The 228,566-nt window shown below is 56.5% G+C and carries 217 protein-coding genes and 1 pseudogene (2 of these 218 only partly in view); 111 read left to right on the top strand and 107 right to left on the bottom strand.

Going from position 1 to position 228,566, the window contains the following annotated elements; translation table 11 throughout:
• The 4 genes from KFJ24_RS11990 to gpmM form a co-directional block, all read right to left on the bottom strand.
• A protein-coding gene (locus KFJ24_RS11990; protein WP_250831327.1) for a divergent polysaccharide deacetylase family protein crosses the window boundary here: on the bottom strand, positions 1-331 show its beginning. 497 nt of this gene lie to the left of the window's left edge; the window shows 331 of its 828 coding nt (coding positions 1-331); the start codon lies at positions 329-331; its stop codon lies off the left edge, out of view.
• Positions 328-1,749 carry a S41 family peptidase gene (locus tag KFJ24_RS11985; protein ID WP_250831326.1) on the bottom strand — a complete coding sequence of 474 codons (1,422 nt, stop codon included), beginning with the start codon at positions 1,747-1,749 and terminating at the stop codon, positions 328-330. The genes KFJ24_RS11990 and KFJ24_RS11985 overlap by 4 nt, the downstream gene beginning before the upstream one ends.
• Before the next feature lie 96 nt (positions 1,750-1,845).
• Complete coding sequence (locus KFJ24_RS11980; RefSeq protein WP_250831325.1) at positions 1,846-2,982, bottom strand: murein hydrolase activator EnvC family protein; 1,137 nt, start codon at positions 2,980-2,982, stop codon at positions 1,846-1,848.
• 17 nt (positions 2,983-2,999) lie between these two features.
• Positions 3,000-4,547, bottom strand: coding sequence for a 2,3-bisphosphoglycerate-independent phosphoglycerate mutase (gene gpmM, locus KFJ24_RS11975; RefSeq protein WP_250831324.1), 1,548 nt, complete (start codon positions 4,545-4,547; stop codon positions 3,000-3,002).
• A gap of 142 nt (positions 4,548-4,689) precedes the next feature.
• Here gpmM and KFJ24_RS11970 point away from each other — a divergent pair, with 142 nt between their 5' ends.
• On the top strand, positions 4,690-5,106 hold the full coding sequence (locus tag KFJ24_RS11970; protein WP_250831323.1) for a rhodanese-like domain-containing protein: 417 nt from the start codon (positions 4,690-4,692) through the stop codon (positions 5,104-5,106).
• A gap of 140 nt (positions 5,107-5,246) precedes the next feature.
• The gene (gene secB, locus KFJ24_RS11965) at positions 5,247-5,750 is read left to right on the top strand and encodes a protein-export chaperone SecB (RefSeq protein ID WP_250831322.1); all 504 of its coding nucleotides are present in this window, start codon (positions 5,247-5,249) and stop codon (positions 5,748-5,750) included.
• A gap of 68 nt (positions 5,751-5,818) precedes the next feature.
• On the opposite strand, the gene trmL is transcribed toward secB, so the two are convergent.
• From trmL to traF, 5 genes are all read right to left on the bottom strand, one after another.
• Positions 5,819-6,283, bottom strand: a complete 465-nt coding sequence (gene trmL / locus KFJ24_RS11960; protein ID WP_250831321.1) for a tRNA (uridine(34)/cytosine(34)/5-carboxymethylaminomethyluridine(34)-2'-O)-methyltransferase TrmL — start codon at positions 6,281-6,283, stop codon at positions 5,819-5,821.
• 5 nt (positions 6,284-6,288) lie between these two features.
• Positions 6,289-7,467: an acetyl-CoA C-acetyltransferase gene (locus tag KFJ24_RS11955; protein ID WP_250831320.1), complete on the bottom strand. Its 1,179-nt coding sequence runs from the start codon at positions 7,465-7,467 to the stop codon at positions 6,289-6,291.
• Between the two features lie 128 nt (positions 7,468-7,595).
• Positions 7,596-8,342, bottom strand: coding sequence for a pteridine reductase (locus tag KFJ24_RS11950; RefSeq protein WP_250831319.1), 747 nt, complete (start codon positions 8,340-8,342; stop codon positions 7,596-7,598).
• Between the two features lie 9 nt (positions 8,343-8,351).
• The gene (locus tag KFJ24_RS11945) at positions 8,352-9,473 is read right to left on the bottom strand and encodes a multifunctional CCA tRNA nucleotidyl transferase/2'3'-cyclic phosphodiesterase/2'nucleotidase/phosphatase (protein ID WP_250831318.1); all 1,122 of its coding nucleotides are present in this window, start codon (positions 9,471-9,473) and stop codon (positions 8,352-8,354) included.
• A gap of 139 nt (positions 9,474-9,612) precedes the next feature.
• Positions 9,613-10,938, bottom strand: a complete 1,326-nt coding sequence (gene traF, locus KFJ24_RS11940; RefSeq protein ID WP_250831317.1) for a conjugal transfer protein TraF — start codon at positions 10,936-10,938, stop codon at positions 9,613-9,615.
• 255 nt (positions 10,939-11,193) lie between these two features.
• Here traF and KFJ24_RS11935 point away from each other — a divergent pair, with 255 nt between their 5' ends.
• Both KFJ24_RS11935 and KFJ24_RS11930 read left to right on the top strand, forming a co-directional pair.
• A complete protein-coding gene (locus tag KFJ24_RS11935) occupies positions 11,194-11,742 on the top strand; it encodes an LPP20 family lipoprotein (protein ID WP_250831316.1) in 549 nt (182 codons plus the stop codon).
• 40 nt (positions 11,743-11,782) lie between these two features.
• On the top strand, positions 11,783-12,994 hold the full coding sequence (locus tag KFJ24_RS11930; RefSeq protein ID WP_250831314.1) for a flagellar assembly protein T N-terminal domain-containing protein: 1,212 nt from the start codon (positions 11,783-11,785) through the stop codon (positions 12,992-12,994).
• Positions 12,995-13,027: 33 nt separating this feature from the next.
• Here KFJ24_RS11930 and KFJ24_RS11925 read toward each other — a convergent pair whose 3' ends face one another.
• The 8 genes from KFJ24_RS11925 to yegQ all read right to left on the bottom strand — a co-directional run bounded on the left by KFJ24_RS11925 (position 13,028) and on the right by yegQ (position 21,149).
• Positions 13,028-13,486, bottom strand: coding sequence for a SufE family protein (locus KFJ24_RS11925; RefSeq protein WP_250831313.1), 459 nt, complete (start codon positions 13,484-13,486; stop codon positions 13,028-13,030).
• Entirely contained in the window at positions 13,486-14,028 is a 543-nt protein-coding gene (gene sufT, locus KFJ24_RS11920) for a putative Fe-S cluster assembly protein SufT (RefSeq protein ID WP_250831312.1), read from the bottom strand. The genes KFJ24_RS11925 and sufT overlap by 1 nt, the downstream gene beginning before the upstream one ends.
• A 58-nt stretch (positions 14,029-14,086) precedes the next feature.
• Complete coding sequence (locus KFJ24_RS11915; protein WP_250831311.1) at positions 14,087-14,440, bottom strand: HesB/IscA family protein; 354 nt, start codon at positions 14,438-14,440, stop codon at positions 14,087-14,089.
• A gap of 13 nt (positions 14,441-14,453) precedes the next feature.
• A complete protein-coding gene (locus KFJ24_RS11910) occupies positions 14,454-15,707 on the bottom strand; it encodes an aminotransferase class V-fold PLP-dependent enzyme (RefSeq protein WP_250831310.1) in 1,254 nt (417 codons plus the stop codon).
• A gap of 6 nt (positions 15,708-15,713) precedes the next feature.
• Positions 15,714-17,000: a Fe-S cluster assembly protein SufD gene (gene sufD, locus KFJ24_RS11905; protein ID WP_250831309.1), complete on the bottom strand. Its 1,287-nt coding sequence runs from the start codon at positions 16,998-17,000 to the stop codon at positions 15,714-15,716.
• A gap of 12 nt (positions 17,001-17,012) precedes the next feature.
• Complete coding sequence (gene sufC, locus KFJ24_RS11900) at positions 17,013-17,786, bottom strand: Fe-S cluster assembly ATPase SufC (RefSeq protein WP_250831308.1); 774 nt, start codon at positions 17,784-17,786, stop codon at positions 17,013-17,015.
• Between the two features lie 65 nt (positions 17,787-17,851).
• Positions 17,852-19,300 (bottom strand): Fe-S cluster assembly protein SufB, encoded by a 1,449-nt coding sequence (sufB, locus tag KFJ24_RS11895; protein WP_250831307.1) that lies wholly within the window; start codon positions 19,298-19,300, stop codon positions 17,852-17,854.
• Positions 19,301-19,829: 529 nt separating this feature from the next.
• Positions 19,830-21,149, bottom strand: a complete 1,320-nt coding sequence (gene yegQ / locus KFJ24_RS11890) for a tRNA 5-hydroxyuridine modification protein YegQ (protein ID WP_250831306.1) — start codon at positions 21,147-21,149, stop codon at positions 19,830-19,832.
• 193 nt (positions 21,150-21,342) lie between these two features.
• Between yegQ and KFJ24_RS11885 the strand changes: the two genes are divergently transcribed.
• A complete protein-coding gene (locus KFJ24_RS11885) occupies positions 21,343-21,699 on the top strand; it encodes a helix-turn-helix transcriptional regulator (RefSeq protein ID WP_250831305.1) in 357 nt (118 codons plus the stop codon).
• On the opposite strand, the gene fabB is transcribed toward KFJ24_RS11885, so the two are convergent.
• The 3 genes from fabB to KFJ24_RS11870 all read right to left on the bottom strand — a co-directional run bounded on the left by fabB (position 21,686) and on the right by KFJ24_RS11870 (position 24,713).
• On the bottom strand, positions 21,686-22,897 hold the full coding sequence (gene fabB / locus KFJ24_RS11880; protein ID WP_250831304.1) for a beta-ketoacyl-ACP synthase I: 1,212 nt from the start codon (positions 22,895-22,897) through the stop codon (positions 21,686-21,688). The genes KFJ24_RS11885 and fabB overlap by 14 nt on opposite strands.
• A gap of 11 nt (positions 22,898-22,908) precedes the next feature.
• Positions 22,909-23,418 carry a bifunctional 3-hydroxydecanoyl-ACP dehydratase/trans-2-decenoyl-ACP isomerase gene (gene fabA / locus KFJ24_RS11875; protein ID WP_250831303.1) on the bottom strand — a complete coding sequence of 170 codons (510 nt, stop codon included), beginning with the start codon at positions 23,416-23,418 and terminating at the stop codon, positions 22,909-22,911.
• Positions 23,419-23,528: 110 nt separating this feature from the next.
• On the bottom strand, positions 23,529-24,713 hold the full coding sequence (locus KFJ24_RS11870; protein WP_250831302.1) for an NnrS family protein: 1,185 nt from the start codon (positions 24,711-24,713) through the stop codon (positions 23,529-23,531).
• 128 nt (positions 24,714-24,841) lie between these two features.
• Here KFJ24_RS11870 and KFJ24_RS11865 point away from each other — a divergent pair, with 128 nt between their 5' ends.
• Positions 24,842-25,219: a SirB2 family protein gene (locus KFJ24_RS11865; protein ID WP_250831301.1), complete on the top strand. Its 378-nt coding sequence runs from the start codon at positions 24,842-24,844 to the stop codon at positions 25,217-25,219.
• 3 nt (positions 25,220-25,222) lie between these two features.
• Here the strand turns inward: KFJ24_RS11865 and KFJ24_RS11860 are convergent, their stop codons facing one another.
• Positions 25,223-26,041: an ion transporter gene (locus KFJ24_RS11860; RefSeq protein WP_250831300.1), complete on the bottom strand. Its 819-nt coding sequence runs from the start codon at positions 26,039-26,041 to the stop codon at positions 25,223-25,225.
• Between the two features lie 220 nt (positions 26,042-26,261).
• Here KFJ24_RS11860 and KFJ24_RS11855 point away from each other — a divergent pair, with 220 nt between their 5' ends.
• Complete coding sequence (locus tag KFJ24_RS11855) at positions 26,262-27,647, top strand: hypothetical protein (protein WP_250831299.1); 1,386 nt, start codon at positions 26,262-26,264, stop codon at positions 27,645-27,647.
• Here the strand turns inward: KFJ24_RS11855 and KFJ24_RS11850 are convergent.
• Together KFJ24_RS11850 and KFJ24_RS11845 are read right to left on the bottom strand one after the other, a co-directional pair.
• Complete coding sequence (locus KFJ24_RS11850; protein WP_250831298.1) at positions 27,644-28,102, bottom strand: EVE domain-containing protein; 459 nt, start codon at positions 28,100-28,102, stop codon at positions 27,644-27,646. The two genes, KFJ24_RS11855 and KFJ24_RS11850, sit on opposite strands and share 4 nt — an antisense overlap.
• Before the next feature lie 97 nt (positions 28,103-28,199).
• On the bottom strand, positions 28,200-29,561 hold the full coding sequence (locus KFJ24_RS11845) for an MFS transporter (protein ID WP_250831297.1): 1,362 nt from the start codon (positions 29,559-29,561) through the stop codon (positions 28,200-28,202).
• 270 nt (positions 29,562-29,831) lie between these two features.
• Here KFJ24_RS11845 and KFJ24_RS11840 point away from each other — a divergent pair, with 270 nt between their 5' ends.
• The gene (locus tag KFJ24_RS11840; RefSeq protein WP_250831296.1) at positions 29,832-30,293 is read left to right on the top strand and encodes a universal stress protein; all 462 of its coding nucleotides are present in this window, start codon (positions 29,832-29,834) and stop codon (positions 30,291-30,293) included.
• A 44-nt stretch (positions 30,294-30,337) separates the two neighbouring features.
• Positions 30,338-31,843: an MFS transporter gene (locus tag KFJ24_RS11835; RefSeq protein WP_250831295.1), complete on the top strand. Its 1,506-nt coding sequence runs from the start codon at positions 30,338-30,340 to the stop codon at positions 31,841-31,843.
• A 111-nt stretch (positions 31,844-31,954) separates the two neighbouring features.
• Here the strand turns inward: KFJ24_RS11835 and KFJ24_RS11830 are convergent, their stop codons facing one another.
• The 3 genes from KFJ24_RS11830 to KFJ24_RS11820 form a co-directional block, all read right to left on the bottom strand.
• Positions 31,955-32,371: a globin gene (locus KFJ24_RS11830; RefSeq protein WP_250831294.1), complete on the bottom strand. Its 417-nt coding sequence runs from the start codon at positions 32,369-32,371 to the stop codon at positions 31,955-31,957.
• Between the two features lie 163 nt (positions 32,372-32,534).
• Complete coding sequence (locus KFJ24_RS11825) at positions 32,535-34,127, bottom strand: antiporter (RefSeq protein WP_250831293.1); 1,593 nt, start codon at positions 34,125-34,127, stop codon at positions 32,535-32,537.
• Between the two features lie 257 nt (positions 34,128-34,384).
• Positions 34,385-35,542 (bottom strand): NnrS family protein, encoded by a 1,158-nt coding sequence (locus KFJ24_RS11820; protein ID WP_250831292.1) that lies wholly within the window; start codon positions 35,540-35,542, stop codon positions 34,385-34,387.
• 71 nt (positions 35,543-35,613) lie between these two features.
• On the opposite strand from KFJ24_RS11820, the gene KFJ24_RS11815 reads away from it, so the two are divergent.
• Positions 35,614-36,177 (top strand): Yip1 family protein, encoded by a 564-nt coding sequence (locus tag KFJ24_RS11815; protein WP_250831291.1) that lies wholly within the window; start codon positions 35,614-35,616, stop codon positions 36,175-36,177.
• Here the strand turns inward: KFJ24_RS11815 and trhA are convergent, their stop codons facing one another.
• Positions 36,178-36,843, bottom strand: coding sequence for a PAQR family membrane homeostasis protein TrhA (gene trhA, locus KFJ24_RS11810; protein WP_250831290.1), 666 nt, complete (start codon positions 36,841-36,843; stop codon positions 36,178-36,180).
• Between the two features lie 194 nt (positions 36,844-37,037).
• Between trhA and wrbA the strand changes: the two genes are divergently transcribed.
• On the top strand, positions 37,038-37,637 hold the full coding sequence (gene wrbA / locus KFJ24_RS11805) for an NAD(P)H:quinone oxidoreductase (protein ID WP_250831289.1): 600 nt from the start codon (positions 37,038-37,040) through the stop codon (positions 37,635-37,637).
• A gap of 94 nt (positions 37,638-37,731) precedes the next feature.
• Here the strand turns inward: wrbA and KFJ24_RS11800 are convergent, their stop codons facing one another.
• The 3 genes from KFJ24_RS11800 to cadR all read right to left on the bottom strand — a co-directional run bounded on the left by KFJ24_RS11800 (position 37,732) and on the right by cadR (position 39,828).
• Positions 37,732-38,439: a Crp/Fnr family transcriptional regulator gene (locus KFJ24_RS11800; protein ID WP_250831288.1), complete on the bottom strand. Its 708-nt coding sequence runs from the start codon at positions 38,437-38,439 to the stop codon at positions 37,732-37,734.
• Between the two features lie 182 nt (positions 38,440-38,621).
• A complete protein-coding gene (locus KFJ24_RS11795) occupies positions 38,622-39,281 on the bottom strand; it encodes a cation transporter (RefSeq protein WP_250831287.1) in 660 nt (219 codons plus the stop codon).
• Positions 39,282-39,369: 88 nt separating this feature from the next.
• Positions 39,370-39,828 carry a Cd(II)/Pb(II)-responsive transcriptional regulator gene (gene cadR, locus KFJ24_RS11790; RefSeq protein ID WP_250831285.1) on the bottom strand — a complete coding sequence of 153 codons (459 nt, stop codon included), beginning with the start codon at positions 39,826-39,828 and terminating at the stop codon, positions 39,370-39,372.
• Between the two features lie 184 nt (positions 39,829-40,012).
• Here cadR and KFJ24_RS11785 point away from each other — a divergent pair, with 184 nt between their 5' ends.
• Positions 40,013-41,611 (top strand): BCCT family transporter, encoded by a 1,599-nt coding sequence (locus KFJ24_RS11785; RefSeq protein ID WP_250832632.1) that lies wholly within the window; start codon positions 40,013-40,015, stop codon positions 41,609-41,611.
• A complete protein-coding gene (locus KFJ24_RS11780) occupies positions 41,604-42,062 on the top strand; it encodes a universal stress protein (protein WP_250831283.1) in 459 nt (152 codons plus the stop codon). Before KFJ24_RS11785 ends, KFJ24_RS11780 begins: the two co-directional genes overlap by 8 nt.
• A gap of 40 nt (positions 42,063-42,102) precedes the next feature.
• Here the strand turns inward: KFJ24_RS11780 and KFJ24_RS11775 are convergent, their stop codons facing one another.
• Entirely contained in the window at positions 42,103-44,631 is a 2,529-nt protein-coding gene (locus KFJ24_RS11775) for a chemotaxis protein CheB (protein ID WP_250831282.1), read from the bottom strand.
• Entirely contained in the window at positions 44,631-45,257 is a 627-nt protein-coding gene (locus KFJ24_RS11770) for a PAS domain-containing protein (RefSeq protein WP_250831281.1), read from the bottom strand. The genes KFJ24_RS11775 and KFJ24_RS11770 overlap by 1 nt, the downstream gene beginning before the upstream one ends.
• Before the next feature lie 269 nt (positions 45,258-45,526).
• Between KFJ24_RS11770 and KFJ24_RS11765 the strand changes: the two genes are divergently transcribed.
• Positions 45,527-46,903, top strand: coding sequence for a diguanylate cyclase domain-containing protein (locus tag KFJ24_RS11765; RefSeq protein WP_250831280.1), 1,377 nt, complete (start codon positions 45,527-45,529; stop codon positions 46,901-46,903).
• Here the strand turns inward: KFJ24_RS11765 and KFJ24_RS11760 are convergent.
• From KFJ24_RS11760 to KFJ24_RS11745, 4 genes are all read right to left on the bottom strand, one after another.
• Positions 46,900-47,619 (bottom strand): Crp/Fnr family transcriptional regulator, encoded by a 720-nt coding sequence (locus tag KFJ24_RS11760; RefSeq protein ID WP_250831279.1) that lies wholly within the window; start codon positions 47,617-47,619, stop codon positions 46,900-46,902. The two genes, KFJ24_RS11765 and KFJ24_RS11760, sit on opposite strands and share 4 nt — an antisense overlap.
• A gap of 152 nt (positions 47,620-47,771) precedes the next feature.
• A complete protein-coding gene (locus KFJ24_RS11755; protein ID WP_250831278.1) occupies positions 47,772-48,689 on the bottom strand; it encodes a cation diffusion facilitator family transporter in 918 nt (305 codons plus the stop codon).
• Positions 48,690-48,769: 80 nt separating this feature from the next.
• Positions 48,770-49,378: an SCO family protein gene (locus KFJ24_RS11750; RefSeq protein WP_250831277.1), complete on the bottom strand. Its 609-nt coding sequence runs from the start codon at positions 49,376-49,378 to the stop codon at positions 48,770-48,772.
• A complete protein-coding gene (locus tag KFJ24_RS11745; protein WP_250831276.1) occupies positions 49,375-50,217 on the bottom strand; it encodes a cytochrome c oxidase assembly protein in 843 nt (280 codons plus the stop codon). The genes KFJ24_RS11750 and KFJ24_RS11745 overlap by 4 nt, the downstream gene beginning before the upstream one ends.
• 129 nt (positions 50,218-50,346) lie before the next feature.
• Here KFJ24_RS11745 and KFJ24_RS11740 point away from each other — a divergent pair, with 129 nt between their 5' ends.
• A complete protein-coding gene (locus KFJ24_RS11740; RefSeq protein WP_250831275.1) occupies positions 50,347-52,035 on the top strand; it encodes an HAD family hydrolase in 1,689 nt (562 codons plus the stop codon).
• A gap of 19 nt (positions 52,036-52,054) precedes the next feature.
• On the opposite strand, the gene KFJ24_RS11735 is transcribed toward KFJ24_RS11740, so the two are convergent.
• The 4 genes from KFJ24_RS11735 to KFJ24_RS11720 form a co-directional block, all read right to left on the bottom strand.
• Complete coding sequence (locus tag KFJ24_RS11735) at positions 52,055-53,308, bottom strand: substrate-binding periplasmic protein (protein WP_250831274.1); 1,254 nt, start codon at positions 53,306-53,308, stop codon at positions 52,055-52,057.
• A gap of 98 nt (positions 53,309-53,406) precedes the next feature.
• Entirely contained in the window at positions 53,407-54,939 is a 1,533-nt protein-coding gene (locus KFJ24_RS11730) for a cryptochrome/photolyase family protein (protein WP_250831273.1), read from the bottom strand.
• A gap of 74 nt (positions 54,940-55,013) precedes the next feature.
• Positions 55,014-56,636, bottom strand: coding sequence for a tetratricopeptide repeat protein (locus KFJ24_RS11725; protein WP_250831272.1), 1,623 nt, complete (start codon positions 56,634-56,636; stop codon positions 55,014-55,016).
• 154 nt (positions 56,637-56,790) lie between these two features.
• Positions 56,791-57,780: a VPLPA-CTERM sorting domain-containing protein gene (locus tag KFJ24_RS11720; protein ID WP_250831271.1), complete on the bottom strand. Its 990-nt coding sequence runs from the start codon at positions 57,778-57,780 to the stop codon at positions 56,791-56,793.
• Positions 57,781-58,118: 338 nt separating this feature from the next.
• Between KFJ24_RS11720 and hemN the strand changes: the two genes are divergently transcribed.
• From hemN to KFJ24_RS11705, 3 genes are all read left to right on the top strand, one after another.
• The gene (gene hemN / locus KFJ24_RS11715; protein ID WP_250831270.1) at positions 58,119-59,537 is read left to right on the top strand and encodes an oxygen-independent coproporphyrinogen III oxidase; all 1,419 of its coding nucleotides are present in this window, start codon (positions 58,119-58,121) and stop codon (positions 59,535-59,537) included.
• Between the two features lie 125 nt (positions 59,538-59,662).
• Positions 59,663-60,658: a ubiquinone anaerobic biosynthesis protein UbiU gene (ubiU, locus tag KFJ24_RS11710; RefSeq protein ID WP_250831269.1), complete on the top strand. Its 996-nt coding sequence runs from the start codon at positions 59,663-59,665 to the stop codon at positions 60,656-60,658.
• A gap of 13 nt (positions 60,659-60,671) precedes the next feature.
• Positions 60,672-61,574 (top strand): U32 family peptidase, encoded by a 903-nt coding sequence (locus KFJ24_RS11705; RefSeq protein WP_250831268.1) that lies wholly within the window; start codon positions 60,672-60,674, stop codon positions 61,572-61,574.
• A gap of 51 nt (positions 61,575-61,625) precedes the next feature.
• On the opposite strand, the gene ubiT is transcribed toward KFJ24_RS11705, so the two are convergent.
• The 3 genes from ubiT to KFJ24_RS11690 form a co-directional block, all read right to left on the bottom strand.
• Positions 61,626-62,114 carry a ubiquinone anaerobic biosynthesis accessory factor UbiT gene (gene ubiT, locus KFJ24_RS11700; RefSeq protein ID WP_250831267.1) on the bottom strand — a complete coding sequence of 163 codons (489 nt, stop codon included), beginning with the start codon at positions 62,112-62,114 and terminating at the stop codon, positions 61,626-61,628.
• A gap of 68 nt (positions 62,115-62,182) precedes the next feature.
• The gene (gene narL, locus KFJ24_RS11695; protein WP_284709186.1) at positions 62,183-62,842 is read right to left on the bottom strand and encodes a two-component system response regulator NarL; all 660 of its coding nucleotides are present in this window, start codon (positions 62,840-62,842) and stop codon (positions 62,183-62,185) included.
• A 65-nt stretch (positions 62,843-62,907) separates the two neighbouring features.
• The gene (locus KFJ24_RS11690; RefSeq protein WP_250831266.1) at positions 62,908-64,767 is read right to left on the bottom strand and encodes a histidine kinase; all 1,860 of its coding nucleotides are present in this window, start codon (positions 64,765-64,767) and stop codon (positions 62,908-62,910) included.
• 199 nt (positions 64,768-64,966) lie between these two features.
• On the opposite strand from KFJ24_RS11690, the gene KFJ24_RS11685 reads away from it, so the two are divergent.
• The 15 genes and pseudogenes from KFJ24_RS11685 (at position 64,967) to KFJ24_RS11615 (ending at position 83,776) form a co-directional block, all read left to right on the top strand.
• Positions 64,967-66,235, top strand: a complete 1,269-nt coding sequence (locus KFJ24_RS11685; RefSeq protein WP_250831265.1) for an MFS transporter — start codon at positions 64,967-64,969, stop codon at positions 66,233-66,235.
• Positions 66,236-66,348: 113 nt separating this feature from the next.
• Positions 66,349-70,092 (top strand): nitrate reductase subunit alpha, encoded by a 3,744-nt coding sequence (locus KFJ24_RS11680; protein ID WP_250831264.1) that lies wholly within the window; start codon positions 66,349-66,351, stop codon positions 70,090-70,092.
• Positions 70,089-71,648, top strand: a complete 1,560-nt coding sequence (gene narH / locus KFJ24_RS11675; RefSeq protein ID WP_250831263.1) for a nitrate reductase subunit beta — start codon at positions 70,089-70,091, stop codon at positions 71,646-71,648. The genes KFJ24_RS11680 and narH overlap by 4 nt, the downstream gene beginning before the upstream one ends.
• 10 nt (positions 71,649-71,658) lie before the next feature.
• Positions 71,659-72,399 carry a nitrate reductase molybdenum cofactor assembly chaperone gene (narJ, locus tag KFJ24_RS11670; protein WP_250831261.1) on the top strand — a complete coding sequence of 247 codons (741 nt, stop codon included), beginning with the start codon at positions 71,659-71,661 and terminating at the stop codon, positions 72,397-72,399.
• 20 nt (positions 72,400-72,419) lie between these two features.
• Entirely contained in the window at positions 72,420-73,097 is a 678-nt protein-coding gene (narI, locus tag KFJ24_RS11665) for a respiratory nitrate reductase subunit gamma (RefSeq protein WP_250831260.1), read from the top strand.
• 59 nt (positions 73,098-73,156) lie between these two features.
• Positions 73,157-73,963, top strand: coding sequence for a peptidylprolyl isomerase (locus KFJ24_RS11660; protein ID WP_250831259.1), 807 nt, complete (start codon positions 73,157-73,159; stop codon positions 73,961-73,963).
• A 111-nt stretch (positions 73,964-74,074) separates the two neighbouring features.
• Positions 74,075-74,853 (top strand): annotated as a pseudogene (locus tag KFJ24_RS11655) (Crp/Fnr family transcriptional regulator).
• Positions 74,854-74,895: 42 nt separating this feature from the next.
• On the top strand, positions 74,896-75,282 hold the full coding sequence (locus tag KFJ24_RS11650) for a putative zinc-binding protein (protein WP_250831257.1): 387 nt from the start codon (positions 74,896-74,898) through the stop codon (positions 75,280-75,282).
• Between the two features lie 34 nt (positions 75,283-75,316).
• Positions 75,317-75,718: a ribonucleotide reductase subunit alpha gene (locus KFJ24_RS11645; protein ID WP_250831256.1), complete on the top strand. Its 402-nt coding sequence runs from the start codon at positions 75,317-75,319 to the stop codon at positions 75,716-75,718.
• Positions 75,719-75,857: 139 nt separating this feature from the next.
• Positions 75,858-77,978: a transcriptional regulator NosR gene (nosR, locus tag KFJ24_RS11640; protein WP_434968039.1), complete on the top strand. Its 2,121-nt coding sequence runs from the start codon at positions 75,858-75,860 to the stop codon at positions 77,976-77,978.
• 69 nt (positions 77,979-78,047) lie between these two features.
• A complete protein-coding gene (nosZ, locus tag KFJ24_RS11635) occupies positions 78,048-79,946 on the top strand; it encodes a TAT-dependent nitrous-oxide reductase (protein WP_250831255.1) in 1,899 nt (632 codons plus the stop codon).
• A 224-nt stretch (positions 79,947-80,170) separates the two neighbouring features.
• Entirely contained in the window at positions 80,171-81,436 is a 1,266-nt protein-coding gene (locus KFJ24_RS11630) for a nitrous oxide reductase family maturation protein NosD (protein ID WP_250831254.1), read from the top strand.
• Positions 81,436-82,368, top strand: coding sequence for an ABC transporter ATP-binding protein (locus KFJ24_RS11625; protein ID WP_250831253.1), 933 nt, complete (start codon positions 81,436-81,438; stop codon positions 82,366-82,368). Before KFJ24_RS11630 ends, KFJ24_RS11625 begins: the two co-directional genes overlap by 1 nt.
• The gene (locus KFJ24_RS11620; RefSeq protein WP_250831252.1) at positions 82,365-83,195 is read left to right on the top strand and encodes an ABC transporter permease; all 831 of its coding nucleotides are present in this window, start codon (positions 82,365-82,367) and stop codon (positions 83,193-83,195) included. Before KFJ24_RS11625 ends, KFJ24_RS11620 begins: the two co-directional genes overlap by 4 nt.
• 14 nt (positions 83,196-83,209) lie before the next feature.
• Entirely contained in the window at positions 83,210-83,776 is a 567-nt protein-coding gene (locus KFJ24_RS11615; RefSeq protein ID WP_250831251.1) for a nitrous oxide reductase accessory protein NosL, read from the top strand.
• Positions 83,777-83,800: 24 nt separating this feature from the next.
• Here the strand turns inward: KFJ24_RS11615 and KFJ24_RS11610 are convergent, their stop codons facing one another.
• The 5 genes from KFJ24_RS11610 to KFJ24_RS11590 form a co-directional block, all read right to left on the bottom strand.
• On the bottom strand, positions 83,801-84,382 hold the full coding sequence (locus tag KFJ24_RS11610; protein ID WP_250831250.1) for a DUF6448 family protein: 582 nt from the start codon (positions 84,380-84,382) through the stop codon (positions 83,801-83,803).
• Between the two features lie 108 nt (positions 84,383-84,490).
• Positions 84,491-85,666 carry a helix-turn-helix transcriptional regulator gene (locus KFJ24_RS11605; protein ID WP_250831249.1) on the bottom strand — a complete coding sequence of 392 codons (1,176 nt, stop codon included), beginning with the start codon at positions 85,664-85,666 and terminating at the stop codon, positions 84,491-84,493.
• A gap of 23 nt (positions 85,667-85,689) precedes the next feature.
• On the bottom strand, positions 85,690-86,682 hold the full coding sequence (gene moaA, locus KFJ24_RS11600; protein WP_250831248.1) for a GTP 3',8-cyclase MoaA: 993 nt from the start codon (positions 86,680-86,682) through the stop codon (positions 85,690-85,692).
• A gap of 132 nt (positions 86,683-86,814) precedes the next feature.
• Positions 86,815-89,103 (bottom strand): nitric-oxide reductase large subunit, encoded by a 2,289-nt coding sequence (locus tag KFJ24_RS11595; protein ID WP_250831247.1) that lies wholly within the window; start codon positions 89,101-89,103, stop codon positions 86,815-86,817.
• Positions 89,096-89,644 carry a hemerythrin domain-containing protein gene (locus KFJ24_RS11590; protein WP_250831246.1) on the bottom strand — a complete coding sequence of 183 codons (549 nt, stop codon included), beginning with the start codon at positions 89,642-89,644 and terminating at the stop codon, positions 89,096-89,098. Before KFJ24_RS11590 ends, KFJ24_RS11595 begins: the two co-directional genes overlap by 8 nt.
• Before the next feature lie 192 nt (positions 89,645-89,836).
• Between KFJ24_RS11590 and KFJ24_RS11585 the strand changes: the two genes are divergently transcribed.
• The 3 genes from KFJ24_RS11585 to KFJ24_RS11575 are packed head-to-tail and all read left to right on the top strand — an operon-like array spanning position 89,837 to position 90,933.
• Complete coding sequence (locus KFJ24_RS11585) at positions 89,837-90,052, top strand: hypothetical protein (RefSeq protein WP_250831245.1); 216 nt, start codon at positions 89,837-89,839, stop codon at positions 90,050-90,052.
• A 47-nt stretch (positions 90,053-90,099) separates the two neighbouring features.
• A complete protein-coding gene (locus KFJ24_RS11580) occupies positions 90,100-90,468 on the top strand; it encodes a YbaN family protein (RefSeq protein WP_250831244.1) in 369 nt (122 codons plus the stop codon).
• 27 nt (positions 90,469-90,495) lie between these two features.
• Positions 90,496-90,933, top strand: a complete 438-nt coding sequence (locus KFJ24_RS11575; protein WP_250831243.1) for an RrF2 family transcriptional regulator — start codon at positions 90,496-90,498, stop codon at positions 90,931-90,933.
• A gap of 109 nt (positions 90,934-91,042) precedes the next feature.
• Here the strand turns inward: KFJ24_RS11575 and KFJ24_RS11570 are convergent, their stop codons facing one another.
• On the bottom strand, positions 91,043-92,476 hold the full coding sequence (locus KFJ24_RS11570; RefSeq protein WP_250831242.1) for a WS/DGAT/MGAT family O-acyltransferase: 1,434 nt from the start codon (positions 92,474-92,476) through the stop codon (positions 91,043-91,045).
• Positions 92,477-92,726: 250 nt separating this feature from the next.
• On the opposite strand from KFJ24_RS11570, the gene KFJ24_RS11565 reads away from it, so the two are divergent.
• From KFJ24_RS11565 to KFJ24_RS11555, 3 genes are read left to right on the top strand one after another with little or no spacing between them, the layout of a single operon-like run.
• Entirely contained in the window at positions 92,727-93,110 is a 384-nt protein-coding gene (locus tag KFJ24_RS11565) for a CidA/LrgA family protein (RefSeq protein WP_250831241.1), read from the top strand.
• Positions 93,103-93,834 carry an LrgB family protein gene (locus KFJ24_RS11560; RefSeq protein WP_250831240.1) on the top strand — a complete coding sequence of 244 codons (732 nt, stop codon included), beginning with the start codon at positions 93,103-93,105 and terminating at the stop codon, positions 93,832-93,834. The genes KFJ24_RS11565 and KFJ24_RS11560 overlap by 8 nt, the downstream gene beginning before the upstream one ends.
• Positions 93,835-93,867: 33 nt before the next feature.
• Positions 93,868-95,226 carry a TrpB-like pyridoxal phosphate-dependent enzyme gene (locus KFJ24_RS11555; protein WP_250831239.1) on the top strand — a complete coding sequence of 453 codons (1,359 nt, stop codon included), beginning with the start codon at positions 93,868-93,870 and terminating at the stop codon, positions 95,224-95,226.
• A 21-nt stretch (positions 95,227-95,247) separates the two neighbouring features.
• On the opposite strand, the gene KFJ24_RS11550 is transcribed toward KFJ24_RS11555, so the two are convergent.
• From KFJ24_RS11550 to tmpT, 4 genes are all read right to left on the bottom strand, one after another.
• Complete coding sequence (locus KFJ24_RS11550) at positions 95,248-96,813, bottom strand: SpoVR family protein (protein WP_250831237.1); 1,566 nt, start codon at positions 96,811-96,813, stop codon at positions 95,248-95,250.
• Positions 96,810-98,099, bottom strand: coding sequence for a YeaH/YhbH family protein (locus tag KFJ24_RS11545; RefSeq protein WP_250832628.1), 1,290 nt, complete (start codon positions 98,097-98,099; stop codon positions 96,810-96,812). The genes KFJ24_RS11550 and KFJ24_RS11545 overlap by 4 nt, the downstream gene beginning before the upstream one ends.
• Before the next feature lie 39 nt (positions 98,100-98,138).
• Positions 98,139-100,061, bottom strand: coding sequence for a PrkA family serine protein kinase (locus tag KFJ24_RS11540; RefSeq protein ID WP_250831235.1), 1,923 nt, complete (start codon positions 100,059-100,061; stop codon positions 98,139-98,141).
• A 407-nt stretch (positions 100,062-100,468) separates the two neighbouring features.
• Positions 100,469-101,122 carry a thiopurine S-methyltransferase gene (gene tmpT, locus KFJ24_RS11535; protein WP_250831234.1) on the bottom strand — a complete coding sequence of 218 codons (654 nt, stop codon included), beginning with the start codon at positions 101,120-101,122 and terminating at the stop codon, positions 100,469-100,471.
• Between the two features lie 76 nt (positions 101,123-101,198).
• Here tmpT and KFJ24_RS11530 point away from each other — a divergent pair, with 76 nt between their 5' ends.
• Complete coding sequence (locus tag KFJ24_RS11530) at positions 101,199-102,134, top strand: D-2-hydroxyacid dehydrogenase (protein ID WP_250831233.1); 936 nt, start codon at positions 101,199-101,201, stop codon at positions 102,132-102,134.
• 60 nt (positions 102,135-102,194) lie between these two features.
• Here the strand turns inward: KFJ24_RS11530 and KFJ24_RS11525 are convergent, their stop codons facing one another.
• Positions 102,195-103,448 carry an OmpP1/FadL family transporter gene (locus KFJ24_RS11525; protein ID WP_250831232.1) on the bottom strand — a complete coding sequence of 418 codons (1,254 nt, stop codon included), beginning with the start codon at positions 103,446-103,448 and terminating at the stop codon, positions 102,195-102,197.
• A 197-nt stretch (positions 103,449-103,645) separates the two neighbouring features.
• Here KFJ24_RS11525 and KFJ24_RS11520 point away from each other — a divergent pair, with 197 nt between their 5' ends.
• On the top strand, positions 103,646-105,007 hold the full coding sequence (locus tag KFJ24_RS11520; protein ID WP_250831231.1) for a YihY/virulence factor BrkB family protein: 1,362 nt from the start codon (positions 103,646-103,648) through the stop codon (positions 105,005-105,007).
• A gap of 9 nt (positions 105,008-105,016) precedes the next feature.
• Here KFJ24_RS11520 and KFJ24_RS11515 read toward each other — a convergent pair whose 3' ends face one another.
• The 11 genes from KFJ24_RS11515 to KFJ24_RS11465 form a co-directional block, all read right to left on the bottom strand.
• Complete coding sequence (locus KFJ24_RS11515; protein ID WP_250831230.1) at positions 105,017-106,039, bottom strand: HDOD domain-containing protein; 1,023 nt, start codon at positions 106,037-106,039, stop codon at positions 105,017-105,019.
• A gap of 110 nt (positions 106,040-106,149) precedes the next feature.
• Complete coding sequence (locus KFJ24_RS11510; RefSeq protein WP_250832626.1) at positions 106,150-107,379, bottom strand: DUF445 domain-containing protein; 1,230 nt, start codon at positions 107,377-107,379, stop codon at positions 106,150-106,152.
• Between the two features lie 261 nt (positions 107,380-107,640).
• Entirely contained in the window at positions 107,641-108,381 is a 741-nt protein-coding gene (locus tag KFJ24_RS11505) for a 16S rRNA (uracil(1498)-N(3))-methyltransferase (protein ID WP_250831229.1), read from the bottom strand.
• 15 nt (positions 108,382-108,396) lie between these two features.
• Positions 108,397-109,749, bottom strand: coding sequence for an adenosylmethionine--8-amino-7-oxononanoate transaminase (locus tag KFJ24_RS11500; RefSeq protein WP_250831228.1), 1,353 nt, complete (start codon positions 109,747-109,749; stop codon positions 108,397-108,399).
• Between the two features lie 232 nt (positions 109,750-109,981).
• Positions 109,982-110,728: an amino acid ABC transporter ATP-binding protein gene (locus tag KFJ24_RS11495; RefSeq protein WP_284709184.1), complete on the bottom strand. Its 747-nt coding sequence runs from the start codon at positions 110,726-110,728 to the stop codon at positions 109,982-109,984.
• Positions 110,729-110,741: 13 nt separating this feature from the next.
• Positions 110,742-111,413, bottom strand: a complete 672-nt coding sequence (locus KFJ24_RS11490) for an amino acid ABC transporter permease (RefSeq protein ID WP_250831227.1) — start codon at positions 111,411-111,413, stop codon at positions 110,742-110,744.
• Positions 111,414-111,504: 91 nt separating this feature from the next.
• Positions 111,505-112,263, bottom strand: a complete 759-nt coding sequence (locus KFJ24_RS11485; protein ID WP_250831226.1) for a transporter substrate-binding domain-containing protein — start codon at positions 112,261-112,263, stop codon at positions 111,505-111,507.
• Positions 112,264-112,573: 310 nt separating this feature from the next.
• Positions 112,574-113,443 carry a methylenetetrahydrofolate reductase [NAD(P)H] gene (gene metF / locus KFJ24_RS11480; RefSeq protein WP_250831225.1) on the bottom strand — a complete coding sequence of 290 codons (870 nt, stop codon included), beginning with the start codon at positions 113,441-113,443 and terminating at the stop codon, positions 112,574-112,576.
• Positions 113,444-113,455: 12 nt separating this feature from the next.
• Complete coding sequence (gene ahcY, locus KFJ24_RS11475) at positions 113,456-114,850, bottom strand: adenosylhomocysteinase (protein ID WP_250831224.1); 1,395 nt, start codon at positions 114,848-114,850, stop codon at positions 113,456-113,458.
• Between the two features lie 67 nt (positions 114,851-114,917).
• A complete protein-coding gene (gene metK, locus KFJ24_RS11470; RefSeq protein ID WP_250831223.1) occupies positions 114,918-116,108 on the bottom strand; it encodes a methionine adenosyltransferase in 1,191 nt (396 codons plus the stop codon).
• Positions 116,109-116,260: 152 nt separating this feature from the next.
• Positions 116,261-117,262, bottom strand: coding sequence for an ArsR/SmtB family transcription factor (locus KFJ24_RS11465; protein WP_250832624.1), 1,002 nt, complete (start codon positions 117,260-117,262; stop codon positions 116,261-116,263).
• A gap of 225 nt (positions 117,263-117,487) precedes the next feature.
• Between KFJ24_RS11465 and tkt the strand changes: the two genes are divergently transcribed.
• The 6 genes from tkt (at position 117,488) to KFJ24_RS11435 (ending at position 124,453) form a co-directional block, all read left to right on the top strand.
• Entirely contained in the window at positions 117,488-119,488 is a 2,001-nt protein-coding gene (tkt, locus tag KFJ24_RS11460; protein ID WP_250831222.1) for a transketolase, read from the top strand.
• Positions 119,488-120,519 (top strand): type I glyceraldehyde-3-phosphate dehydrogenase, encoded by a 1,032-nt coding sequence (locus tag KFJ24_RS11455; RefSeq protein ID WP_250831221.1) that lies wholly within the window; start codon positions 119,488-119,490, stop codon positions 120,517-120,519. The genes tkt and KFJ24_RS11455 overlap by 1 nt, the downstream gene beginning before the upstream one ends.
• A gap of 29 nt (positions 120,520-120,548) precedes the next feature.
• On the top strand, positions 120,549-121,709 hold the full coding sequence (locus tag KFJ24_RS11450) for a phosphoglycerate kinase (RefSeq protein ID WP_250831220.1): 1,161 nt from the start codon (positions 120,549-120,551) through the stop codon (positions 121,707-121,709).
• Between the two features lie 50 nt (positions 121,710-121,759).
• Complete coding sequence (gene fba, locus KFJ24_RS11445) at positions 121,760-122,824, top strand: class II fructose-bisphosphate aldolase (protein ID WP_250831219.1); 1,065 nt, start codon at positions 121,760-121,762, stop codon at positions 122,822-122,824.
• 299 nt (positions 122,825-123,123) lie between these two features.
• On the top strand, positions 123,124-124,095 hold the full coding sequence (locus KFJ24_RS11440) for a DnaJ C-terminal domain-containing protein (RefSeq protein WP_250831218.1): 972 nt from the start codon (positions 123,124-123,126) through the stop codon (positions 124,093-124,095).
• A gap of 13 nt (positions 124,096-124,108) precedes the next feature.
• The gene (locus KFJ24_RS11435) at positions 124,109-124,453 is read left to right on the top strand and encodes a chaperone modulator CbpM (RefSeq protein WP_250831217.1); all 345 of its coding nucleotides are present in this window, start codon (positions 124,109-124,111) and stop codon (positions 124,451-124,453) included.
• 12 nt (positions 124,454-124,465) lie between these two features.
• Here the strand turns inward: KFJ24_RS11435 and KFJ24_RS11430 are convergent, their stop codons facing one another.
• Entirely contained in the window at positions 124,466-124,639 is a 174-nt protein-coding gene (locus tag KFJ24_RS11430; protein WP_250831216.1) for a DUF6435 family protein, read from the bottom strand.
• 200 nt (positions 124,640-124,839) lie between these two features.
• On the opposite strand from KFJ24_RS11430, the gene KFJ24_RS11425 reads away from it, so the two are divergent.
• From KFJ24_RS11425 to KFJ24_RS11410, 4 genes are all read left to right on the top strand, one after another.
• Positions 124,840-126,276 (top strand): DUF5666 domain-containing protein, encoded by a 1,437-nt coding sequence (locus tag KFJ24_RS11425; RefSeq protein ID WP_250831215.1) that lies wholly within the window; start codon positions 124,840-124,842, stop codon positions 126,274-126,276.
• 83 nt (positions 126,277-126,359) lie between these two features.
• Positions 126,360-127,208, top strand: coding sequence for a DUF6502 family protein (locus KFJ24_RS11420; RefSeq protein WP_250831214.1), 849 nt, complete (start codon positions 126,360-126,362; stop codon positions 127,206-127,208).
• Between the two features lie 70 nt (positions 127,209-127,278).
• On the top strand, positions 127,279-128,796 hold the full coding sequence (locus KFJ24_RS11415; RefSeq protein WP_250831213.1) for a DUF5666 domain-containing protein: 1,518 nt from the start codon (positions 127,279-127,281) through the stop codon (positions 128,794-128,796).
• A 128-nt stretch (positions 128,797-128,924) separates the two neighbouring features.
• On the top strand, positions 128,925-130,865 hold the full coding sequence (locus KFJ24_RS11410) for a methyl-accepting chemotaxis protein (protein WP_250831212.1): 1,941 nt from the start codon (positions 128,925-128,927) through the stop codon (positions 130,863-130,865).
• A gap of 37 nt (positions 130,866-130,902) precedes the next feature.
• Here KFJ24_RS11410 and KFJ24_RS11405 read toward each other — a convergent pair whose 3' ends face one another.
• Entirely contained in the window at positions 130,903-131,868 is a 966-nt protein-coding gene (locus tag KFJ24_RS11405) for an NAD(P)H-dependent flavin oxidoreductase (RefSeq protein WP_250831211.1), read from the bottom strand.
• A 132-nt stretch (positions 131,869-132,000) separates the two neighbouring features.
• Between KFJ24_RS11405 and KFJ24_RS11400 the strand changes: the two genes are divergently transcribed.
• From KFJ24_RS11400 to KFJ24_RS11390, 3 genes are all read left to right on the top strand, one after another.
• Positions 132,001-132,732: a DsbA family protein gene (locus KFJ24_RS11400; RefSeq protein WP_250831210.1), complete on the top strand. Its 732-nt coding sequence runs from the start codon at positions 132,001-132,003 to the stop codon at positions 132,730-132,732.
• Between the two features lie 141 nt (positions 132,733-132,873).
• Positions 132,874-133,893, top strand: a complete 1,020-nt coding sequence (locus KFJ24_RS11395; RefSeq protein WP_250831209.1) for a rhodanese-related sulfurtransferase — start codon at positions 132,874-132,876, stop codon at positions 133,891-133,893.
• 21 nt (positions 133,894-133,914) lie between these two features.
• Positions 133,915-134,661, top strand: a complete 747-nt coding sequence (locus tag KFJ24_RS11390; RefSeq protein WP_250831208.1) for a DUF481 domain-containing protein — start codon at positions 133,915-133,917, stop codon at positions 134,659-134,661.
• Here KFJ24_RS11390 and KFJ24_RS11385 read toward each other — a convergent pair whose 3' ends face one another.
• From KFJ24_RS11385 to KFJ24_RS11370, 4 genes are all read right to left on the bottom strand, one after another.
• Positions 134,662-135,609 carry a YbgA family protein gene (locus tag KFJ24_RS11385; protein ID WP_250831207.1) on the bottom strand — a complete coding sequence of 316 codons (948 nt, stop codon included), beginning with the start codon at positions 135,607-135,609 and terminating at the stop codon, positions 134,662-134,664.
• Positions 135,610-135,687: 78 nt separating this feature from the next.
• The gene (locus tag KFJ24_RS11380) at positions 135,688-137,925 is read right to left on the bottom strand and encodes a glycosyltransferase (protein ID WP_250831206.1); all 2,238 of its coding nucleotides are present in this window, start codon (positions 137,923-137,925) and stop codon (positions 135,688-135,690) included.
• Positions 137,922-138,980, bottom strand: coding sequence for a lysylphosphatidylglycerol synthase transmembrane domain-containing protein (locus KFJ24_RS11375; protein ID WP_250831205.1), 1,059 nt, complete (start codon positions 138,978-138,980; stop codon positions 137,922-137,924). Before KFJ24_RS11375 ends, KFJ24_RS11380 begins: the two co-directional genes overlap by 4 nt.
• Before the next feature lie 72 nt (positions 138,981-139,052).
• Positions 139,053-139,712, bottom strand: a complete 660-nt coding sequence (locus KFJ24_RS11370; protein WP_250831204.1) for a GntR family transcriptional regulator — start codon at positions 139,710-139,712, stop codon at positions 139,053-139,055.
• Positions 139,713-139,962: 250 nt separating this feature from the next.
• On the opposite strand from KFJ24_RS11370, the gene KFJ24_RS11365 reads away from it, so the two are divergent.
• On the top strand, positions 139,963-141,102 hold the full coding sequence (locus tag KFJ24_RS11365) for an alkane 1-monooxygenase (protein WP_250831203.1): 1,140 nt from the start codon (positions 139,963-139,965) through the stop codon (positions 141,100-141,102).
• A 123-nt stretch (positions 141,103-141,225) separates the two neighbouring features.
• Positions 141,226-141,774 (top strand): lactoylglutathione lyase, encoded by a 549-nt coding sequence (gloA, locus tag KFJ24_RS11360; RefSeq protein ID WP_250831202.1) that lies wholly within the window; start codon positions 141,226-141,228, stop codon positions 141,772-141,774.
• Between the two features lie 9 nt (positions 141,775-141,783).
• Here the strand turns inward: gloA and KFJ24_RS11355 are convergent, their stop codons facing one another.
• From KFJ24_RS11355 to atzF, 7 genes are all read right to left on the bottom strand, one after another.
• Entirely contained in the window at positions 141,784-142,737 is a 954-nt protein-coding gene (locus KFJ24_RS11355; protein ID WP_250831201.1) for a DMT family transporter, read from the bottom strand.
• On the bottom strand, positions 142,734-143,390 hold the full coding sequence (locus KFJ24_RS11350) for a LutC/YkgG family protein (protein ID WP_250831200.1): 657 nt from the start codon (positions 143,388-143,390) through the stop codon (positions 142,734-142,736). The genes KFJ24_RS11355 and KFJ24_RS11350 overlap by 4 nt, the downstream gene beginning before the upstream one ends.
• Positions 143,387-144,826, bottom strand: a complete 1,440-nt coding sequence (locus tag KFJ24_RS11345; protein WP_250831199.1) for a LutB/LldF family L-lactate oxidation iron-sulfur protein — start codon at positions 144,824-144,826, stop codon at positions 143,387-143,389. The genes KFJ24_RS11350 and KFJ24_RS11345 overlap by 4 nt, the downstream gene beginning before the upstream one ends.
• On the bottom strand, positions 144,823-145,602 hold the full coding sequence (locus KFJ24_RS11340; RefSeq protein WP_250831198.1) for a (Fe-S)-binding protein: 780 nt from the start codon (positions 145,600-145,602) through the stop codon (positions 144,823-144,825). The genes KFJ24_RS11345 and KFJ24_RS11340 overlap by 4 nt, the downstream gene beginning before the upstream one ends.
• 131 nt (positions 145,603-145,733) lie before the next feature.
• Complete coding sequence (locus KFJ24_RS11335; protein WP_250831197.1) at positions 145,734-146,003, bottom strand: ComEA family DNA-binding protein; 270 nt, start codon at positions 146,001-146,003, stop codon at positions 145,734-145,736.
• A gap of 435 nt (positions 146,004-146,438) precedes the next feature.
• A complete protein-coding gene (locus KFJ24_RS11330; RefSeq protein WP_250831196.1) occupies positions 146,439-147,158 on the bottom strand; it encodes a GntR family transcriptional regulator in 720 nt (239 codons plus the stop codon).
• Between the two features lie 7 nt (positions 147,159-147,165).
• The gene (gene atzF, locus KFJ24_RS11325) at positions 147,166-149,013 is read right to left on the bottom strand and encodes an allophanate hydrolase (protein WP_250831195.1); all 1,848 of its coding nucleotides are present in this window, start codon (positions 149,011-149,013) and stop codon (positions 147,166-147,168) included.
• Between the two features lie 476 nt (positions 149,014-149,489).
• On the opposite strand from atzF, the gene urtA reads away from it, so the two are divergent.
• The 21 genes from urtA to rho all read left to right on the top strand — a co-directional run bounded on the left by urtA (position 149,490) and on the right by rho (position 168,828).
• Complete coding sequence (gene urtA, locus KFJ24_RS11320) at positions 149,490-150,797, top strand: urea ABC transporter substrate-binding protein (RefSeq protein ID WP_250831194.1); 1,308 nt, start codon at positions 149,490-149,492, stop codon at positions 150,795-150,797.
• Between the two features lie 95 nt (positions 150,798-150,892).
• Entirely contained in the window at positions 150,893-152,503 is a 1,611-nt protein-coding gene (gene urtB / locus KFJ24_RS11315; RefSeq protein ID WP_250831193.1) for an urea ABC transporter permease subunit UrtB, read from the top strand.
• A gap of 3 nt (positions 152,504-152,506) precedes the next feature.
• On the top strand, positions 152,507-153,631 hold the full coding sequence (urtC, locus tag KFJ24_RS11310) for an urea ABC transporter permease subunit UrtC (protein WP_250831192.1): 1,125 nt from the start codon (positions 152,507-152,509) through the stop codon (positions 153,629-153,631).
• Positions 153,628-154,452: an urea ABC transporter ATP-binding protein UrtD gene (urtD, locus tag KFJ24_RS11305; protein WP_250831191.1), complete on the top strand. Its 825-nt coding sequence runs from the start codon at positions 153,628-153,630 to the stop codon at positions 154,450-154,452. The genes urtC and urtD overlap by 4 nt, the downstream gene beginning before the upstream one ends.
• Complete coding sequence (gene urtE, locus KFJ24_RS11300; RefSeq protein WP_250831190.1) at positions 154,452-155,150, top strand: urea ABC transporter ATP-binding subunit UrtE; 699 nt, start codon at positions 154,452-154,454, stop codon at positions 155,148-155,150. Before urtD ends, urtE begins: the two co-directional genes overlap by 1 nt.
• Positions 155,147-156,043 (top strand): urease accessory protein UreD, encoded by an 897-nt coding sequence (locus tag KFJ24_RS11295; RefSeq protein ID WP_250831189.1) that lies wholly within the window; start codon positions 155,147-155,149, stop codon positions 156,041-156,043. The genes urtE and KFJ24_RS11295 overlap by 4 nt, the downstream gene beginning before the upstream one ends.
• A gap of 29 nt (positions 156,044-156,072) precedes the next feature.
• On the top strand, positions 156,073-156,375 hold the full coding sequence (gene ureA, locus KFJ24_RS11290; protein WP_070964506.1) for an urease subunit gamma: 303 nt from the start codon (positions 156,073-156,075) through the stop codon (positions 156,373-156,375).
• Between the two features lie 10 nt (positions 156,376-156,385).
• Positions 156,386-156,703: an urease subunit beta gene (locus tag KFJ24_RS11285; protein ID WP_250831188.1), complete on the top strand. Its 318-nt coding sequence runs from the start codon at positions 156,386-156,388 to the stop codon at positions 156,701-156,703.
• Entirely contained in the window at positions 156,700-158,403 is a 1,704-nt protein-coding gene (gene ureC, locus KFJ24_RS11280) for an urease subunit alpha (RefSeq protein ID WP_250831187.1), read from the top strand. Before KFJ24_RS11285 ends, ureC begins: the two co-directional genes overlap by 4 nt.
• A gap of 9 nt (positions 158,404-158,412) precedes the next feature.
• The gene (ureE, locus tag KFJ24_RS11275) at positions 158,413-158,931 is read left to right on the top strand and encodes an urease accessory protein UreE (RefSeq protein ID WP_250831186.1); all 519 of its coding nucleotides are present in this window, start codon (positions 158,413-158,415) and stop codon (positions 158,929-158,931) included.
• Positions 158,921-159,616 (top strand): urease accessory protein UreF, encoded by a 696-nt coding sequence (locus KFJ24_RS11270; protein ID WP_250832623.1) that lies wholly within the window; start codon positions 158,921-158,923, stop codon positions 159,614-159,616. Before ureE ends, KFJ24_RS11270 begins: the two co-directional genes overlap by 11 nt.
• 167 nt (positions 159,617-159,783) lie before the next feature.
• On the top strand, positions 159,784-160,422 hold the full coding sequence (gene ureG, locus KFJ24_RS11265; protein WP_070964516.1) for an urease accessory protein UreG: 639 nt from the start codon (positions 159,784-159,786) through the stop codon (positions 160,420-160,422).
• Positions 160,423-160,466: 44 nt separating this feature from the next.
• The gene (locus KFJ24_RS11260) at positions 160,467-160,652 is read left to right on the top strand and encodes a hypothetical protein (protein ID WP_250831185.1); all 186 of its coding nucleotides are present in this window, start codon (positions 160,467-160,469) and stop codon (positions 160,650-160,652) included.
• A gap of 206 nt (positions 160,653-160,858) precedes the next feature.
• Positions 160,859-161,641 (top strand): nuclease-related domain-containing protein, encoded by a 783-nt coding sequence (locus KFJ24_RS11255; RefSeq protein WP_250831184.1) that lies wholly within the window; start codon positions 160,859-160,861, stop codon positions 161,639-161,641.
• A gap of 193 nt (positions 161,642-161,834) precedes the next feature.
• Positions 161,835-162,788: a COG2958 family protein gene (locus KFJ24_RS11250; protein ID WP_250831183.1), complete on the top strand. Its 954-nt coding sequence runs from the start codon at positions 161,835-161,837 to the stop codon at positions 162,786-162,788.
• A gap of 90 nt (positions 162,789-162,878) precedes the next feature.
• Positions 162,879-163,850 carry a PIN domain-containing protein gene (locus KFJ24_RS11245; RefSeq protein WP_250831182.1) on the top strand — a complete coding sequence of 324 codons (972 nt, stop codon included), beginning with the start codon at positions 162,879-162,881 and terminating at the stop codon, positions 163,848-163,850.
• 174 nt (positions 163,851-164,024) lie between these two features.
• Positions 164,025-164,930, top strand: a complete 906-nt coding sequence (locus KFJ24_RS11240; RefSeq protein WP_250831181.1) for a retron St85 family effector protein — start codon at positions 164,025-164,027, stop codon at positions 164,928-164,930.
• 151 nt (positions 164,931-165,081) lie between these two features.
• Positions 165,082-166,071, top strand: a complete 990-nt coding sequence (locus KFJ24_RS11235) for a retron St85 family RNA-directed DNA polymerase (RefSeq protein WP_250831180.1) — start codon at positions 165,082-165,084, stop codon at positions 166,069-166,071.
• A gap of 74 nt (positions 166,072-166,145) precedes the next feature.
• On the top strand, positions 166,146-166,946 hold the full coding sequence (locus KFJ24_RS18260; protein ID WP_250831179.1) for a DUF4145 domain-containing protein: 801 nt from the start codon (positions 166,146-166,148) through the stop codon (positions 166,944-166,946).
• Positions 166,947-167,329: 383 nt separating this feature from the next.
• The gene (locus KFJ24_RS11225; protein WP_250831178.1) at positions 167,330-167,803 is read left to right on the top strand and encodes an alpha/beta fold hydrolase; all 474 of its coding nucleotides are present in this window, start codon (positions 167,330-167,332) and stop codon (positions 167,801-167,803) included.
• A gap of 53 nt (positions 167,804-167,856) precedes the next feature.
• Positions 167,857-168,828: a transcription termination factor Rho gene (gene rho / locus KFJ24_RS11220; RefSeq protein WP_250831177.1), complete on the top strand. Its 972-nt coding sequence runs from the start codon at positions 167,857-167,859 to the stop codon at positions 168,826-168,828.
• 207 nt (positions 168,829-169,035) lie between these two features.
• On the opposite strand, the gene KFJ24_RS11215 is transcribed toward rho, so the two are convergent.
• Positions 169,036-169,716 carry an arginine N-succinyltransferase gene (locus KFJ24_RS11215; RefSeq protein WP_250831176.1) on the bottom strand — a complete coding sequence of 227 codons (681 nt, stop codon included), beginning with the start codon at positions 169,714-169,716 and terminating at the stop codon, positions 169,036-169,038.
• 152 nt (positions 169,717-169,868) lie between these two features.
• Positions 169,869-170,036 (bottom strand): hypothetical protein, encoded by a 168-nt coding sequence (locus KFJ24_RS11210; RefSeq protein WP_250831175.1) that lies wholly within the window; start codon positions 170,034-170,036, stop codon positions 169,869-169,871.
• A gap of 341 nt (positions 170,037-170,377) precedes the next feature.
• Here KFJ24_RS11210 and KFJ24_RS11205 point away from each other — a divergent pair, with 341 nt between their 5' ends.
• On the top strand, positions 170,378-171,040 hold the full coding sequence (locus tag KFJ24_RS11205; RefSeq protein WP_250831174.1) for a hypothetical protein: 663 nt from the start codon (positions 170,378-170,380) through the stop codon (positions 171,038-171,040).
• Between the two features lie 35 nt (positions 171,041-171,075).
• On the opposite strand, the gene KFJ24_RS11200 is transcribed toward KFJ24_RS11205, so the two are convergent.
• Both KFJ24_RS11200 and KFJ24_RS11195 read right to left on the bottom strand, forming a co-directional pair.
• Positions 171,076-171,579 carry an MOSC domain-containing protein gene (locus KFJ24_RS11200; protein ID WP_250831173.1) on the bottom strand — a complete coding sequence of 168 codons (504 nt, stop codon included), beginning with the start codon at positions 171,577-171,579 and terminating at the stop codon, positions 171,076-171,078.
• Positions 171,580-171,616: 37 nt separating this feature from the next.
• Positions 171,617-172,369 carry an SDR family NAD(P)-dependent oxidoreductase gene (locus tag KFJ24_RS11195; RefSeq protein WP_250831172.1) on the bottom strand — a complete coding sequence of 251 codons (753 nt, stop codon included), beginning with the start codon at positions 172,367-172,369 and terminating at the stop codon, positions 171,617-171,619.
• Positions 172,370-172,635: 266 nt separating this feature from the next.
• Here KFJ24_RS11195 and KFJ24_RS11190 point away from each other — a divergent pair, with 266 nt between their 5' ends.
• Both KFJ24_RS11190 and KFJ24_RS11185 read left to right on the top strand, forming a co-directional pair.
• Complete coding sequence (locus KFJ24_RS11190) at positions 172,636-173,307, top strand: c-type cytochrome (RefSeq protein WP_250831171.1); 672 nt, start codon at positions 172,636-172,638, stop codon at positions 173,305-173,307.
• A 19-nt stretch (positions 173,308-173,326) separates the two neighbouring features.
• Positions 173,327-174,319, top strand: coding sequence for a c-type cytochrome (locus KFJ24_RS11185; protein WP_250831170.1), 993 nt, complete (start codon positions 173,327-173,329; stop codon positions 174,317-174,319).
• 47 nt (positions 174,320-174,366) lie between these two features.
• Here the strand turns inward: KFJ24_RS11185 and KFJ24_RS11180 are convergent, their stop codons facing one another.
• The gene (locus tag KFJ24_RS11180; protein WP_250831169.1) at positions 174,367-175,269 is read right to left on the bottom strand and encodes a formate/nitrite transporter family protein; all 903 of its coding nucleotides are present in this window, start codon (positions 175,267-175,269) and stop codon (positions 174,367-174,369) included.
• Positions 175,270-175,636: 367 nt separating this feature from the next.
• Here KFJ24_RS11180 and KFJ24_RS11175 point away from each other — a divergent pair, with 367 nt between their 5' ends.
• Together KFJ24_RS11175 and KFJ24_RS11170 are read left to right on the top strand one after the other, a co-directional pair.
• Positions 175,637-175,981, top strand: coding sequence for a DUF3302 domain-containing protein (locus KFJ24_RS11175; RefSeq protein WP_250831168.1), 345 nt, complete (start codon positions 175,637-175,639; stop codon positions 175,979-175,981).
• 3 nt (positions 175,982-175,984) lie between these two features.
• A complete protein-coding gene (locus tag KFJ24_RS11170) occupies positions 175,985-177,112 on the top strand; it encodes an HlyD family secretion protein (protein WP_250831167.1) in 1,128 nt (375 codons plus the stop codon).
• A gap of 39 nt (positions 177,113-177,151) precedes the next feature.
• Here KFJ24_RS11170 and KFJ24_RS11165 read toward each other — a convergent pair whose 3' ends face one another.
• Both KFJ24_RS11165 and KFJ24_RS11160 read right to left on the bottom strand, forming a co-directional pair.
• Positions 177,152-177,334 (bottom strand): hypothetical protein, encoded by a 183-nt coding sequence (locus tag KFJ24_RS11165; RefSeq protein WP_250831166.1) that lies wholly within the window; start codon positions 177,332-177,334, stop codon positions 177,152-177,154.
• Positions 177,335-177,402: 68 nt separating this feature from the next.
• Positions 177,403-178,251: an MOSC domain-containing protein gene (locus KFJ24_RS11160; protein WP_250831165.1), complete on the bottom strand. Its 849-nt coding sequence runs from the start codon at positions 178,249-178,251 to the stop codon at positions 177,403-177,405.
• 141 nt (positions 178,252-178,392) lie between these two features.
• Between KFJ24_RS11160 and KFJ24_RS11155 the strand changes: the two genes are divergently transcribed.
• On the top strand, positions 178,393-179,946 hold the full coding sequence (locus tag KFJ24_RS11155; RefSeq protein WP_250831164.1) for an OmpP1/FadL family transporter: 1,554 nt from the start codon (positions 178,393-178,395) through the stop codon (positions 179,944-179,946).
• A gap of 463 nt (positions 179,947-180,409) precedes the next feature.
• On the top strand, positions 180,410-180,793 hold the full coding sequence (locus KFJ24_RS11150; RefSeq protein WP_250831163.1) for a hypothetical protein: 384 nt from the start codon (positions 180,410-180,412) through the stop codon (positions 180,791-180,793).
• 59 nt (positions 180,794-180,852) lie between these two features.
• On the opposite strand, the gene KFJ24_RS11145 is transcribed toward KFJ24_RS11150, so the two are convergent.
• A complete protein-coding gene (locus KFJ24_RS11145) occupies positions 180,853-181,761 on the bottom strand; it encodes a LysR substrate-binding domain-containing protein (protein WP_250831162.1) in 909 nt (302 codons plus the stop codon).
• 91 nt (positions 181,762-181,852) lie between these two features.
• Between KFJ24_RS11145 and KFJ24_RS11140 the strand changes: the two genes are divergently transcribed.
• The 9 genes from KFJ24_RS11140 (at position 181,853) to KFJ24_RS11100 (ending at position 191,654) form a co-directional block, all read left to right on the top strand.
• Positions 181,853-182,980, top strand: coding sequence for a TauD/TfdA family dioxygenase (locus KFJ24_RS11140; protein WP_250831161.1), 1,128 nt, complete (start codon positions 181,853-181,855; stop codon positions 182,978-182,980).
• Positions 182,981-182,990: 10 nt separating this feature from the next.
• On the top strand, positions 182,991-183,614 hold the full coding sequence (locus tag KFJ24_RS11135; protein ID WP_250831160.1) for an HD domain-containing protein: 624 nt from the start codon (positions 182,991-182,993) through the stop codon (positions 183,612-183,614).
• 187 nt (positions 183,615-183,801) lie between these two features.
• Complete coding sequence (locus KFJ24_RS11130) at positions 183,802-184,839, top strand: sodium:calcium antiporter (RefSeq protein WP_250831159.1); 1,038 nt, start codon at positions 183,802-183,804, stop codon at positions 184,837-184,839.
• 207 nt (positions 184,840-185,046) lie between these two features.
• Complete coding sequence (locus KFJ24_RS11125) at positions 185,047-186,318, top strand: mechanosensitive ion channel family protein (protein ID WP_250831158.1); 1,272 nt, start codon at positions 185,047-185,049, stop codon at positions 186,316-186,318.
• A 106-nt stretch (positions 186,319-186,424) separates the two neighbouring features.
• Positions 186,425-186,904, top strand: a complete 480-nt coding sequence (locus KFJ24_RS11120; RefSeq protein WP_250831157.1) for an FKBP-type peptidyl-prolyl cis-trans isomerase — start codon at positions 186,425-186,427, stop codon at positions 186,902-186,904.
• Positions 186,905-186,907: 3 nt separating this feature from the next.
• The gene (locus KFJ24_RS11115; RefSeq protein WP_250831156.1) at positions 186,908-187,363 is read left to right on the top strand and encodes a metallophosphoesterase family protein; all 456 of its coding nucleotides are present in this window, start codon (positions 186,908-186,910) and stop codon (positions 187,361-187,363) included.
• Between the two features lie 159 nt (positions 187,364-187,522).
• Entirely contained in the window at positions 187,523-189,049 is a 1,527-nt protein-coding gene (locus KFJ24_RS11110; protein WP_250831155.1) for a M28 family metallopeptidase, read from the top strand.
• Between the two features lie 493 nt (positions 189,050-189,542).
• The gene (locus KFJ24_RS11105) at positions 189,543-189,872 is read left to right on the top strand and encodes a thioredoxin family protein (RefSeq protein WP_250831154.1); all 330 of its coding nucleotides are present in this window, start codon (positions 189,543-189,545) and stop codon (positions 189,870-189,872) included.
• Positions 189,873-191,654, top strand: coding sequence for a DEAD/DEAH box helicase (locus KFJ24_RS11100; protein WP_250831153.1), 1,782 nt, complete (start codon positions 189,873-189,875; stop codon positions 191,652-191,654).
• Between the two features lie 84 nt (positions 191,655-191,738).
• Here the strand turns inward: KFJ24_RS11100 and KFJ24_RS11095 are convergent, their stop codons facing one another.
• Complete coding sequence (locus KFJ24_RS11095; RefSeq protein WP_250831152.1) at positions 191,739-192,407, bottom strand: TIGR02117 family protein; 669 nt, start codon at positions 192,405-192,407, stop codon at positions 191,739-191,741.
• Positions 192,408-192,707: 300 nt separating this feature from the next.
• On the opposite strand from KFJ24_RS11095, the gene KFJ24_RS11090 reads away from it, so the two are divergent.
• Positions 192,708-194,012: a ferredoxin reductase family protein gene (locus tag KFJ24_RS11090; protein WP_250831151.1), complete on the top strand. Its 1,305-nt coding sequence runs from the start codon at positions 192,708-192,710 to the stop codon at positions 194,010-194,012.
• A gap of 220 nt (positions 194,013-194,232) precedes the next feature.
• Entirely contained in the window at positions 194,233-194,394 is a 162-nt protein-coding gene (locus tag KFJ24_RS11085) for a hypothetical protein (protein ID WP_250831150.1), read from the top strand.
• 40 nt (positions 194,395-194,434) lie between these two features.
• Here KFJ24_RS11085 and KFJ24_RS11080 read toward each other — a convergent pair whose 3' ends face one another.
• Both KFJ24_RS11080 and KFJ24_RS11075 read right to left on the bottom strand, forming a co-directional pair.
• A complete protein-coding gene (locus KFJ24_RS11080; RefSeq protein ID WP_250831149.1) occupies positions 194,435-195,475 on the bottom strand; it encodes a succinylglutamate desuccinylase in 1,041 nt (346 codons plus the stop codon).
• The gene (locus KFJ24_RS11075) at positions 195,472-196,956 is read right to left on the bottom strand and encodes a hypothetical protein (RefSeq protein WP_250831148.1); all 1,485 of its coding nucleotides are present in this window, start codon (positions 196,954-196,956) and stop codon (positions 195,472-195,474) included. The genes KFJ24_RS11080 and KFJ24_RS11075 overlap by 4 nt, the downstream gene beginning before the upstream one ends.
• 175 nt (positions 196,957-197,131) lie before the next feature.
• On the opposite strand from KFJ24_RS11075, the gene KFJ24_RS11070 reads away from it, so the two are divergent.
• Positions 197,132-197,596 (top strand): AtaL-like protein, encoded by a 465-nt coding sequence (locus KFJ24_RS11070; protein ID WP_250831147.1) that lies wholly within the window; start codon positions 197,132-197,134, stop codon positions 197,594-197,596.
• A gap of 206 nt (positions 197,597-197,802) precedes the next feature.
• Complete coding sequence (locus tag KFJ24_RS11065) at positions 197,803-199,830, top strand: AarF/UbiB family protein (RefSeq protein ID WP_250831146.1); 2,028 nt, start codon at positions 197,803-197,805, stop codon at positions 199,828-199,830.
• Positions 199,831-199,940: 110 nt separating this feature from the next.
• On the opposite strand, the gene KFJ24_RS11060 is transcribed toward KFJ24_RS11065, so the two are convergent.
• Both KFJ24_RS11060 and KFJ24_RS11055 read right to left on the bottom strand, forming a co-directional pair.
• A complete protein-coding gene (locus KFJ24_RS11060) occupies positions 199,941-200,147 on the bottom strand; it encodes a cold-shock protein (RefSeq protein ID WP_250831145.1) in 207 nt (68 codons plus the stop codon).
• Between the two features lie 331 nt (positions 200,148-200,478).
• Positions 200,479-202,389 (bottom strand): 3-oxoacyl-[acyl-carrier-protein] synthase III C-terminal domain-containing protein, encoded by a 1,911-nt coding sequence (locus tag KFJ24_RS11055; protein WP_250831144.1) that lies wholly within the window; start codon positions 202,387-202,389, stop codon positions 200,479-200,481.
• Positions 202,390-202,689: 300 nt separating this feature from the next.
• On the opposite strand from KFJ24_RS11055, the gene KFJ24_RS11050 reads away from it, so the two are divergent.
• Positions 202,690-204,261 (top strand): inorganic phosphate transporter, encoded by a 1,572-nt coding sequence (locus KFJ24_RS11050; protein WP_250831143.1) that lies wholly within the window; start codon positions 202,690-202,692, stop codon positions 204,259-204,261.
• A gap of 21 nt (positions 204,262-204,282) precedes the next feature.
• On the opposite strand, the gene KFJ24_RS11045 is transcribed toward KFJ24_RS11050, so the two are convergent.
• The 3 genes from KFJ24_RS11045 to KFJ24_RS11035 form a co-directional block, all read right to left on the bottom strand.
• Entirely contained in the window at positions 204,283-204,537 is a 255-nt protein-coding gene (locus tag KFJ24_RS11045; RefSeq protein ID WP_250831142.1) for a hypothetical protein, read from the bottom strand.
• A 62-nt stretch (positions 204,538-204,599) separates the two neighbouring features.
• Positions 204,600-206,408 carry a Na/Pi cotransporter family protein gene (locus KFJ24_RS11040; protein ID WP_250831141.1) on the bottom strand — a complete coding sequence of 603 codons (1,809 nt, stop codon included), beginning with the start codon at positions 206,406-206,408 and terminating at the stop codon, positions 204,600-204,602.
• Positions 206,409-206,608: 200 nt separating this feature from the next.
• Complete coding sequence (locus KFJ24_RS11035) at positions 206,609-207,595, bottom strand: DUF6635 family protein (RefSeq protein WP_250831140.1); 987 nt, start codon at positions 207,593-207,595, stop codon at positions 206,609-206,611.
• 237 nt (positions 207,596-207,832) lie between these two features.
• Here KFJ24_RS11035 and KFJ24_RS11030 point away from each other — a divergent pair, with 237 nt between their 5' ends.
• Together KFJ24_RS11030 and KFJ24_RS11025 are read left to right on the top strand one after the other, a co-directional pair.
• Positions 207,833-208,276 (top strand): cupin domain-containing protein, encoded by a 444-nt coding sequence (locus KFJ24_RS11030; RefSeq protein WP_250831139.1) that lies wholly within the window; start codon positions 207,833-207,835, stop codon positions 208,274-208,276.
• Between the two features lie 87 nt (positions 208,277-208,363).
• Positions 208,364-208,798, top strand: a complete 435-nt coding sequence (locus tag KFJ24_RS11025; RefSeq protein WP_434968008.1) for a DUF4399 domain-containing protein — start codon at positions 208,364-208,366, stop codon at positions 208,796-208,798.
• 122 nt (positions 208,799-208,920) lie between these two features.
• Here the strand turns inward: KFJ24_RS11025 and KFJ24_RS11020 are convergent, their stop codons facing one another.
• The 10 genes from KFJ24_RS11020 to KFJ24_RS10975 all read right to left on the bottom strand — a co-directional run bounded on the left by KFJ24_RS11020 (position 208,921) and on the right by KFJ24_RS10975 (position 216,896).
• Entirely contained in the window at positions 208,921-209,118 is a 198-nt protein-coding gene (locus tag KFJ24_RS11020) for an MOSC domain-containing protein (protein WP_250831138.1), read from the bottom strand.
• A gap of 58 nt (positions 209,119-209,176) precedes the next feature.
• Positions 209,177-210,130 carry a DUF2860 domain-containing protein gene (locus KFJ24_RS11015; protein WP_250831137.1) on the bottom strand — a complete coding sequence of 318 codons (954 nt, stop codon included), beginning with the start codon at positions 210,128-210,130 and terminating at the stop codon, positions 209,177-209,179.
• Between the two features lie 227 nt (positions 210,131-210,357).
• Positions 210,358-210,528, bottom strand: coding sequence for a hypothetical protein (locus tag KFJ24_RS11010; RefSeq protein WP_250831136.1), 171 nt, complete (start codon positions 210,526-210,528; stop codon positions 210,358-210,360).
• Between the two features lie 35 nt (positions 210,529-210,563).
• On the bottom strand, positions 210,564-212,552 hold the full coding sequence (locus KFJ24_RS11005; protein ID WP_250831135.1) for a hypothetical protein: 1,989 nt from the start codon (positions 212,550-212,552) through the stop codon (positions 210,564-210,566).
• Positions 212,553-212,696: 144 nt separating this feature from the next.
• Positions 212,697-212,882 carry a hypothetical protein gene (locus KFJ24_RS11000; RefSeq protein ID WP_250831134.1) on the bottom strand — a complete coding sequence of 62 codons (186 nt, stop codon included), beginning with the start codon at positions 212,880-212,882 and terminating at the stop codon, positions 212,697-212,699.
• Positions 212,883-213,020: 138 nt separating this feature from the next.
• Positions 213,021-213,743 carry an amino acid ABC transporter ATP-binding protein gene (locus KFJ24_RS10995; protein ID WP_250831133.1) on the bottom strand — a complete coding sequence of 241 codons (723 nt, stop codon included), beginning with the start codon at positions 213,741-213,743 and terminating at the stop codon, positions 213,021-213,023.
• Complete coding sequence (locus KFJ24_RS10990) at positions 213,740-214,393, bottom strand: amino acid ABC transporter permease (protein ID WP_250831132.1); 654 nt, start codon at positions 214,391-214,393, stop codon at positions 213,740-213,742. The genes KFJ24_RS10995 and KFJ24_RS10990 overlap by 4 nt, the downstream gene beginning before the upstream one ends.
• Entirely contained in the window at positions 214,393-215,058 is a 666-nt protein-coding gene (locus tag KFJ24_RS10985) for an amino acid ABC transporter permease (RefSeq protein ID WP_250831131.1), read from the bottom strand. Before KFJ24_RS10985 ends, KFJ24_RS10990 begins: the two co-directional genes overlap by 1 nt.
• 110 nt (positions 215,059-215,168) lie before the next feature.
• Positions 215,169-215,987 carry a transporter substrate-binding domain-containing protein gene (locus tag KFJ24_RS10980; RefSeq protein ID WP_250831130.1) on the bottom strand — a complete coding sequence of 273 codons (819 nt, stop codon included), beginning with the start codon at positions 215,985-215,987 and terminating at the stop codon, positions 215,169-215,171.
• A gap of 330 nt (positions 215,988-216,317) precedes the next feature.
• Positions 216,318-216,896, bottom strand: coding sequence for an NUDIX hydrolase (locus tag KFJ24_RS10975; protein WP_250831129.1), 579 nt, complete (start codon positions 216,894-216,896; stop codon positions 216,318-216,320).
• A gap of 219 nt (positions 216,897-217,115) precedes the next feature.
• Between KFJ24_RS10975 and KFJ24_RS10970 the strand changes: the two genes are divergently transcribed.
• From KFJ24_RS10970 to KFJ24_RS10960, 3 genes are all read left to right on the top strand, one after another.
• A complete protein-coding gene (locus KFJ24_RS10970; RefSeq protein ID WP_250831128.1) occupies positions 217,116-217,571 on the top strand; it encodes a GatB/YqeY domain-containing protein in 456 nt (151 codons plus the stop codon).
• Between the two features lie 152 nt (positions 217,572-217,723).
• Complete coding sequence (locus KFJ24_RS10965) at positions 217,724-219,316, top strand: BCCT family transporter (protein ID WP_250831127.1); 1,593 nt, start codon at positions 217,724-217,726, stop codon at positions 219,314-219,316.
• Positions 219,317-219,419: 103 nt separating this feature from the next.
• Positions 219,420-219,599, top strand: coding sequence for a hypothetical protein (locus tag KFJ24_RS10960; protein WP_250831126.1), 180 nt, complete (start codon positions 219,420-219,422; stop codon positions 219,597-219,599).
• Between the two features lie 26 nt (positions 219,600-219,625).
• Here KFJ24_RS10960 and KFJ24_RS10955 read toward each other — a convergent pair whose 3' ends face one another.
• Positions 219,626-220,306: a hypothetical protein gene (locus tag KFJ24_RS10955; protein WP_250831125.1), complete on the bottom strand. Its 681-nt coding sequence runs from the start codon at positions 220,304-220,306 to the stop codon at positions 219,626-219,628.
• Positions 220,303-220,710, bottom strand: a complete 408-nt coding sequence (locus KFJ24_RS10950) for a hypothetical protein (RefSeq protein WP_250831124.1) — start codon at positions 220,708-220,710, stop codon at positions 220,303-220,305. Before KFJ24_RS10950 ends, KFJ24_RS10955 begins: the two co-directional genes overlap by 4 nt.
• A gap of 316 nt (positions 220,711-221,026) precedes the next feature.
• Between KFJ24_RS10950 and KFJ24_RS10945 the strand changes: the two genes are divergently transcribed.
• The gene (locus tag KFJ24_RS10945) at positions 221,027-221,722 is read left to right on the top strand and encodes a VWA domain-containing protein (protein ID WP_250831123.1); all 696 of its coding nucleotides are present in this window, start codon (positions 221,027-221,029) and stop codon (positions 221,720-221,722) included.
• Between the two features lie 46 nt (positions 221,723-221,768).
• The gene (locus tag KFJ24_RS10940) at positions 221,769-222,488 is read left to right on the top strand and encodes a DnaJ domain-containing protein (RefSeq protein ID WP_250831122.1); all 720 of its coding nucleotides are present in this window, start codon (positions 221,769-221,771) and stop codon (positions 222,486-222,488) included.
• Positions 222,489-222,526: 38 nt separating this feature from the next.
• Here the strand turns inward: KFJ24_RS10940 and KFJ24_RS10935 are convergent, their stop codons facing one another.
• Complete coding sequence (locus tag KFJ24_RS10935) at positions 222,527-223,468, bottom strand: sensor domain-containing diguanylate cyclase (RefSeq protein WP_250831121.1); 942 nt, start codon at positions 223,466-223,468, stop codon at positions 222,527-222,529.
• Between the two features lie 194 nt (positions 223,469-223,662).
• Here KFJ24_RS10935 and KFJ24_RS10930 point away from each other — a divergent pair, with 194 nt between their 5' ends.
• From KFJ24_RS10930 to KFJ24_RS10905, 6 genes are all read left to right on the top strand, one after another.
• The gene (locus KFJ24_RS10930; protein WP_250831120.1) at positions 223,663-224,454 is read left to right on the top strand and encodes an SDR family oxidoreductase; all 792 of its coding nucleotides are present in this window, start codon (positions 223,663-223,665) and stop codon (positions 224,452-224,454) included.
• Positions 224,455-224,616: 162 nt separating this feature from the next.
• Entirely contained in the window at positions 224,617-225,057 is a 441-nt protein-coding gene (locus KFJ24_RS10925; protein ID WP_250831119.1) for a universal stress protein, read from the top strand.
• A 393-nt stretch (positions 225,058-225,450) separates the two neighbouring features.
• Positions 225,451-225,990 carry a hypothetical protein gene (locus KFJ24_RS10920; protein WP_250831118.1) on the top strand — a complete coding sequence of 180 codons (540 nt, stop codon included), beginning with the start codon at positions 225,451-225,453 and terminating at the stop codon, positions 225,988-225,990.
• Positions 225,991-226,006: 16 nt separating this feature from the next.
• Positions 226,007-227,311: a hypothetical protein gene (locus tag KFJ24_RS10915; RefSeq protein WP_250831117.1), complete on the top strand. Its 1,305-nt coding sequence runs from the start codon at positions 226,007-226,009 to the stop codon at positions 227,309-227,311.
• Between the two features lie 344 nt (positions 227,312-227,655).
• Complete coding sequence (locus tag KFJ24_RS10910; protein WP_250831116.1) at positions 227,656-228,138, top strand: NADAR family protein; 483 nt, start codon at positions 227,656-227,658, stop codon at positions 228,136-228,138.
• Between the two features lie 295 nt (positions 228,139-228,433).
• Positions 228,434-228,566, top strand: the beginning of a protein-coding gene (locus KFJ24_RS10905; RefSeq protein ID WP_250831115.1) for a sensor domain-containing diguanylate cyclase. The gene runs 1,388 nt beyond the window's last position; 133 of the gene's 1,521 nt are visible here — the first part of the coding sequence; it begins with the start codon at positions 228,434-228,436; its stop codon lies off the right edge, out of view.

The following is a 228,566-nucleotide window of genomic DNA, read 5'->3' as shown; positions in this document are numbered from 1 at the left end:
GTTCATCCATGTCTGGCGTCAGCCCACCCGGACCAAGGCCGAAATTGCGGGTATTCGCCATGGGCGCGTGTAGCATGATTTCCTTGTGCTGGCGCCATGCCAACTGCGCCAGAGGCACGGTGTAGGGGCGGTACGGCAGGAATGCCAGGGTCAGGGGCTGGTCCATGTTGGCCAGCCGCTCGCCTTCTTCGAAATTGTGTCCCATGTCATCAATGATGATGGCAATGGTCGGGGGCAGGGAGGTCTTTTCAGAATCCTGGGCCGGCTCAGCCGCTGCCGAGGCGGCGACAGCTGTCGCCGCCAGGAAAGCCAGGAGTGGAAACAGTCTCACTGTGCGGTTCCCTGTCCCGTGTTACCGGTATCCGCCCGGTCTTTGCCGCTGAGGATATGCAGGCCCTTCAGCAGGTTAAGTGCAGAGCGTAACTGGTAATCACGGCTGGCCAGGGAAGCGGCCTTCGCTTCGCTTTCTACGTCGTCCTGCGCCGGCTTCTTATCTTCATTCTGGCCCTCAAGATGACCACTGAGGTCTGCTTCAGTGAAGAATGGCTGACTATCCAGCTCTGTCAGTTCGGCCGGGCGTACCAGAATGTCCGGTTTGATACCGGTTGCCTGGATGGAGCGCCCGTTTGGCGTGTAGTAGCGAGCAGTCGTCATTTTGATGGCATGGGTCTCATCCAGTGGGATCACTGTCTGAACGCTGCCCTTGCCGAAGGACTGGGTGCCCATAATGACTGCCCGCTCCTGATCCTGAAGCGCGCCCGCGAGGATTTCCGATGCGGAGGCGGAGCCGCCGTTGATCAGCACCACGATAGGTGTTCCTTCCATTACATCACCGGACTTGGCGCTGAAACGCAGTCGTGAACTCTGGATCCGGCCTTCGGTATAAACAATCAGGCCTTCATTCAGCAGCGCATCTGCAGTTGCAACAGCGGCCTGCAGAACGCCGCCCGGGTTGTTTCTCAGGTCAATAATAAGGCCGTCAAGATCGCTGCCACGCTTCTCTTCAAGAGTGTTGAGCGCTTTCAGGAACTGGTCACCGGTGTCGGCCTGAAATTGCGTGATGCGAACATAGCCGTAGCCGTTGTCGATCATCCGTGATTTAACACTGGTGACTTTGATGATGTCCCGCTCGACCTTGATTTCCATAGGGGCGCTTTCCCCTTCTCGCATAATGGTCAGCGTCAGGATGGAGCCTGGTTTGCCACGCATGAGTTTAACGGCTTCCTCAAGGCCCATTCCTTTTACCGGTTTTTCATCGAGCTTGATGATCAGGTCTCCTGCCTGGACTCCGGCCTTCTGGGCCGGGGTGTCATCAATCGGAGCGATGACCTTCACGAAACCGTTTTCCATACCAACCTCGATGCCAAGGCCTCCGAATTCACCGGAGGTGCTCTCCTCCAGCTCCTCGTAATCCTTCGGCGCGAGATAGGTGGAGTGTGGGTCGAGATCAGAGAGCATGCCCTTGATGGCGCTTTCAAGAAGCTCACGGTCGTCTACCTCTTCAACATAGGCATCCTTGATGCGGCTGAAGACTTCAGTGAACTTGCGCAGGTCGTCCAGGGGCAGCTGTTGTTCCGGGTCCGGGAGTTTGATTTCCACCCGTTCACCGTTTTGTATTCCCTCCAGGAGCTGCTGGTCGTCGGGCTCGTTATCCTGGGCAAAGGCGAGTCCGGGGGAAATGGCAAAACAGGTAGCGAGAGCGATGGAGCGCAAAGGAAAGGCCTGGAGTGTACTTCTTACCCGTTTCATTCACATATCCCGTTTTTATTCCGATAGTTGGACTGGGTTCCCTGATCCCAGACAGTATGGCGTTAGCGCGGACGTTTGTCAGCCCTAACGGGGCGTTCAGTTCGCCAGCCAGCGTTTGGGGTTGTCCGGCTTGCCATTGTGGCGCACTTCGAAATACAGCGCGGGCTTGTCCGTGCCGCCGGTCCTGCCGGCCAGGGCAATGGATTCACCTGCAGCGACCCAGTCTCCCGGGCTTGTGAACAGGCTGCTGCTGTGGCCGTAGAGTGTCATGTAGCCATCGCCGTGATCAATAATGGTGATCAGGCCAAAGCCCCTGAGCCAGTTGGCAAACACGACCCGCCCGTAGTGTATTGCCTTGACCTCAGCCTCTTCGTCCGTGCTGATAAGCAGACCATTACGACGTAGCTTGCCGTCCGCATACTGATCACCGAACCCGCTCAGAACCTTGCCGCGCAGGGGCCAGGGGAGTTTGTCCCGAAGTGAGCGGAATGGTTGTGACTCGTTGGGTGATGGAATACGGGCAATGGCCTGTTGGACTTCTTCCAGAAGCTTCTCAAGCCGCTTGCGGTCGGACTCAAGATCCTCCCGTTCGCTGCGCCTGGTACGTATATCGGAGTTCAGGGCCGCGAGGGTCTGTTGGCGTTCCTTTCGGGAGCCCGCTAGCTGTTCTTGTCGTTTGGCAACATCGGCTTCAGTCCGTGCCAGCTCTACTCGCGTCGCCTCGACGTCGGCGCGGGTTTTCTTCAGTTCCTGCAAGCTTTTGCGAAAGGCTTCGAGACGTTCAACAGTGTCCCGGCTGAGGTATTCGTAATAGGTCATGGTCCGGGCGACCTTGTCCGGATCAATCTCGTTCAGCAGGACTTTCACGGCAGGGGCATCACCTTCCATCCAGGCCGCGCGGATCTGCCGTTTCAGGCTCTCTCGTTGACGGTCCAGGGTGCGGGTGAGCTCTTGTGCTTCCTGTTCCAACTGGCCAAGGCGTTGCTGCTGTTCCCTGGCATTCTCACGCAGGGAGCGGCGCTCACGGGTCAATCTCCCGATCTTGCGCTCGGTCGCAGCAAGCTGCCGTTCCAGTGCGGAACGGTCTTCTTCAGCGTCCGCCAGCCACTCGTCGATGTCCTCAATGCGGTCCTTGAGGTCTTCGATCTGGGCCGGGGTTACTTCTTCCTGCGCGACTGCCGGCGTTGCGCCTGCAAACAGCGCGAACGCCAGAGCCGGTAGAAGCTTAAACAATGCTACGGGCCTTGCAGTCAACCGGTTTTGACCAGGCTGTGGCCGGTCATCTCCTGGGGCTGTTCCAGGCCCATCAACGCCAGCAGGGACGGTGCTACATCGCTCAGGCTGCCATCATCCAGAAGGGAGACGTTGCGGTGTCCGGTATAAACCAGAGGGACCGGACCAATGGTATGGGCGGTGTGTACCTGGCCGGAGTCGGGGTCGGTCATCTGCTCGCAGTTGCCGTGATCTGCGGTAATCAAGGCTTCACCACCCACTTCATCCAGTGCCTCCACTACACGCTGAACACAGTGGTCGAGGCATTCGGCGGCCTTGATGGCGGCGTCCAGTTTACCGGTGTGGCCTACCATATCGCCGTTGGCATAGTTGCACACAATCAGGTCGTATTTGCCGCTCTTGATGGCTTCAACCAGCTTGTCGGTGACTTCCGGTGCGCTCATTTCCGGTTGCAGATCGTAGGTGGCCACTTTGGGAGATGGCACCAGGATGCGATCTTCACCTTCGAACGGTGTTTCCAGGCCACCATTGAAGAAGAAAGTGACGTGCGCGTACTTCTCGGTTTCCGATATGCGCAGCTGGGTTTTGCCCTCTTTCGCCATGTATTCACCGAGGCCGTTGCTCAGTTGCTCAGGCGGGTAAGCGCAGGAGGTTTTGATGTCCGCGGCGTACTCCGTCAGCATGACAAAGTCGGCCAGTTTCGGATGCTTGCGGCGATCAAAGCCGTCAAAGTCCTTATCCACAAACGTGCGTGTCATCTCACGGGCACGGTCGGCGCGAAAGTTCATGAACAGCACGGCGTCACCATCGTTAATGGTTCCTGCCGCTTCGCCGGCAGCGTGAATGCGGGTCGGTTTGACGAACTCGTCGTTTTCTCCGCGCTCGTAAGCCTGCTCCAGCCCGTTAACGGGGTCGGCCGCGGTAAGGTCCGCAGTACCCTGGGTCATCAGGTTGTAGGCTGCTTCAACCCGATCCCAGCGATTGTCCCGGTCCATGGCGTAATAACGGCCAACAATGGACGCTACTCGCCCGACACCGAGGCTCTTGAGTTTGGCGGCGGCCTTTTCCAGCGATGGTTTGGCGCTACGCGGTGGCATGTCCCGGCCATCCAGGAAAGCGTGAATGTACACTTCCTTTGCGCCACGGGCCGCGGCCAGTTCAGCAGCCGCCAGAATGTGATCTTCGTGGCTGTGGACGCCGCCCGGAGAGAGCAGGCCCATGAGGTGAACGGCACGGCCGTTGCTCACAGCCTTGTCGATAGCCGAGCAAAGCACTTCGTTTTTCTGGAAGCCGCCGGTTTCAACATCTTTGTCGATGCGGGTCAGGCTCTGATAAACCACCCGGCCAGCGCCCAGATTCATGTGACCGACTTCGGAGTTGCCCATCTGGCCTTGGGGCAGGCCGACAAACATGCCCGAGGTATTGATCAGGGTCTTTGGCTGGTTTTGCCAGAGTTTGTCCCAGAACGGAGTGCTGGCATTGCTGATGGCGTTGTCGTCAGCCGGGTCACGATAGCCCCAGCCGTCTAGGATAATCAGTGCAGTCGGCTTGCGCGTCGCAGTCATCACTTCATCCGGTTTGTTGGAAAAGTTAATAAACGGGAGCGCCGATTCTAACCGTTTTGATTCGCACAAGCCACGTTGGCCGCCTTCTGTGACCGCTCCCGTGTGTGTATAATCCAGCCAAATTATTTTCCAGGGTACTTTCATGGACCGCTTGTTCGAATTTGTTGTTAACCACTACATTCTTGTGTCGCTGTTTGTGGCGTTTTTGCTGGCTATTCTGTTTCTTGAGTCCCGTCGAGGCGGTGCCAAGATTTCGGCCCAGGGTGCAGTCAATCTGATCAACAAGGATGAAGCAGTGGTGGTGGATATCCGGGATCGGAAGGAATTTGGCGAGGGCCGTATCACCGGTTCTGTCAATATTCCCCTGAACAGTCTGAAGAGCCGCGTTTCCGAACTGAACAAGTTCAAGGAAAAGCAGATTATCGTTGCCGACAAAATGGGGCAGCATTCTGCGATGGCGGTGAAGCAGCTCAGTGCCGAAGGGTTCAGTAACGTTGTGCGTCTTAATGGCGGCATCAGCGACTGGAAAGCGAGCAATCTGCCACTGGTCAAAAAGTAGGGCCGGAGTTGGCTCTTGATCTGGAGCGCAATCTGCCGCACTGTTTCACATAAGCTGGCGCTGCCGCGCAGCAGACTGTTCCGGCAGCACACCTGATAACAACGGGCCTGAGCCCACGATCGAGAACGAAAGGACTGAAAATGGCTGAGAATCAGCAAGCCGCAGCAGGCACCGAAAACGAGAACCAACCCCAGTTTGCCCTTCAGCGCATTTACGTGAAGGACCTGTCTTTTGAGTCGCCCAATTCTCCGGCGGTATTTCAGGAGCAGTGGAAGCCGCAGGTTAATATGGACCTGAATACTTCGCACAATAAGGTAAGCGATAATCAATACGAAGTGGTTCTGTCTCTGACGATCACCGCAAAAGTCGGTGAGAAAGTTGCCTACATCGTTGAGATTCAGCAGGCTGGCGTTTTCCTGGTGCAAGGTATCGAAGGTGCACAGCTTGGTCAGATGCTGGGTGCATACTGCCCGACGATCCTCTTCCCTTACGCTCGCGAAGCCATTGACGGCGTCGTCGGTAAGGGCAGCTTCCCCGCGCTCATGCTCGCGCCGGTTAATTTCGATGCCATTTATGCCCAGGCATTGAAGCGCAAGCAGGAAGAAGCGAATGGCGACGCCAAGGAAGAGCAGCAAACCCATTAATCCGGGCTTGCGTCCTGCACAAAAAAACCGGCTTATGCCGGTTTTTTTGTGCAAGTACGAAGGGCTGTTCAGGTAGCGCCGGCGAACTCCAGTTGTCGCCATGCTTCATATACCACCAGCGCAGCGGTGTTGGACAGGTTCAGGCTCCGGCTTTCCGGGCGCATCGGCACCCGCAGGCATCGATCGGGGTGCAGGGATTCCCTGACGGAAACGGGCAGCCCCCGGGTTTCGGGGCCAAACATGAGGTAGTCACCTTCCTGGTAACGCACCTCGTGATAGTGATGGCTACCCTTGGTGGTGAGTCCAAACAGTCGCTGCGGTTGTTCACTCGCCAGGAAAGCCTGGTAGTTCTCGTGGACCCTGATACTGGCGTATTCACTGTAATCGAGTCCTGCGCGCCGCATCTGCTTGTCCTCCAGGGTGAATCCCAGGGGTTTAATCAGATGCAGCAGGCAGCCGGTATTGGCACAGAGCCGGATAATATTACCGGTATTCGGCGGTATCTCCGGCTCATACAGCACCACATTCAGCATGGAGCTTAGCGTTCAACGGCCAGCGCAACACCCATGCCGCCACCAATGCACAGCGTCGCCAGGCCTTTATGGGCATCACGGCGAACCATTTCGTGCAGCAGGGAAACCAGAATTCGGCAGCCGGACGCACCGATGGGATGGCCCAGGGCGATGGCGCCGCCGTTGACATTGACCTTGCTGGTATCCCAGCCAAGGTCGCGGTTTACGGAGATGGCCTGGGCGGCAAAGGCCTCGTTCGCTTCGACCAGGTCCAGATCATCCACGCTCCAGCCCGCCAGTTTGAGGCAGCGCTGACTGGCGGGAATCGGGCCGGTGCCCATGATGGAGGGATCAACGCCGGCATTGGCATGAGCCTTTATGGTGGCGAGCGGAGTCAGGCCAAGTTCTTTGGCTTTCTCAGCACTGCACACCATGACGGCCGCGGCGCCATCATTCAGCGAAGACGCGTTGCCTGCGGTGACCGTTCCATCCTTCTTGAACGCCGGCCGTAACTTGCCAAGGCCTTCGCCGGTCACGCCAGCGCGGGGACCTTCATCCTTATTGACGACGATCGGGTCACCCTTCCGCTGGGGAATGGATACGGGCACGATCTGGCCATCGAAATAACCCGCTTCACTGGCAGCAACCGCTTTTTGCTGGGACGCGGCGGCGAATTCATCCTGCTCTTCCCGGCTGATGCCATATTTCTCGACGATGTTTTCGGCGGTAACGCCCATGTGGTAGTCGTTGAAGGCATCCCACAAACCGTCGGTGATCATGGTGTCGATCATGGTCCAGTTGCCCATTCGCTGACCATTGCGGCTGTTGGGCAGCACGTGAGGCGCCTGGCTCATGCTCTCCTGGCCGCCGGCAATCATAAGTTCTGCGTCGCCGCAGCGGATTGCCTGTGCTGCCATATGAACCGCCTTGAGGCCGGAACCACACACCTTGTTGATGGTCATGGCGGGTACGGAGGCCGGGAGACCGGCATTGATAGCGGATTGGCGGGCGGGGTTCTGGCCAGAGCCGGCCGTCAGAACCTGGCCGAGTACCACTTCGTTGACCTGATCACCGGCAACGCCGGTTTCCTCTAAAATGGCTTTGATAACTGCGGTGCCGAGCTGGTCGGCGCGCAGGCTGGAAAGGCCTCCGCCAAAGGCTCCGATGGCGGTACGCTTGGCAGCAACAATGACGACATCACGCATGGGTTTTCTCCGGTTTGAAAGGGCGGGAATTGTGTCAGGTCCACGCCGGCAGGACGGGAAACTGGTTATATTGTATCCGGAAAGAAAGAGGCCCGGATAGGGTTAAATCTGCCGTGTCCGGAGGGCGGCTACATGTTGAGGCTGCGGCCGCCATCCACGGATAGAATCTGGCCAGTTATGAAGGGCGCATCGCACATGAGAAAGACGATAGTTTTGGCGATGTCATCCGGAGTACCGGTTCGTGCCAGGGGAGTCTTTTCAAGAATTGTCTGCTGGTGGTTCTCATTCATTGTGGCGTCGCCCTCGGGCCAGAGAATGGCGCCCGGGGATACGCCATTAACACGTATGATCGGCGCCAGATCCTTTGCCCATGACCGGGTCAGCGCGGCCAGTCCGGACTTGCTGGCACAGTATAGTGGATGGTCGGCCAGCGGTTTTTCGCTGTAGATGTCGATCAGGTTGACGACACAGCCATTGTTTTTCCGCAGTGTTGGCAGGCATGCCTGAAGCAGGAAAAAAGGTGCTCTTAAATTGGTGTGGAGCACTGAGTCCCAGTCTTCCGGGGTCGCGTCCTGGGTGGGGTTCGGGTAGAAAACGGAGGCATTGTTCACCAGCCCGTCCAGTTTACCCCAATGCCCGACCGCGTCCTCTCCGAGTCTTCGGACATCGTCCATTTGGCTCAGGTCTGCCTGAATGGCCGTTGCCGAATCCGGCCGGGTCGCATTCAGGCTCGCCACCAATGCATCGGCCTGTTGCTTGCGACTACGATAGTGGACGATCACTTTCCAGCCACGGCCATGAAGTGCCTGGGCTGTGTGGGCGCCCAGGCGATGGGCAGAGCCGGTGACAAGAGCAACGGGGGTTGTGTCGGCCATGATCTTTCCTCAGGATGATTGGTGTGACAGTTCCTGCCCGATACGTTCTAAACGTTCCTTGCGGATTGCCTCGCCCAGCGCCTTCCCCTTGAAGCCATCCGCCATCAGAGCCTTCGGCGAAACGCCGGCGGCTGCGTCCGCGGCGCGCTCCAGGAGCATAATGGCATTGCCGGCCGTTGCCGGCAGTGAACATGCCAATACCCTGGTCAGCAGGGAAAACCGCTCGGGACGACGCCAGAGATCTGCTGTGTCGAACAGGGATAGCAGGTTCTCTGCAGTCGGCTGTCTGTTTCCTGGGTCTTTCATTGCCGGGATGAATTTCACTGTCAGGCGAGCCAGATTCTGACAATCGTTGGGTGCCTTGAGCGCCTGCGCCCGTTCGATGCAGGTATCTTCCGGCAGCGGCGACATCAACGCGGCAAAACGTTCCGCTGTCGAGCCTTCCCGATCGTGGCTGCAGCGAAGGGCAGCCAGGGCTGAACTAAACGGGGCGTCCGGGACGAGCTCGGGCGCAAGAACGTTGAGGGCCCTGCAATCCCGGAGCACCTCGAAAAAGGTTCCGGGTTCCTTTTCGTGCAGCGCCCGCTGGATTTCCTGCCAGACCCGCTCGGGGACCAGATGGTCTACTTCTCCATCAGTAACCATGGCCCGCATCAGGGTCATGGTCTCTGCGCTGACCTGAAAGCCCATGGGCTGAAAACGGGCTGCAAACCGGGCGGTTCTGAGGATGCGCAGGGGGTCTTCGGCAAACGCTTCAGAGACGTGGCGCAGTTGGCGCTCTTCAATATCCTGCTGGCCATTAAACGGGTCAATCAGCTCGCCCTGCTCGGACTTGGCCATGGCGTTGATGGTCAGGTCCCGGCGTTTCAGGTCCTCTTCCAGGGTCACGTCGGGAGCACTGTAAACGCTGAAACCGTGGTAGCCGTGGCCCTGCTTGCGCTCGGTGCGTGCCAGAGCGTATTCCTCCCGGGTTTTTGGGTGAAGGAATACCGGGAAGTCCGCACCTACCTGTTTGAAACCCTGTCTCAGCATGTCGTCGGGGGTTGCGCCCACCACGACCCAGTCCCGGTCCTTCACATTCAGACCGAGCAATTCATCGCGTACGGCGCCACCGACCAGATAGGTTTGCATGAAGTTGCTGATTCCTCTCGACTGTCGTTTTCGGGAATTATCCGGTTACCGGTACGCCGAGGCAAACCAGAGCACCTCTGAATCGAAAAAGGCCCGGCCGGGAATCACCGGGCGGGCCTGTCAGACGGTGATCCACGGATCAGAAGGCGGTGCCGAACTCCAGGGCTGCACCTACGTCGGCATCACTGTAGAGGGCGCCCAGATCCATGCGCACGCCCAGCAGGTTCAGGCCGAGACCCGCCGTGAACTGGGTTTCCTCTTCAATGCCGCTGTTGTTCTCGTTGCTGGCGAGGTTGTGCCGCACACCAACCCGCAGCTGGGCATAATGCCATGCGTCGAATTCAGCGCCCAGGGCCGCCCACTGCGTGTCGTCCTCGTAACCAAAGGCTTCCTTCCTGGTGAGGTCAATCTCAGCGGTGATAACCTGGTACTGGCTCTTGTGGGCAATGCCTGCGGTGACCATGGGGTCGAGTTCCAGTGTGCGCAACTCTTCCTGTTTGAGCGGGTCGGGGCTAACCCTGGAATCCAGTTCCATGGGAATCAGGTTCTTTACCGCAAGACCGACATTCCATTGATTCTCTTCGCCGAACGAATAGCCCGCACCAAGGTCCAGGTTGAAGCCGCTCTTGTCCGTCTGGTACTGGTCTCCGTCGAAGTTGTTGTCGTCGAAACCCGATACCGATTCGGTGTACTGAAAGGTTCGAAGTTCAACGTATTTGGGAGACAGGCCAAGCTGGAAACTGTTGCCGTTGGCCAGTTCGAAGGCGCGAGCGAAACTGATGCCGACTTCCCCGACCGAAGAAGCCAGAACCCGGCCTCTGGAATCGAACTGAATATTGCCATCCTGATCAACCGGTGCGTTATCGATGACTGTTTCAACGTCACTTACTGTGCCGGTATTGGCAGCACTGACAATGTCGTCTAGCAGGGTGCGGTCATTATTAGAAAGTTCGCCACGCACCGTCGCCGTCATGTTTCCGTTGGCAAACACACCCACAGAGATCGCATTGCCGGGAAACACCATTGCCAGGCCCAGCCCCACGTTAGCGCGTACGGTGTCCTGGTCAAAATTCACCAGCCGGTCACGAAAGTCGGCGGCTGATGTTGCGAGTGCGTCAGCGCCCGGTTGTGACGGTGCATTCTGCAGGTCGGTGACAAGCTGGTTGAACTCACTGATGACATCCTGAATACCGTCAATCTGGTCCACGGTCTCTTGTTCATCCGCTGCCCGCACGTTGAAAGAAGGCAGCATCAGGCCGAAATCGTCAGACCAGTCGTGGTGGTCGCCCGCCATCAGAGCGGGGTTGGTAGCAGCGGCATCGGCCGGTTGACCGGTGGCAACGCCGGTGCCACCCATGGCAAACGAACGTGAGGACATAAACTGCTCGGGACTTGCCAGTGCGGAAGCAGACGCAACTGACAGGCCTATGGCCAGAGACAGTCTGGTCAGGCGGTTACCATTCATGAAGAATCCTGTTTCTTGACGAGTAAAGGTGTAAATAGACGATTCCGAAGTGACGAGCTTAGAGTAGAGCGGGCCCGTGCTCATGACGTAAGCGGTAACGGTTTGTTTTTGATGTGTAAACCGAGGCAGATTTTTGCCGCTCGGGGATGCGGATAGCCCGCTTTTTGGAGGGCTCTATTTAGATATCAGAGGGTTATAATAATTGGCGTGAATTTTTCATGGTAATTGCCAAATGACGTTTTCGGAGATAAAAAAATGACCCTTCGCTGGATACTTGTCCCCTTTCTGGCCCTGATGGTGTCTGCGTGCGCGCCAGTCGGCAGCTACCGGGACAGCGATACGAAAGAGGATCAGCGCCAAACCGGGATGGAACCGATCACCGTTCGTGTCAGTGGATTTGGCACCTATGAGGATGCGTCAAAGGATCGGCTCAACACGCGTAAACGGCTCCTGGCGAGGCGGGCATCCCAGCTGGACGCATACCGTAATCTTGCAGAGCGTGTCTACGGTACCGTGATTTACGGGAGCTCTACGGTTAATGACTTTGTCTTGCGTAACGATACGTTCCGAACCTACGTCGACAGCTACATTCGAGGTGCCAAGATGGTGGCTGTTAACGAGCACAGCGATGGTGTGGTCGAGACCGTCATGGAACTGAAGCTTGAGCCCCGGTTCCGTGCTTGTGTCTCAAAGGTTGCCGATGACCAGGTTCAGGACCTCTGTCCGATTCCGATGCCCCGCGATAATGACAGTATTGGTGATGTCCAGAGCAGGGGCGTGGATTCACTGTATTATCTGGACTGATTGAGTAACGGGAAAAATGAATGATCAGGATAAGGTTCCAATGAGGTTTTTCTCCGTGGGGTTACTGGGTTCCATTCTGGCCGTTTTCCTGCTGGCTAGCAGCAGTGTTCAGGCCATCGTTCTGGAAGGTGTGGGGCACGCGAACATTCATAATGGTGACCTGGACGCGGCTCGGGCGGAAGCGCGCAAAGCGGCGTTCCGCGATCTTGCGCTGCAGTATGAGGCGCAGGTCAGCACCCGGGATACCATGGAAAATGGTGTGCTTACGGAATCGCGGATGCAGGTCGCGTCCAGTGCACAGGCAAAGAATGCCCGCATCGTCGATGAGTACCGGAGTGGCAACCTGTTGAGAGTCATCGTCCGGGCCGAGATGTCCGAAGGGCAGGGCAGTTGCAGTGCGGGCGACGCAGCCAGACTGAAGAAACGTGTGGCGATTACGGGTTTTCCCGTGCTTTATCCCGATCAGGCCCGAGTCGGGCGCATTGATGATGCCGGCGAAATCTTGCCGCAGCAGTTGCAGGCGCAATTGCGTCGCGCAGGCCTGCTTCAGGTATTCGGCGCGACCACGTCGCGGATGTTTGATGATCTGCTGAATGCCCCGACAGTACAGAAGGGCGACAACCGTCTGACCAATGTGCTGCAACTGGCCCGGGAAATGGGGGTGCAGTTTGTTGTGACGGGGGTGATCCGTGACCTTGGCGTTGCTGACCCTTCAGCCTGGGGTTCGTCGGTTCTGGACAAGTTTCAGCGTAGCATCGGTGCCGTGGATCAGGGTCGTCGCTTTGCTGTGGATCTCATGATTTTCGATGGGTTCAGTGGTTCACCGGTGTATCAGCAGCGGTTTGTGGCCTCGGCCGAGTGGGATGCAGGGCCCGGTGCCTCGACCGGATTCGGCTCAGCCGGCTTTCAGAAAACCGCATACGGACAAGCGGTGGGGGAGGTTATCGGAAATATGGCCCGGTCGGTGACTGACGCACTGGCCTGCCAGCCTTTCATGACCCGGATAGCGAGAGTCGATGGTCATGACGTCACCCTTGAGTCCGGGGCAACGGCCGGTCTTCGTCCCGGCGACGAGCTGCACCTCTATCGAAGCGCGCGGTATCTCGATTCCCCGGGCAATACACCGGAGCTCAATAACGCCCGTTTAACGGTCACCCTCAACAATGTTCATCCGGATTTCAGCAATGGGCGCATGCCGCAGATTGGTGGGCAGGTGAATATTCAGCGGGACGACATTGCCATCATCTGGTAATGCTCATCCCGCTTGATCTGAGGGGCTGGCGGGTCAGGCCGCTTCGGCGGCCGCGATATCCCGAATCTTGCCAACCATAGCCCGCAGACCGTTACCGCGGGTAGGGGAGATGTGGCGGAACAGGTCGAGGCTCTCAAAAAGCTCATCAATATCGGTTGTCAGCAGCTCTCTGGGGGTCTTTCCGTTCAGTGCCACGAGGATGATGGCGGCCAGGCCGCGAACGATCATGGCATCCGAGTCGATCAGCAGGTAGAGCTTGCCACTGGCTTCATCGTAATGATGGATCAGCCAGACCTGGCTCTGGCAGCCGTGGACATAGTTCTCTTCCACCCGAGCCTCTTCCGGAAACGCCGGTAGTTGCTTGCCGAGATCAATGATGTAGGCATAACGCTCTTCCCAGTCATCCAGGAATTCGAACGCGTCTGTAACGTCATCAAGGGTGGTTTCAGTGCCCAGAGGGTTGTTCAGAAAATCCTGTTCACTTGCAGTCATTACAGCATTCCCAGTTCTAGCTTGGCTTCGTCCGTCAGCATGTCATTGCTCCACGGAGGATCAAAGGTAAGGTCTACGGTCACCTTATCGACATTGGGAACATGTTCAACCTTGTGCTGGACATCCTCACAGATCACCGGCCCCATGCCGCAGCCAGCGGCGGTAAGCGTCATCTTGATGTAAACGTGGTTACCCTGTTCGGAACCGTTTTCGATCTTGCACTCGTAAATGAGTCCAAGATCCACCACGTTAACCGGAATCTCAGGGTCGTAGCAGTTGCGGAGCGCTTCCCAGACCTGGTTTTCGTTAACGGTGCCGTCTTCCGGCGTCTCGAAACTGCTCTCCAGCGGTTGCTTTCCGAGGGCATCGGCGTCATGGCCTTCAATGCGGGCAAGATTGCCGTTGACCGCCACGGTAAAGGTGCCGCCGAGTGATTGCGTAATGGTCACAAAGGTATCCGACGGAATCATGATTTCGGTTCCGGCGGGAACAAGGCGGGCTTCCACCTCGCGTTTGGTCAGGACCACTTCCCGTTCTTGCATGCCCAAACTGGCCTCGCTGTTATCTGTTGTCTGCCTGAAATCCGCGACTCAGCGTGGCTCAGGCAACGGTGAAACTTTCTCCGCAGCCGCACTCGGCGGTGGCATTCGGGTTGCGGAACTGAAACATGGAGTTCACCCCTTCGGTCACGAAATCGATCTCGATCCCGTTTACCAGCGGCAGGTGCTCCTCTCTCACAAACACATCGACACCATCAATGTTGAAAACCTTGTCGTCTGCCGCGACTTCGTTGACCCACTGGGTTTCATACTTGAAGCCGGAGCAGCCACTTTTCTTGATGGCCAGCCGGATGCCTTTGGCCTCCGGCTTTTTCTCCAGTTGTTTGCGCACGTGCTTGACCGCGCTCGGCGTCATGGTGACGGCAACGGTCGGGGTGAAGATTTCGGCTGTCATGATTCCACCTCCATCAGGCAAACAGACGCTGGACTTTCTGCAGGGCGGTAAAAAGTTTTTCCACCTCGTCCAGTGTATTGTAGAACGCGAATGAGGCCCGGGCAGTACCGGGAACTCCGTAGAAGTCCATCAGCGGCATGGCGCAATGGTGGCCGGTGCGGATAGCGATACCCTGCTGATCCAGCAGCGTGCCTATATCACTGGGGTGCAGCCCGGCGATTTTAAAGGACAATACCGGTACTTTCTGTTTGGCAGTGCCAATGACTTCCATGCCCGGCACGGTTTCCACCAGCTGGTTCGCGCGCTCAAGCAAGGATTTTTCCGCAGCCTCCATTGCGCGCCGGTCCAGGCTGTTCAGATAATCAATGGCGGCGCCAAGGCCGACTGCTTCCGCAATGGCCGGCGTACCCGCCTCAAACTTGTAGGGGAGCGTATTCCAGGTGGTCCGCTCAAAGGACACCCGCTCGATCATCTCTCCGCCACCCTGGTACGGAGGCATTTCCTCCAGCAACCGGGCCTTACCGTAGAGTACGCCAATGCCGGTAGGTCCGAACAGTTTGTGGGAAGAGAACACATAAAAGTCACAGCCCAGCGCCTGCACGTCCGGCTGATAGTGGGGCACGGCCTGGGCACCATCGACCAGGGTGAGAATGCCGCGGGCCCTGGCCTGCTCAATCAATTCTTTAACCGGGTTAACCGTACCGAGAACGTTGGATACGTGGGTGATGGCGAAAATCCGGGTGCGATCGTTAAGCAGGCTGTTGAAAGATTCCAGGTCCAGCTCACCCTCGGGGGTTACCTGAACAGGGACGACCTTTGCCCCGGTGCGCTCGGCAACCATCTGCCAGGGCACGATGTTGGCGTGGTGCTCCATGTGGCTGACCAGGATCTCATCACCCGGTTCCAGGCGAGGCGCCAGGCCATTGGCTACCACGTTGATGGCTTCGGTGGTGCCTCGGGTCCAGATGATCTCCCGGGTGCTCTCAGCGTTCAGGAAATTACGGACGGTCTCGCGGGCACCTTCGAATGCGGCGGTGGCGCGGTCCCCGAGCGTGTGGGCCCCCCGGTGCACGTTGGAGTGCATTTCCCGGTAATAACGGTCCATGGCGTCCAGCACGGCGACCGGCTTCTGGGCCGAAGCGCCATTATCCAGGTACACCAGCGGCTTTCCGTTCACCTGCTGCGACAGGATGGGAAAGTCACGGCGGATGGCGTCTACGTCAAACGCCTGTTTATGGGCTGTATTTGCCACAGACAAGTCCGTCATAACGGGTTACGCCTCCTCGAACGTCTGGTCGAAGAACTGGTTCAACCGGGTTTGAGCGGTCTCACGAACCGCTGCCACCGGGATCTGCTCTACCAGCTCATTGATAAACGCCATGGTTAGCAAAACGTTGGCCTGGCGCCGACCGATACCTCGGGATACCAGGTAGAACAGGGAGGCCTCGTCCAGCTGGCCGATGGTGGCACCATGGGCACACTTTACATCGTCCGCGTAGATTTCCAGCTCCGGCTTGGTATCGATTTCCGCACCGTTGGACAGTAGCAGGTTCTTGTTATTCATAGCCGCGTTGGACTTCTGGGCGTCCTGGTGGATATGAATGCGACCGTTAAAGACCGCGTGAGACTGATCTGCCGCGATGTTGCGGTAGTTTTCTTCACTGTTGCAGTGGGCCGCTACATGCTCAATATTGGTGTGGTTGTCATAGTGCTGCTTGTCCTGGGTGACAACGACACCATTGAGCTTGCATTCAGCCCCTTCACCTTCCAGGCGAACCTGCAAATCGTGGCGGCGCAGTGGTCCGCCAAAGCCGACGCAATGGCTCTCAAATCGGGAGCTGCGTTGCTGGCGGACACCGGTGGCACCAATGTGCTGAACATTTTCGCCTTCCATGTTCAGGCGAATGCTGGTGATGTTGGCGCCCTCGGCAAGATTGAACTCTGTGACGGTATTGACCATTACCGCTTCTGAGCCGCTGGAAATGTACTCCTCCGCCATGGTGAGCTGGCTGTTACGGCCGGCATCCACGAAAATTCGCGGGAAGGCAGAACCACTGGCGTCTGCGGTCACTTCGTGCACGATAAAGAGCGGCTGGTCGAGAACGGCATCCGGCTTCAGTCGAATCAGCAGGCCATCCTCGAAACGCGCTGAATTCAGGCGAGCCATCTGTACGCCTTTGTTGTCCAGGGTGTTGTCCAGACGATCTGCCAGTTCGGCGGCCTCGCTATCGCTGAGATCGCCAAAACTCTGAATGGTGATGCCGTCCATATCCGGATACTCACTGGCTTCCGGCATCATCACGCCGTTCATGAAAACCACTTTGTAACCGGGCACTGCCAGACTGCTACCAGCCTTGCCTTCCGCCGGCAGTGAGATGGCCATGTCATCTGTCAGTTTCAGGTACTTGCTGGAGTACTTCCAGTTTTCCGTTTTCCGCGTTGGTAGCGGCATGTCTACCAGTGCAGTGCCACGTTGCTTGCGCAAGGCCAGCAGTGGCTCCGGCAGGGACTGTCCGGCCGGGTGCAGGAACGCGGTAGAAAGAGTGGGTGCTGGTTTCATTCCGCAAGCTCCTTAGTTGACTGAACTATCGGCAGTGTCTTCTTCCTTGATGCCCAGCCAGCCGTAGCCGCGTTCTTCCAGTTCCAGGGCGAGCTCACGGCCGCCGGACTTGATGATCCTGCCACCTGCCAGTACGTGAACGTAATCCGGCACGATGTGGTTGAGCAGACGCTGGTAGTGAGTAACCATCAGAATGGCGCGGTCTTCGGAACGCAGGGCATTAACACCGTCGGAAACGACCTTGAGCGCATCGATATCCAGACCGGAGTCGGTCTCATCCAGAATCGCCAGCTTCGGCTGCAGCAGCAACGCCTGCATGATTTCGTTACGCTTTTTTTCACCGCCGGAGAAACCTTCGTTCACACCGCGCTTGAGGAAGGCCGGATCCAGGTCCACCTGTTTGGACACTTCCTTTGCCAGCTTCATAAATTCGGCGGCGTTCATTTCCGGCTCGCCTCTATGCGTTCGCATGGCATTTACCGCGGTGCGCAGGAATTGCAGGTTGCTGACACCCGGAATCTCCACCGGATACTGAAAGGCCAGGAAGATACCCTCACGGGCACGTTCTTCAGTTTCCTTTTCAAGCAGGTTGTCACCGTTGAGCGTGACTTCACCCTCGGTGACTTCAAATGCTTCATTGCCTGCCAGCACCTGAGACAGGGTACTCTTGCCCGAGCCGTTCGGCCCCATAATGGCGTGGACTTCCCCGGCCTTGATTTCCAGGTTAATGCCCTTGAGGATTTCCTTGCCTTCAACGGATGCGTGCAGATTCTTGATGCTCAGCATTTGTCGCGTTCTCTCTTCGTTAATCTCTATGAATTCGTTTGTTGGCCAGTGAGCGTGGGCGGCTATTAACCGACGGAGCCTTCCAGGCTCACCTCAAGCAGCTTGCCGGCTTCCACTGCGAACTCCATCGGGAGTTCCTTGAACACCTCTTTACAGAAGCCATTCACGATCATGGAAACAGCCTGCTCCGGTTCGATGCCACGCTGGCGGCAGAGGAACATCTGTTCATCGCTGACCTTGGATGTCGTGGCCTCGTGCTCGACGATGGCGGACTTGTTCTTGCTTTCGATGTACGGGAAGGTGTGAGCGCCACAGCGATCGCCGATCAACAGCGAGTCACACTGGGTAAAGTTACGCGCACCTTCCGCCCCGGGACCAAACTTGACCAGGCCGCGATAGGCATTCGAGCTTTTGCCGGCAGAGATGCCCTTGGAGATGATGGTGCTGGACGTGTTCTTGCCCAGATGAATCATCTTGGTGCCGGTGTCGGCCTGCTGGTAGTTATTGGTCAGCGCCACGGAGTAGAATTCGCCGACGCTGTTCTCGCCACGCAGCACACAGCTCGGGTATTTCCAGGTCACCGCAGAGCCGGTCTCGACCTGGGTCCAGGAGATCTTGGAGTTCTTGCCGATGCAGGCGCCTCGTTTGGTAACGAAGTTGAAGATGCCGCCTTTGCCTTCTTCGTCACCCGGGTACCAGTTCTGAACCGTAGAGTATTTGATCTGGGCATCGTCCAGTGCCACCAGCTCAACCACGGCCGCGTGGAGCTGGTTCTCGTCCCGCATGGGTGCGGTGCAGCCTTCAAGGTAACTGACGTAGCTGCTGTCCTCGGCAATGATCAGGGTGCGCTCAAACTGGCCTGTATTGGCCGCGTTGATGCGGAAATAGGTGGATAGCTCCATCGGGCAGCGCACGCCTTTTGGCACGTAAACGAAGGTGCCGTCGGAGAAGACTGCCGAGTTCAGACCGGCAAAGAAGTTGTCACCAGCCGGGACCACGGAGCCCAGGTATTTTTTCACGAGTTCCGGGTAGTCCTGAATCGCTTCGGAGATGGAACAGAAGATCACGCCAGCTTTGGCCAGCGGCTCTTTGAACGTGGTCGCAACCGAAACGGAATCGAATACCGCGTCGACGGCAACTCCCGCAAGCTTCTCGCGTTCGTGCAGGGGAATGCCCAGCTTTTCGTAGGTCTTCAGCAGCTCAGGATCGACTTCATCCAGGCTCTGGGGCATGTCTTCGGGGCGCTTGGGCGCGGAATAATACGAAATCGAGTTGTAATCAATTTTCGGGTAGCCCACATGGGCCCAGTCCGGCTCATCCATCTCGAGCCAGCGACGGTAGGCTTTCAGACGCCATTCCAGCATCCACTCCGGCTCCTTTTTGAGGCCGGATAGGCGGGCGATAACGTCTTCATTAAGGCCGGGTTCGAACGTATCGGATTCAATGTCTGTTACAAATCCGTACTCGTATTCCCGTTTGATCAGCTCGTTCACCTCGGTGTCGGTGGTCGCCATGATCGTCGCTCCGTATTCTCTCATCGCGGGCTTTCGCCCTTGGTGTCGCCGGCAGCCTTATAGGCGGGCTGTCGATCGGATGTCATCAGTTTTGGTGTTGCAGTGGTCGCTCGTTCAATGAGTACGCCCTGCAATCAGTTTTTGGATGACGGGTTGTGCTGGCCGTGTGTTGTTTGTGAACGGAAAAACCGACCAAACCCGTTGCTTCTGGCGAGCGATTATACAATACCAGAGTAAAATAGTCAGGTATTAAATTGAGCGTGGGATGATTATACCGTAATCAAGGCGCTGGGCACCAAGGCAGGGGGTATCGGGTCGATAGCCTTAGCCTGGTTTAGACTAGTTGCTATTCGCAGGGTTTCTGGCGGTTACTCGATGATGGTTTGATAAAAATTATCCATATCAGCGGGATAACTTACACCGGCCAGCTTCCGGCCATTTTTACCCCGCCGAGAGGAATTGAATCGCCATGGTCGCAGTTGCCGGCAGTCTGCTCAGGGCTGCGCCAGCAAAAGGTCAGGCGCACAAATCAGGTCTCCGTTGGAAGGATTCTGGTCAGGTAGCTGTGGTCCAGTCGCAGGGGCGTGCCATCGGGCCGTGGAATGCGGACGGTGTAACCACTGCCTGGTGCATAGTCCAGTTTGCCGCCGTTGATTTTTTCCATGGCATCTGTCGCAAACCGGCGATTGCCCGCAGGGGTAATGAGTTCCAGCTGGTCCCCGATCGCAAACTTGTTTTTCACCTCAACAGTCAGCCACTGGCCGTCGTCACCCGTGATGGCGCCAACAACCTGTTGCGTTCCCAGATATGAGGAACCCTGCTCGTAGGTCTGGTATTCCCGGGGCAGGTGACGGCGCAGGAAGCCTTCGGTGTAGCCGCGGTTCGACAGAGCCTCGAGTTCGTTCATCAGGTTCATATCGAATGGCTTGCCGTTTACCGCTTCGTCGATGGCTCGGCGATAGACCTGAGTGGTGCGGGCCACGTAATAGGTGCTTTTGGTCCGGCCTTCGATCTTCAGGGAGTGGATGCCCATTTTCACAAGTTCCGCTACATGCTGAACGGCGCGGAGGTCTTTGGAATTCATGATGTAGGTGCCGTGTTCATCCTCGTAGGCGGGGATAAAGCCGCCGGGACGATTGGGTTCCTCCAGCAGGATTTCCCGGGGCTCAACCTCCTGCACTGCGCTGTTGGCAGACGTTGCGATCAGGTCTCCGGTCTGGTCATGGCTGTGCTGTACTTCCTTGTAATTCCAGCGGCAAGCGTTGGTGCAGGCGCCCTGGTTGGCGTCACGATGGTTCATGTAACCGGAAAGCAGGCAGCGCCCGGAATAGGCCATGCAAAGGGCGCCGTGCACGAATACTTCCAGTTCCATCTCCGGGACTCGCTCCCGGATTTCCCGGATCTCGTTGAGCGCCAGCTCGCGGGAGAGAATGACGCGGCTGATGCCTTGCCGCCTCCAGAACTCAACGGTCGCCCAGTTAACGGCGTTGGCCTGAACAGAAAGATGGATCGGCTGGTCCGGCCATCTTTCGCGGACCAGCATGATCAGGCCCGGGTCCGACATGATCAGGGCATCCGGTTTCAGTTTCAGCACTGGCTCCAGATCTTTCAGGTATGTGCGTACCTTGCTGTTGTGAGGTGCTATGTTTGATACAAGGTAGAATTGCTTGCCCAGTTCATGGGCTCTTTCGATGCCTGCGCCCAGGGCGGCAATGTCTTTGAAACTGTTATTCCTTACTCTCAGGGAGTAGCGGGGCTGGCCTGCATAGACAGCATCCGCACCATAGGCGAACGCGGTTTCAAGATGTTCGGGGGTGCCTGCGGGCGCGAGCAATTCCGGGGTTTTCATGGTGGCTCCAGGGAATTTGTGCGGTCTTTCTGGCGGCGTGACATTCGCCACCTGGAAAAGTCGGGCATTTTGCCGGAATCCGACAGAGTTTCCCTTGATCCTGCGCAAGGTCTTATTGATTGTTTTCAGCTAACATGTGTACGCTGGACAATATAGCTTGTGGATCAGGCAGACATAAGAGGAGGAATTTGGCATGGCATCAGAGCCTCTGAGGCCGGAGGTGACTCGTGTTTCGCTGAGTGCACGCGTAAGTTCGCTGATCAGTATTCAGCTCGCACGGGGCAAGGTAGGGGTGGAAGTTGTGGCGTCGCAGCTGCATATGAGCCGCTACACTCTGCATAAGAAATTAAAGCGGGAAGGCTTGACGTTTGCCAGGCTTTTAGAGGATGTCCGGCGTAAGCAGGCGCTGACTTACATGCAGGATAAAACCAAGCCGCTGGTGGAAATTGCCGAGCAGCTTGGGTTCTCGGAGCTGAGCGCGTTCAGCCGGGCTTTCAAGCGCTGGATGGGCACTTCTCCGGCTGAGTATCGCTCAATCAGACTTTCTTGAAGATCAGCGTGGCATTGGTTCCACCAAAGCCAAAACTGTTGCTCATCACCAGGTCCAGGCTCTGGTTATCCATGCGCTCGCGCACGATCGGATAGCCCTCGGCCTCCTCGTCCAGCGTCTGGATGTTGGCTGACGGAGCAATAAAGCCTTCCTGCTGCATAATCAGACTGTAGATGGCTTCGTGCACGCCAGCGGCACCCAGGGCGTGTCCGCACAGAGGTTTGGTTGAGCTCAGGGGCGGGATGTTATCCCCAAAGGTTTCCTTCAGTGCTTTCAGTTCGGTCACATCCCCGGCCGGTGTGCTGGTACCGTGGGTGTTGACGTAACTGATGTCACCCTCAACGTTTTTCATTGCCTGCTGCATACAGCGGATGGCACCTTCACCGCTCGGGGCAACCATGTCCGCGCCGTCGGATGTTGCGCCGAAGCCGACCAACTCACCGAGAATGGTTGCGCCCCTCGCTTCCGCGTGCTCCAGGGCTTCCAGAACCAGTGTTCCACCACCACCGGAAATCACAAAACCATCGCGGGTGCCATCGTAGGTGCGGGATGCGGTTTCGGGTGTGTCGTTGTATTTGGTGGACAAGGCGCCCATGGCGTCAAACAGCAGGCTCAGTGTCCAGTGGATGTCCTCGCCGCCGCCGGCAAGCATGACGTCCTGGCGGCCGAGGGCGATCAGGTCTGCTGCGTGACCGATGGCGTGGGCGCTGGTGGCACAGGCCGATGTAATTCCGTAGTTCACGCCGGTAATGCCGAAGGCGGTTGCGATTGAGGCATTGATGGCGCTGCCCATTGTGCGGGGAACGCGATAAGGGCCTACCCGGCGAATGCCTTTTGCACGATGGGTGTCAATGGCATCAAGCAGTTCGACCGTTGACGCACCGCCCGTGCCAAAGATGGCGCCGGTGGAGTTCGCCCGAATGTGCTCATCAGTGAGGCCTGATTGCTCGATGGCCTCACGAGTAGCCAGATAGGTATAACCGGAAGCAGGGCACATGAATCGCCAGAGTTTCCGATCAATAAGGTCGGGCAGGTTCAGGTCAATCTGGCCGCAGACATGGCTGCGCAATCCATTGTCCCGTGCCTCTTCACTGAATCCGATACCGGGCGTGGATTCCTTGAGGGACTGGGTGACTTCCTTCTGGTTGGTACCAAGGCTGGAAACAATGCCCATACCGGTGATTACAACACGACGCATCTTGTTAACTCCTAAAAATCATCGGTGGAGGTGAACATGCCAACCCGGAGGTCCTTGGCGGTGTATATTTCCCGGCCGTCCACTTCCATTCGGCCATCTGCAATTGCCATGGTCAGCTTGCGCCTGATCACGCGTTTGAGGTCCAGGCGATAGGTTACCTTTTTGGCGGTGGGCAACACCTGACCGGTAAATTTCACTTCACCGGAACCCAGTGCGCGGCCCTTGCCTTCACCGCCCCCCCAGGCGAGAAAGAAGCCGACCAGCTGCCACAAGGCGTCCAGTCCCAGGCAACCCGGCATAACGGGATCATCAACAAAGTGGACCTTGAAAAACCAGAGGTCCGGGTTGATGTCGAGTTCTGCCACGATACTGCCCTTGCCATACAGGCCGTCGTCGTCGGCTATATGAATGACTCGGTCGAACATCAGCATCTCATCAATGGGCAGGCGCATGGAGCCAGGGAAGAGCGTGCCGTGGCCACATTTGATCAGGTCTTCTTTATCAAAATGATCCGGGTTCATAGTGCCAGTATCTCTGTTACAAAATGATTTCCTCATACTTTAGCGCGTATTTGGCAATGATCTATTGACCTTTAGTGGATGATTGACGTTAATCAAAGACCTTTTCCGGTCTAGCCCTCCTTTCCGTCTGGCCTCGGTGACGCCAGGATCACGGTGTAACGCGCCAGGAACATTCCGAAAGCCAGCAGCCATAACGCGGTGCTGATGCCAATGCCCGGGTGCCAGGGGATGACAGTAAGGGCCGTCAGCACACGGATTGCAGCGGCCAGGTGAATAGCTACGAACGCCATTACCATGCCGCGGGGCAGGATCAGGGGGCGGCCGCTGTGGCCGAGGGATACCCGGGCCATCACACCCAGAATAAGACAGCTGATCGCGCCGGCACCGGCAGCGTGGCTCCAGGCGTTGGATGGCCAATCCGCGAGCAGGGTTCCCGCCAGCAGCACCAGGGCGACCGGAATCCAGAGAATGGACAGGTGCAGGATCCAAAGCAACGGCTCCCTGCGTGTGTGCCAGCCCTTCCAGCCTGCAAGCCGGACTGACACCAGGATTGCCGCGGCAATGGCCAGCACCCCGCTCGCGGTTTGCCAGCCCATGACCAGCGACAGCATCAGCAGAATCATGCAAGCCAGCGACGTCAGGTCAAGGGCAGGCACGACTCTGACCGTGGACGGGTCAAGGCCTTGCTGGCGCATCCAGCCCGTGGAAAATGCCGGTGTGATACGCCCGCCGATAATACTGATCAGCGCCATGGCCATAATCAGGGCGCCGTAGCTGTAGGTCATTTCCAACTTGAGTACGAAGCCGACCTGCATCAGCCACAACAGCCCGAGAACCACCATGATCAACAGCTGACGTTTTTGTCTCGCATGCCAGATGCGCCAGCCCGCATCGAGCATGACCAGGGGCAGGAACGCCAGATTCACGATATGGACCAGCCAGTCGGGCAGGCCCCCGCCGAAAGCCAGCAATACCCGGCCTGCAAGCCAGACTCCCCACAAGGCGACGAGTCTGCTGCCGTGGGTACGAGAAGTCTGAGTCCAGGTGCAAACGGCGGTAAGCAGGAAGCCGGCGATGGCGGCGGACAGGAAGCCGAAAAGCATCTCGTGCTGGTGCCAGAAGAGGCCGGGCAGGGCCAGCGGCAGATTGATCACGCCAGTCACCTGCAGCACCCAGGCCGGTATGACCAGCAGGGCCAGAATGCTCATGGAGAGGAAAAATATCCGGAACGGGTAGCTGAAGAGCTGGCGGATACTGGCGGGTGCCATCGCGCCTGAGGTCGGAATTGCCGTCATGGTTGGGCTCCCATAAATACATATATATGATATAAATGTTATAGGGTTCTGCCCGGAATGAACATACCCCCTACCGGGTATCTTTGCGTACAATGCGGCTATTATATTGATTTGAAAGGAAGCCTGATGTGAGTGCGTATCTGATCCTGAAGCACCTGCACGTGACCACAGCGTTCATTACGGTCATCCTGTTTGCCGTCCGTTTACTGATGGACCTGGTCGGCAGGCCCGGATGGCGCGAGACGCCACTGCGCTGGATTCCTCACGCCAACGACACCCTCCTGCTGGCAGCGGCCATCGGGCTTGTGGTTGTAACGCCCTGGATGCCCTTTGTTCATGGCTGGCTCACTGCCAAGATCATCCTGTTGATCGGCTATATTTTTGCCGGAGTGTTTGCCCTTAAAGCCACTCTCAGCGCGCGTGCCCGAGTGGCTGCGGCCATTCTGGCACTGGTGCAGGTGGCGGCGATTTTCCATCTGGCGCTGACCAAGCCGGTCTTGGGCTGAGGCTCAGCCTTTTTCCGATATCTGCCGGGTCAGCTCTTTTAGCTGGACTTGTACCGACTGGAGCTGCCGGGCGATTTCATCGCGTTCGTCGTGGGCCTTTTGCGCCTGCTGGGCATTCTGCTCCTCACTCATTACCTCCAGAATTGCGCCAATCATCATATTCAGGAACACGAACGCCGTCAGGAAGATAAAGGTAAGGTAATACACCCAGCTGAGCGGGTACTGCTCCATGGTGGCATACATCACATCGGTCCAGTCCTCGAAGGTGGCCACCCGGAACAGGGTAAGCATCGCAATTGCCACGTCGCCCCATAAATCCTCGTCCACCTCGGCAAAGAACATCGCGCCCATTGCCGCATAGATGTAAAAGATGATGAACATCAGCACGGCGATGTAGCCCATTCTTGGAATGGCCTTGAGCAGGGAATTGATCAGGAAGCGGAGTTCCGGCACCACGGACACCAGTCGCAATACCCGGAATACCCTGAGCAGGCGACCGAGGAGGACGGCTTCGGAGTTATCCAGCGGGATCAGGCTGCCAATGACCACCAGTGTGTCGAACAGGTTCCAGCCGTCCAGCAGGAAACGCCGTTTGACCGGGCAGGCGGTAAATCTGAACAGGATTTCGATCAGGAAGAACACCGTAATGGCGTTGTCCATAATCGTGAGGCCCTGTTCCACGAAGGGTGGCAAGTCATAGGTCTTGGCGCCAATGGTCATTGCCGACAGGATGATGATGACGATAACCACACCCTGAAAAATCTTGCTGGACTCAATGCGGCGTAGTTGCTCGAAGCCTGAGGTGGGGGTTATTGACGACATGACAGACATCGACTCCAGATGATTCACGGAAAGGCTGAATTCTAAAGGGCTGCGACTGGATTGGATAGCCTGAATTCCGGTCAGTCAGCGTCGACGGGGCCGTGGCAGAAAGTGATAAGCCCTGTTTATGGGAGATGATCAGAAATATTCATTCGTGCTATGTGGGAAGGCTTTCCATAATCAAGTCACAAACAAAAAAACCAAAAGCGAGTGAATTCCCATGTCAGAAAGACCTGAGTTGCCCGGTTGGCGCTGGGGGCCGTTCACGTTCCGACTGCCCTTTTACCATACGCGGCTGTGCTGGCCCGAGTTTTTGCAGGGGCTCTTTGTCTCTGCAGCGACAGGCCTGGCTCTCATTCCGGTAATGACCGCGTTCTTCGGCCTGAGTTTTGAGGAAGCGGTTGCGCTATCGATGATTCATGCCTCATTGATTGCATCGGCTGTCGTTGTCTTTGGTGAGCCCTACGCGGGCGGATGGATCACGCCAGCATTACCACTGATTCTCGCGTTCGTGATCGGTGGCTACGAGGATCCGGTCAGCCGGTTTCAGGCGATGACGGCCCTGAGCCTCGTGTTCGCAGGGCTTGTTCTGTTTCTCGGCATCACCGGCTTGGGCCGGCGTTTCGTTATCTGGCTACCGGATACCCTCAAGGCGGGCATCATTCTCGGCGCCTCCATAGCCGCGCTCAAGCGGGTGTTTGTCGACGATGCCGAACGCTTTCTTCTTGAGCAGCCCATTGCCACTGGACTTGCCTGTGCCATTTGCCTGATCTTCACGTTCTCGGTTCCGATGCAAAAACTGAAAGAGCGGAACCGCTTTTTTTTCATGCTGGGGGCGCTGGGGCTGTTGCCAGGCTTTCTGGCAGCGGCGATTGTCGGACCGCTGGTGGGAGAGGTGAGCTTCGATATTCAGTGGGGCCTGCTGGTGCCGCCCCTGGGTGACGCTCTGGCAAAAGCATCGCCGCTGGTAAATGGCTGGCCATCCCAGGAGATGATTATCCAGAGCATTCCGCTGGCGCTGATTGCCTACATCATACTGTTTGGCGACTTGGTTACCGGCAACGAGGTGTTGCGGGACGGCCTGAAAGCTCGCAGGGACGAACACGTCGACATCAATCTCAACCGTACCCATTTCTCACTGGCAATCCGCAACGCCATCATGGGGCTTGTGGCGCCATTCTTCCCCACCCAGGGGGCTGTGTGGACCGGCGTGCACGTCATTGTGGTTCAGCGCTGGAAACAGGGACCCAAGGCGATGGGCAGCCTGCACAGCGGGCTGGCCTCCTACTATCTGATGGGATTGCCCTTCATCTTCTTCCTGTTGCCGCTGCTCACGGGGCTCAAGCCCCTGTTGGGCGTGGCTTTGTCGCTCACCCTGGTACTGACCGGTTTTGCCTGTGCCTATATTGCGATGGCTATCCCGAGGGACAATGCGTCACGGGGAACGGTAGTTCTGATCGGGGCGTCGCTGGCGTTCTTTGAACCCTGGATGGGGTTGTTAATCGGTGTGGTGGCGACACTGGTCCTGGTTGGCTGGGATAAGAGCCCGGATCCGATTCCCCATGATGAGCGGGACGAAGAGGCGGTCACTGTTGGCCAGGGCTAGCCGGTCAGTCCCCGGATAAGCTGCCATTCCTCCTCACTGACCGGCATTACAGAGAGCCGGCTGCCCTTCTTCACCAGGGGCAGTTCGGCCAGGCCCGTCAGTGATTTCAGTTCATCAAGTGGAATCAGCCGCGGCAGTGTGCAGACATACCTCATATCGGTCGCTTGCCAGCGCGGCTTTTCCGCTGAGCTTTTGTTGTCGTAGTAAGGCGACTCCGGATCGAACTGGGTCGGGTCTGGATAGGGGCCCCGAACCACCTCCACCACACCCGCGATGCCAATGTGTTTGCAGCTTGAATGGTAGACAAAAACCTCATCGCCTTCGGTCATTTCCCGGAGGAAATTTCTTGCCTGGTAGTTACGCACGCCGTCCCAGGGAATGGGGGTTTCGGGTGCGTTAGCAAAGTCATCAATGCCGCACTCGGAAGGCTCTGTCTTGACCAGCCACTTAGCCATGGATTCCTCACTCGATTAATCCCGCAAGTATACCCCATAAAAAAGCCCCCGGAATCCGGGGGCTTGAGCAAGCAAGGCTCGCGGTGACACAGGCGGATCAGTGCTTCACTCCAGGGGGCATGGAGGTGGGTGGCTGCGGCCGGTGAGGGCGGTTTAACGGGTAGAACAGGTGCGGGGTGGCCAGTTCCGGCAGGTCTGTGCGCTCCACATGGGCGCCCCACTCCTCCCGCTCAGCCGTGCGGATTGCGTAATGCATCCAGATCAGTGCCGCCGCCACGATACCGAACATCAGCATGAAGCAGCTCTGCCATATGCCCGTCAGGTCGTTCAGAATGCCAAAGGTTAGCGGCAGGATGAAGCCGCCGAGCCCACCAATCATGCCGACAACGCCGCCAACCGCGCCGACATGTTTTGGGTAGTAAACCGGAATGTGCTTGTAGACTGCCGCCTTGCCCAGTGACATGAAAAAACCGAGGGTGAAAATCAGGAGGATAAAGGCTGGCAGGCCCACCTCCAGGGTAAAGCTGATGTCGCCATCAATACCCTGGATCACGTAGTCGGTAGGCGGGTAGCTCAGGAGAAAGGTCGCAAGGGTGGATGCACCGAAGGTCCAGTACATTACCCGGCGTGCGCCAAAACGATCGGACAGCCAGCCACCGAGAATGCGGAACAGGGAGGCGGGGATAGTGTACAGCGCCGCGATAAGGCCGGCAGTTTTGATATCCAGGCCATAGACCCCGATCAGGAAGTGCGGCAGCCAGAGTGCCAGTGCCACGAACGCCCCGAAAACAAAGAAATAATACAGCGCAAAGCGCCAAACTCGAAGTTCTCTCAGCGGCTCCATTTGCTCGAGGAACGATTTGGATTGTTCTTTTCTCCGTTCCGCCGCCAGGGGATCTTCTTTGGCGAGGATCAGGAAGACCACGCCCATGACAGCAAGCACGGTGGCGTAGATCAGCGCCGTGCTTTCCCAGCCAAAAGCAACCAGCAGGAAAGGTGCACCGAAGTTGGTGACGGCTGCGCCTACGTTGCCGGCACCAAAAATACCCAGGGCGGTACCCTGGCGTGAGGGCTCAAACCAGGCCGCGGTGTATGCGACACCAACGATGAAGGACCCACCCGCGAGGCCTACCCCCAGGGCGCCGACCAGCAACATCAGGTAGGTGGTGGCGAACGTCAGCAGGTAGACGCAGGCTGCCGTGGTGAGCATGAGAATCCCGAATACCCAGCGTCCGCCGTAGCGATCCGTCCAGATACCCAGGAAAAGTCGGCTGATGGAGCCAGTGAGGATGGGCGTTGCCATGAGCAGGCCCAGTTGGGTGTCGGACAACCCGAGATCTTCGGCGAGACGGATGCCGATAATCGAGAAAATGGTCCAGACAGCGAAACACAGTGTGAACGCGAATGTTGATAAGCCGAGAGCTCGATACTGCTCCGGTTTTGATGCTGTGGCGGTCATCGCTTTCTCTCCTTTCAAACTTCTTAAACCATAACAAAATCAGGGTCTTTTCATGCGGGGCATTGGAGGTACCTACGGCAGGGTGGTCAGGTGGTAGAAAAACCGATGTTTTTTCGGCGAAGGGGATAGGTCCTTGATTTCTCTGGTGGGGTACGCGGCCTGGCGGTTGATATACGTCAATCATCAGGGCGTTCGGAATGTGGGGTAATGGCTGACAGATATCAATTGACGCCCGCTCGCGGGCATCGACAAATGCCGCTGGAGAACCCCATGAAAATCATGATTGCCTACGATGGATCGCGGAATGCCAGGTTGGCTCTGGCCCAGACGATCACCATGTTCCGCGAACTCAAGCCCCAGATCGTCCTGGTCGCGGTTGCCGAAAACCCCCGGGATATTACCTCCGGCAACGAAGACCTGTTCCAGCAGGAAGTTTCGGAGCTCAAGGGTTACCTGAACGAAGCCATGGACGTGTGCCAGAACGAGGACGTCGGGGCTGAGACCCTGCTGCTTGAGGGTGACCCGCGCAAGATGCTTCTTTACGCCGCGGAGAAAAAAATCCATCCGGACATGCTGGTTATCGCCCGCCACAGCCATGAACCGGATGGCGGCTTCATCGCGCGGTCCCTTACCTATTTCGTCGACGAACTGGATTACATGACCTTCGGCAGCGTGAGTTCATTTCTCGCCCGACGGATCCAGTGCCCACTTCTGATTTTGCCCAGCCGTTGAGTCGGCGAGTACCAATTTTCGATTGATAGCCCAAGGAGGCTGACATGAAAGTCGCAGACGTTTTCCATTTCAGGAACGCCGAGATCAAGGCGCTGCACCTGACCTGGATTGCATTCTTTATTACCTTCTACGTGTGGTTCAACATGGCGCCGCTGGCATCGAGTATGCTTAAAAGCGTCGACTGGCTGACCACCGACGATATCCGCCTGTTTGCCATCTGTAACGTGGCGCTCACCATTCCTGCCCGGATCATCGTGGGGATGGCCCTCGACCGCTTCGGTCCGCGCCGGGTGTTCTCGGTACTGATGGTGTTGATGGCCATCCCGGCGCTGGTGTTCGCTTTCGGTAATACCATGACCCAGCTGCTGGTCAGCCGGCTGGTGCTCAGCTCCATTGGTGCCAGTTTTGTGGTTGGCATCCACATGACCGCCATGTGGTTCAAACCCAAGGACATTGGCTTTGCAGAAGGCTTCTATGCCGGCTGGGGGAACTTCGGCTCTGCCGCCGCCGCAATTTCGCTGCCGACCATTGCCCTGCACATGTACGGTGGTGAGGACGGATGGCGCTGGGCCATTGCCCAGAGCGCGATTGTGATGGCCGCCTATGGCGTCTACTACTGGTTCGCGATCACCGATGGCCCTGTCGGTACGGTGCACCGCAAACCACGCAAGGCGGTTGCTCTGGAAGTCAGTACCTGGGGTGACATGGTCAAGCTGATCCTGTGGACCATTCCTCTGGTCGGGGTCCTGAGCATCCTGGTCTGGCGCATCCAGAACATGGGCTACCTGAGCACCACCGGGGCCGCTGTCTGCTATGCGGTGATCTTTGCCATTGTGTGCTACCAGATCGTCCAGATTCTCCGGGTGAACGTGCCGATCCTGAAAAAGGGTGTGCCCGAGGATGACAAATACCCGTTCAACAGCGTCGCCGCGCTGAACAGCACCTACTTTGCCAACTTCGGTGCCGAACTGGCCGTCGTCTCCATGCTGCCCATGTTCTTCGAGGAAACCTGGAGCCTGAGCGCTACTGCCGCGGGCCTGATCGCCGCCTCCTTTGCCTTTGTGAACCTGGTAGCGCGCCCGATGGGTGGCCTGGTTTCTGACCGCATGGGCAACCGCCGATTCGTGATGCTCAGCTATATGTTCGGCATTTCCATTGGCTTCGCCCTGATGGGGCTTATGAACTCAAACTGGCCGCTGATCATTGCCGTGGCTATTACTGTGTTCACGTCGTTCTTTGTTCAGGGAGCAGAGGGTGCCACCTTTGGCATCATACCCTCCATCAAACGCCGGCTCACCGGACAGATTTCCGGCATGGCGGGTGCCTACGGTAACGTTGGTGCAGTGGTTTACCTCACCATTTTCACCTTCGTAACCCCCACGCAGTTTTTCTACATCATCGCCGCGGGTGCCTTTATCAGCTGGGTCCTGTGTGTCATGTGGCTGAAAGAGCCTGAATCCGGTTTTGCGGAGGAGTACCAGGTCTCATCGGTGGATCTCCAGATAGAGGAAGAGGAGCGTCGTCGTCAGGCCGCTGCAACCGCTGGCTGACGACCGGGTAGCGATAAAAAACCGCCGGGAGCAATCCCGGCGGTTTTTTTTATTCCAGGTGTGAATCCTGTGCCCGTGATGACCGGCTTCGGTGAGGCATTCCCGGGGTTATCAGAAGTGGTCGTATCCGAACTTCATGTAGGTAATCCCGGGGCTAAGAATGAGCCGCCATGCCAGCTCGACTTCATCACAGAACTCCGGGTCGTAGACTCTGACGGTGTCGGTGAGGCATTCCAGCCACAGGTCGTACAGATAGGGCTTGATATTGAGTTCCCGGGAACTGTGCAGGTAAGCGATTCTTCGAAGCACATCATCAATGGTGCCGCTGGCGTAAAACGCGACCAGGCTGAAAAATGATTTTTTCAGCATACTGCGTTGCACAGACATATCCGTATTGCGGAACAGCATCCGGACTTCTGGCGATGAACTCAGGAAACGCTGGTAGAAAGCTTCAAAGAAGTCAGTGTTATCAGGTGATGCCAGGAGGACACGGTCATAGCTTGCGTCAAAGATGTCATCGAAAGACATGACGACCTCCACTCACTGGATGGAATGCATTCCCTACCTTTTAAAAGTAGCAGTTCAAAGGCTACAAAACCATTCTGATTCAGGGCCGGGAACTTCCGTCCGCGCACGAAAAAGCCCCGGCCTCACTGACGAGACCGGGGCTTTCTGACGGGCCAGGCCGGTATTACGGGTTCTTGATATAGGCGTTCTTGCGAAGGTAGAACCACCAGTTCACTACCAGGCAGAGCGCGTAAAAGACTGCAAAGCCGTACATGGCAACTTCCGGTGTGCCGGCCTGGATTTCCTGGCCCATTACCCGTGGGGCGATGAACGCGCCATAGGCGGCAACCGCGGATGTCCAGCCCAGTACAGGGCCTTTCTGCTGCTGGTTGAAGATGAAACCGATGCTGCGGAAGGTGGAGCCGTTGCCAATACCGCTGGCGGCAAACATGAGAATGAACAGAATCAGGAAGGGCGCAAAATAGGCGTTCGGATCCGTGGAGTTGTACGCCAGCATCATCACATAGCCGGTGGCCACAGAGGCGCCAACCATCACAACCGAGATGATCTGGGTAACGATGGAGCCGCCAACCTTGTCTGAAATCCAGCCACCAACCGGACGAATCAGTGCGCCAACAAAAGGACCCATCCAGGCCCAGGTCAGTGCGCTCGGTGCATCAGGGTTGACCACCCGGGTGACCGTGCCATCGGCAGCAACTTCCATCATGTTGCCGAAGATGACGGTGATGGACAGTGGCAGGGCAGCGGAGAAACCAATGAACGAGCCAAAGGTGAGAATGTAGAGCACGGTCATGGACCAGGTGTGCTTGTTGCTGAAAATCGCAAACTGATTCTGGATGTTGGGCTTGATGTCGCCCGGGATCAGCCGCAAGAGAATCAGTGTCAGCACGATGGTCAGGGGCAGGGCGAGCCACATGTTCAGCACGCTGAGGGCCCAGACGCCTGCAATAGATGCCAGGAGGCCGACGCCGTAGAGTCCGAGAATCTTGCCAAACGCCGAGAGCGGGCTGCCGGGATTCGGTGTAACCACTTTCAGGTTGTTCATGCCGAACCAACCGGCAAACGCCAGCGGAATCAGAAACAACAGCCAGATAAAGCCGGCGTTCTGGATCCAGGTGTCGGTGCCAACCTCAATACGACCGATAAGAGTGCCGCTGGGACTTTGCAGTTGCATCGGGTCACCGGCCAGGGCACCGAAGATGCCAACGGTCATCACCAGCGGAATGACGACCTGCATGGTAGTCACGCCGAAATTCCCCAGCCCGGCATTCATGCCCAGGCCATAGCCCTGCTTGCTTTTCGGGTAGAAGGTACTGATGTTGCTCATGGAGCAGGCAAAGTTACCGCCACCGATACCTGAGAGCAATGCCAGGGCCTGGAAGACAATAAAGGGTGTATCCGGGTTCATCAGGGCAATACCGGTACCGGCCGCCGGAATCATCAACAGGGCCGTGGTCAGGAAAACGGTGTTTCGTCCGCCGGCAATCTTGATCATGAACGAGGCCGGAATCCGCAAGGTGGCGCCGGACAAGCCTGCGATTGCAGAAAGGGTAAACAGTTGCTCAATGCTGAAGGGAAAGCCCAGATTCTTCATCTGGGTGGTGATCATCCCCCACATCAACCAGACGGCAAAGCCTATCAGCAGGCTGGGGATGGAAATCCACAGGTTGCGGGAAGCGATGCGCTTGCCCTCCTGCTCCCAGAATTCTTCGTTTTCGACATCCCAGTGTTCGATGTCTGCGTTGGTTTTGGCCATGATTTTGACTCCCTCGGTTAACGTACCCTGACCGCATGCGTGGCGGCATCCGGGCTTCTCGACACCATTGTGCAAAGCTGGGCGGGGAGGGTTTCTTGATATTTCGCAAGGACAAAGCGGCGTGCCAGATAGCCGGTTTTCCGGCGCGGTTTCAGGTCTGCTTCTGGTAAATAAAAATCAATAAAATCATGTGGATGCGATAGTAATATTCCAAAGTGGGTAGGCGTTCTGGCCGATGGCGCAGTAGAGGTAGCCAATCATTTCCGGCGGTTCTGGCTATGCCGGAACAGCACAACAAGCTGCAGGGCGACAAGAGCGTAGGTGCCGGACCAGCTCACAGCCGACAACCCGAGCAGGTGAGGGTTCGTGAAAGGCGTAACGCCCGCATGAAGCCGAGCGAGCGCCGAAATAGCCATGCCGATAGCAATACCGATAACCTGCCATGAGGGTGGCGTGGTCCGTCTGGCGCGCTGCCAGGCCAGGCGCAGCATCACACTGGTGGACAGCGTGCCAAGGGCGCCAATGGTGATCAGATGCATGGAGGGGATTGGGTCAGTTCCCCGCAAAAGACTGAACCCGGTGGCGCCGGCGCCTGCCGCCAGCCAGAGATAACCAAGGGCCAGAACCAGAATATCCGGCCGATTTCTGCAATGCCAGAGCTTCCAGCGGATGGTGCGAACCACAATCAGCAAGGTCGAGATCACCAATAATAGCCCTGCGCCCGCAGCTGCCCATGGCAGGAAGGTCAGAATCAGTGCCAGTGGCAGAATGATCAACAGCACCCCTTCAATCCGTGGTTGCACCCTTGCCTCCAGGGAAATGCCCCGCTTCTCCAGGGTTCCGGCCACTGCTGGGGCGATCATTCTGCCCCCGATAAACGTCATCAGCAGCAGAAGGCCGATAATGGCGGCTACCATCACCTGGCGGGGGTCGGGCATTGGCTGAAGGCTCCCAGTCAGGGTGCTACTGGCAAGCCAGAAGAGGGCCGATAACAGACACAGGACCAGTATCAGCGGGCCTGCGATCCGGTTGCGCCATTTCTTGGCAGCCTGGAACCTTGGTACGGCATGGCGGGCCAGCAATAGCGCAAAAGCCGGACTGAGCGCTTGGGCTGCCAGGCTCTCCGGCGCCAGAAACCAGCTGATCCGGGCAACAAGCCACAACAGAAACAGCGATGCAAGAAGTCGCCGCGGCTGGGGGCCAAGGGTATAGCCGGCAACCAGGGCCAGAGCAAAGCCGAAAATCAGTTCATGGCCATGTCCGGAGCCCAATAGTCCCGGAGGCCAGCCTGTGCCAGACAGGGCGCTGTAAACGGATAGAGGCACCGCCAATGCAGCCAGAAGCGAGGCGGCAGTAAAAAATAACCAGAATGCATGTATGTTGTTGCGGGACATCCCCGAGTTGTCTGAAGTCATCTTGCGTCCTTGACCAGATCGGGCCCCAGGGCTATCAGTAAAATAACATGGGTACATTTTAAAGGTGCATCATGAATATTACACAGTTTGCCCGTCTACCGTTTTCTGGCAATGGCGCCTGGTCTGAGCTGCGGCGTCTTGATCTGTCCATTCCGTTCCTGGCCTGGGTTATTGTGGTACCCATGTCGTTCCTGCCACCGGTGCTGCTTTATTTCGCGGGCACGCACTACGGCGACAGCTTTATTCGGGGGTTTGGTGACAAGGAATGGCGGTTTATCACTACTATTCTGTTTTTGGCCGAACTGCTGACATTTTTTGTGATGGGTTGGCTGATTCACGCTGTGATGGACAGCCATCAACTGAGAGTCAGTTATCAGGATGCCTATCTGCTGGCTGCGATTGCTCCCCTGCCGCTTTGGCTGTCGTCACTGGCGTTACTGGTGCCGGCTCTGGCGGTGAGTGTGGTGGCGGTGCTTGCCGGGTTGTTCCTGTCCTGCGCGCTGGTGTATCAGGGTGTTCGCTCCGTTTGCGAACGAACGGATAATGATGTGGTGGCCATGTCTGCCACCTACACCGTCATGGCGGTGTCCCTGCTCGCCTGGGGCGTACTGATGGCGATGGTCTGGGGGTTCTGATCAGGCCGTGTAGGGCAGAACGCCATAATAGATGGCGCTGAAGTGACAGGCGCTGCCGCCAATCACGAACAGGTGCCAGACTGCGTGCATGTACGGGATGCGGTCGGCCAGATAAAAGGCGACACCGGCGGTGTACACAACACCGCCGGCAATGGTGAGGTTCAGGGCGGTTTCGCTCAGGCTTGCCATAAGATCCGACGAGGCAAAGGTGATTAGCCAGCCCATGGCCACGTAGATGCCAACACGGGCAAGCTTGAAGCGGTTCTTGAAAATAACCTTCAATATCACCCCCGTCAGCGCCAGCGACCAGATCACTGCAAACAGCGTCCAGCCCACGGTCCCCCGCATGTTTACCAGAAGGAACGGCGTGTAGGTGCCTGCAATCAACAGGAAGATGGCGCAATGGTCGAGGGTTTTAAAGGCCTTCTTCAGCTCTGGCCGACGCGCGCCGTGATACAGGGCGGACGCCATGTAAAGCAGGATAAGTGAGGCACCAAAAATGCTGAAGCTGACGATCTTCCAGGCATCCCCGGACTGACTGGCACCGACAATCAGGGCCACGGTTCCAAGAACGCTAAGTAACGCTCCAATGCCGTGAGTTGCGCTGTTAAGCCATTCCTCGATGTTGTTGTGAAGAGTCTGGGTGGCGGATGGGGCTGGTGTCATCGAAAGGTCGTCCGTATTAGTCATGCGTATAAAATACTTGAGCGTACAGTTGTACGCAATTCTTGAGGGGGAACATCCTGTGACCCTGTTCAGAAAAACTGAACGACCTGCCGGAAAACTTCCGGTTTCTCTGTTTACCGCCACTGGTTAGCCTTGCGTCATCAGATGACAGATAGACAGAGAGGGTTCTCCCAATGGCAAAAGTACTTGTTCTTTATTATTCCATGTACGGCCATATTGAAACGATGGCAAACACGATTGCAGAAGGTGCCAAGGATGTAGACGGTGCCGAGATCACCCTCAAGCGGGTTCCGGAAACCATGGCCGATCAGGCGTTTCTGAGTGCCGGTGGCAAGGCGGAGCAGCAGGCCACTGTAGCCGACCCGAAAGAGCTTGCGGAGTATGATGCCATCATCTTCGGCACACCGACCCGGTTCGGCAACATGGCGGGCCAGATGCGCTCCTTCCTCGACCAGACTGGCGGGTTGTGGGCGGAAGGCAAGCTTCACGGCAAGGTGGCCAGTGTATTCACTTCCACCGGAACCGGTGGTGGTCAGGAACACACCATCAGTTCGTTCTGGACCACGCTGGCCCATCACGGCATGGTGATCGTACCTCTGGGTTATGGTATTCCGGAGTTCTTTGATATTTCTGAAATGAACGGCGGAACACCCTACGGGGCATCAACCATCGCCGGTGGGGACGGTTCGCGTCAGCCCAGTGAGAAAGAACTGGCGATTGCCCGCTTCCAGGGCAAACATGTTGCTGAGCTGGCAGTGAAGCTGCACGGCTAACGGTAAAGCACTGATCAAGCGTTGAGCGTTTTTCAGGGCAGCAGGCGAGAGCTTGCTGCCCTTTTTTATGTGGTTTCCCGGTGTGTGCCGGAACTCAGGACTGGCCGCCCACCGCACCTGTTTTCAGCCGGGAGAAGGTTGCGGGTACAACACCCAGCCACGACGCCAGCTGATTGTCTGGAACACGCTTGACCAGCTCGGGATACTCTTCAAGCAGCAGCTTATAGCGTTCCCGGGCCGGCATCGTGTGTTTGCGGAATTCCCGCATGCTGGTGAGTTCTGCGAGCTCTTCGGTCAGTGCAAGGGCAAAGCGGGGCCACAGGCCTTCGCCGTGGGACCGGATGGCCGAGCGGAATGCGGAGAAATCGGCGACCCAGACGGTTGCCGGCGTAACAGAGACCAGGCAGAGCGTATTGCGAACAGTGCGGGTGCGGCCAAAGACGGGCCAGACCATATCACCCTCTGAAAAGAAGTGATGAATGGCAATCTTGCCGTTGGGAGCTTCCCGGAACAACCTCAGGATACCGTGCTGAATGAGGTAAACATTACGCCAGGGGGCATCATGCTGTTCCAGTGTGGTTTCGGCATCAACCCGTTGCTGGTGGAAGAGCCCGGAGAGGTCTGCGAGCAGCTGGGTTTCCGGATCGTTATGGTTGTCCGTGAGGCGTATGCCGAACACACGGCTCAGCCCATTGAGCAGTGCTACCGATTCCGGTGCGGATTCCTGCAGAACGATATCCCTGTTTCCCTCACCGAGAAGGCAGGGAGAGGAGGATACGTCGGGCCTGAGAATGCTGTTCATGGCGCGGACCCTGTTTCGAATGATTGTTCGATTATCCTACCAAAGAAGCGATAGCGGAAATGACATAGGTCATTACCGTTTTGCAAGCCTTCCGGGTACTTGCCAGGGCAGGCAGCGGGCACGGTTCTGCTGACCCTGTTGTTTGCCCTGGCGTCTATTCCGGTGATGATTTCTCTGGCGCTTTAACGGGAGCTTACAGACGAACTGGCAGGCGAGGCCTGTACACTGGCGGCTCTTGCTTCAGCGATATCCTGACGAGCATGACGTACCACGCTGATCCCCGCAGTGACGGCCAGAGACCCCATGATGCCCGCTACGATGAGGTCCGGCCAGGCACTGTTGGTGCCGAAAACACCGATAGCAGCAGCCATGACGGCAACGTTGCTGATGGCGTCGTTACGGCTGCACAGCCAGACCGAACGCATGTCCGAATCGCCTGACCGGAAACGGAATAGCATAACGGCAACGGTGACGTTGGCGGTCAGAGCGAGCAGTCCAACGGCCCCCATGGTTAGGGCTTCCGGGGTGATGCCGCTCTGTGCTGTCCAGATGGCGCGCCCCCAGACAACCAGGCCAAAGGTCGCCATGGTAAGCCCCTTGATCATCGCCGCACGACCACGCCAGAGCATGCCCATAGTCAGGACGCTCAGGGAAAGGATGTAGTTGGCACTGTCGCCGAAAAAGTCGATGGCATCCGCCATCAGGGAAACCGACCCGGACTGAATACTGGCGATGCCCTCGACCAGGAACATGGCAAGGTTTACCCAGAGGGCAATCCACAGCGCCTTGCGGAATCCCGGGGCGGGCGACTTGGGTTCGGGGGCCGAGCAATTGCAGGCCATGATGTCCTCCTGTTTTCGATTGCCCCTATTTAAAACCCTGTAGTGACTACAGGGTCAAGGACTTTCCAGCAACCGTTGAGGCGAACTGTCACCGATGGCCGGGACCGTGGGTGCCGGGAACATGATTGTCGCCGACGGTGGTGTCGAGTTCCTCGAGCTCGGACGTCAGGCCACCCAGGATTCCGCATTCACTCACGGTTCGGCCGTCGGAACAGGCAGCCTGTAAGGTCACCAGAGTTCGCTCCAGACTTGCCAGTTCTTTCAAACGCTCCCGGACATGACTCAGGTGGCGGGTGAGCAGTGCGTCTACGCCGTTACAATCTGCCTCTGGTTCCTCCGCCAAGCGGATGAGTTCGCGGATTTCGTCCTGCGCCATATCAAGATTACGGCAGCGTTTGATGAACAGAAGGCGCTCCAGGTGGGCCTGGCGATAGGATCGGTAACCGCTCGCATCCCGGTCCGGTTCGGGCAGCAGTCCTATTTTCTCGTAATACCTCACCGTTTCAACGGGGATACCTGCACGTTTTGATATTTCACCAATCTTCATTTCGAATGCCCTGCTGTCCGGTTCGCCGATCTGTGCTTGAGTTGAGTCAAGCGCGTTTCTTCCGGGATGACTCACACTGCAAGCTATTACACGGTGCGGGCCCATGACTACAGTCAGTTTCATCAGTATGGCTATGATAGGCTGGGCAGAACCGGATTTCGAATACCATCAAGGGAGGCATACTGTGCTGGAGCGGCTGCAACGCCTGCTGGGACTGCAGACAATACCCGGAGTGTTTTTTACCTCGGCGGGGGTGGCGGTTCTTTTCGTGGCCTTCGCAATCCCCTTCAATACAGAAGTTTCGGCATTCTTCGGAGTGCTGACCGGCTGGGTGGCCCGCAATCTGGGCTGGTTCTATATCCTCTCTGTCACGTCCCTTTTTCTGTTTCTTCTTGGGCTTGCAGTCAGCCGTTATGGCACCATCCGGCTTGGCAGTGATGAATCCCGCCCGGATTATTCCAACCTGACCTGGTTCACCATGTTATTTGCCGCCGGTATTGGCACTATTCTTATGTTCTGGGGTGTGGCCGAACCGATTTCGCACTTTGCCCACCCGCCGTTCGAAGGTGTCCGGGCGGGCAGTGATCAGGCTGCCAGTGACGCCATGATGGTGGCGCTTTATCACTTCGGTCTGCACACCTGGACGATCTTTGCCATGCCAGGACTGGCGATTGGGTATTTCGCATACCGCCATAACCTGCCGATGCGCATCAGCAGTCTGTTTTATCCCATTCTTGGTGAACGTGCGTTTGGCCCCTGGGGCTGGGCCGTAGATGTGATCGCCGTTCTTGGTACCCTGTTCGGGGTGGCGACGTCGCTGGGGCTCGGCACGCTGCAGCTGAATAGTGGTCTGTCCTACCTGTTCGGAATTCCGTCTACGGGCCTGGTGCAGGTTCTGCTCATTACGGTTATCGCCGGTATTGCCGCGACATCGGTTGCACTGGGGCTGGACAAGGGTGTGCGTCGTCTGTCCCAGCTCAATATTGTGCTGGCGATCCTGCTGATCCTGTTCGTGGCCACCGTCGGGCCGACCGTCTTTATTGCCGAGGGGATGGTTCAGAGTGTGGGCGACTACCTTGATGCCCTGCCGTGGCTGTCCTTTTGGACCGAAACCTTCAGTGACTCTGGCTGGCAGCGGCAGTGGACCCTGTTCTACTGGGCCTGGACCATTTCCTGGGCGCCTTACGTGGGGATTTTCATCGCCCGGATCTCCCGTGGCCGGACCATCCGGGAGTTTGTCGCCGGCGTTCTGTTCGCGCCAACAGCGTTCACCCTGGTGTGGTTCGGCGTTTTCGGCCTGTCGGCGATCAACGTGGAAATGAGTGGGCAGGTTGCGCTTGCAGAGCAGGTGCAGCAGGATCCATCGGTTGCAATTTTTGCCTTCCTGGAGGCCTTCCCGCTGGCGGACGCCGCCGCTCTGCTTAGCGTGGTCATCATCATTATTTTCTTTACGACCTCCTCTGATTCGGCCTCGCTGGTTATTGATATGCTGACGCGAAGGGATGACCAGCCATCGCTGACGCGCCAGAGGATTTTCTGGGCAGCGGCCCAGGGAGTGATTGCGGCCACCCTGCTGCTCGCAGGCGGGCTGGATGCGCTCCAGAATGTGATTACCTCGCTGGGGCTTCCATTCTGTATCTTGTTGATCTTTATGGCAGTGGCGTTATTCCGCGCCTTAAGAGCAGATTACCGGGGGTATTCGGTCAATGAGCTGGTACAGGGACGTGCTTTCCCGGAAGTGGAGGCCGTTACCATGCCCAAACAGGAGACTCAGGATGTATAACAAGATATTGATTGCCATTGACCCTGAAGACGATGGGGAAGGCAAACGCGCACTGGCAGAAGGTGTCCGGCTGCTGAACCAGGGCGGTGAACTCCATCTCGCGAGCGTATACAGTCCCGGTAGCGCCGGCTTCTTCCCTCACGTCACCGAAGACACACCAGCCGACAAGGAGAACGAGGTCAGGGAGACTCTGAACCTGCTGGCCCGCAAGTATCTGCCATTGAATCAGACGGCGACGCTGCATGTGGTGGCGGGCAGTGCCGGGGACAAGTTACTGGCCCTGGCGGGCAAGACCTGCGTTGATTTGATGATTCTGGTTTCCCGGGGTGCGACTGGTCGCTGGCCTTTGCGCCGCGCCACGGTGGAATATGTGTCTGTTAATGCGCCCTGTGCGGTACTGGTCATGCCAGCGCAGGAGAAAGAAATGGAAGAGCCGTCACAGGGCCGCTAGTCGAAAGGGGACGAATCGTGAGTCGTGGTGACCGGTGTTCCTATTCCGGGTGCGCCCCATCCTTCCCGGCGGATTCTTCCCTCAGCGACGACTCCACTGTTTTGGTATCGGTAATGTCGACCATCGTCATCACCAGTCCATCAACCTCATTGTCGAGCCTCCGGTAAGGCATGATCCGAACAGAAAACCATCGGCGGTCTGTCGTTTGGATCTGCCTTTCAGAAGTCCTGACAGTTTTCAGGGTTTCGTTGGCATCGGTCTCGAGGTCCGGGTATCTCAGGACCGTGGAGAGCTCTCTGAGTGGACGCCCCACGTCGCTTTCACGCAAGCTGAAAACATCGGATGCACGGGCCGTGTACCGACGTATGTTCAGGCTGCTATCCAGAAAAATGATGGCGATTTCGATGCTGTTAAGCACGTTTTGCATGTCGCTTTGCGCCAGTGCAAGGTCGTCCAGTTTGGTTTGCAGTTCGGTATTGATTGTTTGCAGTTCTTCATTCATTGACTGCATTTCTTCTTTTGAGGTGGTGAGCTCTTCGTTGGCAGACTGGAGTTCTTCGTTGGTGGACTGCAGTTCTTCATTCGAGGTTTGAAGTTCTTCCCGTGACTCCCTTTCCCGTTCGCCGAGGCGCTTGATTTCCTGCTGGTACCATCGTTCGTCTGGCTTATGGGCGGCAGTAGAGGCAGGTTTATGGCTTCTGGCTCTGGTGCCGGCGTCGGTGTCTTTGAACACGACGATGATCATGTCTTCAAGAACGGCCGGCTCATGTAACGCCTGCACGGTCACGTCGACATGTTTGATGCCGACGCCCGTTTGTACTTCCAGACTGTGAAGCTCAACCGGCTCAAGCTGACAGACTGCTTGCTTCAGCGCGGTGAACAGCGGTACTCGCAACCCTTCACGGGCCATTGCATGGATGTTCCAGTTGGCCTTGCCGGCTGCAGGCTCCAGGTACTTTCCGGTTCGCCCACTGATATAGACGATGTCCGCATCGCGGTTGAGAACAACGGCCGCTGGGGCGTATACCTGTAGTAGAAGATGATCCGCAGCGTCTTGAAGATTGTCAGGGGTATTGGGTGGGACTGTCGGCACCGGCACGGACTGCTCCTTGGATAGTTCGGATAAGGGCGGAAAAGACCTTAACAGGAAATTGGGACCTCTGATGGATTCGTGATCCAGCCTCTGGTAGAGGCGCAACCTGGGTTTCAGTCTGGCGAAGAGGTAATTGAGCCTACCTACAGTTTCAGAGTTTCCCAGCATCAGCAGCCCTCGATCACTAAGGCTGTAATGAAACAGGGGCAGCAGCCGGCGTTGCAGCATGGTATCAAAGTAGATGAGCAGGTTCCGGCACGCGATCAGGTCCAGTTTGGTGAATGGCGGATCCAGGATGACATCATGCTGGGCGAACAGGATGGTATCGCGAAGCGCTGGATTAACCTGGTAGTAGCTGCCGTGTTTGGTGAAGAAGCGGGCGAGTCGCTGTTCCGACACGTGCTCACTGATGCTGAAAGGGTATTGCCCGCGTCTCGCGGTAACAATAGCCTCCGCACTCAGGTCAGAAGCAAAAATCTGCAAGTTGATGTCTTGCCCCGGCCTCAGGCGCTCCAGTACTTCGGTAAAAACCATCGCCAGCGAGTAGGCCTCTTCCCCGGTTGAACAACCCACTACCCAGGCCCGTACTTTCTGGTCTGACGGCTTGGTAGCCAGTAAATCCGGGAGAGCGGTTTCAGCCAGGTATTCCCATATGTCGGGGTCGCGGAAAAATTCAGTAACACCGATCAGCAGTTCCCTGAAAAGAAGCTCGACTTCCTGGCTGTTTTTACCGAGATATTGGGCGTAGGCGGATATGCTGCCAATACCATGGATAGCCATGCGACGCTCAATACGACGGCTAAGGGTGCTGCGCTTATAGAGTGAAAAGTCGTGATGTGTGTTTTTTTGAAGTAACCGGAGTATGGAGCCTATGGGCTCTGAAGGCGCCGGTGGAGGGCTATCCGGCCCCGGCTCGTTGACTCGGCTGGTGAAGGCCAATATACGCTCTGGCAGCATTGATGGCGGTGCAACGATGTCGGCACAGCCGGAGGCGATCGCGCTTTTTGGCATGGCATCAAACTGTGCCGTGTCCGGTTGTTGGACTGCGGTCAGGCCACCTGTGGCCCGTATGGCCTGTAACCCAAGTGTGCCATCTGATCCCATCCCGGAAAGCACAATGGCGATTGCTCGTTCATTAAACGCGCTGGCCAGAGACGAAAACAGTACGTTAATGGGTAAACGCATTCCGCGGGGCTCGGCGGGCGCCGCCAGTTTGAGCATGTTGCCCGATACCGAGAGATCTTTGTTGGGGGGGATGACATAGAGCGTGTTTGGCTCAACCGGCATGTTCTGCCGCGCTTCGCACACGGGCATGGCCGTAAACTTTCGCAACAGCTCCGGCAGCAGCGCCTTTTGAGTCGGGTCCAGATGCTGCACGATGATAAATGCCATTCCGGTATCCGGCTGAGTGTGCCGGAAAAACTCTTCAAAAGCGGACAGGCCGCCAGCAGACGCACCGATACCGACAATACGCATTAGCGACCGGGTGCGAGAGGGTCTGGCATAGGGCAGAGTACTATCAAAAGACTTTCTCCGCGAGGATCGCATGTCGCGTTGATGGCAAGCTGGCGCGCTGGCCCCGTTCTGTCATTGGCTGGCAGATCGGCAACACAGGATGCTCGTGAGCCGGGTGTCAGTAGCTTCTGAAACATTCCCGACAGGGCGGCGTGACTCGCTGGAGCCAGCAGTTCGCTAACCGCCTGCTCCGTCAGGTGCTCAGGTGAAAGGCCAAACAAGGCAGCGGCTGCCTGGTTGCTGTCAATAATCCGGCCATCATTGGCGACGACCAGGTAGGCAACAGGTCCAAGGTCAAACAGTGCCTTGTAATGGGCAAGTTCACCGCTGATTTCATACTCGTTGGCCTGGAGCTGTTCATACAGCAGATCAAGCTCGACCTGGTGAGTTTGCAACTCGTGGAGTAGCTTCAGCGCATCGGGCGCAGACTCGGGGTCGCTCGCACGTCGATACAGAAGCTCAAGAGCATCTACCCCGAGGGTAGCGCCTCGCCTTAGTGGCGTCGCGCCTTGCTCAATCAACGACTCGGCAGTGCGCCGCAGCCTGGCATGATGCTCCGTTTCATGATGTCCGTTTGTGCTCGCCACGGTGCCTCCGAAAATCCTTTCACGTAGGGATTACGCTTTATTCTACCCCTAGACACGCGCTTAATATAGCGGCGATTTGCAGGCATTTTTCGGAAAATACCCCTGCGCCACTCTGTGTGTTACCGAACGGACGGCTTTCATCAGGCGTTTTACTATCGGAATGTGAGGTGAGCTGCGGCGTCTGTATCAATGCCAGGTTTGGTGCGGGTTTTTCGACCGTGGGTAGAACCGCACGTTGACGTTATCACAGAGAACAGGTGCCAGTGATTATGCTGAGATATCGGGATTTTTTTCCGTCGGGCGGCGGCAGCTCACAGGAACCCTTTAAGGGTATCAATCTATCGTTAGGTGATGCCCTCCCGATTGCGCTTCTCATAACCGATACCGAAGGCCAGTGTGTCTACAGCAATCCGGCCTATCAGAGACTTTGCGGCTGGGGGAGTGAGGCGTTGTTCGGTTCCTATTGGAGTTCGGTGATTCATCCTCAGGACCATGCTACGGCCATTCGGCAATGGCAGAAATGCTCACCGGAAAATGTACCTTTTGAATGTGAGTCCCGGCTGAAACGTGCCGATGGCAAAGATATATGGACCCGCAGGCACGTTACCGTATTGCATCAGGGCATGCCCGGGCATGTTTATGTCCACGTGGTGGAAGACATCAGCCCCCAAAAAAACAGCGATTCAGAGAGAATTGCACTTGAATCCCTGCATCTTGATGACAAAGCGCGGGAGCAGGTTGTCCTTGATTTCATTGGTGATTCCGTCTTGTGCACGGATACCGGCGAGCGGATAACTTATATGAACCGGGCCGCGGAGAGCCTGATTGGATTTAGCCGCAATGAGGCCATCGGCCTCCCGTTACAACGCGTCTATCAAGTGCTTGAGTCGCGCACCCGGGAGCCCAGGGATGCCCCCACCAGGCAGGCGATGGATACGGGGCGCGCCGTTGGGCTCGAAAACAATGCCATTCTGGTGACCCGTGCCGGTGAGGAACTGGCAATCGAGGATGCTGCTGCGCCAATACACAATCAGGACAATGAAGTAGCGGGTGCTGTTCTGGTGTTTCACGATACCTGCTTTTCCGCTGAAACTGCAGCCAGGATGGCACGTCTGGCACAGCATGATCCTTTAACAGGGCTGCTCAACCGCTACGGCTTTGCTGAACGCTTTGACCAGTCCCGGGCACTGGCCGAGAGACACAGTATGCAGATGGGCATATTGTTTATCGACCTCGATGACTTCAAGGGTATCAACGATGCCTATGGGCATGCCCAGGGTGACAAGATGCTGACAGCGCTGGCGGGTAAATTATTATCCTGTGTCCGTGAGACAGACTCCGTCTGTCGTTTCGGCGGCGATGAATTCGTGGTGTTGTTGAATGAAATTGCCCAACCCGAACATGCTCACGCTGTTGCTGACAAGATACGCGAGGCGTCGGCGTCGCTCTTGTCACCGGATGGAACTGACGCTTCGCCCAGGCTCAGTATCGGTGTGAGTATCTACCCGGATAATGGCGAGGATCTGGCGACTTTGTTGCGTTTCGCAGATTCTGAGATGTACCTCGTTAAAGCAAAGGGCAAGCGGTTTCAAAAAGTGCGGCTGCCACTCTCCGTAATCGCAGCAATCAACCAGTCCCGGTTTTAAGAGCCTATTTTCTGGTATCTGAGGCGCTCGGTTTCACGCTTGACTACGTCGTAGCATTCGCAACTCATCTCCTCAAGCCTTTTACGGTCAATGACCTTTATATGCCCACGCTTGTATTGGATAATTCCAAGCTTTTGCAGTTTACGCGCAGCCTCGGTTACGCCCTCGCGTCTTACTCCCAGCATGTTGGCGATCAACTCCTGAGTCATATCAAGCTGATTTCCCTGAAGGCGGTCAAGCGATAACAGTAGCCAGCGGCATAGCTGTTGGTCGATTGAATGATGCCGGTTGCAGACCGCTGTCTGGGACATCTGGGTGATCAGTGCCTGTGTGTAGCGTAGCGTAAGTACCCGGAGATCAGCGGAGGCGTTGAATTCCTGTTCCAGTTCGGCGACCGGCATCTGATAGGCGTATCCGCTGCTTTGCACGATCGCCCGGTTGGGTGTGCTACTGCCCCCCAATACCACTGAGACCCCTACCAGCCCTTCGTTGCCAATCACCGATATTTCGGCGGAAGCACCGCTGCGCATGACATAAAGCAAAGAGATGATGCAGTTGGTTGGAAAATAGACGAACTCGATGGGCTGGTCGGACTCATAAATTACATCGCCAAGTTTCAGTTCGACCAGCCTCAAAGACTGGAAGACCCGGGATTTCGAGTGTTCAGGGATTTCAGCAAGCAGATGGTTCTGTTCTGGACAGGGGGCTTCAGTCATTCCAGGCTCGACTAAGAAATAGGGATCGGCGAGCAAGTTCTGGGTCCCGTGATTAAACAGGCACTCTACACTTTCATACTGACTCGTGGGTAAAGAATAGCACAGACCATATCGGCCGGATGTAAGATGACCTCAAAGATGCGTGCCGGGCACTAGCAGTACGCCATATTCGGGCAGTTGCTCGCAGCCCGCTCCCACTGGATGGTTACATGTTTGATGTTGAAGTCATGGGCCAGCATCTCGGTGGCCTGTTCAATCACGCGATCATCCCCCTCCGTATCCGGCTTAACCAGGTGCACGGTGAGCGCATTTTCAGTAGTGCTCAGGGCCCAGATATGGAGGTGATGGACAGATTCCACCCCAGGTAGTGTTTTCAGCATTTCGAACACTTCGGCCGGATCAATGTCCCGGGGCACCGCATCCACCGCCAGACTCACCGAGTCTTTCAGTAATTGCCAGGTACCCAGAAAGATCACAGCGGCGATCACGAGGCTTACCAGTGGATCAATCCAGCTGATCCCGGTCAGCATGATGACCAGACCGGCAACGACAACACCAACAGAGACCGCCGTGTCGGCCGCCATATGAAGGAAGGCGCCGCGAATATTCAGGTCTCCCTTCTGGCCGCTCATGAACAGCAGCATGGTGACTCCGTTTATCAGTACCCCAATCGCCGCCACGATGATCACGGTCATGCCTGCAACCTCGGCGGGTTCGCTGAATCGCCGGATAGCCTCCCAGGCAATGCCGCCCACAGCGGCGATCAGGATCAGGGCATTGAAGAGCGCTGCGAGGATGGTGGATTTCTTGAGGCCGTAGGTATTGCGATCGGTGGCTTTCCGGCTGGCCAGCCAACTCGCAACCCAGGCCATAACCAGGCCCAACACATCGCTCAGGTTATGGCCGGCATCGGCCAACAGGGCCAGAGACCCTGCCAGAACGCCATATACCGCTTCGATGGCAACAAAAACCAGGTTCAGGAAAACGGCAATCGCAAAGGCCCGGTTGTGGGTGTTGAAGTGATCGGAATGGTTGTGGCCGTGGCTATGATCGTGACTGTGGCCGTGCATGACAGAACCCTGAGTGCGTGAAAGTGATTGCTGTATTCGGGCAGGATTAAAAACCCTGTAGTTGATACAGGGTCAAGCGGTCACGATTCCTGCTCACGTGCGAGAATCTCCAGATCCTCACTGATCATTTCCGGGGTGAGGCCGGGGCGGATCAACAGCCGCGCATTGCCGCCGCCGTCAAAGACATAAACGGCGGCACTGTGGGAGACCTGGTAGTTACCGTCGGCATCGGGCTCCTCATAACCAAAGGTGGTGCGATAACGTTTGGACAGGTCCCTGAGGGCGCCCTCTTTGCCTGTCATGCCGACTATGTGCTGGCCGAAAAAATCCACATAGCTGCCGATACGTTCGGGGGTATCCCGCTGTGGATCAACACTGACGAACAGGGTGGTTACGTCATCCTGCAGATTGGCTGGCATCAGTGTGATGGCATTATTCAGACCGGCCAGGGTCGTTGGGCATACGTCCGGGCAGGAGGTAAACCCGAAGTACAGTAAACGTATCTGACCGGACGAGTCGGCGGCAGTAACCGTTTCGCCAGACGTGCCGGTAAGCCGGAATTCCAGTTCCGGCATAAGTCCGCTGATGTCCTTGCCATGCCAGCTCTCCCCGTCATCGGAGCAGCCTGCCAGGGCCAGGGTCAGCCCAAGTAGCAGGGTATTAAGGGGATGATGACGGAATCGGATCATAGTGGGGTGCCCTCGGTGGCCGTCTTGCGAGCGGTGAATTTGCCATCCTCATGCATGGCCCGGCGCAGAATAATCAGGATCCCGAGAATGCTCATCATTGCCGGTGGAATCCAGGTTAGCAGGCCGCCCAGCAGTTGGTCGGTTTCAGGTGGCATGGGCCAGGCGCGGCCGCAGACCTCATAAACGTCGTAGACCATGCCCCGGGAGAATACGATCCAGGCGCCCAGAATCATCTGTGGAATGGCGACCAGGGCCAGCAGCAGGATGCGTTTGCCATAGCCCAGTGCGCTGGTAATCGCCGGTGGCCGGGAATCGAAGATCAGCCACCAGAACAACAGGCCATCAAGCAGCATGCTCCAGTTCATGATCCAGTAAAGCTGGCGGCTGAGCATTGCGTCGAAATGAACCGGAGGCCAGAGCCAGAAGTAGATCAGGCCTACGAAGAGCACCGACGCAATGACGGGTTGCTGTAATAGCCGGTAGAGCCAGCCAAGGGGCCTGAGAAGGATCCGGGTTCTGGTGCCGGTTTTGTCGTACCAGAAACGCAGGATCGGTAGCGGATTCGAAAGTGCAATCAGAATCGGCCCGATATGGTGAAGAATAAGGTGCTGCCCCCGGTGGACAAAAAACATGTACTGGGAGTAGTAGTCGAAGCGCGTCTGCATCACGCTGTAGCATAGGAGCACCCCGACCATGAACGTCAGAATACGGACACTGCCGGGCCGCTCCTTCTCGGGCATTTTTAGCAGTGCAACGCCGTACAGGCCCAGCACCAGCGCGAAGCTGAGCACCGTCAGCGGCGAAAAATCATAAGGCAGCAGGTAGCCAAAGCCGGTCATGAAAACCACTCTTTATGTGCACGCACGGGAAACAGCGTTTATCTTTTTTATAAGCTCCCTTGGAGTCTTACCGGCCTGGCGCTGGAATTCAAGGCCGGATGCAGAAGTGTTTGTTCATGGAGGCAAGGCATGGCCCGATTCAGTGATTCCATTTCCGCCCCCTCGGTCCTCATTTTTGACTGGCACGGCACGCTGGTTGATACCCACGATGCCATGTTCAGCGCGATGGAGGACATGCTGCCGCAACTGGAGGAGCTGAATCTGGTCGAACGATTGCTGCCGGAAGATAAGTGCCGGACTGCTGATGATGCCAGACTGGTCCGTTATATCCGCATCTTCCGGCGCCTGCATCCGCGTATTCTGGCGGAACGGCGGGTATCACGGACAGACATTTTTAACGCCATTTTCGGTGATGATAAAGACTCGAAACTGATCGCACACAAGGCCTACAACGAGGCTTACCGCCGTTACTTTGGCCAGGTAAGACCGTTCCAGCCCGGAGCCTATGAGTACCTTTCAGCACTCAGGGCAATGGGCATCAAACTGGCAATTTCCACCAACCGGAATCGGGAGTTTCTGGACAAGGAACTGGCAACCGTGGATGAGGGGCGCTGGCGTCATCTTTTCGATGTGACGGTGTGTGCTGACGATGTCACCGAGTACAAGCCGGATCCTGAGGTGATTCTCCGGGCTCTGGAGAAGCTCGATTTGCCCGCAGATGAGCGGGCCTGGTACGTGGGTGACAGCTATGTGGACATGCTTACTGCAAACCGGGCGGGAATCTCCGGCGTGTTCTACAACGGTGCCGGTTGGGAGTCTGGCCGTATCGACAGCTGGTTCTCCTACAGGGATGCGCCGTCGGCCATCCTCGACAGCTTTGAAGACCTGCTTGATTTGCTGGCGCTGCTGGAGCGAGGCAGCCCGGACGCTTTCCTGAAAGCGCCGGCAGAAGTGCGGCCAAGGCCTTTCCCGTCACCCAGGCGACCTGAGCCCCGGGTAGAGCCGGATTGGCATCCAGCGGTCGTCAAACTGATTCGGCCGTCGGTGGTTTTGTTTGACTGGCACGCCACCCTGGTGGATACGCTGGATGCCATGTACCACGCCGTGGATGACATGCTGCCTGAGTTTTACAAGCTTGACCTGATGGACCGGATGGTGGCGCCGGAGGATAGCAAAACCCCGGACGATGCCCGGCTGGTTGGCTATGTCCGGGAATTTGCGAGGCTCCACCCGAAGGTAAAGGCAGACCGGAAAATCTCCCGGACCGATATTTTCGAGGTGTTGTTTGGTGAGGATCAGGAGGCCAAACAGATCGCCCACAAGGTGTTCAATTATCACTACCGAAATCACTATGGCACCGTCAAAGCGTTCGAACCCAGAGTGCGGGACGTCCTCGAGGGATTGCGTCGCCTGCATAGGCAGGTGGGGGTTATCACCAACCGCGACCGGGAATTCTTTGAACACGAACTGGCAGCCGTGGAGGAGACCGGCTGGACCGATCTGTTCGAGGTGGATGTTTGCGGTGACGATACACCACTGCGAAAACCTCATCCGGACCAGCTCCTGCTGGCGGTCCAGAAGCTGGATTATCCGCCAGACCCGAGCGTCTGGTACGTGGGAGACAGCACCACCGATGTGATCGCCGCGAAACGGGCGGGCATGACAGCGGTCTTTTTTAATGGCGCCCAGTGGGATCAGCCCTGGCTGAACCGGATTTTTCCGGGCACCCACAAACACCCGGACAAACCGGATGTTGTCGTCAATGACTTTTCCGAGTTCTGGGCACTGGTTCTGGCCTGTGAAGTCGGCCCTCCGTAAGGGCGTTGAAGCGACACAGTCAGTGCGGACGCTCCCCGTTTAGGGCCTCTTCGATATCCAGCCCGAGCGAGATGACCCCATTTGGCCTCTCGTTGCTGCTCGAAAAAAGAGGAAAGCTCACGGTAATCTGGAATCGGGCCGTCGAGGAGTCGAAGTGGATGGATGACAGGTGGGGCGCTCTGTCAGGCAAAGAGTCTGGTATTGCTGTGTGCATCACCTCCTGGAACTTCGCTTCGTCACCCTGCCAGAAATCAGAGGTCAACTGGCTTATGGCTGCCAACGTCCCCATGTCATTGATCAGCATAACCTCGGTGACCAAACCCTGATGAGAAACCTGCCAGGCATGAAGGGCTTTTGAACCTGGCAAATCCAGAATCTGCTCCGCCAGTGGAATGGCTGTTTTCGGAGCCAGAGCCTGCCATTTGCTATCGATTGTCAGAACATCGGCAAAGGTTTTCATGTGGGGACCGGAGGCCAACGCCTGTTGAAGGTTCAGAGTTGCATCGAGTTCGCGGAACAGTCGTTCCGCAATTTGTTCCACTCGCCTGACCTCAATGTTGTCGAGAGCAAGGGATTCCTCCATACACTCGGGGAGAAAGCGATTGAACTGCGGCAGGAAGTCCGGGTGCGCGGAGGCGAATGCGTCGCTGAGATAAAGGTACAGTGGTGCATAACGGAGAAAGTGCGCATGCAAGGTCTCGGTCTGTCTTGAATCACCGGAACCCAGATCGTTCATTGTGCGCTGGTCCATCAGCGCGGTGTCGATGCGCCCTCGTTTTAAAAGAGCGAGTAACTGGTCGGGGGATGTGACGCTCAGGAATACATCGTGGTCATTGGCGATGAGCCAGGACTGTTCGTTGCTGCCGTCAACCACGCCAATCCTGGGGGTCTGGGTGTTGAGTTCCGGGTGCAGTGTAAAGAAGTACCATTTCTCGAGGGCAACCGGATCGCTGCGGGCGGCGACAGCATCCAGTTCAGCAAAAGGGTCAATGGCGAAATAGCCATCTATCAGGTTTCGTTTCAGCGAGTGAATCGCGCGGTTTTGGGGGGCTATCCGCACATTGGCAGACAATCCGGCCTGGGAGGCTGCACATATGACTGTTGCAACCGTTTCGCCGGTTGCACCACTGGCAACGCCAGCCACTTGATAGGGTGGGGCCTCAAACGTATACAGGTTGAGTGCTGCTGGCTCAGCCAGGCATAACGGCAGGGCGAAGACTCCCAACACGCCTGCCAGCAATGGTCGGATATCCATAATGACCAATCTATCCATGTTGATGACAATGCCGAATTCAGATTAGCAGGCCTGCGGTGAGTTGTCTCTTTACCAGGCTGGCGGTTTCCAGGCGGCATCTGGCCGGAAAGCGGAATCTACAGCTGCTCCACCTGTGCTAAAAGACTTTCAGCGCGCTGGAGCAGGGCGTCCCGCCTTTCCGGCTTCTGTTTGTCCCAGTTCCGATACATCATGCCCATGCGTGGATTAGCCTCGAAGTCCTTGCGGTGCCGGTTGACGAAATGCCAGTACAGAGCATTAAAGGGGCAGGCATCGTCTTCCGTACTCTTGTTGACCTTGTAGTGGCAGTTACTGCAATGATCCGACATCCGCTGGATATATTTACCGCTGGCGGCATAGGGTTTTGAGCCCAGATATCCGCCATCGGCGTGCATCACCATGCCCAGTACATTGGGCAGTTCCACCCAGTCGTAGGCATCGGCATAGACGGCCAGGTACCAGTCACAGATCTCCTCGGGCGTGACGCCGGCAAGCAGGGCAAAGTTACCGGTCACCATGAGTCGCTGGATGTGATGGGCATAGGCGTTGCGGCGGGTGGCATCAATGGCCTTGTGCATGCAGCGCATCTTCGTGTCCCCGGTCCAGTAAAACTGTGGCAGCGAACGGGTATTGCCCAGGCGGTTTTCCTTCGCGTACGCCGGCATATTCAGCCAGTAGATCCCCCGCACAAACTCCCGCCAACCCAGGATCTGCCGGATAAAGCCTTCCACCGCGTTGATCGGCGCTCGTCCTGTGTACCATGCCTGTGCCGCTGCCTCGCAGGCCTCCAGGGGGGTGAGCAGACCACAGTTGATATAAGGCGACAGGATGGAGTGAAACAGCCAGTCCTCGGTATCTGAGATGGCGTCCTGGAAGTCGCCGAAGCAGGGCAGGGCGAAGTCGATAAAATGTTCCAATGCCGCCTGGGCATCTTCCGCAGAGACGGCGAAATGGAAATCCTCGGTAGTGCCAAAGTGATCAGACAGGTGTTCGTTGACCAGTTCAATAACCTCCCGGGTAATCGCATCGGGCTCCACCCGAAAGGGCGCGGGTGCCGGTGGTTTGCCCGTCCACTTTTTCCGGTTGTCCGCATCGAAGTTCCACTGACCGCCCTCCGGCTTACCTTCCGGCGTCATCAACAACCCGGTTTTCCGCCGCATTTCCCGGTAAAAGAACTCCATGCGCAGCTGTTTTCGGCCTTGGGCCCAGTCGACAAATTCCTGTTTGCTCGCAATAAAGCGCGTATCGGGCCGGATCTCCACCGGCAACCCGAGACGTTCATGCCACTGGCTGACCTGCTCATGCAGCCGCCATTCGCCGCACTCAGTCGTGAGCACCTTGTCCGCGTTTATCTGCCCTGCCTGATCAGCAACTACCGCTTCAAGGCTTTGGTGCTCATTGTCCGGGTGATAGGCCTGGTAATGAACCTGCCAGCCATCGTCTTGCAGCTGTCTGGCAAAGTGGCGCATGGCACTGAACAGAAGCACGATTTTCTTCTTGTGATGGTTGGTGTAGCTGGCTTCATCATGGACTTCGGCCATCACGATCAGATCCTGGTCCCGGTCAGCACCGTTCAGGGCGCTTATATCTGTCGTTAATTGATCGCCTAGAATCAGAATCAGGTTTGCCATGGCTGCATTCCCGGTTGTCAAAGGCTTTGTCTTCGATGTCGCGGAATACGTCGGACCTGGCCGAATGGTTTGGGTCAAAGTGTGGTGTTGAAGGACCTGGCCACCTGCTCCGCCTCTTGTTCTCTGCCTAGCTTGAGGTAGATGCTGATTAGTGTATCTGCAACGTTGTAGTTGTCTGGAGTGAGTTCAAAAGCTTTTTGAGCCAGAGGAAGCGCTTTGGACGGCTGGTCGAGTAGCGATGACAGGGTCGCCGCTGCCTGGTTTAGCGCATATGAAGAGTCGGGCTGGCGGTTGAGAAATAATCGATATTGTTCAAGCGCCAGCTCGGGGTGATCTGTTGCGTTATAAAGGTCACCAAGCCGAAGTACGAGTTCATCCAGCTCCGGTGCTTGCTTGATGGACTCGCGATACCCTTTGATTGCCAGGTTGGCCGATCCGGTCTGGAAATGGATGTCCGCCATCTCAAGACGTGGCGCAACAAAGTCCGGGTATTCGTCAATCAGCTGTTTTAGCAGAGCTATCGTCTGTTTTAGTCGGCCTTCTTTCGCAAGTGCCCGGGAGGCTATCAGCCCCTCTATTAGGGAATCATGAGGCTGGGCTGCATCGTGGGGAAGGATTGTGGCCAATTCAGGGAATCCCTGACTCAGGTATAAGTGTCGTATGGCGGCTGTGACCAAGCTCTGGTTGACAGCGCCCATGGTCGCTGTTGAGTCCCCGAGGGCAGTGGACAAATCGAACTCTTCCCGTTTTGCATCCACCCAAATGGGGGCCATTTGACGTAAATGTCCGCTGATGGCATTGGCATTCCCGCGTTGCGAAAAAGCGGCCTTCAGCATGGCGGTCAGTACCTGGGAGTCGAACGATTCGCCATCGAGGATGGTTCTGGCTGCCGATGTTTTGCCTTCCTGAATATGAGTAAGTGCTCTGCCTGCAACCGATAGGTCCTTCCACGCAGGGCGCGCGTCCAGCTCTTGAAACCAGGACCTAGCTTGGGAATAATTTTCGTTGGCAAAGTCAGTCAATGCAATCAGAGAAATGACAGCAGCTACATGGGGTCTCTGCTGTTTGAGAGTCTTGACGATATCGGCTGCCTGAACCGGTTGATTTAGTCGGAGGTGAAGTGTCGCGGCCATGATAAGGGTGGGATCGTGCCTGGGTGCGGACATAAGCACACGCCGAAGTGGAACAAGGGCCTGCTTGAACTCGCCCTTCATCATCAGAACCCTCGCAAGGCCCAGTGCCGGGGTTTCGCCGACACCTTCGTCCTTCTTCAGCGCTTGCCGATAGGCCGCCTCTGCGTTGTTGATCTCTCCTAATTGAAGGTAAGTCTCTCCGATTGTCGACCATGCGACTGAGGATCTAGACTGCTCGGGAATGTCGATGAGGCAGTCTATGGCGCGGGTCAGGTCTCGGTTCCTTAGATAAAGGGTTCCCAAGCTGGTCCTGATGCTTGGGGAAACATCCGGGAGCCGTGCATCCAGCTCTCGCAGGTGGTTCTCGATCTTGCCATGGCGTTCCTGCCCATACCACGAAAGCAGCAGAATAAGATGGGCTCTGCCGTCCCGGGGGTTGTTCAACACGTAGTTGGTACCTAGTGACTCGGCGACGTCGAACTGATCCTGCTTGAGGGCCTCAAGGCCCGAGGCATATTTCTCGGTTGGCTGATCGAGCAGACCTTCGATCGGTACAGCATGCACAGAGAGTGATGCCAAGGCTAAGAGTAATGATGCAATGAGTCCAGATCCGCGTGTCATAATGCAGTCACCACAGTTTAATCGTGTGGGGGGCTTCAGACCAGGGAGCGCTGGCAGCGCCCGCTGGTCTGACTTCTTTCAGTATTGGACAATTTGTTCAGGCACGCAAAATCCTACGTGCGCCGAATCCTGCTAGCCCTGTCAACAGCAACAGGAACCCAGCGGGCTCCGGCACGTCGACTGGGTCGCCATTGGGCGGTGGTTCATTGATGCCTGCTTCTCCTGATACATGGAAGGCAGCTAGGAAGATGTTGTCATCTTGGGATGCGTTGAATGTATCGATTTTGAAGCTGGTGTCTCCCGAGCTGGCGAACGAAGAAAGGTCGTAGCGCTCAGTATCCTCCGCGTAGGTCGGATTTATCGGTGAGAAGGCGTCATCGAAACCGCCCATAGTAAATAATCTTCCATTTGCAGCGGTTCCGCCGTCTGCATCGTCAAAATTGCCCGCATTCTCAGTTAGTAACTGGTCGTTCACTTCAACACGAGAGCGCTGGTTGCAGCAACTGAAGCTGATGCCCAGTCTCATTTCGGCAAAAAAGCCGGGGTCATCGGGATCGAGCGGCTCGCTGAAGTTTATGGACGTGGTATCTCCGGTAACAGAGGCGAACCCGTCTAGCAGGCCCACCGTCGATTCTGGCAGAGACGCAAGCTCATAGACGACCACCAACGCAGAGCCGTCGGTGTTGCCACCTAGGACGGTTTCAGCGATGTCGAAGTCGTAGATCCCTCCCGAACCACCATCGATCTTCGGCGCGACCAATGAGGTCACATCCGCACGGAAAGATGCGAGGCTGCAGCAGGCTGTAGCGTTGGGAACCCGCGGGCCGAAGGAGGCACTTACGCCATCGATCTCCACGGTGGGTGTGCTTGTTGTGCCAAAGGTAGCCGTGTACAGGTATGCTCCTAACACTGTGGCGCCACTTGGCACCTCTGCCGAGATGATACCTGAGTCGCTCAGGCTGCCAAATCCATCTGTGGACAGCCCTACATTACCATTGAAGGTTTTGAAGCTGGTCAGCTCTGCCTGGGCAGGCAACGCTGTTATGGCGAGCAGTAAAGCTGCCAATCCTGCAATTAGTTGTTTCATAAATTGCTCCCTGTTTGCAGTCGTTGTTGTGGGAAAAACCCGCAACTTCTTCTTTTGTACCGCATGGAGGGTAAAAGCATTTTTTAGGCCGTTTTAGTGTTTTACTAAAAAAAATAGATGCATTTTCCCGAGTAAGAATGTTCTGGAAGTGTTACATGTAAAGGAATTTGACGGTTTTCTGCGTTCGTCAGGTCGGCCGTGGAGATGGGGCCATGTTCGGAGATGTGGGTGGGAAAGGCGGTCTTAATGACATTGGTCAAGATATCCGATCCGTTAAGTTACTAAACTGGCCATTCATCACAATTATGTTACTGCTTTGAGTGTAGAAATTACCGACGATGAATTTATTGGCTACCTATACTGCTGCCCCTGAGTCCGCGCCCAAATTTTTATGGGATGAGGCTCTGATCCGCCGATACGATCTCAGTGGTCCCCGTTACACCTCTTACCCGACGGCGGTGGAGTTCAACCAGAACTACCCGGTGGAAGACATGGTCAAGGCAGCCGGTCGCAGCAAGGCCAGTGGACGCCCGCTCTCGCTCTATACCCACCTGCCGTTCTGCGCGCACCTTTGCTACTACTGCGCCTGTAACAAGGTCATCACCAAAAAACGGGATAAGGCCATGCCCTACGTGGAGCGTCTGCTGAAGGAGGCGGCGATCCAGTCCAGATTATTCGGGTCTGACCGGCCGGTTACCCAACTGCACTGGGGTGGTGGCACGCCCACCTTCCTGCCAAAAGATGTGATGCAGGCGCTGATGCAGGGGTACGGTGAACTGTTCAATCTGCAAACCGGTGACGAGCGGGATTACAGCTTAGAGATAGACCCCCGGGAAGTGGACCAGGATACCCTGCCGACACTCTGGGACCTGGGCTTTAACCGCATCAGCCTGGGCGTCCAGGACGTGAACCCCGAGGTGCAGAAAGCGGTGAACCGCATCCAGCCCCGGGATATGACCGAAGCTGTGCTGAATGAGTCGCGCCGGATTGGGTTCCGGTCCATTAACCTGGACCTGATCTACGGGCTACCGCACCAGACCCCGGAAAGCTTCGCGGAAACCCTGGAAGCAGTTATCGAGATGTCACCGGACCGGCTCTCTGTATTCAGCTACGCGCATTTGCCGGACCGGTTCTATCCGCAGACCCGAATTCAGGACCACACATTACCCTCGCCGCAGCAAAAGCTGACCATCCTGCACAACACTATTAACCGGCTTTTGGATGCGGGCTATGAGTACATCGGCATGGACCACTTTGCGAAGCCGGACGACAGCCTGGCCGTGGCCCAGCGAGAAGGGCGCCTGCACCGGAATTTCCAGGGTTACACTACCCATTCCGAATGCGACCTGGTGTCCCTGGGTGTGTCTGCCATCGGCCAGACCGACGATGCCTATTTCCAGAACAACCACGACCTGCCTTCCTGGGAGGCGGCTATCGATGCCGGCCAGCTGGCCATCACCAAGGGCGTGAACCTGAGCCGTGACGATCGTATTCGCCGCTGGGTGATCGGCCAGCTGATCTGCCAGTTCCGGCTGGACCGAAAGCTGTTTGCGGATGAGTGGGGCGAAAACCTGGACCGTTACTTTGCTGATGAGCTCAGCCGCCTCAAACCCATGGTGCAGGATGAGCTGATTGCGGATGATGGCAATGCTCTGCAGGTTCAGCCGGCCGGCCGGTTGCTGATTCGGGCCATCTGCCAGATTTTCGATTTGTATCGGAAGGAAGGGGCCAGCCAGCGCTTCTCCCGTATTATCTGACAGGTGCCGTTGAAGTCGGGTCAGGTGAGCGCCGGTTGTTGTGACCCGTTCAGGCTGACAATGGTCAATGTGTCTCCATGGGGTTGCCGGTAGGCTGTCCGCTGTTTGTTTCAGCGGAGATAGTTATGGAACTCGTATGCCCGGCCGGCAGTCTGCCCGCGCTGAAAACCGCCGTGGATAATGGTGCCAACGCGGTTTATTTCGGCTTCCGGGACAGCACCAATGCCCGCCAGTTTGCCGGCCTGAACTTCAATGACAAGCGTGCTGCTGAGGGTATCGAATACGCCCACCAGCGCGGTGCCCGTGTATTCTGTGCCATCAACACCTACCCACAACCCGATGGCTGGGAACAATGGAAGGGGGCCGTAGATCGCGCGGCGGGCCTGGGAGTGGATGCGATTATCCTGGCCGATATGGGCCTGCTGGATTATGCCGCTCAGAAGCACCCGGACATTCCACGGCACCTTTCCGTCCAGGGCTCAGCTACCAGTTACGAAGCGCTTAAATTCTACAAGGATAACTTCGATATTCGGCGGGCAGTGTTGCCCCGGGTGCTTTCCCTGGACCAGGTGAGGGGTGTGGCGAAACACAGTCCCGTTGAGCTGGAGGTGTTTGCCTTTGGCAGTCTGTGCATCATGGCCGAAGGGCGCTGCTATCTCTCCTCCTACCTGACCGACGAATCTCCTAACACCCGTGGCGCCTGTTCCCCGGCCAAGGCCGTGCGCTGGCAGGAAACCCCCCAGGGCCTGGAGTCGCGGCTTAACGACGTACTGATTGACCGTTATGGCCCGGGTGAACCGGCTGGCTATCCTACCTTGTGCAAGGGGCGTTTCGAGGTCGAGGGTAGCCTCTACCATGCGATCGAGGAACCGGTCAGCCTGAATACGCTGGACCTTCTGCCGGATCTTCAGGGGTTGGGCATCAGGGCCGTGAAAATTGAGGGCCGGCAGCGTAGCCCGGCCTATATTGCCGATGTTGCCCGCACCTGGCGCCATGCTCTTGATGACCTGGAGTCCCGGCCGGAATCCTTTACCGTCGATCCCGGCTGGCGAAACACCCTGTCCGGCCTGTCTGAGGGCGGGCTGACCACCCTGGGTGCCTACCATCGCAAATGGAAATGAGGTTCTGGCGACGATGATGAAGTTATCCCTCGGGCCGATTCTTTGGTTCTGGTCCAAACAAAGCGTTTTTGATTTCTATGGTAAGGCGGCTGAGTGGCCGGTAGATACCATCTATCTCGGCGAAGCCGTGTGTTCCCGCCGGCGAGAACTGAAACCGGATGACTGGTTTGCGCTGGCCCGTGATCTCAAAGCCTGTGGCAAGGAAGTGGTGCTCTCATCGCAGACGCTGATTGAGTCAGAGGCGGACTTGCGCCGCCTGCGTCGGATCTGCGAGCAAAACGAGTTCTGTGTGGAAGCCAACGACCAGAGCGCAATGCAGGTAGCCATTGGCAACGGAATTCCGTTCGTGACTGGTCCGTCCATGAACATTTACAACGTTGCCACGCTCAAGGTGCTGGCAAAGCGGGGTCTGAAGGGCTGGAATCTGCCGGTGGAACTGGGTCGGGATACCCTGGCACAACTGATTACCGGGCTAAAGCAGGAAGGTCTGGACCTTCCCGCGGAAGTGTTTGCCTGGGGCTTTCTGCCGTTGGCATGGTCTTCCCGCTGCTTCACCGCCCGTCATTACAACCTGCCCAAGGACAACTGCGAATTCCGCTGCCTCCAGCATCCAGATGGCATGGAACTCCGTTCGCGAGAAAGCCAGGAGCTGTTTCGGCTGAATGGTATTTCCACCCTGTCTGGCTCCCGTTATGACCTGATGCGGGAACTGCCCGAGATGGAGCGAATAGGCGTGTCTACGGTTCGTCTGAGCCCTGAGCATCTGGGTATGGATGAGGTGGTCAGGCGTTTTGACCAGGTGCGCCGGGGTGAAACGCCTGATACCGACCCATTGCAGCTGGTAGAAGCGCCTCCGTGCAATGGGTACTGGTATGGCAAGCCGGGCATGGATCTGGTTGCAAAATCGGGGGGCTGATAGTCAGCCCCCACGGTAACCCACCCGCGTCCTTTCAAGGTGCAAAGTCTGTCAGATGGAGAGCATTTGCCAGATGCTGATGTCCCATTCCAGACTGTCCAGCAGGTTCTTCAAGCCAAGCCCCAGCTCGGTATCGCCTTCAATCACCAGCTGGCGCTGGAAAAACAGCTGATCCGGATCCTGATGGCGCTCTGCGAGCGTCTTGAACGCTGTCAGGGAGCCGCGGATCGTCGCCTCACCAGGGCCATCAATCACCCGGAGCCGGCCGGCCCAGAAACCAAGTGTGGTACCCGGAAGCCCCCCTGATGCCTCCAGGCGAATCCGGCGGCCTTCGAACTCATCGAATTCACCTTCGGCAATGGCCTCGGCGAATATCCGGTTCAGAGGTGCCTCCACCATCAGTTGTTTCAGGGGGACAGGCATTCTGCGATCAAGGGCTGCGAGCACCGGGCTTGCCGAGGGCAGATAATCCCGAGCCATGTCGGTGGTCTGTCTGAGCAGCGAGTTGTTCAGGGTGACAGTGGGTAGGGACAGGGCCATGCTTCACTCCGGGTGGTATGAAACCTGCTCAGAGTAAAGCAAACCCGGGCTGAGCGAATTGATATAACTCAGCCCTTGTGAAGCCCTTCCTCCACGGCCCATACCGCCACTTCCACCCGGGAGCGCAAGTTCAGTTTTTTCAGCAGGTGTTTCACGTGCACCTTCACGGTACCGTCGCTGATGTCCAGTTTTCGACCAATCATCTTGTTGGAGAGCCCCTCGGCAATCAGGCGCAGGATGTCCTTCTCCCGGGGTGTCAGGCTGTCAAAGTTCGGGCGTGACGCCTGCTGAGGTTTGTTAGAGCGCAGAGCCTGTGCCAGGAGGGTGGTCAGACGGTCGCTGATAACCATCTTGCCGACCGCCGCCTGGCGCAGTTGCCCGATCATATCCTCGGGCTCCATGTCCTTGAGCAGGTAGCCGTCAGCGCCAGCGCGCAGCGCCGCGACCACGTCGTCCTCGTAATCGGAAACCGTGAACATGATGATCCGGGAGCTGATGTTCTGTTGCCGAAGCTTTTCCAGGGCTTCGATGCCGCTGACCTCCGGCATGTTCAGATCCATAAGAATCAAATCCGGTTCAATTTCGGTGGCCAGGCGAATGCCGTCTGAGGCGTTACTGGCCTCGCCCACCACCTCCATATCGTCTTCCATTTCGATCAACTGTTTGATGCCCTGGCGCAGAAGCGGGTGATCATCGATCAGCAGAATGCTCGCGGGTGTCTCTGACATGATTGCTCTGTTTTCCTTCTCTGCTTTTCGGCGTGCCCATTGGCAGCCCGTTTAGGTTATCCGGATCAGGCGCTTGAGGCTTCTGTCGGAATGAGATTTCGGCTTTTGGGGATGAAAGACAACGATACTTCCACACCGCCTTCATCCCGATTTTGGATCTGCACCTGCCCACCCAGTGTTCTGGCTCGGTCCTGCATGATGACAAGGCCATAATGATTGACTGGCCCATCGCCCGCGGGTAAACCCTTGCCGTTGTCGCGTATCCGGGCTTTCACTTTCGGCGACTCGAAGACTATATCGACTACGACCTCGCTGGCGTCGGCATGCTTCACAGCGTTGGCAAGTCCTTCCCGAACGATCTGCAGGGTATGGATTTCCTCGTTGGGTGACAGCGTTTTTGGCGGCAGGTTGTAGACCAGTCGCACGGGCTTGCCGAGTCTTTCGGAAAACTCCTCAACCGTTTGCTTGAGCGCGGAAGACAGGTCCGGCGTGTCCAGTTTCAGCCGGAAGGTTGTCAGCAACTCGCGCAGCTGCCGGTAGGCGCTGTTCAGTCCCGTGCTGAGTTCATTCAGTATCGCCTCGTGGCTGGCCTGTTGGTCGCCGACAATATTGAGTCTGCGCAGGCGTGCAACCTGCATTTTGAGGTATGACAGCGACTGGGCCAGTGAATCGTGCAGCTCCCGGGCAATAACCGTGCGCTCTTCCGCGAGGGTCTGCTGTTGCTCTTCGGTAATCTGTCGTTCAAGGAAGATAGCGGTCGCCAGTTGGTCGCTCAGCGTCTCCAGCAGCCGGCGGGCGGTCTGGGACAGGTCCATATCGGCGGGGTACCAGACCTCCAGCGTACCCAGCAGATGGCCAGGCGTGCGAATGGGCAATAACAGGCGACGACCGTCGTTGTCTTCCACCGGGAGATCGTCGTACTGCTCGGGCTGCACCAGGCAGGCGTTACAATGATGGTCCCTGCAGTAGAAGGGGCGTTCACGGGTGGCGGTGGTGGCGGTCTGAACCGGCCGGGACGAATCCTTGTCGTGCAGGTAGATCTGGATCGGGCCAATACCCAGCAGTTGCTCCAGTTGCTGCAGCATCGGCACGGCGCCGTCACACAGGTCGTGATTGGCGAACAGGCTACGACTATAGGAATGAAGGAGTTGCAGTGCCGCGTGGCTTTTTTCCAGCTCCTCGGTTTTGATGCGGACGCGATCTTCCAGATCGTAGTAAGTGAGGGCCAGCTCGCTTGTCATCTGGTCAAACGCATCACCAAGCTGGGCAAGCTCATCAGAGCCTCTCAGGTGGGCCTTGTGTGAAAAGTCCTGCTGCTGGACAGCGCCGGCAATATCAACGAGTTTTCTCAGTGGTTGCACCACCCGTTTTTTCAGATCAATGAACAGCGCAAGAACAATCAGGATGGAGAAAGCCAGGCTGATAATCTGAATCAGGTGTAACAGGTCGATTCGGGCTTCCGTCCGCTCTTCGAGCATTGTGACGAGCAGGTCGACTTCCCGAACGTAGTTGTTCGTTGCCGAAATCATTTCGGCGCTCACGACCGATCCGGGACTGTGGCTTTCAAGCATTGGTCTCAGGCGGGAATTCCAGGAGTCCAGAATTTCCTGATGCTGTTGCGCCAGAGGATGGTCAGGCGCATCCGGTATGGCCTTTGTAATACCAATACTGACCACGTTTGCCGTGTACGCCTGGGTCAGGGTGTCGAAGGATTCAGTAGCACCTTCGTACTCTTGTGGGCCAGCTACCTGAGACAGGAGCTGAAAGGCCCCCATTCGAAGTGCGCCAGCCTGGTTGATAGCGGTCGCATTGCCTTCGATACTTTTGGAAACGGCGAGGGTGGTTGCCATGCTCACCAGAGCCGTTAGCACAATGGCTCCGACCACAATTGCGAGCCGGTTCACGAGGGAAGTTCTGGGTGTCATTGATAACCGTCTTGTGGGTTGCCTTGCCATGATGCCGACAACATCAGTCCTCAATATATCGGGTGACTGAATTAGATAGTGTCTCCTACCTCCTAGAGAATAGTCATTTACCCCAAGAGGCGATAGCCCATCATAGTCTTTGACCGTTCACAGGGCAAAAGATGAAACTGAAAGTGGGGATTCGCAGGGAGGGCACCGAATGGCTGCAGATTTGGAAAGTGAGGAAGACAAGCTCACCTCGCTGGCAGTTGTCCTTCCTCTGGCTCTGGTGGGATTTGTTATTGCATCCGGTTGCTGGACGCTGTTTGCCGTTGCCGGGGTGCACGTGCGGGCTGAGCTGTCGCTGAGCAGTCTCCAGTTTGGCTTCCTGCTGGCCATGCCCATGGCTGTCAGTGCCATTCTGGCAATCCCCGCAGGCCTGGCGGCTCAAAATATTGGGGCGCGTAAAGTCATGCTCGCGTGTCTGGCAGGACTGGCCATCTGTATGGTGATTCTGCTCATTGCCCGGAGTTTTGTCGGGTACCTGCTGGCTGCCGGAGGTCTGGGTCTGGCCGGCGGTTTTTATTGCGCCGGACTGCAATTTGTTACCGGCCACTGTCGGCCCGGGCGGCTGGGGCTTGTGCTTGGGATATTCGGAAGCGGTGTCACCGGTGCCGGATTCAACTACTACCTGGTGCCGCTGTTTCATGAGGCTTTTTCGTGGCGGGGGGTAGCACTGGCCTACCTGGTGGTACTGCTTCTTATTCTTGCGCTGATGGTGATGCTGACGTCCTCGGAGGACGCCGGGGCAGATCCCGAGTCCTCGGCTGGTCTGCGGGAGCTTGCGAGCAACGCCAGGCTGAACCGCCGTTGGCAGGTCTGCGCATTTTTTGGTGTGGTCGCCGGCAGTTTCTTTGCGTTGGCGCTCTGGTTACCCGATTATCTCTCATCTCAGTTTGATTTGCCTGTACACACGGGCGCCCGACTGGCGCAGTGGTTCGTGATCCCGGGCGCTCTGGCTCAGATTGTCGGGGGTGGGCTCTCCGACCGGTTCGGCAGTATCCGGGTAACCATCCGCGCTTTAATGCTCTGTCTGGTGTCCCTGTTCATACTCTCCTACCCGCCGATGACGCTTTTTATCCAGGGCATTGACTCGACAATCCAGTTGGAATTTGTGCTGCCCCTGTTCGTTGAGAGTGTGTTTGTGGTGATACTGGGGATTGCACTTGGCTGCGCCATGGGCAGCCTGCAGCGACTGGTCATCATGGATAACCGGAATGCGGCCGCCTTTTTCGCAGGATTATTGCTCGTCAGTGCATGCTCTGTGGCCTCTATCCTGCCGGTCGTATTTGGTGCCGTTAATCACTGGCTGGGTATCCGCAGTGCGGTTTTCATGATCCTCTTTATCCTGCTCGCTGCCTGCCTGTTGCTATTCGCCCGTAAACGGCGTCGTCAGGAGCGGAAGACCCTTCTCCATCGGGGGATATGAGCTGCCTACCACCAGTGAGGTAGGACCGGGTTATGTGGTAGTAACCACGCAGATTTCGGGTTTTTTCTCACACACAATGGTCTCAAATCGGAACAACGATCCGGAGAGAGACCATGAGTCATTTGATCGACAAACTGAGTTACTTCAAGAAAAAGCGTGAACCGTTCGCCAACGGCCATGGCGAAACCCATGACGTCAGTCGCGAATGGGAAGACGGCTATCGCAAGCGCTGGCAGCACGACAAAATTGTGCGCTCCACCCATGGCGTAAACTGCACGGGTTCCTGCAGCTGGAAAATCTACGTCAAGAACGGCCTGGTCACCTGGGAAACCCAGCAGACCGATTACCCGCGCACCCGCGCAGACCTGCCCAATCATGAGCCACGCGGCTGCCCTCGTGGCGCCAGCTATTCCTGGTACATGTACAGCGCCAACCGCCTGAAGTACCCGCTGATGCGCAAGCACCTGATGAAACTCTGGCGCGCGGCCCGTATTCAGTTCAACGATCCGGTCGAAGCCTGGGCCTCCATCGTCGAAGATCCGAAGAAAACCGCCGAGTATAAGCCAAAGCGCGGCATGGGCGGCTTCGTCCGCTCCAGCTGGGACGAGGTCAATGAGCTGATCGGTGCTTCGAACGTCTACACCGCGAAACAGCATGGCCCGGACCGCATCATCGGCTTCTCTCCGATCCCTGCCATGTCCATGGTGTCCTACGCCGCCGGCAGCCGCTACCTGTCGATGATTGGTGGCGTGTGCATGAGCTTCTACGACTGGTACTGCGACCTGCCGCCGGCCTCGCCACAAACCTGGGGCGAGCAGACCGACGTGCCGGAATCCGCAGACTGGTACAACTCCGGCTACATCATCGCCTGGGGCTCCAACGTGCCCCAGACCCGGACCCCGGACGCCCACTTCTTCACCGAAGTGCGCTACAAGGGCACCAAGACCGTCGCCATTACCCCGGATTACGCCGAAGTCTCCAAGCTGTCCGACGAGTGGATGAACCCCAAGCAGGGCACCGACGCGGCCCTGGGCATGGCCATGGGCCACGTGATCCTCAAGGAATTTCACGTTGACCAGCCCAGTGAGTACTTCACTGACTACGTTCGCCGCTACACCGATATGCCCTACCTGGTTATGCTGGAGCAGAAGGACGACGGCAGCTATGTGCCGGGCCGCTTCCTCCGCGCCAGCGACCTGGTCGACGGCCTGGGTGAAGAGAACAACCCCGAGTGGAAAACCATTGCCATTGATGACGCCTCCGGTGAGCTCACCGCGCCCAACGGCTCCATCGGCTATCGCTGGGGCGAGAAGGGTAAGTGGAACCTGAAGCAGACCGCCAAGGGCTCTGACGTAAACCTGCAGCTGTCCATGGTCGAAAAGCACGATGACGTTGTGGACGTTGCCTTCCCGTACTTCGGTGGTATCGAGCACGACCATTTCCAGCACGTGGAAATCAAAGACATCCTCAAGCACAAGCTGGGTACCCGCAAGGTTCAGCTGGCGGATGGCTCCGAAGGTCGCGTGGTAACCGTATACGACCTGATGGTGGCCAACTACGGCATCAGCCGTGGCCTGGGCGACGATGACGGTGCCACTTCCTATGACGAAGTTAAGCCCTACACCCCTGCCTGGCAGGAAAAGATCACCGGCGTGCCCGCCGAGAAAGTGATCCGCATTGCCCGCGAGTTTGCCGACAACGCCGACAAGACCAAGGGCCGTTCCATGGTCATCGTCGGTGCCGGTATGAACCACTGGTACCACATGGACATGAACTACCGCGGTCTGATCAACATGCTGATCATGTGTGGCTGTATTGGCCAGAGCGGTGGTGGCTGGGCGCATTATGTAGGCCAGGAAAAACTGCGCCCGCAGACCGGCTGGCAGCCGCTGGCCTTTGGTCTGGACTGGCAGCGCCCGCCGCGCCACATGAACTCCACCTCCTTCTTCTATGCGCACTCCGGCCAGTGGCGTTACGAGAAGCTGGGTGTCGACGAGATCCTCTCGCCGCTGGCGGACAAGTCCAAATTCGGTGGCAGCCTGATCGACTACAACGTGCGTGCCGAGCGCATGGGCTGGCTGCCGTCTGCGCCGCAGCTCAACCGCAACCCGCTGGGCATTGCGGCGGAGGCCGAGAAGGCCGGGATGGAAGTGCCGGATTATGTGGCCCAGTCCATGAAAGACGGCTCCCTGGCCTTTGCCAGTGAGGATCCGGAGGCGCCCCAGAATCATCCACGTAACATGTTCATCTGGCGCTCCAACCTGCTGGGTTCGTCCGGCAAGGGGCACGAGTACATGCTCAAGTACCTTCTGGGCACCAAGAGTGGCCTGCAGGGCAAGGATCTGGGCCACGAAGGTGGTGCCAAACCGAAAGAGGTCAAGTGGCATGACGAGGCGCCGGAAGGCAAGCTCGACCTGCTGGTGACCCTGGACTTCCGGATGTCCACCACCTGTCTGTATTCCGACATCGTGCTGCCGACGGCCACCTGGTACGAGAAGAACGACCTGAATACCTCGGATATGCACCCGTTCATCCACCCGCTGACCGCAGCCACCGACCCGGCGTGGGAAGCACGCAGTGACTGGGAAATCTACAAGGGCATTGCCAAGGCTTTCTCCAAGGCTACGGAGGGTCACCTGGGTGTCGAGAAAGACGTAGTTACCCTGCCACTGCTGCACGATGCCCCGGCCGAACTGGGCCAGCCGTTCGACGTAAAGGACTGGAAGCGCGGAGAGTGCGACCTGGTCCCAGGCAAGACTGCGCCCAACTTCATCACCGTTGAGCGGGACTACCCGAACACTTATGCCCGCTTCACCTCGCTTGGACCGCTGCTGGACAAGCTGGGTAACGGCGGCAAGGGCATCAACTGGAACACCGAAAAAGAAGTGAAGTTCCTGGGTGACCTGAACTACAAGCACATCGACGGCGCCAACGCGGGCCGGCCGAAAATTGAAAGTGCCATTGATGCAGCGGAAGTGATTCTGACCCTGGCGCCGGAGACCAACGGTCAGGTGGCGGTTAAGGCCTGGGCGGCGCTGTCTGAAATGACCGGTCTGGACCACACCCATCTGGCGAAGAACAAGGAAGAGGAAAAGATCCGTTTTCGGGACATCGTGGCGCAGCCGCGCAAGATCATCTCCAGCCCGACATGGTCTGGTCTGGAGGACGAGCATGTGTCCTACAACGCCGGTTATACCAACGTTCACGAGCTGATCCCCTGGCGCACCCTGACCGGCCGTCAGCAGTTCTATCAGGATCACGAGTGGATGCGTGCCTTTGGTGAAAGCCTGCTGGTGTACCGTCCGCCTATCAACACCAAGGCAATGGCCCCCATGTTGGGCAAGAAGCCTAATGGAAATCCAGAGAAGGCGCTGAACTTCCTGACGCCACACCAAAAATGGGGTATCCACAGCACCTACAGCGACAACCTGCTGATGCTGACCCTCTCTCGCGGTGGCCCGATTGTCTGGCTGAGTGAGGACGATGCCGGGGAGATGGGTGTTGAAGATAACGACTGGATCGAGGTGTTTAACGCCAACGGCGCCATTGCAGCCCGGGCGGTGGTCAGCCAGAGGGTGATGCCCGGCATGGTGATGATGTACCACGCTCAGGAGCGGGTTGTGAACATTCCGGGTTCCGAGATCACCGGTACCCGGGGCGGCATCCACAACTCGGTCACCCGGGTCTGCCCGAAACCGACCCACATGATTGGCGGTTACGCGCAGTATTCCTACGGGTTCAACTACTACGGCACCGTCGGCTCCAACCGCGACGAATTCGTGGTGGTCCGCAAGATGCACAACGTCGACTGGCTCGACGGCGAAGGCAATGACACTGTTCAGGAGGCTGTAAAATGAAAATCCGTTCCCAAGTAGGCATGGTGCTGAACCTGGACAAATGCATTGGTTGCCACACCTGTTCAGTGACCTGTAAAAACGTATGGACCAGCCGTGAAGGCATGGAGTACGCCTGGTTCAATAACGTCGAGACCAAGCCCGGTATCGGCTACCCGAAGGAATGGGAAAACCAGGATAAATGGAAAGGCGGCTGGATGCGCGACAGCTCCGGCAAGATTCGCCCGAAAATCGGTGGCCGTTTCCGGGTTCTGGCAAACATCTTTGCCAATCCGGACCTGCCGGAAATTGACGACTACTACGAGCCGTTCGATTTCGATTACCAGCATCTGCACACCGCCGGCGACAGCAAGCACCAGCCTGTCGCCCGGCCGCGCTCGCTGATTTCCGGTCAGCGCATGCAGAAAATCGAATGGGGCCCGAACTGGGAAGAAATTCTCGGTACCGAGTTTGCCAAGCGCCGCAAAGACAAGAACTTCGATCAGGTCCAGGCGGACATCTACGGCCAATTCGAAAACACCTTCATGATGTATCTGCCGCGCCTGTGCGAGCACTGTCTTAACCCGACCTGTGTCGCCAGCTGCCCCAGCGGCGCCATCTACAAGCGGGAAGAAGACGGCATCGTTCTGATCGACCAGGACAAGTGTCGTGGCTGGCGGATGTGTGTTTCCGGCTGCCCGTACAAGAAGATCTACTTCAACTGGAAGACCGGCAAGTCCGAGAAGTGCATCTTCTGCTATCCGCGCATTGAAGCCGGTATGCCGACCGTCTGTTCCGAAACCTGCGTGGGCCGGATCCGCTACCTCGGTGTGTTGCTCTACGATGCCGACCGCATCGAGGAAGTCGCCAGCACCCCGGGCGAGCATGAGCTGTACGAGAAGCAGCTGGAAATCTTCCTGGATCCTAACGATCCGGAAGTGATCGAGCAGGCGCAGAAGGACGGAGTGCCGATGAACGTCATCAAGGCCGCCCAGGAAAGCCCGGTGTACAAGATGGCGGTGGACTGGAAACTGGCCCTGCCGCTGCACCCGGAATACCGCACTCTGCCCATGGTCTGGTACGTGCCGCCCCTGAGCCCGATCCAGTCTGCGGCGGAAGCCGGCAAGGTCGAGTTCGACGGCGTGCTGCCGAAGATCGAAAGCCTGCGGATCCCGGTCAAGTACCTGGCGAACCTGCTCACCGCCGGCGATGAGAAGCCCATCGTCCGTGCCCTCAAGCGGATCATGGCGATGCGACAGTACAAGCGCGCCGAGACCGTGGAGGGCAAGGAAGACTTGCGGGCCCTGGAGGAAGCCGGGCTGACCAAGTATCAGGCGGACGAAATGTACCGTTATCTGGCCATTGCCAATTATGAAGATCGCTTCGTGATTCCTACCAGCCATCGCGAACTGGCCAAGGAAGCCTTCCCCGAGCGTGGCGGTTGTGGCTTCAGCTTTGGCGACGGATGCAGTGGTGGCGACAGCGAGTTCAGCCTGTTCGGCGGCAAGAAGCAGACCACCAGCATGGTGAGCAAACTGGCCACCGTGAAGCAGGTGGACCCGAAGCAGCTGCAGGAATAAGGAGCCTGATATGCAACTTTTGAAAGTATTGGCACTGATACTGGAATACCCCACGGAAGAGCTGCAGGCCTCCAAAGATGCGCTGGTCGCCGCCGTCCTTGAGGACGGCAGGCTACCCCTGCAGCGCAAGGAGCAACTGCTGCGCGGCATCGACATGCTGTGCAGCCAGGACTTGCTGGACCTGCAGGAGAACTACGTTGGTACCTTCGACAAGGGCCGGGCGACCTCGCTGCTGCTGTTTGAACATGTACACGGGGAATCCCGTGATCGTGGACAGGCCATGGTGGATCTGATGGAGCAATACCGCAGCAACGGTCTGGAAATCGACGCCAAAGAATTGCCCGATTACCTGCCGCTGTTCCTGGAATACCTTTCCACACGGCCCTGGGATGAAATCCGAAGCTGGCTGGAAGATATCCACCATATTCTCGGGTTGTTGGGTGAGCGGTTGTATCAGCGAGACAGTCTTTACCATGTGGTCATGGACTCCCTGCTGGAATTGTCCGGACGCAAGACCGATCGCCAGGAACTGGCGCAGATTGTTGCGACCGAAGAGCGGGATGACACGCCGGAAGCCCTGGACAAGGTCTGGGAAGAGGAAATGGTGAAGTTTGTAGATGACCAGGGCAGTTCCTGTAGTACCGGCAGCGTTGTTGGACAGCGTCGTCGTGAACTGGAACAGACCCAGACCATTCATCTGAGCGATCAACTGATGACGGACGCAACACCCCGTCCGGCCGGGCGCGCCTGAGGGCGCAGGAGGAAACGACGATGTCCTATCTCAACACACTGTTTTTCGGAATCTATCCCTACGTCGCCCTGGCCGTGCTGTTCATCGGTACCTGGGCGCGTTACGACCATGGCCAGTTCACCTGGAAGGCGCATTCCAGCCAGATGCTGCGCAAAAAGAATATGGTGGTGGCCAGCGTGCTGTTCCATGTCGGCGTGCTGGTGATCTTCTTTGGCCACCTTGTGGGCCTGCTGACGCCGCACGCGTTCTATGAGCCATTCATGACCCCCGGCACCAAACAGGTGATGGCGATTGTGGTTGGTGGTATCGCGGGTGTGATGGCCATCATTGGCGGCGGGATGCTTGCCTGGCGCCGGCTGACGGACCCCCGGGTCAAAGCCAGCAGCACCTTTGCTGACAACATGATCATCGTCATCCTGGTGATCCAGCTGGCCCTGGGCCTGCTCACCATCCTGCCCACCACGGGTCATCTGGACGGTGGCACCATGCTCAAGTTCTCCGCCTGGGCCCAGGGAATCTTTACCCTGCAGGGCGGCGTGGCGGACTACATTGCCGACGTGCACTGGATCTACAAGACCCACATCTTCCTGGGCCTGACCATCTTTGTGCTGTTCCCGTTCACTCGCCTGGTGCACATGCTGAGCGTGCCGGTGGAATATTTCGGACGGAAGTACCAGGTGGTGCGCAAGCGCGCCTGAGGCGAACAGGGGTCAGGTGAACGCTGTCATCTGACCCCAACTAAACAAAGGTGAATATCATGCAGCTTATCCCTGTCGGCGACGCCGAAAAAACCAGAAACCAGTTCCCGCCGGTCACCGTGGGTGACACCGTCATAGGCGAAGACGACATCGCCCGGGAAATGCAGCACCACCCGGCCGAAGAAGTCGCCGAAGCCTGGCACGAATCCGCCAAAAGCCTCGTCATCCGCGAACTGCTCCTGCAACAGGCCACCCGCCTGAATCTGGATGAAATCGCCGATGAGGAAGATCGCATCGCCCGTGTACTCGAGCTGGAACTCAACGTCCCGGACCCGAGCGAACAGGACTGCGAACGCTTCTACGTCGCCAACCCGGCCCGCTTCCGCAGCCCGACCCTGATGGCAGTAAGCCACATCCTCCTCGCCGCCGCCCCGGACGATGTCCAGGAGCGTATGCGCCAGGAAGAGGCCGGCCGCCAGCTGGTGACATCCCTGCTCGAAGGCCGCGCCAGCTTCGCGGATCTGGCCAGACAGTATTCCGCCTGCGAATCCCGCCACCAGGGCGGCAGCCTGGGCCAGATCAGCAAAGGCCAGACTGTGGAAGAATTCGAACGCCCGGTCCTGTCCCTCAAGGAAGGCTTCAATCCGGAACTGATCGAAACCCGCTACGGCTGGCACATCGTCCGGGTTGACCAGCGCATAGACGGCGAGCAGTTGCCCTATGAGCATGTAAAGCCGCAGATCCGGCAGTACCTGAGCGAGAGTGTGACAAGGCGGGCGTTCCGCCAGTATCTGCAGGTGTTGGCTGCAGAAACCGGCGTGGAAGGCGTAGACCTGGAATTGCCAGATTCGCCCCTGATGCAATGAATCGGTTAAATATTGACCTATGTCACTTACTCCGGAATAACCGCCTTTCTACCCCCATCGGGGGAGCGATTTTCAACCAGTATCCTTTTACCATGTAAAGCATGATTTTGGATGCATGAAAATGCAGAGAGGGTACACCAATGGCACTCACACATATGGCCGACATGCGCTACGCCAAACCCGTTCTGGTCGCCGTGAACAAATCGTTTGACGACGAAGACGGCCTGAAAGCCCTGCGCAGTCATCCATTGTTCTCAGAACTCAGCGACAAAGATCTGCAGGACCTGATTCAGCAATCCCGCAGTCTCCGTCTGGGGCATCACCAGTTACTGTATCGCCAGGATATGCCGGCTTATCACTTTTTCTTCGTGATCTCCGGCCGCCTGCGGCTCTACCGTCTGGACTCGTCTGGTATTGACCGCACCCTGGACAGCATTGCGCCGGGTGACTGTTTCGCCGAAGTCATGATCTATGCGGATCCTCCCCGCTATGCATGCTACGCCGAAGCCCTGAAATCCAGCGACGTTCTGATGATTCCGGTCAAGGCTTACCGAGAATTGCTTGATCGTCGCCCGGAGTATGCCCAGGCCGCACTTCGTCACTATGCCATGCGTGCGGTGTCTCGTTTTCACGACCTTGAGATCATGACCGTACAGAATGCACGGGATCGGCTGATTCGGTATCTCGTTGACCTTCTTCCGAATGGAGTTGAGCAGGGGGGAGAGGTGGAATTACCGCTGCCCAAGTGCCTGGTGGCATCACGACTGGCGATGCAACCGGAAACCTTCTCCCGGATTCTCGCGGATCTCAAGTCCAACGGCCTGGTGCGGGTAAACAGGAGCAAGCTGTTTATCTCGGATCCGCAACGACTGATCGAAATCAGCCAGTAATTCACCGTCCTGGTATCCCCAGTCAAGTTGACGGGAGGCTATGTGAAACCGCGAAAACAACGACCGTTGATCTATTCCTGCTCCGGCTGCTCGGATGTGGCGCAACTGGCCAATAACGCTGCGGTTCGGCTGGATCACTCCGGGCAGTTTGAGATGTCCTGTATTTCCGGCGTTGGAGGAAAGGTGCCCGCCCTTGTCAAAACGGCCCGCTCCGGTCGGTCGATCACCGTGATTGATGGCTGCCCCCTCCATTGCGCCAAAGCCTGCCTGGAGAACGTGGGCGTTGAGGCCGATGAGCATGTTCGGCTCTACGAGTTCGGATTCAAAAAACACTACGGACAGAGCTACGGCAACGAGTCGGTGGAGGAGGTCTGCGACGATATCCTCAGCCGCTGGAACGACCAAAAATTGATTGCACGCCAGGCCTGAGCCGAGGCGACCAAGAGCATTAAGGAACACTCCCATGATTGGCAGTTATCAAGATCTTATCCACGAAACCCGTAAACAGACAGAACCCCAGCGACTGCTGTTTGTTTTTTGCCGTGCAGAGTTGCCGGAGGATGCCTCTGCCGAGGAAAAGGCCGCCTTCGAACAGGGTGAGGGTGGTGCGCTGACGCCGGTCATCTGCGTGGACAAGACGCCGGACGAAGCCCCGGATTTTCAGGCTCTGTCCGAAGAATCCCGTGGCACAGGGCAGTCCTGGGATATGGTGTTCGTGGCTGCCATGTCCGGCCGTGGCGGGTTGGCGCCCTCCAGTGATGAGGCCCAGCAACCGTTGACAATGATGGTGGAAAGTATTCGCCTCGGACACATCGGTAACTACTTGCCGCTGAATAATCAGGGCAAGGCAGTCAGTCTGGACTGACACCGTTCTCCCGAATTCCTCGCGATACCTCCAAAGTGTATGCATTCAGAGGTATTTGATTATTGTCATTCTTGGAGCAATCTAAGTGTGTACTCCAACGACTACGGGGGCTCCTGTGAGCACAGCAGTCAAAGGTTTTCTGGTTTTTCTCTTCTGGCTGGCCAATAGCTTCGCGTCAGCCGCCTCCATTGGCGACTATGAGCCAGTTTCGGCTCGGCAGGTCATTCAAAAAGCCATGCCGGCTGTGACAGACGTTGTGCCCCGTGAGGGCAACCGCGCGATTCAGGAGCTCTACGCCGGGGAAGAGTTGAAAGGCTATGCCTATCAGAGCCTTGATTTCCTGCAGACCCCCGCCTACTCAGGCAAGCCGATGAACATCGAGGTGGTGCTGGATACCAACGGCGAGATCGTCAGATCCCACGTTATTGAGCATCACGAACCCATCCTTCTGGTGGGCATTCCCGAACATAAACTGCACGACTTCACGGACCAGTACGTCGGCCTGAAGGCCGATCAGCGTGTCACGGTCGGTGGTACTTCCACTGAAAGCAAAGTGGCCGTCGATGGGCTCTCCGGGGCTACCGTAACCGTTATGGTGGTGAATGAAGTCATCATGAAATCCGCACACAGGGTCGGCGCCGAACTGGGCCTGGTGGAGGACGCCGGGAAGGTCCGTCCGCCTCTTGCCGAGGTGAAGACGGACGGATTCGAGGAAAAGGACTGGCAGGCATTGACCGGAGAGGGAGCCGTTCGACGGCTGAAACTGACCCGCGGTCAGGTGGACGATTCTTTCAAGGGCACCCCCGCCGAAGACGTGGATGTGACGCCTGAGGCGGAGCGCGATGAGTCACTGATCGATCTCTACGCTGCTTACCTGAATGTCCCTTCCATAGGCCGTAACCTGCTGGGTGAGAGCCAGTACCAATGGCTGACGTCGGAGCTGAAAGAAGGTGAACATGCGATCGCTGTGCTGGCGAGCGGTGACTACTCTTTCAAGGGCTCAGGCTACGTCCGTGGTGGCATTTTTGACCGCATCCAGATTCGCCAATTCGGCGACACGTTCAACTTCCGGGACCTGGACTATTACCGGCTGAGTGATGTCTATGCCGACGGCATGCCTGATTTCAACGAAATGGCCATCTTCATCATTCGCCAGCAATACAATTTCGACCCGGGTACACCCTGGACTCTGGAGCTGACCGTGAAACGTCAGACCGGGCCCCTGGACAGCGTGTTTCAGGTGTTCCCCCTGGAGTACCAGCTACCCGGCGACTACTTCACCCGAGCCGAGCCGGTGCTCACCGAAGAGCAATGGTTGGCTGAACAGCCTATGTGGGTTCAGGTGTGGTACCAGCGCCAGTTCCAGGTGATTGTGCTGGGAGCCGGTATTGTTGTCCTGTTGCTGATCCTGTTTTTCCAGGACTGGCTGGTGCAAAAGCCCAAAGCGACGCGCTGGATTCGGCATGCATTTCTCACCTACACCCTGTTCTTTATTGGCTGGTACGCCCTGGGGCAATTGTCGATTGTTAATGTGCTGACTTTCATAAACAGCCTGATCAGTGGCTTTACCTGGAAAACCTTCCTGATTGATCCGGTGATTTTCGTACTCTGGGCTGTGGTTGCAGGCATTGTTCTGTTATGGGGGCGGGCGGTTTATTGCGGCTGGTTGTGCCCGTTTGGTGCCTTGCAGGAACTGATTAACGAAATTGCCCGCAAGCTCAAGGTTCCGCAATACACGGTGCCGTTTGCCGTTCATGAGCGACTGTGGGCAGTGAAGTACATCGTGCTTCTGGTGTTGTTCGGGGTATCGCTGGACTCTCTCGCCACCGCCGAACGAATGGCTGAAATAGAGCCCTTCAAAACCGCCATCACGCTGCACTTCGATCGCAGCTGGCCATTCGTGACCTATGCGGCGCTCTTGCTTGTGGTGAACATTTTTACCCGCAAAGTATTTTGCCGCTATATGTGCCCTCTGGGAGCTGCGCTGGCTTTGCCTACCAAGCTGCGGGTATTCGATTGGCTGAAGCGCCGCAAGGAGTGCGGCAACCCGTGCCGGCTGTGTGACCACGAGTGTGAAGTCCAGGCCATTCATCCCGATGGCACCATCAACTATCAGGAATGCCATTACTGTCTGGATTGCCAGATGACCTATTTCAATGACCACAAGTGTCCGCCGCTGATCGTAAAGCGCCGGGGCAAACGCCGTGGTCACAATGCACCCGGCCACCCGGAGGAGATCCCGGTGGTTCAGGTGACCTGAGCAGTAGCAGAAAAATAACGAACGAAATGAGAAGCAAAACCGCCATTACCAAAAACGGAGTTGGATGCGATGAAAAAAAGAGATGAGCTAATTAAGGACGCTCCCGAAACCACCGAAAGTGGGCTTAGTCGCCGGCGTTTCATGGGGGGTGCCGCACTTGCTGGTGTAGCCGGAGCAACAGGGCTCGGCACCGCCGTCATGTCCCGGGAGGCCTTTGCAAAGGCGGCCGAGCGCGGCCGGAACAAATTCGCGGTGCACCCGGGTGAGCTGGATGAGTATTACGGCTTCTGGAGTGGCGGCCACTCTGGTGAAGTCCGCGTACTCGGCGTGCCGTCAATGCGGGAGCTGATGCGGATCCCGGTTTTCAATGTGGATTCGGCCACGGGCTGGGGCATCACCAATGAAAGCAAGGATGTACTGGGGCACGATAATACCCATCTGAATGGCGACGCCCATCACCCGCACATTTCCATGACCGACGGCCGATACGACGGCAAATACCTGTTCATCAACGATAAGGCCAACACCCGTGTTGCGCGTATTCGTCTGGATATCATGAAGTGTGACAAGATCACCACGATTCCCAATGTCCAGGCAATCCACGGTTTGCGTCTGCAGAAAGTGCCCAAGACCAATTACGTTTTCTGTAATGCCGAGTATGTGATTCCGCACCCGAATGACGGCAGTGATACCAGCCTCGAAAGCAGCTTCACCATGTTCAACGCACTGGATGCGGAGACCATGGAGGTCGCCTTCCAGGTGATTGTTGATGGCAACCTGGACAATACCGACGCGGATTACACGGGCAAGTATGCGTGTTCTACCTGCTACAACTCCGAGAAGGCGCTGGACCTTGCCGGTACCATGCGTAACGATCGTGACTGGGCAGTGGTGTTTAACATCGAGCGTATTGAAGAGGCCGTCAAAAATGGTGATTTCAAAACCCTTGGCGATTCCAAGGTGCCTGTGGTGGATGGCCGCCATGGCTCTGAACTGACCCGTTATATCCCGGTTCCGAAGAACCCGCACGGTCTGAACACGTCGCCGGATGGCAAGTATTTCATCGCCAATGGCAAGCTCTCTCCAACCTGTACTGTGATCGCGATCGACAAGCTGGATGACCTGTTCGCCGGCAATCTTGAAGACGAGCGTGATGTGGTGGTGGCCGAGCCGGAACTGGGTCTCGGGCCGCTGCACACAACCTATGACGGCCGCGGTAATGCCTACACCACATTGTTCATCGACAGCCAGGTGTGCAAGTGGAACATTGCCGATGCCATCAAGCACTACAACGGTGAGAAGGTGAACTACATCCGCCAGAAACTGGATGTTCACTACCAGCCGGGTCACAACCATGCGTCCCTGACTGAGTCCCGCGATGCCGACGGCAAGTGGCTGGTGGTGTTGTCGAAGTTCTCCAAGGACCGCTTCCTGCCGGTCGGGCCGCTGCACCCGGAGAACGATCAGTTGATCGATATTTCCGGCGAGGAAATGAAGCTGGTGCACGATGGCCCGACCTTTGCCGAGCCTCATGACTGTATTCTGGTGCGCCGCGATCAGATCAAGACGAAGAAGATCTACAGTCGCGATGATCCTTCCTTTGCCTCGGCCCGTGACCAGGCGGAGAAGGATGGCATCACTCTGGAGGTCGACAACAAGGTGATCCGCGACGGCAACAAGGTGCGGGTCTACATGACGTCGATTGCGCCGCAGTATGGTATGACCGAGTTCAAGGTCAAACAGGGCGATGAGGTGACGGTGTATGTGTCGAACCAGGACACAATTGAGGATGTCACCCACGGCTTCTGTATGGTGAATCACGGCGTTAGCATGGAGATCAGTCCGCAGCAGACGTCCTCTGTAACCTTTGTGGCGGACCGCCCGGGGGTTCACTGGTACTACTGCAACTGGTTCTGTCATGCCCTGCATATGGAGATGCGTGGTCGTATGCTTGTTGAGAAGGCCTGATAGGCTTTCGGTTGGCCGGGTCCCATGGCTGGGGCTCGGCCAGCTAAATCGGGAGAAGCAATCCAAGAGGAGGCTGCTTTCCAAAACACGCTCCTTCGGCACATCCTTGTGACGCTTGAGCTCCGCCATCCATGGCTCCGCACAGTTTTGGAAAGCAGCCTCCTCTCGAATTGCCAGACCTTGGGTTCGGGACCTGACACCTTTTATCTCTCAGAGAATCACTAATGCACTACTTGTTGCGTTACGGGGTGGCCCTGACCGTCGCCTTGCTATCGCTGAATGCCAATGCCGATATCCAGCAGCAACTGGACGGCCTGAAGCCGGGTAGCCACATTGAGCTTCCTCCTGAACAGCTTTCGCCACTGACTATCAAGGTGCCGGGAGTAACGGTCGCCTGCGCACCGGATACGGTGATTGATGGCGGTGGTTCGGGAAATGCGGTTGAGATACAGGCTCAGGAGGTGACGTTCACCGGGTGCCAGGTACGCAACTGGGGCAGTGACCTCAATGAACTGGATGCCGGGATTTTTGTGGCCCGGGAGGCCCGTGGTGCAGTGGTTGAGGGCAACCGTCTGCAAGGGCCGGCATTTGGCGTCTGGCTGGATGCCACGCCGGATGTCACTGTGCGGAACAATACGATTCGTGGGGACGCCAGCATGCGTCCGAACGACCGGGGTAATGGCGTCCATCTGTTCAATACCACCGGAGCGCTGGTGGAGGGTAACGACATCAGCCAGACCCGGGATGCGATCTATATTGAAACGGCCAATCACAACACGATCCGCAATAACCTGATGGCGGATCTCCGGTATGGCATTCACTACATGTATTCCATGGATAACCTGATTGAGGGCAATGTCACCCGCGGTACCCGTACCGGGTATGCACTCATGCAGAGTAAGCGTCTTAAGGTGATCAACAACCGGTCCGAGAATGACGAGAATTACGGCATTCTGATGAATTTCATTACTCAGTCCGAGTTGCGGGGAAATGTGGTGACCGGGGTGTCGTCAGGGCAGACAGCCGGTGTTGAAATTGACGGTGCCGAGGGCAAGGCGGTATTTATTTACAACTCCCTTTACAACACCTTCGAGGGCAATGTGTTTGCCGAGAGCAATATTGGCATTCACCTGACGGCCGGTTCGGAAGACAACAAGGTGTTCGGTAATGCCTTTCTGAACAACCAGCGCCAGGTCAAGTATGTGGCAACCCGCACCCAGGAATGGTCAAAATCGGGCGAGGGCAATTACTGGAGTGACTATCTGGGCTGGGACCGGAACCAGGACGGTGTTGGTGATGTGCCGTACGAGCCCAATGACAACGTTGACCGGTTACTGTGGAAATACCCTGAAGCCAAGATACTGATGTTCAGCCCGGCGGTGGATACCCTTCGCTGGGTTCAGGATGCCTTTCCGGTGGTCAAGGACGCCGGCGTATCCGATTCCCATCCCCTTATGCGCATTCCCGCTGGTCTGCAACCGGAGAGTTGATGAGCTGTTTCCGTCTTGAAAATGTGAGTTTCCGGTACGACAAAAAGCCGGTACTGAATGGTATTGATCTGCGCCTGGAGCCGGGCGAGATTCTCGGCCTGTTTGGTCACAACGGGGCAGGCAAGACCACGTCCATCAAACTGATCCTCGGGCTGATGCAGCCGACTCAGGGAAAAGTTGCCGTGCTTGGCGGGCACGCGGGGGATCCTGAAGTGACCCAGTACATTGGTTACCTGCCAGAGAACGTGATGTTCTATCCCCAGCTCACGGGGCGTGAGATCCTCAGTCATTTTGCCCGTCTGAAGGGCGCTCCGCTGGCCCAGGTTCCCGAACTGCTTGGGCAGGTTGGGCTTGGCGATGCCATGGACGCCCGCACCAAAACGTATTCCAAAGGCATGCGTCAGCGGTTGGGCCTGGCACAGGCGCTGTTGGGAAAGCCGAAGTTGCTGATGCTTGATGAACCCACCGTGGGCCTGGATCCGGTCGCGACTGCAGACCTCTATCGGCTGCTGCGGAATCTGCGTGATGCGGGCACCGGCATCGTGCTCTGCTCCCATGTGTTACCGGGGGTTGAGCCCTACATTGACCGTGCAGCCATCCTCACCGATGGCGCCCTGAAGGCTGTCGGTGACCTGTCGGCACTGAGGCGGCAGGCCAACATGCCGATAACCCTGTCGCTGGATCCCGCCCACAGCATTGCGGCCCTGGAAAGGGTTATAGACAGGTCAGCCACCAACAGTGGTCTGATGATAAAGACCGATAACGGGCGCCTGCGGGTGGACGTACAACCGAGGGAAAAAATGGCCTTGCTGGAAGCGGTGATGGCATCTGGCGAGGTGGCGGATATCAGCATCCACCAGCCCAGCCTGGAAGATATCTACGTGCACTTCATCGGGTCGGGTGGTCTGGCTCACCGGGGAGGCAATCAGTGAACAGTATCTGGACCATTGCCCGCAAGGAACTGAGTGACAGCCTGCGTAACCGCTGGCTGATGGCAATATCCCTCGTCTTCGCTACGCTGGCCCTGGGTATCGCCTGGTTCGGCGCTGCGGCCTCCGGCCAGGTCGGCTACGCGTCGACGCCGGCCACCATCGCCAGCCTGGCCAGCCTGGGGATATTCCTGATTCCGCTGATCGCCCTGTTGCTGGCCTACGACGCCATCGTTGGCGAAGAGGAGGGCGGAACCCTGTTATTGCTGATGACCTACCCCCTCAGCCGCAGTCAGCTGCTGTTCGGAAAGTTCCTCGGCCACGGCCTGACCCTCGCCCTGGCCACGCTTATTGGCTTCGGGGTTGCCGGCGTGGCCATTGCGGTCCTGGTGGAAGACGTTGCCGTTGCCGGCCTGGCCGTCGCCATGTTCCGGTTTATTGCCTCCACCATCCTGTTGGGCTGGGGCTTCATTGCTCTGGCTTATGTGGTCAGCGTCCGGGTCAGCGAGAAGCCGATCGCCGCCGGCCTCGCCCTGGCGATATGGTTTTTCTTCGTACTGATTTTCGATCTCATGCTGCTCGGCACTCTCGTGGCCAGCGAAGGCCAGTTCAGTTCGGAGTTATTGCCATGGCTGTTGATGCTCAATCCGACCGACATATACCGACTGCTGAACATCGTGGCCTTCAGCGATAGCGGTCAGTTGAGCGGTGTCCTCAGCCTCGGTGCCGACCTGCCAATCGGCATCACCGGACTGTGGCTCGGCCTGGTTCTCTGGTTTGTCATTCCCCTCTCCGGGGCTCTTTTATTGTTCCGCAATCGTCCTATCTGACTGGAGTTTTCCTGATGAATCACATTAACCATTACCTGCGCGGGGCCCTCATGATCCTGGCAGTCATCCTGGTCACCGCCTGCGGCAGCAACGAAGAACAGGTAGAGGCCAAGCCTGAACCGGTCCACATCGAATCTGGCGACGAATGCCATGTCTGTGGCATGGTCATTGAGGGCTTCCCAGGTCCGAAAGGTGAAGTCATCACCGAGAAAGATCAGCACGTTCGCAAGTTCTGCTCCACCCGGGATATGTTCGCCTGGATGCTCCAGCCGGAAAACGTAAACCGGGACCACACTCTCTATGTCCACGATATGGCCCAGACCGAATGGGATAGCCCGGATGACACGGCGTTGATCGATGCCCGGATGGCGTTCTATGTGGTTGGCTCAGAGCGGGATGGCGCCATGGGACCGACCCTGGCTTCCTTCGCCAATGAGTCGGGTGCCGTGGCATTCAAGAAGGAGTATGGCGGGCAGGTGCTCAAGTACGGGGATGTCACCATGGAACACATCAATACCGAGATGCCCATGGGGGATATGCACGACATGGGGGAAGGGGACAGCTCAACCATGGAGTATTGAGCGGCCCCCTTCCTGCAAGTTGTATCAGTGCCCGCCATGTTCACCGGCGATGATGTTATGGATCTCTTCGATAGAGTGAACATAACGAACGTAGTTGGCGACAAATTCGCGTCCTTCAGGCACCGTCTCGGCATTCATGTCCTGCCTGACCTTGTGGAACTGCTTCATGACAAACCGGGTGACGTTTTCCCCCAGTTTCTGCGCCAGGGCCTCTACATCCCCGTTAGCAAGTGCCTTGTCCGCAGCCCTGGCGGCGACAGAAGCGCTGCCGGCCGGCTTTAATCCGGTGTAAGGCGCTCCTTCGGTGGCCCGGTGCAGTCGCACCAGTGTTTCGAAGAAGTACTGGTCAGCCAGTTCACGGGCCTTCGGGTCCAGGCTGCGGACTTCCATGGTGTTCCTGAAGGCGGCAGTGAGATTGTCTTCATCGTCCGGTTCAATCCACTTCAGGACCGGGGTCAGAGACTGTTTGTCTAACGCTTCCCTGGCGTCCTGAATGACAGGACCATCCAGAGAGTCGCAGTGAGCGAAACTGGCGGAGCTCCAGAGCAGCGTTGCGCTGATCAGGGCAAGGGTGGCGATTCGACTGGTTTTTTTGAAGGTATTCATGGTGCACCTCTCGGTAGCGTTCGGGATCGATTGGCGACATGAAAAAAGCTTTGATGTCGCCAGCTGCAGATCCACTTTGTCCGAGAGAAAGGCCGTTGGCGTCCGGATTCAGGAATCCGAACGTTCGGATTTTCCTCCGAACGGCTCCGGTTGTTCAGGCCGTGAGCGTCGGTACTGTGAGGGTGTCTGGCCGGTTGTTTTACGGAAGAGCGTGTTAAAGACCGACTTCGAGTTGAACCCGGATTCGTACAGGATGTCGGTGATGGATGCGGCTTCTTCCGGGTCGGCCAGTCGCCGCCGCGCGTTTTCGATGCGGTAACCGTTCACGTATTCATAGAAGTTAAGGCCCATTTCCTGGTTCAGGAGTCGCGACAGGTCTCGCGGCGCCAGCTCTGCCAGACGGGCAAGCCGGCTCACGGTGAGGTTTGAGTGCAGATAGGGTTGCTGGTCCTCCATGACCTGCCCGATCCGTTTTGCCAGCAGTCCTGCCGGCGGGCTGTCTGGGTTAATGCTGGTGGAATCCTCTCGGGCCAGCATTTTCCGCGGGATACCGCCAAATACCGTCGGTTGCCGGAATGCGAGTACCGACATCGGAAGCAGGACCACAACACTCACGGCTGTGGTGGCAATGGTCAGCCATTCATGACTGCCGGTTACCCGCATCACATGGGCGAGCAGGCAGTAAACGAGACTGATTGACCAGGCGGCGGTGTAGGCCAGAAGCAGGTTCCGAAGCCAGCTCAGCTCCTTGTTGCTGAGGTCTGAGAAGACGTTCCGTAATTCCAGGCCAAAGCGCGAGATCATCTTCAGTGTCGCACCGAGGTACCCGAGCATGATGCCGTGAAGGGTAATGGCCATGACGATAGAGTTCATGACGCCAGGGTAGTGACTATCGGACAGCATCCTGGCCTGGGCCTCCGCTGGCAGGCTGTAGTAGCCGAAAGAGAATGCCAGACCGGTTGCCAGAACTGGCAGCAGGTGTACCAGATGTCGCACCTTTAGCTGGAAATCACGGTACATCACCGATTTGGTGTAGAGGAAAATGGCGCCGGGCTGGAACATGCCCAGGATCGTGCCTGAGAAGGCGATATTGGGATATCTGGATGTCAGGTTGGTCGTGTGTAGAAACACTTCCAGGAGAGTGCCGGTGATACCAGCGAGCATAAGGGCTAACAGCAGTCGGGGCAGCCCTCGGCCCCGGAAGGGCAGGATGCACAGCAGGATCAGGAACAGAAACTGGGCAATAACGCCGAATAGTGTGAGCTGGGGATGCGTCAGAAGCACGGGGCGCGCCAACCGGGGTTAGATCAACCTCCGGTCATGTTCATGAACCGCAGGATCTGTACATCCCCGTTGCTGGAAAAATGATGACGTTCCGGCTTCAGGTCCATGGCATTAATGATGGTCTGCCTGAGTTTGTCGTCCGTGACCGGGTTGCCCCGCAACACACGGCGCAGGTCTACCGAATGCTCGTTGCCCAGACACAGTAGCAGTCGGCCTTCCACGGTTACCCGGACCCGGTTGCAGGTGGAGCAGAAATTATGGGAATGCGGGGAAATAAAACCCACGCGAATCGGGCTGTCCGGCATCCGGTAATAGCGGGCCGGACCACCGGAATCCTCGGTGGCAGGAACCAGGTCATGGTGTTTGCGGATAATGTTCTGGACTTCACCGCTCGTGCAAAGGGCGAGGCCCCGGTCGTGCTCTGAAATCTCACCCAGCGGCATTTCCTCGATGAAACTGATGTCGACCTGTTTTTTGCGGGCGAACTCGATCAGCTCGGGAATTTCCTCGTCGTTTCGACCCTTCATTACCACCGTGTTGAGTTTGATACCACGGAAGCCTGCTTCACGGGCGGCGTCTATCCCATCAAGTACGCGGCTCAATTTGCCGGTGCGGGTAATGGTGCGGAATTTCTCGGCATCGAGGGAGTCGAGGCTGATGTTCAGCCGATGCATCCCGGCTTTGCGCAGTGGCTCTGCCATGGTCGACAACTGACTGCCGTTGGTGGTCATGGCGAAATCACGCAAGCCGTAAGTGCCAATTTCCTTTACCAGTTCAAGGATGTCGTTGCGTACCAGAGGCTCACCGCCGGTGAGGCGAATTTTTTCAGTACCGAGGGCAACAAAGTTGCGGGCGACGCGGGCGATTTCTTCAAGGGTCAGGACCTGCTGGCGCGGGAGGAAGGTCATGTCCTCGGCCATACAGTACACGCAGCGAAAATCACACCGGTCAGTGACGGACAACCGCACGTAATTTACCGTGCGGCCAAATCGGTCGGTCAGCTTGCTCTGAGGCATCGGTCTCTATCCTGTTACTGCGTGCTTTTCGTTCAAGTATAGACGCAGTATCGCAAATAAGGTCAATGAATCCGATACCCCCCCGGGGTTAACCCTGTCAGGGGTTACCCTTTGGTGCGGGGAAGCTCGGGCTCAGGCTCGTTTGGGTTCCCGTACAGGTACTATGGCATCCTCAGCGCTGGTCAGGGAAGGGAAGAATAATGCCTTCACGACCTGCCAGCCGACGGCAAGGGCGCCGACGATAAAGACCACATCGCCGATGGTGCGAATCCAGCGCAGCAGTTGCAGTATGTCACTTTGCATGAAGGCTTCACTGCGCGCATACCAGAGGCCTTCACTGGCGCTGGCGAAGAACTGAATCATGCCGACCGGCAACAGGCTGGTAAACAGCATGAGTACCAGTCCGAGGTTCAGCCCCCAGAATCCTACCTTCATCAGTCGCTCATCGAAGACCACCTGTGGCCGGAGGTATCGCAGGATCAACAGGGTAAAGCCAAGGGCCAGGAAGCCATAGACGCCAAACAGGGCAGCATGGGCGTGGGTCGGCGTAGTGTTCAGCCCCTGAATGTAATAGAGCGCGATCGGTGGATTGATCATGAATCCAAGCACGCCCGCGCCCAGCATATTCCAGAAGGCCACGGCCACGAAGAACACCAGCGGCCAGCGCACGTTCTCCATCCAGGACGCTTTGGATTTGAGATGCCAGTTCTCCCAGGCTTCATACCCCAGTACCACCAGTGGTACGACTTCGAGCGCACTGAAGGTAGCGCCAACTGCCATTACCGGGGTGGTGGTGCCGGCAAAATACAGGTGGTGGAAAGTTCCCGGTACACCGCCGAGCATGAACAGGCTGGCGGAGGCCAGGCTGGCAGAGGTGGCTACAGTTCTGGAAACCAGGCCCATGCTGCAGAAGATGAAGGCCAGGGCGGTGGTGGCGAATACTTCGAAGAAGCCTTCCACCCACAGGTGTACGATCCACCAGCGCCAGTACTCCATGACCGAGAGGTGGGTGCGTTCACCGTAGAAGAAGCCGGCACCGTAGAACAGTCCGATGGCCACCACGGAGGCGGTCAGCAGCGCAAGCAGGTTTTTATCCCCGGGTTGCCTCAGTGCCGGGACGATGCCGCGGAGCATCAGGACCAGCCAGAAGGCGATGCCGGTGAACTTGCCGATCTGCCAGAGACGGCCGAGATCCACGAACTCGTACCCCTGATGGCCGAGCCAGAAGCTCAGGTGTTCGGGCATGATTTGGGCAATGGCCAGGTAATTGCCGGTAAAGGAACCAACCACCACGACCACCAGAGCCCAGAACAACACATCGACCCCCAGTTTCTGGAACTTGGGATCCTTGCCGCCGTTAATGATCGGGGCGAGGAACAGGCCGGCGGCCAGGAACCCGGTCGCAATCCAGAAGAGGGCCGCCTGGATATGCCAGGTGCGCACCAGGGAGTAAGGGAACCATTCGGACAGATTGATGCCGTAGAAGCTCTGACCCTCGACGGTGTAGTGCGCTGTGATACCACCAATCATTACCTGAAAGCCAAACAGGGCGACAACCAGAAACAGGTATTTACCCAGGGCCCTCTGTGATGCCGTCAGGGCGAATCCGGTCAGCGGGTCTTTCACAGGGGCGGTGGGCTCTTCCTCATCGTGTTTGCGCAGGAACGCCCAGGCCCAGACCAGGCCACCCACGCCGGCGATGAGCAGAATCACGCTGACGATAGACCAGATTATGTTCTCGGGAGTGGGTTTGTTGTCGATCAGTGGCTCATGAGGCCAGTTATTGGTGTAGGTAGCGTCACCGCCGGGCCGCTCGGTAGCGGCTGCCCATGCGGTCCAGAAGAAGAACTCGGTCATCCGCTCACGTCGCTCCGCGCGCGGCATCGTGTTCTCCTTCATGGCGTAGTTTTCGCGAGTGGACCGGAGTTCGGGCGCGTCGCTGAACAGTCGTCTGTAGTAGTCTGCGGTTTCGGCAATCGCCCGTGTCCGGCGTTCAGACAGAGTCAGGACGCCCGTGGCCGGATCGTAGGTATTGGTGCGGTACTCGGTTTTCAGGTCGTATTGCAGGGCGTTCTGCTGTTGCCCGTTCAGCTCCTGGTAACGCTGGCCGAATTCCTCCCCGGCCGCAATGTCCAGCCACACCAGCAATTCACGATGCAACCAGTCGGCCGTCCAGTCCGGTGCCTGATAGGAACCGTGTCCCCAGATTGACCCCAGTTGCATGCCGCCAACGGATTGCCAGGCGGTCTGGCCATCAAGAATGGTCTTTTCCGTCATCAGCGATTCACCGGTTTCACTGACAACCTGGTCAGGAATTGGCGGTGCGGAACGATAGACTTCGGTTCCGAAGTAACCCAGCAGGGCAAAGGTAAGTGCAAGGATTATGATCAGGATAAGCCAGAGTCTGCGGTAGTTAGCCATTGGAAGCTCCTCCCATGCGGCCAGCAATGCGGTTGAACAGGATGTTGTTTTCCAGATGGATGTGTTGTTTCAGATCATCCCGGAAGACTTCCAGGCCCAGGTAAAGAGCCTTCCATGTGTTGCATGCACCATGGGGGAGTCTCATGTCGTTGGTGGTGCCGTTGAGCTGGTCCAGGAAAGCACCGTGGTCCTCGTGCTCCTGTCGCATGACCGAGATGGGCGCTACGGCTATGCCGTTGATGCCGCGGGCGATCATGGGAAACAGTATCTGTTCTTCCTTGTTCATGTGACTTTCCAGCTCACCGTGCATGTCGGTGAGTAGCCGTGCCAGTCCCGACGGACACTTCGGGTGGCTGCCGTGCACACGCTCAACGCGTTTTGCCAATCGGATCAGCTCGGGTAGCTGTTCGCGATGGATGTCGTGATAACGATTGAGAATGTGCTCGATCAGCGCCTCCGTCGACAGGACCGAAGGGTCTGCTTGCCCGTCCGGCTGATCCGCCTGCGCAATCTGGCCTAAGGGCAGTGATGTGGTGTTCATGTCGTTCTCCTCTTGTAAAGGTGCAAAAATAATACATCTTATTAAGTAAAGAAGTAAACCAGATATATTTTAAAGGAGCGTGAATCACCAGGAGTGCTTTAGGTAGGGCGTAGAGGAAATCTCTGGTTGCAGTTTTCAGGAATATTTCTTACATTTAAAGAGTCAAAATAGATAAATGTTTATGGTGATGGTATGGATAGATTGTTGGCGTATGCAAACAGTGCACTGGTCTGGTCAGCCGTGGGGCTGCTTGTAACCATTCTTCTGGCTTACCCGTTTGCCGGTGCCGTTTCCCTGCCATGGCAGATCCTGGCGCACATTGGAACACTCCTGTTCGCAGTGGGTATCAAGATTGCGTATATCGCCAGGTTGGTTTTCCTGAGTCGTCTCGGGAGACCTGTCCACTGAATCCCGGTAAAATGGATGCAGTTATGAACGTTCCAGGGGGCCTTGCAATGCGTGAGCATTCCGGGAAAACCGGATTTCGCATTCTTTCGTATGTAGCTTTGAGCCTGGCGGCCGCAGGGGTTGCTCTTCCTCTTTTGCCGACCACGCCATTCGTGCTGCTGGCAGCTTTTTTTGCCAGCAAAGGCTCGCTGGCATTTGCACAGTGGCTGGATGAGCATCCGAGGTACGGGCCGATCATTGATAGCTGGCGGCGAAAGCGTGCTGTTCCTGTGCCAGCGAAGTTACTGGCATGCAGCATGATGACGCTGAGCTGGAGCATGTTGGCGTTATTAGGAGTATCTGGCATGATCCTGGCTGTTTCGGGTACCTGTATGGTCGCTTCCGCCTGTTATCTGGTCACACGACCTTCCTTTTGATTTATAGCTTTAGATACGGAGTATTGAATGCACATCACCCGTTACACTGATTACTCACTACGTGTGCTTATCTATCTGGCAGTACAGGGTGATCGCCTGACTACCATTCAGGAAATTGCCGAGAGCTACGATATTTCAAAGAATCATCTGATGAAGGTGGTCCATCAGCTCAACAAGAAGGGTTACATCGAGACGATCCGGGGCAAGAAAGGTGGCATGCGTCTGAATATGGCACCGGGTGACATCAGCATTGGAATTCTGGTTCGGGAGACTGAGCAGGATCTCAATATGGTGGAATGTTTTTCGTCAAAAAACGCCTGCAAGATAGCCCCGGTCTGCGGTCTGAAATCCATGTTCGGAGAGGCGCTGCAGGCGTTCCTGGCAGTGTTGGATAAATATACTCTGACCGATGTGATTCAGGATCAGCACCGGCCGCAGTTGTTGAGGCTGCTTCAGGTCGCCTGAACCTGATCTGAAATTTCCGGGTAGCGATGGGCAGGGAGATCCGGAAGCGGACTATCCGCTTCCTTCAACTGATCTTTGGCGGCGCCGATAACTGGAGCCGCGGCGAGGATTAGGCCTTCTTGCTGGCCGTACGTGCCCTCTTGGGTTTGGGCGGAATGACCAGTTTTTCCAGTTCATCCATGGCCTCTCCGGTATAAACCGCCAGTTTCTGCATGCTCGGCAGGGTATCCCGACAACCCGTGAATCCGAAGTTCAGTGATCCGTCGTAACTCAGGCAGGTAATGTTGAGTGCGCCGCCATGGGTGATCAGCGACACCGGATACATGGCTTCCAGCCTGGCCCCTTCAAGGTAGTGGGTGCTTTGAGGGCCGGGCACATTGGAAATGGTGACGTTAAAAACTGGCCGCATTCGGCCACCCAGGCCGGACATCAGCTGCAGGATATAGGGCGACATCAGCAGCATGGTGTACTGCGTTAGTGCGCTTTTGGGCAGTTTCTGCAAATGTTCCTTGGCACGACGTGTGGAAGATTTGATTTCCTGCAGCCGGTTCAGTGGCTCCGCTTCGTTGGTCGCCAGCGATGCAATCATAAAACTGATCTGGGTACCCGTGCCTTCATCATCGGCGGGGCGAATATTGACCGGAATGCCAGCAGTCATCGGCGTCTCCGGCAGGTTGTCCTGATCCAGCAGGAATTGACGCAACGCCGTCCCGCACAAGTACAGTACGATGTCATTCAGAGATGCACCGGTTGCATGTGCCAATGCTTTGATGCGATCCAGTTGGTAGTGTTGGGTGGCAAACCGTCGCTGACCGGTGACCCGGTGATTGAGCGCAGAAACCGGCCCGACAAACGGTGCTGTAAGCCCGTCTTCCGGATGCCGCACAGAATGAAGCAGGCGGTTACCTGCCTGCCAGAGCCGTGGTGCCATATCGGCCTGCAGCTTAAGTGCATCCATTGCCTGTGACACGGCTGCAGGAATACTGGCATCGGGGTCCGTCTTGCTCGCGCGCCGTCGTTCTGGCCTGACTGACCAGGGCGGCGGCATGTTGCGTTTGTCGGGATCGGTCGTCAGCACGCGCTGCATCAGGCGGACACCGCTAATACCGTCAATCATCGAATGATGCATTTTGGTATAGAGCGCGAAGCGGTTGTTTTCCAGACCCTCAATGACGTGGCACTCCCAGAGCGGGCGGGCGAAATCCAGCGGATTGGAATGCAGCCGTGAGATCAGGATGCCCAGTTCCCGTTCGCCACCAGGGCGGGGCAAGGCAGAATGGCGAACGTGGTAATCGAGGTCGATGGTTTTGTCGACCTTCCAGGCTGGCGCCACCAGTCGGCCGAGGAATCCTGACCAGGCCAGTTTGAGGCTCCAGGGCGGGGCGACATCACCGGTCTCTTTCATTCGGGTTACGAGATCACGTAAAAATGTTTCGGGAGCGCCGTCTGGCAGTGAAAAGATTTGCAGGTTGCCGACATGCATCGGCGTGTCTTCAGATTCCACGGCCAGCCACGAGGCGTCCAGTGTTCCCAGGCGTTTCATTCCTTGTTTTACCCCACCAATGTAAGCAGCTTTTAATTGTTAGCTCCGAGTATACTGGTATAGAGATTAGTTCACGATGGTTCAGCCTGGAAAATTCCGCGCCTTTGCACACTGTCACGGTTACACGTCGTCTTTGCCCGGGAATCACGAAAACATGACGCCTGGGCTCAGACTTCTGTTGAGTGTTCACCTCCGTTGTTAATGGCTATGCTCTGTTATTAATCAGCGCGTATCGGCGGGAGCTTTTGTCATGCAGTTTCTCAATGGAATAACGCTGTTACTGGTGTATCAGTTGGTTGGTGAAATTACCGTTCGTGTGGCCGGTGTGCCGATCCCGGGGCCTGTCCTGGGTATGGTGATGCTGTTTATCACACTCTGGATTCGTGGCAAGACCCCCGACTCGGTTGAGCAGGCATCCTCAGGGCTGTTATCCCATTTGTCGTTGCTCTTCGTTCCGGCTGGCGTGGGGATGATGGCGCATTTTGACCGGATCGCTGAGGAATGGGTTCCCATTACTCTGGCGCTGCTACTGAGCACCGTGATCACCATGGTGGCAACCGCGCTCATTATGCAGGCGACCACCCGCTGGTTGGTGGGACCTCAGGCAAACGGGGAGGGTGCGGGTGATGAATGAGCCAGGTCTGAAAGACATCTGGGTTTATCTCTCCGCCTCGCCGCTGATGGGGCTGACCATTACGTTGGTGGCATACGGCGTGGCCTATCGGCTCTACCTGCGCACGAACTCTAATCCGCTGGCTAACCCGGTGGTTATCTCGGTGGCGATGCTGATTGGATTGTTATTGGTGACCGGGACGTCCTATAACGACTATTTCGAGGGCGGTCAGTTCGTGCACTTTTTGCTGGGGCCTGCCACAGTTGCGCTGGCGGTGCCGCTCTATCAGCAGTTTTCCCTGCTCAGGAAACTGTGGATGCCGGTGACCATTTCGCTGATATGCGGTGTGGTGATTGCGGCTGGCAGCTCTATTGGTCTGGCCTGGATGCTGGGCGGTTCAACAGAAATTCAGATGTCGCTGGCGCCAAAATCCGCGACGGCGCCGGTTGCCATGGGTATTGCCGAAAAAATCGGTGGTTTGCCTTCGCTGACTGCGGTGCTTGTGGTGATTACCGGGATCACCGGTGCGGTGCTGGGCACCAAACTGTTTGAGTGGGCGCGGATCAAGGATGACACGGCCAAGGGCATTGCCATGGGTGTGGCTGCCCATGGTATCGGGACTGCACGGGCCTTTCAGGTCAGTTCCCGGATGGGGGCATTTTCCGGCCTGGCGATGGCACTTTCCGCCTTTGCCACTGCGATTATCGTTCCCTGGTTGGTAGACTGGATGCAGACTCTGATCTGACAAGAAAAATAAATTTTTAACAAGGGAGTAACCATGCAAACGAAGTTTCTTCTCGACGAAAGCCAGATGCCAAAGCACTGGTACAACCTACAGGCTGATCTACCGGAACCATTGCCGGCGGTGTTGCACCCTGGCACTCAGCAACCGGTCGGGCCGTCGGATCTGGAACCTCTGTTCCCGATGGCGCTGATTGAGCAGGAAGTGACAACCGAGCGGGAAATTGAAATTCCCGAACCGGTCCGGGATGTATACCAGCTCTGGCGTCCTGCACCACTTTATCGTGCCCATCGCCTGGAAAAGGCGCTCGGCACACCGGCCAAGATCTTTTACAAGTATGAGGGTGTGAGCCCCGCTGGCAGCCACAAGCCAAATACGGCCATTCCCCAGGCGTTTTATAACCGTGAAGCGGGTATACGAACCCTCACTACCGAAACTGGTGCCGGGCAGTGGGGCACTTCGCTGTCGTTTGCCGGCTCCCTGTTCGATATTGATGTGACGGTGTTTCAGGTGCGGGTTTCCTATAACCAGAAACCTTATCGTCGTGCCGTCATGGAAACGTATGGCGCCAAATGCGTCGCTTCCCCATCGGAGCTGACGGAGTTTGGTCGCAAGGTGCTGGCGGAGAATCCGGATCACAACGGCAGTCTGGGTATTGCTATTTCAGAAGCGGTGGAACTGGCGGTGCAGGATCCGAACACAAAGTACGCACTGGGATCTGTGCTGAACCATGTGCTGCTTCATCAGAGTGTGATCGGTCTGGAAGCAATGCAACAGATGGAAATGGCGGATTGCTGGCCGGATGTGATTGTCGGTTGTACCGGAGGTGGTTCAAACTTTGCCGGCATCGCTTTCCCGTTTATGGGCCACGCATTGCGTGGGGGTGAGAAGTCACGAATCGTTGCCGTAGAACCATCGGCCTGCCCGACGCTGACACGGGGCAAATATGCCTACGACTATGGCGATACCGCTCACATGACACCGCTTACCAAGATGCACACCCTGGGCTCCGGTTTCACCCCGCCGGGCTTCCATGCCGGCGGTCTTCGCTACCACGGCATGGCTCCGCTGGTGTCTCACGCCAAGGAGCTCGGGTTGTTTGAGGCGGTATCCTATACCCAGCGCGAATGTTTTGAAGCCGGTGTGTTGTTTGCCCGGAACGAGGGCATCGTGCCGGCACCGGAAGCGAACCATGCGGTCAAAGGGGCCATTGATGAGGCGATGCGCTGTAAACGCGAAGGCAAGGAAGAAGTGATTCTTTTCAACCTTTGCGGTCACGGCCACTTCGACATGGCAGCCTACACGTCCTACTTTGCGGGTGAGCTGAGCGATCACGAATACGACGAGCAGGAGCTGGCAATGGCCCTGTCCGGGCTACCGTCAGTTAACGCCTGACCTCTTGGACGTCAGCCGCAATCAGTGGCTGACGTCATCCGGCCCCTTTGGCGGGCAGTGATACTCCTCCAGCACGGCTCCCTCGTCAACGCTCTCCAGATGAACATCAAAGCCCCAGAGCCGGTGTACGTGTCGAAGCACTTCTTCCGTTTCGTTACCCAGAGGCACCCTGTCGACGGGAATGTGCCTCAGTGTCAGGGAACGATCCCCCCGGACATCCACATTCCAGACCTGGATATTGGGTTCGCGGTAGCTGAGGTTGTATTGCCGCGCCAGCTTCTCACGGAGGACCCGGTAACCGGGATCATCGTGAATAGCAGTAACCCGGTACACCTCTTCCTGATCGTCGTTTTCAATGGAGAAGAGCTTCAGGTCCCGCATGACCTTCGGTGACAGGAATTGCTGGATGAAACTTTCGTCCTTGAAGTTGTGCATGGCGAAGTGGAGAGTTTTGACCCAGTCCGAGTCGGCAATGTCCGGAAACCAGTGGCGATCTTCTTCCGTTGGGGCTTCGCAGATCCGTCTCAGGTCCGTGAACATCGAGAAACCCAGAGTGTAGGGGTTGATGCCTGAATACCAGGGGCTGTTGAAGGGTGGCTGATAAACCACCGCAGTATGACTTTGCAGGAACTCCAGCATAAAGCCGTCGTTCACCAGACCCTTTTCATACATCCGGTGCAGCAATGTGTAGTGCCAGAAGGTGGCCCAACCCTCATTCATCACCTGAGTCTGGCGCTGCGGGTAGAAATACTGGGCAAGCTTGCGGACGATGCGAACGACTTCCCGCTGCCAGGTTTCCAGTAGCGGTGCGTTCTTCTCAATGAAGTAAAGGATGTTCTCTTGGGGTTCCTCCGGATAGCGTTTCCTGCGCTTTACCGGGTCATCGTCTTCGTCCGGTCTGGGAATGGTGCGCCAGAGGTCGTTGATACGACGCTGCTGGTACTCTTCCCGCTCCTGCTGTCGACGCTGTTCTTCAACCGCGGAAATCGGTGCCGGTCGCTTGTAACGGTCGACACCGTAATTCATCAGGGCGTGACAGGAATCGAGGATCTGTTCAACGGCATCAACGCCATACCTTTCTTCACATTCCGCGACATAGTGTCGGGCAAATACCAGGTAATCAATGATGGCGCTGGCGTCGGTCCAGGTCTGGAAAAGGTAGTTACCTTTGAAGAAGGAGTTGTGTCCATAGGAGGCGTGGGCAATGACCAGTGCCTGCATGGGCAACGTATTTTCCTCCATCAGGTACGCGATGCAGGGGTTGGAGTTAATCACAATCTCGTAGGCCAGCCCCATCTGCCCACGCTGATATCCCTTGGAGGTGCTGAGGAACTGCTTTCCGAAGGACCAGTGATGATACCCCACGGGCATACCCACAGAGCTGTAGGCGTCCATCATCTGCTCGGCGCTGATGACCTCAATCTGGTTGGGGTAGGTGTCCAGCCCAAACTCCGCAGCGCACCTGGCAATTTCATCGTCATACTGCTGGATCAGCTCGAAGGTCCACTCCGAGCTGGTGGAAATGGGCTCGCGGTCCCGGGGTTGTCCGCTGTCCGGTACGTTGGGGCGATCCATGGTGTCGGTCATGCGGCCTTCCTCTCGAACAGTTGCCGGAATACCGGATAAATCTCGCCCGGATCGGCTATCTGCTGAATGGCAAAGCTCTGGGGGAATCGCTCCATGATTTTCTCATATTCATACCAGAGCATCTGGTGGTCCTGGGGCGTAATCTCCACATAGGCATAGTATTGCACCAGGGGCAGAATACTGTCGGCCAGAATTTTGCTGCATACAGGGGAGTCGTCATTCCAGTTGTCTCCGTCCGATGCCTGGGCGGCGTATATATTCCATTCAGACGGCGAGTATCGGGACTCGATAATCTTGTGCATGAGCTTCAGGGCGCTGGAAACGATGGTGCCGCCGGTTTCCCTGGAATAGAAAAACTCCTCTTCATCCACTTCCTTGGCACTGGTGTGGTGACGAATGAAGACCACTTCGATCTTCTTGTAGTTCTTCTGCAGGAACAGGTAGAGCAGGATAAAGAATCGCTTGGCGATGTCCTTGTGCATCTGGGTCATCGACCCTGAAACATCCATCAGGCAGAACATTACCGCGCTGGTGGCGGGTTGCGGCTGTTTCAGGTGCTGCCGGTAGCGCAGGTCAATCTCGTCGATAAAAGGAATGCGTTTAACGTTGGCTTTGAGCCGCGCAATTTCTTCTTCCAGAACCTGAATCTGATCCTCGTGGCTGAAGGCTGGGTCGAGGTCTGCAGGTGCGGACTTGAGTTCGGCCAGTTGCTCTTCCAGTTCGCGGATTTTCTTTTTCCGGGCACCCCCCAGGCCCAGTCGCCGTGCATGTGCGCCTCTTAGCGAGCGCACCACATCCAGCTTGGCCGGCACTCCCTGGGTGGAGAAGCCTGAACGTACGTATTTGTAGGCTTCGGTGTCCTTCAGTTTCTTGCGGGCGAGGTTGGGCAATTCCAGATCATCGAACAGGAACTCGAGAAACTCGTCCTGAGTAATCTGAAAAGCAAATTCATCCATGCCTTCGCCATCGGGGCTGGCCTGGCCTTGCCCCTGGCCCTGACCGCTGCCTCCCGGTGGTTTGGGGATCGTGTCCCCGGCCACAAACTCCTGGTTGCCGGGATGCACCACCTCCCGGCGGCCACCCTGGCCATGGTGGAAAATGGGTTCATCAATATCCCGGGACGGAATACTGACGCTTTCTCCCCGTTCAATATCGGTAATGGAGCGCCGATGCACCGCATCCGCCACCGCTTTTTTAATGTGGTGGCGATAACGGCGCAGGAACCGTTCCCGGTTCACTGCGCTCTTGTTTTTCCCGTTCAGTCGCCGGTCGACTACGTGGGTCATACCCATAGCGTTACTCCAGTTCAGCGCTTGATCACTGACTTAGTGAGACTTACGAACCCTCAGATACCACTCTGCAAGCAGGCGTACCTGTTTCTCCGTGTAGCCTCGATCGACCATGCGCTCGACGAACTGCTTGTGCTTCTTCTGATCTTCCTGGCTGGCTTTCGGGTTGAAGGAAATGACTGGCAGCAGGTCCTCGGTATTCGAGAACATTTTCTTCTCGATCACGCTACGCAGCTTCTCGTAGCTGAGCCATGATGGGTTGCGGCCCTGGTTGTTGGCTCTGGCCCTCAGCACAAAGTTGACCACTTCGTTGCGGAAGTCCTTCGGATTGCTGATGCCCGCGGGTTTCTCGATCTTCTCCAGTTCATCGTTGATGGAGGAGCGGTCGAGGATCTCCCCGGTTTCCGGATCCCGATATTCCTGATCCTGAATCCAGAAGTCGGCATAGGTGACATAGCGGTCAAACAGGTTCTGCCCGTATTCGCTATAACTCTCCAGGTAGGCTGTCTGGATTTCCTTGCCAATAAACTGGACGTAGTGCGGTGCCAGGAACTCTTTAATGAATCTCAGATACTTCTCGTGAGTTTCTGCCGGGAACTGCTCCTGCTCAATCTGCTTTTCCAGCACGTAGAGCAGGTGAACCGGGTTGGCCGCGACCTCGGTAGTATCGAAGTTGAATACCTTCGAAAGGATCTTGAAGGCGAAACGGGTGGACAGACCATCCATCCCTTCCATTACGCCCGCCGTATCCCGGTACTCCTGGATGGACTTGGCCTTTGGGTCTGTGTCTTTGATGTTCTGTCCGTCGTAGACACGCATCTTGGAGAAGATACTGGAGTTATCCGGATCCTTGATGCGGGAAAGCACCGAGAACTGGGCCAGCATATCCAGCGTGTCCGGCGCGCAGGGAGCACCTTCCAGGGAGCTGTTGCTCAGGAGCTTGCGGTAAATTTCGATTTCTTCCGTGACGCGCACACAATAGGGCACCTTGACGATGTAGACCCGGTCGAGGAATGCCTCGTTGTGTTTGTTGTTACGGAATGTCTGCCACTCGGATTCGTTGGAGTGGGCCAGAATGACGCCGTCAAACGGCACCGAACCCATCCCTTCGGTGGTGTTGTAGTTGCCTTCCTGCGTGGCTGTCAGCAACGGGTGAAGTACCTTGATGGGGGCCTTGAACATCTCCACGAATTCCAGAAGCCCCTGATTTGCCTTACACAAACCACCACTGAAGCTGTAAGCATCCGGATCATCCTGGGAGAAATCTTCCAGCATCCGGATGTTCACCTTGCCCACCAGGGCTGAAATGTCCTGGTTGTTGTCGTCGCCGGGCTCGGTTTTGGAAACGCCGATCTGATCGAGCACGGAAGGGAACTTCTTCACCACACGGAACTGGCTGATATCCCCGCCAAATTCGTGCAGGCGTTTGACCGCCCAGGGGGACATGATGTTCTTCAGGTAACGGGCAGGAACACCGTACTCCTCTTCCAGGATCTGAGCATCTTCGGCAGGATCGAACAGCCCCAGTGGTGACTCATTTACCGGCGAGCCCTTGATGGCGTAAAACGGAACCTTCTGCATCAGGAACTTGAGCTTCTCTGCCAGAGAGGACTTACCACCGCCTACCGGGCCGAGCAGGTAGAGAATCTGCTTCTTTTCTTCAAGACCCTGTGCGGCATGGCGGAAGAACGAAACGATGTTCTCCACGGCATCTTCCATGCCGTAGAACTCGGAGAATTCCGGGTATCGTTTGATAACTTTATTGGAAAAGATGCGTGACAGGCGGGGGTCACGAGAGGTATCGACAAGTTCTGGTTCGCCGATGGCAATTAACATTCTCTCAGCGGCCGTGGCATAGGCCGTTGGGTCCTTTTTGCAGATCTCCAGGTATTCCTCCAGGCTGAATTCTTCTTCCTGGGTACTCTCATACCGGTCTTTGAAGTGCTGCATGATGGTCATAGGTGGCCCCTCGCTTGCTCTCTAATAGTCAGATCTCAGTTCACGCAATATCCCCGTTGCATCGGTTCCGCCGGTCGGGGCGGTCTGTTTAGTTATGGGTGGAAGGTATGGATACTTACAAGCGCTCGGGCAATCATGGCCTTTCCTGCTTGCTTAATCTGAGCTTAGTTCACGCTCAAGAAGATGGACAGTGGGGAAGTGGTTAAGGTTCATTAAATTGTGTTACGGGGCGGGTGGGTTTTGTTCTTTGGCTTTTTTTGGTTTTGGGGCTGGAGTGCGTGGGTGGTCTTTCTGACACCGCTTGTTGAAACTCGCTTTGCTCAGACAAACAAGCGGTGTCAGAAAGACCACCCACACACTCCGATCAGACTGCAGGTAATTGTCAAAACCGGAAAACAAAGCGGGGGCTACCGCTTGGTAAGTCGAAACACGCTCTCAGTACCTCCCTCAAGTCCACGCCGCTTGGCAAACGGGTGGTCCTTCGCAATGGTGTTGGTCCGGATATGCTCAATGTCATAGTCCTCGCCATACAGCTCATAGACTTCTTCGTCGCTGACGTTAAAAGGAGGGCCCTTGATTTCGGTTTCGTAATCCAGGGTAATGAGCAGGACCCGGGTACCATCGGGGATGACTGCCGTAAGGTGTTCTACATAATGCTTACGCATCGGCTTCGGCAGGGCAATGAGGGCGGCCCTGTCGTACACCAGGCGAATATGCTTCAGGTCATCCGGAGCCAGTTGAAAAAAGTCACCGCACCAGAGCTCAAGATCGTCGTGTTTGAAGGTCGTGAAGGGTTCGCCGGGGTGAACCTGGGCCTTTTCGCCGCCTTCTTCGAAAAAATCCTTGCAGGCCACGTCACTCAGTTCGACGCCGATAATCGGATGGCCGCGGTCGTGTAGCCACCACATGTCGTGGGCTTTGCCACACAGTGGTACGAAGACGGCATCTGAGGATTTACCGGCAAGTTCTGGCCAGTGGTCGTAGAGATATTGATTGACCGTTCCCTCGTGAAAGCCGATTTCACTCTTTGCCCAGCGTTCGTGCCAGAATTCGTGTTCCATGGTGATTCAACCCCTTATTTTGGACGTTTTGTTTAGTCTACCCTAATCTTTGCCTGTCTTGATTCAGGAGAAAAACATGAAAGCCGTATTCCTTGATGCCAACACTCTCGGTGACGATGTCGATCTCGCCTCCATTGAGCAGGTCGCCGGAGCTCTGGTAAAGCATGAAAAAACTTCACCAGATGAGGTTCTCAATCGCATCCGGGGGTTTGATACCGTTCTGGTTAACAAGGTTGTGCTGAAACGGGAACATTTCGAGGCCTGTCCGGAACTGAAAACCATTGCCGTGGTTGCCACCGGCCTGAACAACATCGATCAGGAAGCTGCCAGACAGCATGGTATCCGCGTGATGAACGTGATGAACTATGGCCGGTCTACTGTGGCACAGCATACGATGGCCCTGATGCTGGCATTGGCGACGCGTCTGATTGATTACGACCGGGACGTGCGGGCCGGGCGTTGGGGCAAGAGCGACATGTTTTGCCTGATGGATCATCCGATTCTGGAGCTGGAAGGCCGTACCCTCGGCGTTGTCGGGTATGGTGATCTGGGCCAGGGGGTTGTCGAGCGTGCCCGGGCGTTCGGTATGAACATTCTTCTTGGCGCAAGGCCGGGGCAGGAAGCAGGGGAGGTGGATGGTTATGCTCGTATCCCTCTGGATGAGCTCCTGCCGAAAGTGGATGTGCTTTCAGTCCATTGCCTGCTCACCGATGACACGCGAAACCTGATTGGAGCCCGTGAGCTTAAGATGATGAAGCGGGAAGCGTTACTGATTAACACCAGTCGCGGTGGTCTGGTGGAGGAGCAGGCGCTTGCAGATGCCCTGAGGGCAGGCGAGATCGGGGGAGCGGGGTTCGATGTGCTCACCGAGGAGCCGCCGCGCAATGGTAATCCGTTGCTGGCGGATGATATCCCGAACCTGATTATCACTCCCCATTCCGCCTGGGCCAGCCGGGAGGCGCGGCAGCGCATTGTTGAAATTACCGCCAGGAACCTGAGCTCTGTCGCCTGATCGGGGCCCTTGAACAAAAAAAGCCCTGGCGTCGCCAGGGCTTTTGTCTTCGTGGGGCTGTCAGAATGTCCAGCCCAGGCTTGCAGACGCGCCTACCTGGTACATTTCGAGGTTGATGGTCTGGTTGGTGGCCAGCGGGTTAGGACCGGATACTTCTTTCGTTGGTGAGAAGAAGGCCATTCCAGACAGTTCCAGGTTGTTGCTGAAGCTGTGAGTAAAACCGCCGGTGAAATGCCATTCCTGAACGCCCGGAGCAAGGACATTGAACAACACGTCCTCATCAGAGATCGGGTTTTCACCGTAGCTTGCGCCGGCGCGCCAGGCGTGGTCAGGCGTCTGCTGCCACTGCCACCCCAGCTTCACGGTGGTCATGTCATCCCAACCGAAGCCGGCACCGTTATCGTCGCCGAGCTGAGCGGACTGGAGATTCGGGATCAGCGCGTTACCGATGCTGTTTATTTCACTGTAGCGAATATGCTGGATATCCAGCAGGAACCAGTGATCCTGGATACCGGACCAGGCGATGCCAGCGTTGAACATCTGAGGTATGTCGAAATCACCCTGCTCTGCGAAGAGGCCGCGATACTTGTCGAACTCGCCCATTTTGAGAATGTTGCGCCAGCTTATGCCACCGCGGAGAGTGTCGGTGAGTTCACCCTGCCAGCCGATCTGGTAGCCATAGCCCCAGGCGTCGTCTGTGCCGTTATTGGAGAGGGCACTGGCATCGGATGAAAACGGTGCAAAGCTTTGCAGGCCATTTGCTTCAAAGCGCTGGTAGGCGATCACCGGTGAAATACCGATGGCCTGGTTGTCAGCAAACTCCCAGGACCAGGTCGGAGCAATGAAAAGCTGCTCAAGGTTGACACCGGTACGGCCACCATAGAATGGCCCGCCGTTTCCGCCCGGATAATCGGTGTTCATGCCTCCGTTGGCAAATACTGAAACACCGAAGGCAGTCGTGTCCGTGAGCTCCCGGTTGAAACCGAAATGTGGAATGACAAAACCGTTTTTGCTGCTCTCGTAGGTGCCCGGCTGAAGAGAAAAAGCAGGCGGAGGCGACACAGGGCCTTCAACCGTGTATTCCCTCCTTGGAGAAAACACCTCGATACCACCATCAATGCGGTTGCCCACAAAGGCCATGCCCGCAGGGTTGGTCGCCGCAGCAATACTGTCCTGTGAGAGGGCGCTGCCGGTTCCGGCCATCCCCTTGCTGATCGTGCCGTATCCGTGGCTGAAATATCCGTTGGTGGCGAAAGCGGCGGCAGGAGCCAGGGCCGAGATGGCGGCAACCGCAAGGGAATACTTCAAACGCATAAATGAACACCCAGTCGTAAATTCAATTCAATAATGGCTCAGGTTGTACAGAAAAATAGTTATAAGGGGAAGTGATAAAAATTGATATGGTTATAATGTCTTTTTGACCCTCGCAAAAAACTGACAATAAGCCATACTCTGTGGTGTCGGGTATCTGACTGATAATCTGTACAAAACTCTGAAAAGCAGGACAGCGAGTGGCTTCTTTCCAATTTAAAGAACGGCTTCAGACTGCCGAGGACTGGATCCTCGCAAACCCCAATCCGCCGCAGAACTGGCCGTGGACATGGCTCTACAAGGTTGGCCGTTCGTCATACGCCCTGGTGAGGGACATACTCAGTGGGCAACTGACTCTTCATGCCATGAGCCTGGTTTACACCACCTTGCTGAGCATCGTTCCGCTGTTGGCCCTGAGTTTTTCCGTGTTGAAGGCGTTGGGCGTTCATCAGCGCATGGAGCCGTTTCTGTTTCAGTTTTTCGAACCCATGGGGCCCCAGGGGATTGAACTGGCGGAGCAAATTCTTGGCTTCGTTGACAATATGAAAGTGGGGGTGCTTGGCTCTGTGGGCCTGGCATTGCTGGTGTACACGGTTATTTCGTTGCTCCAGAAGATCGAGCGGTCGTTCAACATGATTTGGCGAGTGCCGGATATGCGCTCAATGGGGCAACGCTTCAGCAACTATCTGAGTGTCATCATGGTTGGCCCGTTGTTGATGGTTTCTGCGATTGGTGTCAGTGCCACGATCTTTTCCTCTTCCATCGTCCAGGCATTGCTCGAGATCGAACCGCTCGGTTCCCTCATTCTGGTGGTCAGCCGGTTGATGCCATTCTTTCTCGTCGTTGGCGCGTTCACCTTCGTCTATGTCTTTATGCCCAATACCCGGGTTAAGTTTCATTATGCGTTTATAGGCGGGCTGGTAGCCGGTGTCTCCTGGCAGGCTGGCGGGATGTTGTTCGCTTCTTTTGTTGCCGGCTCTGCAAAGTACGCGGCGATTTACTCGAGTTTTGCCATAGGGATCATTCTGCTGATCTGGATCTATCTGAACTGGATGATTCTCTTGCTGGGCGCAAGCCTTGCCTTTTACCTGCAAAACCCCGGTTCCGTTGCCAAGCGCCGGGATGTCCAGTTGGCCCCTGAGTTACAGGAGAAAGTGGCGCTGGCGATGATGTGGATGGTTGCCAAACCGTTCAGTGAGGGCAGGGCGGCGCCGCAGCAGGAAGGACTGGAGCAGGCGTTGCGTGTCCCGGGTGAGGTCACTCGCCGTGTCAGTGACAAGCTTATCCGCGCCGGCCTCCTGTCTTTGGCGGGGAAGCAGGGTGACCAGCTTGTTCCGGGCCGTTCCCTGGAGTTGATTACGATCGGCGATGTTTTGAACGTGGTTCGTTACGACGAGGATCGTGTGGTTGAGCGTCTTCCTAAGGTAGTGCCAATGAGTCTGATGCGGGATCTCCGGGGCCAGGAAGGTGCGTCCCTCTCTGAACTGCTGAAAACCGGCAATGTGGTTGACCGGGGCGAGCCTGCTTCACAGACAGTCGCGGTTTCGGACACAGATGCCTGAGCGTGTCCGTTACCGCAACATGGTTTTGAGTGAAGCACGCACCCGGTTGACCTGTTCTGGAGACAAGCGCGCGACTTTGGGCAGGTCTTCTTCTGCCAGATTGCGCTGGTGAGCGTGCCGGAGCACCTCGCGGGTACCGATGACCATGCCGTCGCTGAGAGGCGTGTGCTTTTGCCGCGGAGCCGGGCGCTCTGCCTCCATCAGGAAGGCATGATATTTGGGCGGCAGATTCCATTCGTTGGCTAACAGTTGGCTCGTGGCCCACTGGAAACGCGCGAGGGCGTGACGAATAAGTGCAGGGTCCGGTTCGCTGCTTCCAAGGTTTTCCCGGCATATTCTCTGCAATTCCCGACGTATGGTGATGTACGAGAGTGCCGGTAACAGGCCCACCATGAAATGGGCGCTTGAGTCGGCCCCGTCTATCTTGGCGATCAATTCAGCAGACCGAGCACAGGCCAGTCCCCAGCGCCAGACACGTTGGGCGAACAAAGCTTCCCGGCTGTTCCGTGCTGCCAGCATCGGCCTCATAATCGAGGCGGAGATGACATTACGTATGCCGTCGACACCGAGAATAAAGACTGCCTGATCAACAGATTCAATGGCACGGTCACCGGGGCGGAAATACGGGCTGTTGGCAACCTGTAACAGCTGATCGGTAAGTGACGGATCCGCCAGAATGATCTCGGTTAGCCGCTGTCGGTCGGTGGACTCGTCGGAAAGGGCTTTCATCAGTATAGGCAGGCTTAGGGGCTGCCTGGGCAATTCCTCCAACTGGTCAGCACTCAGTCTGCGACCCAGCTCCTCAAGGTCCTCGCGGGCAGAAGAGAGATCTGACCGAAGTACGGAGGGATCCGCATCAAGTAACCAGCAAAAAAGGTGTTCTTCCAGTTGCTGGGCAAGCTCCGGCACGTCGTCTGGATTTTCGCTGACAGATGTCTCGGTTGGGAGATTGAAGAGCCGAGCTTCCGGGGCCGGTGGCACTGGTTGTGCAGAAGAAAATAATCCTGAAATCCAGGAAAGAAAACCTGGCATCCCTTGCCTCCATGCTAATCAGTCGTGAGCGAATACATACCCATACGCGGGCAGTATAGTAGGCCGCTATGCAATTGCACAGGTGAATCCTGATGGATTCTCGCTATCCCTCACATAACCGCCTGGCCGAAAACAAACACCAACTGGCAGATGCCGGCTGCGAAGCCGAGGAAGGCACCCACAAGGATCAGCTTGATCTCGTCCTCCTGGAAGCAGGGGCGTAAAAGATCCTGGAATTCTTCGGAGGATAGGGCAATCATCCGCTCAACCATGATGGATTCGACAGCACGTGCCCGATCCTGCTCGAACACGGGGTTGTTAAAGGACGTTTGGGAAATTTCTATGGCCTTTTCGCCCACCTGTCTTTTCAGAGTGGCAAATCCGGTCGGTCCGAAGGCCACTTGGGTCAGCGCCTTGCCCATGCCCGTCGTCTCATCCACCAGTGGCTTGATATGCTTCTTGACCATGTTGCGGGCCCGGTCTCCTTTGGGGCCGTTAAGAATGGCATTGATGATGTTGCCTACGGTCAGGATTTCGTGAGTGACGATGTGGCAGAACGATTCGGCGACAGCAGGCTGGCGCTTGAGAAACAGTCCCTGAATGCGGAAGGGCCCGACTTTTTTCGCGTGCAGGGGGCGGAAGATCACGTTCAGGGCAATCCAGTTGGTGGCCCAGCCCACGAGCAGACCAAAGAAGGGCAAAACCCACCAGCTTTGATAGAAATACCAAACGGTCATCTGGATCAGACCGAACAGGAAGCCAAAATACAGGCCGGAGTTGACGATAAAGCGGAACTCCACTTCGCCGCATTCCAGGAAGATGCGGTTGAGCAGTTGTTTGTCACTGGCGAGCCGCTCAATGACCATGCCCTTGATGTCGAGCAGGTCCTCGATGTTGTTGGAAACGTCTTCCACCAGGTTGTCCACGAGCTGCGGGGTAGATTTCCGGACCCTGTCATACACCATGTTGCGGGCGGACGCGGGCAGGTTTTCCCAGAAAGTGGGGTGTTCCCGCAGCATCATCTCATCGACGTATTCTTCGATGCGCGGATCTACCGAGTGGACAATGTGGGTTGCGAGGACCTTGGGGTCGATCTGTTGAAAGATTTCCCGCACGGTTCCGATCTTGGAGATGGTGGCATCCACGCTAATGGCCGCCATTTTCCGGGCTTTGGACGGGATGATGCCCTGCCAGCCAAGAAGCGGGGGCTTACCCACGAATTCCAGCGGATAAAAGGTCATCTTGATGGCAAGCCAGTTGGTGGTCCAGCCAATCAGGGCCGCAATAACGGGAATGCTGAGGTATTGCCAGAATTCAGGGGTGGTGAACAAGCTTGTCATCCGGAACTCGCCATCCTTCGATGTGGTTGCTGCGGAGCACACAACCGTATGGGGAGGCTCCTCCAAAACCCGCTCAGGCACATCCATGTGGCGCTTGAGCTCCGCCATCCATGGCTCCGCACAGTTTTGGAGGAGCCTCCCCATACGGTTGCCCAAACATGGGATATGCTCTCATTAGTCATGCAGTCTGACAGGGATAATGTTGGTCGCGGTGAGTACTGTCAATGACTTGGGTGCCAGTCTGAGACGGCGTTACGGCCGTCAGGGGGTATCTCCGATGTCCCCCCACAGCCACTGGCACAAAGCCATGGCCGCGACCGGCGCGGTTTCAGTCCTGAGTACGCGAGGGCCCAGGGCAACGGGAAGGAAGCCTTCTTTTTCAGCCAGGGCAATTTCATCTGCCGTAAGGCCGCCTTCCGGTCCGATCATCAGGGCAACACGGCCTGGCGTAGCCATGGCTTTCAGGGACTGTTCGGTGCGGTGATGCAACACCAGCCGCGCGTCGCAGTCACGGCTGTGTTCCAGCCACTGGGCTACTGTCATCACCGGCAGGATTTCGGGAACCTTCGCCCGGCCACACTGTTCGGCGGCACTTACGGCCACCGATTGCCAGTGGCGCCGGCGCTTGTCTTCCCGATCGCCTTTGAGTTTCACATCACAGCGTTCGGTGGTGAGGGGGACGATGCGGGTGACGCCCATTTCGACCGCTTTCTGAACGGCGTAATCCATGCGGTCGCCCTTGGAGAGGGTCTGGCCCAGCACGATTTCCAGCGGTGATTCGGTCTGGCCGGGCTCTGGTTGGCCTACCAGCACTTCCACCTGTTTCTTACCGGCCGCCGTGATGGTGGCCTGATAGTTGTGACCGTCGCCGTTGAACAGGCGAAGCTCCTGTCCCGGCTGCATGCGCAGCACCCGACCGACGTGCTGGGCGGCATTGTCGTCCAGCTCGGTTGTTACTCCGTCGCCCAGTGGCGAGTCGGTATAAATTCTGGGGATGCGCATGTCTGTTTACCCTGATCAGTCCCGAACGGCGATTTCGATGCCCTCGGTCGCTACCTGGCCCAGGTGACGGATCTGGTCTTCGGTGATGACGTAAGGCGGCATGAAGTAAACCACATTACCCAGGGGGCGAAGCAAGGCCTCACGGGTCAGGGAGTGTTGATACACACGAACACCCCGGCGTTCCTGCCAGGGGAAGGGTGTTTTGGACGCCTTGTCCTTGACCATTTCCACCGCCAGGGTCATGCCGTGCTGGCGGATATCGCCGACATTGGGGTGATCGGCAAGGTGGGCAACGGAGTCGGCCATGCAGGTGGAAAGCCGGCGATTGTTTTCGATGACATTGTCATCCCGGAAGATATCGAGCGTGGCCAGCGCTACGGCGCAGCCGATGGGGTTGCCGGTGTAGCTGTGGCTGTGCAGAAATGCCTTCAGGGTTTCGTAGTCGTCGTAAAAGGCGTTGTAGACGTTGTCGGTGGTTAGCACAACGGACAGCGGCAGATAGCCGGCGGTCAGGCCCTTGGAAAGACACATGAAGTCCGGCGTGATGCCGGACTGCTCACAGGCAAACAGGGTGCCGGTCCGGCCAAAGCCAACGGCGATTTCGTCTGCGATCAGGTGCACGCCGTAGCGGTCGCAGGCTTCGCGCAGTTTGGTGTGGTAGATCGGGTGGTGCATGCGCATGCCGCCGGCACACTGGATCAGGGGTTCGACCACCACGGCACAGATTTCATCATGCTTCTCGGCCAGGAGTTTTTCCATGGCCTCAAACTGGCGCAGGGCATAGGCTTCATCGGTCTCACCCTCTTCCTTGTTGTAGGCGTCCGGTGAGGGCGCGGTCAGCACTTCCATCAGCAGTGGCTGGTAGGTGTCCTTGTAAAGTGCAACATCGCCCAGCGCCAGCGCACCGAGGGTTTCCCCGTGGTAACTGTTGCTGAGGTTCACGAAATTCTTTTTGTTGGGCCGTCCGTGGTTTTTCCAGTAGTGGAAGCTCATCTTGAGCGCAGCCTCGATCGCAGACGAACCGTTGTCCGCGTAGAAACACTTGTTCAGACCTTCAGGAGTAACCTCGATGAGCCGTTCGGACAGGTTGACCACGGGCTCATGGGTGAATCCGGCCAGGATGACATGCTCCAGCTGGCCGATCTGCTCCTGGATCGCCGCGTTAATTCTCGGGTTGGCATGACCGAACAGGTTGACCCACCACGAGCTTACCGCGTCGATAAACCGGTTGTTTTCGAAATCTTCCAGCCAGACGCCTTCGCCCCGCTTGATGGGAATCAGTGGCAAAGCTCCTTCGTGGTCTTTCATCTGGGTGCAGGGGTGCCACACGGATTTGAGGCCGCGGGCGACGAGATCGGCATTGCGCATGGTGAGTCTCCGGTCGGGCTGTCAGGTTCAAAAAAATCGGCTGTTAACCTGCGCGAATATTACAGTTAACAGCGCGAGCTGACCACTGTGCCATTTTCCGCTGACCGGCCGGCAAAGATTGTGGGCATCATGCGGTTGTATGAAGGGGGATTGCGAGGTTTCTGGCGGATGGCTCCCACGCCGGTATTGAGCGTGAGTATCAAGCCACCCGCCAGTTGCTCCGAGGCCTGTATCAGTGTGCCAGCACCCGTGACAGAAATGCCTGGGTGCGTTCGTTCTGCGGGTTGTCGAACACGTCGTGCGGCTTGCCCTGTTCCACGATCTGGCCTTCGTGGATGTAGATCACACGGTCCGCCACTTCGCGGGCAAAGCCCATTTCGTGAGTGACCACCATCATGGTCATGCCTTCCTTGGCCAGTTCACGCATCACGTCGAGCACCTCGCCGATCATCTCCGGATCGAGGGCCGAGGTCGGCTCATCGAACAGCATCAGCCGCGGTTCCATGGCCAGGGCGCGGGCGATGGCAACACGCTGCTGCTGGCCGCCGGACAGGTGGCTTGGATACTTGTCGGCCTGGTTGCCGATGCCAACCCGGTTCAGCAGTCGTTCAGCGGTGGCGTTGGCAACCGTGGGTGATTCGCTCTTGACCTTCTTGGGTGCCAGCATGATGTTCTGCTTCACCGTCAGGTGAGGGAACAGATTGAACTGCTGGAACACCATGCCCACTTCCTTGCGGATTTCGGCCAGGGATTTGGGATTACCACTCTTCGGTGCAAGTGGGTAACCGTCAACCACCAGGTGGCCCGATTCGAACTCTTCCAGGCCGTTGACGCAGCGGATCAGGGTGGATTTTCCCGAGCCACTGGCACCGATGACGACAACCACTTCGCCTTGTTCGACGGTTAAATCAATATCTTTCAGGACATGCAGGTTGCCGAAGTACTTGTTCATGCCCTTCATTTCTACAATATGAGTCATGGGAACCTTTCCTTCAGACAGAGGCCAGTCCGCGCCGCTCGACGTAGCGGAGAATCAGGGACAGTGAGAGGGTAATGGCGAGATACATGATCGCGACCACGAAATACACCTCGAACGCAGTGAAGGTATTGGCGATGTAGATCTGGCCCTGGCGGACCAGCTCGCCCACACCAATGACAGAGAACAGAGACGTGTCCTTGATGCTGACGATAGCCTGGTTACCCAGAGGTGGAATCATCCGGCGGAATGCCTGGGGCCAGATGATGGACCAGAAGGTCTGGGTTCTGGACAGACCCAGTGAAAGGCCTGCTTCGCTCTGGCCTTTGGCAATGGACTGAACGCCACCACGAACCACTTCCGAAATGTAGGCGCCTGAGTTCAGCGCGATCGCCGCGATGCCTGCGGTCAGAGGTTCGATCGGGCCGCCGATGAGATCGGGCAGACCGTAAAAGATGAACAGAACCTGAACCAGGATGGGCGTGCCGCGGAAGATTTCGATGTAGGCGGTTGCCGGCCAGCGCAGGAACCACTTCTTGTTGATGCTCAAAAGGCCGAAGAAGATGCCGAGGGCAAAGCCGAGGACCAGGCCCCCGAATGAGATCATCAGGGTGTAAGGGATCCCTTTGATCAGAAAAGGAATAGAGTCGATGGCTGATTGCCAGTCGAACTGAAACTGGAATTCCACAGTGAGAATCTCCGAAGGATTTTGCAGTCAGGAGTAGCCGGGGTGGTGTCACCCCGGCTCAGGGGGTCAGACCGTGTGGGTCCGGTTGCCCTTACATGCCTTCGGGCATCGGGCCAAACCATTTCTCGTAAATGGTCTTGTAGGTGCCGTCTTCCTTCATGGCAGCCAGAGCGGCGTTCACATCGTCAACCCACTCACTGCCATCCTTGAGGGCGATGCCGTATTGCTGGCCTTCATACAGCGGCCCAACGGTTTTAACTTTGCCTTCACCCTTGGTGCGGGCAAAGTAACCAACGTTCGGCGCATCGTAGAAGACTGCATCGATGGCACGGGACATCAGCGCCATGTACATGTCCGAGCTACCCGGGTATGGAGTGACGCCGTCGTCCTCCTCCAGCGTCTTCACCAGGTAGTCGTAGCTGGTGCTGCCGATTTTGGTGCCAATCTTCTTGCCTTCCAGATCGTCAAATTCCGTTACCCCATCTTCGCTCTGACGAACCAGAATACGCAGACCGGAATCGTAGTAAGGGTCGGAAAAATCGACGATCTTTTCACGCTCATCAGTAATGGTGATGCCGGCAATGGCGATATCCACATTGCCTGTTTGCAGTGCCGGGATGATGCCGTTGAAATCCATAGTGTTCAGGTCGATTTCAAAACCGGCACGCTTGGCCACCTCCCGGATGATCTCCATATCGAAGCCGATCATCTCGCCGGTTTTCTGGTCCATCATTTCAAAGGGAACAAAACTCGGGTCGGTGACCACTCGCAGGCTCTCTGCGCTAGCGGTCCCTGCTGCCACGGTGAGTGCCAGGCTTGCAGTTACGGTCTTCAGCCACTTCGTGTTCATACATTCTCCTTTTCTTTCTTATGAGGCTCCAATTGCCCGGTAAGGCAAGCCGGACCAATCGCTGCTGTTGACTGCGATCTCCGGGGAGCGTTGATGGAACTGCATCACATATATTTTAGACTATTACGCAGATGAACACAGGAAATCAAATGCTTGGAGGAGAGGCAGGGGTAAGGACGTATTTTCGGATTACGTCCCTCCGGAACTGATCCAACCTACGATGAGGAGGTTGCAAGGGGGCTGGTAGATCGGCTTGGGGTGTAGGTCGGATTAGGCCCGAAAGGGCCGTAATCCGACACCACAGGGTTTATCAGAAAGCAATCTTCTCCCGCTCACTGATGCCCAGGTTTTTCCAGATGTTGATGCTGGGCTCAACCTGATTGAGGGTATAGAAATGCAGGCCCGGCGCGCCTGCCTTCAATAGCTTCTCACACATCTCGGTGACTACTTCCTCACCGAACTTTCGGATGGAGTCGCTGTCGTCGCCGTAGGCTTCGAGCTGCTTGCGAATCCAGCGCGGGATTTCTGCACCGCACATGTCCGAGAAGCGGACCAGATTGGAGAAGTTGATGATGGGCATGATGCCGGGTACCACCGGAATGGTAACGTTCATCTTTTCCAGACGGTCAATGAAATAGAAGTAGCTGTCCGCATTGAAGAAATACTGGGTAATGGCGCTGTTGGCACCAGCCTTCACCTTGCGGGCGAAGTTCTGCAGATCTTCCTCGGCGTTGCGGGCCTGGGGATGAAACTCAGGGTAGGCTGCCACTTCCAGGTTGAAGGTGTCGCCGCTGTGCTCGCGAATAAACTCCACCAGCTCGTTAGCGTAACGGAGTTCACCGGCTGCGCCCATGCCCGAAGGCATGTCACCCCGAAGGGCGACGATGCGGTTGATACCGTTCTCCTTGTAGACATCCAGCAGCTCACCGATTTCCTGGCGGGTGCCGCCCACGCAGGAAAGGTGGGGGGCGGTGGATATGCCCTGGTTGTGCAAGTTGAGCACGGTCTCAATGGTACGCTCGCGGGTGGAGCCTCCAGCGCCGAAGGTGACCGAAAAGAAATCCGGGTTCACCTCGGCCAGCTGGTTACGCACATTCTGTAGTTTTTCCTTGCCCAGGTCGGTCTTGGGTGGGAAAAACTCAAAGCTGAAGCGGCGCTTGAACTGTTTCTGGCTTTGCATCGTCGTATCCGATCAGTACTTGTAGCTTTCCGGCTTGTACGGGCCTTCGACCGGTACACCGATGTATTTGGCCTGCTCGGGAGTCATCGTGGTCATAACGCCACCAAAACCTTCCACCATGGCGCGAGCCACTTCTTCATCGAGGTGCTTCGGCAGAACCTGGACGTAAACACCCTTGCTGCGGGCATCTTCCGGCAGGTCAGCGAACTTGCGCTCGAACAGATACATCTGCGCCAGTACCTGGTTGGCAAAGGAGCCGTCCATGATCCGTGACGGGTGGCCGGTGGCGTTGCCAAGGTTTACCAGGCGCCCTTCAGACAGCAGGAGCAGGTGATCGTTGGTGGCCTTGTCGCGGTAAACAACGTGCACCTGCGGTTTTACCTCGTCCCACTCCCAGTTCTTGCGCATGTAAGCGGTGTCAATCTCGTTGTCGAAGTGACCGATGTTGCACACGACAGCGCCGGACTTCAGGGCCTTGAGCATGTGCGCGTCGCACACGTTCATGTTGCCGGTGGTGGTGACAAGCAGGTCGGTGTTCTGCAGCAGGGCCTTGTCGACGCCGGCTTCGGTGCCGGTGTTCACGCCGTCCAGGTACGGAGACACCACTTCGAAACCGTCCATGCACGCCTGCATGGCGCAGATCGGGTCGGCTTCGGTAATCTTGACGATCATGCCTTCCTGACGCAGGGAGGCGGCGGAGCCTTTGCCGACGTCGCCATAACCGATAACCAGTGCTTTCTTGCCGGACAACAGGTGGTCTGTAGCGCGCTTGATGGCGTCATTCAGGCTGTGGCGACAGCCGTACTTGTTGTCGTTCTTGGATTTGGTGACGGCATCGTTCACGTTGATGGCCGGAACCTTCAGGGTGCCTTCACGCAGCATTTCCTGCAGGCGGTGCACGCCCGTCGTGGTTTCTTCGGTCACGCCGTGGCAGTTGCCCAGGATTTCCGGATACTTCTCGTGCAGCAGGGCTGTCAGGTCGCCGCCGTCGTCAAGGATCATGTTCGGCTCCCAGCCGTCCACGTCAGCGCCAACGGTGCGCTCGAGGCACCAGTCGTACTCTTCGTCGGTTTCGCCTTTCCAGGCAAAGACCGGAATACCCTGGGCCGCGATGGCAGCAGCAGCCTGATCCTGGGTGGAGAAAATATTGCACGAGGACCAGCGTACGTCAGCGCCCAGCTCGATCAGTGTTTCGATCAGTACGGCGGTCTGGATGGTCATGTGGATGCAGCCCATCACGTTGGCGCCTTTCAACGGCTGCTCGGCCTTGTACTTTTCACGCAGGGCCATCAGGGCAGGCATCTCGCCTTCTGCGATGCTGATTTCCTTGCGGCCCCAGCCGGCCAGGGAGATGTCGCGGACTTTGTAGTCGTCAAAATTGTTCAGTTTTTCTGCCGGAGTGCTCATGGGTGTTCTCCTGTCAGTTCTATAAAAAGGTGGGGCGTATCCCGATGGGAATACGCCCGGAAAAAAATTAGATACCAGCGGCGTCTTTCAATGCAGCAGCGCGGTCTGTCTTTTCCCACGGAAACGCGGTGAAGGTTTTGCCGCCGACGGTCATTTCGAAAGGCTCACGGCCGAAGTGGCCATACGCTGCGGTTGCCCGGTACATCGGGTGCAGCAGGTCGAGCATGTTGGTGATCGCGTAGGGACGCAGATCGAAGTGCTCGCGAACCAGCTGGATGATCTTGTCGTCGCCGATCTTGCCGGTGCCGAAGGTGTTCACGGAAATAGACGTTGGCTGTGCCACGCCGATGGCGTAGGACACCTGGATCTCGCACTTGTCGGCCAGACCCGCCGCAACGAGGTTCTTGGCAACGTAACGGCCGGCGTAGGCGGCAGAACGGTCAACCTTGGACGGGTCCTTGCCAGAGAATGCGCCGCCACCGTGACGGGCCATGCCGCCGTAGGTGTCAACGATGATCTTGCGGCCGGTCAGGCCACAGTCACCGACCGGGCCACCGATCACGAATTTGCCGGTCGGGTTGATGTGGAATTGTGTGCCTTTGTGCAGCAGCTCGGCAGGCAGCACGTTCTTGACGATCAGTTCCATCACTGCGTCTTTCAGGTCTTCCTGAGTAACGTCGGGATCATGCTGGGTGGACAGGACAACCGCATCAATGCCGGAAACCCGGCCGTTCTCGTAGCTGCAGGTTACCTGGCTCTTGGCATCCGGACGCAACCACGGCAACAGGCCACTCTTGCGGGCTTCGGCCTGACGCTCGACCAGGCGGTGGGCGAAGGTGATCGGAGCTGGCATCAGAACATCGGTCTCGTTGCTGGCATAGCCAAACATCAGGCCCTGATCGCCGGCGCCCTGGTCTTCGGGTTTCTTGCGGTCAACGCCCTGGGCGATGTCCACAGACTGTTTGCCGATGATGTTGATGACGCCACAGGTGTCGCCGTCGTAGCCTACTTCAGAGGAGGTGTAACCGATGTCCTTGATGACGCCGCGCACCAGATCTTCCAGATCCACCCACGCACTGGTGGTTACCTCACCGCCCACGATGGCAACGCCGGTTTTTACCATGGTTTCGCAGGCAACCCGGGCATGCGGGTCGTCGGCCAGGATGGTATCGAGTACCGCGTCGGAGATCTGGTCCGCCAGTTTGTCCGGGTGTCCCTCGGATACCGACTCGGAAGTAAAGATGCTGTAGTCAGACATAAGTTTGCTCCTTTGTGAGCGATTCATATTCGTGTCGGTGGGTGTCAGAAATGACAGGTACCGACGACCGCGTTGTTGATGTTGTGCGGGTATACGTAAAATTACTTACACCCATATCAAAAATTTTTGATATTCCTTTTCGCCACCCCGATTCAGGAGCGGGCTGTTGTCTTCCAGAATTCCCGGACCTGCACCTGAAAGCCGTTGCGCAGGCCGATAAACAGTTGTTCTCCGGCGGTCAGTCCGGATTCTGCCGCCCAGGCCGTCAGCTCTTCCGGTTCAAAGCCGAGCCAGAGGTCGCCGCAATTTTCCTTGGCCCAGTCCTGGTCATGGCTGCACAGTTCGCTGATCACGAAACAGCCGCCGTTGTTCATCAGGGCTGCGGCGTCCAGAAAGATGTCCGCGGGGCTGGGCACGTGGTGCAGCACCATGTTCGCGACCACCAGATCAAAGGCATCTCCGCGGGCCAGCAGGGTGTCGGTAACGCCCTCAATCAGGTCAACATTATTCAGCCGTTGGTCGATACAGGTGCGAGTGGCTTTGGCCAGCATGTCCCGGCTGTTGTCCAGACCAACCACATGGTTGGACAGCTCCGACAGCACTTTCAGGAAAGCACCTTCGCCCGGACCGATTTCCAGGGTGGTTTGCCATGATTGTTTGGCAGCCCGTTTGCGCAGCAGTTTCGCCGCCGGGTCGGCATACAGGTCGAACGCCGCAATCAGTTCCTGTTGCTCGCGAAACTGTTCCGCATGGCGGGCAAAGAAGACCTGGGACTGAGCCGCCCGCTTGGTCCGGATAGCCTCGATTTTTTCCTGCAGAGGTGCCGGCAACGGCAGCCTGTCCACGGTTTCAAAGATCTGACGAATGGTCTGGTCCGTCAGCCTGTCGCTATCCAGATGCAGGGGGCGGCGATAAAAAATGGCGTTGCCCTCGCGCTGTGGCTCCAGCAGGCCAGCCTTGTGCATGACCTTCAGGTGATGGCTCATGCCCGACTGGCGCATGTCGAACAACTGGCTGAGCTCCAGCACGCCGAAGGTGTCCCGGCGAAGCACACGCAGAATCTCCAGGCGCAATGGATCGCCACTCGCTTTAAAGATGGGGGCCAGGGCGTCCACTGGGGACAGTTGGTTCGCGTGTGCATTCATGGATGTCATGGTCGAGAAGTGTAGGGGGGTTCTGATGGTCAATCAATAGCCATATCAAAAAATTTTGATATAGATTTATCATTCTTTGAAATCAGACCCTTCGGGAATCCACAGTGGGATATTCCGCTAATAGCGTCATACCGATTTGCCCCGGCACACAGTAATCGGTGAAAATACGCGCCTTATTTTTGATCAGCCCCTTTTTGTCCCCCGATAAACACTGGAGAAACGTCAATGCCGTCTCGTAAAGATCTCGCCAACGCCATTCGCGCGCTGAGCATGGATGCGGTTCAGAAAGCCAAGTCCGGCCATCCGGGTGCGCCCATGGGTATGGCGGATATCGCCGAGGTGTTGTGGAACGATTACCTGAGCCATAACCCGGCCAACCCTCAGTGGGCTAACCGCGACCGCTTCGTGCTGTCCAACGGTCATGGCTCCATGCTGCAGTATTCCCTGCTGCACCTGAGCGGTTATGACGTTTCCATCGATGATCTGAAGAACTTCCGTCAGCTGCACTCCAAGACTCCTGGACACCCCGAGTACGGTTACACCCCGGGTGTTGAAACGACCACCGGTCCCCTGGGCCAGGGCATTGCCAATGCGGTTGGTTTTGCGATCGCCGAGAAGGCCATGGCAGCCCAGTTCAACCGTCCGGGGCACGACATCGTGGATCACTACACCTATGCCTTCCTGGGCGATGGCTGCCTGATGGAAGGTATCTCCCACGAAGTGTCGTCACTGGCCGGCACCCTGGGTCTTGGCAAGCTGATCCTCTTTTACGACGACAATGGCATCTCCATTGACGGCGACGTAGACGGCTGGTTTACCGATAACACCCCGCAGCGTTTCGAGTCGTACGGCTGGCAGGTCATCCCGGCGGTTGACGGTCATGACGCCGATGCCATCCGCGCCGCTATTGAAGCTGGTCGCGCCAACACCGAGCAGCCCACTATCATTTGCTGCAAGACCGTGATCGGTTTCGGTTCCCCGAACAAGCAGGGCAAGGAAAGCTGTCACGGTGCTCCGCTGGGTGATGATGAAATTGCACTGACCCGTGAACAACTGGGTTGGGCGTACGGCCCGTTCGAAATTCCGGCCGAGATTGCTTCCGCCTGGAATGCACGTGAGAAAGGTGCTGCAGCTCAGTCCGGGTGGGAACAGAAATTCGCCGCCTACGAGCAGGCCGAGCCGGAACTGGCGGCTGAATTCAAGCGCCGTATGGCCGGCGAACTGCCTGCCGATTTCTCCGAAAAAGCTCAGGCTTACATTCAGGAGTGTCAGGACAAGGGCGAAACCATCGCCAGCCGCAAGGCCTCCCAGAACACCCTGAATGCCTATGGCCCGTTGCTGCCGGAACTGATGGGCGGCTCGGCTGACCTGGCCGGCTCCAACCTGACTATCTGGAATGACACCAAGGGCTTAGCCAGGGAAGACGCCAGCGGCAACTACATCTACTATGGCGTCCGTGAGTTCGGCATGGCGGCCATTATGAATGGCATCGCCCTGCACGGCGGTTTCGTACCCTACGGCGCCACCTTCCTGATCTTCATGGAATACTGCCGTAACGCCGTTCGTATGGCGGCACTGATGAAGCAGCGTTCCATCTTTGTCTTTACCCACGACTCCATTGGTCTGGGCGAGGATGGCCCGACGCACCAGCCGGTCGAGCAGCTGGCCAGCCTGCGTACTACTCCGAACATGAGCACCTGGCGCCCGGCTGACACGGTCGAATCCGCGGTGGCCTGGAAAGCTGCGCTTGAGCGGACCGACGGTCCCACGGCCATGGTCTTCTCCCGTCAGGGCCTGCCGGCTCAGGCGCGTGATGCCCAGCAGCTGGCCGATGTGGCGAAAGGTGCCTATATTCTGTCAGACAGTGAAGGCACGCCGGATCTGATTCTGATTGCCACGGGTTCGGAAGTGGCCCTGGCCCAGGACGCCGCTGCCAAACTGCGTGAGCAGGGCACGAAGGTTCGTGTTGTATCCATGCCGTCCACTGACGTATTCGAAGCCCAGAGCGCTGAATACAAGCAGAAGGTTCTGCCGCTGGAAGTCACCAACCGCATTGCCATTGAGGCCGCTATTGCTGATTACTGGTACAAGTATGTTGGCCTTGATGGTCGTGTGATTGGCATGACCACGTTCGGTGAGTCTGCACCGGCGGGTGAGCTGTTCAAGGAGTTCGGCTTCACCATCGAAAATATTCTGGAAGTGGCCGGCGAACTGCTGGAAGCGTGATGACAGAATCCGCGCCCTTTCGCATCGCGATAAACGGGTATGGCCGGATCGGCCAGTGCGTGTTGCGCGCGCTATACGAAAACGGTTTTCGCGATCACCTGCAGGTGGTCGCGATTAACGAGCTTTCGGATATCGACACCATTGCTCACCTTACCCGTTATGACTCCACCCACGGTCGTTTCCGCGGCGATATCGCAGTGCAGGAGCGGGATCTGGTTGTGAATGGTGATGCAATTCGTGTGCTTCGGCATTCGGATCCCGCCGACCTGCCCTGGGGACTGCTGGATGTGGATCTGGTGCTGGAATGCTCCGGAGCCTATTCGGATCGGGCGACTGCGCAGAAGCACCTTGATGCAGGAGCCAGGAGACTGCTGTTTTCCCAGCCGGCCGAGTCGGATGTGGATCGTACGGTGGTATTCGGTATCAACGAAGCCGACCTGTCCGCCAATGACAGAATCGTAGCTGCCGGTTCCTGTACCACGAACTGCCTTGTGCCGGTCATTCGTGAGCTGGATCGGGCCTTTGGTGTTGAAGCGGGCAGTACCACCACTATCCACGCCGCCATGAACGACCAACCGGTGATTGACGCCTATCATCACCAGGATTTACGCCGCACCCGCAGCGCCCTCCATAACATCGTGCCGGTAGATACGGGGCTCGCCCGTGGCATCGAGAGGCTCCTTCCGCACATGGAAGGCAAGTTCAGCTCCGTAGCCATGCGCGTACCGACCATGAATGTCTCCGCGATCGACATGGTGGTCAACGTTCGCGAAAGCACCGACGTGGAAGCCGTTAACAGGCTTCTGAACGAGGCCGCCAATGGCCCGTTGAAAGGCATTCTCGGCTACACCGATGAACTGCTGGCCAGCTCCGATTTTAATCACGATGCCCATTCCGGCGTTGTTGATGGTGGTCTGACCCGGGTAACCGGCGGCACCATGGTGAAAGTATTGTGCTGGTTTGATAACGAGTGGGGGTTCGCGAACCGGCTGCTCGACGTCAGTGAAAGCTGGCTAACCAAACATTCCTAATCTGAAATTTTGTTGAAGGGACGAACGTTATGGCCATCAAGAAAATGACCGACCTCAATCTCGCCGGCAAGCGAGTGCTTATTCGCGAAGACCTGAACGTGCCGGTCAAGGACGGCAAAGTTTCCAGCGACGCCCGCATCCGTGCCTCGCTGCCGACCATCAAGGCCGCCAAAGAAGCCGGAGCCAAGGTCATGCTGATGTCCCACCTGGGCCGTCCGGAAGAGGGCGTGTACGACGACGCATCCTCCATGAAGCCGGTAGCCGAGCATCTCACCAAAGTCCTTGGCCAGGAAGTTCGCCTGATCAAGGACTATCTGGGCGGCGTAGACGTGGCTGACGGCGAAGTGGTGCTGTTTGAAAACGTTCGTTTCAACAAGGGCGAAAAGAAAGACGACGAAACACTGGCCAAACAATACGCAGCTCTGTGTGATGTTTACGTGATGGACGCCTTCGGCACCGCACACCGCGCCCAGGCTTCCACCCATGGCGTCGCCCGTTTTGCCCCGGAAGCCTGCGCCGGCCCGCTGCTGGCGGCTGAACTGGAGGCTCTTGGTAAAGCCCTCGACAACCCGGCCAAGCCGGTCGTTGCCATCGTCGGCGGTTCCAAGGTTTCTACCAAGCTTGACGTGCTCAATGCTCTTGAAAACGTTTGCGATCAGATCATCGTGGGTGGCGGTATTGCCAACACCTTCCTGGCCGCTGCTGGTCATCCTGTCGGCAAATCCCTGTGCGAGCATGATCTGGTAGAGACCGCAAAAGAGATCGCCTCCCGGGTAGAGATCCCGCTGCCGGTCGATGTGGTGGTTGCCAGTGAATTCGCGGAAACCGCAACGGCCACCACCAAGAAGATTTCGGACGTGGCGGAAGGCGACATGATCCTCGACGTAGGTCCCGAGACTGCGGGCAAGTTCGCCGATCTGCTCAAGAACGCCAAAACCATTCTCTGGAATGGCCCGGTTGGTGTCTTCGAGTTCGACCAGTTCGGTAATGGCACCAAGGCGCTGGCTGAAGCCATCGCCGAAAGCGATGCTTTCTCCCTGGCCGGTGGTGGCGACACGGTTGCCGCCGTTGACAAGTACGGCGTTGCTGACAAAATCTCCTATATCTCCACTGGCGGTGGCGCGTTCCTGGAATTTGTGGAAGGCAAAACCCTGCCAGCAGTTGCAGTATTGGAAGATCGCGGCGCGTAAGAACTTACACCATATTCGATTAATCAACGTCTAGACGAAGGAGACTACCCATGGCCCTGATTTCGATGCGGCAAATGCTGGATCATGCCGCCGAGCATGGTTACGGTGTGCCAGCCTTTAACGTAAACAACCTTGAGCAGATGCGCGCCATCATGGAAGCGGCTGACAAGACCGACTCCCCGGTGATCGTCCAGGCATCCGCCGGTGCCCGCAAATACGCTGGTGCGCCGTTCCTGCGCCACCTGATCCTTGCGGCCGTCGAAGAATTTCCGCACATCCCGGTGGTTATGCACCAGGATCACGGCACAAGCCCATCCGTTTGCCAGCGTTCCATCCAGCTCGGCTTCAGCTCCGTTATGATGGACGGCTCCCTTGGTGAAGATGGCAAAACGCCGACCGACTACGAATACAACGTCGACGTAACCCGTCGCACCGTAGAGATGGCCCATGCCTGTGGTGTTTCCGTGGAAGGCGAGCTGGGTTGTCTGGGCTCCCTGGAAACTGGCCAGGCCGGTGAAGAAGATGGCATCGGTGCGGAAGGTACCCTGGACCACAGCCAGATGCTGACCGATCCGGAAGAAGCTGCTGACTTCGTCAAGAAAACCCAGGTAGATGCCCTGGCCATCGCTATCGGCACCAGCCACGGCGCGTACAAGTTCACCCGTCCGCCCACGGGTGACATCCTGGCCATCGACCAGATCAAGGCCATTCATGCCCGTATTCCGGATACCCATCTGGTCATGCACGGTTCGAGCTCAGTGCCCCAGGAGTGGTTGGAAATCATCAACGAATACGGCGGCGCAATCCCGGAAACCTACGGTGTCCCGGTTGAGGAAATTGTTGAAGGTATCAGGCACGGCGTTCGCAAGGTCAACATCGACACCGACCTGCGTCTGGCAAGCACTGGTGCGGTTCGTCGCTTCCTGAGCGAGAACCCGGCGGAGTTTGACCCGCGTAAATTCCTGAAGGCAACCATGAAGGCCATGACCGATGTGTGCGTCGCCCGGTACGAGGCGTTCGGGACTGCCGGTAATGCCAGCAAGATCAAGCCGGTGAACCTGGAGCGCATGTTCGAGCGTTACGCTGCTGGTGAGCTCGATCCGAAGGTTAAGTAAATTTCGGAGTGCGATATCTCCGTAGCCTGATAGTTGCGGAGTTCAATTGGGGCGGAGACCCTGTTCAAAACACGCCCACAAGTACATCCCTGTAGGGCTTGGCTGTGGCCATCTGTGGCCACAGACAGTTTTGAGCAGGGCCTCCGCCCCAATTTGTTAGTGCCTACGATATATCTGTGAAGCCTGATCTACCTCAAGTCAGAACAACTCCAGCCTTGTAATTTCCCAAACCTCATCAAATATAGTGGGTAGCCAACGAGCAAATTGCTCGCAACCGTTAACCAGTGGTGAGGACCAGAATGGATTTTAAAGACTATTACGCCGTGCTCGGTGTGAGCGAGTCTGCCTCTCCCGAGGAGATCAAGAAGGCTTACCGTAAGCTGGCCCGGAAATACCATCCCGACGTCAGCAAAGAGGAAGATGCCGACACCAAATTCAAGGATCTGGGTGAGGCCTACGAGGTACTGAAAGACCCCGAAAAACGAGCTGAATACGACCAGTTGCGCAAGTACGGCGCCAAGGGTGATGGTTCCTTCGAGCCGCCACCGGGCTGGCAGAGTGCCTCCGGCTTTGGTGGCGGAGGGTATACCGAAGCCGATGCCGGCCAGTTCAGTGATTTCTTTGAGGAGATCTTTGGTGGGGGCCGTCGGAGAGGAGCTTCCGGCGGCTTTGGCGGCAGCGGCTTCCGTCAGAATATGAAAATGCGCGGCGAAGACGTGCACGCCAGGATTGCCCTGTTCCTTGAGGAAGCCTTCCATGGCTGCGAAAAGCAGGTGTCCTTTGGCGTACACGAGGCTGACGAGCACGGCCGGGTTATCCCGCGCCAGAAAACCCTGAACGTAAAGATTCCCTCCGGCATGCGCGAGGGGCAGCACATTCGTCTGAAAGGCCAGGGGGCCCCGGGAATTGGCGGTGGTGAACCGGGCGATCTGTTTATTGAAGTAGAGTTCGCGCCGCATCCACATTTCACCGTTGAAGGCCGTGATGTCATGGTCACGGTACCGGTGGCGCCCTGGGAGGCGGCCCTTGGTGCAACAGTCACAGTGCCCACGGTTGGCTCGAAGGTGAATGTGAAGGTGCCAAAAGGCTCCACCAGTGGCCGCAAGCTCAGGCTCAAGGGTAAGGGCTTGCCAGGCAAGCACCCGGGGGATCAGATCGTTATCATCCAGGTTGCCATGCCCGAGACACACAGCCCGGAGGCTGAAAAGCTATATGAACAGCTGGCCGAGGCAGAGAAGAACTTCAATCCACGCAGCAAGCTTCACGTGTGAGCGGGAGTAAGGGATGAGCAAGCAAGACCATATTCTGACGGTAGAGGTGACTGACCAGGACGGCAGCACCTTCACCTTGCGTGAAATCTGTGAGCGTGGCGAGTGCCATGCCGAATTCGTTATCAAGCTGGTTGACTATGGCATCATCGCGCCACTGGAAGATATGTCGCAGGCCGGGCAATGGCACTTCGATGTGGAAGCCCTGAGCCGGCTCCGGAAAGCCATGCGCCTGCAGCGTGATCTGAAAATGAATCTGCCCGGGCTCGCCATGTCTCTGGAGTTACTCGATGAGGTTGAGGACATGCGCCGGGAGGTGGCAAGGCTCAATCATCGAATACGGCAGTTAATGGGGGAGTAATCGCTCCCCCGATTAATTCTTTTCTTCCAGCGCCTGAATCTCCGCGTAGATCTTTTCCGCTTCCTCCATCAGGGTGCCGTGAGTTCTCAGGTCGCCATTGCGCTGGGCATTCAGCGCCTTGGCGAGCTTGTCTTCGTATGCTTTCTGCAGTTTCTTTTTCGGGTCGCCTTTCAAAAATCCCAGCATTGTTCTGAACCTGTGTTTTGGTCGTGTGTTCAAAGCTTTACGTCCACAGTGCCAGAAAGTTCACTTATTTTCATGATCAAAAACTGGACAATCCCAAAAAATGGGATTAAATTCCCAAATAAGAAATGGGAAAATAATCCCACAAAAGGGGCGGCCATGGTGACTGCCTGCAGACTCAAGATTGATCCTGGAGAAGAACGATGAATCGCAAACCTTTGTCCTTAGCAGTGAAGTTGGCCATGACCGGTGCATTGGCGGGAGCTCTTGCGGCCTGCGGTGGCGGTGGTTCCAGTGGTGCTGGAACCACGGATACCTCCTCCGGAACCAGCGTGGGTGCGGTTTCCGGTTTTGGCAGTGTGTATGTCAACGGCACCCGTTTTGAAACCAGCGGCAGTGTAAAGAGTGATGATGGCTTTGAGCGTGAGGGTCAGCTCGAAAAAGGCATGATCGTGAAAGTCAGTGGTAGCTGGGACGACAGTGGCGAAGGCAAGGCCACAGAGATCGAATACGACGATACACTGCGTGGTCCCTTGCAGGCCGCCACCTGGGATGAGGCTAGCGGTACCGGCGAGCTGACAGTTGCGGGACTATCGGTGCTGTTGGATGGCCAGACCGTATTTCGGGGAGCGACCCCGACAGAGCTGGCGGCGAACCCGACCGGTTACAGGGTGCGAATCAGCGCGTGGTCGTTGGCCAACGGTGACTTCAGGGCCAGTTTTGTTGGTGCGGTTGGCGTCAGTACCGGAATCCGCTTTGACGATGAGTTTGAAGTTGAGGTCAAAGGCGTGGTGGCCAACCATTCCAGTGCCGCCCAGACCTTTACCATCAATGGCTTGCAGGTGGATTACACCAGCGCAGTTGCGGACGATGATTTTTCCCTGGACCGGATCAATGACGGACTGGGCGTGGAAGCTGAAGGTTACCTGGAAAATGGTGTTCTGGTTGCCCAGAAGATCGACGATGAAGATGATTTTTTCGGTCTGGCAGGCAACGTCGAGATACAGGGCGCCATTGAAGGTCCATACGATGACACTGCCCGCCAATTCACTCTCAATGGTGTGACAGTCCTGGTCGACGGCACGGAGTTCAAGGATGGACTGCAGGAGGCCGAGCTGACTGCCGGGCTCCTGGTTAAGGTTGAGGGCAGCTTTAACGACCAGAATGTTCTGGTAGCTCGGGAGATCGAGCCACGGGACAGTGATTCTGAAGTGGAAGCCGCGATAGAGTCTATCGACCGTGCGAACGAGACCCTGGTAGTCGGAGGCGTAACCGTGGCCCTGACCACCAGTACGATCATCGAAGATGATGACGATGACAGCCGTCTGCGGACCACCGATCTGGAATCCCTCGGAGTCGGGGATTATGTGGAAGTTGAAGGTCGTTTCCGGGCCGAAGACAACACCCTGGAAGCCGTCAGCGTTGAGCGTGATGATGCCGATACGGAGTTCGAACTGGACGGCAGGGTGAGCGCAAACAACAGCAGCTCCATCACGGTTCTGGGTCTCGAGTTAATGGCAGGCAGCCTCGGTAGCCTCGATCAGTTTAGTGTCGGCACGGCCGTGGAAGTCGATTACCGAAAGACTGCCGGTGGCGACTATGTGATTACTCAGATCGAACTGGACGGTGCAGACGATTGAGGTGATCTTACCAATACACTCCCGTCATAGGGTCGGGAGTGTATCTCTGGTTTCAGTGTAGCTATGGGAATACAATCCCAAAGATGAAAAAGACCAATCCCCTGCATCAAGCGCTGTTCCGCATTTTGCGCCCTTTAGCAAGGTTGCTGCTGAGGAACGGCATTCCCTTTGGCGAGTTTTCCGAGCTGGTTAAGCGAGCCTACGTGGAAGCTGCCCTGGAAGACTTTGCCGACGGCCGCCGAAAGCCCACAGACTCCCGTGCGGCGGTGATGACCGGACTGACCCGTAAGGAGGTCAAGCGTCAGAGAGAAGTCCTGGCAGGGGAGCATGCCGGGGCGTGCGTTACGCTCCATGCCAACCGGGCGTCCCGGGTGGTTTCCGGATGGGTCCACGATGCAGTGTTTCAGGCCGAAGACGGCGAGCCAGCCATGCTGGCCTTCGACGGGCCCCGGAGTTTCAGCGAGCTGGTGAAACGGTACAGCGGTGATATGCCGCCCCGGGCCGTACTCGATGAATTGCTCCGGGTCGGTGTGGTCAGGGTAGAAGGGGATTCAGGTTGGCTGAGACTGCAGCAAAGAGCCTATGTTCCCGCCGGAGACAGCGATGAAATGCTGCAGATCTTTGGCGAAGACGTATCGGACCTCATAGCGACAATTGATCATAACCTGGTCAGTGACGAATCCGGTCAGCCTCCGCTTTTCCAGAGAACCCTGACCTATAACAACATTCCCCCGGAAGTGATGGAGCGCTGGCGCCTCCACGCGGCAGCCCAGTCCCAGGTATTGCTGGAACAGCTGGACAAATGGCTTGGCCCGCACGACCGCGATATATCGGGGGAAAAGACCGGCACTGAGTCCGGGGAGTCTATTCGAACGGGCGTGAGCATTTTCTTCTTTGAAGAGCCCTCGCCCAAGGACAGGGGCGCGGACTAGTCGCGCTCGTGCCGCAATCGTATTGCATGACCAATACCGGCCCGGAATGCCGGACAGGGAGAGAAAAGGTATGAAACGGCAATTCCGCAATCGTGTTTTCGGGCTGGCAACCGGTACGGTTGCCTTCGGTGTGATTTCTGCCTGTGGTGGCGCCGGAGGCGGCGGCCTTGATGTTGCAGACGGAGGCATCCGGGGCACAGGGTCGAGCGTTGGTCCGGTTTCCGGCTTTGGGAGTGTGTTTGTTAATGGCGTGGAATTTTCAACCGACGGCATCCCCAACCGCGCTGTAGAAAGCAACGATGGCATCACCACCGAATCCGCTCTTAGCGAAGGCATGATTCTCAGGGTGACAGGGGAATGGCGTGATGATGGTCTGGGAACGGCTGACGAACTCAGCTACGACGACACCCTCCGGGGCCCAATCGATCAATTGACTCCGGACCCCTCAGGTGCCGGCGAGTTTGTCACTGTTACTGTTATGGGGCAGGTGGTGCGTGTTGATCGCCAGACCGTCGTGCGGGGCACAACGTTTGCCGGACTGCTCAGCGGGATTCCAATAAGTGACCATGTGCGGATCAGTGCCTGGCGTCAGGCAGATGGTTCCTATCGGGCCGGATACCTTGGAACCATCCCACCGGATCTGACTGATGTTGAGCTTGAAGGCACCGTCTCAGCGGTAGATACGGAACTGAACCAGTTTACTATCGGAACGATTACCGTTGAGTACGATGAGGACAACGTTTCTTTCGGCTCCGGATTGGCCGAGGCGGACCTGGATTCGGTGACGGCCCTGGAGGTGGAGGGGAGTCTTGCCGGCACTGTGCTGACCGCTGTTTCGATAGATCGGGACGACGCTCGCCGCTTTAGCCGGGATAACGCCGAAGATGTTGAATATACCGCGACAATCGATTCGCCCTATACCGCTTCTGGTACCGGCACACTGCCGGGTGAGTTCACCATCGGTAACCTCACGGTGCGGGTGACGGACACCACGGAGCTGGAGGACAACCTGACCCTGTCGGATCTCACAGAGGGGCTGCTGGTTCAGGTGGAGGGCCGGTTCCTTTCAGATACGGTTGTCGAGGCTGAGGAAATTGAGCTTCGGGATGGCAATGCCAAGGTCAAGGGTGTCATCTCTTCAGCTGCTGATAATACGTTTATCGTGGGTGGTGTTGAGGTACGGGTGACGCCTGCCAGCACCATACGGATTGAAGATGGTCCCGGTATTTCCTTTTCCGAGTTACCTCAGGAGCTGCGGGTTGTCGAGGTGGAAGGTATTGAAACAGTTCAGGACTCTCAGGTTTTCATCGAGGCTCTCAAGGTAGAGGTAGATGATGAAAATGCCGATCAGGATGAGCTCAGTCAGTATGAGCTCGAAGGGCGCTTGCGAGACATTTCCCCGACGTCGATTTCGGTACTGGGAATAGTCGTCGACGCAGGCCCTGCGAGCTTTAAAGACGACTCTCAGACTGAAATCATAGATCTGTTTGATCAGGGAGAGACCCCGGTACTTGAAGTAAATTACGAAGGGACGGCACCGAACTTCACTGCCGCCGAAATCGAACTCGAAAGCAGGGACGATGACTAACTACAAAACCCGTACATAAAACCGCCCCTTTCGGGCCCGGGTTTTGCTATACATACGGACAAAGCTTCGCAGGGATGCTGCTAATGGTTGTGCAGGATGCATGAAGCACACACGCTAGCGGAGTCCGTATGTCATTTCGTTTTCTCAGGCGGCTGACCTCAAGCCGCCTCCTCAGACCTGTTTTCCTCATCCTCGTAGTAGCGGGACTGGTTCAGGTGGTGGTCAGCCAGTGGCTGATTTCCAGTCAGGTAGAACGGCTGGTTGCAACCGCCGGTTCGGCCCTTGAAGCCAGTAGCCAGCAGGTCAGCGCGTCCTTTGGAGAGACCCGCGAAGATGTCCGGGGTCGCCTGCAGACCATGCGGGAGAAGACCATTGATGAGCTGGCAGCGGAATTGACGAGCCAGCAGACCGAACAGCAGGAGCGTGTGGCCAGCAATGTCCGCTCCGCGGTGATGGCGGAGGCACAGGGGCTGGCGAATGTGCTGGCGTCGGTTGCAGCGCCCCTGATCTGGGACCGGGACGTGCCCCGGCTGACCGATCTGGTAGAGCTTGCCGATGCCCGGGAATCGGTCCTGTTCGCCATTTATTATGACCAGTACGGCGAGCGCATGACCCGCTATGTCGATCGCACGGATGACCGGGTACGCACCTTAATGGATCAGGGTGAGGGTCGCGGTGCGGCGAATCGGGTCCTGGACGCGGCAAGCCGTGACCCCAATGTGGTAATCGTGACCGCCGACATCAAACCTCAGGGCTCATCCATCGGTCAGCTGAAGCTCGGCTTGTCTCTCGAGGGTATCAGCCAGGATCTGGCCCAACTGGAGAAAGATTTCAGCGGCACCATTGCGGGTAGCATTGATGCATCGAGACAGACGCTGGCGGCGGAAACGGAGCAGGTCAATCAACGCCTCCAGCAGCAATTATCTGACATGGACGCCGGAACCCAGGCGCGGATTCAAGAGACCGTTGAAGCGCTGAACCAGGAGGCCTCCAGCCTTGCGGCCAACCTCTCGATTCTGGCGATCGGCTCTGTGATTATTCTGATTGTTCTGGTGGCCGCAGTGTTGGGTGGCGGGTTGCTGCCCCGGGTACTGCGTCTGAGTTCGGCAATCTGGAACATCGCCGATGGTGAGGCCGATCTGACCCGCAGGGTGTCACTCAAGGGCAAGGATGAGCTTACGGAAATGGCCCGGGGCATGAATCAGTTCATCGCCCGTATTCAGGAGCTGGTGTCCGATGTCAAAGCCTCGGCCGAGTCGGCTGCCGGGCAGGCGCAAGCACAGGGTGAGATCAGTCGTGACGCAGTCTCTGCCGTCAATCATCAGCAACAGGATGTGGCCGATGTGTCGGAAACCATGGCTACGATGTCCCGCAGTATCGCCGAAGTTGCCGACAGCATTCAGGAAGTGGCCAGCTCGGTTCAGACCGTCAGCGCAGAAAGTGAGGCAACAGCGGAAATTTCCCGGGATGTCCGTGACCGGCTTGATCGAGTGGTACGCAATGTTGAGGAGGCTGTTGCGGCAGTCAATGAATTGAATAACCAGAGTACGGAAATCAACTCGGTACTCTCCGTTATCGGATCCATCGCAGAGCAGACCAACCTGCTGGCACTGAATGCCGCGATTGAGGCGGCTCGGGCCGGAGAGTCCGGTCGTGGCTTTGCCGTCGTGGCTGACGAGGTCCGGACTCTGGCCAGCCGCACCCAGGAATCCACCACCGAGATTCAGGCCATTATTGAGCGTCTGCAACAGGGTAGTCGGCAGGCGGTCTCGGTGATTGATCAGGTCTCGGGACAGGTAGCAGAGTCATCTGCGGAATTCCGTCGGGCCGATGATCACTTTGAACAGATCAACACCCTGCTTGGCGGGCTTCAGGAGCGAGCATTGACGATTTCGTCTGTTGCAGAGGAAGAAGGCAGGCATGCCGGGAAAGTCAGTGTCAGCGTGGAGGACATTGCCCGCTCCTCTGAAATCACGGTGGAAGCCATCCATCGCTCCGACAACGCCAGCCACCAGATTGGTGAGTTGCTGGCAGCACTTCAGGCCAAGGCCTCACAGTTCCGGGTGTGAACGGATCAGGGGAGCCCGGTTGCGGGCTCCCCCACGCTTATCCCAACACCCGGGAACGGGCTTCGTCATACTCCCGTTTAAGCCGACCGACCAGTGCCTGGACGCTCGGCACGTCGTGAATCTGGCTGACCCCCTGGCCGGCAGACCAGACCGTCTTCCAGGCTTTGGCCTCATCGTCGACCGGCTTCAGTTTTTCCCCATAGTTGATGTCGCCAGCCTGGTTCAGCTTGTCCATCGGGAAACCGGCGGCTTCCAGGCTCTGCCTCATAAAGCTGGCCGGCACACCGGAGACAACAGGCGTGTGGATGATGTCTCCGGATACAGCCTCGATAATCATATTGCGGTAGGCCTCTTCCGCCTCGGACTCAAGGGTATTGATAAAACGTGTGCCCATATAGGAAAGGTCTGCACCCAGTGCCTGGGCCGCAAGCAGATCTTCACCATGGGAAAGGCCGCCGGCTAGCAGCACGGTACCGTCGAACACTTCCCGTATTTCGTGTACCAGCACAAACGGGTTGATGGTGCCTGCATGCCCCCCGGCACCTGCGGCGACGGCAATAACACCGTCGACCCCGGCTTCGGCTGCCTTACGGGCATGCTTCTGGTTGGTCACATCGTGGAAGACCAGGCCGCCATAACTGTGCACAGCATCTACCACCTGGCTCGCGGCCCCGAGCGACGTGATAATAATAGGCACCCTGTGCTTCACGCAAAGCTCCAGATCCGCCTGCCAGCGGGGGTTGGTGCGGTGCACGATCAGGTTGACGGCATAGGGCGCCACTGTGGTGTCCGGGTTTTGCTGGCGAAAGTGGTCGAGTTCCTCGTCCATCTGCTCAAGCCATGCTTCGAAGCCTTCGCTGGTGCGCTGGTTCAGTGCCGGAAAGCTACCCACGATGCCCTCTTTGCAGCAGGCGAGGGCCAACTCCGGGCCGGAAATAAGAAACATTGGCGCGGCGACCAGGGGCAGTGAGAGGGAATCATGCAGAGAAGCGGGCAATGCCATGAGTATTCCTTAATTTTTGTTGGAACTTTTGTAAGATATAAAGGATCTTAGCCTGCCTTGGTTGCCCTGAGAAATGGTTGCCTGCTAGCGAGTCTATGGAAATCCAAGTTACCAACAACAAGGAGCCCAACGATGGGTGAAGCAAAACGTCGCAAGGAAACCGGTGCACCGCCACCCCGGGAACGCAAAAGCAACAAGCCGATGATTATCGGTGTCAGTGTGCTGGTGCTCGCCCTCGTCGTCATTGGCCTGTCCTTCCTGACAGCAGAGCCGGAACCCACATCCGATGAACTCCCGGTTGCCTCGCCCGGTGCCGATCCATTTCCGGCGCAACTGGACCAGTATGGTGTCTCGGTCGGTCCGGAAGACGCACCCGTGGTGGTCCGGGAATTCGCGGATTATCAGTGCCCCGCCTGCGGCCGCTTTTCCGATGCGAGCAAGCAGCTGAAACAGGAATACGTGGAAGCGGGCAAAGTCCGGTTTGTGTACTTTGATCTGCCGCTCCAGCAACACGAGAATGCCGTGCCGGCAGCGCTGGCCGCGCGATGCGCCGGTGACCAGGATGCCTATTGGGACATGCATGATCGCCTCTTTGCCTCGCAGACAGAGTGGAGCGGTTCAGGCGATCCGGTCGCAACCTTCACCCGCTACGCGAACGACCTTGGCCTTGAGGAGCGCCGTTTTCGCCGCTGTATGACCACCGAACTGCATCGTGAGGATATCGAGCAGAGCCGCCGGACTGCCATGCAGCTGAGAGTGACCAGTACACCGACGGTGCTGGTGGACAACATCCGGTTGACCCGTCCCGGATGGGGGCAGCTGTCAGCCGTTGTCGAGCGTGAGCTGGCCAGCAAGGCCGAATAAGGCCCGGCGTGAGCCACTTCGGCCAATGCGCACTTGATCGTGAGCCAGAGTTGGTTAAAATTTGCGCCCTCTCTGGCCCCGGCCTTTGACCATAACCAAACCCATGCTCCGGATTTACGATCCGGCCCGCAGGAGAAACTGATGAGCAACAACGTTGTTGTCTGCGCGCTCTACAAGTTCGCAGTCCTGAATGATTACAAATCCCTTCGCCAGCCTCTGCTGGACCTTATGCTGGAAAAGGACGTACACGGCACCCTGCTGCTGGCACGTGAAGGCATCAATGGCACCATCGCCGGCAGCCGTGAAGGCATTGATGCCGTCAAGGCCTGGATTTCCAGTGACGAACGTTTTGATGGCATCGACTACAAAGAGTCTTTTGTGGACATCCAGCCTTTCAAACGCACCAAAGTGAAGCTCAAGAAAGAGATTGTCACCATGGGTGTGGACGGGATCGATCCCAAACGTATTGTGGGTACTTATGTCGATCCCAAAGAGTGGAATGACCTGATCTCAGACCCGGATGTGGTGCTGGTGGATACCCGTAACCAGTACGAAGTGGAGATCGGCACCTTCAAAAATGCGGTGAACCCCTCCACCGATACCTTCCGCGAGTTCCCGGAATACGTGAAGCAGAACCTGGATCCGTCAAAGCACAAGAAGGTGGCCATGTTCTGTACCGGCGGCATTCGCTGCGAGAAGTCGACTGCGTACTTGAAGGAGCAGGGTTTCGAAGAGGTGTATCACCTCAAGGGCGGCATCCTGAAATATCTGGAAGATGTTCCCGAAGAGCAAAGCCTCTGGCACGGAGAGTGCTTTGTCTTTGATGACCGGGTAACGGTGAACCACAACCTGGAGCGGGGCGAGTTCGACCAGTGCCACGCCTGCCGCCGCCCGATCACCGACGAAGACAAACAGCGTCCGGAGTACGAGCAGGGCGTGAGCTGCCATCAGTGCATTGATTCACTGACGGAAGAGCAGAAAGCCCGCTTCGCAGAACGTGAGCGTCAGATGCGACTGGCCGAGCAGCGCGGAGAAGCGCATGTCGGTGGCGAAGCGGCTCGGTTCATCGCTGAACGCAAGGCCCGAAAGAAGGCAGAGCGGGAACGCCAGGCAGAAAAGAGTCTGGCTGGTGAGAAAGCCCGTAAAACTGCAGGAGCCTGATTATAGATAAAAGGAGCTTTCATGGGGTCGAGACAGGCAGGTTTAAGACGAGGCGTCGCCATTGCAGCCATGGTTGTCGCACCCTTTGCGCAAGGGCAGGATAGCGATAACTGGAAAGGCGAGGCGGAGCTGGGGGTACTGGTTACCTCTGGCAATACCGAGGAAACCATTGCCAACGGTCGGCTGGGTCTGACCCATGAAGTTGAACGCTGGCGAAACACCGGCGATCTCCGCTCCAAGTACTCGAAAACCGACAGCGAGACCACGGCCGAGCAATACCGGGCGGCCGTGGAAACCGACTACAAGTTTGATGAACGCCAGTACTGGTTCCTGCGCGGAGCCTACGAAGATGACCGTTTCTCCGGCTACGACTTCGAGTCTTCGGTGACCACCGGTTACGGTAACCGGCTGTGGCAGTCGGGCGAACGGTCATTTCTGGATTTGTCAGCCGGTTTGGGTTATCGCTATAACAGACTGGACACTGTCAACGCCGAGGGCGACGATGCCGAGAAAGAGGCGATTGCCCGGTTCGCCGGCCAGTTCGAATATGCTCTGTCGGACAACGCGCTGTTCCGCCAGAAGCTGAGTACCGAGATCGGGCTGGACGATAACAACAGCATTTCCGAATCTGAAACTGCGCTGCAGGCCAGCGTTGTCGGTAATCTGTCCATGAAAGCCGCGTTCCGGGTCAAGCATGCGTCAGATGCACCTGCAGGCTTCGAGAACACCGACACGGAAACCTCCCTGTCACTGCTCTACGGATTCTGATCAGACGCTGTTACGCAGTCCCAGCTCGTCTGGATAGGGCGTCAGGTACTTCTGGGCGTTGAGGTAATCCACCGGCTCCCGGCGCTGGGCCATGCGCAGCAGGGTCATCGGCACCACCAGAGGCACCTCTCCCCGGCGATAGGCCTCCATCTGTTCTATCAGCACCTTCCTGTCCTCATCTCCCATGGAGTCACGCAGGTAGCCCATCAGGTGCTGCATGACGTTCATGTGGGAGCCCCGGCTGACCTTTCGGCTCATGGCGTCCATGAACAGATGGATGTAGCGCTCAGCGATGTCTTCCAGTGGCTCGGATTTCAGATCGCCCAGTATCGGGCCGAGCTGGCGATAGACCTTTTCCGAGTGAGCCAGCAACTGGAATTTGTGGCGGGTGTGGAACTCGATCAGCGCTCTGGCAGAGAGGTTCTCCCCAGCGACATTCTGTATCCAGTCATCGTAGGCGAAGACCCGTTCGATGAAGTTTTCCCGGAGCATATTGTCGTTCAGCCGACCTTCTTCTTCTACCGGCATCAGCGGATAGGCCTTGATAAGCGCTTCAGCAAACATGCCGCGACCATCCCGCCGGGTCACCTGGCCGTTCTCGTTATGAACCTTGATTCTCTCCATGCCACAACTGGGTGACTTGGCCATCAGGATATAGCCGCGCAGGTTGGCCAGGCTGGGAATGACCTGGTCAATGAAGTCTTGCATGGCGTCGGTGTGATCGGTGGTCGCCCTGGTTTCAATCAGCCGCATGCCCTCGGGATATTCCCGAAGGTGGATGGCCGGGCGCGGGACACCAAGGCCCGCCTCCAGTTCCGGACAGATGGAGCGGAATTCGAAATGTTTCGAAAGGACCTGTGTGCAATAACGGGAGTGCTTATGGCCGCCGTCATGGCGGACTTCCTTGCCCAACAGACAGGTGCTGATGCCAACGGGGATATGGCTCACGTAAAAGTCTCCGGAATATAAATAGGCCTTTGTAATACGTGATTCCAGTCTAAACCGATCAGCCCCGGGAGGTGAACCTCATTTGTGACGACGCTTGTGCCGTTTTTTGTCCACCAGGGCCAGCGTATTGGCGTAGATGGTGCGGACGTCATGGGCGAATTGTTCCACAGAAAAGTCCTGCGCGAATTCCAATGCCTGCCCGGCCATTTGCTGGCGCAGATCATCGTCCTCCAGCAGGTATCTGACCTGTTCAACCCACTGATCCTGCTTCTCGGGTGTCTTGAAACCATTAAACCCGTGCCGGACCACATCATCAATGCCGCTGGAGCGCACGGCTACCACGGGCATGCCAGCCGCCATGGCCTCAAGAATAACCATGCCCTGGGTCTCGGACTTCGACGCGAACAGGAAGGCGTCGCCCAGGCGGTACCAGATTGCCATCTCTTCCGGTGGCACGGCGCCCACGAGCGTGAAGTGTTTTTGCAGCCCCCGGTCATCGATCTTGTGTTGCAGCCTGTCCCGTTGATGGCCGTCGCCAATCATCAGAAAACGGAAGGGCACATCGGTTTTATGGCGCAGGGCATCAATCGCCTCAATCATGAAATCGATGTTCTTCTCGTTGGAGAGGCGGGACACACTGACAAAGACTTTCTCAGTGTCCAGCTTCAGCTTATCCCTCAGCTGTTTGATCTCATCCTCGCTGACTTCCTGAAAGCGCTGGTATTCGATACCGGTAGGCTGCACGAACGTTGGTGTCTTCACGCCGATCATGCGCAGGTATTCTTCCGTGGAGTAAGTCGGCACGATAACCCCGTCGCACTTGTTGGCGAAATGCTTGATCAGTGCGTGGGAAATCAGGTTCCGGAACAACATGCCGGGCAGTGGCACGAAATGGGCGTAGTGCTCAAGCCGGGTGTGGTAGGTGTAAATCGCCGGTACTTTGAGTGCCCTGGCCATGAACAGCCCCAGCGAGCCCAGCCAGAACGGGTGGTGCAGATGGATAATATCGGGACGAAAGGCTTTCACGCCCTTGCGTATACGGGCCAGGAAAATATTCGCCAGCCTGAATTCCCGTTTCTCGCCCATGGACAGGAGTGAGGGCACTCGCAGTACCTGTTCCTCGTTCTCTGGCTGATCCTTATAGCGAGGGGCAACGATAAGAATCTTGTCTCCCAGTGCCTCCAGCCCATGCCGCAGCCGCTCAATGGATATGGGGACACCGCCGATAAACGGCAGATAGTTGTTGGTAAACATCACCACCCTGAGCGGTTTTTCCAGCCAGGGTGCAGGGTCCAGATCATAATCCGGATAGTAGTCCTTACCGACAAAAATGGTGGTATAGAGCTTGATGGTGATGGCGACGAACACCGCCAAGATCAGGATAAAGTTCAGGTAGCCCGAATACAGCAGCGAGTAGATGAAGAGCCAGAGGCTTTCCAGCTGTTTAAGGATCGTGTGCTGGCCAACTTCCATGCGCTCCAGGGAGTGGGTGATCGTGCCATCCGCCCCGACTTCCACCCGGACAAAGTGATAGAAACTGCTGTCGGTGTTAAGCACAAGACCACCGGCGCCGCCCGTGGTGATGAACTCCGCGTTGCCCTGCTTTTCCTCGGAATAGATCGACAGGTTGGCCGAGAACACCAGATCCACGTTGTGCTTGTCGATCGCCCGCAGCAGGGCCTGTCGGAATTCCGAAGGCTCCAGGTAATCGTCCTTCTGGTCAAATGGCGGGTCCTGTTTCGGCTTCAGGGGCGGGTGCCCGATAAACAGAATGCGGGCCTTTGAGGTGTCCTGGGCCAGCAGGTCGTTGAGCCAGCGAATCTGCCATTTCCAGGGCGTTTTACCCGTACTGTCCAGGAAGATCAGACGGCTGCTACCCGCCCGGATACTGAAGAAATGGGGGCCGAAGTGATCGTAGAAGCGAAAACTGCCAAAGTCCTCATACTCATGGGCGCCGAACGTCAGAAGCCAGGGTATGGTGAGGTGACTCAGGCTGCCATAAAGCGCCCGGTACTTGTCTTCACCGCCCCCACTGACGGCATTGCCTGCCGATACCAGGAAGTCGATTCCGGACGCGTGCAGCTCCGGAATCATGCGCTCCTCGAAAATACCGATCGAGTTATTGATGTTGCCCACCACGGCAAATGAAAACGGGTTGTCCGGGCTGACTTTCTGGTGAATCCGCTCAACTTCGGCCGTGTGCAGGCCCTTGAAATCCTTCATGAACAGATTGAGGTAGGCCTTGTACCCCACCAACAGGATCACGATTAACAGGCAAACATAGAAAAGCAGTTTCAGCGGGTTACGGAAGATCATCCAGGTGTCCTGCGGTCTTTAACGAGTTCCCTCTGCAGCACGATCAGGCCAACAATCATGCCCAGGTAAATGGTGAGCAAACGCCAGCTCACCGTCACCAGCACCAGGTGGTTTCCTGACAGGATATCGCGAAAGAAGCTGCCGAATACACCCTCTGAAATGCCAGAGGCCCCCGGGGTCGGCGAGAAGTACATGATAAACGTGGTCACCACCAGCAGTCCGACGGAAATCAGATAGTCGACGTCATAACCCAGGCTGTGCATCAGCAGCGCCGGGAAGCTGAACAGGCTCAACAGGAACACTGCGGTAAAAAGAATGGAAAGGAACACGAACAAGGGGCGGCCACGCAGGTAGTCGCCAAAGCTTCTGGAAAAACGCAGCATTTCCCGGCGAGCCTTGAACTGCCAGCGCTGGTGCCGGTTTTCGCCGATCAGGTGCAGTCGGTGCAGGGTGTTGAGCAGACGGCTCAGGGGGCCGATCAGCCAATGGGTTCGAAACAGGAGGATGGCAAAGAACCCCAGGTAGAGGGTGATGAAAATCGCCAGCGCGACGCCGATGTTGCCGGTAACGGAGTGGTTCTTCAGGGCATCGAGTGTCAGCAGGAAAATCGGCGTGAGCGAGAAAATGAAAATGACCGCCAGTACGGTCCGAATAGTGGTGGCGGCGGTGGCCCGCCCCATGGGAACGCCGTGGCGGTGCAGATACCAGATCTGCGCAAAACCACCGCCCGTCGCCATGGGCGTGACGTTGGAAAAGAACAGGTTGATGAAAACCAGACGGAAGATCACCCCGAAGGAAAGCCGGTGCCCCAGGGCGCGCAGTGTGAAATGCAGGCGCAGCCCGTCAGAAACGAAATACACCAGCAGCAGAAGCCCCGCCATCAACAGAGTGGATGGGGCAATCAGTTGAGGATCGAAGGTAATACTTCGCCCGGCAAACCGGTCGTAGACCGCATAAAGCCCTGCCGCCGTCATGGCAATAAAGATCAGGCTGAAAATCGTGAGCCTGCGCCAGGACGTCCGTTTCGAATAATCGCTATCGCTAGAGTCAGTCATGGGCTGCCCGTCAGGATTAAGACGGGCATTTTACAGGAGATAAGCGGACGGTTGTCCAGTGGCCGGCATTCGTCATGATGCCAGGGCTTGCTGAATCAGCGCTTTCTGATGTTCTGCAAAGTCCCGGATCAGTGTCTGAGCTTTTGCGGTATCCCGTGCCAGAACCGCCTGGGGCAAGTGGGCAAAGAACTGGGTGGTCTGGTTCAGACCCTGGCGGTACCGGTCGGCGCTCAGGTAATAGGCCCGGCTGACGGCCGGTTTGAAGTTCGACAATGCTTCAGTGAGGTAGGGGTTACCGACGACCTCACAGCAAGCTTCCATCACCCCGAAGCTCGCCTCCACGATAGCCGTGATATCGGCCGACGGTTTTTTCATCTGTTCCATCACCTGGCCAACTGTATCCAGCAGGATCTGCCTGTCCGATTCCTGCCAGCGTTCGCAAAGACGGACGGCAAGCATCATTAACAGATGCATGTAGACGTCGTAGAGCTCGGAGGCATGAGCTGCGTCCAGGCGTGTTGCCGAGGCGCCCTTGCGTGGTGTGATCTCCACCAGATGCCAGCGTTCCAGGGTATACAGGGCTTCTTTCACCGACGCCCGGCTTACCTTCAGCTCCGTTGCGAGCGTGGCTTCCTGAATACGCTCTCCTGGCCGGATCTGTCCGGTCATGATCCGCTCTGCCATGTAGTTGGCAATCTGCTCCGCCAGGGTATTGGGTGCCTGAAAATCCATAAAGGCTCTCTGAACAGGTCGAACAAGCCGGCTGGCCGCAGATGGAATCAGCCCGGCGTCGGAATGTGTGCGAATGAGTCTATCACAGCCTCGCGGACGGTTAGCGACAACGCCTTGACCCGAGAGGCATGCCTGCAGTCGTTACAAATGTTTCTCCCTGTTCTTGACGACTGTTGCATTGTAGGACAATAATGCAAAACAACAGGTGAGCAGTTTTTCACCAGAACCGGGAATTCACGGAGAGGTCTTTATGAGCGCCAGCCAGATGTCCGTCAATCGGGAGGCCACCCGGAGAAGGGTCCTGTTGACCCTGAAAAAGTACAGCTACCTCATCGCCATGCTCCCGTTAGTTCTGCCACCCTTGTTGCTGGCAGCGGGGCACGCCATGGATCTGGTGAACCTGTTCTCCTGGGGCGTTCCGGTGGTGGTTTTCGGTATCATTCCGGTACTGGACATGCTTCTGGGCAAAGATGCGCTGAATCCCGATGAAAGCACGGACGTAACACGGATGAACGGTGAGATGTTCTATCGGGTTATCACACTCGGCTGGGTTGCGGGCTTTGCGGCATTGCTGGTCTGGAGCATGCTGGAGCTGGCATCGGGCACGTTTAACCTGGTGGGTGGCATCGGCTGGATCCTGTCCATCGGCATCGTCGGTGGACTGGGAATCAACGTTGCCCATGAACTGATCCACAAGGACGCCAAGCTGGAAACCCGCGTCGGTGGCTTTCTGTTGTCACTGGTGTGCTACGCCGGTTTCAAGATAGAGCATCTTCGTGGCCACCACGTTCACGTTTCCACCCCGGGAGATGCCTCCTCTTCACGCTACAACCAGTCCCTCTATAACTTCCTGCCCCAGGCCTATGCGCGTAACTTCCTTAACGCCTGGAAACTTGAGGCTCAGCGCCTTGAGCGCAAAGGGGAAAAAGCTTTCAGCTGGCATAACGAACTGATCTGGTGGTACAGCATCAGTGCGCTGGTGGGCATTGCCTTCACCGTCGCCTTTGGCTGGTTAGGTGCCGCCTTCTTCCTGGGCCAGAGCTTCATCGCCTTCACCCTGCTGGAAATCGTTAACTACCTGGAACACTACGGCCTGCACCGTCGCAAACTGGACAACGGCCGCTACGAGCGCACTGCCCCCGAGCACAGCTGGAACAGCAATTACTTCCTCACCAACGTGTTCCTGTTCCACCTCCAGCGCCACAGCGACCACCATGCCTACGCCAAAAAACGTTACCAGGTACTGCGCCACCACGACATCGCCCCGCAGTTGCCCGCAGGCTACGCCGCCATGATCGTCATCGCCATGATCCCGCCACTCTGGAAGCGAATCATGAATCCGAGGGTGGAAGCGTATTACCGGGGTGAGGAGCACCAACTGGCCTCCTGATTAAGAAAGCAGCCAAACACGTTCAGACAGCAGGGGTGTGGGGTCTTCCTTCGCCCCCTTGAAATTCCTTTGAAACGCACGCAGATATAACTACTAAATTCTGCAAAAAAGAAGGGATCAACCATGCCCAAGCATTTCGAGCAGGCCCCCGGCCTATACGAAGACCCTGTTCCCGAAACCGAAGGCTTCGTCTTCAACCAGACCATGATGCGCATTAAAGATCCCGAGCGCTCCATGGATTTTTACAGCCGAGTGATGGGCATGCGCCTGGTTCGCAAACTCGACTTCCCGGAAATGAAGTTCACCCTGTATTTTCTCGGGTATCTGGACGATCGTCAGGCCAACCTGGTCCCGAACGATGAAGCCCATCGCACAACCTTCACGTTCGGCCGCGAAGCCATGCTCGAGCTGACCCACAACTGGGGCACCGAGGCTGATGACGACTTTGCCTACCACAATGGCAACGACGAGCCCCAGGGCTTCGGTCACATCGGTATCGCCGTACCGGACGTTTACACCGCCTGTGAGCGCTTTGAAAAACTCGGTGTGGATTTTGTGAAGAAACCGGACGACGGCAAGATGAAAGGTCTGGCCTTTATCAAGGACCCGGACGGCTACTGGATCGAAATCCTGCAGCCGGACATGATGCAGAAGCAGCGCAAGGATCTCTGATCCCGATGACTACCCGGCATCGGCCTGTGCGCCGGTGCCGGCTTTCCCGCCATAACGCGAAGCCACGATAACGGCAGCCGTCAGAATGAGCGCCCCGGTTATCCCGGTGGGCCCCAGAATTTCCCCCAGAAAGACCCATGCCAGCAAAGCCACAAACAGCGGCTCCAGAGTCACGATGATGCTGGAAAGCGTCGCCGGTGTTGTCCGCATGCCCGAGAAGAAGCTCAAATAACCAATACAGGTGGGCACCACGCCAATGTAAACCACCATCAGCCACTGCTTTATGCCCAGGGTATCAAGCCCCGCAAAGCCGCCGGATAGTGCCACCACAGGGAACAGAATCAGTGCTGCAGTAAAGAAACAGATAAACGCCGTGGTAAATACCGGCGGTCCGGCCGAACTGTAGCGGCTGGTCAGGGTGAACCCGGTGTAAACGACGGCGGCCAGCAGGGCCATGAGAAGGCCTGCCAGGCGCAGACTGCCGGAGGTGTCCATGTCACTGAGCACCAGCATGGCCGTCCCTGCGATGGCAGCAACCAGGGCGATCACAGTGAGCAGGCCGGGCTTTTCGCCCAGCAGTGGCGCCGCGAGGATGGCCACGAGCACGGGCGGGAGGCAAAGGGCGATCAGCGTGGCAATACCGGCACCGGTCAGGTCCACGGCCAGCAGGTAACTGCCCTGATAAAACGCCTGGAACAGCCCGAGCGCCGCCAGTGGAATCAGCGATTTCAAACCAAGGTTGCGAAGAGAACTGCCGGGGACGTTCTTGCCGGGGTTGGCGCGTTCAAGCTGTCGCTGTTCCCGCCGCATCAGCAGCCAGAAGAACGGCAGCGCCACCGACAGGCGCAGCAAGGCCAGGGTAATGGCTTCCAGATCCGTGCTGGCAAACAGGAATTTGGCAACGATCCCCGTGGTCGCCCAGAGCAGGGCTGCCAGGGCGATCAGCAGGGCACCTCGAATCATTCAATAATCAACACAATCAGCTCTTTGGGGCCGTGGACACCGTAGGCCAGAGTCTGCTCAATGTCCGCGGTTTTGGAAGGCCCGGATACTAGCAGCGCATTGGTTGGCATGCCAGCACCCCAGTTCTGGTCGAGCATGGCTTCGTGGAAGGTGGTATAAATTTCCCGGGCGAACAACACCGCCACGTGTATTGGTGGTACCAGGCTCATCAGCCGTGGCTCGTCAGCGGTTGGCCAAAGGATCAGGGACCCGGTTTCGGCAATTCCGCCACGGGTAGAGGTAATGCTCGCGTCCACGTCGTTGAACAGGGCCGTCTGCCAGCTCTCAATGGGCTCGTCGTAGATCAACAGGCTGGGCAGGTCGTCCCGTTCCACCTCCGATCTCAGCTTGAGTCCGATCTCATGCTCTTTCGGCACCAGCAGGTTACGGGCTCCACGTGTGGTGAGCAGTTCCGAGAGCCGGTCAATCCAGTTGTCTTCCGTGCAGCGGTGCACCTCACCATGAACCGACTCAATGGTTTTCTCGAACAGGTCGACCCGCTCCGCAGTGGACCAGTCCGGCCGCTTCAGGACGGAAAAGTCGCATTCCGGAGCGGTCAGTTCGCCCCCGCTGCGATTGCGCAGGCGCTGTAAAATTGTCTCTCTGGAACTCACTGTCCGCGCTCCTTCAGTTTTTCGTGGAGAGTTTTCGGAGCAAGCTTCGGTGCCGTCCGGTACTGGGTCCAGCCACCAATCTGGCCAGGCTGGAGCATACGGAAACGGGCGGCCATGTTGGTGCCGAAGCGATAGGCACCGGGGTGCGCGTGCATCCAGCTCCAGCCTTTCCAGATCATGGCTTCCATCGCGCCGCGCTTGGCACCGTGGCCGGTGACTCTGGCCGGGTGGAGCTTATCGCCGTCAACGGATTCCTGACGCAACCGCACCAGCAAATCCGGAATGGGAATCTTCACCGGGCAGACTTCACCACAGGCGCCACACAGGCTGGAGGCCGTGGGCAAATGCCGGCCTTCATCCAGGCCAATCAGGTGCGGCATCAGAATCTTGCCGATCGGGCCCGGGTAGGTGGTGCCGTAGGTATGGCCGCCCACGCGGGTATACACCGGGCAATGGTTCATGCAGGCGCCACAGCGGATACAGCGCAGGGTGTCCAGCAGCTCATCGTCCTGGTAGATGGAAGAGCGGCCGTTATCCACCAGCACCAGGTGAACTTCTTCCGGGCCGTCCATCTCATCGGCCTTGCGCGGGCCCGAGATCATGTTGAAGTAGGTGGTGATGTGCTGGCCGGTGGCGGAGCGGGTCAGCAGGGCCATCAATGCAGTGACGTCTTCCAGGTTGGGAACGACTTTCTCGATGCCGGTTACGGCAATATGGCAGGGCGGCACCGTGGTGGTCATCCGGCCGTTACCTTCGTTCTCCACCAGGCACAGCGTGCCGGTTTCCGCTACCGCAAAGTTGACGCCGGAAACACCCACGTCGGCGTTCATGAATTTCTCACGAAGCTGCTGGCGGGCGGCGGCGGTCAGGTACTCCACGTCGTGGGACAGGTCAGTACCGGTTTTCTCGTGCATCAGCTCGGAGATTTCACCGGTGTTCTTGTGAATCGCCGGCATGATGATGTGCGACGGTGTTTCTCCGGCCAGCTGCACGATGTATTCGCCAAGGTCCGATTCCAGCGCCTCGATGCCCTGTCCCTCAAGGTAATGGTTCAGCTCCATTTCCTCGGACACCATGGACTTGCCCTTGATCACGCTCTTGGCATCCCGGGCTACGCAGATGTCCCGGACGATCCGACAGGCTTCGTCGCTGTCCAGCGCCCAATGCACCTTGATACCGTTTTCAGTCAGCTTCTCCTCAAGCTGCTCCAGCAAATCCGGCAGGTTGGCCAGGGCCCGCAGGCGGATGTTGGCACCCAGATCCCGCAGTGTCTCCAGGTCCCAGCCTTCAAAGGCGCTCTTGCGCTTGGACATCAACCCGTCCATCGCCTTACGGAAGTTCTGGCGAATCTTCGGGTTGTGAATCGCAGCCTGCGCGCGAGGATGAAATTCCTTTACGTCAATGTGATGGGGCGACTGATGGGCAGTCTCACTCATGACCGTTCCCCCTTCTTAGCGCTGGTGCGTTCCCAAAGGAAACTGAGAATGTGCTGGCCCTCAAGCGGTTTCCGGTTCTTCTCGGCGTAACCGGCAATGTTCATCAGGCAGCCGCAGTCGGTGGTTACGAAATCTTTCGCACCGGTGTCCACAATGGCATCCACCTTTTCGCTCACCATGGCGCCGGAGATCTCCGGATGGCGAATGGCGAAGGTGCCGCCAAAGCCACAGCATTCCTCGGTGCGAACCTGTTCCACCAGATTGACGTTACTGAGCTGCCCCAGCAGTTTGGGACCTACCTCGGCCACGCCCATTTCCCGGCGCGCGGAGCATGAGGTGTGCATAGCCACGGTGGTGGGTTCACCCAGGTCTTCCAGTTTGATGTGGCAGACGTTCAGCAGGAAGTCCGTCAGTTCCCAGACGCGGCCGGCAATTTCGGCGGCTTTGACATCATCGCCGGTATCCTTGAACAGGGCGGGGTAGTGCTTGCGCATCATCCCGCCGCAGGAGCCGGAAGGCACCACAATGGGCCAGTCTTCAGGGAACAGTCCAAGCTGGGCCTTCGCCACCGCCCGGGCCTCATCATGGTAGCCGGAGGTGTATGCCGGCTGTCCGCAGCAGGTCTGGTTCTCGGGAAAGATGACTTCAATGCCCTCCCGCTCCAGTAACTGGATGCCGGCCATGCCTGCATCCGGGTAGAACATGTCTACCAGACAGGTGCCATAGAAATAGACTTTGGAAGGTTTGGGTGGATAAACCTTGATGGGATCAACCATAGTTGCCGCCGCTCGAGCCAATCGGTGTTTTTATGCACCAATAATAGGGTGAGTAGAGAGGCGTTGCCAGCCGACTTTTAGGGTAAATTCCGGAAGAGTGGGCAGCGGCAGGGTGCCGCTGCCGAAAAGGCTTACTTGACGGTCAGGCGGTCGGCGTTTTTCTCGACCGTGCGGTCGCCAATACCTTTTACATTGGTCAGGTCCTGGGGCGCCTGGAACGGGCCATTGGCTTCACGGTAGGCAACGATAGCCTCGGCCTTGCTCTGGCCAATACCGTTCAGATCGGCAAGGGTTACCACGTCGGCCGTATTGATGTTCACGGCAGCCGGCTCGGCATGGGCAAAACCGGTAACCAGGCTGAACAGCAGAACGAGGGTGGCAATAAACGGTGTACGTTTCATGGGAATAACTCCTGATGCTGATATACGTCGTTATGATTGTTTGCCGGGACGCAAAGCAGCCGGAGCGCAGACGTGACACGTTTCAGACATTGGCCTGAACCAGTCGGTCATGGGGCTTTGAGGGGGTGTCGTCGGTTGAGCCCGGAGGTTTCTTGGCGGGTAATCATGGAGTGCACGGAGGGGGGCCACTGTCCCTGTGGCCCCGAATTCCGTGGCTGAACCCCGCCTGATCCTTCAGGCTGCGCATCATCCTGAGCGCTCCATCCTTGCGGTACTTCCCTGTAAGCCCTGGTCCGTCGGGCAACTCCTGATCCGTGGAGTTTCCATCCGTGAGCCAACGTTCCCTGCTGGCTTGTCATCCCTGACGCTTACCATTGTAGCGAGGATGGGATTTGGGAAAACCGGAGAAACGCTCGATAATCTGTGCGATATATCCTACGTGCCCTCGGAGCCGATTGCCTCACCTCGCCGTTGGGCTTCGGCGGCTTCCCGGATTCGCTCCATGGTGATCGCCCGAACCGCCTTCTGGCTAATGCGAATGTGGCGGGTCAGCCGTTCTGCGGCCTCTGCCGGCCGGTCTTTGCGGAGGGCTTCCAGAATGGACGCATGCTGTGCGTAGGTGTCGTCCATTCGGTCGTCACGGGTAAAGTCCAGCCGGCGTATCACCCGTAAGCGGTCTGTGATTTCCCGGTGGATACGCGTCATTTCCCGGTTACCGGCGGCGGCGACCAGGTCGCCATGAAAGCTTTCATCAAGCGCCCTGAGCGTGCTGCCAATTGTCCGTTCCGACGGGTGATCCGGATTCCAGATTGCCGTCAGTGTTCGCAGCACCGGGGGCGGTTCAGACAGGGCGCAAAGCTTCTCGATGGCCGCCTTCTCGATGGTGATCCGCAAGTCGTACAACTCCTCCACCTGGCGAAAATCCAGCGGTTTTACATGCCAGCCACTGCGGAACATAACCTCAACGTAGCCCTCCAGCTGCAGCCGGTACAGTGCTTCCCGAACTGGCGTGCGGCTCGCCTTCAGGCGAGTGGCAACATCGCCCTCGCTGAATTTGTCTCCTGGAATCAGGCGGAACTCGAAGATGTCACTCTTCAGGCTCTCGTAGACCCGGTCGGACACGCTCGCCTTTCTGCGGGAAGGTCTTTTCCCCATGCTACGGTTACTCCGAAGTTGGGGTTTTCACCGTTTTGGAAGCCTCAATGAACGCGCGCCAGCCGCCAAACTCGGTGACGTCCCGGGCAGTGTCCAGAGCGTAGCCTTCGCAAATGAAACCCTTGACCCAGCGGCCATCGGACAGCTCGACGTTGCCGATTCCCAGGGGCGGCGGCACCAGGTCAACAAAGGAGCCGAACGCTTCGGTGGTCATTTCCCAGACCTCAACAATGATTTCCCGGCCTTCACCGGCAGCAACACGCTTCAATCCGGGCTTGGCCGGCTGAGTCCCCGCCAGTGCGTAAAGCCGGTAAACCGGTGTGGTTGTGGTCTGCGCCAGCAAGGTTGCATGACGATCGGTCAGTTGTGGGTTTAGTGGCATACCGCTGAGGTGGGCACCGACCACGGCTACCTGCACCGCCGGTGTGGATGTGCTTGCGCCCGGCTCCTGCTCAGGCCCGGGCTTGCCGGTCGCCCCCAGAGTGGTGGGGTTGGAGTTCAGCCACTGGCAGGCCAGATGCTGAAGCTCTTTGTCTTTCCAGGCACCGGAGATAAGGGTAACGCCGAACGGCAGGCCGTCGTCCCGGAAACCCGCCGGTATGGCCAGGGCACTGAGATCCGCCAGGTTCACAAAGTTGGTGTAGGTGCCCAGTTGGCTGTTCAGGGTTACCGGGTCCAGGTTGACCGCGTCGATGGTGGGCGCAATGGGGGCGGTGGGAACCAGCAAACCATCAAGGTCCGCCAACAGTTCGTCAATCTGGCGTATCAGCTCCTCTTTCCGGTACTGGGCCTTGAAAGTCTCGGTGGCGTTGAACTTGTCAGCGTTCTCAATGATGCCTTTTACCACGGGGTTCATGGCCTCGCTGTGGCTGACCATGAACGACTCGACCGCCGCCATTCGCTCGGCCACCCAGGGCCCCTCATAGAGCAGGGCGGCCAGTTCGAGCATGGGGCTGAAGTCCAGGGGAACCAGCTCCACCTGCAGATTGCGCCACTGGCTGATGGCGGTATTCCAGGCTGCTTCGGCCTGCTGGTCGCCAAACCAGTTCGGGTGGTCCGGAATGGCCAGCCGTTTGACGGGCCCGGCGCGGCGAATGGCCGGGCCATCCAGGGGCAGGCTGCCGGGCAGTTTGCGGGAGAAGGCATCCCCGGCATCGAATCCGGAAAGCACCTCACTCACGGTTCCCGCGTTGTTAACCGTCAGGGCAAAGACAGAGACACAGTCCAGAGAACGGCACGCGGGTACCACGCCCTTGATGCTGAACAGGCCCTTGGTGGGTTTGAGACCAACCAGGTTATTGAGCCCGGCAGGCACGCGACCTGAGCCCGCCGTGTCGGTGCCCAGGGCAAAGGGTACAAGGCCTCGGGCAACCACCGACGCGGAGCCGGAGCTGGAGCCGCCGCTGATGACCTCCGGCTTGAAGCTGTTGGAAACCGCACCATGGGGTGACCGGGTACCCACGAGACCGGTGGCAAACTGGTCGAGATTGGTCTTGCCGATCAGGATGGCCCCGGCCGCCTTCAGCCTGGCAACGGTGGTGGCATCCTCCGGGGGCCGGTAGGCGTATTCCGGGCAGGCAGCGGTGGTGTCGAACCCGATGGCATCAATGTTGTCTTTCACCGCGAACGGAATGCCATACAGTGGAAGTAGGGTCTTGTCCCCATCAACCGCAGCAAGTGTTTTTTCCAGCGCCTGGAGTGCATCGGCAAGACCCGCGGCGTCCAGAACGGAAATCCAGGCGTTGTCTGTTGGGTCGAGATTTTCTAACAGTTCTCCGATCAGGGCTTGTGGGTCCGTGCCCCCTAAGTAGGCGTTCTTCCAGTCTTCAATCGTCCAGCCAGTTGTCGAAACCATGGGGTCACCGTTTGAGTTGTGAACTTGTATACAACTCATTTGGCAAAGGACGTGCCACCCGGGGTAAAACCATACATGTATATAGTTTTCAGTTATTTAACATCTGGCGGGTTCCGCGTATGCAGGGTGCGTGGCGCACCAGTGAGGGGCGTTGGCACCAAAACGGAGATCAGTGATGAGTATGCTACCTAAGCCCGGGGTGAGTGATCCTGGTTTTGGTTTTTGCTCTTAATCTTTTGAAATTATTGCCAAATTTTACCCGCGTAACACAGGGTGCGCACTATAACAGGGCGGGCTTTATCGGGGTGCATGGGTTTTGGTGCGCTGAGATGAAGCAAGAGGGCCAGCAAACCGCCTTGTATTCTAATCAAGTTTCTGAAAATACAAGGAATCCTATAAGGCTGGAACAGCTAATGCAGAGCAGGGGTGCGTTACAGACGATTTGCACAACCTCAAAAACGAAAAAGGATGACGGAATGAGCATCAAAAACCACGTGAAACTTGGCCTCTCTGCACTAGCACTGTCTATCTCTTTTAATTCGGTTGCCGCCGAAGACCCTATCAAGGTGGGCATCCTGCACTCGCTCTCCGGCACCATGGCGATCAGTGAAACCGTTCTGAAAGACACCGTTGAAATGCTGATCGAAAAGCAGAATGCCGCTGGCGGCGTTCTGGGTCGTGAACTGGAAGCCGTTGTGGTTGACCCGGCTTCAGACTGGCCGCTGTTCGCCGAGAAAGCCCGCGAGCTGCTGGCACAGGAAGAGGTAGACGTGATCTTCGGTAACTGGACCTCGGTTTCCCGTAAATCCGTACTGCCGGTGGTGGAAGAGCTGAACGGCCTCCTGTTTTACCCGGTACAGTACGAGGGTGAGGAATCCTCCGAGAACGTCTTCTACACTGGCGCTGCGCCCAACCAGCAGGCGATTCCTGCGGTTAACTACCTGATGAACAACATCGGCGTAGAGCGCTGGGTTCTGGCCGGTACCGACTACGTGTACCCGCGTACCACCAACAAAATCCTTGAGACCTACCTGATGGATATGGGTGTGGCCAAGGAAGACATCATGATCAACTACACGCCTTTCGGACATTCCGACTGGCAGAACATCGTGTCTGACATCAAGAGCTTCGGCTCTGCCGGCAAGAAAACGGCCGTGGTTTCTACCATCAACGGCGATGCCAACGTGCCTTTCTACCGCGAGCTTGGTAACCAGGGCATTGATGCCGCTGACATCCCGGTTGTTGCCTTCTCCGTGGGTGAGCAGGAGCTTTCCGGTATCGACACTGGCCCGCTGGTTGGTCACCTGGCCGCCTGGAACTACTTCATGAGCGTAGACAGCGACGTCAACTACGACTTCATCGATCAGTGGATTGAGCATACTGGCGACGAAGAAGCCGTAACCAACGACCCGATGGAAGCGCACTACATTGGTTTCAACATGTGGGTTCAAGCGGTCGAGAAAGCCGGAACCACAGAAGTTGATGCGGTTAAAGACGCCATCATTGGTGTTACCGTCCCCAACCTGACCGGTGGCTACTCCGCCATGATGCCTAACCACCACATCACCAAGCCTGTGCTGATTGGCGAAATCCAGGACAACGGCCAGTTCTCCGTCGTCTGGGAAACCTCTGGCCTGGTTGCCGGCGATGCATGGTCTGACTTCCTGCCCGGTTCACGGGACCTGATTGCAGACTGGCGCAAGCCGATGTTCTGCGGCACCTTCAACGTCAAGACCGGCAAGTGTGGCGCGTCTGCAGGCGAGATGGCTGCTGAATCGAACTAAAAGCAGAAATAAGACAGTAAGACCGTCAGTCCGGTGGCATTTTTGCTGCCGGGCTGACGCCTCCGCAACACGCTTTCAACTGACAGGACACCATCATGGGCATCATCCGATCGCTCACGCTTCTGTTTTTCGCCCTGGTTCTGGCCATACCGACTGCCGCCACGGCACAGAGTGACGTCCAGGGAACAGATCAGGGACAGACACTGCTGATTAACCTGGCAGATGCGCCCGCCAGCAAAGTGGAAGAAGCCATAAAAGCTATTGTCAGCAGCGGTGACGAACGTGCCCGGAACTGGCTTGAAGCCTATGGTGCCAACCGTCTGAGCCGTATCAAAGACACCGGCCAGGTGGTCATCGTATTGAACAACCGGGGCAGGGACTGGGAAATTGCCAACCCGCTGACCGGAGAGAACATGGGTGAAATGTCCCGCCGTGAGCTGGACAGAGTCGCCATCAACAACCGAATTCGCGGCCAGCTTGAGGGCATCCTTGCCATGCTGGACCTGAACGCCGCCGACCCTGATCTGCGTGAAGCTTCCGCACAGGACATGATGGGCAAGGTGGATGCCGCACTTGTAGAACCCCTCGAAGCCCAGCTTGAAACCGAAGAAAACGCCGATGTTCGCGACCGCATTCAGGCCGCCCTGGCGATCTATCGGGTGGGTGAGGGCAATGTGGAGGCCGTCGATGTTCTGGCCGGCAGCCTGCATCCCCGGGCTCGTGCCGCATTGAATGAGGCGGCGCGCAGCGATGACCCCGCACTCGTGGCCGCCGCCAACGAGGCGCTGAAATCGATAGAACAGAAACTGAAAATAAACAGCGCGGCCGAGACCCTGTACTTCGGCCTCAGCCTCGGCTCCGTGCTGGTACTGGCCGCCATCGGCCTGGCCATCACCTTTGGCGTGATGGGCGTGATCAACATGGCCCACGGCGAGCTGATCATGCTGGGTGCCTACACCACCTGGGGCATGCAGCAGCTGTTACCGGGCCAGCCCGGACTGGCCCTGATCCTGTCGATACCAGCCGGCTTCATGGTGGCTGCCACCGCCGGTATCATCATCGAACGCAGCGTTATCCAGCACCTGAAGGGCCGTCCCCTTGAAACCCTGCTGGCTACCTTCGGCATCAGCCTGATCCTGCAGCAGCTGGTGCGTACCGTGATTTCCCCCCAGAACCGCACCGTGGTCACCCCGGAGTGGATGAGTGGCTCGGTGGTCATTAACGACGCCCTGTCGCTCACGCTCAATCGGCTTTATGTACTGGCGTTCGCATTGGTGGTGTTTGCCGCCCTGATGCTGATCATGCGCAAAACCCGGCTCGGCCTGGAAGTGCGTGCCGTCACCCAGAATCGCAACATGGCCCGCTCCATGGGCATCCGCGCCACGAGGGTCGACATCATGACCTTCGCACTGGGCTCCGGCGTCGCCGGTCTGGCCGGTGTGGCGCTGTCCCAGCTCACTAACGTGGGCCCGAACCTGGGCCAGAACTACATCATCGATTCCTTCATGGTGGTGGTGTTCGGTGGCGTCGGTAACCTCTGGGGTACGCTTATCGCTGGCCTTTCACTCGGCACCATCAACCAGCTGCTAGAACCCTGGGCCGGCGCGGTACTGGCGAAGATTATTGTTCTGGTCTTCATCATCCTGTTCATCCAGAAACGGCCGAAGGGGCTCTTCCCCCAGAAAGGCCGGGCGGCGGAGGGTTAAGCTATGTGGTTAACGCGACCTCTTCGTGAACGTTCAACCCAAACCTTTCTGGGTGTGCTGTTTGCTGCCCTGATTGTGGTTACCTTCCTGCATCTGGCGATGCCAGAGGACAGTGCGTTTTACGTCAGTTCCTACACCGTCACCCTGATGGGTAAATACCTGTGCTACGCCCTGCTGGCGGTAGCCGTGGATCTGGTGTGGGGCTATCTGGGCATTCTGAGCCTGGGTCACGGAGCCTTCTTCGCACTCGGCGGCTACGCCATGGGCATGTACCTGATGCGCCAGATCGGCGACCGGGGCGTGTATGGCGATCCTGTGCTGCCGGACTTCATGGTGTTCCTGAACTGGGACACCCTGCCATGGTTCTGGCATGGCTTCGACATGGCCTGGTTTGCCTTCGTTATGGTGCTGCTGGCGCCCGGGCTGCTGGCGCTGGTGTTCGGCTTCCTCGCGTTTCGTTCGCGGGTCACCGGGGTGTACCTCTCCATCATCACCCAGGCGCTCACTTTCGCCCTGATGCTGGCCTTCTTCCGCAACGAGATGGGCTTTGGCGGCAACAACGGCCTGACCGATTTCCGCGACATTCTGGGCTTTAACCTGCGCACCGATGCCACAAGGCTGGGGCTGTTCATTGCCTCCGGTATTGCGCTGGCGATTGGCTACGTCGTCTGCCGTGGCATCGTTGCCAGCAAACTGGGCCGGTTGAGCATCGCTTGCCGGGATGCCGAAGCTCGCACCCGCTTCCTGGGTTACCGGGTCGACCGGGTGCAGCTGTTCGTATTCGTGGTGTCCGCCATGCTCGCCGGTGTGGCCGGTGCACTCTATGTGCCCCAGGTTGGCATCATCAACCCCAGCGAATTCTCGCCGTTGTTCTCCATTGAGATTGTTGTGTGGGTAGCTCTCGGTGGGCGAGCTACACTGTATGGAGCGGTGATTGGCGCCATCCTGGTGAACTACGCCAAGACCGTGTTCACCGGCGTCATGCCGGATGCGTGGTTGTTCGCCCTAGGCGGCCTGTTTGTGCTCGTAACCGTGTTCCTGCCGAAAGGCATCGCCGGCTTGTTGTTCAGGAAAAAGAAAGCCGACGATTCCAACAACCCACCCGCCGAGCAGGAGGCCACGGCATGAGCTTCATTCAGGAACTGACTGACCGGGAACACGTCTTCGAGTTTCTTACCCAGGTGCAGTCGCCGGTGGACGTGCGCCACGGCCCGATCCTGTACCTGGAAGACGTAAACGTGAGTTTTGACGGCTTCAAGGCCATCAACAACCTCAACCTCACCATTGATGACGGCGAGCTGCGTTGCATTATCGGCCCCAACGGCGCGGGCAAGACCACGATGATGGACATCATCACCGGCAAAACCCGGCCAGACACCGGCTCGGTGTGGTTCGGCAGCCGCCACAACCTGCTCACCATGAACGAGCCGGACATTGCCTCCCTCGGCATTGGCCGCAAATTCCAGAAACCCACGGTGTTCGAAGCCCTCACCGTGTTCGAAAACCTGGAACTGGCCATGGCGACAGACAAGCGGGTATTGCCCACGCTCACCGCCATCATGACGCCGGAATACCGGGATCGAATCGACGAGGTGCTGGAAATGATCGGCCTTGAGGCACTGCGTGACCGCCTGGCCGGCATCCTCTCCCACGGCCAGAAACAGTGGCTGGAAATCGGCATGCTGCTGATGCAGAAACCCCGCCTGCTGCTGGTGGACGAGCCCGTGGCCGGCATGACCGAACAGGAAATGGAACGCACCGCCGAACTGCTCACCAGCCTCGCGGGCAAACAGTCCGTGGTGGTGGTGGAACACGACATGGGCTTTGTGCGCTCCATCGCCCGCAAAGTCACCGTGCTGCACCAGGGCAGTGTGCTGGCGGAAGGCTCCATGGATCAGGTCTCCAACGACCCGGAAGTGATCAAGGTCTATCTCGGGGAGGAGGCGTGATGCTGAAGATCGACAAACTCAACCAGTATTACGGCGAAAGCCACACCCTCTGGGACCTGGAACTGAATGTGCCCCAGGGCCAGTGTACCTGTGTGATGGGCCGCAACGGCGTGGGCAAGACCACCCTGATGAAATGCGTGATGGGTGAGGAAACCGTGAAAAGCGGCTCCATCCTGTTCGCCGGGGACGTGGAACTCACCAGGAAAAAAATCGAAGACCGCTCCCGCCTGGGCATCGGTTACGTGCCCCAGGGCCGGCAGATCTTCCCGCTGCTGACCGTGGAAGAAAACCTGCGCACTGGCCTGGCCGTGCGCAAGGACGGCAGCAAGAAAATTCCCGAGCGGGTGTACGAGCTGTTCCCGGTATTGAAGGAAATGCGCAATCGCCGGGGCGGCGACCTCTCCGGTGGCCAGCAACAGCAGCTCGCCATTGGCCGGGCGCTGGTGATCGAGCCGCGCCTGCTGATCCTCGATGAGCCGGGCGAGGGCATCCAGCCCAACATCGTCGCCCAGATTGGCGAGGTTATCCGCAGGCTGATTGAGGAAGACGGCCTCACCGTGTTGCTGGTGGAACAGAAGCTTCCGTTCGCCCGCAAATACGCCGACCGCTTCGCCATCCTCGACCGTGGCCGCCGCGTGGCCGAAGACGAAATCGCCGGGCTCACCGATGAACTCATCAAGAAGCACCTGACGGTATGACGGTCTATCAGCAAATTGAAGCCGCGAACGACTCCGGCCACCGCTTCGACGAAGGCCGGCGCTGGGCCGCGTCCATCTCGCTGGGCTTCGACGCCCGGCCCGATGGCGACAAGACCGCCACCCGTATGACCCACGTTCGCCACCAGGGCCCGCTGCGAGTGCAGCGCCCGTTTTATCCGGAAGGGCGCAACGGCTGCTGCCACGTGTACCTGCTGCACCCGCCGGGCGGACTGGTGAGCGGCGATGCCCTGAGCATCGACGCCCGGGTAGGCGAGGGCGCTCACACCCTGCTGACCACACCTGCGGCTGCCAAACTCTACAAGGCCGACAGCCACGGCGTGGCCTGGGGCCAGCACACCCGTTTGCAGGTCGCCAGCGGCGGAACTCTCGAATACCTGCCCCAGGAAACCCTCGCCTTCGACGGCTCCCGGGGCGAACAAAGCACCACCATCGAACTGGAAACCGGCGCCAGATGCATCGGCTGGGAAATCCTCGCCCTCGGCCGACCGGCCAGCAAACTGCCGTTCGTCTCCGGCCACCTGGAACAGCGTTTCAGACTGCTGATGGACGGCCGCCCCCTGTGGCTGGAACGCCAGCCCATGGATCCGAACCACCCCCGGTTCAAAGGCCACTGGGGCCAGGGCGGCGCCACCGTCCAGGCCACCCTGTGGGTGGTTGGCCTGGAAGACGAAGCCGCCGCCATTGAAGAACTCCGGGAAACCCTGCCTGCCAGCCACCGCTGGGCCGTTACCCGCCGCCGTGGCGTGGTGCTGCTGCGCTATCTGGGGCAGGAAAGAAACGAAGCCTGGGCGTTATGCCAGCAAGCCTGGGAACTGATCCGACCAAGACTCACCGGCCAGCCTGCCAGCGTTCCCCGAATCTGGCTGACCTGAACAATATACGAATTGCGGAGCGAACAACGATGGAATTAACGCCCAGAGACAAAGACAAACTGCTGCTGTTCACAGCCGCCCTGCTGGCCGAACGGCGCAAAGCCAAAGGCCTGAAGCTCAACTACCCCGAAGCCGTAGCCCTGATCAGTGCCGAAATCATGGAAGGCGCCCGGGAAGGCCGCACCGTGGCGGAACTCATGACCGCCGGCACCGAAATCCTCACCCGCGACGACGTGATGGATGGCATCGCCGAAATGGTCGACGAAGTGCAGGTAGAGGCAACGTTCCCCGATGGAACGAAACTCGTCACCGTTCACAATCCCATTGTTTGAGGAGCGCGCCATGATCCCCGGTGAATACGATTTGAAAGACGGCGACGTCGAACTCTGCGCAGGCCGTGAACGCATCACCATCGAAGTTGCCAACACCGGCGACCGCCCGGTCCAGGTTGGCTCCCATTACCATTTCGCGGAAACCAACCCGGCACTGGATTTTGATCGGGCCAGGGCCCGGGGCTACCGCCTCGACGTCGCCGCAGGCAGCGCGATCCGCTTCGAACCCGGCCAAAGCCGCGAAGTCACCCTGATTCCCTTCGCCGGTGGCCGCGAGATTTACGGTTTCCGCCAGGAAGTCATGGGCAAACTGGAGGGCCAGAAATGAAAATCACCAGACAAGCCTATGCCGAGATGTACGGCCCAACCACCGGCGACCGGGTAAGACTCGGCGACACCGACCTGTGGATTGAAGTGGAAAGCGACGCCGCCCACTATGGCGACGAAGTAAAATTCGGCGGTGGCAAAGTCATCAGAGATGGCATGGGCCAGAGCCAGCACGCCGACGACAGCGTGATGGACACCGTCATCACCAACGCCCTGATCCTCGACTGGTGGGGCATCGTCAAAGCCGACGTTGGCATCCAGAAAGGCCGCATCGCCGCCATCGGCAAAGCGGGCAACCCGGATACCCAGCCAGACGTCACTATCGTCATCGGCCCCGGCACCGAAATCATTGCCGGTGAGGGCAAGATCCTCACCGCCGGCGGCATCGATGCCCACATCCACTTCATCTGCCCGCAGCAGATCGAAGAAGCCCTCATGAGCGGCGTAACCACCATGCTTGGTGGCGGCACCGGCCCTGCTACCGGCACCAACGCCACCACCTGCACCCCGGGTGCCTGGCACATCGGAAAAATGCTGCAGGCCGTGGATTCCATGCCCATGAACATCGGCTTCCTCGGCAAAGGCAACGCCTCCCTGCCGGAATCCCTCGAACTGCAACTCAAAGCCGGCGCCATGGGCCTGAAACTGCACGAAGACTGGGGCACCACCCCGGCCTCCATCGACAACTGCCTCACCGTGGCAGACAAGTACGACGTACAGGTGGCCATCCACACCGACACCCTGAACGAATCCGGCTTCGTGGAAGACACCCTCGCCGCGTTCAAAGAGCGCTGCATCCACACCTACCACACCGAGGGTGCGGGCGGCGGCCATGCGCCGGACATCATCACCGCCTGCTCCAAGTCCTACGTGCTGCCGTCCTCCACCAACCCGACGCGGCCCTACACCGTGAACACCATCGACGAACACCTGGACATGCTGATGGTGTGCCACCACCTGGACCCGAACATCCCGGAAGACGTCGCCTTTGCCGACTCCCGCATCCGCCGCGAGACCATCGCCGCGGAAGACATCCTCCACGACCTGGGCGTGATCTCCATGATCGCCTCCGATTCCCAGGCCATGGGCCGGGTGGGCGAAGTGGTATGCCGTACCTGGCAGACCGCCCACAAAATGAAACAGCAGCGGGGCCTGCTGCCGGAAGACGAAGAGCTGGGTGCCGACAACCTGCGGGCCAAGCGTTACATCGCCAAGTACACCATCAACCCCGCCATCACCCACGGCATCGCGCACGAAGTGGGCTCGGTGGAAGTGGGCAAGCTGGCGGACCTGGTGCTGTGGAGCCCCGCCTTCTTCGGCGTGAAACCGGCCACCATCCTCAAGGGCGGCATGATTGCAGCCGCACCCATGGGTGATGCCAACGCCTCCATACCCACTCCACAGCCAGTGCACTACCGCCCCATGTTCGGCGCCTTCGGCAAAGCCGCCAGTGCCACCCGCCTGAGCTTTGTCAGCCAGGCCGCCCTTGATGCCGGCATAGGCAAGGTACTCGGCCTCGACAGCCCGCTTTCCGCCTGCAAAGGCGTGCGCGACGTACGCAAGAGCGACCTGAAACTTAACGACGCCTGCCCGCACATCACCGTAGACCCGCAAACCTACGAAGTGCACGCAGACGGCGAACTGCTAACCTGTGAACCAGCTACCGAATTGCCGCTGGCCCAGCGTTATCATCTGTTCTAGGAGACCGACATGCTTGAACTTACCCAACGGGTCGGACCAGTAGATACATCCGAAATCCACGACCACCTCACGCTGCCGTTCGAGCTGCGCATGCGCGGCCGCCTGCGCGCCAAAACCGACACCGGTTACGACGTCGGCCTGTTCCTCGACCGTGGCCCCGTGCTGCGCGAAGGCGCCTTCCTGCAGGCAGAAACCGGCGAGATCATCCGCATCCGCGCCGCCGACGAGCCGGTAGTAACCGCTCACATCGAGCCGGGCCTTGCCATGGCGCGGCTGTGCTATCACCTCGGCAACCGCCACGTGTCCCTCGCCATTGGCAGTGACGACAAGGCGAAGGGTGGCCCTGTCGATGGGAAAACGGCCTGGGTGCGCTTCCCGCCAGACCACGTTCTGGAAGAACTGGCCGAACACCTCGGCGCCACCCTGGAACACCACCGTGCCCCGTTTGACCCCGAGCCGGGTGCCTACGCACAAACTGGCCATTCCCACGGAAAGGGCCACCACCATGACCACCCTCATGCTCACTGACAGCAGCCAGACCGCGGTGGGCGATTTCGCACTGCTTGGGCTGCTGCAACTGGTCAGCCCCGCGCTGCCCATCGGCGCCTTTGCCTGGTCCCAGGGCCTGGAAAGCGCCTTTGAGCTGGGCTGGGTGAACAATGAGGAGGAGCTGGGCGAGTGGCTGGAAGGCGTACTGGAAGACGGCCTCACCCGCTGCGAATTGCCCTTGCTGGCACGGGTGCAGCAGGCATGGGCCGACCGTGACGCCAGCGTGATCGCCGAATGGAACGACTGGCTGCACGCCACCCGGGAAACCGCCGAACTGACCGACGAAGACATCCGCCTGGGCGCGGCTCTGGTACGCCTCCTCGGCAGCCTGGAACTGTTGCCGGACGACGGCCTGCTGCCGGAAAGCCCCGGCTATGTGACCCTGTTTGCCTGGGCCGCTCATATGCGCCGGGTGCCGGCACGGCAAACACTGCTCGGCTTCGCCTGGGCCTGGCTGGAAAACCAGCTCGCCGTCGCCTGCAAGGCCATGCCCCTGGGCCACACCGCCGCCCAGCGCCTGACCGAGCGCCTGCGCCCAAAACTGGTGATGGCCGTGGATAACGCCCTGCAGAAAGAAGACGACGAACTCGGCCCGGTATTGCCGGGCCTGGCGCTCGGCAGTGCCTTACACGAAACCCAGTATTCACGGCTTTTTAGAAGCTAGGAAGCCACTCCGATGGCCAGACAGGTGAGTAGCAAGAGCTTTTTGAAAATGTGCGGAGCCATGGATGGCGGAGCTCAAGCGCACATGGATGTGCTTGAAGCGTTTTTCAAAAAGCTCTTGCTACTTGCCGACCTACTCGGAGCACGAAAACAACGAGGAGATGGAACATGAAACATTGTCTGAGAGTTGGAGTGGGGGGGCCGGTTGGTTCCGGCAAAACCGCCCTGCTGCGCCAACTGTGCAAAGCCCTGAAAGACCACTACGACATCGCCGTCGTCACCAACGACATCTACACCAGGGAAGACGCAGACTTCCTGCTGAAACACGATGCCCTGCCCGCAGACCGCATTCTGGGCGTAGAAACCGGCGGCTGCCCGCACACCGCCATCCGTGAAGACGCCAGCATGAACCTGGCCGCCATCGACGACCTGCAAAGCCGGCACCCTAACCTGGAACTGGTGCTGGTGGAATCCGGCGGCGACAACCTTTCCGCGACCTTCAGCCCGGAGCTGTCTGACCTTACCCTGTATGTGATCGACGTATCCGCCGGCGACAAGATCCCCCGCAAAGGCGGGCCCGGTATTACCAAATCCGACCTGCTGATCATCAACAAGATCGACATTGCCGAACAGGTACACGCCTCACTGGATGTGATGGAACGGGACAGCAAGAAAATGCGCGGCGAACGCCCCTTCGTGTTCACCAACCTGTATGACGGGGTAGGGCTGGAGACGATTATCAGCTTCATTCTGGAGCGGGGCATGCTGCCGGAGCGCCGGCCTGAGAAGCTTGCTGAAACCGCCTAAAGAAACCGGATTTTGAGTTTTAAACGAACGACGGAGAGACAACCATGAAACTGACTAACCGACTGACTCTGACTGCCAGCCTGCTTCTGGTCTCTGGCGCTGCCTTTGGTCACGCCGGCCACGAAGCTCTTGGCGATGGATTGCATATTGAGTACCTGTTTGCCATAGGAGCAGCCGCCATCGTTGCTGTCTATGGGCTGAAGCGAGCCAAGCGTGGCGGGAAAGACTGAGATTTTTATCGGTAGCGCCCTCGCGGTTCTACCTTGAGAGATCCTAAAAACACTGGAAAACAGAAAGCTGTGCAGGGTGACTGCACAGCTTTTTTTGTGGCATAAAAAATATGTTTTTTTGTAATTGGCGCAGAAAAACGCACTGAGATGGTCTAGTGTAGGTAGCTACTTGCTATGGAAGCACCGAATGTTAGGGATAACGGACGATGGACCCCTCAATACTGATTCAGCCTCTTTTACACTTCTGGTATCTGATACCCCTCGTATTGCTGGTCACCATACTGCGTTCTCCATGGTTCAAAGGCCAAGTGGGAGAGTTCACTGTTAATGCTTCAGCTCGACTCTTCCTCGATAAAAACCGCTACCACCTGATCAAGAACGTCACCCTGCCCACGGAAGACGGCACCACCCAGATCGACCACATCATTGTTTCCCGGTACGGCGTATTTGTGGTGGAAACCAAGAATATGAAGGGCTGGATCTTTGGTAACGCAAAACAGCGGTATTGGACCCAGAAGATCTTCAAGTACTCGCAGAAATTTCAGAACCCGCTGCACCAGAACTACAAACACGTTAAGACACTGCAAAACCTGTTGGACCTGAGTGATGAGCAGGTGTTTTCCGTAGTGGTCTTTGTGGGGGATTCCACATTCAAAACGCCCATGCCGGAGAACGTGACCCACGGTGGTGGGTATGTCCGCTATATCAAAGCCCAAACCGAGCAGCGGCTGTCGGATGTTGAAGTTGAGAAGGTGATCGAGGCCATTGAATCCGGGCGGCTGGCGGCTACGTTCAGCAATCACCGGAGGCACGTGGCGCATGTGAAGGAGGTCGTGGCGAAGAAAAACAGTGAGCCACGATGCCCGAAGTGCCAGGGTGAGATGGTAAAGCGCACGGTGAAGCGCGGAGAGAATATTGGGAAGGAGTTTTTTGGCTGTAAGGCTTTTCCCAAGTGCCGGGGGATCGTTGGTGCTTCGTTATTGCAATAACGAAGCTGTCAAATGATTACGGCGAGATCAGAGCATTAGCGCAGCGTAGCGCATTGATTTAAGTGGTTTAGTTGGCGAAATCTGAGTTTTTGGTTCTGAGCTTTTATTGACGCTCAAATGATTGCAATAACGAAGCGCGCTATCTAATCACTGTTAGCTTTTCTGATTTTGGCTTTTGAGTAAGGAATAAAGTTTGTCCAAATTATCACAATCACAAAAAGTGGTTCAGTTTCTCCGAGACAATCCAAAAGAACGTTTCAGTGCGCGGGCTATTGCTGAAGCAATCGTTAATCTTTACCCAGGTGACTACGCAGAAAAACGTAATAATCCGAGATTTGTCGACGAAAAAGCATTTGTCACTCAGATTGTTGCCGAAATAGGTGCTCAAAAGGATCAAATTGCGAATCAAAGCCCCCATGTGTTTTGGCAGGATAAGCCTCGCCCGAGACTGTACTGGTATGACCCAGATAGAAAGACGACGGATATTCCGGAGGTTTCTGAGTTTGATGGTCCTGATAACGAGGAAGTAGAAGTAGATACTGCACCAGCTACGAACCACATATTGTCAGAGCATGAGTTGTATCCATTACTGATTGAGTACCTCAAAACGGAGCTGAAACTATACTGCCTTCGAATAGATGAGAAACGTTCCAAAAATTCAAGAGGTAGCGGTGGCAATCAATGGTTGCACCCAGACATAGTTGCGATGCAGCCCATTGACAAAGAATGGAATGAATTAATTAGAAGCTGTGTAAAGCAGGGCGCAGGGCAGAGTGTCCGCCTATGGTCTTTTGAGGTAAAGAAAGAGCTGAATGGCTCTAACGCCAGAAAGAGTTTTTTTCAAGCTGTAAGCAATTCGAGCTGGGCAAATGAGGGCTATTTAGTAGGCACATCTATTGCCGATGCAAATACTGAAAAAGAATTGAGGATGTTATCTGCGTTACACGGAATTGGTGTAATTTTGCTCAACCCTGAGAACCCAAGTGAAAGCGAGATGATTCTGCCTGCGCGTTCCCGTCCAGATGTTGATTGGGAGTCTACAAACAGAATACTAATAGAGAATGAAGACTTCCGTGATTATATCGAGCTTGTTTCAACCTACTATCAGACTGGACGAGTCCGCGCCAGAGATTGGAACAGGGCGTAAAGCTAACAAGGCGCTGCTGTCGGACAGATTTTCCGCTGCGCTCCAAATTTGCCGCAGAGCGCGGCGTTAAGCAGGAGAGGATTCCACCTGGTGAGTATCAACATATTTATCGATACAAATATTTTCCTGTCTTTTTACCATCTCTCCGATGATGACCTCGAAGAAATTCGAAAGCTGAGTGTGCTTTTGGAAAGAGACGAAGTCAGGCTTTGGCTGCCCCAGCAAGTAAAGGATGAGTTTTTCAGAAACAGAGAGAATAAGGTCCAGGACGCGATTAAGCGTCTGAAGGACCAAAATAAAAAAGTATCTTTTCCGGTTTTTTGTAAAAGCTACCCTGAATTCGATGAGATTCGTGAGCTACAAAATAATTTTAACAAGAAAATGAAAGACCTAGTAAGTAGTCTGGAGTCCGACATTGGAGGGCGGAAGCTAGAGGCTGATGAGGTTATTGGCGAGCTCTTCCAGAATGCGAAGGAACTGCCCATAGGTGACGGAGTCATCAGCAAGGCAAGGTTTCGAGTTGATGTGGGCAATCCGCCTGGAAAAAATGGATCTCTCGGCGATGCAATAAACTGGGAAGTTCTGCTTTCTCAGGTGCCTATGGGAGAGGACCTGCACTTAATAGCCGATGATAGGGATTACTATTCTGTATTGGACGAAAACTTATTGAAAGATTTCTTGATTGATGAGTGGTCCGAGACAAATAAGTCCGATGTTATTTTTTACAGGAGGCTATCTCAGTTCTTCAAGGACCATTATCCAGATATTCGAATGGCTAGTGAGCTCGAGAAAGAGCTTGATATTAAGTCACTCCGTGAAAGCTCCAATTTCTCAGCAACGCACTCCGCGATTGCGAGACTTTCGTCCTACGACGATTTTTCTTACAGCCAAGTGAATGAGTTATCAAGAATCTTGGGCAACAATGAACAGGTGAACTGGATAATATGTGATTCTGACGTATTTGGATTCTACGCTGACTTGGTTAATAAGTACCGCGAGAGAATTGAGAGCGAATACATTCAAGCAGTTGAAGCTCATTTGTGGTCATGTGCCGACGAGTAGCATGCTTAACAAGCGGCTGCACGGCGACCGATTTTTTGCCGCTCTTTGGCTCCAAGCCGGCCATAAAGGTAATCGGGGAAGATCTGCTTTCTGTAGCCGTTTTCAGGTTGTTACTGGTGTAAAATATATCTGTTTAGGTTATTCAAAACACTATTGACTTTGTATGGAATGATCGTGGAGAAAAATCTTAGAGAAAAGGATCTAAATCAGGTATCAAGAATCGTGAAAGATCGAATATTTGTACCTCGTAGCGAACGGAAGGTAACAGTGTTCCTCTGTGGAGGGGAAGTTACAAACGAGCACAACGCTCGCTCAAAAATGGCTAGTATTTTCTCAAAATATCCTAGATATGAAGTTTTGTACCCAGAGGATCTGTTCGACGATTTATTAGCGGGCCAAGGCCAGCACAGCTTACTAAAGCTTGAGAATATTCTAGCTGAAAGCGTTGATGCTATCGTTCTGTTCCCCGAAAGCCCTGGATCATTCGCGGAGCTCGGAGCATTCTCAAATAATACTAAGCTTGCAAATAAAATGATAGTGGTGCCCAACCAAAAATTCAAAAGTGACAAGAGCTTTATTAATTATGGTCCGATTAGACTCGTAAAGTCATCAAAGTCGGGGAAGGTTACTCAGGCAAATTATGAAAAAATGTCGGAAAAAACGGAGCAGCACCGTTTATACAGAAGGGTTAACGATTACATTACCAACATAAAAAAGCTGTGCCCTGTTCAAAAAAATGTTGCTAACATTCTCGAGACGGAGAATTTTATTCTTCCTTGTATTTACCTGATAGATGTAATCGACATTTATGGGCTCTATAGATTAATGAAATATGCTACCTCTCAAGATGATTCATTGTGTGAGATAGCAACGAGATCCGCTTTAGGTCGGCTCGCTCAAAAGAGACTGATTACAAGAACGTCCTCAGGTTTTCAGGTTACAGCAATCGGAAGGGAGTATGTTCGCGCTACGTTTCGATCAACGTATCTCGATCGAGCGAGAGTCGAGATTCTTAACGCGGAAAATCGTAGAAATTCATCTGTCTCGTATGATAGGGTTAGTTTCGGCGCTCACCTTTAGCGAGTGAACCCTTGGGTTCACTGGGTAGTGTTTCGCTATCCTGCATTAAATCTTGCACAATGCCGAATGTAACTGTGCCTGTCACGAAAAACGTATTTTTCGCGCCCGGCACAGTTACATCCGTTTCTTAAGTCGTAAAGGTGGGCGCCACATGACTTCCTACAACATATATCGCCTAAAGAATCTTGGGCTTCCTGCCCTCAAGGATATAGACGATCTCGCAGCGGCAGTACGATTATCCCCAAGTAAATTGTCATATTTTTCGTATAGAGCCCGTTATCTATATAAGGTATATGAAGTCTCTAAAAAAGACGGAAGAAAAAGGGTTATTGCTCAACCAAACAGAGAACTTAAGGCTGTCCAAGCATGGATATTGCGGAGTATCCTTGACAAGCTCTCAACATCTCCTCATTCGAAAGGGTTTGATTTGGGCACCTCAATTCTAGAGAATGCAGCCCCACATCAAGGCGCAAACTATGTCTTAAATCTTGATTTAGAGAATTTTTTTCCCAGTATCAAAGCAAGCAAGGTTTTTGGCGTTTTTCGCTCAGTTGGTTACAACAAAAATGTGAGTAATCTGCTGACTAATTTCTGTGTATTTGACGGCTGCTTACCTCAAGGCGCGCCTACATCGCCAAAATTAGCTAATTTAATCTGTGCAAAGTTAGATGCAAGAATTCATGGTTATGCTGGGCCTAAAGGTATTGTCTACACGAGATATGCTGATGACTTAACACTCTCCGCGCAGTCGGCACATAAGATTGAAAAAGCAAGACACTTTCTGGGAACTATAATTAGCTCCGAAGATTTTAAGATAAACAAGAAGAAAACTAAGGTTTGTGGTACGAAAAGGCAAAAAAAAGTTACAGGGTTAGTTGTCTCGCAAAGTGGTATTGGCATAGGGCGGCAAAAATTACGCGAAACAAGAGCAAAAATCCATCATTTATTCACGGGGAAAAACCAAAATTACAATCATGTAAATGGGATGCTCTCGTTTATATATAGCGTAGATAAGAAGTCTTATGGGAAGCTTTATCGTTTTATAGAAACCATGAAAATTAAGTATCCTGACTCTCCAGCCTATAATAAATTACATAGAAAATCGATAAAAAGTCATCAATCAGTTGGTCGTGCGTCCTAGTGTACAGGTGTTTTTTTGAAGTAAATTATTAAATATATATGATGCATGATTAACTTATTTTTCCTGAGGCTGATGTGACAATTAATACTGACATTTGGAAAAAGTCGCCCCCCTTTTCAGTCAACTCTTTGCCGAAATGGCCCTGTCCATTTTGTGGTAAAGGAACTTTGGCCATAGACTATAAAACCTTAAAATTTAAGAAATCTAAGCGCCAGTTTGATCCAGATTATTTCAAGATGGATGATTTTGAAGATAATTTTTTATTAGGCGTTTTAACGGTTTTATCAACAGCAATCGAGAAAGCTTCATGGGTTCAATCAAGATTCGTAGGTTTTCTTGACTGTAAGAGCTGTGGTGACACTGTTTCATTTACTGGGCGCGCTGAAATATACAGAAAGAATCCGCAAGAAAAAATCGATCGACCTGCTAGGTTATATCCTGAATTCTTTTCTCCAAGTATCCAAGTTTTTTCGTTGAGTGAGCTATATCCAGAGAATGTTAGAAAACTTTTGCTCAAGTCGTTTTCGTTGATGTTTTCTGATCCTGCATCTGCTGCCAATATTGTTCGACGATCATTAGAGGCACTCTTAGATGAGTTGGAGGTGGAGAAAGTTAATGGGAAAGGGAAGAAACTAAACTTGTTTCAACGGATTGCGTTGTTTGAACATCAGGTTCCTGATTTGACCGGTATGCTAAACGCTATAAGATTTGTTGGAAACGAAGGCAGTCATTCGGGCGATGTTTCAAGAGCTGACTTAATGGATTCGTATGAAATTTTGGACTATGTGCTGGATGATCTCTATTTGAGATCTAAGACTAGAGCAAGGGTTCAAAGACTATCTCAGAAAGTGTCGTCGTCCTATAGTAATAAATAAGCGAAGAAGCTGGACAGATATAGCTTCGCGGCTTCTCTTGTGGTTCAGAGTTAATTCGAGTCACTACCAACGCTTCCTGTACTGCGGTTGATACCTGCGGCCAGCGCACAGAATGGATCCTGTGTTTCAAAAGCAAGGAGAGGCTGATGCCAAGACGAGCCAGGGTGATCGTGCCCGGTTTCCGCTCTCTATTTCGAACAAGTGTACAGAAAACGCAACAAACGCCTCTCGGTAGTTAACGTATGAAAGAAACCGGGACAGATTTATTTCCCGTTGCGAAAGCCTCGTAATCGGCCCTTCCAGCGTGATCCAATGATACTGTCCCTCAGTTCCCAACGTTTCACGCTTTGAAACCTCCGCGTTAATAAAAGGGCACCGGCTCCATGCAACACCCGCAAAGCACTGGCATGAAAGCGATTGACTACGCTGACCACAAATTTCTCCAGATCCATGGCGCTGAATACTGTTATCTGGAAGCGGGCAAGGGCCCTATGGTGCTTCTGATTCATGGCTATCCGGATAACGCCTATTCATGGGAACACCAGATTCGCTTCCTGGCGCAGAACGGGTATCGCGTCATAGCGCCGTTCACCCGGGGCTACGCACCGACTCGCACGGCGGAGAATGGTTACTTCGATTGTGCCACCCTCGCGCTGGATATGGCGACTCTGATTGATCACCTGAACGATGGAAAACCCGCCTTTCTGGTTGGGCAGGACTGGGGCGCCGCGATCAGCTACGGGGAAAACCGGGACAAAAACCGGGACAGAATTATTTTGTGCACACTGGTTTTTTGCCTTGGGCTGTCTTTGTCGAAAATGGTGTTCAGCAATCCGTTAGGGCTTCTGTTTTTTTGACGTTATCAGCCCATTTCTAAAAATATCTATCAAACAAGAGCTATCAGACAACCATGACGAGAAAGACATTAGGTTTAACCGGAAGACGAAAAAAAGACCCTAAACCAGTGGCTACGGAAGCCGAAGCTATGGTTGAGGTGGAAGGTGAGGCTGATCCACAAAAACGTTTTTTAAATGCTGTGGCTATCAATCCAACGCCGGGGATTCGCTTGGAGTCAGGTTCAGAAAAACTCACGGTGCGCGCGATGGATTTGATCACGCCGATTGGAATGGGGCAGCGAGGTTTGATAGTGGCACCGCCGGGGTCTGGAAAATCGACGATCTTAAAACATATTTGCCAGGCGGTGGGAAAGGCGTATCCCGAGATTAAACTTTACGCGTTATTGATAGATGAGCGACCCGAAGAGGTCACTGATTTCAGGCGTAGCGTCCCGGCTGAGGTACACGCTTCTTCTTCGGATGAAAGCTATGCTCATCACGTTCGCGTTGCCGATGAGCTTCTTGATATCGCCCGCCAACAAGCGGGCGAGGGTCACAACGTCATGATTGTGATTGATTCTCTCACCAGGCTTGCGCGTGTGCATAATGCGGAGCGAAAGAGCAGCGGTCGTACTATGTCTGGCGGGGTGGATGCTCGAGCGATGGAGATCCCGCGGAGGTTGTTTGGCGCTGCACGAAACATTGAGAATGGCGGCTCGCTGACCATTTTGGCAACCGTTTTGGTGGATACCGGCAGCCGTATGGACCAGGTTATCTTTGAGGAATTTAAGGGCACGGGGAACATGGAGCTGGTTTTATCGAGAGACGTTGCGAATCAGCGAATCTTTCCCGCGCTGGATATTTCGAAAAGCAGTACACGCCGTGAAGAGCTGCTGTTGGACCCAAAAGATTTAGACAAAATAAGAGCATTGCGCCGGGCGCTTGGCGGTCTCAAACCGCTAGAGGGCACAAAAAAGTTGGTTGAGCTGCTTGAGAAGTACCCCACAAATGCCGAGCTTCTGAAAAACATCCCCGGGCCAGGATGATGATGCGTGTGAGTGCTGACCTCATTCGTTAGGTCGTTACATAGTCTTTACCTTTCAGCGCGAAGCCCCTGCGGGAACACCGGGACAGATTTATTTTCCAGTTTCCGCATTGTTCCTGGCAGGCCAGCAATTGCCGGCGCCGGCCTTAGTGAAGTTTTAGCAGTGCATCTTCGATGTCGCTGCTGTCTTCTGGGCGGACGACCCGCGCTATTCCTTAAGCCGGACAAGCAACCGGCCATCCTCAACCTGTATATAATCCACACCCGCTGCAAAGGATTGCCAGAATCCCGGGTTGGCGCCGAACTCGTTAACCAGGTCCACATTCTTGAGGTTACCCAGCCAGGCATTCGGAATGGGTACGCCCATGAGGCTGACGCCTTTTAACTTAACCAGGGGTCGACCGTTGGCAAAGGAGAGTTCTACACCAGCATTTACTCGCAGGGTTCTGCCGCCGAGTACAGGGAAGTCCTCTTCAAGAGGCACCAGAAGGAGGGCACTCAGCAGATTGTCCGAAAGGTCGACTGCGAGTCTCTGAGCCAGGTCGGTGTTATTGGCCAGCATACCGTTGAGTTCCCGCTCGCTGAAGCGTACCTCCCGGCTGGCGCCGTCCTCGCTGTAGGGTACCGGCTGCAACGGGCGGCCGGATTCGCCGCCCTGGGTATCAATGCCCAGAGTATTCAGCTTGGTGTTGAGTGAATCCTGTTCACTGGCATTCAGAGTTACGGGGTCGAAGTTTTCAGGAAAAACATAGTGGCTTAACCACCAGTAACCAACGCCTACGGTGGCAACGATGGTGAGCAGGACAATGCCAAAGACGTGGAAGCCACTGAAGCCCTTCTTTGCGGGCGGCGGCGCTGATGCTGTTTTATCCTCGGTTGTCTCACTCATTGCCAATGTCACCTGATTGCAGTTTGCATCCTCTGCCAGGCTTCTGCAGACGGCGGGTTATCTGCGTCGGTAGTCCTGTCAGAGCATGTTTGAGGTAGGCATAGGGAGCCATGCCTCAAGGAGAGGTTTGTAGGAACGTTACACTACGTTGCTTAATCGCCTTTTTTGAATTTGGCTTTGCAATTGCCGCTCATGCACATGGTGCAGTAGTGCTCGCGGTCTTCGTGTTTGGTGCCCTCTGCGATCGTGATACCGCAGCCGTTGCAGAGCAGGATGGCGACGTCGCCTTCAAATTTTACAATTGCGTGTTCGTATTCCATAAGACCGTTCGTGAGAACCCCCTTCCTTTGAGGCGGGGCGGGATAGCTTGTCGGCGTACGCCGACCCTTTTCTCACACTCCTTTCGACTGAGCTATCAAGCATTAATGTAACTACTGTTCGTGCCAGACTTATACGCACTCACAGGATACTACGAGGATCGCGTCGGGTCAGGCTGCTGGTAAGCGATCACCCCTGGTAAGCTGTAATGGAAACCCGGGACAGATGTATTTCGCCGCTTCTTTGATGGCTCAACTCTGGCTTGTTGTTATGGTTTTGACTGGCAGGTCGTGACCGCTCAAAATCGGGACAGGCCTATTTTCTGAAAGCGTTAGACATAATCATGCACAGCAGCAGCCTCCGAGGCACCGATTTCAAAATCACGCAGGATGGCGAGGCCATTCCGCACGCGGACCTGTTTTCGTCGTTTCAGGATACGGATCGCCTTGGCATCGTTGTCCCTCGTCGGTTTGAGGGCATTGGTGCAATGACCCTCATCATGGCCTGCGTCACCGCGTTCTATGACCGCTATCGCGAGCGCGGGCCAGAGTTTTATGCCTACCCGGATTTCTTTACGTTTCAGCGAGAGGCCCCCTGTGCCGACTATGGCATGTTCGACATCTGGCCAACCCACAAGAACGTCTACGTTCCACACGAATCGCAGCAGACCGCCGAGGCCATTACCGGGCGGGGCGTGAACGTTTTACTGGTTCCCGACAACGACGCGCGGGAGGTTGCGATCTCACCGGTTGAACGGGAAAGCGCCAGGCGCAATGTCCAGCGCTGCTTTGCCTACTCCGAGTCCGGTACTGCGGCGTCGTCCGATCTTGTCATCGAGTGCCGGAGTGAACTGCTCCGCGATTATGCATTGTCCGTTCTCGACTCCCTGCCTGCCGACGAGTCGGTGCTGGAACAGCGCAGGCAATGGGAGGCGCGACTGGCCGGCGACACGCTGCGCCAAACGTTTCGCACGTTGGACCTTGATGATGCTTTGCGGAGGATCTGACGTGAACAATCGCCGACTTCGTGCTCCCTGATGACTCAGGGCTGGGATATTAGTAACGCCTGCACTTCGTCACCACGAGCCAGCTCACCCCCTTCAACCACCCGCGTAGTAATGCCGCCATGCCCACGCATGGCGTTGTACCCACCGGGCCCCAGGGCCGTCTCCATCTTGCTGCAGGGGTGGCACAGGCCCGTGTATTCCAGCACCACACCACCAATCCGGAACCTTTTGCCTTTCAGGGCCAGCAGGTTCAGGCCAGAGACGACGATGTTGCGCCGGAAAACCTCGGGTTCAATGCCTTCTCGCTGCAGGCAAGAGGCAATGGCATGCAGGTGTTCTTTCTGGATCAGGGTCACCTGCCGTTTGCTGGTATCGCGGCCCTTGAATCGATCTCCGTCCAGTCCTTTGCCCGGGGTAACCGTCACCCTCTCGAGCACCTGCATGCGTTCACCGCGTGCAGGGCGGATTCCAATCCACTCAACGCGGCCGCATTGAGGAAGTGTGTCCAGCAGGGTTTGAAGTGGGGTCGATTCGGGCATGGGCGTTATAAAACTCCTTGGGCGATGAGTTGGTGGCTCAGGACAGGACCTGGCCGCCGTCCACCACCAGTGTCTGGCCGGTAATCCAGCGGGCCATATCGGAGGCCAGGAATAACGCGACGTCGGCGACTTCCTCCGGCGTGCCCAGGCGCCCGAAGGGAATCCCTCCGCGAATACGCTGGTAGAGCTCTGGATTGTTCTGCCGGGCCTGATCCCACACGCCGCCCGGAAACTCGATCGAGCCAGGTGCAATGCCATTAACACGCACTTTATGCGGGGCCATGGTCACCGCCAGGCTGCCGGTGTAGTGAGCGACCGCGGCCTTGATGGCTGCGTAGGGGGCGGTGCGTGTCGAGGCGTGCAAGGCGGCGATGGAGGCAATATTGATGATCGTGCCCCCGGTTTCCTTAAGCGCCGGCAGGCAGATATGGCCGGCGCGAACCGTGCCCATCAGATCCACTTCAACACTGCTCAGCCAGCCTTCTTCGTTGTCCTCCCGCCCGAACGCCGAGGCGCAATTGACCAGCACATCCAGGCCACCCAACTCGTCCATGGCGCTCTGCAGATAGGTCTCCAGCGCGGTCTTGTCGCTGATGTCGCAGGGGGCCAAATGCAGCGCCGCCAGCCCCTCGCCTGCCACCTCTTCCGCCAGCGCGTCCAGGGACGCCTGCCCGCGTGCGCATACGGAAACGCGGGCACCGGCTCGGGCAAATCCCAACGCGATGGCCCGGCCAATACCTTTGCTGCCGCCAGCGACGATGACGCGCCGGTCGTTGAAATCAAACGTCATTGAAGGCTCCTGTTTTCCCGCAAGGTATCGTCTCGCCGCTGGGGACCTCGAACTCTTTTGTCTAGGTTCCCTCTTTGAATTTTGCTTTGCAATTGCCGCTAGGCTGAACGGATACCCAGCTCTGAAAAAATAGATCTGTTCCGGACTATGCTGGATGGATTAGTGGTACCAGAAAGTGGCGCAAGGGACTATGATTTTAGTATGTGTCCAGCTAGATGGCTTTAGGCTGGGAGACAGGGTTATATTTTTGGCCAGGAGGCATCTTGATGCACGGTCGCGACGGCTTTACGTGTGGACTGTTTGGTTTCTCACTTCTGATACTGTTGATGCCCACCATAGGTGCGGCCAACGAAGCAGGGAAAAAACTGGCGCAACAGGGCGGTGAAGGGGTGCAAGCCTGTTCTTCCTGTCACGGCGCGCAGGGCGGTGGGAATGCAGCCGCCGGATGGCCGCGCTTGGCGGGGTTGAATGCCGATTATATGGCCCAGCAACTCACAGCAATGGCTAACGGCACTCGGAGTAACCCGATTATGGCCCCCATCGCCTCTGCGCTTTCAGAACAGCAGCGTGGGGATGTCGCGGAATACTTCGCCAGCCTGAAACCTCCGACCATGGCACCCGGTGGGGAAGTGGATCAGAAAACCCTGCATCGGGGGGAGACGCTCGCTCAGCGCGGAGACTGGCAACAGGGTATTCCCGCTTGTACCTCCTGCCACGGCCTCCAGGGTCAAGGCGTGGGTGTCGCTTTCCCATCGATTGCGGGGCAACCGGCAATGTACCTCCAAAACCAGATCAAGGCCTGGCAGTCCGGCAGCCGCCACAACGACCCCAATGGCTTGATGGCATCGGTTGCAAAACGCCTCAGTGACGAAGATAGCCAGGCGGTGACCGCCTGGTTTGCCTCGTTGCCCGCCAAACCTTCCAATAACGATCAATAATCCGACCTGAGAGGCCGCCATGACAGCAAAGGACAGCAAACACCCCCTTCGTGGCATCCGGAGTCCGCTGTTGCCAGCGGTCCTGGCGCTCTTTGTACTTTCAGTGAATGCCCAGGTTGATGAGACGCTCACTGAGCAGGTGGAACTTGAACCGGCTCCAGAAGCCGGTGCGGAGGGGTACCATCAGCCCCCAAGCCTCGACGATATTCCCGAGGGGCCGTTCGGTGACAGCGTGCGCAGCGGTTGGGAGGCATTCGTGAATACGCGCCAGCACCCGGAAGCCAAGCGCTTTGTGGGCAACAAGCAGAATTGCGGCAATTGCCATCTGGCCGGCGGTCTCGCCGCTAACTCCGCTCCCATGTGGGGCGCGTGGGGTATTTATCCTAAATACCGGGGCAAGAACGATCACGTCAATACCATGGATGAACGTATTCGCGGCTGCTTCACCTACTCGATGAATGCGAACAGTTCGGAGGCCGGGGGGCCACCCGAGCCCGATAGCCAGGTGCTCAAGGATCTGCAAACGTTCTTTTTCTGGTCGGCCCAGGGGGCACCTATTGGCAAGAATCTGCCTGGACGCGGTTATGCGGCTGTTCCCGAACCCCAAAACGGAAGCAGCGTGAGCCGTGGTGAGGAGGTGTACCAGAATCAATGCAGCATTTGCCATGGCAGTGACGGCAGTGGAAAATTCGCGGACGATGGCCGCCAGATTTTCCCGCCACTTTGGGGTGCCGGAGCCTACAACTGGGGGGCTGGAATGCACCGGATCAACACAGCGGCTGCCTTCATCAAATACAACATGCCTCTTGGGAAAGCCAGTCCTGTGGAGAAGGAAGCCGTTCTCACGGACCAGCAAGCCTGGGATGTGGCTGCCTACATCAACAGTCACGAACGGCCTCAAGATCCCCGGTGGGAAGGCAACAAGGCTAGCACGGACGAGAAATGGCACACGCACCAATGCCTCTACAACGAGACCGTTAGAGGACATACGTTGGGCGACGGCGCGGGTTAGCGACACCGATTAACCAGCCAGTGTGGATACCAGTGCTCGGCGCTGCATCACATTTCTTCGTGAACCTGGGCGTAGGCCAGCATCGCGAACAGACCTGTACCACCGATAATGTTGCCGATGAGTACCGGGGAAATATGATAGATCAGGGCGTTGAAGACGCTCATTTCCCCACTGAGCACTAGCGTGAAAATCTCGTTTGACCCGGCAATCACATGGGTAAAGTCACCCGCCGCAATCAGCCAGGTAAACATGACGATAACCAGCACTTCGGATCTCTTCGCCGAAGGCAGCATCCACACAATAGCCGCTATGAAAAAGCCGGATGGAATACCGCGCAAAAGTGCCTCGGCCGGAGTCAGTGTTGCCAGGTGGCGCGACATCTCCAGGATCGCCGCGAGGGTGTCGGCGGGAAGGATGCCCCCGTAGACGGCGATGGCGGCGGTAATAAACGTGCCACAGACATTGGCCCCAAGCACGATTGCCCAAAGGCGGGCACTGCAATAGAACCGGTTGCGCGTCGGCTGGGCCAGAACCGGCAGCACGACGGTGATGGTGTTCTCGGTGAACAGTTGAAGCCGGCACAGGATCACGAGGACAAACCCGAACGAGTAGCCCAGGCTTGCAATCAACGTTAGGTAGGGGTGATCTGAGCCCAGATTGGCTCGGATAATGCCCTCGACGAGGACCGAGGTCGAAATCCCGAGACCTGCTGCCACACCGGACCACCAGAGCGAGCTTTTCGGGCGCTTAAGCTCATTTTCGCCCTCGCGCAGGATGATAGAGTAGACAGTCAGCGACGATAGATTGGTATGTTCGGCTACGGCCTCACGCTCTTTCCGAGTCAGCGACTTTTCGCTCGGCGTCGGTGTCTGTTCGCGGGATTCACGATCCTGGGCCTTGACTCGAGACTCTTGCTCGTCCGCAGCCTCCCTGGCTTCCCTGTCATTCATTCAACTGTTCCTTTGCTATCCAGAAACGCGTGTGTTGCTGCAAGATGGAGCCCGCCGAAAAGTTGTCTTTGGTATCTATGGTAGCTTAGATGTTTTAACCGAACACAGCGCAGGCCGCGATTGTGGTGGGAAGAATGCACGAGCTACTGCCGGGAGAAGTCTTTTCGCATGCTTGGGGGGACTGAGATGTAGGCAGATATAACTTTTTGAATCGGCTCGGGTAAAGGAAGTCGGGACAGGGTTATTTTGGCGGCTCTATAAGCGGATTTTGCATGCGTCAGTGATTAGAGTGTACTAATCTGAACGTGGATCTGATACTGACCACGGCTCATGTCAGAGATTTGCTATTGGTGAAAAGGAATCGCTAATGCTCAGTTACGTCGCTCTGTTCTTGTTGATTTTCGTGGTTTTAGTGTTGTTTTATGGCGTCATTGCCATCCACGACATTCCCTACGAAATTGCCAAACACCGTGATCATCCCCACCAGGACGCTATTCATGTAGCAGGCTGGGTCAGCTTATTTACCCTGCATGCTATTTGGCCGTTCCTGTGGATCTGGGCAACGATTTACCGGCCCGATCGTGGTTGGGGAATGCAGCATTCAGCGGAGCGGCAATCTGCGGATGAAACCCTGTTGAACGAGCTGAATAAAAAGCTGGACGAGCAAGCCAGGCGTCTGGAATTCCTCGAGCAGAAGCAGGGAGCTGAGTAACTTATGGACCTTCTTCTGCTTCTGACCTATTCCGCTATCTGTATTTTTATCTTCAAGGTATTTCGAATTCCTCTCAATAAATGGACTGTCCCTACTGCTGTACTTGGTGGTTTGGTTCTTGTCGGCACGCTGGTGTTGTTAATGAATTACAACCACCCGTTTACCCACAAGGCGAGGCAGGTTTTCGTGGTGACTCCCATCGTGCCGGAGATTAAAGCCAGGGTCGTAGATGTTCTGGTATCGCCCAACACACCCCTTCAGCAGGGGGAGCCCATGATCGTTCTCGACGACACTCGGGTCATGGCCCGTATCCGCCAGCTGGAAGCCCAACTGGCAGATACAGGCCAGGGTGTGGCCTCTAATGTCGCCAGTGTCTCCGAGGCCCGTGCCAGAGTCGCTCAGGTGACAGCGATAAGGGACCAGGCGTTGCAAACCCTGCGCCGGTACGAAGGGGCGGCCTCCGCTTTCAGCCAACAACAGATCGACACCCAGCGTCAAAGGTTGGTGGCCAGCAATGCAGATCTCGATGCGGCCAGGGCGGCATTGGAAAGAGCGGAGGCGCAGCTGAGCGGCTCGGTGGATGGCCAGGATCCGGCCGTGGCGGCCATAGAGGCTCAGCTGGAGGAAGCTCGTTTTGATCTCGAGAACACCATTCTGCGGGCACCAACGGACGGCTTCGTGACTCAGTTGGCGGTTAGGCCGGGAATGATGGCGGTGCCGTTCCCGCTCAGGCCAGTGGCCAACTTTGTAAATAAAGAGGAGCGCCGTTTCGTGGCTGCTTTTCGCCAGCAATCACTGTTGCGCCTGAAGCCAGGGTACGAGGCAGAGCTGACCTTCACCGCGTTGCCCGGCGAGGTTTTTCCAGCCCGGGTGGTTGAGGTGCTTCCTGCCGTCGCAGAAGCACAGCTCGCTGCGGGGCAACAGTTAATCGGTGGCGAAGCGTTCCGGAGAATGAACAATGAGACGCTGGTTGTCCTGGAAATGGAGGATGTCAGCGCGATCGAGGATCTACCTCTTGGAGTCAGTGCCCAAGTGGCGGTGTATTCCGATCACGTGAGTCATGTGGCGATCATGCGCAAGATCCTTCTCAGGATGTTGAGCTGGCAGCACTACCTTTATTTGGACCACTGATCCTCAATCCGTTCGATCATCGCGGGAACCGGGACAGATCTATTTTCCCCCTGCCCGTTCCCGCCGAATCAGCAGTACCAAAGCCAGTGCCGCCAGTGACCCCATCACGGCGGCGAAGGTGATGCCGGTCGTCATTAGGCTGGTCATGCTCGCCATCAATCCCAGGCCGATTACCGGCACCGAGATAGCGATATAGGCCACGACAAAGAACGTGGATGTCACCGCTGCCTTCTCCCTCGCAGGGCTGGCCGCAGCGATGGAAAACCGGGACAGATTTATTTTCTGGTGTCTTATACCAGATAGATTACATCGCCCGCGTGGATGGTGCCGCCGGTAACGACATCACCGTAAACGCCAAGATTCTGATCGGCATCGCGAACAATGCTGCGCAGTATGGTTCTATCCTCGGTAAAGCCCTGTTGTTTTCTCACCACGGCTCCGCAACGTGGGGCGCCTTCACTGAGCTTTACCGTAACGTCACCTATTACCAGTGAGCGGCCAAGCCACTCCTGTTCGGCTAATCCGGATATCTCCGGTAAGGTGTCAATCATCAGGTTGGGCCGAAACCGTTCTATGTTCCAGTCGGAGCCGGTGTGGACTGATCGCATATGGTTGAGGCTGGCGGTAGTAATCATGTGAAACGGGGACACCAGAAAAAAACTCCCGAGTAACGACACATAGGTTTGCATCTCTTCGGGCAGATTATCCAGATCCGGCAGCGGCTCGCCGGGTTCTCTTTCGAAGGTTGCTTTCAATTCAGCCAGCCAGGAATGTTCATCGCGCTTGAAACGCTGATAGAACTCCGGGTCACTTTTGGGGCGTAATGATTGCAGCTTGCTCTGATGGCCCACCAGTTGCGAAATTTTGTCATCTACATCGCGATCAGAGCTGAGTCTGACATCGCCATCCGGAAAGAGAATTTCGACCGTTCCCTGGCTATCAATGGCCTTGCAACGGCACTGCAACAACTCCGGGCGAAACTTGCAGCTCTGAATCTCCTGGCGCGCGACATCCTGAACGGCAAGAATCCGATCCCCGGAAACACCCATCGATCCGATATCTGCTTTCGTCAACGATTCGCCAGCCATGCCTTTGACTGGGTAGCGCCACACAGACGAGACGGTTCCGATCTCGATCATCGCTTCCTCCTTATCTGCCAACAAGGTAAATCAGAGATAAGGCATAGCCCATACGTTATTTAACCCATGCACCAGGCGGCGACGGAAAACCGTAGTAAAACCGGGACAGATCTATTTTCTCGCCAGCACAGAAAGGATTCTGTGCTTCGAAAACAAGGAGAAGCTGATGCCAAGACAGGCCAGGGTGATTGTGGCCGGGTTCCCGCCCGGAGGTTCGCCAGCGCACCGACCATCAACATGGATAGAAGTAGTCTGATCCTGTTCGGGCATGAACTGGGTGACCGGTCTGTGAGGGTATGCCTGAAATCAGACAATCAGGAATACGCGTACAGGGAGAGTCAGATGAACACATCCTTCAAATCTGCCGCCGCATTCATTGCTGTTGGTGCAGTCGGGCTTGCACCCACGGCCTTAAACGCAGCCTCTTTCCAGATTCTCGAGCAAAGTCCCGCCCGACTGGGCACTGCCTTCGCGGGAACAGCCTCTATCGCTGACGATGCTAGCACCGTTTTCTTCAACCCTGCGGGCATGGCCCGGCTCGACGGTCGCCAGATCTCGGCGGCGGGACACTTGATACTGGTCGAGTCCAAATTCACCAACACTGGCTCTACTGCGGCGACGGGTGGCCCGTTGCCGGGCAAGGACGGCAAGACAGACAAGCCGGGATTTGTGCCGAATTTCTACTACGTGCAGCCATTGGCTGAGCGCTGGTGGTTTGGTTTAGGCATTAACGCCCCCTATGGCCTGGCCAGCGACTATGACTCCGACTGGGTTGGCCGATACCATGCAACCGAAAGCGAGCTTTCGGTCATCAGCATCAACCCCACACTGGCGTACGCCGTCAACGACCAGCTGTCGCTAGGGTTCGGCCTGAGTTATCAGCGCGCGGAAACCACACTCCGGAATCAGGTTGACTCCTTCAACACCTGCATTGCCGCTGGCGGTTCCGGTGCCTACTGCATGGGCCTACATGGTGGGTCGGGCAATCAGGCGTCGGACAGCAGTGCCAAGGTCGAGGGTAATGACAGCGACATCGTTGCTGATCTGAGCATCCATTGGCTGCCGCTTCCACAAACACGCATTGGACTGACCTGGCGCCAGGGCGCGAACTTTACCCTGGAAGGTGATGCCAGTTTCACCCCGTCTTCAAGCTGCGCCGCAGACCCGTTCTGTAGCGGCACACTTCAGGTATTGGGTGGCAGTGTCGAAGCCGATGTCGAGCTACCGGACACCATTACACTGAGCGCATCACACCAGCTCAACGAGCATTGGCAGCTCCATGGCGATGTGGCTTGGACCGAATGGAGCACCATACAAGAAGTCAATATCGTCAACATCAGCAACGGCGTGTCCGTGACAACGCTGGACCTCAACTACGACGACACCATGCGCTACGCCGTCGGAGCGAGCTTCACTCCGGATAATGCCTGGACATGGCGTTTCGGCGTTGCGGTTGATGAGGCACCTCAAACGGACAAGCAGTATGTGTCACCCCGGATACCGGATGCAGATCGCGTCTGGGTGAGCACGGGCTTTAACTTCGCTTTCTCGCCGGACGCCTCGGTGGATGTCGGGTACGCGCACCTTTTCATCGACGATACCCGGATTGACTCCGTTCAACAGGGCAATCAGCTTGCGGGTCAGTTCAAGGCCAATGTGAACATTATTGGCGTCCAGGGTAACTGGCGGTTTTAATGATGCTTGATTTAGTTCCCTTTTTTGAATTTTGCTTTGCAATTGCCACTCATGCACATCGTACAGTAGTGCTCACGGTCCTCGTGTTTGTGGCCCTCTGCGATAAAGATGCCGCAGCCGTTGCAGAGTAGGATGCCAACGTCTCCTTCAAATTTTACAATTGCGTGTTCGTATTTCATAAGACGACCCTTCTTTTGCATTCCTTCCGACTGAGCTATCAAACATTAATGTAAGTGCTGTTCGTGCGAGACTTTCACGCACCTACATGTTACTACGAGGCTCGCGTCGGGGCAGACTGCTGGTAAGCGATCACCCCTGGTAAGCTGTAACGGAAACCCGGGACAGATTTATCTCGCCGCTTCTTTGATGGCTCAACTCTGGCTTGTTGTTATGGTTTTGACTGGCAGGTCGTGACCGCTCAAAATCGGGACAGGCCTATTTTCTGAAAGCGTTCGACATAACCATGCACAGCAGCAGCCTCCGAGGCACCGATTTCAAAATCACCCAGGATGGCGAGGCCATTACCGGGCGGGGCGTGAACGTTTTACTGGTTCCCGACACTGACGCGCGGGAGGTTGCGATCTCACCGGTTGAACGGGAAAGCGCCAGGCGCAATGTCCAGCGCTGCTTTGCTTACTCCGGGTCCGGTACTGCGGCGTCGTCCGATCTTGTCATCGAGTGCCGGAGTGAACTGCTCCGCGATTATGCATTGTCCGTTCTCGACTCCCTGCCTGCCGACGACTCGGTACTGGAACAGCGCAGGCAATGGGAGGCGCGACTGGCCAGCGACACGTTGCGTCAAACGTTTCACAAGTTGGACCTTGATGATGCTTTGCGGAGGATCTGATTTGAACAATGGCCGACGTTTTGGCAATGAGAAACCGTTATGAAACTGTGCCCCCACCGTTAAGCTTTAGCTTCGTTTAGCAGCCACTCAATCACGTTACCCACGGCAAAGGTTGAGCGGTAGTTGGAACAAATCATGTAACCACGCTCAGACGACGTTAGTTTTGGGCCCAGCGCGATCAGCTTGCCCTCTTCAATGAATTGGGTAATTAACCCCTTCCACCCCAGGCACAGCCCCTGGCCTGCAATAGCTGCCTCCACAATCAGTGGGTAGTTGTTGTAGCGAAATGAAATAGGGAAGTCAGAGGGTTGAACGCTCAACACCCTGGACCAGCTTTTCCAGTTTGGCCACCTCGGATCATCGACGTCCTTGTGCAATAGGGGCATGTCTCTCAGATCACTAAGCTGCTGCCCCGGTGTTAACCCCAGTTTGTCTGCCAACGCAGGCGAGCACACGGGAAACACCTCTTCTTCAATAATCAGTTGTTCAAATTCGTACCTGCCGACGTGATGAGAATAGTGAAAGCTGATATCGGCCTGAGAACTGACCAGATCCGACAGGCTGTTGGTGGGCTGTATCTCGAACAGATACTCGGGAAAGGCTTGTTGCAAACGCTGCAATCGGGGCATCAGCCAATGGAATGCAAATCCAAAATAGGCATTGATGGATATCTTGATTTGGGATTCCTGAAAGTCGCTCCTGGCAGACTCAGTTGCTCGCAGAATAGTCGATAATGACCCCTTTATTTCATTATAGTACCGCGAGCCTGCCATGGTTGGCGCAATCGGCTTCTGTTCTCGATTGATTAAAATGCCGCCCACCACGTCTTCCAGCGCTCTTATTCGCTGTGAAATAAGCGGTTGACTGATGGACAGTTCTTCCGCCGCGTGCGTCATCGAGCCATGTCTGATGGCTGCTTCAAAAGCAATCAGGCTGTGTAGTGTTGGTGTTTCATTGCGCTGCTTCATAACAAATATGCATGGTTTAGTTAAGTGTTTGCCACTGTAAAACACAGCGCATCTTATTGATACTCGCCGCCTGATTTTTGGGGGGCGAACAATGCAAGATACACGAACCGTGGAATACCGAATTGATGAACACCAGGCACAGGTACTGGCGTCGATCGATGGGAAGGAGTTTGCGCTTCCCGCGCTGTGGTTACGGGAGCGTTGCCAGGACGCGGAGAGCCTGGATCCGGTTACCCGGCAGCGTTTCTTTGACCCGCATCAGTTGGATGAGGATGTAGCTCTGGTGCGCGTGGAAAAGAAAAAAGAAAACCTGGCTCACTTGTCGTTCAGCGATGGGTACAGCGGCGACTACAAGCTCAGCGAATTTGACGGTGACTTTGATTTGCTGGACGGTGATCCCGCAGACGTGCCGTGGAAGAGTGATATTGATAAATCACTGTTTCATGTGGATTTGGCGTCGCTGCAAACCGACGAGGGGGTCATCAAGGCAATCGAGACTTTTCTCACCTATGGCGTGCTGATCATTAACAATGTGCCACAGGAACGGGACGCCATCATGGATGTGGCGGAGATTTTTGGCCACCTCAGGGAAACCAATTTCGGCAAATACTTTGAAGTATTCTCAAGGCCGAAATCCAATGATCTGGCCTATCGTTCGGTGCCTCTGGGGCCACACACCGACAACCCCTACCGCGATCCCATGCCGGGCATCCAGTTGCTGCACTGTCTGGAAAACCAAACCACCCAGGGGCTATCGACCCTGGTCGATAGCCTGTCGGTACTCAGGCAATTAAAGCAGGAGCAGCCGGAGGGCTACCAATTGCTCAGCGAGGTGCCGGTGCGTTTTCGTCATTTCGACACTGACGTCGACCTGATAGAGCGCCGCACCATTATTGAATCCGATGCCAACGGCCGAGTGACCGGCATCGCCTATAGTCCCAGGCTGGACTCTTTGCCGCTGCTGAGTCCCGACGATTTGGTGACTTTTCACCGGGCACGCCAGCGCCTGGGCCAGCTGCTGTGTTCGCCAGAGTATCAATGGCGCTTCCGGCTGGAGCCCGGTCAGCTGCAGATGTTTCACAATACTCGGGTGCTGCATGGCAGAACCGGGTTTGATCCCAATGAGGGGCTGCGACATCTGCAAGGCGCCTACATTGACGTTGATTCGCCCAGAGGCCGTTACAAGGCACTAAAGCGCAAATTAAACAGCCAGCAGTAAGAGGTTAGACATGCAGACCGTTCAGTTTCGTCAGATGAAAGAGGGTACAAAAGAAGAGTACCTGTTTCTTGCCAGGCATGAAGAGGAGTACGCCAAAGGGCTGCCGGACAGAATCCTACAGGCACTGAAAAACCTCGAAAACACGCTTTCCGGGTATCTGGTGTCGCGCCTGGAGCATTCATTGCAATCAGCAACCCGGGCAGAGGCCGATGGTGCTGACGAAGAGATGATTGTCGCGGCGCTGATTCATGACCTGGGCGACGATTTAGCGCCCCATAATCATTCGCAATACGCCGCGTCGATACTGCGCCCCTATGTTCGCCCGGAAGTGACCTGGGTTATTAACCAGCATGGGTTGTTTCAGAACTATTATTACGCCCATCATCTGGGTGGCAATCCCAACGAGCGTGACTATTTGCAAGATCATCCCTGGTATCAATCCTGTGTGGATTTCTGTGAAAAGTGGGATCAGTCTTCATTCGACCCGGACTACCCCACGAAACCACTGGAATATTTTGAGCCAATGGTGCGGCGTATATTCACCCGCCCAGCATTCGACCCGAGATACGTGGGCGATCAAACCATGGGGAAAAGCGCGGTCGATATTGCAGGGTCTGGCGTTGGGGAAGCCTAGAGGCGGAAACCGACTCGCGGCTTCTTTGATGGCTCAACTCTGGCTTGAGTCACTACCAACACTCTCTGTACTTCGGTTAACATCGGCTGCCAGCGCACAGAACGGATTCTGTGCTCCAACAGCAAGGAGAAGCTGATGCCAATACAGGCCAGGGTGATTGTGCCCGGTTTTATACGGGAGGGCGGTGGTGTCGATAGCGGATCCGGACAGCTGGACGCTGTTACAGAGCATCGTGGTTTTCAGTATCTGTGCCCTGGTGATTGCTATCGCGGGGACACGCATCACCCGCGTGGTCGACCAGCTTGCCGACCGGACCGGGCTGGGTGAGGCGACGGCTGGAGCCGTGCTTCTGGGGGCAGCGACATCCCTGAGTGGTTCGGTGCTCTCGGTAACTGCAGCCTACCGGGGGCATCCGGAGCTGGCTGTCAGTAATGCCCTTGGGGGCATCGCGGTACAGACCTTTTTCCTGGCCATTGCCGACATGGTCTACCGTCGTGCGAACCTGGAGCACGCGGCTGCCTCAGCTCCGAACATGATGCAGAACGGACTGCTGATTGCGCTCCTGGCGTTGATCCTGTTGGCCCCGAACTTGCCGGATGTGACCGTCTGGAACATACACCCCGTTACCCCGATACTGCTTGGCTTCTATTTCTACGGCACCCGGCTCATCCAGAGTGCCGGCAAGAAACCCATGTGGCGCCCCTTCATTACCGGTGATACCTGGCAGGACGAGCCGGATAGCAAGAGCCAGTTGTCATCGTTGAGCCGTCTCTGGATAGAATTCGCGGTGCTTATGGCAACGCTCGGGGCGGCCGGTCTGGTACTGGAGCCCGCCGCCACGACCATCAGCTCGGAAGCCGGGTTGAGTCAGACAATCGTCGGTGTTCTGCTGACAGCGATCAGTACGTCCATTCCGGAGCTGGTGACGTCAGTTGCCGCGGTAAGGCGGGGCGCGCTGACACTCGCGGTGGCTGGCATCATCGGCGGGAATGCCTTCGATACGCTTTTCATGGCCGCCTCGGACATCGCCTACCGGGACGGCTCGATCTACCACACGATGACCGCCGACTCGGAACGTTGGGTCGCACTGACCCTGTTGATGTCGGCTATCCTGATCATGGGTCTGATACGCCGACAACGCTATGGTGTCGGACGAATCGGTGCAGAGAGCCTGGCAATCATGGTGCTCTATGGGCTTGGTGTGGTGTTGATGTTCATCGGTTGAATTGGGCGTTCAAACAAGTCGCGTAAGACGAACGGCTTTCAACCGCCGCTTCGCTCAGATGAATGTCATCGCAGACACCCACAGCAAGATTCGCCCCGAAGCCCCGGAAAACCGGGACAGATTTATTTTTTGGATCCTATACTGTACAGAGGCTGAATGCTGCCAAGTGCGGCCAGTTACTGAATTCTCGTTACCCGGGAGTTGTCGATGTTGGAAAGCTGGCAGGATTTGCTGGTGGCCATGCAGGAAATAAGCTTGCAGGATGTCATTCCGCAGGGCGCGGTTCTGGTGTTTGCGGGGATGGCTGCGTTCTATCTGCATCATCTCATTGCCCGGCGTACCGCGGCCGATACCCAGGGCATGCGACATTTGACGCACCGCACCATCCAGCGCCTTGCCTTTCCCGTCTCGATGCTGCTGGTGGTTCTGCTGGGTCGCGCGTCACTCGCCGCGCTGAATCAGGCCCACTGGGCGCTGGATCTGGCTGTCCCGCTGCTGATCTCGTTCGCCCTGATTCGCACCCTGGTTTATATGTTGCGCAAGGGGATGCGAAGCGGCCCCTTGGTCAAGGCTTCTGAAAATGTAATCAGTACCCTCATCTGGCTGGTGGTGGGCCTGCATCTCGTGGGCTTGCTACCCGGATTGCTTGAGGCCATGGATAGCCTGGCCATCTCCGTGGGCGACCTGCGCATATCCCTGTTGGCGGTCATCAAGCTACTCCTGCTGATGGGCCTTGTGTTAGTGGTTGCCATATGGCTCTCGGGCATGATCGATCGGCGACTGTCCCAGTTGCCGTATCTGAGCCCCGGCGCGGCGGTGGGTTTCTCCAAAGTCAGCAAGCTGGTGCTGATCACCGTTGCTGCAATGTCCGTTCTTAATCTGGTTGGTATTGATCTCACGGCGCTCGCGGTGTTCGGCGGGGCCCTGGGTGTCGGTCTTGGCTTCGGCCTGCAGCGTATTGCCAGCAATTTCATCAGTGGTTTTATTCTTGTGTTCGACCGCTCGATTCGCCCCGGTGATGTGGTCAGCGTCGGTGAGAAGTTCGGCTGGGTGGTCGCATTGCATGCCCGCTACGTGGTGGTGCGCAACCGCGACGGCGTGGAGACGCTCATTCCCAACGAAAACCTTATTACCACTGAGGTGATTAACTGGTCTTATTCGGACCCCAACGTACGCCTGAAGATCCCGGTTTCGGTAAGCTACAGTGATGACGTGGAGCGAGCCATGGCCATCATGTTGGAGGTCGCCCGGGAGCACCCCCGGGTGATTTCGGAGCCGGAGCCGGTGTGCCGGTTAACGCAGTTCGGCGACAACGGCATTCATCTGGAAGCTCGGGTCTGGGTCGCAGACCCGCAAGCAGGTTTCGGTAGCGTAAGCTCTGACATCAATCTGGAGATCTGGCGCCGATTCAAGCAAGAAGGCATCACCATCCCATTCCCGCAACACGACCTTTACATCAAGGAAACGCCAGCGAAATAATCAGTATTGAAAGACAGGCCAGGGCGATAGTCCCCGGTTTTCCCTCCCTGAAGTCAGCGCCGAAGCCGGTTACAATGGCGTTCCATTAACCGTCCCAGAGAACCCTATGCCAATCGAAAAGAATCAGGTGGTCTTGTTTCATTACAGCGTCCGTGATGAGCAGGGCAGCGAAGTTGAAAACTCCCGTGGCGGCGAGCCGAACGCCTACCTGCATGGGCACGGCGGCGTTATCCGGGGCCTGGAAGAAGCCCTGGAAGGTCGCGAGGCCGGCGATACGTTCAGCGTCACCGTCACTCCGGAAAAAGCCTACGGTCCGCGCAAGCCCGATGCCATACAGCGCGTGCCGATCAAGCATTTGATGGGTGCCAAGCGCTGGAAGCCGGGCATGATCGCCCAGGTGAAAACCGAGAAGGGCCCGCGCCATGTGCTCGTCGCCAAGGTCGGCCACAAGTTTGCCGATGTCGACACCAACCATCCGATGGCGGGTAGAACCCTGACCTTCGATGTCGAAATCATCGAAGTACGGGATGCCGATCCGGAAGAGATAGCGCACGGCCACGCGCATGGGCCGGGTGGGCATCACTGAAGCATGCAAATCGGCGTTATCGCAGACACCCACAGCAAAATGCGCCCCGAAGCCCTGGCCGTATTGAAAGGCTCGGACGTGATCCTTCACGCCGGTGACGTCGGGCGGGACGAGGTTCTGGACGCGCTGGAGGCGATCGCGCCGGTGGTTGCGATTCGCGGCAATATCGACAAGACAGGCCGTGCTGCGAATCTTCCGGATGTTCAGGATCTGGAATTCCTCGGCCACGCTTTCTACATGCTCCACGACGTCAAAACCCTCGATATCGATCCGCAAGGCCGTTACCGCGTGGTGATCGCCGGCCATTCCCACAAACCCCGTAACGAGTGGATCGGCGACGTGCTTTATTTCAATCCCGGTGGCGCCGGCCCCCGGCGCTTTACGCTGCCGATCACGGTAGGGCGGCTGGAGGTGAGCGAAGACGGCGTGGCGGGTGACATCATCGAACTGCCGGTTTGATGCATTTGGACGACCGGGACAGCTTCGCCATCCGCTCCTGATGGCTAAAACTAGCGGAATCAAGGAAACCTGATAAGCTTGATTGGTCGCAGCTGATTCTGCGACAAGACGCGAGCGGTATTCAAGGAAGATAAAAATAACGCAGCAAGGAGCTACACCATGTTAAACGTCAGGTTTAATCGTACACCTCTTGCCATCGCAGTGGTCGCAGCAGCGACCGGCCTACCTGTCTTCGCCGCTACCAGCGTTGATACCTACACCCTTCGAGCAGCTGTTACTGTTGACGGTGTTCGCAGTCACCAGGCTGCCTTCCAGGCAGCAGCCGATGCCAATGGAGGAACCCGGGAAGCTTCATCGGACGGCTACCAGGCCTCGGTGGACTACGTCGTCGACCAGATGACCTTCGCAGGGTATGACGTAACGATTCAGGAGTTCGACTACCCATTCTTTGAGGAAAACGAACCTGCCATTCTGGAGCAAATAAGCCCCGTCCCAACTGTCTACACGTATTTTGGCCTTGATGGTTTTGCCACCATGACGTACTCCGGCAGTGGTAATGTAACGGCAGAAGTTGAAGCTGTGGATTTGGCATTACCACCTGGAACTGAAGCCAACACCTCCACCAGTGGCTGTGAGGCAACGGATTTCGCAGGTTTCACCCCCGGCAACATCGCGCTGGTCCAGAGAGGCTCCTGTTCATTCAGCCTGAAGGCAGAGAATGCCGAAAACGCCGGTGCCAGCGGCGTTATTATCTTCAATGAAGGCCAGCCAGGGCGCACAGATAACTTTCTGGGAACGCTCGGTGGCCCTGGCTTTACTGTTCCAGTGGTGGGGGCCGCATTCGAGGTCGGATTTGAACTTTCCGATGGCGGTGTTTTAGTGAATCTCATGGTAGACGCCAGCTCGGAAATCCGTACCACATCGAATGTAATTGCCAACTCGCCGGAAGGCCGGGACGACCGGGTAGTTGTTGTGGGCGCTCACCTTGATTCTGTCGCCGAAGGCCCCGGCATCCAGGACAACGGCAGTGGCTCGGCGGCCATTCTGGAGGTTGCTATCCAGATGGCAAACCAGGAAATCAGCCCGAGAAACCAGGTTCGCTTTGCCTGGTGGGGGGCGGAAGAAGCCGGTTTGCTCGGAGCACAGTTCTACGTTGATCAGTTGAGCAAGCGAGACATCAAGAACATTGCGCTGAACCTGAATTTCGACATGATAGGTTCACCGAATTTTGTCCGCTTTGTTTATGATGGTGATGGCTCTGATACCCCCCTGGCAGGCCCCAACGGTTCGAAGACCATCGAAAGCGTTTTCCTGGACTACTTCGCAGCGATGTCCTTGCCGGTTGAGCCTACGGCATTCGATGGCCGCTCTGACTATGGACCGTTTATCGAAGTCGGTATTCCTGCTGGTGGGCTTTTCACCGGCGCCGAAGGGATCAAAACGCCTGATGAAGCCGCTCTATATGGCGGAACAGCGGGTGACCAATACGACCCCTGTTACCACCTGGCCTGCGACACCTTCGATAATATAAGCCTGGATGCGCTGGGTCAGATGTCGGATGCCGTCGCCCATTCGGTCATGACCTTCGCCATGACCACCTCTTCGGTTAACGGAACCGATAAAGGTAAAGGCCTTGTCGAGTTCAAGCCCGATATGGAATATCGCGGATCTCATCTGGTGAAATAAGACGTTGATACTATGGCAGGCGATCAGGGACGGTCGCTTTGCCAACGCCCAGTTACTGCGAAAACCGGGACAGATCTGTTTTTTAGTCTGAATGTTCCGGCTGTCCGGGCTGAACCCGATTGAAGCTTTGTCCGGACCAATCTTGTAATCCACTTCCAATCCGAATTCTTAAAGCAGGCTTTGTTTCTCGTCTACGACGGCCTTGTGTTCCGTTGGCGAGGAGTTACAAAAATCCTACGGCGTCGAAGCAAAGACTGATTTATGTTTCACGTCGGATTGATTGTAAGGAGGCAGAACAAGGATGTCTGACAAATGGATTTGAGCCCCGCCTATACCCTCATTGCTGAATTCTGGTATCTGTTACCTCTTGTCATGATGGTTGCCCTCATCGGCGCTTCTGGGCCCAGAAGATTTACCATTTCAGGGGGGGCAGGCCTTCGGCCAGCCGGCAGGTGCTGGAGATTAAACCGGTCATGCTTATCGGGATTTAACTGTGAAAAACGTTTGCTCAGAAGAGGCGTTATCCAAATTGCTCCAGTCCAGCCCTGCGGTGCTGCTCCTTTATGGGGGAGCAAGCTGCGGCGTCTGTCAGGCCATCAAGCCCCGGCTGGAGAAGCTTGCCAGCGAGGAATTTCCAAAACTGGTCACCGCTTACATCGATTGCCAGGAGGCCGCCGGCCCGTTATGTGCGGCTCGCGGTATCTTTTCTCTGCCTGTTGTCCAGCTGTGGTTTGATGGGCAACGATTCGCGGAATTTGCCAGGGTGTTCTCAATCGGCGATGTACGTGCTGCGCTGGAGCGGCCTTATGGGCTTGTGACTTAAATGAATGCTCCTTTCAAACTGCGGCCTTACCAGCAGGAAGCGGTCGATGCCACGTTGAGGCATTTCCGAAAATCCGATGATTCAGCGGTTATTGTGCTGCCGACCGGTGCGGGAAAAAGCCTGGTCATTGCCGAGTTGGCCCGTCTCGCCAAGCGTAAAATCCTGGTTCTGACCCACGTAAAAGAGCTTGTTGAGCAGAATCATGCCAAATACCAGAGCTATGGGTTAGAAGGCGGCATCTTCTCCGCCGGGCTGAAGCGCAAGGAAAACCGGCATCAGGTGACCTTTGCCAGTGTGCAGTCGGTATCGGCCAATCTTGATCAGTTCCGGGATGAATACTCGTTGGTCATCATCGATGAGTGTCATCGGGTCAGCGGTGAGGAAACCAGTCAGTATCAAAGAATCATCGAGCTGCTGCGGCAACAGAATGACGCCCTCAAAGTGCTCGGGCTAACCGCCACACCCTATCGTTTGGCCATGGGCTGGATCTATCGCTGTCACTACCGGGGCTTTGTCCGCAGTGATGAAGAAAAGCCCTTTCGACAATGCATTTACGAGCTGCCGTTGAGCTATATGATCAATCGCGGGTACCTCACCCGGCCTGAGCTGGTGAACGCGGCGGTGGCGCAATACGATTTCTCTGCGCTGCCCCAGGACCGCTTTGGCGAATTCGCCGAGAAGGACGTCAACCAGCTGCTGAGCAAACATCGGCGTGTAACCCGTGCAATTATTGAACAGGTGATGGAGCTGGCCGCTGAGCGCAAGGGGGTGATGATCTTTGCGGCAACAGTGGATCATGCGCGGGAGATCACCGGCTATCTGCCGGAACAGCAAACCGCCCTGGTGACCGGCACTACTGATCCGAAGGATCGGGACTTGCTGATTCAGCGCTTCAAGCAACGGCAGTTGAAGTATCTGGTGAATGTGTCCGTGCTCACCACGGGCTTTGATGCGCCCCATGTGGACTTTATCGCCATTCTTCGTCCGACCCAGTCGGTCAGCCTGTACCAGCAGATCGTGGGCCGCGGTCTTCGTCTGGACGCAGGCAAACAGGATTGTCTGGTGATTGATTACGCGGGCAACAGTGTCAATCTGCATCACCCGGAAGTGGGGGAGCCGAAACCGAACCCCGACAGTGAGCCGGTGCAGGTATTCTGCCCGGGCTGTGGTTTTGCCAATATCTTCTGGGGCAAAGCGGATAGTGAAGGCCGTGTTATCGAGCACTACGGGCGCCGTTGTCAGGGCCTGCTAGAGCCGGCGGAAGAGAATAAGCCTGCCGCACAGAACCGGCGCCCTGAGCAGTGCGATTACCGTTTTCGTTTCAAGGAGTGCCCACACTGCGGTGGCGAGAATGATATCGCGGCCCGTCAGTGCCAGCAGTGTAAGAAAGCCATTATCGACCCGGATGATCAGCTAAGAGATGCCCTGAAACTCAAGGATGCCATGGTGATCCGTTGTGCCGGGATCACGTTAAGCGCCCCTACCGGCAAAACCGACAGCACACTGAGAATCACCTATCACGGTGAAGATGGGGAAGAGCTCAGCGAGTCTTTTTCTTTCAGCAATCCGGCACAACGCAACGTCTTTAACAAACTGTTTGGACGGCGCTTAGCTAACGGCCAGGCCCCGCAAGCGTTCAGCAGGATTGAGGAGGTGCTTGAGAGTCAGGCCTTGTTGCCGGCACCGGATTTCGTCATTGCCCGCAAGCATAAGCACTACTGGCAGGTGCAGGAACGGATCTTTGATTATCAGGGTAGCTATCGTAAGGCGAATGAGGTGTAAGGCCAGTTAAGCGGTAAGCCTTTACGCCGAAAACCGGGACAGATTTATTTTCGCTGGGGAACACGGCGTTTGTCCGTGCGGCCATTATGGTGAGGGCGTGGATAGCCGTGAACAGGCCTTGCGATTCTGTCTAACGAAGGCCATGACACTATCGGCCGTAAGCCTGAATGTTGGCGATATCTCCATACCCGCGCTCTTTAGCGCTTTTGCGGCCCATTTGTTACTGGTATTGAGTAAGTGATACCGGCCTTCGCCCTTGTAGAACTGGCTGTCACCATAGATCCCGCGCTTGAGTTCAACCAGGTTGTTGGCGGCATCCCGGGCAAAGCTGCTGGACAGGTACAGCCTCAGGGAATCGGCTCCTTCAGCGTTAAGGCAGGTATCAGCGACATCACTCCCGGGGAAGTATTCAACTGGAGAAACGGGCAGTGCCACAACGTGCATGACGGTTCCCCGCGACCAGACTATCGCCTGGAGAGTCACGCCTGTCGTAATCTCGTGGGCCTGGTAGAACCCGTCATCACCCCACCCAAGCTCATAATACTCCGCCTGCCCAAACCGTTCCTCGAGGTCCGGGATTGATCGGTTGAGTTCTTCAGCGGCAATAACGAGCCCCACATGCCAGCCATGGCCCACAACGTACAGCCTGTTCGTTAGAGAACTGTCAGCCTTGACGTCTGGCTCAATGACATAGGGTTTTCCGGAACATCCGTATATGGCAAACAACACGCAAAGTAGGCCGGCAGCTTTCATCCTGATACCCCATCGAGACCGACTGCAGCAGTCCACACTTCCCCGTGCTGCATTACCCGGAAGGCCGAGTCACTGATGCCCTGTCTCGCCAGCGCCAGCCGTAGTCGCCGGAACGGTATTTTGTGAGGGCGCAAATGGCTGACCCAGGACTTGGGGGGCACGGAAACCTGTCCTCTGGTGACGGAAGGCTATAGTTAAACACATCCTGCAGGTCCGGGGTGTGTTCGTTGCGATCCCGTTGCCAAGGGCTCAGTGGCAGAAAAGATTGCAAGGCCAGAGGAAGTGAAACAGGCTAGGCAGATGAAATCGCTCTTTTTGATCGTTGTTTACCTTGTCGTTGTCACATTGCCGCTGATCCTGTCCGCGTGGGTCGGCGGACCGCCACGCCAGTTCCACCAGGAACTCGCATCTGGCCTCGGCATTCTTGCCTTCTCGATGATCCTCATGGAATTCATCCTGTCCGGCCGTTTCAAGGCCATTTCAAATGGCGTAGTCATGGATGTGACCATGCGGTTTCACCAGATCATGGCTCGCACGGCACTGGTCTTTGCTCTGCTGCACCCGTTTCTTTACCAGGGCACGCCGTCAGGTGGTCACCGCCCATGGGACCCCACGCGCGAATTGACGATTACGTCCGATTTTTCCGTTCTGTCGACAGGCATTGCCGCCTTTCTGCTTCTTCCAAGCCTTGTTCTACTGGCAATCGGGCGCACCCAACTGGACTTCAGATACGAGACATGGCGCCTTTTGCATGGGATCGGCGCGCTCTTGATTGCGGTTCTTCTGTTCCATCATACCGTGTACGCCGGGCGTTACGGATCGCAGCCTGTGATGACCTGGGTATGGCTGGCAATGACGGGCGTGGCTGTTGGGTCACTACTCACTGTTTACCTGTTTGTTCCCCTTCTGCAGAAGACACGCCCCTGGCGCGTGACCTCCGTAGTCCAATTGACGCCAAAGCAATGGGAAGTGACCGTGAAACCAGACGGTCACCGTGGTCTTGATTATACAGCCGGGCAATTCGCCTGGTTGAATGTGGGGCACAGCACCTTCTCAATGAAAGAAAACCCGTTCTCCATTTGCTCAGCGCCGGCGGCCGGACCGGAACTATCCTTCATGATCAAAGAGCTTGGCGACTTCACACGAACAGTTCGCCAGATGAAAACTGGAACAGTCGCCTATGTTGACGGCCCTTATGGCAATCTTTCTGTTGATGGTCGCGCTGAACCTGGGGTCGCACTCATCGCGGGTGGTGTTGGCCTTGCTCCGCTGCTGGGCATACTCAGGCAAATGCGCCTGAACGGCGATTTGCGCAAGGTGAAGTTGATCTATGGAAATCGGGTGATCGATCAGATTGCCTATGGTGAGGAGTTGGCTGCGGAGGACGTAGTCTATGTGCTGTCAGAACCGCCAGAAACGTGGCACGGAGAGACAGGCTTCATAGATGCAGCGCTGATAGATCGCGTCTTTTCAGAGAAAGAGTTCAGCGAGTGGGTCTTTGTGATGTGCGGACCGGCGATCATGATGGATATCGTTGAAGATCACCTGATTAAGAGGGGCACGCCCTCTCATCGGATCCTGTCGGAGCGGTTCAACTATGACTAATCCAATCAGGCATGTCAGTCTGCGGCGGCGGGTTTCTTTGATAATCTGGTCTGTGAACATCACCTTATGCCTGATTCTTCTTGTTTTTGTCTTGCGCTGATTCAAGGCTTTGCAACTTCCCCGCAACGTGCGTCTCTTACGCCAAGCAATTATTTTCTGTTTCGGCTATCATGGACGATTGAAGCTGGTGACTAAGCCAGCAGTTAACCTGGAGAATACAATGAGCAAGAAAGCCGAAAAAGCTACATTAACGACTGCCATGATTGAAGAGCAGACTGCTGCTTTTTTAAAGTCCGGCGGGTCTGTTGAGTATGTGGGCAAGGGTAAAAGCGGGCAATTTTCCTCTCCAGGTTTAAAGCAGGTTAACCAGACAGTTCGCTGAAAATCTGTCCCGGGCTTTCCTTTCCTGGATTCTTTGGGGTCTAAAAAATGGGTTCGCCTGTTGCTTTGACCGCATAGAACAGGCAGTCACTCTTGGCAATAACCGGGTTGGTGGTAATCATAAAGGTTTTGATGGCCTGGGCGGGATAGATCTGCCCATCCTTGACCTGAAGAACCTGCTCCATGTTCTCGGTCCGGTTGTGGCTGATCGCGGTGAGCATGCTAAGCCCTTTTTTTCCAATCCATCCGAGAGGCTCACCCGGGGAAACAATTCCAAAATTGCGGTGTTCGATGTCTGGCGGAAACGTCAGGTCAGCATGACCGGTAGGCTCGAGGCGATATTCTATGGTCGCTTCAGGAGCCAATTCCACCCGAATCGGATTTCGCAGTACGGCGACGTCCCACTCCGCTTCTTCCAGTGACAACACGTCGGGTCTTGAGGTATATCGAACGAGACCTTCGTAAGCCAGTTCATGAGCTTGATCATCCTGGGCCCCACCACACTCGATGGTCACCGTGGGTACCTCCTGTTCAGAATATTCCATCAGCGCACCCAGACGAAGATCCGTCATTATCAGGCGATCGGTGAAGAGCGAGGTCAGCGCCTGATGTGCGGCGTCATTGGTGATGGTCACAGCGAAGGCCGGGCCTGTGCCTGAGGTGTTGTGCACGTCCAGCAGGCATTCAGGTTTCACCTTTTGAAGCTCTGCCAGCATGGCTTGTGCGATGGCACCTTCTTCCCCCTCGAAAGGCTCTTTGAAACACCGGTTGAGGTCTAGCCCTTCGGGCCGCTGGCGAAATGAGAACGTGGGTGGAATCTTCGCCGGATAGACGCCTCCGAGGAGAAACAGCATGTTGACTTCGGGCGTGTGCTGCTCAAGTAACCACCGGTGAAGTGCAAACAGACCCGAAGGCTCATTGCCGTGCAGGAGCGTTGCCATGGCCCGGGTACGGGAGCGGTCGCGACCGGTAACATGCACAACCGTGGGCTTGTGCAGTCGCTCCAGCCACTCAAGGGGTGAGCGACCCAGCGTCCGGGGCGACGGATCATTCAGATAATCAAGTACGTTCGAGTTGCTCAAGGTGACAGTGTCCATTCATGGAGCGGGATGTTTTTCTTCTGGTTGGCCATGTAAAGAGACAGCATACTCCGGAACGCTTCATCCGGGCTCATGGATTTGAAAAAAGACTCGGTGATGTGGCGCTGCCACCGGGCGCCAGACATGCTGGTTTCAATTCGGCCTTCGATGATTCCGAGCAGGCGGTGAATTTCCGTCTCGTCCACGGCTGTTCGTTTCAATGCTTCCCGCGCACGCGGCAGCAGCTCACGGGCCACGGTCAACAGGGGCGTATCCTGCAACTGAACCTGATCCTTGTGCGGCCAGATGATTTCTGCGCCGATGCCATACTTGGCTGCGCGGTAGAAATTGTGTTCGGTGTAATGGAAGGGCAGTATCGACGTCAGATGGTTAATATCATCGAGCACTGCCAACGCAGCCCCGATCACAAACAGCCCGTTCGCGCACATATCAGCGGCCGTCGGACCTGCAGGCATAGAGCGAATCTCGATGCGCAGATGACCACCGTCTGCGTGATCAAAGATGGCCCGGTTCCACGGCCATGTCGTTCCCTGGTGCAGGCGCAGCTCGGCCAGTTCCGGCACCTCTCCACGATCAATCACCGCCATCGGATCTTCATCCGACATCAGCGGGATGATGGGGGGATACAGCGATGCGGAGGCCGCAAACAGTTCCCAGGCGCTGCGTGCCCAGCCGTTTCCGTAATAAACCCTGGGCGGGTGGCGCCAGTTTTTATGATTGGGGGACCGGCTATCGATGGATTGCTTGAACAGGGCAATACGGGTTTCGTCCCAGAGGTGGTGGCCAAACAGGCTGGGTGAATTGCTGGCCAGAGCCAGGACAATCGGCGTGACCAGTTGGACCGCATTGAAATAATCGGCGAAACGGTCGGCGGGGACACGCCAGTGCAGCTGGAACGAGGTATTAGCGCCTTCCATGGTGACGTCGTCAGACTCCAGGTCTATGACATCGTTGCCACCGATATGGATGCTGAATGGCTCGCCTCGCTGCTTGAGCAGCTCTTTAGACAGGGCATGGTAGCGGGGTTCGTCTGTCATCGCCTTCGCGCCCATATCGGACTGGCGAAGTGTGGGCAGAATGCCGATCGGTACCAGTTCCCCACCCAATGGTGCGGCGTGCTGGTTGATTCGCCTGATGGCAGCGAGCAGCTCTTGCTCGGTTCTGGCAAACGGACTTCCCTTGAAAGCCTGGGGGCTGAGGTTGTATTCGAGATTGAAGCGGTTGAGCTCAACTGTCAGTTGGGGGTCCTGAACGCTGGCGGCGATTTCCGTGTTGATGGGTTGAACTCGCAGGTCAGGGTTTACGATGTAGAACTCGACCTCGGCGCCAATGGAACTCTCTCCCTCGCCAAAGCCGGGCCGGTCCAGAAGACGAGTAAGTGCTGTAAGGTCCGTCCGGACCTTGGCAGCAAAACGTTCAAACTCTTCCGCCGTAAATTCCGATTTTTTGATCGACAGTCCCACGGTAACGTCTTCTGTAGCGATAACTTACCTTGATAGTAGTCAGTTTTGGCATTCTCAACCATCGTGCTCGCTCTCTAATGCCCCACCGAGGCAAACGCACGCACCAATACATTCGTAGTCCAATTGTGTTTCACTATTTCAGTTGCCTCCTTTTTTTAAGCAGACGGGAGACCAAATGACGTTTGAACACATCGTTCAGGTAAACGACCTGACGAAGCGAGAACTACCGATCCTGACCCGCTTCCAGATCTGGGAAGGCCTGGTGCTCAGAGCCCGACGCCCGGACAAGTTCCTGGTAGGCGTTGACGAGTACGAGATTCTTGAGCGGGAACCGGCCTACATGAAACGGTGCCTTGAACTGCCCGGGCTGCAGGTATTCGACGAAGTCAGGTTTTTTCCGGAGACGAGAATCGAGTACAGAACTCTGCCAACAGATACGGTTCCGGGTGCAACCCTTGTCATGGATATTGAAGAGCCAGAACCGGAATCGATGTTTATCCGTTTTCGATATCACGCAGCCAGTATCGAGACCGGGGGCGATGCAATGCCGTATGACCAGTACCTCCACCAGGCCTATGTGGCCACAGATATTGAAACGATCAAGATCATCCGGGAGCTGGCGGAGACGGGTGCGTTCTGATGTTGGCTGAATTGCCCTGATGCCGGGGACGTTTCTGTCACACCGGTGCTTTATCCCGAGTTTGATGCGTTGGATACGCACGTACATATCGGCACCGAAGCCGTTTGTTTATGTGCCGGTCAAACACCAGATCTCTTTAGCGGCATCCTCGATATCATCCTATTCTGATAATAACGTCACTATGAGCAGAGAAGTCAGGGTGGTTTATGGCAGTCAATCTCCGAGTCATTGGCGCTGTCATCCGGCAATACCGGGCTTACAGAAAGTTCTCGGCACTGCCAGAAGAGTCAAAGCTCCAATCGAAAATTCCGCAGCAGTTTGTCGAAGAAATCCTCGCTTTGGGGCCGGCATTCATCAAACTTGGCCAGGTCCTCAGCACGCGGCCGGATTTTATGCCCGCCCAGTATCTGGCTGCACTTGAGAGTCTGCAGGAGCATGTCCCGCCTCTGCCATTCGAAACCATCAAACGGGCGATAGAGAAGGAATTGAACAAGCCGTTAAACGAGTTGTTCAGGGAGTTCTCGGAGGTGCCGGCAGCGTCTGCCTCTTTATCGCAGGTGCATTATGCGACCCTTGCCTCCGGGGCAGAGGTGGCCGTCAAGGTGCAGCGACCGGGTCTGCCAGAGCAGGTGCGGCGCGATTTAAACGTTCTCGGGCAACTGGTTCGCGTGGCAGGTTTGTTTTTCAGGACGCTGTACAGGAACCTCAATGTCCTCAGGCTGTTTGATGAGTTCAGGCGTTACACGCTGCAGGAACTGGATTTTCTGCTTGAAGCGCGAACCTACGAAAGGTTCGAGGAGAATTTCCGGAATGACGACCGTGTTCGCTTCCCGAAAATTTATTGGGAGTACTCAACCGCAAAGATACTGACGATGCAGAAGATGGCCGGCCTTCGGCTGCACGAAGTGACTGCGCGTACGCCGGTTAACCAGCGTCAGCAGCTGGCATCCAACGTAGTGAACATCCTGATTAATATGTTCGTCAGGGACGGTTTTTTCCATGCGGACCTGCACCCCGGCAATATCTTTTTCCATGAGCACGGTTCTGTTGCCTTAATCGATGTCGGTATGTTCGGAGAGCTGACGCAGGAGCAGAGAGAGCGCTTCATCCTGTACTGGCTCGCAATCACCCTGAAGGAGAAAGAGCGGGCCTTTTATCACCTGTTGAAACTCACAAACAGGACAGACCGGGCGGACGAGGCGGGATTCTATCGTGAGTACTCCCGGCTGCTGGATGAGTTTTATCGTTCATCCATCCAGGAAAGGAGTCTCACGCAGACGTACCTGGAGATCCTCATTCTCGGTGCGAAGCGAGGATTTATCTTTCCTCCGGAGATGCTTCTTCAGGCCAAGGCCCTGACCACGGCCGAGTATATTGGTTTGGTGCTGGTCCCGGATTTCAATTTTGCGGAAGCGGCCAAGCCCATCGTGACGCGGGCGTTCACCGAACGACTATCCTCGGACAATGTTGCGACCCGGATCGCTCTTACCTGGCCGGAATGGCTGTTACTTGGAGAGTCCGGACCCGGTCAGTTACTCAACAATGACTCACCGGATGATTTCCTCCTGGAAAAAGCCGGTGAACAGATTGCCGAAAAGTGGGATCGCTACCATGACGGGGAATACCAGGAACTCTGGCATGGTGAAAACTGGGTCGATATTGATTGCAGCCTGGAAACGGTCTTCAACTTTGTGACCCGGCTGGCTCAATATCCCCTCTGGCACCCAACCTATACCGATGATTCCCATGTGATACACGTGTCCGGTGAGTATGTGTTTATTACCCCGGACGTTATTGGGTCGGTGTTCCGGCTCGATGAAATCGTGGATGGCTACCACTTGCTGAGCAACGGGATCGTGTTTGAGTTCGAGCGGAATAAAGTGTTCAAGTGGAAAGCGCCGTTCTCAATGTTGCCGTTTATTGAGCTAGGTACGTGTTTTCAGTTTCAGCGACTGGAAAACGGTAAGACGAGGTTGTCTGAATACTTCTTTTTTTCAGAGAGCCCGGTAAAACACATCTTCGCAAACCGTAAATGGTTTTCTGTCGAAGCGCTGTCTCACCACATCAAAGAAGAGCTGGGAGGCGTCAAAAACCTGCTTGAATCCGGCCATTATGCCGCCGGAGATGTGCAGTTTTTGTGGGAAGATCTCGACCACCCGGTGAGATTTCTCGATGGTCAGGCATATGAAGTGGAACATCTCAACGATGCTCCCATGCCGATCCTCAGGAAATGAGGCTGCAAGGGATTAAACCTTTAAAGAAAACCGGAACAGATTTATTTTTCGGTGTTCAACAAAAAAGGCAGCCCTGAGGCTGCCTTTTTTCATCACGTTATACCTGTTATTTACAGGCCAATAACGTTCTCTGCCTGTGGGCCTTTCTGGCCCTGGGTCACGCTGAACTCAACTTGCTGGCCTTCGGCCAGAGTTTTGAAACCGCTACCCTGAATAGAGCTGTAGTGAACAAAGACGTCTGAATCGCCTTCACGAGTAATAAAGCCAAAACCTTTTGCTTCGTTGAAGAACTTAACGCTGCCAGTAACTGTAGACATAAATAGCTATCCTGAAATTAATCAATAATGTGCCGTCAAGAGATCGTTGTGATCTTTGATCAGCGGTATGCGGGAAACAAAAAAACGTGCAGGATCAAAAACAGGACGAGAAGGGTGACAACTCAAAAGGCCTTATTCGTGAAATGCTTTGCTAAATCTTTCCAACGAGCGAGACACTACGCTAATTAACAGGCCCTGCATAGGGAAGTTTTTAATTATTTGCGCAGCCCCATCCAACCCCGGCAAACCGGGGCGGATTTATTTCCCGGGCAACCCGGGAAAATCCAGAAGGCGCAACAGAAACGACTCGCCAATGCGCTGACACGAGAATCTATTCGTGGAACGCCTTCATGACATCTTCAATTGAGGAATGCGCCCTCGTCGGCGATGGGCTCATGGCGAGGGTGGTGGTCACCTCCGGCGCAACCATCGCCGGGTCCAGCGACAGGATTACGTAGCCACCGACGGCTCCGGCACCGAAGCCCGGAGTGAAAACCAGCGACCGTTTGCTGACCGCCCCGCTGAAGACGGAGTCGGCCAGCGCGATCGGTATGCTCGCCGCAGAGGCGTTGCCGACTTCTGAGATGTTGAAGAAAATGTCCTTGGCGTCGATCCCCTGGGGCTCGGCGATTTCGATGATCATTTTCTTGTTGGCCTGATGGGGCACGATGAGGTCGATCTCAAGTCCGAGTTCGGAAAGCTCGCCCATCATCTGGTTCAGGTAGCGCTTGACCAGGGCCTTGACCTCGGGGCCATAGACCGTGATGTCGTTGTCGAAATCGTGATTCGGCCAGATGATGGAGTTCACCTGACTGTAGGGGCCGCTCGCATAGGTCTGGACCACATGAATGTCACGTTCACCCTTGGACGGCGCGATCACCACGGCGGCGGCCCCGTCGCCAAAAATCATCCGCGAAGGTCGGGCATTGCCGATCTTGTCCGAGAACTTCTCGGCCATGACCAGCAGCACCGGGCGTTCGATTTCCCGCAGCAAGCGGATCGCCTCGGCAACGCCATACGGGAACCCGGCGCACGCAGCGACGATGTCGGCCGAGCAATGGGTCTGCATGATGCCCAGCTGGCCTGAGAGCCAGGTGGCGGTCGACGGGATCAGTCGGCCTGAGGTACAGGAGCAGAACAGCACCGCACCGATTTCCTCGGACTTGCGCCCGGCATGTTTCATCGCTGCCCGTGCGGCCTCGAGGGCGATATTTTCCAGTGGCTCGGCTGTATAACGGCGCCGTTCGATGCCGGTCTTGTCGGTAATTTCCTCCGCGCTCATCGGCGACCACGAGGATGGGGAGTTCCGGACCACATCCTCATTTGAGCAGATGACCTCACCCTTGCGGACTGCCAGCGCCTCGATCTTGGGCTGGATTGGCGCATCGTCGCCGATCACCACAGGAGGGTAGGGTTTCATGGGCTCGACGGCAGGGTCTGGCGTCGGCGCCTGCATCCCCTCGGAGGTACCATTCTTTTCGCGGTTGATGAAATCGAGCACGTGGCGGTTTTTCGGATAGAACAGCACGACGATGTCATCATCCTGCATATCGGCCAACGGCTTCAGCATGGCCTGGCTCCGGTCCCAGGGCTGCTGGTTGTGCAGCACCATCGCCCAGCGCCGGAGCGCCTCAAGTTCGGCCTGCTCGTCTGAGACATCAAGGATGTCGTCGACGCTGTAGCGCGGGTGGTCGGGATTATAGTTGCCGAGGGTGGTCGTCTTGGCACCGGCAGTAGCGAGCGCCTCGGCAATCGTGGGCTTGATTGGCGGGAGCGACGTTGCGTGATAGAGCTTGTTCGAGAAGCAGTCGAAGAGTATGTCGAACAGCTCGTCCTCGGCCGCTCCGTTCCACTTCGCGGGCAGTTGCGCGTAGGCCTGGCGGACATCCTCGGTCTTGGCTTCCCGGCCCTCCCAGGGCTGTAGCAGAGGCACGAAGACATCGTCGCGGGTCCGCGGGACATCGCGCCAGCGCATCGGCTGCTTGTCGTACATCACCAGCGCGTAACGGTTCGCCCAGAACAGGTGCAGGCCCATGTCGCGCAACAGGTCATAGCGCGTCGTATAGCTTCCCGCCGCCGCCCGCTCGGCGATTTCGGTGCCGGTCGGAGCCTTCACTTCGAAGTCGCGCCGAATGATCTCCTCCAACTGGTTGAGATCGTTGATGATCGAGAAGTCGAGTTCGGTAAAGATGCTTGAGGGAAACACCAGCTTTCCATGTTTGTTAAGTCGAAACGGTTTCATTAATGCTCCTTGCTGATAGCCGATAATTCGCCGGTTTCTCGATGTTGTGTTCTAGGCAGTATAGACGCTATTGGCTTTGTGCTTTGTTGACCCGGAGCATTTTTTCCGGCCCTTTCAGGCTGCAGTTCAGCGCCCTCAACCGAACGAACCCAGAATGGGCTACAGTGTATTGGGGTGAACGGTTACTTAGGGGATGCTGTGCCAGGAGGATGGAGAAATTAGCTTCTTCGGCGACTTCGGCTCTCCCTGAGCTCCGGCTCAGAGGCTTCCACCAAATATCGACACGATGGCAGCAGAATTATGGAACTGGACCAGATTAATGCCATAGAAAGGGCGACCCGTTACGGTCGTGCCGAGGTTTTCCGGATGGGCCTGGCGGTGATATTTCTTGCCGGGATCATGCTGTATGTCCGCTCGATCGGGGCTGATTCTCCGAACATGGTCATTCTGGTGGCGGCGGCCATGATCGGCGGGTACATGGCGATGAATATCGGCGCCAACGATGTCGCCAATAACGTGGGTCCTGCTGTCGGGTCCAAAGCACTGACCCTGACCGGGGCAATCGCGATAGCGGCGATCTTTGAGGCCAGTGGTGCGCTGATAGCGGGCGGCGATGTCGTAAGCACCATCAAGAAGGGGATCATCGATCCTGCACTGATCGGAGATTCCGATACGTTTATCTGGCTTATGATAGCTGCGCTGCTTGCCGCGGCGCTCTGGTTGAATACGGCCACATACGTCGGAGCGCCCGTCTCCACGACCCACTCAATCGTCGGCGGTGTCATGGGCGCGGGTATAGCGGCGGGTGGTGTAGGCATAGTGGATTGGAACCAGTTTGGCCAGATCGTCGCTAGCTGGGTTATATCGCCGGTACTGGGCGGGGCCATCGCAGCACTTACCCTGTACCTGTTAAAGCGCCGTATCACCTACAAGCGGGACATTGCTCAGGCCGCCAGATACAACGTGCCGCTGTTCGTCGCAATAATGGCCTCGGTTTTTGCCACGTATCTGGTGATAAAGGGGCTGGGCAAGGTCGTCGACATCGGCTTACTGCCTGCCATCGGGCTCGGCGCAATCATTGGCATCATCGTATGGTGGCTCACAAAATGGCTTGTTGCCCGTCCTTCGGCCGAGGTGGAAAACAGTAAAGCGGGAGTCGACAGTCTGTTCACCTTCCCGCTTATTTTTTCAGCTGCACTTCTGAGCTTCGCGCACGGGGCGAATGACGTTGCAAACGCGGTAGGCCCGCTGGCCGCGATCAATGAAGCCGTCTTTCAAGGCGGCGTCGCGACGCAGGCGGCGATCCCTAGCTGGGTGTTGTTGGTGGGGGCACTTGGCATCGCGCTCGGCCTCGCACTGTTCGGTCCCAAGCTCATACGCACTGTCGGATCGGAGATAACGGAACTCGACCGCATGCGTGCCTTCTGCGTGGCCATGGCTGCGGCGATTACTGTCATCATCGCGAGCCAGTTGGGCCTTCCCGTGAGCTCGACCCATATTGCCATTGGCGGTGTGTTCGGCGTCGGCTTTCTGCGCGAGCATCTCAAAACCACCTACCGCCAGAAGATTGATGAGATCGAGGCGCGCCATGCCGGAGAGGACCGGGCAAAAGTGGAACGTCTGCTTAAAGAATTCGATGAGGCCTCGTTCGAAGAGAAGGGAGAAATCCTCAAGAGTCTCAAAAGGAAAAATGATAGCCCTTCGCCGATCTCGAAACGCGACCGCAAGAGCCTCAAAAAAGTATACAGGCAGGATCTCGTGAAGCGATCGGCGGTGCTCAAGATCGTGGCTGCATGGTTGATTACGGTACCGGTATCGGGACTGCTGGCGGCCATGCTGTTCTTTACTATCAGAGGGATGCTTCTTCCCTGAGACGCAGGGTAGGCAGGGCAGTCAACCGTGTTCGTCGGTGTCTTCCGCCAGGAGTTCGCGCAGCTTGGCGAGTTGTGCCTCGACCACGCGCAGGCGAACCTCGGTCTGAGCGGGCGTTTCCTCTGAAGAGCCGGAATCCAGCCGGTCGCGGTATTTTGCCTGTTTTTTTTTCAGCGTCTGCTCAATGCGCTTCAGTTCCTCGCGCTTGAGGGACTTGCCCTTGTCGTGTTCGCCCAGCATATCGTCGAGCTGCGCTACCAGGTCCTTGAAACCCATTGTTCGACTCCTCCGTATTCGAAGATTGGTCGGCCGCGACGCAGTCACGAGTGCGTGACGCGTCAGACGGTGACCTCAGCCTGACCCTCGTCGCTCACCGACAGTGCCTCCGTGGTCCGGGCGGCTTCCACATCCGAGGCTCTAAGGAGCTCGCGGGTTCCTGTCAAAATAGCATCTACCGTCTCACTGGCATAGGCAGAATCGTTGAGCAGGGAAGTGGCCATTGCTGAATCGATCCGCTTTGCACCGAGAAGTTTTGTAACGCGCGCGACCATGGATTCGCGGTCCACCCGGGCACGTACAGCGATCTCGTCGAGCTCCAGTATTGCCGTGCTGGCGTCGTCAAATTTGCCTTCGTAAAATCGATGGGCTTCGCGCAGGACCATCGCGACCCGCAGCCGGAGATCGTTGTACTCGCTGCGGATAGCGGCGTTATCCGCAACCATGTAGGTCGTGAGGTTCTTGCGCAGGTGTTTGACGTGCTTGATGGCCTCCACCATCTCGGCGGCGGCGTGCTGAAGACGGTAGAGTGATTCCGTGGAACTGGCCGGTGACATGCGCGTCATTCGCCCGGAAATGAAATCGAGGATGGCATTGTATAGGCGCTTGACGCGCTGTCCGTAGACCAGGTCGATGTCGATATCGATGCGCTCTCGGCTGTGGTTGATCATCCATTCCAGATCATCACAGTTGCGGATCTTTTCGCGGTGCAGGTGAAGGCCATGGGCGAGGATGACAAAGGCCTGGTCGAACAGGTGCCAGACTTCCCGACGGACCGCTGCGTTTGCGCTATCGGGGGAGTCCATCGCGGCGGCATTCAGGTACTTGGGTTGTGCCATGGCCTCTTCCTCTCGTTCTGGCAACCAGCGCTCCAGTGCCCTCGCCATCTGCGATATCAAAGGCAACATCACAGCGACACCCAGGCAGTTGAACAGGGTGTGGAACACAGCGAGCTTGACCGTATAGTCGTCTTCTGCGATTGACATGAGTGCTGAAAGGCTGTCGACGGACCAGCGCAGGGGCTCAATCAGTACCAAGGCGATCGCCGCCGTCGCCATATTGAACAAGAGGTGGGCGCCTGCGAGGCGCTTGCCGGCGATATTCGCGCCGAGACCGCCGATCAGCGCGGTCACCGTCGTGCCGATATTGGCACCGATAGCCAGGGCCAGAGCGTTCTCATAGGTTATCTGGCCCGTGGCCAGGCCGGCCAGGGTGAGGGCCAGGGTCGCGTGGCTCGATTGCATGACGACCGTCGCCAGAATTCCGAGCCCCGTATAAACGAGCAGTCCTGTTACGCCCGTCATTGCATATTCGCGCAGATCGAACGCCGACTGGTAGCTTTCGAAACCCTCCTTCATGAAGTCGATGCCGAGAAACAGAAACCCCAGACCGGCCAGAATCGCGCCGACGGCTTTCAATACTTGGGATCGCTGGAAATTCAGTACCACGCCGAAGACGAGCATCGGCAACGCGAAGGCCGAGAGGCTCATCTTCATGCCGATGGTGGCGAATAGCCATGCGCCGGTTGTGGTGCCCAGGTTGGCTCCGAAAATGATGCCGATACCGGTGAGGAGGGGGAGCAGGCCGGCGCTCAGGAACGATATTGTGATGACCGATACCAGGGAGCTGGATTGCATGATAGCGGTGCTGACGATGCCGAAACCGAGACTCTTGGGAATCGTGTCCGTGGTTCGGCGCAGCACCCTCTCCAGGAATCCGCCGGTGAAACGGCGAAATCCGTTCTCGAGCGAGAGCATGCCAAACAGGAAGATCGCAACCCCGGCGGCAATCTGTTTGAACTCGGGGCTCGACCAGAGCGCAAAAGCCAGAAGTCCGAGTATTCCGGCGAGGACGAGTTGGCGGTAGTTCATGGGCTTGCTCTTCCCGCTACTGGCATGCGTTTGGCTCCGCGCAATCAGGGCGCCACACCATCAATATGGCAGGGGTTCGTTTCGGAATATTACCTTGTCATACTTCGTTAATATAAGTAAGCCCGGCACGTAGACAGTCCGATAACGACACCCGTATGGCGATCATCCTGAAAAACGGGACAGATCTATTTTTTCGCGAACTAAAGTAAACCCGATTTGATCATGTCGAACATGTCCAGAACCCGCGCCACAAACTGGTCTTTCGGGCGAAAGCTGCTCTGGGTGCTGAGGGTAACGTCCCGCTGCAGGTGATCCAGGAGCTTGTGCAGGCGCCGGCGATGCAAACCGACAGCCGCCTGAACGGGATCGAATACAACACCGGACAAGGCTGCAAACGCCGATAATGCGGCCATGACGGCGACCATAACGCTGGCGGTCGTCGCCAGTGAAGGCTCCGGTGGAAACCAGCTGTAGTACCAACTGCCGATGGTCTCGCCCAGGATAAAGTCCTGGGCGGCCAGGGTCTTTGCGAGCATGGATGCAAGCACCACCCCGAGCCCGATACCTCCCGGGGTAAACTTCTGGAACGCGAACGCGCCCAGCACGGTGCATGAAATACTGTTGGTGATATCGGCAGACGCCGTCCGGGTCAACCGGTACTGACTGAGAGCGTCCGCGACCAGCGGCTCAATCAGCTGGCTAAACCGCTGGTGATCAACCGGCTCGCAGGTATGGCGCTCACACACCGCCTCCAGCTCCTCAATCAGATAGCTCTCCAGCAGCGGACCCTTCCGACCATTGTCCAACAGGTCCACCTGGATCAGGTGCGAGATATGCTGTTGTACCCGGGTGGTAAAACCGGCGGGTACGCGATTTGCCAGACCGTGCAGCCACATCAGGCCTGTTCGTTTGGGAGTCAGGATTTTTATCAGGCATACCAGGGCGTACACCGGCGCCCACAGCAGATTGATGGGCGCCCGCAACATGTCCCATCCGAGCGCCATCCGGTTGGTTGCAATGGCACCGGGGTAATGGAAATGACGGTCAATAAACGCCGGTACCCGCGCCCGGCAGTCGTCAAAGTAGCGCTCGATGCCTGAGCGGATTGCCTGCTCTATCTCAGCTTCGGAGATGTTTTGCTCGGGTGATGTGGCAATGGGCATAGTGACAGGCGTATCTGCGGACAAGTGAGTGTCTGGCGCATTAAACCGCAATTGAGCACCCCGGGCCACCCGGTCGGCGCGTGAGCCCGGGACGGATTTATTTTCGGTTTCCAGGGTGTGGTTTTCGTTCCCTATTCTAAACTTAAATAATGGCTCGATGTTGTTGGCCGGGTTGTTACATGGTTTCACGACTATAACCTTACATACTGGCTCAGCGCTATGCTCCTGGAGGGGCCTGGAAAGCCGGGCGGGAGCATACCGATGACAAGGCATTCAACCATTGTTAGACCGGGTGATTATGAGAGTGCGCTGAGTGTAGTAGGTACGAATGTTACCGTTCTCGCGGCAAAGCAGATCACGCAGGGGCAGGAGTTTACCTTTCAATCCGGAGAGAGCGGCATGGGGCCTCCTCCGCACAGCCATGATTGGGACGAGGCATTTTTCGTGCTCAAGGGAAGCGTTGACTTTACCTGTGAGGGAAAGCTGGAGACCTGCCCTCCGGGCACACTCGTTTTCGTGCCAGGCGGAGCCGTGCATTCGTTCCAGTATGGGCCGGATGGTGGCGAAATGCTGGAAGTAACCGGTGCCGGGAGTATGGCGACCCAGATGTTTTCGGCCGTGGACAGGGAAATCCCCCCGGGCCCACCGGACGTTGAAAACATCACCGAAGTACTGAACAAAAACGGGGTCACGCTGCATTTGTAGTAGATCGGATGACACGTTCGAGATCATGCAGGTTGATGAAATGTGCCCTACCATTAACAGGTGGTTCATTTATTAAAGGAATGGTTTATGAACATTATCAACAGCACTCAGCGTTTCAGTCTTGGCTTTATCTTCGCCGCATCGATGGTTGCCGGGGCTCATGGCGCGACTCCGGCGCCTGAAGGGGCGGCGGTGTATTTCGTTACCCCGTCTGATGGGCAGACCGTAAGTACTCCGGTGACTGTCAGGTTTGGCCTCGACGGTCTGGGAGTGGCACCGGCGGGCGTAGAGCGAGAGGGGACAGGGCATCATCACCTGCTTGTGGATCTGGACGACTTGCCTGCGCTGGACCAACCGATTCCGGCGGACGACCACCACGTTCATTTTGGCGGCGGACAAACCCAGACGACCCTGGATTTGGCGCCGGGTGAGCATACCCTGCAGCTGCTGATGGGAGACTACCAGCACATGCCCCACGAGCCGCCTGTCATGTCCGAGAAAATCACCATCACGGTTGAGTAGCAGTCATCTCGTCTGGATCGGTTTGGACGACCAGAGAAGGAAGAGTGAGAATTATCGATCGAGGAAAATCAGCACAGACCGGTTCTCCGATTTGGAATCGGTCTGTCCTGGCTCTAACACGCTCACAGGCAGGCCTGCACGTCATCACCAACTGCCAGTTCACCCCCTTCAACCACTCGCGTAGTAATACCGCCATGCCCGTGCATAGCGTTGTAACCGCCCGCCCCAAGCGCGGTTTCCATCTTGCTGCAAGGATGGCACAGGCCCGTATATTCCAATACCACACTACCGATCCGGAAGGTTTTGCCTTTCAGGGCCAAGAGGTTCAGGCCTATCGCGCTATCCTGGAGCTTGTCAGCCTATCACGACCAAGCCTGGTCAGAACTTGTAGTTCAGACCAACAGCCAACAGGTACGAGGATTCATCATAGAAGGTCAGGTTGGATTGGGTGTCGCCATAGCCGGCAAAAGAAATAAACGACCAATCCTTCCACCCCATGAACTTCGGGTATTCGTAGGCTGCAAACAGGCTGAACTCGTCATCTGACCGCTTTTTATTGAACAGCGTGCTTGCGCTGTCATAGTCCCGCCTGGCGAAACCCGCCGTTAACACCAGGACCTGTCTGTCCAGAATATTGAACCAGCTGACTTCGGCACCATAGGAGTCGAAGCTGCTGGCCTTCCCATCGGCGTCGTGTTCGATGTATACGGCAGAAGGTGATACGAAGCTGGTCGGCGAGACGGTGAAGCGGTAACTGCCCTTGGCGTAATAGATGTCGGCATCGCGAGCCAGGTCCGATCCGGCGGTCAGATCATCGTCGACATCCGTATTGGCAAAGGCGAGATCCACGCTGAAGCTGGAGCCGGAGATGCTCTTCAGTTGCAGGCGGTAGGCGCTACCCGAGACGTCCGTTTCTTTCCTGGGAGTGTTGAGTTGGTACGGGTTCTGCCAGGTTTCTCCGGAAATCACCGTTGGCAAAAAGGAAATATCTACAACTGTGCCGGAGCTGAGTTTGTGTTTATATCCTAACTGCACGGCCAGGGTGCCTACGGCAATATCTTCCCGAGTTGTACCAAAATAGATCTCTTGGCCCAGTTCCTCGCCAAAGGTGTACGCGATGTTGCCAAGCGGAGCTATCAGTCCCGTTGATTCGCTTTGTGGCTTGTTCGACAAGGAATCGATGGTTGCGTCGCCATCGACGTTAAAGTTGGACTTTGAAGAGATAACGACCGCATTCAGTGAAACTTCACCGCTGAACCCAGGCTGGGGCGCCGGCTGCGCAAAGGTCGGAATTGCAATAAATAGAGCCGGGAAGGCAAGGTACTTTTTCATTTCAAAGCTCCATTTCAGATAAGTGTTGATGGGATATACGGTCACTGTTCACCTGAAGGTCTATGGTAATCCCATTCCCGGCGTAGTGGCGGAGGATTGAACTGTAGCCGGGGATCCAGCCGCTGTAGTTTATGGTCAGGACGCCCGCTCTCCGGGGATGACCTCTGTGATGCTGTATGCGCGGGTAAACATGGTCTTACGGTTAAGCCAGACGATGACGACTGCGATCAGCGCAAAGAGATAGGTGTCGCAGGGTTGGGCATCTGGCCAGACATGATCTCGGGGAGGAAAATGTAAGCCGCCAGTATTCCCCAGGCGATAACAAACGTCAGCACAAAAAACGTTGCTATCGAGGCATAAGGAATAGAAGCCAATTCAGGTTGATTGGTTTGGGCCATTGGACATATGTTCCGGAAAAGGGGGCGGTGACTTGCTAACGCGCCGAGGCCCAGCTGTCCTGGGCCAGTTGCATGGCCCGATTGACTTCATCGGTTGGGATATCGCCCGGCTCACCCTTTTCGATCGGGTCATAGTGAAAGACATACAGCCGGGAGACGAACTCCGCCACCGGCAATGAGGCCTCACCGAAAAGCTCGCCGTGGCCCTGGGTTGAGGTGACAATGCCCTGGCCCCAGTTTTGCCCGCTGTCGTTGTTGGGATTGAAGAAATAGACGCGCATAACTTCATCTGAGTCCAGCGCAAGCCGCTGGATGGTGATGGCGTGCCAGCCGAGAAAGCGGGTGGCGCTGTCGGTCACTGCAATACCGGCCGGCTGTGGATTGATGACCGGGATGTTGCCGTTGTAGAAAGGATGGTAGGCAGCATAGAAGTCGCGAATAAACCCTTCGAAGTCTTTCAGGCCACCGGTGAAAACGTCTACGGCGATGGCAAACCCGTGGCCGACATGATCGCCGTGGAATGCGGCGTTGACCCATTTGTGCGGATCTTCTCCGCGCCCGACACTGCGCCGGCCCATTTCAAAATAGATGCGATCCAGGTGCGGTACCGTCAGCAGTGAGACGGCATCTACATCCACCGGAGGCTCGCTGGCCAGCCCGGCGCCCAGATCCCGCGAAGAAATACTATTGCCCTCAAAGCGCATCACGATTTCGTCATCGCGCGCCGCCCAGGCAAGAATCCGAAGCAGTTCCGCCGGCATGTTGTATGCCCACATGGACAGGGCGCGCGTCGACTGACAGGTTGGATAGTTTCCCTGTCCTACTCCCAGCGGGCGCCCGAGCACATTGAGTACGTCGGCGAGCAAAAAGCATTCTGGCGAACGGCTGCTCCCGAAAACCGCCACAATCTTCTGGGCCGCCGCATCGCAGAGCGACAGTCTTATCTGGCGCCACAGGGAAGGCGCCACCGGAGGCGCGTAGAGGATGCCCCGCTCGAGCATCATGGCCAGGCCATAGGCACACTGGCTGGTCTCGGGAAACAGGGCTTCGTCAATAAGGGTGTGAATCAACGAGGGGTAGCAGTGAAACGCGTCGGCACCCGTATTGCTAAGGCCCAAAGCTGTGGGAATCAGGGCGTTCCAGCGGCCACGCAGATAGCGTATGAACACCGGCATGTAGGCCGACACCAGGCCGGTACTGTGCATGGCCTGTGCAAAGGCAATGGCCTCCTGCAGCAGGGTGGCATCGTCCATTTCTGCCAGTCGTTCAGCGTAGACATCGAAGCCGGGATCTTCACGGCAACCCTCGGTGGGACTGAACACGGCGTTGATCAGTTGCAGCGCGTCTTCGCTAACTTCTCCACCCAGCGCGTCCGGTTTTTGCAGGCAGACCGCAATCTGGGTCACCATCTGTTTGACACCATCCACCTGGACCGGGCGTTGCGCCAGAATTCGCCAGACTTCGGCCACCAGATGTTCCAGCAGGTTTTCGTAGCCCAGATGCTGGAGCAGGTAGTGATACAGATTCTGTACGGCGTAACCGAGCCCATCGGGCCGCAGCCGGTCGCTTTCCTGGAGATCACTGACCACCAGATCGAGATTCATCGCCAGTACCTGGGCGAGAAAGTGATGGGCGTGTTCTGCTGAGATAGAAGGGTGGGTGTAGTCGCCTTTTGCCACCGCCAGAAGGCGAATCTGGCTCAGGCTTTCGACCAGCGTTGCGGCCGGCTCGCCATGGCGCACTGTGCGCACGGCCAGGGAAGGCACCAGCGTCTGGGGATAGTCCCAGTCGCTCCCTCCAAAGAATCCGGCAGCCTCAATGGCCGGCACGCGCTCGTAGAGCGCCTCGAGGCCTTCGGGACTGAACATCAGGGCCTGTGCCGCCTCGATCACTTCGAAGACCGGCGAGACGCCTTCAATGGCATTGAGTTCAGCAAGGTGGCTGATGGCCGCGTCAAGTGGCTTCACGAGCTCCTCTGACGCGCGGTTATTCGGGGTTTCGAGGTCGTACGTAGCTCTGGACATACCGTCTCATCCTCTAGTTAACCTCAGGATATGTCAACCTGACCGCCCTTCGAGCCGCTCCAGAAGCCAGTACTCCTCGACAGTACCGTTTTTTATCTGGGTGAATGCCATCTGATTCACCCGTTACTCTCCTCAAGGAACAACTCAGTGACGCGGGTTGCTGTCACCAGAGGTTGACTCGTCATCGGATGCGTTGTCATCCGATGTGAGGTAGTAATCCTTTTCATCGAATGTCTTCATCTCAGGATCTTCAATGCCGTTCTTGCGACTGCCCCGGTAAAGCCAGAAGGCCACAACAGCGCCAATAATGAACAGTATGATCCACTTCATGTCCGTTTCCTCCGCACAGTGACATACCTTATATTCAGGCATTCCACGGGGCGATCCGTCAATGTTGATCGTACCACCGCGATCTCAGGCCGTGCCGGCCTGAGTCGCCCCGGACACATCCATATCAGCAACAGCGTATCAACGCACCTTTGAAAGGAATTTCTGGGTTAACGGGTTTTGCGGGTCGGTAATAACCTGTCTGGCCTCACCAATCTCGGCAATCACGCCTTCATGAAAGTAAGCCACGCGATCGGACACGTCACGCGCAAAGCCCATTTCATGGGTTACGCAGATCATGGTCATACCTTCTTCCGCCAACAGACGCAGGGTATCCAGAACCTCGCCCACCAATTCGGGATCAAGGGCGGAGGTCACCTCGTCTAAAAGCATGTAGTCGGGCTTCATGGCCAGGGCGCGGGCAATCGCCAGGCGCTGCTGCTGGCCCCCGGACATTTTGGTCGGGTAGACGTCGAACTTGTCACCCAGGCCAACATGCTCCAGTTCCTTCTTGGCGATTTCCATCGCCTCTTCCTTGCTCATCTTCTTGACGATCCTGGGGGCCAGAGCCGCGTTTTCCAGCACGGTCATGTGAGGGAAGGAGTTCCATTGCTGGAACACCATGCCCAGCTTCTGACGGAGCTTGTCCTTGTTCGTCTTTTTGTCGTGAACATCAACATCATCAACGATGATTTTGCCGGAGTTGATAGGCTCGATGGCATTGATGCAGTACAGCAGGGTCGACTTGCCGCTGCCGGAGCCGCCGATCACGCTGACGACTTCGCCATTGGCGACATCCAGACTGACGCCTTTCAGAACTTCAAGATCACCAAAGGATTTATGGACATTCTGGACACTAATCATATTGCCATTTTCCTCTCAACATACCGACCGTAAGACGATAGGGGGTATGAAATAATGAAGTAGAAGATACCCACACCGATCAGAATCATCAGTGGTTGCTGGGTACGGGAGATAAGCTGATCGGACGTACGCAGCAGTTCCATATAGCCGATCACCGACACCAGAGCGGAGTCTTTGATGACACTGAGCGAAACGCCAAGCCAGGACGGGAACACTGCGCGTAAACCGATAGGCAAACGGATGTAGTAAACGGTTTGCCAGTAGGTCATGCCCAGTGAGCGGGCGGCTGTCTGCATGGATTGATTCACGCTCTCGAAGCCACTACGAAACACTTCACTCATAAAGGCCATGGTATAGAGCGAAAGAACGATGGAGCCCGCTAAAAAGGGATCAAGGGGATAGCCGATCGCGCCAACAAAGGTCGAAAACAGAATAAGCTGGATGATCAGAGGTACGCTTCTGAGGATATCAAGCACACCGCCGAACACGATGTTAACGAACTTGTTGCTTTCAGAGCGCATAAAACCGACGGCCAGACCCAACAAGGTTCCCACCAGTATTGCGACAACCGAGATGGTGACCGTATTCCAGACACCGGTAAGAATGAAACCGGTATCGTCCCAGGACAGAGGCGTAAATAAGGAGTTCATCAGATTTCCCCCTTGAATAGTCTGCGGGAAAGAAGTGATGAACTGATCAGCACCAGCTTGGTGATGATGAAGTACATAACCGCTGCCACAATGAAAAATTCAAGTGTCCGGAATGACAATGACTGAAGCCGCTGGGTTGTTCCGGACAGCTCACTCATACCAACCAGAATGCCCAGCGAACTCATCAGGATGGACCAGACAAACTGGTTGGTCATCGGATGATAGATACGTCTGAGCATCTGCGGCAGGATGATGTATCGGTACACCTGGAAGCTGGTCATGCCCAGAGATTTGGAAGCACTGTACTGGGTGCTGGGAATGGACTGAAATCCACCCCGGAAGGTCTCAGTCAGGTAACCCGCGTTGATAAAGACCAGGGCGCTTAACACCGCAACATAAGGGCTTAGATGAATGCCAAAAGCCCCCAGCCCGAAATATGCCATGTAGATTTGAAAAAGTGCCGGAGTGTTTCGGGCTATCTCGACCCATACCGTAGCGACATAACAAAAGGGCTTGCTGTTGTTCATCTTGGCAATCGCCAGCAGTATCGCGATCACAATACCCAGGAGCATGGCGAGCACTGATACGTGCAGGGTTACAAAGGCCCCGTTCAGTAACTCAGGCATTTTCTGGAACACGATGTTCCAGTGAAATTCATATTCCATACCTTGGCCACTTTCTGTGTTTGGAGGGAGGTCTGACCAGCGCCTTATCAAGGCACTGGTCAGAGTTCGAAGCCGTTACGCAAAGGTATTTGCGGCTACCGATATGGCTATTACTTGTTATCTCTCAAGGACTGGATCAGATCAGCAGGAGCGTCTGAACCGAAGTGCTTGTTGTAAGCCGCATCCAGATTGCCATCGCGAATCTGGCGCACCAGGAACAGGTTCAGGTAGTTGATCCATGCGGTTTCGCTTCTTTTAGCGATCAGGCCTACGACGTCGTCATACTTGGGTACAAAGGGGCCCGCGGCAAAATCTGCGAACTCTTTGCTACGCAGTTTGGTCGCGATGTTGGTGTTGGTGGAGATGATAGCGTCCACCTTGCCCTGGTAAAGACCCAGGTAGGCGTCGTTTTCAGATTTGAACGACGTGTAGTTGTCTTTGCCCCAGCCTTTCTTCTCGGCGTAGGCGAGGTATTCGGTTTCGTAGGTAGTACCCAGAGCAGCGCCCACTTTCAGGTTCTCGAGGTCATCAAACGATTGGATGTTTTTGTCTTTGCCCGCAATAACCTGGAACTTGAACACGAAGTACGGGTAGGTAAAGCCAACGGATTTGGCGCGTTCGAGGGTGTCTGAAGTAGAGCCGATTACAACATCGGTCTTCCCGGCAATCAGGGATGGGATCCGGTCACCCCAGGTAAGATTGAGGACGTTTACGTCGACGCCGAGAACTTCGGCCAGATCGTTACAATAATCGACGTCAAAACCTGCCGGTTCATTGTTTTCGTCAAAATAGCCCATGGGCGGGAAGTCAAGAACCACACCGCAGTTCAAGGTGCCTCGCTGAATCACGGTATCAAGCTGATCGGCGGAAGCATTCACGGAACTGAACGTAACGCAGGCAAGTGCGACTGCTGCTAGTTTTTTAATCATAGATTATCTCTCTGGTTCTTCTTTTGGATCATAAGTTACAAAACTTACATGTACCTTAAACGATACGCAAAAAAGTGTAGCTTAGATTTTTTAGTGAAAATCACTAAAAAGCATAACTGAAAAGGCAATCTGGACTTTATTTTTAGCTTTAAAAGGAACTTTTAGCAGAAATGATGCAAATTTAGCCAAAATTGCATTTGCTAACATTCAGAGACTGAACTAATTCCCTGAATTAATAACTTTTCAGAATTTAATCCAAAAGAGCCCCTGGACAGATCTGGTTTCGGCTTCTTCTGCCGCCCCTGGCAATCGGCCAGCCATTGTTAGTGCCTAGTTACGAATCACGTCCAGCGCCAACAGCTCCTGTACCATGCTGTAGCTCAGCCCCCATATGCAGTAGTCCTGATATCGGCAGCAGGGCATGTTTACGGTGCCCATAGGCGTGCGCCAGGGAAGCCTGCTCTGGTTCTCTTTGGCCGCGAGGTAGTCGAGGGAAATCCACACCGCCTGTTCGACTTCATAGTTCGGCGAGATGGCCTGCGTTCCCTGCCATTCGTAAACATAGGGTGTGACGACCATCGGTCGCCAGCGGCTGTGATGGCGGGTAATCAGGTCAGACAGCCGGGCCTGAAAGCGGCCATGGCGTATCAGGTCGACACCGGTTTCTTCGAAGGTTTCCCGTTCGGCGGCCGCCCGGGGTGTGGCATCTTCCGGTTGCATACGGCCTCCGGGAAAGGCCATGTCCCCGGACCAGGGATCTCCTTCCCGACGGGCCCGCCGGATAAACAGCAACTCCACGCCACCGTCTTCAGAGTGTCGATAGATTAAAGCCACGGAGGCTCGGGTAAGGCGACGCCGGAAAGGTAGCTTATGAGGGCGCATGGTAAGCGTTCGGCGTTTGGCTGTCACAGAGCGCTGTCCTTTATTGTCCGCTGAATGTTAGTGGGCCATAGGGGCTCCTGATTCGCAACAAAAGCACGGCTAACAGTTCAGGTCCGGGTTTTTGCAGGCGGAAACCTGCGGGCCCCTTCATTGTCCACGATTGAACCTGCTCCGTTTTTCCGTTAAATCTACCACTTCGCTGAATACGAGATCAGTTCCCTTAACCCATAGAACAGGAGGCCGGCAATGACGGAACCATCACTCAAGGAACAACTGAACAACGCGGTCAAGAACGCGATGCGGAACAAGGATAAGCCCCGGCTTGTCACCCTGCGTATGGCTCAGGCCGCGGTTAAACAGATCGAGATTGATGAACGCCGCGACCTGAGTGACGAGGACGTTTTGAAGGTGCTGGACAAGATGCTCAAGCAACGTCGCGATGCCGCCAGTCAATACGATGAGGCCGGTCGTGAGGAGCTGGGCGACAAGGAACGGTCGGAAATGGTGATTCTTGAGGAGTTCATGCCCGCCGCCCTTACCGAGGATGACCTGGACGGCCTGATCCGTATGGCAATCAGCTCAACCGACGCACAGGGAATGCAGGACATGGGCCGTGTCATGAACAACCTGCGCCCCCAGGTACTGGGTCGGGTAGAAATGGGTCACCTGAGCAAGAAGGTGCGGGCCGCGCTGGCGGGCTAGCCGATGTCCGGGTTTTCTATGGGTGCCCCGTCATCGACTGGCATGAGTCGCGTTGGAAATTTTGATTCTTAGAGTTCAAAATATTAGCTTAATTTTAGGGAGGTACACTTTTTGACCGGCTGCCAAAGTAGGCAGTCATAGGAGACTTCACATTGGGTGACGTCGTTAAAGATGAATATCGAACCAATTACGTGGCGGGGCAGGACAATATTGCCCGGTTCGGTTTCGATATACACAACATTGTGTTTCCGTTAACTGCGCTGCTGATTGTTGCTTTTGTTGTTGGCACGCTGATTTTTCCGTCTGGAGCGAAAGAGCTGCTCGATAGCGCCAAGAATGGTGCCATCGCTGTCTTTGACTGGGGCTTCCTTCTCAGTGCAAACCTGTTTGTGCTCTTCTGTCTGGCGTTGATTTTCATGCCAGTGGGCAAGATTCGGATTGGCGGTGTCGATGCCAGGCCCGAGTTTTCCATCATGTCCTGGTTTGCGATGCTGTTTGCGGCCGGCATGGGCACGGGTCTGATGTTCTGGTCTGTGGCCGAGCCTATTGCCTATTACACGGACTGGTATGGAACACCCCTTGGTGTTGAGCCAAACACCGCAGAAGGCGCCCGCCTGGCAATGGGTGCGACCATGTATCACTGGGGCCTGCACCCGTGGGCGATCTATGCGATTGTTGGCCTCTCATTGTCGTTCTTTGCCTACAACAAGGGCCTTCCATTAACCATTCGCTCCGCGTTTTTTCCGATTCTCGGTGACAAAGTGTGGGGCTGGCCTGGCAACATCATTGATACTGTTGCCGTTCTGGCGACGATCTTCGGGCTTGCCACCTCGCTTGGCTTTGGTGCCCAGCAGGCCGCATCCGGGATCTCCTATCTGTTTGATATCAAGGGCGGTCTCAACGTCCAGGTAGGCGTCATTGCGGGTGTAACCGCGGTCGCAACCCTGTCGGTTATTCGCGGCATTCACGGTGGTGTGAAGTTGCTGAGTAACGCCAACATCGTGATGGCAGGGTTGCTGCTTCTATTCGTGATATTTGCAGGTCCGACGTTCGCCATATTCCAGTGGCTCTGGGAAACAACGGCGTCCTATGCATCCAATATGTTCGCGCTGAGTAATCCTTTTGGCCGTGAAGAAGATACCACCTGGTTCCACGGCTGGACGGTATTCTACTGGGCCTGGTGGATTTCCTGGTCACCGTTCGTGGGTATGTTTATCGCAAGGGTGTCGAGGGGCCGTACCGTGCGTGAATTTGTCACGGCGGTGCTGATCATTCCGACGATGATCACCGTTTTCTGGATGAGCGCCTTTGGTGGCGCTGCGCTTGAACAGGTCCAGAACGACATCGGGGTGTTATCCTCCGAAGGGCTGACCGAGGTGTCTTTGGCCATGTTTCAGGCACTGGAGAACATTCCACTCTCGTCTATTACATCGCTCATCGGCATTACGCTGGTGCTGACATTCTTCGTGACGTCCTCCGATTCCGGCTCACTTGTCATCGATAGTATTACCTCCGGTGGCAAGATTGATGCTCCGAAAGGTCAGCGCATCTTCTGGGCTGTTACCGAGGGGTCGATCGCGGGTGTGCTGCTGTTTGTTGGCGGTGAAGAGGCACTGAATGCTCTGCAGGCGGGTGCCTTGAGTGTCGGCTTGCCATTTACCCTGGTGCTGTTGGTGATGAGTTACAGTCTGTTCAAAGGCCTTCACCATGAACACCGGTTACTGGTCGCCGAAGGCAAGATGTGACCTGAGCAAGCCGGGACGGATTTATTATCCATTGGATAGTGCGAAAATGGATCCGTCCCGGTTTTTGTCAGGTTAGTCATCAATTTTTTTGGAGAAACTGGCCATGGGCACCCTGCTGACGATTCTCGCTGTCCTTTTTGTGTCTCTGATCATCATTATTCCTTTGGTCGAGAAATATGCCCCCAAGGGTGAACGCCGGGACTACGGCAATATTGCGCGGTGGATCATTCCGCTGATGGCGTTGATTATCGTTGTGCAATTGCTTCGGCATTACTTCATGTGAGGAGGCCGGACGACGCGCTCGGCGGCTCAGATCGGCCAGCTGGCCATGCGATCGCCGAATACCATCAGAATGATGGGGATGGGTGAAATTGCAGCCGCGACCATGAGTATGTATCGGTGAATGGAAAACATCCTGCTCATGCCCGCCATCAGCGCCAGCCCGCCACCTCCGCCCAGAAGCATATTGCCCGGCAGGTTGATGGCAAGCATCAGCGTAAGATAGCGGTGCTTTAGAAGCCACGGTACCCAGCGCCGGGGCGATTTTTCCGTCAGTCGCGCCAGTCGCTGCTCGGCATCCAGCCCGTGGAAGCCCTCCAGGAATGTCGCCGCCCGAACGAGATGCACCTCTCGCAAAAACCGGGTGATAGCCTTTTCCGGTAGCCATCGTCCGATCAGAAAGGCCAGGCACAGGGAAATCAGCGTGCAGCCATACACCAGGGGGGCGATCTTGGGCCCGAGGATCATCATCAGTGCCAACCCGATCTCGACACCCGGCACAAAGGGAATCGCCATCAACACGATGTAGGCGGCCATGGAGGTCATGATGATCTGGTGCAGAATCGGTTCGTTGGACGGTCGGATGCCCATGTCCAGACCATCAATGATGCCCCGTGTCAGCAGGTTACCCGCCACAATGACTGCGATCAGAATCGCAAGTTTCAGCAGCCCTGCCACCCGCCGCCTGGCTGGCACGGCTGGCCGGATCATGGGTTGTCGGCCTCCACCAACCGACCCTTGAACCAGAACTCTTTCTCAAAGGTCCAGTACCAGCGCTTGTTTACCCAGGTGAAGGAACCTTCTATCTCGTCACCCCGGACGGTACCCCGCCAGTACATGACAGCAGCCGAATCGGCGCACGGCACCTCCGCTCGCATCTGAATTCCGTCATCGTGGGCCCTTACCCAATACTCGACCTTGGCATAGCCACAACGCCGCTCACATTCCGCGGAAACGAACTGGCCGTCTTCGAACACCAGCAGGTCATCAACGTCGGCGGGCTGACCCATCGGGCCGAGACTGCTCTGGAAGGATTTCCCATCCAACGGCATGCTCGGGGGCGTCTGGTCATCGGCAAGTGGGTGAGGGGAAATAGCGACAGACAACAGAGTCACCAGCCAAAAAACCCCGTGACTCGAATATAGAGATAAAAGCTTTTCAGAAAGGCTCGGTGTTAAATCAGGAGAATGTTCCATGGACACACACTCCGGTCACAGGGGGTGGTTAAAGTTTAGTCAATCCGGCGCCAAAATACAGCTGTTGCAACAACCCGGCCTTCGGTCAAACCAGCAAAACCGGGGCAGATCCCTGTCTCCCACCGCTGATCCATGATCTTCGGCCAATTCACACCCGCTGAGCCTGTGAATTGCCTTGTCTTTGCCCTACGCTTGTACTCATAGATCGGCCAGCCCAGGCGGTTTTCAGGAGCTTATGTCTGACAAAGAGCTACGCACCAAATCCGATAAACAGTCTATCGATCAGTTTATCCATCAGGTCCGCACGCTGCCCAAGCAGGGCGGCGGGCAGGGGCGGCTGATTTTCGCCCTGGACGCCACCGCGAGCCGGGAGGCGACCTGGGATCAGGCTTGTCACTTGCAGAGTGAGTTGTTCATGGCGACCAGGGATTTGGGCGGCCTGGCTATTCAGCTGTGCTACTACCGTGGCTTTGGCGAGTTCAAGGCCACCGGGTTTGTCACCGAGACCGGTCAGCTGCTGAACCTGATGAACGGCGTTTCCTGCCTGGGTGGCCGCACCCAGATCAGCCGGGTGTTGGCTCACGCGGTGAAAGAAACCCGCGCGGAAGCCGTCAAGGCCGTGGTGTTTATCGGGGATTGTTGCGAAGAGCCGGTGGACGAGCTCTGCCATATCGCCGGCGAGCTGGGGATGCTACGAACTCCGGTGTTCATGTTCCATGAGGGCGCGGATGCCCATGCCAGGGCGGTGTTCCAGCAGGTGAGCAAACTGTCCGGAGGCGCCTATGCACCCTTTGATCGCAACAGCCCGCAGGTGCTCAGGGATCTTATGGCCGCTGTTGCGGTCTATGCTTCCGGGGGAACCAGGGCCCTGCAGGACTTTTCCAGCCGCAGCTCCCCGGAAGTCAAGCGCCTGACCCGTCAGATAAGGTAACGCTTGTAACAATCCATTGATGGGCCTTTAAGCCCGGGGTATCTGAGTGCCACTAACGCTACTGGTTATCGTAATGGCGGTTGTCGCGTGGGTCTGGCTGCGCAACCAGCCGCCCGGTCAATGCAAGCCGGCCATTATCAAGCTGGTGTCGATTGCCGGTATCGCGATGGTGGTTCTGCTGGCCCTTACCGGCCGATTGCACTTCCTGTTTGCCTTGCTGGCATTTCTTTTCCCGCTGCTGCGCCGGGTACTGCCATCCCTTTTGACGGGTCGCATGGCGGGGCTAGGCGGCGGCGCAAAAGCCAGGCCCGGCAACCAATCCCATGTTTCCAGCGACATTCTCGAGATGAGCCTGGACCATGACTCCGGAACCATGAGTGGCACGATCCTGAAAGGCCCCATGGAAGGCAGGGCGCTGGCGGATCTGAGCGAAAGCGAATTTATCGAGTTGTTACGATACTGCCGGGAGCAGGACGAGGACTCTGCCCGCCTTCTGGAAACTTACCTCGACCGCCGGTTCGGCGACTCCTGGCGCGCTGACGACCAGGCCAGCGCTGAGGGCGGGGAAGCCGGCGCACGTGATAATTCCGGCGGTCCGCTGACTGAAAGCGAAGCTCTCGATATCCTGGGGCTGGAACCCGGTGCCAGCGAAGAGGAGATCATCCAGGCGCACCGCCGGATGATGCAGAAAGTGCACCCGGACCGGGGCGGAAGTAACTATCTGGCTGCGCGCATCAATGAAGCCAAAGAACGCCTGCTGGGCTGATTAATTCACGATGAAAGCAAAAACCGGGGCTAGAAGAATCAGTTTGTCCAGGATGGTGACGGCAAAGAATCCTGCGAAATAACACAATTGCGTCCGGTAGACTTGCCGGCATAGAGGGCCTTGTCAGCCCTTTTCATCAGTGAATCGTATGACTTGTCTGCTGATGAGAAGGAGGCCACCCCGACAGTGATGGTGGCATGGAACGCAATGTCTTCCAGCCTGAATTCCAGATGTTCAATTCGCTGGCGAATACGCTCGGCAAACCTCACGGCATCCTGCAACTTTGTATTGGGCAGGATGATGGCAAACTCTTCTCCGCCAACACGGCACCCCACATCCAATGGACGCAGTTCCTCCTGAATCATCTTTGCGGCATCGATCAGTACAAGGTCACCGGCTGCATGGCCATATTGATCATTGATGGTCTTGAAGTAATCATAATCGAGCATGATTACGGAAGTGGGCAGGCCCGAGCGGATAAAGCCGGAGAACTGCGCCTCGAGCTGCGTCTTGAAGTATTTCCGGTTGTAGAAACCGGTCATTTCGTCAGTCAGGGATTCCAGGGTCAGTCGGTCTTCCAGGTCCCTCTGGTAGGTGACATCCCGGACAAGTGCCATGGCAGCACTGACCCCATCCAACGTAATTATGTTGATCATTATATCGACCGGGACCTCCGTGCCATCTGCACGCACTCCGGAGAATCGTTTTTCCGCACTCATGGGTCGGGCGTAAGGCATCTGGAAATAGTTATTTACACTCTGCCTGTGCCCACCCCGATGGAGCTCGGGGATGATCATTTGCAGGTCCGAGCCTTCCAGGGCGTCTGCAGGATAACCGAACATTTCTTCGGCACAGGAGTTAACCAGTACGATCTTGTGGTCGGTATTAACGATTACGACGGCATCAGGCAGGGACTCAATAAACGGCAACAAATTTGTGGAAGTCGTAACGAGTTTATCGGTATTTTTCTGTACGGGCATAGTCAGGGAGACCCCGAGAGGGAATTCGTGAACATATGTTCATTATTATACGTTCTGAGTTGCCAAATACCTAGCCCACCCCCCATGGGCCGGTTCTATTTTCTGCTAACCTTCATCCAGAACCACTGTCCGGCTGACTCGCTGCGTCTGGAAGATTGGCTGGTTGAAAGTCGTAAAATTCACGAGGAGCAGTCATGCCCACGAAAACTGTCTGGATTACCGGCGCTTCAGCCGGCATCGGCGAAGCACTTGCCGTACGTTTTGCCCAGGATGGTGCCCGCCTTGTCCTCTCTGCCCGTCGTGAGAGTGAGTTGGAGCGCGTTGCCGGTCTTTGCCGTGAGGCGGGGCTTCCGGCTGAGCAGGTGCTGGTATTGCCGCTGGATGTGACGGACTGGGAGTCATTGCCCGGGGCCGTGCAGGCCGTTTTGGATCATTTTGGTGTCATCAACCTGCTGATTAACAACGCCGGTGTTTCACAGCGTTCACTGTGCAAAGACACCGATATGGCGGTCTACCAGAAACTGATGGATGTGGATGTGATGGGCCAGATCGCACTGACCAAGGCGGTACTGCCTCATATGCTGGAGCGCGGTGCCGGGCACCTTGCGGTCACGGCCAGTGTCGCTGGCAAGGTCGGCGCGCCCCTGCGAACCGGTTACTGTGCAGCCAAGCATGCGGTGATGGGCTTTTTTGACGCCCTGCGTGCGGAGGTAGAAGGGCAGGGGCTGGATGTTTCCACCATCGTGCCGGGCTTTATCCGCACCGATATCTCCCGCAATGCCCTCGCCGGTGACGGTTCGACGTTTGGCAAGCTGGATAAGAATATTGCCGGTGGTATGGATGTCACTGAGTGCGCCGAGGTGGTCTTCAAAGGCCTCACGGCCAGAAAGCGGGAGATTCCAGTTGGCAAGGGCAAGGAAATGTCCGCGCTCTGGATCAAGCGGGTGTCACCGGAGGCGTTGTTCCGGATGGTAAGGGCGCGGTAAAGACATGGCAGGGTGAGAGCTTGATGAAATTTGCCGCGCATCCTGCATCCGTCTGCCGCCAAACCAGGTTAGCCATACCCCGCAGTGTTGACATGAATCAAGCCCGCCAGGGCTGAAGCGGTGATAATCAGAGAACACACATCCTTTAAACGAGGTCTCGTCATGGATAAGGGTTCTCCAAATATCGCAGTCGCCTGTGATGGTTCTGATCAGTCATTGCACGCGGCGAAAATGGCCGCAGAGCTGGCTCAGGCCATGGGCCAGCCCCTCAAGCTGTTGTCCGTCTATCCCTACTCGAAGTCGTCGACATTAGTGGTCGCCGGTGTCGAACACAGCAAAATCGAGGAGGAGAAGCAGAAGTACGGTCGCGAAGTTTTCGAAAAGGCGAAAGAGGCCATTCAAGGGCGAGCGAATGTTGCGGAAGAGGTTCTCCTGGCTGGTGATCCGGCGCATGAAATCCTTGAGTACATACACACCCATTCGGGCACCCACCTGGTACTGGGTCGGCGCGGTCATTCGGTGGTGCGCAGCCTTACCCTTGGCAGTGTCAGCGAAAAGATTGTCAGGCACGCCACTGGGCCGGTGACGGTTGTGGAGGAGTGATGCCACGGGCATAGCATCCGGAGGCCGGGAAGGTTCAGTTAATGGTCCGTGCCTCTGATACTTGCCTGGCAACCTGATCCGGATGCACCTCACAGGCGGTTGATTCAGTCACCCGTTTCCAGACCCGGTTCGAACTCCAGCGGTTTTTAACAACTGAGGGAGTAGAGTTCCGGCGATCCACTAGTCTCAGCGTCGATGGCAGTAACCGCCTCAGTCTCCTCCAGTCCTCCCTTGTGACCAGCACTCTTTTTTCCCGAACCTTTGCCGTGACGCAGGGTTCTCGGCGATGCCTTCCCGGTGATCCCCTCCCCGTTAGCCTTGAGTGTAGCCACGAAAAATGTGTACGATCATGCCGGGTTCAAGAGGAACCCTGACAATTCAATGGAGCTGATAATGAAAAAGGAACTTGCGTACCTACCATTGGTACTCGCGTTGGCTGCTTGTGTGGATGATGACAGCAGCAAAAACGACACCTCAACCCCGCCTCTAACTGACAATACGCCAAGCACGGTTCAGGACCTGGAAAACGCTGGGGAAATCCCCAAGCTTGACCGCAGTGTGGGTCTGACGGGAACCGATGCCGATAACAACGGTATTCGGGATGATGTAGACCGCTATATTGCAGACCATTTTTCGGGTGAACATAAGGTTGGTGCTGCCAGCCAGGCTGCCAGAGCAAACCAGGCAGTGCTTGGTACTGACCTGCTGGACACAACCGCGGTTCGGCAAACCAATCAAGAGATCTCCCGCGCCACGGCTTGTATTTATGAGGTGTTTGGAGCTACAGCATCGGGAACTGAGCCCGCCACAGTCTCAAGGAACCTTGAGGCTATTACCTTCAATACTTCCGAGCGCCTGAAGCAATACATGGAGTTCAATAAGGCGCTGGATGGAGCTTCTTGGTCACTACCGGAGGGAAGTAGTTGTGAGTAAACAAACACGGATGTTTGTGAGTTTTACCGTTTCTTTACTGATTAGTCTGACAACACCTTTGCAAGCCTTTGCTCAGTCGGTCGAGCCACGAAACCTTTGTCGGGATTCGGGAATCATCTTTGCTTTTTTCAATGGCGTACAGACCACCATTGGAGAGGCAAGCCGGGCGATGAATGAATTTCGCCGGATTCATGGTGACGAACGAGCCGACGGCGAGAACATTCGGTATGAGGTGATGTATAACTACACCAATGGTCTCGAAGATTTTGTAGAGACCTTTGAGCAGCGTGTTCTCGAACAGGAACAGGTGCTCCAAGACAGGTTCGAACTTGCCCTGGAGATAATCAATGGCGGCGGCGCTTGGTGGGAAGAACTCGCCCAGCTGGCCACCTCGCTTCCCTCGTTACGTGACGGATTCATGGACTGGTATCGGGCAGAGATTATTCAGTCACTGACCTCGCTGGCAGCTAGCCCTCCTACGATCACCAACTACGCTGAGCACCAGTCTCGGCTAGATACATGGATCGTAGAGGGTAAACAGATTCTGATGGTGGCGCACTCACAGGGCAATCTGTTTGCAAACTCAGCTTACAGTTATGCGCGCGAAAAGACCGATACCGGGGCACTGAAACTGGTCCACATAGCGCCAGCGTCAGCAACGACTAACGGACCCCATCGGCTGGCCGATAAAGACCTCGTTATCAATGCCTTGCGGGCCACTGGTGGCGTGGCCAATATCACTAACGTCATACCAGGCTATGCGGATCGGCCTGCTGGCCTCAATGGCCAGACAGATATTCTTGGCCACGGCCTTCTCCAGATATATCTGAATCCGTTCCTGACTCTTGGTGATGCCGTGGTTCAGGATATCGAAGCTGAATTGGCGAGCTTAGAACCACCTGAAACAGAGCCCGAAGCAGAAACAGGTTTCTTTACGGCAACTCTGACATGGAGTGGGGAAGGCGATGTGGATCTCCATGTTTATGAACCCTCTGGATCCCATGTTTTCTATCGAACGATGACGGGCATGTCTGGATATCTGGATGTCGACAATACGGTAGCTAACGGGCCGGAGCATTACTTTGCTTCCTGTGAAGCCGAAAAGCTTCAAACTGGGACTTACCAGGTTGGGATTGCGAACTATGATCGTGCCGATGGCAGAACGGCCACTTTGCAAATTGCGTCATTTCGGGATGGAGCCCTTGGCACCCGTAACGTAACGCTTGGCTCACCAACGGCCGATACACCGTCGCACATGATGTTCGATGTGGACGTAACGGAAGACAGTGAAACTGGCGAGTTTGAAGCCATAATCAGGTAGGTTTCATGCTAAGAAGGGGCCAAGCTATCGGCTTGGCCCCTTCTTTTCTTAAACACTCGAAATGCGGGATAGCCCGGTCTTTAATCGTTGTAGTTCAAAGGCAGGTCAGCACTTCTTACGAAACAGGTGCCTCATGAAAATAAATGATGGAAGGAAATAGGAGACAGGCCAGTTTCCTGGTCTCATGAGCTGGCAAGCCCCCGGTAAAGCTATCGGGCATCTCCTTTACCAGTGACTTGCCAAGTACCTGTTTCACTCACGTCGGTATTAGATTGGCCGGACCCGAGTGATCTGAATGAGGGGTTTGGTTAAACTGTCCACACACTTTCCGGGCGATCGCAACTATGTCTCTTTTTCCGGCCGACAACGGCGAGAATGATCTTTACCTTTCACGAACCGATCCAGAGAACCCATTTGGCACCTACGCAGCCTTCAGCTTTGAGCTGGAGGGCAAGGGCTGGCCCACCGTGGAACACTACTTCCAGGGTATGAAGTTCACCGATGAAACCCGGCAGGAACAGGTACGAACGGCGGCCACACCCGCGCAGGCGAGAAAGCTGGGCCGCAAGCGCCACAAGAGCCTGCGGCGTGACTGGAAGCAGGTGCGTGAAACCATCATGACGCGGGGTGTATACGTTCGCTGTCGCACCCACCCCGAGCTCGCGGAAGAACTGCTCAACACCGGCGAACAGAGAATTGTAGAAAACAGCAACTTCGATTACTTCTGGGGTTGTGGCCGTGATCGCCGGGGCGATAACTGCTATGGAAAAGTGCTGATGAACGTCCGGGCCAAGCTGCGGGAAGAACAGGAGGCGGACCCGACTTGATCCGGGGTGGCCGTTATTGCTGAATGCCATGCCCGCGCCCATGGCTGTTGCAAGGTTTTGCAGGGAGATACTCATTGGCTCAGATAAGGGTTACTCACTCCATGGGACCGTGTCAGCAACTGAATTTTGATCTGTCGCAGTTTTGGACACTATTTTCTTGCGAAGCACCTCAGTTGGGATAGAGTTTCATTATGGGGGAGCATTTACCTACCTACGCTGGATTTATTGAGGGCCTTGCAGGAACTGTCCGGCTCTTTCCATTAACGGTACAGGGATTGTCTTAGAGAACGTTGCCTTGCAAAGCCATCGCCACGCCGTTGTTTTTCCGCTCGTCATTGGCCTGCTCTATTATCTGGGTGCGTGGGTTGGGGTCCATTTTGCGGCCCTGGAGAGCGGAATTGTTATCCTTTGGCCACCGAATGCCGTTC

This window comes from Marinobacter sediminum, from assembly GCF_023657445.1.
Classification (GTDB): domain Bacteria; phylum Pseudomonadota; class Gammaproteobacteria; order Pseudomonadales; family Oleiphilaceae; genus Marinobacter; species Marinobacter sediminum_A.
The sequence above is the reverse complement of the archived record's forward strand: the minus strand, read 5'-3'. Positions and strand labels throughout refer to the sequence as shown.

What these genes read in the sequence shown, in the direction of transcription:
- KFJ24_RS11580 (WP_250831244.1), top strand. Translation starts at nt 90,100, where the DNA reads ATGCGTGAGCATTCCGGGAAAACCGGATTTCGCATTCTTTCGTATGTA.
- KFJ24_RS10995 (WP_250831133.1), bottom strand. Translation starts at nt 213,743, where the DNA reads ATGATTAGTGTCCAGAATGTCCATAAATCCTTTGGTGATCTTGAAGTT.
- KFJ24_RS11755 (WP_250831278.1), bottom strand. Translation starts at nt 48,689, where the DNA reads ATGCACGGCCACAGTCACGATCATAGCCACGGCCACAACCATTCCGAT.
- KFJ24_RS11800 (WP_250831288.1), bottom strand. Translation starts at nt 38,439, where the DNA reads ATGAACAGCATTCTCAGGCCCGACGTATCCTCCTCTCCCTGCCTTCTC.
- KFJ24_RS11415 (WP_250831213.1), top strand. Translation starts at nt 127,279, where the DNA reads ATGAAACGGCAATTCCGCAATCGTGTTTTCGGGCTGGCAACCGGTACG.
- KFJ24_RS11380 (WP_250831206.1), bottom strand. Translation starts at nt 137,925, where the DNA reads ATGATCTTCCGTAACCCGCTGAAACTGCTTTTCTATGTTTGCCTGTTA.
- KFJ24_RS11090 (WP_250831151.1), top strand. Translation starts at nt 192,708, where the DNA reads ATGAAATCGCTCTTTTTGATCGTTGTTTACCTTGTCGTTGTCACATTG.
- KFJ24_RS11660 (WP_250831259.1), top strand. Translation starts at nt 73,157, where the DNA reads ATGCAGCTTATCCCTGTCGGCGACGCCGAAAAAACCAGAAACCAGTTC.
- hemN (WP_250831270.1), top strand. Translation starts at nt 58,119, where the DNA reads ATGAATTTATTGGCTACCTATACTGCTGCCCCTGAGTCCGCGCCCAAA.
- KFJ24_RS11330 (WP_250831196.1), bottom strand. Translation starts at nt 147,158, where the DNA reads ATGGGGAAAAGACCTTCCCGCAGAAAGGCGAGCGTGTCCGACCGGGTC.
- KFJ24_RS11595 (WP_250831247.1), bottom strand. Translation starts at nt 89,103, where the DNA reads ATGGCTAACTACCGCAGACTCTGGCTTATCCTGATCATAATCCTTGCA.
- narJ (WP_250831261.1), top strand. Translation starts at nt 71,659, where the DNA reads ATGCAACTTTTGAAAGTATTGGCACTGATACTGGAATACCCCACGGAA.
- KFJ24_RS10945 (WP_250831123.1), top strand. Translation starts at nt 221,027, where the DNA reads ATGTCTGACAAAGAGCTACGCACCAAATCCGATAAACAGTCTATCGAT.
- urtD (WP_250831191.1), top strand. Translation starts at nt 153,628, where the DNA reads ATGAGCTTCATTCAGGAACTGACTGACCGGGAACACGTCTTCGAGTTT.
- sufC (WP_250831308.1), bottom strand. Translation starts at nt 17,786, where the DNA reads ATGCTGAGCATCAAGAATCTGCACGCATCCGTTGAAGGCAAGGAAATC.
- KFJ24_RS11970 (WP_250831323.1), top strand. Translation starts at nt 4,690, where the DNA reads ATGGACCGCTTGTTCGAATTTGTTGTTAACCACTACATTCTTGTGTCG.
- gloA (WP_250831202.1), top strand. Translation starts at nt 141,226, where the DNA reads ATGCCCAAGCATTTCGAGCAGGCCCCCGGCCTATACGAAGACCCTGTT.
- urtA (WP_250831194.1), top strand. Translation starts at nt 149,490, where the DNA reads ATGAGCATCAAAAACCACGTGAAACTTGGCCTCTCTGCACTAGCACTG.
- KFJ24_RS11560 (WP_250831240.1), top strand. Translation starts at nt 93,103, where the DNA reads ATGAATGAGCCAGGTCTGAAAGACATCTGGGTTTATCTCTCCGCCTCG.
- urtE (WP_250831190.1), top strand. Translation starts at nt 154,452, where the DNA reads ATGCTGAAGATCGACAAACTCAACCAGTATTACGGCGAAAGCCACACC.
- KFJ24_RS11545 (WP_250832628.1), bottom strand. Translation starts at nt 98,099, where the DNA reads ATGACCCACGTAGTCGACCGGCGACTGAACGGGAAAAACAAGAGCGCA.
- KFJ24_RS11120 (WP_250831157.1), top strand. Translation starts at nt 186,425, where the DNA reads ATGCCAATCGAAAAGAATCAGGTGGTCTTGTTTCATTACAGCGTCCGT.
- ureA (WP_070964506.1), top strand. Translation starts at nt 156,073, where the DNA reads ATGGAATTAACGCCCAGAGACAAAGACAAACTGCTGCTGTTCACAGCC.
- KFJ24_RS11425 (WP_250831215.1), top strand. Translation starts at nt 124,840, where the DNA reads ATGAATCGCAAACCTTTGTCCTTAGCAGTGAAGTTGGCCATGACCGGT.
- KFJ24_RS11375 (WP_250831205.1), bottom strand. Translation starts at nt 138,980, where the DNA reads ATGACTGACTCTAGCGATAGCGATTATTCGAAACGGACGTCCTGGCGC.
- KFJ24_RS10910 (WP_250831116.1), top strand. Translation starts at nt 227,656, where the DNA reads ATGTCTCTTTTTCCGGCCGACAACGGCGAGAATGATCTTTACCTTTCA.
- KFJ24_RS11825 (WP_250831293.1), bottom strand. Translation starts at nt 34,127, where the DNA reads ATGGCCAAAACCAACGCAGACATCGAACACTGGGATGTCGAAAACGAA.
- trmL (WP_250831321.1), bottom strand. Translation starts at nt 6,283, where the DNA reads ATGCTGAATGTGGTGCTGTATGAGCCGGAGATACCGCCGAATACCGGT.
- KFJ24_RS11435 (WP_250831217.1), top strand. Translation starts at nt 124,109, where the DNA reads ATGAGCAAGCAAGACCATATTCTGACGGTAGAGGTGACTGACCAGGAC.
- KFJ24_RS11855 (WP_250831299.1), top strand. Translation starts at nt 26,262, where the DNA reads ATGTCAGAAAGACCTGAGTTGCCCGGTTGGCGCTGGGGGCCGTTCACG.
- KFJ24_RS11055 (WP_250831144.1), bottom strand. Translation starts at nt 202,389, where the DNA reads ATGAAACCGTTTCGACTTAACAAACATGGAAAGCTGGTGTTTCCCTCA.
- KFJ24_RS11335 (WP_250831197.1), bottom strand. Translation starts at nt 146,003, where the DNA reads ATGAAACGTACACCGTTTATTGCCACCCTCGTTCTGCTGTTCAGCCTG.
- KFJ24_RS11190 (WP_250831171.1), top strand. Translation starts at nt 172,636, where the DNA reads ATGCACGGTCGCGACGGCTTTACGTGTGGACTGTTTGGTTTCTCACTT.
- metK (WP_250831223.1), bottom strand. Translation starts at nt 116,108, where the DNA reads ATGTCTGACTACAGCATCTTTACTTCCGAGTCGGTATCCGAGGGACAC.
- trhA (WP_250831290.1), bottom strand. Translation starts at nt 36,843, where the DNA reads ATGACACCAGCCCCATCCGCCACCCAGACTCTTCACAACAACATCGAG.
- KFJ24_RS11365 (WP_250831203.1), top strand. Translation starts at nt 139,963, where the DNA reads ATGAGCGCCAGCCAGATGTCCGTCAATCGGGAGGCCACCCGGAGAAGG.
- KFJ24_RS11740 (WP_250831275.1), top strand. Translation starts at nt 50,347, where the DNA reads ATGGCCCGATTCAGTGATTCCATTTCCGCCCCCTCGGTCCTCATTTTT.
- ubiU (WP_250831269.1), top strand. Translation starts at nt 59,663, where the DNA reads ATGGAACTCGTATGCCCGGCCGGCAGTCTGCCCGCGCTGAAAACCGCC.
- KFJ24_RS11945 (WP_250831318.1), bottom strand. Translation starts at nt 9,473, where the DNA reads ATGCAAACCTATCTGGTCGGTGGCGCCGTACGCGATGAATTGCTCGGT.
- KFJ24_RS11950 (WP_250831319.1), bottom strand. Translation starts at nt 8,342, where the DNA reads ATGGCCGACACAACCCCCGTTGCTCTTGTCACCGGCTCTGCCCATCGC.
- KFJ24_RS11495 (WP_284709184.1), bottom strand. Translation starts at nt 110,728, where the DNA reads ATGACTCATATTGTAGAAATGAAGGGCATGAACAAGTACTTCGGCAAC.
- KFJ24_RS11005 (WP_250831135.1), bottom strand. Translation starts at nt 212,552, where the DNA reads ATGTCCAGAGCTACGTACGACCTCGAAACCCCGAATAACCGCGCGTCA.
- sufT (WP_250831312.1), bottom strand. Translation starts at nt 14,028, where the DNA reads ATGCAAGAACGGGAAGTGGTCCTGACCAAACGCGAGGTGGAAGCCCGC.
- KFJ24_RS10990 (WP_250831132.1), bottom strand. Translation starts at nt 214,393, where the DNA reads ATGAACTCCTTATTTACGCCTCTGTCCTGGGACGATACCGGTTTCATT.
- nosZ (WP_250831255.1), top strand. Translation starts at nt 78,048, where the DNA reads ATGAAAAAAAGAGATGAGCTAATTAAGGACGCTCCCGAAACCACCGAA.
- KFJ24_RS11145 (WP_250831162.1), bottom strand. Translation starts at nt 181,761, where the DNA reads ATGAAGCAGCGCAATGAAACACCAACACTACACAGCCTGATTGCTTTT.
- rho (WP_250831177.1), top strand. Translation starts at nt 167,857, where the DNA reads ATGACGAGAAAGACATTAGGTTTAACCGGAAGACGAAAAAAAGACCCT.
- KFJ24_RS11345 (WP_250831199.1), bottom strand. Translation starts at nt 144,826, where the DNA reads ATGAGTGAGACTGCCCATCAGTCGCCCCATCACATTGACGTAAAGGAA.
- KFJ24_RS11215 (WP_250831176.1), bottom strand. Translation starts at nt 169,716, where the DNA reads ATGAGTGAGACAACCGAGGATAAAACAGCATCAGCGCCGCCGCCCGCA.
- KFJ24_RS11705 (WP_250831268.1), top strand. Translation starts at nt 60,672, where the DNA reads ATGATGAAGTTATCCCTCGGGCCGATTCTTTGGTTCTGGTCCAAACAA.
- KFJ24_RS10980 (WP_250831130.1), bottom strand. Translation starts at nt 215,987, where the DNA reads ATGATTAAAAAACTAGCAGCAGTCGCACTTGCCTGCGTTACGTTCAGT.
- KFJ24_RS11185 (WP_250831170.1), top strand. Translation starts at nt 173,327, where the DNA reads ATGACAGCAAAGGACAGCAAACACCCCCTTCGTGGCATCCGGAGTCCG.
- KFJ24_RS11680 (WP_250831264.1), top strand. Translation starts at nt 66,349, where the DNA reads ATGAGTCATTTGATCGACAAACTGAGTTACTTCAAGAAAAAGCGTGAA.
- KFJ24_RS11870 (WP_250831302.1), bottom strand. Translation starts at nt 24,713, where the DNA reads ATGACGGCAATTCCGACCTCAGGCGCGATGGCACCCGCCAGTATCCGC.
- KFJ24_RS11205 (WP_250831174.1), top strand. Translation starts at nt 170,378, where the DNA reads ATGCACAGCAGCAGCCTCCGAGGCACCGATTTCAAAATCACGCAGGAT.
- KFJ24_RS11820 (WP_250831292.1), bottom strand. Translation starts at nt 35,542, where the DNA reads ATGACTTCAGACAACTCGGGGATGTCCCGCAACAACATACATGCATTC.
- KFJ24_RS11760 (WP_250831279.1), bottom strand. Translation starts at nt 47,619, where the DNA reads ATGACTGAAGCCCCCTGTCCAGAACAGAACCATCTGCTTGCTGAAATC.
- KFJ24_RS11485 (WP_250831226.1), bottom strand. Translation starts at nt 112,263, where the DNA reads ATGAACACGAAGTGGCTGAAGACCGTAACTGCAAGCCTGGCACTCACC.
- secB (WP_250831322.1), top strand. Translation starts at nt 5,247, where the DNA reads ATGGCTGAGAATCAGCAAGCCGCAGCAGGCACCGAAAACGAGAACCAA.
- gpmM (WP_250831324.1), bottom strand. Translation starts at nt 4,547, where the DNA reads ATGACTGCGACGCGCAAGCCGACTGCACTGATTATCCTAGACGGCTGG.
- KFJ24_RS11180 (WP_250831169.1), bottom strand. Translation starts at nt 175,269, where the DNA reads ATGAATGACAGGGAAGCCAGGGAGGCTGCGGACGAGCAAGAGTCTCGA.
- KFJ24_RS11575 (WP_250831243.1), top strand. Translation starts at nt 90,496, where the DNA reads ATGCACATCACCCGTTACACTGATTACTCACTACGTGTGCTTATCTAT.
- KFJ24_RS11260 (WP_250831185.1), top strand. Translation starts at nt 160,467, where the DNA reads ATGAAACTGACTAACCGACTGACTCTGACTGCCAGCCTGCTTCTGGTC.
- KFJ24_RS11355 (WP_250831201.1), bottom strand. Translation starts at nt 142,737, where the DNA reads ATGATTCGAGGTGCCCTGCTGATCGCCCTGGCAGCCCTGCTCTGGGCG.
- KFJ24_RS11160 (WP_250831165.1), bottom strand. Translation starts at nt 178,251, where the DNA reads ATGATCGAGATCGGAACCGTCTCGTCTGTGTGGCGCTACCCAGTCAAA.
- KFJ24_RS11210 (WP_250831175.1), bottom strand. Translation starts at nt 170,036, where the DNA reads ATGGAATACGAACACGCAATTGTAAAATTTGAAGGCGACGTCGCCATC.
- KFJ24_RS11225 (WP_250831178.1), top strand. Translation starts at nt 167,330, where the DNA reads ATGCAACACCCGCAAAGCACTGGCATGAAAGCGATTGACTACGCTGAC.
- wrbA (WP_250831289.1), top strand. Translation starts at nt 37,038, where the DNA reads ATGGCAAAAGTACTTGTTCTTTATTATTCCATGTACGGCCATATTGAA.
- fba (WP_250831219.1), top strand. Translation starts at nt 121,760, where the DNA reads ATGGCCCTGATTTCGATGCGGCAAATGCTGGATCATGCCGCCGAGCAT.
- KFJ24_RS11025 (WP_434968008.1), top strand. Translation starts at nt 208,364, where the DNA reads ATGAACATTATCAACAGCACTCAGCGTTTCAGTCTTGGCTTTATCTTC.
- KFJ24_RS11050 (WP_250831143.1), top strand. Translation starts at nt 202,690, where the DNA reads ATGGAACTGGACCAGATTAATGCCATAGAAAGGGCGACCCGTTACGGT.
- KFJ24_RS11910 (WP_250831310.1), bottom strand. Translation starts at nt 15,707, where the DNA reads ATGACGGACTTGTCTGTGGCAAATACAGCCCATAAACAGGCGTTTGAC.
- KFJ24_RS11255 (WP_250831184.1), top strand. Translation starts at nt 160,859, where the DNA reads ATGGACCCCTCAATACTGATTCAGCCTCTTTTACACTTCTGGTATCTG.
- KFJ24_RS11065 (WP_250831146.1), top strand. Translation starts at nt 197,803, where the DNA reads ATGGCAGTCAATCTCCGAGTCATTGGCGCTGTCATCCGGCAATACCGG.
- KFJ24_RS11835 (WP_250831295.1), top strand. Translation starts at nt 30,338, where the DNA reads ATGAAAGTCGCAGACGTTTTCCATTTCAGGAACGCCGAGATCAAGGCG.
- KFJ24_RS11565 (WP_250831241.1), top strand. Translation starts at nt 92,727, where the DNA reads ATGCAGTTTCTCAATGGAATAACGCTGTTACTGGTGTATCAGTTGGTT.
- KFJ24_RS11100 (WP_250831153.1), top strand. Translation starts at nt 189,873, where the DNA reads ATGAATGCTCCTTTCAAACTGCGGCCTTACCAGCAGGAAGCGGTCGAT.
- KFJ24_RS11530 (WP_250831233.1), top strand. Translation starts at nt 101,199, where the DNA reads ATGAAAGCCGTATTCCTTGATGCCAACACTCTCGGTGACGATGTCGAT.
- KFJ24_RS11690 (WP_250831266.1), bottom strand. Translation starts at nt 64,767, where the DNA reads ATGACACCCAGAACTTCCCTCGTGAACCGGCTCGCAATTGTGGTCGGA.
- metF (WP_250831225.1), bottom strand. Translation starts at nt 113,443, where the DNA reads ATGCAAAGCCAGAAACAGTTCAAGCGCCGCTTCAGCTTTGAGTTTTTC.
- KFJ24_RS11750 (WP_250831277.1), bottom strand. Translation starts at nt 49,378, where the DNA reads ATGATCCGATTCCGTCATCATCCCCTTAATACCCTGCTACTTGGGCTG.
- KFJ24_RS11465 (WP_250832624.1), bottom strand. Translation starts at nt 117,262, where the DNA reads ATGACATCCATGAATGCACACGCGAACCAACTGTCCCCAGTGGACGCC.
- KFJ24_RS11925 (WP_250831313.1), bottom strand. Translation starts at nt 13,486, where the DNA reads ATGACTGCAAGTGAACAGGATTTTCTGAACAACCCTCTGGGCACTGAA.
- fabB (WP_250831304.1), bottom strand. Translation starts at nt 22,897, where the DNA reads ATGCGTCGTGTTGTAATCACCGGTATGGGCATTGTTTCCAGCCTTGGT.
- KFJ24_RS11270 (WP_250832623.1), top strand. Translation starts at nt 158,921, where the DNA reads ATGCTCACTGACAGCAGCCAGACCGCGGTGGGCGATTTCGCACTGCTT.
- KFJ24_RS11775 (WP_250831282.1), bottom strand. Translation starts at nt 44,631, where the DNA reads ATGCGTATTGTCGGTATCGGTGCGTCTGCTGGCGGCCTGTCCGCTTTT.
- KFJ24_RS11095 (WP_250831152.1), bottom strand. Translation starts at nt 192,407, where the DNA reads ATGAAAGCTGCCGGCCTACTTTGCGTGTTGTTTGCCATATACGGATGT.
- KFJ24_RS11590 (WP_250831246.1), bottom strand. Translation starts at nt 89,644, where the DNA reads ATGAACACCACATCACTGCCCTTAGGCCAGATTGCGCAGGCGGATCAG.
- KFJ24_RS11390 (WP_250831208.1), top strand. Translation starts at nt 133,915, where the DNA reads ATGGGGTCGAGACAGGCAGGTTTAAGACGAGGCGTCGCCATTGCAGCC.
- KFJ24_RS11000 (WP_250831134.1), bottom strand. Translation starts at nt 212,882, where the DNA reads ATGAAGTGGATCATACTGTTCATTATTGGCGCTGTTGTGGCCTTCTGG.
- KFJ24_RS11085 (WP_250831150.1), top strand. Translation starts at nt 194,233, where the DNA reads ATGAGCAAGAAAGCCGAAAAAGCTACATTAACGACTGCCATGATTGAA.
- KFJ24_RS11370 (WP_250831204.1), bottom strand. Translation starts at nt 139,712, where the DNA reads ATGGATTTTCAGGCACCCAATACCCTGGCGGAGCAGATTGCCAACTAC.
- KFJ24_RS10935 (WP_250831121.1), bottom strand. Translation starts at nt 223,468, where the DNA reads ATGCCCGTACAGAAAAATACCGATAAACTCGTTACGACTTCCACAAAT.
- narH (WP_250831263.1), top strand. Translation starts at nt 70,089, where the DNA reads ATGAAAATCCGTTCCCAAGTAGGCATGGTGCTGAACCTGGACAAATGC.
- KFJ24_RS11915 (WP_250831311.1), bottom strand. Translation starts at nt 14,440, where the DNA reads ATGACAGCCGAAATCTTCACCCCGACCGTTGCCGTCACCATGACGCCG.
- KFJ24_RS11400 (WP_250831210.1), top strand. Translation starts at nt 132,001, where the DNA reads ATGGGTGAAGCAAAACGTCGCAAGGAAACCGGTGCACCGCCACCCCGG.
- KFJ24_RS11235 (WP_250831180.1), top strand. Translation starts at nt 165,082, where the DNA reads ATGACTTCCTACAACATATATCGCCTAAAGAATCTTGGGCTTCCTGCC.
- KFJ24_RS11405 (WP_250831211.1), bottom strand. Translation starts at nt 131,868, where the DNA reads ATGGCATTGCCCGCTTCTCTGCATGATTCCCTCTCACTGCCCCTGGTC.
- KFJ24_RS11720 (WP_250831271.1), bottom strand. Translation starts at nt 57,780, where the DNA reads ATGAAACAACTAATTGCAGGATTGGCAGCTTTACTGCTCGCCATAACA.
- KFJ24_RS11140 (WP_250831161.1), top strand. Translation starts at nt 181,853, where the DNA reads ATGCAAGATACACGAACCGTGGAATACCGAATTGATGAACACCAGGCA.
- KFJ24_RS11010 (WP_250831136.1), bottom strand. Translation starts at nt 210,528, where the DNA reads ATGGCCCAAACCAATCAACCTGAATTGGCTTCTATTCCTTATGCCTCG.
- ahcY (WP_250831224.1), bottom strand. Translation starts at nt 114,850, where the DNA reads ATGAGCACTCCGGCAGAAAAACTGAACAATTTTGACGACTACAAAGTC.
- KFJ24_RS11150 (WP_250831163.1), top strand. Translation starts at nt 180,410, where the DNA reads ATGCACAGCAGCAGCCTCCGAGGCACCGATTTCAAAATCACCCAGGAT.
- KFJ24_RS11110 (WP_250831155.1), top strand. Translation starts at nt 187,523, where the DNA reads ATGTTAAACGTCAGGTTTAATCGTACACCTCTTGCCATCGCAGTGGTC.
- KFJ24_RS11840 (WP_250831296.1), top strand. Translation starts at nt 29,832, where the DNA reads ATGAAAATCATGATTGCCTACGATGGATCGCGGAATGCCAGGTTGGCT.
- KFJ24_RS11645 (WP_250831256.1), top strand. Translation starts at nt 75,317, where the DNA reads ATGATTGGCAGTTATCAAGATCTTATCCACGAAACCCGTAAACAGACA.
- KFJ24_RS11455 (WP_250831221.1), top strand. Translation starts at nt 119,488, where the DNA reads ATGACAGAATCCGCGCCCTTTCGCATCGCGATAAACGGGTATGGCCGG.
- KFJ24_RS11860 (WP_250831300.1), bottom strand. Translation starts at nt 26,041, where the DNA reads ATGTCGTCAATAACCCCCACCTCAGGCTTCGAGCAACTACGCCGCATT.
- traF (WP_250831317.1), bottom strand. Translation starts at nt 10,938, where the DNA reads ATGAATGGTAACCGCCTGACCAGACTGTCTCTGGCCATAGGCCTGTCA.
- KFJ24_RS11135 (WP_250831160.1), top strand. Translation starts at nt 182,991, where the DNA reads ATGCAGACCGTTCAGTTTCGTCAGATGAAAGAGGGTACAAAAGAAGAG.
- KFJ24_RS10985 (WP_250831131.1), bottom strand. Translation starts at nt 215,058, where the DNA reads ATGGAATATGAATTTCACTGGAACATCGTGTTCCAGAAAATGCCTGAG.
- KFJ24_RS11030 (WP_250831139.1), top strand. Translation starts at nt 207,833, where the DNA reads ATGACAAGGCATTCAACCATTGTTAGACCGGGTGATTATGAGAGTGCG.
- narI (WP_250831260.1), top strand. Translation starts at nt 72,420, where the DNA reads ATGTCCTATCTCAACACACTGTTTTTCGGAATCTATCCCTACGTCGCC.
- KFJ24_RS11200 (WP_250831173.1), bottom strand. Translation starts at nt 171,579, where the DNA reads ATGCCCGAATCGACCCCACTTCAAACCCTGCTGGACACACTTCCTCAA.
- KFJ24_RS11500 (WP_250831228.1), bottom strand. Translation starts at nt 109,749, where the DNA reads ATGCGCAATGCCGATCTCGTCGCCCGCGGCCTCAAATCCGTGTGGCAC.
- KFJ24_RS11955 (WP_250831320.1), bottom strand. Translation starts at nt 7,467, where the DNA reads ATGCGTGATGTCGTCATTGTTGCTGCCAAGCGTACCGCCATCGGAGCC.
- KFJ24_RS11610 (WP_250831250.1), bottom strand. Translation starts at nt 84,382, where the DNA reads ATGAATACCTTCAAAAAAACCAGTCGAATCGCCACCCTTGCCCTGATC.
- urtB (WP_250831193.1), top strand. Translation starts at nt 150,893, where the DNA reads ATGGGCATCATCCGATCGCTCACGCTTCTGTTTTTCGCCCTGGTTCTG.
- KFJ24_RS11550 (WP_250831237.1), bottom strand. Translation starts at nt 96,813, where the DNA reads ATGACCGACACCATGGATCGCCCCAACGTACCGGACAGCGGACAACCC.
- KFJ24_RS10930 (WP_250831120.1), top strand. Translation starts at nt 223,663, where the DNA reads ATGCCCACGAAAACTGTCTGGATTACCGGCGCTTCAGCCGGCATCGGC.
- KFJ24_RS11195 (WP_250831172.1), bottom strand. Translation starts at nt 172,369, where the DNA reads ATGACGTTTGATTTCAACGACCGGCGCGTCATCGTCGCTGGCGGCAGC.
- KFJ24_RS11540 (WP_250831235.1), bottom strand. Translation starts at nt 100,061, where the DNA reads ATGACCATCATGCAGCACTTCAAAGACCGGTATGAGAGTACCCAGGAA.
- KFJ24_RS11505 (WP_250831229.1), bottom strand. Translation starts at nt 108,381, where the DNA reads ATGCGCATCCCCAGAATTTATACCGACTCGCCACTGGGCGACGGAGTA.
- KFJ24_RS11395 (WP_250831209.1), top strand. Translation starts at nt 132,874, where the DNA reads ATGAGCAACAACGTTGTTGTCTGCGCGCTCTACAAGTTCGCAGTCCTG.
- KFJ24_RS11815 (WP_250831291.1), top strand. Translation starts at nt 35,614, where the DNA reads ATGAATATTACACAGTTTGCCCGTCTACCGTTTTCTGGCAATGGCGCC.
- ubiT (WP_250831267.1), bottom strand. Translation starts at nt 62,114, where the DNA reads ATGGCCCTGTCCCTACCCACTGTCACCCTGAACAACTCGCTGCTCAGA.
- ureC (WP_250831187.1), top strand. Translation starts at nt 156,700, where the DNA reads ATGAAAATCACCAGACAAGCCTATGCCGAGATGTACGGCCCAACCACC.
- KFJ24_RS11850 (WP_250831298.1), bottom strand. Translation starts at nt 28,102, where the DNA reads ATGGCTAAGTGGCTGGTCAAGACAGAGCCTTCCGAGTGCGGCATTGAT.
- KFJ24_RS11295 (WP_250831189.1), top strand. Translation starts at nt 155,147, where the DNA reads ATGACGGTCTATCAGCAAATTGAAGCCGCGAACGACTCCGGCCACCGC.
- KFJ24_RS11585 (WP_250831245.1), top strand. Translation starts at nt 89,837, where the DNA reads ATGGATAGATTGTTGGCGTATGCAAACAGTGCACTGGTCTGGTCAGCC.
- KFJ24_RS11630 (WP_250831254.1), top strand. Translation starts at nt 80,171, where the DNA reads ATGCACTACTTGTTGCGTTACGGGGTGGCCCTGACCGTCGCCTTGCTA.
- KFJ24_RS11525 (WP_250831232.1), bottom strand. Translation starts at nt 103,448, where the DNA reads ATGCGTTTGAAGTATTCCCTTGCGGTTGCCGCCATCTCGGCCCTGGCT.
- KFJ24_RS10955 (WP_250831125.1), bottom strand. Translation starts at nt 220,306, where the DNA reads ATGATCCGGCCAGCCGTGCCAGCCAGGCGGCGGGTGGCAGGGCTGCTG.
- KFJ24_RS11830 (WP_250831294.1), bottom strand. Translation starts at nt 32,371, where the DNA reads ATGTCTTTCGATGACATCTTTGACGCAAGCTATGACCGTGTCCTCCTG.
- sufB (WP_250831307.1), bottom strand. Translation starts at nt 19,300, where the DNA reads ATGGCGACCACCGACACCGAGGTGAACGAGCTGATCAAACGGGAATAC.
- KFJ24_RS11285 (WP_250831188.1), top strand. Translation starts at nt 156,386, where the DNA reads ATGATCCCCGGTGAATACGATTTGAAAGACGGCGACGTCGAACTCTGC.
- sufD (WP_250831309.1), bottom strand. Translation starts at nt 17,000, where the DNA reads ATGAAACCAGCACCCACTCTTTCTACCGCGTTCCTGCACCCGGCCGGA.
- KFJ24_RS11780 (WP_250831283.1), top strand. Translation starts at nt 41,604, where the DNA reads ATGTATAACAAGATATTGATTGCCATTGACCCTGAAGACGATGGGGAA.
- tmpT (WP_250831234.1), bottom strand. Translation starts at nt 101,122, where the DNA reads ATGGAACACGAATTCTGGCACGAACGCTGGGCAAAGAGTGAAATCGGC.
- KFJ24_RS11795 (WP_250831287.1), bottom strand. Translation starts at nt 39,281, where the DNA reads ATGGCCTGCAATTGCTCGGCCCCCGAACCCAAGTCGCCCGCCCCGGGA.
- KFJ24_RS11745 (WP_250831276.1), bottom strand. Translation starts at nt 50,217, where the DNA reads ATGACCGGCTTTGGCTACCTGCTGCCTTATGATTTTTCGCCGCTGACG.
- tkt (WP_250831222.1), top strand. Translation starts at nt 117,488, where the DNA reads ATGCCGTCTCGTAAAGATCTCGCCAACGCCATTCGCGCGCTGAGCATG.
- KFJ24_RS11440 (WP_250831218.1), top strand. Translation starts at nt 123,124, where the DNA reads ATGGATTTTAAAGACTATTACGCCGTGCTCGGTGTGAGCGAGTCTGCC.
- KFJ24_RS11510 (WP_250832626.1), bottom strand. Translation starts at nt 107,379, where the DNA reads ATGACAAGCTTGTTCACCACCCCTGAATTCTGGCAATACCTCAGCATT.
- KFJ24_RS10970 (WP_250831128.1), top strand. Translation starts at nt 217,116, where the DNA reads ATGACGGAACCATCACTCAAGGAACAACTGAACAACGCGGTCAAGAAC.
- KFJ24_RS11015 (WP_250831137.1), bottom strand. Translation starts at nt 210,130, where the DNA reads ATGAAAAAGTACCTTGCCTTCCCGGCTCTATTTATTGCAATTCCGACC.
- KFJ24_RS11885 (WP_250831305.1), top strand. Translation starts at nt 21,343, where the DNA reads ATGGCATCAGAGCCTCTGAGGCCGGAGGTGACTCGTGTTTCGCTGAGT.
- KFJ24_RS11040 (WP_250831141.1), bottom strand. Translation starts at nt 206,408, where the DNA reads ATGAACTACCGCCAACTCGTCCTCGCCGGAATACTCGGACTTCTGGCT.
- ureE (WP_250831186.1), top strand. Translation starts at nt 158,413, where the DNA reads ATGCTTGAACTTACCCAACGGGTCGGACCAGTAGATACATCCGAAATC.
- KFJ24_RS11845 (WP_250831297.1), bottom strand. Translation starts at nt 29,561, where the DNA reads ATGACCGCCACAGCATCAAAACCGGAGCAGTATCGAGCTCTCGGCTTA.
- KFJ24_RS11170 (WP_250831167.1), top strand. Translation starts at nt 175,985, where the DNA reads ATGGACCTTCTTCTGCTTCTGACCTATTCCGCTATCTGTATTTTTATC.
- yegQ (WP_250831306.1), bottom strand. Translation starts at nt 21,149, where the DNA reads ATGAAAACCCCGGAATTGCTCGCGCCCGCAGGCACCCCCGAACATCTT.
- KFJ24_RS11115 (WP_250831156.1), top strand. Translation starts at nt 186,908, where the DNA reads ATGCAAATCGGCGTTATCGCAGACACCCACAGCAAAATGCGCCCCGAA.
- ureG (WP_070964516.1), top strand. Translation starts at nt 159,784, where the DNA reads ATGAAACATTGTCTGAGAGTTGGAGTGGGGGGGCCGGTTGGTTCCGGC.
- KFJ24_RS11930 (WP_250831314.1), top strand. Translation starts at nt 11,783, where the DNA reads ATGAGGTTTTTCTCCGTGGGGTTACTGGGTTCCATTCTGGCCGTTTTC.
- KFJ24_RS11765 (WP_250831280.1), top strand. Translation starts at nt 45,527, where the DNA reads ATGCTGAGATATCGGGATTTTTTTCCGTCGGGCGGCGGCAGCTCACAG.
- KFJ24_RS11685 (WP_250831265.1), top strand. Translation starts at nt 64,967, where the DNA reads ATGGCTGCAGATTTGGAAAGTGAGGAAGACAAGCTCACCTCGCTGGCA.
- KFJ24_RS11060 (WP_250831145.1), bottom strand. Translation starts at nt 200,147, where the DNA reads ATGTCTACAGTTACTGGCAGCGTTAAGTTCTTCAACGAAGCAAAAGGT.
- fabA (WP_250831303.1), bottom strand. Translation starts at nt 23,418, where the DNA reads ATGAACCCGGATCATTTTGATAAAGAAGACCTGATCAAATGTGGCCAC.
- narL (WP_284709186.1), bottom strand. Translation starts at nt 62,842, where the DNA reads ATGTCAGAGACACCCGCGAGCATTCTGCTGATCGATGATCACCCGCTT.
- moaA (WP_250831248.1), bottom strand. Translation starts at nt 86,682, where the DNA reads ATGCCTCAGAGCAAGCTGACCGACCGATTTGGCCGCACGGTAAATTAC.
- KFJ24_RS11045 (WP_250831142.1), bottom strand. Translation starts at nt 204,537, where the DNA reads ATGGGTTTCAAGGACCTGGTAGCGCAGCTCGACGATATGCTGGGCGAA.
- KFJ24_RS11410 (WP_250831212.1), top strand. Translation starts at nt 128,925, where the DNA reads ATGTCATTTCGTTTTCTCAGGCGGCTGACCTCAAGCCGCCTCCTCAGA.
- KFJ24_RS11175 (WP_250831168.1), top strand. Translation starts at nt 175,637, where the DNA reads ATGCTCAGTTACGTCGCTCTGTTCTTGTTGATTTTCGTGGTTTTAGTG.
- KFJ24_RS11515 (WP_250831230.1), bottom strand. Translation starts at nt 106,039, where the DNA reads ATGCCAGGTTTTCTTTCCTGGATTTCAGGATTATTTTCTTCTGCACAA.
- KFJ24_RS11935 (WP_250831316.1), top strand. Translation starts at nt 11,194, where the DNA reads ATGACCCTTCGCTGGATACTTGTCCCCTTTCTGGCCCTGATGGTGTCT.
- KFJ24_RS11985 (WP_250831326.1), bottom strand. Translation starts at nt 1,749, where the DNA reads ATGAAACGGGTAAGAAGTACACTCCAGGCCTTTCCTTTGCGCTCCATC.
- KFJ24_RS11730 (WP_250831273.1), bottom strand. Translation starts at nt 54,939, where the DNA reads ATGGCAAACCTGATTCTGATTCTAGGCGATCAATTAACGACAGATATA.
- KFJ24_RS10920 (WP_250831118.1), top strand. Translation starts at nt 225,451, where the DNA reads ATGAAAAAGGAACTTGCGTACCTACCATTGGTACTCGCGTTGGCTGCT.
- KFJ24_RS11340 (WP_250831198.1), bottom strand. Translation starts at nt 145,602, where the DNA reads ATGGTTGATCCCATCAAGGTTTATCCACCCAAACCTTCCAAAGTCTAT.
- atzF (WP_250831195.1), bottom strand. Translation starts at nt 149,013, where the DNA reads ATGGTTTCGACAACTGGCTGGACGATTGAAGACTGGAAGAACGCCTAC.
- KFJ24_RS11615 (WP_250831251.1), top strand. Translation starts at nt 83,210, where the DNA reads ATGAATCACATTAACCATTACCTGCGCGGGGCCCTCATGATCCTGGCA.
- KFJ24_RS11070 (WP_250831147.1), top strand. Translation starts at nt 197,132, where the DNA reads ATGACGTTTGAACACATCGTTCAGGTAAACGACCTGACGAAGCGAGAA.
- KFJ24_RS11570 (WP_250831242.1), bottom strand. Translation starts at nt 92,476, where the DNA reads ATGAAACGCCTGGGAACACTGGACGCCTCGTGGCTGGCCGTGGAATCT.
- KFJ24_RS11625 (WP_250831253.1), top strand. Translation starts at nt 81,436, where the DNA reads ATGAGCTGTTTCCGTCTTGAAAATGTGAGTTTCCGGTACGACAAAAAG.
- KFJ24_RS10925 (WP_250831119.1), top strand. Translation starts at nt 224,617, where the DNA reads ATGGATAAGGGTTCTCCAAATATCGCAGTCGCCTGTGATGGTTCTGAT.
- KFJ24_RS11420 (WP_250831214.1), top strand. Translation starts at nt 126,360, where the DNA reads ATGAAAAAGACCAATCCCCTGCATCAAGCGCTGTTCCGCATTTTGCGC.
- urtC (WP_250831192.1), top strand. Translation starts at nt 152,507, where the DNA reads ATGTGGTTAACGCGACCTCTTCGTGAACGTTCAACCCAAACCTTTCTG.
- KFJ24_RS11555 (WP_250831239.1), top strand. Translation starts at nt 93,868, where the DNA reads ATGCAAACGAAGTTTCTTCTCGACGAAAGCCAGATGCCAAAGCACTGG.
- KFJ24_RS11430 (WP_250831216.1), bottom strand. Translation starts at nt 124,639, where the DNA reads ATGCTGGGATTTTTGAAAGGCGACCCGAAAAAGAAACTGCAGAAAGCA.
- KFJ24_RS11735 (WP_250831274.1), bottom strand. Translation starts at nt 53,308, where the DNA reads ATGGATAGATTGGTCATTATGGATATCCGACCATTGCTGGCAGGCGTG.
- KFJ24_RS11450 (WP_250831220.1), top strand. Translation starts at nt 120,549, where the DNA reads ATGGCCATCAAGAAAATGACCGACCTCAATCTCGCCGGCAAGCGAGTG.
- KFJ24_RS11125 (WP_250831158.1), top strand. Translation starts at nt 185,047, where the DNA reads ATGTTGGAAAGCTGGCAGGATTTGCTGGTGGCCATGCAGGAAATAAGC.
- KFJ24_RS10960 (WP_250831126.1), top strand. Translation starts at nt 219,420, where the DNA reads ATGGGCACCCTGCTGACGATTCTCGCTGTCCTTTTTGTGTCTCTGATC.
- cadR (WP_250831285.1), bottom strand. Translation starts at nt 39,828, where the DNA reads ATGAAGATTGGTGAAATATCAAAACGTGCAGGTATCCCCGTTGAAACG.